Origin of the sequence: Bifidobacterium sp. W8104 (assembly GCF_016100735.1) — a bacterium.
In the GTDB taxonomy this organism is placed as follows: domain Bacteria; phylum Actinomycetota; class Actinomycetes; order Actinomycetales; family Bifidobacteriaceae; genus Bombiscardovia; species Bombiscardovia choladohabitans.
In genome coordinates this window covers 1,095,758-1,299,521 of record NZ_JACFRW010000001.1, presented here as the reverse complement: position 1 = coordinate 1,299,521, position 203,764 = coordinate 1,095,758, and the positions used below count along the sequence as shown (strand labels likewise).

Here is a 203,764-nt window from a genome sequence, read left to right as displayed (position 1 = left end):
CCCCTCCAGTACTGGCCCCGACACAACAATCATCCAAACAACCACCAATATTTGTATGGCCTTTTCGGGGTGCCGCCTCCCCCCCCCCCCCCCCCAAAAAAAAACCAATTCAGGTACTCAGCTTCTGTCTCTAGACGATAACGTCACTATTCAGTTATCAAGCAACCGTTTATCAGTTTCACTAGAATTCTAGCTTTCTTCACATCTATAGCTGTCTGCTTGTAGATTTGAAAAGAACTCAGCAAACAACAACATACGAAATTGAGACCGAATATGATCCAGAAGCGACAATCTTAGGCGCGAAGGATCATATGAATACATGATTGCTAGAGTTTCGCGCCAACAATGATCCACAATAACAGTCAGCATAATGCACTGTTTACAGAATTACACCAATCACTTAGCCAACGTCTAATTTCAGTTGCTGGAACAACACGATACAACCAAAATCATATATCCAAGCTCATATTGGCTCTATAGCATCATCACCTGGTCAACGGGGATATGGCGCCTCACCCCGTAGTAGTGGATTCTTCGGGAATATCTGGCACCCAGGTCGTACATAATCAAGCTGTCTTCCTGAGGATTGATCAACGTCATCAGCCGCTGTTTTAGGAGCTCACGGTCGGCAGGAGTGACCACGCATTCAAACACACTATTTTGTACACGCTGCCCAAACTTCATGCACTCATGGCCGACCTGTCGCAACCGCTTCCGCCCAGCCGCCTCACAGGTGTCGACATCATAGGCAACAACCACCATCATTATTCTTCCACCCTACTTCCAGAACATTGGAGGATAGGCATCCATATCCCCACGTATGTATCTAGCCAGCAATAATGCCTGTACATAAGGAACCAATCCCCATGGCACTTTCTCCTTAAGGAAGGGGTGCATGATTTGCTCATTCTTGCGCTTCTGCCAGGCTGAAAGCACCTGCTTCCTCCCCTTGTCGTTAAGGTAAGTTCCTCCGTTCTCTCGAACCTCAAAATCCCCGGCCTTAACCACATGGGTGTTGACCAGAGATAAAGCCAGCCGATCCGCAAAGACGGGGCGCAATTCCTCAACAAGATCCAAGGCCAGCGAAGATCTACCTGGCCTGTCTGTATGCAAGAACCCAACATAAGGATCAAGGCCAACACCTTGAAGTGCAGAACGACAATCTCCGGAAAGCAGCACGTAGATAAATGAGAGCAGAGCATTCATCCTATCCATCGGTGGTCTACGGCTGCGCTGCTCGAAGTAGAAATCATCCTTATTTGTGAGGATGAGATCATCAAAGACATAAAAGTAGCACTTCGCGGCCTCCCCCTCCACACCACGAACCGAATCCGCTGTTAGGCAACCGTCCAATTCCTGCAAGGCTGCCAACAGACGGGCACTCTGCTTTTTGACACGAGGCACATTTATCCGTAAAGCGTGGTCTCGGGTAGCGCGCTCCAACACCTGCCGCGCATTGAATATCTTGCCCATGACGAACGAGGCTGCAATCGAACAGACCTCATTATCATCATCGGCCATGTGATACTGACGGCGTCGCAAAAGCACATTTCTGTTAGCTTCTCCAAGCACAGACCCGTAGTACTTGCCCTGAGGAGAATAGAAGGCAAATGAGACTCCAAACTCATTGCACTTACCCAGCAAGGCCGGCGAGGCACCCTTGTAACTGAAGCAAAGAATAGACTCCAAGGCACGTAGAGGAATCCGCCCCATGACGCGGTCCCCCTCATTCACCACGACGTTCTCCTGCTCCAGGGAAAGGTAGGCATCCTCTGTAGTGACAAACAAGGTGTTCAACATCTGTCTCAATGAATCATCGCTTCCCTCTGGTGTTTTTCCCTCAATAGACTCTCATTGCTCAAATTACCCCTACAGCTCTTTCAAGGTCTTTCGAATGTAGTCAGCAGCGGAAGACTTATGCACAAGCTCGGGCAGGCAGATATCCTTCAATGAGCATGCCCGACATCCCGTCTTTGGCTTCACCTTTGGAGTATGGCCTCGCCGATAAAGGTCCCGCATCTGCGCCAGATCATCGACTACCTGGGCGCGAAGATCATCGTTGAGTTCGACCACTTCACGGCGCTTGGTCCGCTGGTAGAACAATGCCCCCTGGCTGATACTGCAGGAGAGCATTTCTTCCAGACACATGGCTTCGCCGCACAATTGCAAACGGTCAGCATTATTGACCTTGCTGGAACCATGCTTGTACTCAATAGGATAGGGTGTCCACCGTCCTCTTCTGCCTGTCAATGCAACTCCATCCTGAGCTGCATGAAATTCGACGATGTCACAATCGCCGACCACTCCCAGCCTTCGGGAGAATACACGCAGGTCGCGCAATATCAAGGTATCGCCACGTTTTTCTGAAGCATGGTAGTCGTGAGCACGCCGATGTTCGAAGTCTCCTGCATATGTTCTGGTGTTGTCACGCCATTGCTCCTCTATGTGGATCAATGCCCATTGGCGCTTACAGAATTCGAAATGCTGAATGCCAGACAGGGCCAGCCATTCATCCTCAGGATATTCGGCCGGCCCTGTGGCCATGGACAAGTCCATGGAATTATCACTCATTGCAGCAGACTCAGCCATCCACCATTTCAGTCAGTTCGACCGACTGCGGAATAGCTGAAGTATCGACCGTCACATCGTAATCTGAGAAGCTGCGCGGTGTCTCAACCTCAGGCTTATGAGCCACATGAATGCTATCGAACAGCTTGTAGGAGGGAGCATCGCCAAGATCGTTGCTGTGTTTGAAGACATAGAGCTTGCGAACGGCCATCTTGCCCCTAGCCGCGGAATGGTCGAACTCGAACATGTTGAGAATGGCCTGCCAAAGCATAGCCAGGTCTTCGTCACTAAATCCGGTGGTCTTTTGTGCAAGCTTGGCATTCACATAGCCATCGGCACGATATAAACCATAAGGAACGATGGACTTATTGCCCATCTCGTTGTTCTTGTTCTCTTGGTCCTTTTCCGTAGTAATGGCCACCCTGGTGATGGTGATGGACTGCGGAAAAATCGGATCGATGGACCTCGAGAATCCCAGTTGCACAGGGCCACGCACCTGGCCACAGGCCAACCCGCCCTTGACGAATGTGGTCATCACCGCGCCAAAGGTCCTGATATCGAAGAAATTGGAGCACATGTAATCGAGGATTAATCTATCCAGTTCGCCGTTTTCCTTCTTGGCTTTCTTCAAGGCTTTCCCGATACTGTCCACATCGGGATCCCCATTGACGCCAACCGCTTTCAGCGCCTCAGCATCGAGGCGGTTCAGCGGAACCTGCTGCTTGATATAAATACGCCAGGGCGCCTTATCCCCATTAATCAGTTGCACATAGTTACGTATCTTCCTCTTCAGGCAAACATCAGTGACAATTCCAATCCCGGTCTCACTATCGGTTCGTGGCATATTGCCTGATTCTGGATCTCCGTTGGGATTGCCGTTCTCAACATCATAGAGAATGGAAAAATCATATCTATTTTGGATTGCCTTCGCAGTTTGCTCACTCATTTACAACTCCTTCTTCCTTGTTGGTTTCCTTATTGTCGTCTTTGTTCTTGCCCTTGTAGCGCTCCTGAGTCTCGAAATAATATCCGAGCTGGAAAGCCCCCTGTTCGGGCAACGATAACCTCGTCGGGAAGTTCTCGCCGATTCGGGTCATCAGATCGGCGATACGCTTGGTATAGTAAATGCGCGTTCCCGTCGACAGTTTTCGCAGGTGCTTTTTCGCCAAATCGCCCAAGTGCGGGAAAACCACGGCTGGCATGGTCGATGCGTTAGTAAAGAAGCGGTCACCAATCGTGGTATTGATACCGGGATTCGCAGCATGTTGTATGTCCTCATATAGGGCGAACAGTCGTCCTAGGACATAGGGCACATTAGTGCTTTCTTTGTTGATGGACACTTGCAATACCTCCTTAGGGCATTGGTTGTTTGGGTGACGAAGAAAATACGCTTTGATGATTGCAGCCTTGGCGCGGGGCACGTCATGCTCAACGCCTATGCGGTTCTCAACAGCAGTCAGGAGCGACGTAGGATAGGGCGAACCTGTAAGAATGGCCTTAAAAAGGTCGGAAACTGTATGGGGGGAAGCTGGGATCCTCTTTTTCCCACCATTGGCGGGCGGTACAGTTTGCGCAAGCAGCATCCACACAGGTAGGTCACGACGCTTGTCAAATTTCGGGCGTTCGATATCCAGATCTTCATAATGCCGACGTACATGCTCCATGTAACTGCCATAGGTGTCCTTCAAGAAGAAGGACACCGAAAGTCTGGCGGCGTTGGGGGCAAGTCCAAGGATATAGAAATGCTCATCCGGATTAAGCCTGACACCATTGAAATCAACTGGGTTTCCTTTAGACAAGGCCGTGACAGTGGCTATCAGATCCTGTTGATCAACCCCTACGGCGCCTTCAATACACATGTTCATCTCGGCTGAGTACTCAGCCTGTCCTGATTCTGCCCAAGAGACAATCGTCAAGGAACTATCATTGATAGTTCTTGTGTACTGATCGTCCTTCAACACAGTATTTAAAGCTGTGGTGTAAGCGAAAGCTTCACGCTTGCTCATAGGAGCATTTTGGTCCTGCTTTTTGTTGTAGGAAAGATACGCTGGCGCATTGAAAGACACCAGTGCGGATCCGCTGGATTGTGCGTTGCGGACGCCTCTGATATTTGGATGAGTAAGAGCGGGAACGACGGCTTGGCCCGAAACAACACTTTGCATGGTTTCAGAACTAGCGGCCGGATCATCACCGTCCTCGTCACCCGAAGAGAACCATGAATCCCAGTATCTTTGCATGGTTGGGTTTTCAGATAAAGGTAAGCCGCTGCGGCAGAGGACGAAATTACCGGTCAAGGCCTTCTTCCAGTCCCCTTCGCCTAATTTCTCCTCGACAACTGCCGCTTGAGGCGTCCGGGAAAAGAAAGCGAGCACTGCACGGGCTTCATCATCTTCGGCGTTTGCAAGCACCTGACGATGCAATTCAGCAGCAGCTGCAAAGCGCTTGGCCGCCTTGTCTGTTGCACCGTTGGCATCTGCACCTAGCAGGTAAGAGGAGTTATCGCAGAGGAAATTAGCCTGAATTTTCACCGTTCGTAATGCATGTGCTGGAACAGGCATCATACGTCTGAACTGCTTGTTCTTTGTCAATGTCCCAAACGGAATGACATGGGTTATGGCCCCGTCATCCGCTATGTCCAGTCCCCACGGAACATTTTCAACGCTGTATCCATACCGCGGTGCCTGACCAGCCTCCACCAGCCGGTCGTAAAGTCTGACTAGTTCGCCAATCATGAGCTCACCCTCGGATCAGTTGCATCCAGCACGCCGTTAATCAACTCAGCTCTGAAAAACATAGGTTGCGGATCCGCAGGATCTCGATAGTCCATGTCGTATAACATGTACCCCAGATCCCGATGACCATTTTCGAATCCCTTGGGCTGACCCTTATCGACATCCCAAAGCCGAAAATCGACAGGGAACTCCCGTGTTCCGAAATAAGGGTGGTGATAGTACTGCCCGTTCTGAGCTCGTCTATTGAACATGCTGATGAACTTAGCCGGCGTATCCCCTGCAGCAGCTTTGCTATTCATATCAAAATGTGCCTCAATCACATAGTGAACATCCCGCAGAATGGTGGAGGCACGCTGCTGAATGTCTGAGGAAGCATAGATCGCGCTGTCTTTGGACGGATCATTGATCATCGACCGGATAGTATCGGCCGATATCACGCTGCTGACCTCATTGCGACGAACACTGGTGAATCTGATAGGATTCATAACCACGATCCTGTCAATCCGCCAGACCATGCCCGGATGCCAGAACACAGCCTCCAGAATCCCTCGTGCCGCCGACGGCGTCATCACGTCGTACGAGACCCTCTCTACTTTCATTTCCGGTCTGGTGAAGAGGGCGTACGGACCCCAGACCTCAAGTTGTACTGTCATTGGTCTCCTTTCCTGTTGCCGGTATTGCTAATTACGATTCAGCCATCAATACTGCAGACCGTTTTGAGGCAACTGATCTTCATCGACCTGCAGACCTGTAGCACTGTCGTACATGCCCATGTCCAGCAGAACAAATGCATCGTCATCCGACCTGGCACCGTGCTCAGCCAAAGCGGATATCTTCCCAGCCTCTTTGAGTCTGTCCAGCTGTCTAGGCCAGACATTGACCGCGTACCGGCCCAATCTGCGGAACAGCCCTCGCGTATAGCAACGAGGATCAGTCAGCTGGGCACACAGGGCGCTCGCTTCTTCGTTGACCGGTATATAGACGGGAACAGTTGGCGTATCAATCAGCTTGAAAAGCTCAGCAATCTGCGCGAACGGCATACGGCATCCTGATATTCCACGCTCATGAGCCTTAAGAATCTGACGCTGATCGAGACTCTCGTCCCCTCGCATTCCAAAGAGCCTGGTGAAATATTCATGAATCGCTTTTGAAGATGCCAGGTCAGCATTGCCTTCCCGTACCAACTCGAAAGCCAACATATTCTGTTTCAAAAACGAAACCTGGCCCTCATCAGTCGAAAAAACATGAACCAATGAGGCATCCGCTTCACGTCGACCTTCTCTATTGCAACGGCCAGCTGTCTGAAGAATCGAATCAAGGCCTGTCTGTTCCCTATATGCCTCGGGGAAATCGACATCCACTCCGGCCTCTATCAAAGACGTGGATACGACCCTGCAAGATTCTCCTTGAGCGAGGCGATCCCGTATCTGCTTCAGCAAACGTTCCCTGTCATAGGCACATTGCAATGTAGTCAGGCAGAAAGTGCCATCTTCAAAACCATGCTTTCGCACCGCTCCGGAGATGTACTGCGCTTCCTTACGTGTGTTGACCACGCACAGAACCTGATAATGGCCTTCTACAGCTTCAGCCATCTCATCCATGTTCTTATGACCGTCATCGACGATTCGGTTGCGCCTGAATTCCGAGCGCTCCTTTTCGCTTAATGGTGCAATTTCAGGGATGGTCAGATTCGGGCATTGAAGAGCCTGAGCAAACAGTTCCTGCAAGGCCGGCTGTGTTGCTGTGCACAGCACCGCGGTGACGTGATAATTGGCAACCAGTTCAGCTATGGCCTGTACACATGGTTTCAGCTGAGGCAAGGGCAAGGTCTGGGCCTCATCGAAGATCACAACAGAGTTAGCTATGTTATGAATCTTCCTGAGTTTAGAGGCCTTGTTGGCGAACAGGCTTTCGAAAAACTGCACAGCAGTGGTTACGATAACCGGCATGTTCCAGTTCTCGGCCGCAAAACTGCGATGCAAATCGTTTGCTGTAAGCTCGTCTTCCTCTTTTAATTGGAAAGCAGCATCTGCATAGTGTGGTAGAACCGCATCTGGCCCAAGGAGGGTTTCGAATTCCTTTACCGTCTGGTCGATGATTGACGTGTACGGGACGACGTAAATAACCCTGTCCATATGATGCGTTTTGGCGTGTTCAAGCGCGAAAGTAAGTGAGGAGTCTGTCTTGCCACCGCCTGTAGGAGCGGTCAACGTGTATAGACCTGGTTTCCATTCAGGATCGGCTCCGTGAGTAAGGCAGTCACGCAATATGGCATTGCGTTTTTCATTCAACGACGTACTCGCCTTCGCCGACAGAAAGGATTCAGCCCTGCGCTCCATGATTTCAGCAAGCGCCTTGATTCTGATTGACTGATGCTCACGCAGCTGCCCAGCCAGCGCTTTGCTTATTTCGCGTAATTCCTGTGGAGGCGGCATAATTGAGCTGGACAGACGATCAGGACCGAGATCCTGAAGCAGCTGCTCGAGAAATGGTGATTCATCGCGCTCTACTTTGCCATTGACAAAGAACTCAGCATCCAACCGATCCGCATCCACTAGCGCTGATTCGTGCATACGGATACGCATCATGTCCGAGAAATGTGAGCCCAAAGAAGGAAGCGGCTTGACTTCGGGAAGAGTGATCTCATCCTTCCAATGCGAGGCATCAGGGTTAGGACGCTTCATTCTGCTGACCAAGGTGCTTGAATTCTCGGTATCAATACGATTGCCAAAATCCGGCAAACCAGCATGATGCCCTGCAATGGCAAATGTGGCTTCTTGAAGATGGAGCTTATAGGCTACTTTCATCCCGTATGAAGAGTGATTGACACTACTGCTCATCATAGGCCTCCCTGATCATCCTCTGGAATTCCTCCGAATACTTGCCTATGTCGTGAAGAAGGCCTGTATCCAGACCCATATCAGCCTGATCTTGGTCATACAGATAACCAGCCAGCCTGCCGGCGAACGCTGCATCAAGACATCCAGTCATCACCAGATGCTGCACGCAGACCTCAAAACCATGATCTTTCGAGGTGCGGGCCAGATACTCGTCTATCTCATCGCCTTCGGTCGTCATGCGATCATCTCTTCCTGATTTAGGTCGCTGTTGAGCGGTTGCGCTGTATTGACCTGAATCCAAGCCGTCAATCGCCATACGCAAACCGGCTTCTCACAAATGAACGCAGAATCCTCAACCATCGCCCCATCTCCTTTGTATAGGCGATCACTTGTGTTCTGATACAGAAATATAAACCTATTAATGAATAATGTCAATTCGGTTTATGGTTATTTAGAATGAACTATATATTACGTATATCTATACGATTACTGAAGCTTGGTTTTATCTAGGGAAAATCTAACGAAGTTATAAAGGCTCATCAGCCTAGGCCGATGAGCCATAGCCTTATTCTACTAAACAGCCAGAAACCATTTCAATCCACGCCTTGCGGCGACTACGTCTGTATTCTGACCACAGCATTCAGCAATGCCGATCATGCATACAAACCAACCACAATCCAAGCATGCGCCATAGTGACGTTTTAAGTTATAGCTAGATTGCTTTGCGCTACAGACACTTTATAAGTTACTCCTCTTCAGCTACTGCATTTGCTTGGCGCAGTCATTGACCTTATCCGCTATCTACAAAGTACGGCGATGGTTCTCCATAGGAGGCATACCTACTTTGGATTTAAAAGCGCTGCAAAAGACGGACAGCTTGGAATATCCGCAATTCAGAGCAATCTGTTCGACAGGCTTGGAGGAATTGCTAAGCATACTTCGAGCCGCATTGATTCGCGCGTCCATAACATAGGCATGAGGCGTATAACCGGCTGCCTTTTTGAATACCCTAATGAAGCTACGCTCACCGAGACCAGTCATAATGGCAAGCTGATGATTGGCAATATATGTCCATCACCATTTGAATGTCATGACCGCTCCTGTCAATGTCACCCTGCCCCACCGGCGCATCAACGAACCAGGTCAGAATGTCCGTCACATATTTCGCAAGCATTGTTTCGGATAAATAGGTGCCGGACCGAAATATGTTGTAAATGGTCTTTAGCGGATGCAATGCCTTTTCATCCTGCTCCAGGGCGAAGATCGGCCCTCGCTTGGCAATTATCTGCTGATAATAAAACCGGGCCGCCTGACCATCGAAGTGCATCCAAAGCATCTCTGTCGGCCCCACAGTCTGATAGTGAAGGTATTTGGCAGCAATCCGAAAGTACAAACTGACCACCATGGGCAACGCCCCGCATAGCATTGCTACGCGGTGTGAGCTCGCCTGATTTCAAATACATGATTTGAAAACTGGGACAGGTATCGCGCTCGGCGCGATGACCGTCGAGCATATAGTAAGACCTTCTTGGCATTGAGACTGCGAGCAGGGGTCAGGAATGCTTGGCATTTACTTGTTCATGACGCCGAGACCCTCCAGCAGAGTGCTCAGAAATCCTGGGATTACCCTATTCAGGATGGCAAGGCCAATGATAACGACCGCCACGAAGACGACGACTCCTATTAGCTCGTCACGCTGCCGCTGACGGCGTTCGGCCTCACGCGCTGCAGCCATCCTCTTGCGGTAAACCACCGGACACGTCGTCCCTGGACGATGACGATGTACAGGACACTCTAGATCATACTGACACACACCATTAGCATAGGCCTTCTCACCGGATCCATTCATTGGTACTAGCACGTAAGTTCCATTAGCTTCGTCCTTGTCTGGCCACACCACACAACCTCAAGATTGGGCGTGATCCCATCAAAACATATTTAGCAGGGTTATACGCTAGCCAAACCAATCGCCCAAAACCGTTTACCTCCTTCAAAGACAAGGCTGAAGATGTAAAGTTGGCTGCACTTATCGCGGTATTCCCTATGCCTGCCCTCATCGATGAGCTCAGAGACACCAGCAGCGACCCCATATATATGCGAGCACTGAAGTCAAAAACAAAGAGCGAAAGACATACCTGCTGCACTCCCACGCGACGACAGAACGATTCGAAATCACTCTGGTTGTTGGTTTTGAATTATCGTGGCGAACCTACCAGCCATCCGTTCTGAAATCTTTGAGCTGAGAGTAAGCGAAGAGGATTGGACCAATGACAACGATGTTCCCCTTGATGGAATCACGCCCGCTGATGCAGGGAACGCATGAAGTCAAGTCCTGCGAACCTGCTACAAATGTGATTATTCACACGTATGCGGGGAATACGCGTAGTATGCGCAAAAAGTTTGCATCAGTAAGGATTATCTTCGAGGATGCAGGCGTTCTGTCGCAGACCATACAAGGCCTGCACCATGAGGGAAGGGAATCAGTCATGGCATGGAAGGGGAATGCGCAGGGCGCATCGGCGAAGGCCGACCATTGGCATTTCATCGTCGGCCTCGTGGCCGTCCTGGTGGTTGCCGCGGGCCTGTTGCTAGGGGTGTGGGCTTGGTCTTCGCATGTCAAGGCGGAATCCCTGGCCGACTGCCGGTCGCAAGCGGCTTCCGCGACTCGGAGCGTGAAGGCCTACAAGACGGACCGGGCTGCGGCGCAGCGGCGGGCCCGGGCCATACCCCAGGGCGACGTGTCCGACCTCAAGGTCGTGGCCGCCGTGGACAAGGCCGCCAAGCCCTCCGTCCCCGCAGTGCCTTCGTGCAGCGTGGACGACTCGTGGAGTTCGTTGAGAGCCTTGGCACAGCAGGCCGCCCAAGTTGCCGCCAAGGCTGATGCCGCCGACCGCGGCGTCAAAGCGGCCTCGGAGAAGGTGGCCCATGACGAGGCCAGGACAGTCAAGGCGCACCTGGACAAGGCAATCGCTGACGGGGACTCGCTGCTCTCGGGCAGCGACGGCCAGGTGGCGGACAACGCTGTGCGCGACGCCCTGAAGACGGTGCTCGACCAGGCCAAGGCCGTGCAGGCCGACGCCAAGGCAGACACCAACGCGCGGCGCAAGGCCATCCAGGACCTCGCCAGCCAGATGCAGGCAGTCAATGACTCGAAGACCGCCAAGGCCAAAGCCGATCAGGAGGCCGCCGATCAGCAGGCCGCCGATCAGCAGGCCCAGCAGGCGGCTGTTGCGGCTCCGGCGCCTTCCTCGGGCCACACACGAGGCGGCTCTGCCAGCACTTCGGCCCGTTCCAACGGCTCCAGATATGCACGAGGCGGATCCCGCAGCGGCCAGACCGCTCGTCGGGGAGGCGGATCAGGAGGCGGCTATATCACTCCTGCGCCTTCGTCGGGAGGTAGCGGCTCCAGCTACGCTCCCGCCCCTGATCACTACACCCAGGAGCAGATCGACGGAGCCCATCACTACATGTGCGTGACGCATCCTGCGATCACTTCCGGGTGCTGAGCCCGCCGGGCATACGAAAGGGCCGTCCCTCCGAAGCCGGAGGGGCGGTCCTTTGCGTCTTCGGCCCAAATCACGCCCCTGCCATGCCGCACCTGAATTCCTTGCAGACGCACAACCGAACGCTGCGCCGGGATCACCTCCACGTAAGCAGGGAACACGCCTCAAGAGGAGGCTGTATGTAGTCTACACGCGAACCGCAGTCAACCCTTGGAGCGAGGCATGTAATACATGTGCTGACTACATCTGAAGCCTTGAAGATCGAATTCGACTTCGACACAGTCAAAGTATCGCCTCACATGCCGAAGACTTCATATTTAGCCACCTAAGGCTATAGCCAGGGATTAACACCACATGCGTCACATGTCCTTGTCTAGTTTCAGATACGCCTGCACAAAAGTACAACCGCCGAAGCCATCGGTCCATCATGGCTGAGAGCGATGTGCCAGCACAACTGCACTCGATCGACCTGACCACCGGGTAGAGGCAAGGAATGGTAAAGCCTGGCTTCCACGGAGGACTCTAGATTTACGCTCGGCCGACCTCGGCCGTCGTCCAAGATTTCCACCCCGCTCCAGGGGAAATCATCCAGATCATAGGGCGATGGCTCAGACCCCAGCGCCTGCGACCAAGCTTTGAGCACCGACTCCTTACCAGCCCAGCGCACCGCCAAATGCGCCGTTATATCGTCACGCTTGAGCAGGGACCGCTGCTCGGCCTGCCGCCGCTCCCGTGGTGAGAACAAGCTTGTCATACGCGTGCCTGGCATGGCCAGCTGCCGGCCGAACTCCTTCACATCGACCAGATCATGACCCAACCCCAGCACCTGTCCAAACCCGGCATCTTCCATAGGCCTGAGTATGCCCCTCATCGGCCACTGCAGCAAATCATCCGATCAGAAACTCGAAAACTACACAACCTGGGGTCCTAATCAACAATCACTGCAATCTTGCACAAACAGCCCTAGAAAGGGATAAACCACAAGGAACAAGAGGTTAGCAAGAAAGGAAGGTATGGATAAGAATAGATAGAGTGAGAGTCTGCCATATCTCATAGAGCGAAGTCAGCAGCCTGCTTGGAAGTCAGCGGGCTGGGACAACCGCACACAAATCATTTAGGAACATTCAGCGCAGCAACTCAGAGGTTCTTCGCAGGGCTTGAAGCTACAGGAATCCAATCCAAGCGGCGATGAGCATACATTGTCCTTAGCTTGCCACGTACCTGCGAACGGAGGTACAGAAACCAGTGGCAAAAGAATCATGAGCAGCTAGACATTGATCAGGAGTTCAAATCACTCGGTCATGCTCTTATGCCTATGCGTGAATCTCAGCTAGAGTGGTTCACGCCTGTTTGTTTGTTCGGGAAGCACTGCGACCTTTTCCAGCTCGGAGTGGAGTTGCTTGAGTCCTTCGCTCTCGATGCGCAGCCCAGAGAACGTCATCATAGACAATGCAGGGTTACGCTTATCGTACCGACAATAAAAGCAAGAGAGTGGTGTTGAGAGAAGGGTAATAATGTCAGCTTTATGGTGGCGCAGAGTGGCGTCGTAACTGCTTCGCATAGTATTGCCTGCATCGTTGCTATCGCAGTTGGTGGGGACCATTGCATTTGGAAGATCTTCGCCAGGCGGATCTGCTCAATCCTGGATCGATTGCGCTTCTGTGGCTGTTGCCTGCGTGATTTCCGCATGGTCCGCGCGCAATGGGCAATCCTGGGCGCACCGTCTCCTCAAGCTTCAGGTATGCGATCAGGATTCCAACCTGCCCATATCCGGTCTGAGAATGGGCGTGCGGGAGATAGCGCATCTTGCTGATTTCGCATCGCTCTTCATTGGTTTTCTTTGGCCTTTATGGGATGGCAGAGGGCAGACCTTCGCCGATAAGATCATGGGAACAACAGTGACCAGAAAACAATAGGCATGCCTGCAATGCCGCGACGACGCCCGTACCCATCGTGCAGGCATGCGAAGAAGATACGGCTTCCAGCAGCAAGCAAGCTGCAGGCATTAGTGCGCATGGCGCAGCACACTATAGCTGGGTTTCATCCGTATACTGCTGGCCGCTATGTATCTGCTTGACAATGGCGAACGCCGACCGTATAGCCACGTATATCACCAGCAGCACTATAGCGATAATCCAATTAGTCATGGGAATGGAACCCTTAGGGCCACCCATGAAATGCAAGGAGACAAACCCAAGAATAATCAACGCCAGGCATAGCAGAACAACAAAGGTCGCTCTCCCAGCGGTCACTCCTTTGGGGAATAGACGAGTCACACACTCGACCAGGCAGATAATTGACAGCGCAAAACCGACGGATGCCACAATACTCACTATCATCACCCCGCCAATCCCTTGAACAATGCCCAACAACCATCAACACCGCGGGCTGCCAGCAGTGTCTTTCCTAAAGTAATCTCGAATCTCTTTCAATCTTTAAGGAAGCGGCAGCATTCTTGCCAAGCTTCATACCTCGTAATGCACCAAGCATACTTGACTGGATATAACAACTCAATTAGCTTTCCATTCCTGGCGGCCCGTTTTATCAACTGTCCAACCTGGTCATAGAACCCAGAGATGGTTCCAGTGGAAATGCCAGTAGCCTCTCCCGTCCTGGACGATTACGATACCTGTGCGACATCTGGGAGGCCTTGTTGCTGCAGTCAGCTGAGCATCTCCGATGCGTATCCTATCGTGTACCCATTTAACCAGTAAAGCGCCGAATGCTGGGGAAGATTTCGCTCAGTCAGACCCGATCCTGACCGCTCCAAGTTGTTGGAAAACCCGCCGAGAATGGCGGAATACCAACGATAATCATGGAGCGGGCGACGGGAATCGAACCCGCGTAATCAGTTTGGAAGACTGAGGCTCTACCATTGAGCTACGCCCGCAAAGCCGTTGGCTCGGTACAGAGCATAGCACATGGGCCGGCCGGAACATGCAGTAAATTGGTCATCCGAGGTTTAATTCAGCGCGAAACCTATGTAGACATCTCTGGACCGAATCCCTGTGCGACATGGAGACCTGCGCCGATTACCCCTCCCCCACGGATAACCGTGAAGATTCATACAGAAATTCTGGCCCTTGCCGGCCGAACTAATATCAGGCAGTTCATCCACATTGAATAAAAACCCTCTCTCGCCAGTATCGCTTCATTGGGTATGCATGGATCAATCCCGTGGATCCGAGGAACATCTTGCGTGTACCCGCGACTGCCTGAGCACTGCGGGATTATTCATGCTAACGCGGTAGCCACTCATTACTGAATACTATGTATGGAAAAGAACAAATATTCCGCAAGATCTTTCATTTTTACAGAGCGAGGCGAATCGGACTGATATCAAGCCGCCATTCGATCTTGAAGAAAGAAAATAATAGGGAATTGACATTGACAGCGGCAAGTTCGCCGCGCACATCAGCCTCGTCTTTCGACGATGGAAATTCCACTATGCCCGAGCATCGATTGCAATGGCTGAAATCATGCGGACGATAACAGTATGAGCATTAATTCTTCTGATACCATCTAAAGCAACGTCAACAGATATTTATTATGCAGTTCTCAAAAACGAGAACAGCGGGAAACAAGTAGTTGGCCACAGTTGAGAAGGGAACTATAGCCAAACATAATTGCCGAGTAGTTAGCCTAGGTTCTTCTGCTTTGATTAACGAAGAGATGAGATTTGTTTGCAGATGAGGTCAGATGTCAGCTTGTTGCTGCGGAGCTAGCATCATAGCCTATGCGACAACTTGTTCTGCTTCAGTATCGACAGATTGACCCTACCTAATTTTGGCAGCTTTTCATCTTGCAGCTCCTTCTCAAGAAAGGAAATGAAATGATATTAGCCATTAAACATTTTCTGTCATTATGTTCAGATGACCTCAAAAACAATTGGGGCGAGCCAGATTACATGAAGCAGCTCGTTGGGGCTACGATATTCGGATTGTGCGGTGTAGCTTTTGGTGTCGCGATGTTCGTTTTATTTCCTTAGACATGCACGATACCTTGCTGCAATATAGTTATATCTACGAGCGCAGCAAACACCGATGAGTGCGGTGTCTTTGCGGAAACGCCGAGTCAGTACGAGCTACCATTATTCACTGGCTGTCGCTTCCCATCAAGGACACCTATCCGTGGGGCAACAATAATCAGTGAGGTTTAGACGACAACATCGTGCACACACGGGGCATGCCTGTCTTTGTTCTGAAAGATAAAGCGGTACTCCTTACAAATCCCTCCAGTCAGCATAGGAACCTTCCAGTCCCTAGGCCTTGCCTCAGGCATAAGGACTCATGTCTAGGAAACCAACTCGAATAGGCAACTGGAAACAGGCAATCCCCTCAATGCAGTAAATCGTCCGATCCGACACCACCAACAACCAGTACCTGCGTCAGCTTTTAAGGGTCCCGCCCACAGCATAAGGGGAAAAATATCGGCGTGGCTATGGTGGTCGGGCTTCTTGGCATGAGTATTATGGCAACAAACCTCAGCAGCAGGAATCCCATAGCAGCGGCCACTAACACTAACACTTCGCACGAGTAAGCGGCCGGACGACTCCCCCAAGACAAGTTCGGCCATTCGGGTGGCCCAGCAATAATCCCAAGTAAAACCTGGGCCACCCATCTACTTTTTTATACCTTTTCATGAATGGGGTCCAATCATGTTCAGGTTGTAAGGGCCGCCTGTCCCTCAAGCAGCTTTGAAGCAACCCAATGCACGCCCTTCTTAATCGTACTGAAACCAGATACAGATCGTATGCCTGTGTGGGACAAGACAAGTGAAGGCCATAACCAAGCCTGACGTACCCAGAATCATTTCAATCCACGCTCCCGTGAAGAGAGCAATCACCCGAGTACGAGCAGTTGATGAGATCTATCCATAACAAAAGAGGAGGTGAGCCGTCTGGCCCACCTCCCTGATCAGTGCAGCGATTGAACTCTCACCGATTTCCCATCTCCCACTGCAAAAGACGGGGAATCGACCAACTCGGGTTGCTCTCAGCTCCGGTCGTAGTAGCCGTCGGCACCTAGTCGGGCCTGGGGATCCAGCAGCATGGCCTTCTCGACCTCATGGCCCACGTACCCGTGGCCGTCCTCATGGAAGCGGCGGTTGTCGATGGGCTCGTAGAGCGGGGCCCGACCCATGCGGCCCTCCTCCAGACGGCGCTGACCAGTGGCCAGGCGGTCGTTGGCCCGGCGACGCCACTGGTCCAGGACCTCCTGGCCGGAGGTCTTGAGCACAGCCGCCTCAAAGGCTCCGGGGCTGACGATGACCCCGATGCCGGAGACGTGGCCAAAGCCCAGGGAGGTAACCAGTCCGGCCTTGATCCTGCCCACCTTCAGAGGCTGCTCCAGCCATACCAGATGGTCGTCGCGTCTCAGGACCGGATCCACGCAGTCCAGGGAGGCATTGGCCGGGATGACCCCGGACCGGAAGAGCTGGGTGAGCCCGTTGATCTGGAAGATGCAGGCGCCGCCCTTGGCATGGCCGGTCAGGCTCTTCTGGGAGATGACGTAGAGCGGGTTGCCGTCCGTCCGCCCGATGGCGTGGGCCAGGGTGTTGTGCAGCTCGGACTCGTTGGGGTCGTTGGCGTTGGTGGAGGTGTCATGCTTGGAGACCACGGCGATGTCGTCGGGGTCCACACCCAGCTTGGCCAGCGAGCGCACCAGGTCCGAATCCCTGCCGCCCATGCCGGCCGCCAGAGCCCCCAGCCCGGGTGCGGGGATGGAGGTGTGGGCACCGTCTGCGAAGGAGTGGATGTACCCTACCACGCCAGCCACGGGCAGACCCATGTGCAGGGCGATGTCGCCTCTGGTCAGCAGGATGGTCCCGCCGCCCTGGGACTCCAGGAAGCCGCCGCGCCGACGGTCGTTGGCCCGGGAGAAGAACCGGGGCTGGATGCCCTTGGCGTACATCTCGGCGGAATCGGCGGTGGCGTTCATGTTGCCGAAGCCGATGACCGACTCCACGCCGATGTCGTCGATGGCGCCCGTGACCACGAAGTCCGCCTTGCCCAGGGCGATCTTGTCGGCGCCCTCCTCAAGGGAGACCGCAGCCGTGGCACAGGCCGAGACCGGCTGGACCATGTTGCCGTATCCGCCGATGTAGGACTGCATGACGTGCGCGGCCACCACGTTGGGCAGGGCCTCCTGGAGGATGTCCGTGGGGATCTCCTTGCCCAGGAAGCGGTCCAGGTAGAGCTTGCGCATGGAGGCCATGCCACCGAAGCCGGTCCCCTGGGTGGAGGCCACCTTGGATGGGTGCACGGCCTGGAGGATCTCCACAGGGGTGAATCCGGCCGACAGGTAGGCGTCCACGGTGGTCACGATGTTCCAGAGGGCGATCTGATCCACGTCCCCGACCATGGAGGCAGGAATGCCCCACTTGACCGGGTCAAAGCCCTTGGGGAACTGGCCGCCCACGGTCCTGGACATGGTGGCCCGACGCGGCACGCGGATGCGGGAGCCGGGCAGACGGGTGACGGTCCACTCGCCGGACTGCTCGTCGCGAGCGATGCTGGTGTGGTCCGGATCCTGGGCCACGTATTCCTGAGCCATGTCCTTGGTGGGCACCGAGAAGGCCACGTCGTGATCTAGGAAGACGTCGACCTCCTCTTCATTGGTGCCCTTGCGGTAGTCGGAGCCCATGCCGTCGTCGAAGGGACGGATGCCGGAGCGGGCCACCACCTGGTCGTGGTAGCGCTCGGCGATGTCCTGCTCGGGGACCAGCTCGCCGTCGGTGTCGTACCAGCCCGGCTTGGGGCTGTCCTGCCACTCGACCAGACCCATGTTCCAGGCCAGTTCGAGCACGGCTGCGGCACTCAGGTCGACCTGTCCATCCGAGTGGATGCCCATCTCGGCCTCGAAGCGTGTGCGGCCGGAACCCCAGGGACCCATCTCGCCGATGGAGACGATGACGATCTGATCCTCGGGCCGAGCGGTCACGCCCTGCCAATCCTGCAGATCCACCGGGGCCTGGGCGGGCACCCGGGGTGTGGGCAGGGCCTTGATGACCCGGTCCGGATCCTTGTCGGCATCTGCGGATGCATCCCCGGACTTTCCGGCTGGAGTCGGTGTCGACGGATCGTCGTCCTGGGCAGCCTCGGCCTTCAGGGCCTTGAGGTCCAGCGGGCTGGAGCCCAGGCCGCCGGTCAGGTCGGCCTGAAGCGGGGCCTGGAGGGCCTGCTGACGTGCTTCTACAGTGCAAAGCTCCAGCAGGGAATCAGCCATCTGACCGGTGGAGTAGGTGTGGATGCCGTGGCGCTCCACCACCTGGACCAGCGGATCGTTGCCGCCCATGAGCCCGGTGCCCCGGACCCAACCGATCAGCGGATGAGCGAAAGTGACCCGCCCCGACCAGTCCTGCTCAGGGCGGGACCGGTTGACGATGGCGTCCAGGGCGGCCTTGACCTCCCCGTAGGCTCCGTCGCCGCCGAACATGCCGCGGTTGGGCGAGCCGGGCAGGACCACATGCAGACGGTGGTCGACATCGGTGTCCGCCCCGATGCCGGCAAACCCGGCAATCTGGCGCTCCAGGCTCCAGAGCATGAGCCGGGCCTGGGACTCGAAGAGCCGGCCGGAGTCGGCCATGGTCCCGTGCATGGCAGGGGCTGCGAAGGGCAGCAGCAGGGTGGGCTCGTAGGCGGGCTTGAGCACGGTGGTCGTGGCCCCCGTGGTCTTGCGCTGCTCATTGCCGACCCAGTCGACCAAGGCATCCACATCCCGGTAGCTGGACAGGTTGGCGGGCACGATCCAGAGACGGGCACCGCCCACGGCATGGCGACGGTAGAGGTCGCGGGCCCAGATGACGGTCTGCGGCTTCAGGGAATGGCAGACGGCGATGACCGTCGCCCCGCCCTCCAGGAGGCCCGCAGTCACAGACCCTGCGATGGACTTGGGGGCCACGCCGGTGACCACGGCCACGTCCTTGGCGAATCGTGCCGCGGTCTGGTCCGAGTCGGCAGGGGTCATGGCCTGGTCGGCGATGCCGCTGAAGACCCGTGCCAAATCCTGCTCACCGCGTTTGTCTGCCTGCTCGGCGTACCAGACGGCCTGATCGTGCACCTCGCGTCCGGCTCCTACGAAGCTCAGATGACTGCGGTCATCATCGTGCTCGTGGTAGATGTGAGCCAGATCCTCACGGGCGCTGGCCCAGCGATCGTCGAAGAGGACGGCGCGCGAGGCCTCGAACCGTGGCGCCACCTGCTCGGGCCAGTCGCTGCCCAGCTCGGCATCGACGGCGGCCACAACGGCAGCATCCTCATTCTCGCCAGGCTGGACGACCGGAGGCTTAAGCCCCAGTTTGTCCAGGAGGAAGCGGGCAGTGGAGGCCAGCACACCCTCAGAGCCGGTCACCTGGGCTGCGAAGGCATCCAGGGCAGCGGAGTCGACCACGGCACCGCCGGCGGCACCGCCTGCAGAGGGCATGGAGACCGTGACGCCGTGACGCTGGGCCACCTGCTGAACAGCCTGGTCGATCAGCGCATTGGCCGCAGGCACCGTGGAGACAGCCTCGGTGGGCAGAAGCGCCAGATCGCCGCCACGCGAAGAGGCACCCTCACGTGTGTCCAGGACCAGGCTGGCCACCGTGGCCGAGACCCAGCCGGCACCCAGCTGCCAGACGTCGGAGACCCGCTGCTCGACCTGCTGCAGCTTGAGGCCGGAGGGGCCGAAGAGGTCGCGGATGCGTTCACGCACGATGTCGGAGAGCACCGGACCGAAGGGCCGATAGTTGGGGGCCACCTTGTTCACCAGGGCACTCAGGTCGGTCATGCTGGCCTCGGCTGCTCCGTCCACGCTGGCCACGCCCAGCTCCGAGCTGATGTCCATCAGCAGCTGGTTGCGCCTGGAGGAGACGCCGTTGGTCAGGGTGTCGGTGGTGTCGGTCTGCCCGATCTGCTCGGGACGGATCTTGGTGGAGTAGGCCAGCAGAACGGCGATGGCGTCCGAGGCCTTGAAGGGCAGGTCGGCCACATCGGCACCTGATGGGCCACCGACGGTCGGGGCCGGAGCAGGAGCCGAATCCTCGGCTACCGCAGGGGCAGAGGCAGGGGCTGGAGTTGGCTCCGATGCCGGTGCAGGCGCAGCAGCCTGAGCCTGAGCAGGTTCAGGGCTGGATTCCTGGACCGGGGCTGCGGGCTCCTCCTCCACTGAGGCCATGGGATCGGTGTCGGTCAGATAGACCCGGCTCTCGTCCCGGCCCAGGTTGTAGACGCTCACGTGACGCTCGCGGAAGTCGGGCAGCTTCAGGGTCTTGGTGCCCAGATTGGCCAGGGTGGGCGAATGACCCAACCCAACCTCAATCAGCTGCTCCACGCCAAGGCCGCCCTGCTCGGGGGCATCGAACATGAGTGCCTGGGTCTCGATCCAGCGCACAGGGGAGGCGAACTGCCAGGAGAGCAGCTCGGTCAGCAGCAGACGGCCCAGCTTCTGGTCGTCGGCCGCATACTGGTCCCAGACCTTGGGATCGTCCAGAGCCTGCTTGATGCGTTCGGAAGGGACCACCTCCAGGATAGAGGCCGCGAACTCCTTGGTCATCTGGAAGGGCCGTGCAACCAGGTTGGGTATGTAGCGACCCTCCAGGCGGGAGTAGTCGATATGCTCGGGCAGCAGGGCGTCCAGGGTGTCGCGGAACTCGGGCACCCCCTTGCGCAGCAGGGTGGAGTGGAAGGGCACGTCGATGCCGGGCACGTACATGAAGGCCGGCTTGCCACCCGCCTCCTTGGCCCGACGGTTGGCATCGGCACGCAGATACTCCAGACCGGCTATGGTCCCGGCCACGGCGTATTGCTGGCCGGCCAGGTTGTAGTTGACGATCTCCAGGAATTCGCCGCACTCCTTGGACACGGACTCCACATACTGCTTGACGCCGGAGTCGCCCACGCCGAACTGGTTGGGACGCAGGGCGCCCATCCGGTAGTTGCTGCGTCCCTGCTCGTCACGTTCGATCAGGGAGTGCATGGTGGACCCGCGGTGGAAGACCAGCTCCAGGACCGTCTCCAGGGACATGACCCCGGCGAAGGAGCTCAGGGCGTTGTACTCGCCCAGGGAGTGGCCGGCGAAGTAGGCGGGCCAGATGTCCATGCCGGACTCGCGCAGGCGGGCGGTCTGGGCGAAGGCTACTGTGGCCAGGGCCACCTGGGTGAACTGGGTCAGGTTGAGCAGACCCTCCGGATGGTGGTAGGTGACCCCCTTGGCCGTCAGGGTGTGGGGGTTATCACGCACCACGGCCAGGATGGAGAACCCAAGCTTGCTGCGGGTCAGGGCATCGGCCCGTTCCCAGGTCTCGCGGGCGGCCGGAGACTTGGCCCTCTCGTCCAGGACCATGCCCTGCTGCTGGATTCCCTGGCCGGGATAGACGTAGGCGGTCCGTGGGGCGCGGGCGATGGCCGTGCCGCGGGAGACCAGCTGGCCGTCGATCCTGCAGGTGACCTCCAGGACCAGGCCACCATGGCGGACCTTGCCCACACGCTCCAGGCTGATCTCCACCTTGTCGCCCAGCTGGACCATGCCGTACATGTTGTAGGTCCATCCGGCGATCTCGTAGTGGACGCCCTGCTCGTCGGTGGCCTGCGCCGCATACTGGGCGGTGGCCGACAGCCACATGCCGTGCACCAGCGGCGCAGACAGGCCGGAGACCGCGGCACCCCGCCTGGAGGTGTGGATGGGATTGAAGTCCCCGGAGGTGCGTGCGAAGGCGGTCATGTCCTTGGGGGCGGTGACGGTGACGCGGCGCAGCAGCCTGCGTGGTGTGTCCACCGTGTCGGCGCGGATGCCACCGTACTCGGGAGCCTCCTGGGGAAGCTGGTCGCTGTAGGCGCGGCCACGGATGGCGAAACGCTCGACCTCGCGGGCCAGCACGGTCCCGTCCTGGGCGGCGTGGACCACATGGATGGTCACCACCCGGCCGGAGGAAGATTCCTGGTAGGGCTCGGCCCAGCTGGTCAGCTCGATCCGCTGGCCGGTGTGTTCCAGCAGGCGCTTCTCGCTGACCTCCAGCTCGATCAGGTGGTCCAGATGGACCGCGTTGAGCAGGCCCTCGATGATGGGGAAGCCATCCACATAGACGGATCCCAGGGCTGCGTAGATGGCCGGCCAGGCAGGACCCACCAGGGCGTCGGGGGCGAAGCCTGAGGGGATCAGCGCATCGGGCAGGGCGCCTCCGGTGGCCGCCTCATGGTCGAAGCCCAGGTTGGATGCCAGGGTGTAACCGCTGTGGGCCAGACCGAAGGGGTGGTCAGGGTCATCGCCGTCCTTCTCGATGACAGGCATGGCCTCCAGCTTGTCGCCGGTGATGGTGATGTTGCCGATGCCGGCTGTATCGGCCAGCAAGGCGTAGACATCCTTGGGCAGGCGGCTACGGTCGACCACCGGGAAGAGGCCGACCTGGTCGCTCTTGAGGGTCAGCGGTACGACGATGTCGCGCACCGCATGCCGGTCCAGGCCGCCGTCGGGGTCGTCGTCCCAGTAGGTGTCCAGGTGGATGTCCAGGTCGTAGTGCTCGCCCTGGTCATCCCGGCCGGTGGCGGTGATGGTGTAGTTTGGGTCGTCCATGGCCGTCCCATAGGCAGGATTGGCCATCAGGTGGTCCACCCAGGAGATGTTGGGGCTGCGGCGGATGAACTCCTGTGCGTCGGCAGCGCCTGCCAGCTGACTGTAGGCCTTGGCAGGACCGCTGTCCAGGTCGCGCACCCGGTCTATGGCCGCCTGCTCGAACCGTCCCAGAATGGAGGCCACCGGCTCGTCCACCGTGGTGATGCCCGCCACAGAGATGGGTCCGGGGATGGCCCTGACCGAGTCGGCGCCGTAGCGGGGGTCCTCGGACTGCCAGAGCTGATCCTGACCCCACCAGCGCAGCAGATCGTTGTCGATGACCGGCACGAAGGGCATGGGCTTGGGGTACTCGCGTACCAGGACGGGGAACCAGGCCACATCGGTGGGCACCACCTTGAGTTCGGCAGCCTGGGGATAGGCCTCATGCAGCCGGCGAAGCGCCTGCTCCGGCTCGGCAACATCCTGCCTGGAGGCGAAGATGGAGTCGAACTCGCCGCTCTGACGCTCGCAGACACGGGCCTCGATGCGCCGCAGCAGGTGCAGGAAGCGGTCGATGTAGGTGTCGTCGGCCCAGGGGTAGGCCAGGTCGGCGAAACGCTGGGCCCAGTTCTGGTAGGTCATGGTCTCCAGATCGCCGAAGTAGGGCTTGGCGGTCTTGTTCAGAGCCTCGATGATCTCCCCGCGGCGGGTCTCCAGCTCCTCGGGGTGCTTCATGACCCGGACCAGCAGGCGGCCGCACTCGGCGGAGGAGTTCTCCATCTCGTAGATGTCGGCGTGCAGGTGGCTCAGGCCGGAGCCCACTCCCCCAACAGACTTGCCGCTGGGCACCCACTTCTCGCCCATGGGGGCGAAGGGATCCGGATCGGGGGTGGAGGTGTCGATGCCGGGGGTGGCCACCAGAGCCCGCTTGATCTCGGGATTGGTGTGGGCCTCCTTGGCGGTCATGGCCGCCGTGCCGATCATGACGCCGTCCACGGGCATGTCCGGCAGATGGTATGCCCGGGACCACTGGCCGCTGATGTAGTCGGCCGCCCGCTCAGGGGTGCCGATGCCGCCGCCGGCCACCAGAACGATGTTGGGGCAGGCGCGAACCTCGGCGTAGGTGGTCGAAAGCAGGTCGTCCAGGGACTCCCAGGAGTGATGGCCGCCGGCGGCCCCACCCTCGACCTCCATCAGAATGTGGGTGGGGGCTACCTTGCGTGCGATGGCGACGACCTGGCGGATCTGGTCCACCGTGCCGGGCTTGAAGGCCACGTAGGGGAAGCCCTCCTCGTTGAGCTGACGGATCAGGGTGATGGCCTCGTCCAGCTCGGGGATGCCGGCAGAGATGACCACTCCGTCGATGGGGGTGCCGGAGGCGCGCTTCTTGGGCACGATGTGCTGGCTGCCGAACTGGAGGTTCCACAGGTAACGGTCCATGAACATGGCGTTGAACTCGACCGTGCGGCCCTCCTGCAGCTGGTCCTCCAGCTGGGACACATGGCGATCAAAGACTTCGGCGGTCACCTGGCCACCACCCGCTAGCTCGGCCCAGTAGCCGGCGTTGGCGGCCGCAGCCACGATCTCGGGCTCCACGGTGGTCGGGGTCATGCCGGCCAGCATGACCGGGGGCTTGCCGGTCAACCTGCTGAAGGCCGTCTCCACCCGGGGACCGGCCGGTGTCTCAAGCAGACGGGGAGCCAGCTTGGACCAGTCCTGGGTCCTGGCCGGATCCTCTTCCATGGTGGACAACTGCGCGCGCCGGGCCTGGTTGGAGGCCTCGACCACGCCCACGCCGGTGCCCTGGACCAGGTTGTCCACCAGCTTGCCCAGGGTCTCGCCCGGGCCCAGATCCACCAGCCAGAGGGAGGCGGCATCCTGCTGGTCCATGACCTCGGCGATCCGGCCGGCCCAGTCGGCATGGTTGAGCAGGACCTCTTGTGCCAGGACCCGGGCACGCTCGGTGTCCAGACCGCAGCGGGAGGCCCAGTCCACGCTCAGATCCACGGCGTCCTTCATGAGCGGCGAGTGGAAGGGCAGGGTCACATCCAGGTACTCCAGAACCGGTGAGAAAGCGGTTCCGCCACGGACCTTGTCCTCGCGCAGTTGGCGCTGATGCGCGCCCTCCTTGCCCGCCTCGATGGCAAAGGCGGCCAGATCCTCCGGATAGCCAGACAGGACCAGGTTGCGATCCGAGTTGGTCACGGCCACACTGATGGGGCCGCGAGCGCCGGGCACCCGATCGATCAGGACCTCCACCTGACGGCGGGTGGCACCGCGCACCGAGAGCATAGGCGTGGCCTCACCCTGGCGGTGGATGCCCAGACGACGGGCCTGACGGGTGCCGGCCGCGCCGATCAGCATGGCGGTGGCCAGGATCTGGTCGATGGCGCCCTGGGCGGCTTTGAGGGACCCAGCTGCCTGGATCTCCTGGACCATGTGGACGCCGATGATGCCCTGGGAGTGTCCCAGCAGGGCCACCGGACGGGCCTGGGCCGCATCGTAGCCCAGCTGGTCCATGTCCATGAGGGCACCCAGCTGCACCAGGGCGATGCCGGGCACGCTGACCGCCGCGTCGGCGGCCGGTCCCAGTCTGACCGGGTCAGGCCTGTAGCCGAACAGGTCCAGCTGACGGCCGTTGGTGGCCAGCAGGTCGGGTTTGACCGCCCTGAGCAGGTCGGTGGCCGCCGCCATCCGCTCCCTCAGGGCCTTGTCGATGTCGGGATCGCCCTGCAGATCGGCCAGGGCCACGGTCCAGGGGTTGGACTGGCCGGCGAACATGAGCGCGTGCGGCTGCTCGGCGAGACGGTTGATGAAGAATGTACTAGTCATGATGTCCTATTCATAGAGAGTTGGGGATTGCTGATAATGACGAGGGGAAGCTCATAGAGGCTGGTTGCCGTGGTGCTTGTCGTTGACCCTGACGCGCTGCTTGTCTGCCAGGAGGTCCATGGCCTGGATCAGGACTGGTCTGGTCTGCTCCGGGTCGATCATGGCGTCCAGCTCGCCCATCTCCAGGGAGAGATTGGCGTTGACGGTGCTGGTTTCATACTCCTGGGCCAGCCGGTCGCGCAGCTCATCCACGTCCCGGCCGGCCTCCTTGGCCTCCTGTAGGTCGCGCCGATGGATGATGTTGACCGCACCCTGGGCTCCCAGCACTGCTATCTGCGAGGAGGGCCAGGCGTAGTTGAGGTCCGCGCCGATGGCCTTGGAGCCCATGACGATGTAGGAGCCGCCGAAAGCCTTGCGCAGCACAATGGTGACCATGGGCACCTGGGCGTTGGCGTAGGCGTAGATGACCTTGGCCCCCCGGCGGATGATGCCGGCGTGCTCCTGGTCCGAGCCCGGCTTGTAGCCAGGGGTGTCCACCAGGGTGATGACCGGCAGGTTGAAGGCGTCGCAGAGGCGGACGAAACGGGCCAGCTTCTCGGAGGATTCCACATCCAGGCTGCCCGCGTCCACCATGGGCTGGTTGGCCACGATCCCCACCGGACGGCCCTCCAGGCAGGCGAAGCCCACCACGATGGACCGGGCGTAGAGCTCCTGGACCTGGACCAGCTCGCCGTAGTCAACGATGGCATGGATGACGTCCAGCACGTCGTAGGGCTGCCGGTCGTTCTCGGGGATGACCGTGGCCAGTCGCTTGGCGGCCTGGCGCTCGGCATGGCCGGAGATGAAGGCGTACCGGGGAGGCTCCTGGCCGCTGTTGGCAGGCAGGTAGGCCAGCACGGTCCGGGCATAGTCGATGGCGTCGGCCTCGTCCTCGCCCAGGTAGTGGGCCACGCCGGAACGGGTGTTGTGCACGTAGCCGCCGCCCAGCTGGTCCATGCTGATGGTCTCGCCGGTGGCCGCCTTGACCACGTCGGGACCGGTGACGAACATGTCCGAGTTCTCCTTGGTCATGATGATCAGGTCGGTCAGGGCCGGGCAGTAGACGGCACCGCCGGCGCAGGGTCCCAGGATCAGGGAGATCTGCGGGACGAAGCCGCTGGCCTGGCAGGTCTTGCGGAAGATGCGTCCGTACTGGGTCAGGGCGGCCACACCCTCCTGGATGCGGGCGCCTCCCGAGTCGATCATGGCCACGATGGGGACCTTGATCCGCAGGGCCATGTCCATGAGCCGACAGATTTTCTCACCCTCGGCCCGGCCCAAAGTGCCGCCTCGAACGGAGAAGTCCTGGGCGTAGACGCCGACCTTGCGCCCGTAGACCAGGCCGAAGCCGGTGATGACCGCAGAGCCCGCCTGGTCTCCGGCGATGTCGCCGCCGGCGAAACGGCCCACCTCCTCGAAGGTGTCCTTGTCGAAGAGCAGATCCAGGCGCTCCCGGGCGGTCTGCTTGCCCTTGGCATGCTGACGGTCGCGGGCGTGCTCCTCGGCCTGTTTGGCCAGGGCGGCGGCCCGATGGATGCCCTGGCGCACCGGCTGGGAGCCCAAGGTGGATTCGGTGACGCTCATGCCTGCTCCTCCCCGCCCAGATCCAGGGTGACCAGGGTCTGACCCGGATCCACCCCTTGTGCCACGGACACCTCGATGGTCTTCACGCGGCCCTTGGCCGGGGCATAGACGTAGTTCTCCATCTTCATGGACTCCAGAACCACCAACAGGTCGCCCTTGTCCACCTCCTGGTCGGGGGCCACGTTGATGCGGGTGACCACCGCCTGCATGGTGGCCACGATGATGCCGGACCGGGCCGCATCCTGCCGGGGGGCGCCGGGCTCCTGATCGCGCAGCCCGCGCCCGCGCAGGGGCTGCCGGGGCCGGGAAATGCCGCCGTGGCCGCCGACACCACCCATGCCTCCCAGCAGCGACTGGGGCAAGGCCAGCCTGACCCTCTTGTCGTCTATCTCCACGTTGTAGGTCTCCATGGGATCGCTGTCCCGATCCTGCTGCTGGGAGGAGGCGCCGGAGACCGAGGCGGGCTGGCCGCTCCCGTTGGAGGCAGGCTCCACATTCAGATAGACCCGTTCCAGCCACTTGGTGGACACGTCGAAGGAGTGACCGCCCTCGGCAGTGAACTCGGGGTTGGTGAAGATCTTCTGGAAGAGGCCGGCCGGGGTGGGGACCCCGCTGATGCTCATCTCGCGCAGGGCCCGACGGACCCTGGCCACGGCCGACGGACGGTCCTGGGCGGTCACGATCAGCTTGCCCATCATGGAGTCGTCCCTGGGCGAGACCGTGTCGCCCACCTCGACGCCCGAATCCACGCGGATGCCGGGGCCGGAAGGCCACTGAATCGACTCGATGGTCCCGGAGCTGGGGGTCAGGTTGGTGGCAGGATCCTCACTGGTGATGCGCAGCTCGAAGCTGTGGCCTCGGGGCGGAGGCGCCACGTTCAGGGAGCCGCCGTCGGCTATCCGCAGCTGTTCGCGGACCAGGTCCAGTCCGCACACCTGCTCGCTGACCGTATGCTCCACCTGCAGCCGGGGGTTGACCTCCATGAAGTAGACGTCGTCCCTGGAGGTGACCAGGAACTCACAGGTGCCCAGGCCCACGTAGCCCACCGTATCGAACAGACGGCGGGAGAATCCCTCCAGCTGGGCGATCACGTCGTCGGAGAGGAAGGGGGCCGGCGCCTCCTCAACCAGCTTCTGGTTGCGTCGCTGTACCGAGCAGTCCCTGGTGGAGTAGACGGTGAACTGTCCGTGGCTGTCCCTGCCGGACTGGGTCTCCACATGCCGGGCCCGGTCCACGAACTTCTCGATGAAGTAGTCGCCCAGGTCGCCGCCCTGAAGGGCATCATGGTTCATGTAGAAGGTGCGCAGCTCGTCGCTGTCGTTGATCAGGGTGATCCCCCGGCCGCCGCCGCCGTCAGCCTTCTTCATCATGACCGGATAGCCGTGCTCGTCGGCGAAGTCCAGCAGTGGGCGCATGTCGGTGACGGGCTCGCTCAGGCCTGGCACCACGGGCACCCGGGCCCGCTCGGCCACCTTGCAGGCGGTGATCTTGTCACCCAGCTCGTCCAGGACCTCCGGATCCGGCCCCACCCAGGTGATGCCCGCCTCGATCACCTTGCGCGCGAAGGAGGAGAACTCGGACAGGAAGCCATATCCCGGGTGGAGGGCGTCAGCGCCGGACCTGCGGGCGATGGAGACGATCAGATCCTCGTTCAGATAGGTCTCCATGTTGGTGTCCCCAGGCAGCAGGTAGGCCTCGTCCGCCATCTGGGCATAGGGGGCATCCCGATCCTGGTCGGCATAGACGGCCACGGTGGCGATGCCCATCTCCTGGGCGGTGCGCACAACCCGCAGGGCTATCTCGCCACGGTTGGCGATCAGCAGTTTTTTCATTCCCCTCTCCTCACTGGTTGCTCAAGGGTGATTCGGACTGACGGAAAGTATGGACAGGGTGGGCTTTAGGCCCCCACAGCGGCCACTTCGGGCAGGACGCCCACATCTGCCGTGGAAACGTCGACCTGGCTGCCGTCGGGCAACCGCACCCGCAGGGAGGCATCCGGATTGATCTGCAGGGCCCGGCCCTCCACAGGCTCACCGGCCACGGGAACGACCCTGACCCGCCTGCCCAGCGTCCAGCTGAGTTCGACAATCCGCGAGCGCAGCCCCTGTGGCCCGTTCAAGGTCCTGTCCAGCGACCCGTCAAGGCCGATGGGGGCCATCTCCCCGCTCAGGTGCCAGCTGATGGCGTCGACCAGATCGTCGCGCAGGGTCTGGTAGTCGGGCAGGGTCTGGTAATGCAGCTGCAGGGAGGTGGACTCCGCAATGGGCAGCGCCTGCCGGGGCAGCAGGAGGTTGATGCCGATGCCGACAGCCAGGGCCGACCAGTCCTGATCCACCCGGACCAGCTCGCAGAGGATGCCCCCCAGCTTGGCCCCGCGGCAGAACAGATCGTTGGGCCACTTGAGGGTCAGGACCCTTTTCGGGTCGCCGCCGTCAGCCAGCCGGCAGCCGTGGTACCCAAGCACATCCTGCAGGCCTTCCAAGGCAGCCAGTCCCGCCACCATGGGCATCCATCCACCTAAGGGTCCGGTCAGCAAGCTGGTGGGCAGCGGCAGGGCCCAAGTGGCCAGCAGGGAACGTCGGGGCTGATTGACCCAGGTTCGGGCAAGACGACCGCGGCACCGGGACTGCGCATCGGCAACCGCTACGCTCAGCGGCATGGTGCTCCCCCCGGCGCCCGGCCATCGCCGAATACCTTTACTTGCGACTCTTCCCTCGTATCGTGTAGTCGTAGAAACACCCTGACGGGCATTTTTTCGAGGCGTATCTTCGGCTTTTCCCCTTGTGCCAGAGGCCAGTCCCTTCACGGTCTCCGTGCTCGTTGTCGATTCACCGCCCCCAAACAGCCGCTCGACCCGGTCGCGCGCATCCGAATACGTCGAGGCTTCCAGAGCATGAGCCACGAGCGTATTGGTCGAATCGACGGTGTCGAGCACCACGATCGAGGAGAGTACGCCACTGTCCAGCGATGCCGATGGCTGCCACTTGATATTCTGATGAGGCACGCGTTCCACTATACGGCACAAGGGGTCAGCCCCGGTAGCGAACCACCCACAAAAGCGGCGGCCGGTTTTTGTATCTTTTCACAGGAGACCCTTGGACAGCTCTGAGCGCATCCTCGGATGGGCACTGGATAAAATGGGGAAGCCGTAGACCAGGCATGACCCGCGAAAGGGGTTCTTTTGAGCGCAGACAGCGGAAGGGCGCAAGCGAGAGAGGCGGGCGAACAACCTGTGCGGACATCAGCCTTGCAGACCGGAAGGCCTGGTTCCCGTGCATCCCGGACCCTCGGCCTTGTCCTGGCCCTGCTGGCCTGCCTCTGGATTGCCTGCTGCACCGGTCTGGGCCCCATCTACCGTCAGCAGGGTTCGCTGGCACAGGTGGGTCTGCCCCAGGTGCTGATCATGCTGGGAACCCTGGCCATCTGCCTGGCACTGGTCCTGGCCTGTCGCCGGATTCTGCTGGGCTGCGGACCCCTCCGGATGCCACAGCGCTTGACCGCCCTGGCACAGCGCCCGCGGATGCGTGCCTACGCGGCCTTCATCACCAGACAAACCAGTGGCTGGCGACCCATCATGCGTCTGCTCCTGCTGGGATGGGCCTGGGCTTTTCTTACCCTGCTGGCCGCCTACGGGGCCGACCTGTACGCGCAGGCCCAGGAATGCGCCAACTTCCTGGCCCAGCTGCAGGGCGATCAGCCCCCCTACGGCGGCAATGCCTTCACCCAGATGGACGTCTACCCCATCGGCCACTACCTGTGGCCGGAGCATCCCACCTTCCTGACCGACCAGCACAACATGGTACTGACCCTCGTCTACGGGATGACCATCATGGCCTCCAACCATCTGACCGGATCCTATGATGCGGGCATCGTGCTCCTGGCAGGGCTGCAGGTGATCTTCGCCGCTTTCTGCTGCGCCGTCACTGCCGACCGCTTCCTGCGCGGGAGCGGAACCGAACATGTCGGGGCACTGGCCCGCACCCTGATCATGCTCTTCTTCCTCCTCTCCCCCTTCGTGGTCTTCAGCACCTTCAGCCTGACCAAGTCCCCCCTCTTCGCCTTCGCCTTCATCTGGTGGTTCGGCATCTGGCACCAGCTGGAGTCTGTGGACAAGAACTCACCGCTCTACACCAGCCAAGCGGCCCGACTGCGGCCCGCCCTCGCCTTGAGCACCCTGATCATGCTGATCAGCGCCAAGTACGCCCTCTACATCGTCCTGGCCCAGCTGGTCCTGGCCCTGATCGTCCACCTTCGCCAATGGGCCACCATCCTGATAGGGCTTCTGCTGCCCCTGGTCCTGTTCACAGGGGTGACCGGGGCCCTTACGGCCACGGGGACGGTCATCCAGGGCGATCCCGTGGAGAGCCGCAGCATCCAGCTGCAGCAGATCGCCCGGGTGGCTAAGCTTAACCCCCAGGGGATTCCAGCCCAGGCAAGGGCCGACCTTGAGCCCATCATGGACCTGGACAACGCCGCCATCCAATACACCCCCTGGGAGGCCGACCGGGTCAAGTCCTCGGGCAACCAACCCAAACTGATCGTCTACCGCTGGAGGACCGTCACGCCCGAGCAATTGTCCCGGCTGAATCGGGCCTGGCTCCAAGTGGGAATGCGCAACCCGGTGATCTACCTGGATGCCTTCCTGGCCGAGTCCTATGGCTACTTCGACCCCGGCGACCCTGCCTACGTGGCCATGTCCTACTACCTCAACAATGGCTACGTGCAGAACTCGGGCTCCTGGTTGGCGGCCTGGTGCCACGACTGGCGCAACGGGGTGACCGGATTCGTCAGAACCTGGGCCGATACCCCCCTGCTGGGCCTGGTAGCCCGGGCCAACTTCTGGGTGGTGGCCGCCCTGCTGCTGATCGTCGCCCGCCTGGCGGCAGGTAACTGGCGCGGGGTCCTGTGCTGGTTCCCCCTCCTGTTGATCATGGGGGTCATGATCACCGCCCCCGCCAACAACTTCGAACGGCACATGCTGCCGGTGGACATGGTGGTGCCCTTCCTGATCCTGGACATGGTCCGGCAGAGCCGCCGCGCGCGCGCCGAAAACCTGATGGACCGGCCGTCATGATCGGCAAGTCGAAACGGTCCAGACCGAAGGACGACGACCCTGCAGAAACTCAGCAAGCCCACCGGGCACCTGCCGCCTCCGATGCCGCCATGCAGCAGATTCTCCGAAAGACGCTGGATCATCTGGAGGAGGCACTGCCCTGGGCCAGGTCCCTGCCCGCCGACGGGCGCAGGACCTTGAAGGGGGTCGTTCGAACAGCCCTGGACGACCTGCTCTCCCGACTCGACTTACAAGGCACAGAAGACGGTGAAGTCCCCTCCCCCGTGCCAGCCGAGCTCTCCCGGAGCCTGGGCCCCCACCGGGCCATGGAGCTGACCCGGGTCATTCTGGACATGCTTGAGGAGGCTGGCCGGACCATGGGGGCCGAAGGGGAACGGTCGACGCTGGTCTACACCCGTCATGCCGCCACCGCAGCAGCCGCTCTCTACGCCGACCTGGCCGAGGCAAGGAACGGACACAAGGCCGCGACAGAGTCAAGAATCATCCGGCATCTGATCGAGAAAACAGCGGACACACGGACCATTGACGATTTGGCCCGGCTGGGCTGGCCGACCGAGTTCGACAGTTTCGCCGTCGTTGGCGAGGCCCGGGGCAACGAAGACGGACAGGGCATGGAGAATGCCCGCCAGCCCATCCACACCACGGTGGCCCGTCAAGGCGGTAGGGCTCTGGTGGGCGAGAGCGAGGGGCTCATGGTGGTCCTGATCGACCCCGACCGGTCGGGCACCCCGGCCGACTTCTGCGCTTCCATCCTGCGCTTCTTCGCCGACGAATCAGCCGTCTGTCTGGGGCCACCGAACCATGGGATATCCGGTGCGGGAGCCTCCATCCGAGCCGCCCTGAGCACGCACGCGGCGGCCCCGTCAGTTGCCGACCCCATCACCGCCGCCCTGCCCAGGCCACTGCACGCCGACGACCTGCTGCCTGAACGAGCCCTGAACGGGGACACGGACGCTGCCGACCAGCTCTACCAGGAGGTCTATCTGAGCCTGGCCGGACAGGATCCGGACGGGCCCCTGCCGACCACCCTGCTCACCTTCCTCCGCTCGGGCAACTCGTTGGAGATCACCGCCAAGAAGCTGGGAATCCATCCCAACACCGTGCGCTACCGACTCAGGCGCTGCGTGGAGGTGACCGGCTGGGATGCCATGGACCCGCGAGAATCCTTCGTCCTCCAGGCAGCCCTGATCATCGGTAGAATCCGTAGGTCGCATCCGAGCGCCGACTGACTGGTGCCGGGCCAAGTGCTCCTGGCCAAGATACAAAAAGAGCGGGGACCCGAAGGTCTCCCGCTCTGGAAGTATACAGCCGAACCGGCTCAGAGCACCGCGATGTCCAGGGGAACGCCCGGGCCCATGGTGGTGGTGACGGTGGCCTTGGTGATGTAGCGACCCTTGACCGTGGCCGGCTTCAGGCGCTTGATCTCCTCGTCGACCGCGTGGAAGTTCTCCTCCAGAGCCTGCTGCTCGAAGGAGACCTTGCCCACGGGGAAGCTCAGGTTGCCGTTCTTGTCCACACGGAACTCGATACGTCCGGCCTTGATCTCGGTGACCGCCTTGGCCACATCCATGGTCACGGTGCCGGTCTTGGGGTTGGGCATGAGGCCACGGGGACCCAGCACGCGGCCCAGACGGCCGACCTTGCCCATCATGTCGGGGGTGGCCACCACGGCATCGAAGTCCAGGTAGCCGCCAGCGACCCTGGTCACCAGCTCGTCGTCGCCCACCTCGTCGGCTCCGGCCTCGGCGGCTGCAGTCGCCTGGGGACCACGGGCGAAGACCAGGACGCGCACGGTCTTGCCGGTGCCGTTGGGCAGGCTGACGGTGCCACGGACCAGCTGGTCGGCCTTGCGGGGATCCACGTTCAGGCGGTAGACGGCCTCCACGGTCTCGTCAAACCCGCGCTTGGGCATGCTCTTGAGCAGGGCGATACCCTCCTCGGGGGTGTACAGGTTGGTGCGATCGACCTTCTCGGCCGCCTCGCGATACTTCTTGGAACGCTTGGTCATCTGCTTCTCCTATCAGCAGTCGCGGTGCGGGCAAGCGTGTGCCCTACCGCTCACAACGAAAATTTCAGTCAGTGACGGTGATGCCCATGGAACGGGCGGTGCCTTCGATGATCTTCATCCCGGCCTCGACGTCGCGGGCCGACAGATCCTCCATCTTGGTCTGGGCGATCTCGCGGATCTGGGCCTTGGTGACGGATCCCACCTTGGTGGTCAGCGGGTTGCCGGCACCCTTGGAGACACCGGCCGCCTTGCGCAGCAGGTCGGCTGCCGGCGGAGTCTTGGTGATGAAGGTGAAGGAACGATCCTCGTAGACGGTGATGATGCAGGGGATGACCTGGCCCATCTTGTCCTTGGTGGCATCGTTGTACTGCTTGCAGAAGTCCATGATGTTCACGCCGTGGGAACCCAGAGCCGGGCCCAGGGGGGGTGCGGGGTTGGCCTTGCCGGCCTCTATCTGCACCTTGATCAGCGCGGTGACTTTCTTCTTTGCAGCCATATGCTGGTTCTTCTTTCTACGAAGCGGTGATGTCGGAGACCATAGATCCCCTCCCGCAACCTGTTCTTTCCAAATGCGCTCCACAGGGGAGCACAAGCTTGACGATTATCGCATCGACCGGGGACCGGCCAACGGCGCTCAGACGATCTTCTCGACCTGGTCGAAGCCCAGCTCCACGGGGGTGTCCCTGCCGAAGATGGAGACCAGAACGGTCAGCTTCTGCGTAGTGGGCTCCACGTCGGAGACCACGGCGGCCATGGTGGCGAAGGGTCCTTCGGTGACGGTGACCTGATCGCCGACGGCGTAGGAGACCTCCACCGTGCGCTTCTTGGCGGCCTCGGGCTTGTCCCCGGCGGCCTTCAGGGCCTCGGAGGCGATCATGGGGGCCATCATCTGGACGACCTCCTTACGGGTCAGCGGCGCCGGCTCCTTGCTGGGGCCGACGAACCCGGTGACACCCTCGGTGTCGCGGATGATGCGGCGGGCGTTCTCGTCGGGCCACATGCGGATCAGCACATAGCCGGGCACACGCACGCGGGTGACGACCTTCTTGCCCTTGTCGGTGTGCTTCTCGACCTCCTCCATGGGAATCTCCACCTGGAAGACCTTGTCCTCCAAGCCGAAGGAGGCCACGCGGGACTCCACGTTGGCCTTGACGCGCTTCTCATAGCCTGAGTAGGTGTGCAGAACGTACCACTTGCCCTCAAGGGTGCGCAGCTTCTTGGAGAACTCATCCACGGCCCGCTGACCGGGATCCTCCTGGTCGGTCTGGTCGTCGGAATCGGAAGAATCGGCCTGGGTGTCATTGGCCTGGGCGGATTCGGCGGGTGTGCTGTCCTGCTCAGCCTGCTCAGAAGGGGACCCGAGAGACTGATCCTGGACCTGGGCATCCTCCTGCGTGGGGGCATCGTTGGACGCCGACGGGACCGGCTCAGCGGCCTGATCGGGGTCCAATCCCTCTCTGGTCAGATCATCACTCATGGATCACTCCACCTTCTACCTTGTCACGGCTCAGCCAAATATCAGGAAGGCCAGTTTGCCCAGCCCGAAGTCCATCACGGTCACGAAGACCATCAGCAGCAGCACAAAGATGAAGACGGCCACGGACCAGCCCACCAGTTCCTTGCCCGTGGGGGTCACGACCTTGCGGATCTCATCGATGACCTGCTTGATGAAGAGCCCGATACGCATGAAGAAGTTCGGCCTGGCTTCCTCAGCCCCATCCTTCTGTGCCATGGTCATCCGTCCTTCGTTTGTTCTGCATCATCTGCTGCAAGCCTTGGCAGGGAAGGCGGGACTCGAACCCACAACCTACGGTTTTGGAGACCGTTGCGCTACCAATTGCGCCACTTCCCTATCGGAACTTCCCACCAGCCTACTCGACCGGGAGGAAAAACCGCCAAATCGCTAGTTTAGCCTAAAGGATGGATTGCGTCCAACCGTGTTGCCCCGAGGGCATTTTGCCCAGGAGCCGAATCAGGCGCCGACCCAGTCCCCAAGGCGCCGCATGCCCTCGGCCAGGTCGTCGTCGGCCAACGCGTAGGAGAAGCGCAGGCAGCCGGGCGCGCCGAAGGCCTCGCCTGGTACGGCCGCCACCTGGATCTGTTCCAGGATGACCTCGGCCAGATCACCCGAAGTAGAGCAGACCGTGCCTTTCGGACCCACCGGCCGATTCAGCAGACCAGTCACGTCGGCAAAGGCGTAGAAGGCACCCAGAGGCTCAGGGCAGGTCACCCCCTCCATGGCGTTCAGGGCATCCACGATGGCCCGCCGACGCAGGGCGAAGGCCGACCGCATGGCTTCCACGTCCTCCAGGCCACCGGTCAGGGCAGCCAGGGCCGCCTGCTGGGAGACGTTGGCCACGTTAGAGGTCATATGCCCCTGAAGCTTGGCGGCCGCCTGGGCCACCGGCAGCGGTGCGACCAGCCAGCCCACCCGCCAGCCGGTCATGGCATAGGTCTTGGCCACACCGTTGACCACAATCAGTTGTTCGCGCACCTGGGGCGCCAGGGCGCCCGGATAGGGGGTGTGCGCCCCCTGGTAGGTCAGGTGCTCATAGATTTCGTCACTGATCACCCAGATCCGGTGCTCCATGGCCCAGCGGTCCACGGCAGCCACCAGGTCGTCGTCCCAGACCGCCCCGGTTGGATTGGCGGGCAGGTTGAGGATGATGGCACGGGTGTGCTCGGTTCGAGCCGCCTCCAGCTGCTCCAGGGTGGGGATATAGCCCTGTTCGGCTCCGCTGAGCACCGGTACCGGCCGACCGCCAGCCAGCAGAACCATCTGGGGATAGCTGGTCCAGCAGGGTGCGGGGATGATGACCTCATCGCCTGGGTTCAAGAGGATCTGGAAAGTCTCGTAGACGGCCTGCTTGCCGCCGTTGGTGACCACCACCTGATCCGGGTCGATTTGATAGCCCGAGTCGCGCAAGGTCTTGTCGGCGATGGCCTGCTTCAATTGGGGCAGACCAGCCGTAGGCGTATAGCGGTGGTTGCGTGGATCCAGACAGGCGCGGGCCGCCGCCTGCACGATGTGGTCAGGCGTGGGGAAGTTGGGTTCGCCGGCACCGAAGCTGATCACATTCATGCCCTGGGCCTTCATGGCCTTGGCTTTTGAATCCACGGCCAGAGTGGCACTGGGGGCCACCGCATCTATGCGTCTGCTCAGGGTCTGCCATTGCGCCATAGTCATGTTGCCATGCTACCGCCCAGCACCCCCAGGGCTGTGCTCAGACCAGGACCAGAGAGTCCCTATGCACCAGCGGGTGGGCATAGTGGGCGCCCAGTCGACGGCGGAGTTCCTTGGTGTTTAGGCCCAGCATGTCCTGGGCCTCCTCGGAATCGTAGCCGGACAGGCCCTTGGCCACCTGGTGGCCTGACTCATCATGGATCCAGACGGGATCACCGGCCGAGAACTCACCCTGGACCGTTCTGGCGCCAGCTGCCAGCAGGCTGGCCCGGCCGCCACGCAGGGCTTTGACAGCCCCCTGATCCACCAGATAGCCGCCCCGGGGACGGGAGGCGAACTTGATCCAGAGCCGATGCGAGGAGCCCCGCGGACGAATGGGGGCGAAGAGGGTGCCCACCATGTCGCCGGCCAGGGCGGGACCTGCAAGGTCGGCGCGGGTCAGGACCACGGGCATGCCGGAGGCCGCAGCAATCCGCGCCGCCTCCAGCTTGGTGGACATGCCCCCGGTCCCCAGCCCGGAGACGGACCCCTGGGCATCCACCTGGTCCATGATGGCCGCCACATCGGGCACGAAGCCGATTCTGCGCGCGCCCGGCCTGGATGGGGGCTCGGTGTAGAGGGCATCCACGTCAGTCAGCAGGACCAGGGCATCGGCACTGACGATGTTGGCGATCAGGGCCGAAAGATGGTCGTTGTCGCCGAAGCGAATCTCGTTGCTGGCCAGGGCATCGTTCTCGTTGACGATGGGGATGACCCCCAGATCCAGCAGCCGGCAGAGGGTGCGCCGGGCGTTGCGGTACTGGACGGCATGGGTGGTATCACGGGCGGTGATCAGGATCTGGCCGACACGTAGGCCATAGCGGGCGAAGGCAGTCTCGTACTGGGCCATGAGCAGACCCTGGCCCACCGAGGCCGTAGCCTGCTGGGTGGCCACGTCACCTGGGCGTTCGTCGAATCCCAGGGTGCCGAAGCCGGCTGCGATGGCCCCGGAGGTGACCAGGACCAGGCGGGCGCCGTTGACGGCAGCCGAGGCCAGGGCGCCCACCAGCGAACGCAGGCGGCCAAGGTCCAGGTGCCCGTGGGGATCGGTCAGGGAGCTGGATCCCACCTTGACCACCATGGTGCGGGCCTGGGCCACCCGGGAGCGGACCGCGGCCTCATCGGATCCCTCCCCTCCGGTCATTGCCCGGCCTCCTCCGAACCGGCGGACTCCGTGTCCCCGCGCCCCAGCAGACCCTGCCTATCGTGGGGATCGTCGTCCACGGAGGGATCGGCCCAGTGCCCCTGGCGCCGCTCCTGCTCCATGACCTGACGCACCGCCTGCCGGGCGTCCATCATCTGGTGGTACTGGCGGCGGCGTTCGCTGTTGGTGCGGCGACGGTTGAGCCCCTGGCTCTCCTCCAGACGCAGGTCACGACCCCGGGCCACCTGGGGGGTGCCGTCCAGCATTTCAGCGCCGGCCGCCACGCTTGGATCCCAGTCGAAGGCCACCGCATCGTCGCCAGGACCGATGCGGACCTCGTCCCCGGGTCTGGCACCGGCCTTGCGCAGGGCATCCTCCACGCCCATCCGGGCCAGGCAGTCGGCCAGATAGCCCACGGCCTCCTCGTTGTCGAAGTTGGTCTGGCGGACCCAGCGCTCGGGCTTGGCACCGCAGACCCTGAACCAGGTCTGTCCGGACCGGGTCTGATGCCGCTCAAGAGTGAAGTCCCCGGACTGGTCGGCATTCCTGCGCCGACGCTCCAGGGGGCGGATGACCACACGCTCCTCCTGCCTGGTCTCCTCTTGCTCGCGCAACTGCCTGCGCAGGCGGTCCACCAAACCGGCCAGGTAGTAGCCCAGTTCCTTGAGCCCCTGATGCGAGGCTGTGGAGACTATGAAGACCTTGAGGCCCAGGGCCTCGAAGTCGGGCCGGACGAATTCGGCCAGTTCGCGGGCCTCCGGCAGGTCGGCCTTGTTGAGGATGATCACCCTGGGCCGCTCGGCCATGGGGATGACCCCCAGCGGAAGCTCCAGACGGTCGGCATAGCGGGAAAGCTCCTCTTCCAGGGCCCGATAGTCGCTCATGGGGTCCCGGTCAGGCTCCAGGGTGGCGCAATCGATGACATGGGCGATGATCTCGGTGCGCTCTATGTGCCTCAGGAACTCCAGCCCCAGGCCCTTGCCCTGGGAGGCTCCCGGAATCAGCCCTGGCACGTCGGCCATGGTGAAGCGACCCTCCCCTGCCTGGACCACGCCCAGGTTGGGCACCAGGGTAGTGAATGGATAGTCGGCGATCTTGGGTCGGGCCGCACTCATGGCCGCCACCAGACTGGACTTGCCCGCACTGGGAAAGCCCACCAGGGCCACGTCGGCGATGGATTTGAGCTCCAGCACCAGATCGCGCTCCTGACCGGGGTCCCCCAGCAGAGCGAAGCCGGGAGCCCGCCTGGCCTTGGTGGCCAGGGAGCGGTTGCCCAATCCGCCCACGCCACCCTGGGCCGCCACAAACCGGTCCCCCGCATGAGCCAGGTCGGCCAGGCGCTCACCCGGCTGCTTGCGCTCGCCCTGGCCTCCCTTGGCGGTGAAGACCACAGTGCCCACCGGCACCGGCAGAATCAGATCCTGGCCACGGCTGCCGTCCTTGTCGCCGCCCAGACCCATGGTGCCCGATCCGGCCTGGCGGTGAGGCAGGAAGCGGTAGTCCAGCAGACTGGTGGCGTTGGCGTCGGCCTGAAGAATGACCGAGCCGCCCTGGCCACCGTCGCCCCCATCGGGCCCGGCCAGGGGCTTGTACTTCTCGCGGCGGATGGAGGACGCCCCATTGCCGCCGTCGCCACCCTTGACATGGACGGTGACCTGATCCACAAATGCACTCATAGGGGCCCATGGTACTCAATCCGGCCTGACATGCGGCCCCTGAGAGCTGAATGCCCGGCATCTCCATACATATGCAAAAAGGCCACCCCTATACAGGGATGGCCTTCGGCCCATGCCGATAAGGGGCAATCAGGCGGTAAGCACGTCAACGACCTTACGGTCACGCCGGTTGGCGAACCGAACGGTTCCGTCCGTCAGGGCGAAGAGGGTGTGGTCCTTGCCCAGACCGACGTTCTGGCCGGGATGGAACTTGGTGCCACGCTGGCGGACAATGATGTTGCCGGCCACTACAGCCTCGCCGCCGAACTTCTTGACGCCCAGGTACTGTGCATTCGAATCGCGCCCGTTGCGTGAGCTGGACGCGCCCTTCTTATGTGCCATGTCTGGTTCCTTTCCTACCTCGACCTAGGCCCTCAGGCGATGGCCGTGATCCTGACCACGGTCTGCTTCTGGCGGTGACCCTTGCGGCGCGCCACGCCGGTCTTGTTCTTGAACTTCTGGATGTTGATCTTGGGGCCCTTGGCCTCGTCGTCCACGACCTCGCCCTTGACGGAGATCTTGGCCAGATCCTTGGCGGCCATGGTCACCTTGGATCCGTCGACGACCAGCGCGACCGGAAACTCGACCGACTCGCCCTTCCTGGCAGCCAGACGGTTGACCGTGATCTGGTCACCGACCTCGACCTTCTCCTGATGGCCTCCGGCCTTCACAATCGCGTACATAGCCCTACCTTGCCTGTTGTCCAAAGCTGTATGCGCCCGGCATCCGAGTCCCGCCATTCGATTGACGAACCCGTCCAGACACCAGCTAACCAGTATAGAAGCAAACACACCGCGTCGTCAAATGTGCCTGCCCCGCCGACAAAACGAAATTCAGTCTATGACTCCTTGGCGACATCCGCCGACCCAGCCTGGGCGTCGTCCTCGTCCGAGGCCGCCTGGGCCGCCGCAGCGATCCTGGCCAGCTTGGCCTTGACTGCAGGAGTCGAACCAGTGGACAAGGTCTCCTTGGAAGAGGAACCATGCCCATGCTTGTTGGTCTTGACGAAGGGATCGCCGCCCTTGACCGCGTATGGATCGGCATAGGAGGCGGAGATGGTCGGCTTGTCGTGGAGGATGAAGCCTCGACCATGGCAGGTGGGGCACTCCTCGGAGAAGGCCTCGACCAGACCCTGACCCACCCGCTTGCGGGTCATCTGGACCAGCCCCAGGGAGGTGACCTCGGCCACCTGATGCTTGGTGCGGTCCCGGGCCAGGCACTCCACCAGGCGGCGCAGGACCAGGTCGCGGTTGGCCGGCATGACCATATCCACATAGTCGATCATGATCATGCCGCCGATGTCGCGCAGGCGCAGCTGACGGGCGATCTCCTCGGAGGCCTCCAGGTTGCAACGGGTCACCGTCTCCTCCAGGGACTTGCCCTTGCCGATGAAGCGGCCCGTGTTCACATCGATGGTGGTCATGGCCTCGGTGCGGTCGATGACCAGGGAGCCTCCGGAGGGCAAGTAGACCTGACGCTCCATGCCCTTGCGCAGCTGGCTGTCGATGCTCCAGCGGTCGAAGACATCCTTGCCCTGGTGCTCGGCCGGATCCCAGTGTTCGAGCTTCTCCTTCAGGTCGGGGGCCATGGTCTCCAGGTAGTTGCGGACCCTCTCGTAGACCCCCTGGCCCTGGACCACCAGCTTGGCGAAGTCGTCGTTGAAGATGTCGCGGACCACGCGAATGGCCACGTCCGGCTCGCCCTGCAGGAGCTTGGGGCGCTTGCCGTGCAGGAACTCCTTGCGCTTGTCCTCGATCTTGCTCCACTGACGCTGCAGGTTCTCCAGGTCCTTGGTCAGGGCCTCCTCGCTGGCCCCCTCGGCCGCGGTACGGATGATGACGCCCATGTCCTTGGGAGCCACCCTGGAGACGATGCTCTTGAGGCGGGAACGCTCGCGGTCGGGCAGCTTGCGGCTGACACCGGTCATGCCGCCCGAGGGCACCAGGACCAGGAAACGGCCGGCCAGCGTGACCTGCGAGGTCAGGCGGGCGCCCTTGTGGCCGATGGGATCCTTGGTGACCTGGACCAGCACGGGATCGCCGGACTTGAAGGCCAGCTCGATCCGGCGGGGCTGGCCCTCCAGACGGGTGGAATCCCAGTTGACCTCGCCGGCGTAGAGCACGCCGTTGCGGGCCTGGCCGATGTCTACGAAGGCGGCCTCCATGCTGGGCAGGACGTTCTGGACCCGGCCCAGGTAGATGTTGCCGACAGTGGAGACCTCCTGGATGTCGGAGACGTAATGCTCGACCAGGATGTCATCCTCGATGACCGAAATCTGGGTGTGATGCTCCTTCTCGCGCACCACCATCAGACGGTTGACGTTTTCGCGGCGGGCCAGAAAGTCCTGCTCAACCAGCTGGGACTGACGGGAGCGTTCGCGGCGGTTGTCCCGCCGACGCTGCTTCTTGGCCTCCAGGCGGGTGGAGCCCTCCACGTCGGTGATTTCGTCGATATATTGCTGCTTGCGCGAACGGCGGGCGCCGGACTCCTCCGACTCGCCCTCAGCGGACTTGGAACCCCTGCGACGGCGACGGCGGCGGGTCAGCGGGGCCTCGTCCTCGTCATCCTTGTCCCTTTCTTTCTCCTGCTCGTGCCCACGACGGCGGCGACGAGTGGAAACGGACTTCTCAGAGTCCTCGTCATCGCTCTTGGAACGGCGACGGCGACGGGTGCGGGTGCCGGACTCCTGCTGATCCTCGTCCTGCTCCTGGTCCTCGTCGACCACGAAGGTGATGCCCTCGTGATCCAGATCCTCCTCGATGCGCTCCACCTCGTCAGCGGCCCGGCGCTCCTCGGCGTTGAGCCTGCGGGAACGGCGTGAACCACCCTCCGAAGTGCTCCTGGACCTGCTACGGCGGGAGGTCTTGGGCGATTGCTCGGCATCCTCGTCTTCATCGTCCCGCTCCTCGCGCTCATCCTCCTCAGGCCGGGAGACGGGTATGACGGGCTCCTGGAAGAGCAGGGATGTCATAGGGCGGGGACGGGAGGCACGGGCGGCGCGCGGATGCTCATCCTGCTCCTCGGCCTTCCGGACTGCCCTCTGGCTGCGGCCCGAGGTCAGTGCCTCCACAGCCTCAAGGGCACGCTCCTGACGCTCCTGATCAGGTTCGCCCTCCTGGGCATGCTCCTCGGTGCGTCGACGGGCAGTAGTTCGGGTGCGACGACGGGTGGTCGTCCTGGCCGGTTTGGACTCGTTCTCATCCTCCCGGGCATCCTGGCCGGGGTGGTCCTGCAGGCTCTGATCGGCCGCCTGATCCTCCTTGGGCTTGCGAGCGCGACGGCGACGGGTGGCGGCGGGCTTGGACTCATCGTCCTCCTCCTTGGCCTTGCGGCTGGCCTTGCGCTTCTCGGCCTCGACCTTCACGGGCACGTCGGCACCGGCGGCGCCGGCCACCCTGACCACACGCCGTCCGGCGCGGCGACGGGTGCCGGAAGCGGCGGTCTCCTCGACCTGCCGCTCCTGCCCATCCCTGATGGTGGACCTATTATCCTGGGTATCCTCGTTATTCGCTTTTTCGGGCACAATGCTCCTTGCGGCACGCCGCCTCGCGCCGCTCTCACGGTCCCGATCCGTCCTCACGCTGCACTCTCACTGCAGCCGCGCACCTGCGTACGCCCGATCGAAACGCCTTGGCAAAAAGTCTTCCTGACGCAGGCGGACACCGACGCCCGTACGGATCACTGGGTCTCCATCCGGGGGGATCAACGCCTACGCTGCAAGTGGTCAGGCAGAACCACCGTCCTCTAGTATGACACAAATCAGCGGCCTTCAGGTCCATTGAGCCACTCGACCAGTATTGCCTCCAGCCGGACCAGGTCATCCAGGGGCACTTGTTCGTCGGCCTTGTGGGCCAGCAGGGGGTTCCCTGCACCCAGGTTGACGGCTGGTAGGCCAAGGGCTGAAAACCGCGCCACATCGGTCCATCCCAGCTTGGCGCGAGGCTGTTGGCCCGTAGTCCGAGCGACCAGGTCCGCCAGCGAACGCGCCCATGGCGAATCCAGACCCGGACGGGCCGCGGGAGATTCATCGCACATGCGCACCGAGAATCCCTGGAAGACCCCGCCGCGGGCCATATGCTCGCCATTGCCCAGCTCGGCGCCTGTCCCCTGGCCCATCATCAGCTCCTTGGCCTGGGCCAGGCTCTTGTCGGGGGCGAACCGGTAGTTGACATGCACCCGGCAGCGGTCGGGAATGACGTTGGTGCCCAGACCGCCCTCGATCATGGTGGCGTTGAGCCCCTCCCTATAGTCCAGGCCGTCCACCCGCACCGTGGCCGGACGGTACTGCTCCAGCCGGTCCAGGATGGGCGCGGCGGCGTGGATGGCGTTGCTGCCCATCCAGGCCCGGGCGGAGTGGGCCGTCGTGCCGTGGGTGATCAGGTCGAAACGCATGGTTCCATTGCAGCCGGCCTCTATGGCGCAGTCGGTGGGCTCGCCGATGATGGCGAAATCCCCCCGCACCCAGTCAGGGTGGGCGGCCACCACCCGGCCCAGCCCGTTCAGGTCGGCCTGGACCTCCTCATGGTCGTAGAAAACGAAGGTCAGGTCATGGACCGGCTCCTGCAGGGTGAGCGCCAGATGGAGAAATACGGCGTCCGAGGCCTTCATGTCGGCGGTGCCCCGACCGTACAGCACCCGGGATCCGGGGTGGGCGGCGGCCGGATCGGTGCGGATATGCGGATCGCCGGGCTCCAGCCAGCGCGGGGGCAGGTTCCCATCCACGGGCACGGTGTCCAGATGCCCGGCAAGGACGATGCGATGGGGACGGCCCAGCTGCGTGGAGGCCACGACCGTGTCGCCCAGCCGTCGGACCACGAGGTCGGAGCGTGAGGACAGGGCCCTCTGGACGGCATCAGCCAGGGCGCCCTCCTGACCGCTGACCGAGGGCAGGGCGGTCATGGACTCCAGTATCCTTGCCAGGGCCTGGGCAGGTTCAGCCTCCCGGACGCCGGCGAGAAGATCAATATCCGTCTGTGTGTTCTTGGCCATAGTGCCATGCTAGCGGGCCGAAGGAGCGCGGATGGACCTGCAGCCGCAAGCATGGGCTCCGGGTGGCACAATGGGGAGGACGGAAGCGGTGGCACTCCGCCTGGAAGGCCGCCGTCCACCATGCGAGACGAGGAGGATGCCGGAGTGCCTGGACTGCTCAGTGCCATGGAAGGGTTCTTTATCATCGGCGTGGTCATCGCCGTGGGGTATGTGGCCGCCCGCTTCCAGGTAGGCGGTCCCACGGCCCAGCTGGTGCTCAACAAGTTCTCCTTCTTTGTCTCAACACCCTGCCTGATGTTCGCCATCCTCTCCAAGCAGAAGCTGTCGGTCATCTTCCACCCCAGCATCATCGTGGCCTTCCTGTCGGCGGCGGCTGTGGGCCTGCTCTTCGTGGCCCTGAACGCAGCCAGCTTCCACCTGCCGGCAGCCGAAGCCACCATCGGCGCTCTGGACTCCCTGTATTTGAACTCCAACAACATCGGGCTGCCTGTAGCCACCTATATTCTGGGCAATCCCACACTGGTGGCACCCATCCTGGTCATGCAGCAAGCCCTGTTCACTCCTATTGGGCTGACCGTTCTGGACGCGACCACCTCTGGCAGGCTCTCGATCAAGACCATCCTCAAACAGCCCCTGAAGCAACCCATCCTCATCGGCTCCATAAGCGGCATAGTGATTTCGGCCATCAGCGCCCAAGTCGGACATTTCATCATCCCCGACTTCGTCTACAAACCCATTGACATGATCGGACAGTCGGCCGTGCCCATGATTCTCATGGCCTTCGGCATGTCCCTGCGGGGTTCGCGGCCCATGGGCCAGGGCACCGACCATCGTGCCACCCTCTGCGCGGTGATTCTGAAGAATCTGGTCATGCCCATAATCGCCTACCTGCTGGCCCGGTTCATGATGGGCTTCAGCGGGGCTGAACTGTACGGGTGCGTGGTTCTTGCAGCCCTGCCTACCGGCCAGAACGTCTACAACTACGCAGCCCGCTACGAGGTGGGAACCACCTTCGCCAGGGACGGCATCCTGCTGAGCACGATCAGCTCCCCCGTGGTCATCGCCCTGGTCGCCCTGCTACTGAGCTGACACGCCAGACCAGGCCTTCCATTCAGCTTTCGTCCGTCAGGGCCTCCAGGCGTTGCCGGAAGTACGGCCAGTCCTGACCGAAGGCCTTCAGCAGGGGCAGGTCCGCGACCTTGTCCAGATCCACCCATTCCAGGGCAATGCTCTCATCGTCATTCATTCGTGGATCGACCTGATGGCCGGGACGCTCGAAGGCCAGGATGGTCGTGTAGCCCCAGGGGCCGTGGTCCTCCAGGTAGGAGCCCACCACCTGAATGTCCTCCGGGCGGATGTTGGCCTCCTCATAGCTCTCGCGCAGGCCGCCCTCCAAGGGGTTCTCCCCGTCCGAGATGGCGCCGCCCGGCACACCCCAGGTGCCGCCCTCGGCGCTCCAGCGCGCCCGGTGCTGCAGAAGCACGCTGACCGGTGCGCCGGTGCGGGCATCACGCCGGGCCAGCAAGACTCCGGCAGCCCCGTTGAGTCCCCAGTGCCGCCTGCCGCAGGCGCAGTTCACCCATCCGTCGCCAGGCTGGTGGACGTTCTCCACGGGGGCGACCAGTCCCTCAGGACCATGCGTCAATCCCTCTGTCTGCTGCCGCTCGGGCAGGACCCGTTGGGCCCACAGGTCAGGCCAGGAGACGCCCAGCTCCTGGGCCAGGGAGCGCAGGGTGGACATGCTCAATCCCATCACGCCGCTGGGATCGCCCTGGATGCCCTGGATGAAGGCGCTGCCCAATCCCTCCAAGGTGAAGGATCCGGCCACCTCAAGCGGTTCGCCGGTGGCCACATAGGCCTGCATGGTGGTCCTGTCATAGTCTCCGAAGGTCACTTGAGCGCTGCTGACCGCCCTGGCCCGTCGGCCGGTGGCCAGATCGATCAGACAGTGGCCGGTGACCAGGGCGCCGGTTCGGCCGCGCATGGCCATCAGCCGCTCCAGAGCACGCTCCGGTTTGTGAGGCTTGCCCATGACGACCCCGTCCATACTGAATAGCGAATCACATCCCAGCAGGAGGGGTCCGCGCTCGGCATCGATCATCCCGCCCCAGGCCCCAAGGACCTGGCTCATGGGATTCCGGGAGGATGCACCGGAATCGCTCTGATTCAGAGGCCTGAACGTGACCAGTTCGCCCCGCGAGCGCCTTTCGGCATCCTTGACGGCATCCATGGTCGCTTGGACAGCCGAGGCCTTGGCCTCAGCCAAGACGCCGACCCGTTCGCGCGCATCCAGGTCATCCAGGTGACGACCTGATTTTCCGGCCTGTTCAGCCAGGACGGCTGGCTCATCCACCTTTGAGGGTCGAATGATGGGGTCAATGCCTGCCTGGACCAGAAGCCGGCGCCTGGAGGGGGAGGATGAGGCCAGGATGAGCGGAATATGTCTGTCTTCAGTGTTCACGATTGCCTTCCTGGTCCCGTTCCACCTGGACACCCTGGCAGTCCACATCCAGGGGCAGAATCCGCCAGCGACCGGAATCCAGATAGTCCTTGGTAAGGATCCGCAGCTGATTTTCAGCATCCCCGTAGTGCAGGACGATAATGCATGGTCCAGCCCCTGAGACGGCCGCCGCGTAACCCTGACGGCGCAGGAGCTGCAGGAGCTTGGTCGAGGAGGGCATGAGCCCGGCCCGGTATGGCTGATGGAGCCGATCCTGGGTGGCTACGAAGAGCAGGGCGTTGGCCCTGGCGGCCTGCTCGGCTGCCTCGGTTCCCAGGTCGTCCAGTGACCCTGGGTTCAGGGCGCCGGGAATCAGGGCCGCCCGCGAGAGGTTATGAACGGCATCCGCGTAAGGCACCCGGTTGGGCAGGGCCTGCCGGGCCTTCTGCGTGGACAGATGAGCACCAGGGACGAAGACTGTGGCTTTGATGGCCGGGTCCACCTGGTAACGCAGGGTATGGTAACCGCCCTCCAAGGGCGCGCCCCCGGCTATGGGCAGGGAACCCACCCCCTCGCCAGTGGCCAGATCATAGGAGACGGTCAGTCCCCCATAGACGGCAGGCGCCACGTTGTCGGGATGCCCCTCGATCTGGGCGGCCAGCGTGAAGACGGCATCACGGCGCAGGGGACCGACGTGGGCGAAAGCCGCAGCCGCAGCAATCCCGGCCACGATGGCCTCGGCGCTGGATCCCAACCCCCTGGCCTGGGGGATACGGTTGACGGCGCGCATGATGAAGCCGAACCTTGGCAGTCCGAAGACCTGACAGGCCCGACGGAAGGCGGAAACAACCAGATGGGTCTCGTCTCGGGGCAGGGTCCGCTCCCCCTCACCCTTGATAACCACATAGGCGGTGGTGTCGCCCGGGTCCACGGAACGGGTGAAGACGATTTCGTCATGGTAGTCCAGCGCCAGGCCGACCGCATCGAAACCCGAGCCCAGGTTGGCGCTGGTGGCTGGCACACGCACCCGCACAGTGGACGGGCCCTCTGCAGCAGTTGCCATCATCGGGCCTGCCGATCGAAGACGCGCAGGATGGATGCCTGTCCGGTGACCGAGTCAAAGGTGGAGATCCGTTCGACCACCTTCCGCAGGGTCACCTCGTCACACAGGTGGGTGACCACGCGCAGCTGCTGGATCTCGCCGCTGTAGCCCGGGTCATGCAGGGTGGGCTTGATGTCCTGATTGACTCCGTTGATGGAGATGCCCGCCTCGGAGAAGACCTGGGCGATGGCCGCCAGCACGCCAGGCTTGTCGTGGATCAGGAAACGGACGGCAAAGGCGGCTCGGGATGCATCCAGCGGAGCCATGGGGATGTTGGCGTACATGGGGATCCCCGGGCCCATGCCATGCTGGACGATGTGGCGGGCTTCGGTGACCACATCCCCCACAACGGCCGATGCCGTGGGCGCCCCGCCTGCACCCCGGCCGTAGAACATGAGGTCGTCGGCGGCCTTGGCGGTGACGAAGACCGCGTTGAAGCTGCCATGGACCGAGGCCAGGGGGTGGCTATCGGGGATCAACGCCGGGTAGACCCGGGCGGAGATGCCCTGTTCGCCACGTTCGGCCACTGCCAGAAGCTTGATGACCCGGTGCTCGGTCTGTGCGGCCGCAATATCGTCGGCGGTGATGGCGCGGATGCCCTCCACGGGGACATCATCCAGGCGCACATCGGTGTGGAAGGCCAGCGTGGCCATGATGGCGGCCTTGGCGGCTGCATCCAGCCCATCCACGTCGGCAGTGGGGTCCGCCTCGGCGAAACCCTTGGCCTGGGCGTCGCGCAGGGCCTGGTCGAATTGAAGACCCTTGGTGGTCATCTCATCCAGAATGTAGTTGGTGGTCCCGTTGACAATGCCCACCAGGCTGGTGATGCCGTCACCCACCAGGGATTCGCGCAGGGGCCGCACGATGGGGATGGCCCCGCCCACGGCCGCCTCGAAGTAGATGTCGACGCCCCGCTCTTCGGCAGCCCGGTAGAGCTCGGGACCGTGCTGGGCCAGCAGGGCCTTGTTGGCGGTGACCACGCTGGCGCCGGATTCAATGGCCTTGAGCAGCAGGGTGCGGGCCGGCTCAATGCCGCCGATCAGCTCGATGACGATGTCCGCCCGGGTGACCAGACCGGCTGAGTCTGTGGTCAGCAGGGACGGATCGATCCAATCAGCCTTGACCTTGTCAGGATGGAGGACGGCGATGCCCACCAACTCCAGGGGACGACCCACTCGACTGGCCAGATCCTGGCTCTGCTCCACCAGGAGGCGAGCGGTCTGGGATCCCACGGTCCCTGCCCCTAGAAGTGCTATGCGGATAGGCCTGACGGCCTCCTGCTGTTGCGTATTCCTGGGCATATGGATCCTCCATCCGCCCCAACGGGGCCGGTCACCGTGTGTTGCTCCATCTTAGAAAGCCAATCCGACACCCGTATCCACCCCGGCGGCCGCTTCCATCCGGGGCGGGACTCATCCCTGGTCCAGGGCCAGCAGGTCATCCATGGTCTGCCGCCGCATCATCAGATGGGCGCCGGACAGGTCCAGGCCCACCACAGGAGGGATCAGAGCCTGATTGTAGTTGCTGGCCATGGTCCGCCCGTAGGCGCCGGTCACCGGCACCAGGAGCAGGTCACCCCTGCGGATGTCCGCAGGCAGAGCCACATCCTGCACCAGGATGTCCCCCGATTCACAGTGCTTGCCCACCACACGGGCCTGGATCCGGTCCCCGCTGCCATGTCGGTTGGCCAGGACGGCGGTATATTCGGCCCCGTAGAGGGCCGGACGGATGTTGTCGCTCATGCCGCCGTCGACCGAAACGTAGGTGCGCACGCTTCCGTCAGACAGGGGGACGGGCTTGACGGTGCCCACCCGGTACAGGCTCATGCCGCAGGAGGCCACGATCCAGCGGCCGGGCTCGAAGGCAATGACCGGCATGGGCATGCCCAGGCGACGGTTGATGGCGACCATGTCAGCCCCCAGACTGGTCAGGGTCTGGTCCAGGTCCATCCGGTCCTCATCCGGGGTATAGGGCACGGAGAAACCACCGCCCAGATCCACTTCGGGCATCAGGTAACCGTCGGTGGCCCAGAAGGTGTGCCGCAGCAGCATCATGCGCCGGGCGGCCTCGATGAAGGCCGAAGAGTCATGGATCTGGGAGCCGATATGGGTATGGATGCCCACCAGCTCCAGTTCCTTCTCGTGGGAGCGAATCTCCTTGAGCAGGGCGATGGCCGGTCCGTCGGCCAGGGCGGACATGGCTTTGATCCGTGCGGGATCGGCCGGTTCAGCGGGCCCGTTGGCAGCCGAATACAGGGCCGAAGAGGAGGGTGAGAGCACGGAATCGACAGGAGCCGAGGTGCCGTTTTCGTTCGTGGCCACCGAAGTCGCTGCCCCAGTCTGTTCGCAGGTACCCGGCTCAGGCCCAAGGTCCAGCAGGCCCACATCGGTGCCCTGGGGCAGCAGGGGAATGCCGAACTTCTGATCCTCGTGGGCTGTGGAGATGTACTCGTGGCCGCCGGCGTGCACCCCCACGGTCACCCGGAGCATGACCTTGGCGCGACGTCCCTGCGCCCTTGCGGCAGCAGCGATTCGGGCAGGCTCGTCAGGCGCATCGATGACGATGGCCCTGTAGCCCTCCTTCACAGCCAGGTCGATCTCCTGGTCGGACTTGTTGTTGCCGTGCAGGACCAGGCGGCGGCCAGGGGCGCCGGCGGCCTGGGCAATCAGCATCTCGCCCAGGGAGCAGGTGTCGATATCCAGCCCCTGGCGCAGCATGATCCGCACGGTCTCCTTGCTGAGGAAGGCCTTGCCGGCGTAGCTGACCCTGGTGGTCGCACCACCCAGATCCCGCAGGGCCGCCTGACGGAAGGCCGAGGCCCGTTCCGCCATCATCGCGGTATCCATCAGATACATGGGGGTGCCGTAACGCTTGGCCAGGTCCTCCATGGAGCACCCGTGCATGGTCAGCATGCCCTCGCTGTCCCGCTGCAGAGCTCCGGGCCAGAACCCGTCGGGCCCCAGCCCGCACATCCCTGTTTCCATCGACGACCTCCCGGTGACCTTGAGGGTTTACATACGGTCCGGGGCCTGGACGCCCAACAGACCCAGACCGTTGGCGATGACCTGCTGCACGGCGTCATTGAGCCGCAGACGCGCCGCCGCACGGGCCGGCTGTGGATTCCTGTCCTCGTCCTGGTCCAAATCCGCCCGGCCAGTGGGCTCCATGGGCACCACGCGCTCCAGGTTGTACCAGCGGTGATATACCCCAGCCAGCTGCTCCAGGTAGTGGGCCACCCGGTGGGGGGCCTTCTGGTCGCCGGCAGTCTGAACAACATTGGGGTAAAGAGCCAGGACGCCCAGAACATCGTTGTCGGCGGCAGTGTCCAGCAGGGACAGGTCGGCCCCGGACCGGTCGATGCCCGCCTGTGCTGCGTTCCTATCCACATTCTTGGAACGGGCGTGTGCGTACTGCACGTAGTAGACGGGGTTGTCGTTGGTATGCGAGGCCAGCAGGTCCAGGTCGATGTCCACGCTCTGGTTGTAGTCGGTGCGGGCCAGGGAATACCGTGCTGCATCCACACCCACGGCATCCACCAGGTCGTCGATGGTGACCACGTTGCCTGCCCGCTTGCTCATGCGCACGGCCTGGCCGTCCTTGATCACGTTGACCATCTGGCCGATCAGAATCTGCATGTTCACGCCGGGGGTGTCTCCGAAGGCCGCGCAGATGGCCATCATCCGGCCGATATAGCCATGATGGTCGGCACCCAGCATGTAAATGGCCTCGTCGCAGGGATCCTTGGCCCTGCGCCGCTTGTTCAGGTAATAGGCGATGTCTGCCGCCACGTATGCTGCGTTACCGTCGGACTTGATGATCACCCGGTCCTTGTCGTCGCCGTAGGTGGTGGAGCGGAACCAGGTAGCCCCGTCCTTCTCGAAGATGTCGCCCTTGGCCCGCAGCTCATCAATGGCCCGGTCCACCTGGCCGGACTCGTACAGACTGTTCTCATGGAACCAGACATCGAAGTTGACCCGGAAGTCACGCATGGACTGCTGGATCTCGGCGAACATCATGGGCACGGCCCGGGTGCGGAAGGCCTCACGCTGGGGGCTGTCACCCTCGGCACCGTCCTCGTCGCGCACCCTGGGCATGGCCAGGATGTCCTGCCCCTGGTCGGCCGCTTCCTTGACCACCCGAGAGGCAATCTCATCAATGTAGGAGCCCTTGTAGCCGTCAGCAGGCACGGGTTCGCCGTGGGCCGCCGCCACCAGCGAACGGGAGAAACGGTCGATCTGTGTGCCGTGATCGTTGAAGTAATACTCCCTGACCACCTTGGCGCCATTGGCTTCCAGGACCCGGGCCATGGAGTCGCCCACAGCCGCCCACCGTGTGCCGCCGATGTGGATGGGACCCGTGGGGTTGGCCGAGACGAATTCCAGATTGAGCGTGCGCCCGCTCAGGTGATCGTTGCTTCCGAAGGCGGGTCCCGCCTCCAGGACCGCATCGACCACAGCAGCCGCTGAGGCCGAGTCCAAAGTTATGTTGATGAAGCCGGGCCCTGCCACGTCCACCTGGGCGATCCCGTCGGCCTCCCGCAGGGCCTCGGCCAGGGCCTGCCCCAGTTCGGCAGGCCTCATGCCAGCCTTCTTGGCCAGCTGCATGGCGATGTTGGTGGACCAGTCCCCGTGGGAACGGTCCTTGGGGCGCATGACCGCCAGATGGTCGGCGTCAGGAACCATGTCGGGCTCCAGGCTTCCCAGGCGGCCTAACTGAGCCATCTGGACGGCGGTCGAAGAGATGATACGGGCAAGTGCTTCAGGACTCATGCCCTCAAGTCTAGCGACGGCGGGGACCAGCAACCGGCCTGCATCAGGCCAGAGCCACGACCTCGATCTCGACCAGGGCCCCCTTGGGGATGTCCGCACCACCGAAAGCCACACGGGCCGGCCGCACCGAGCCGATGAAAACCTGGGAGTAAGCCTGGTCCACCTGGGTGAAATCCTCCACCCGCCGCATAAGAATGGTGGCCTTGACCACCCTCTCCATGCCGCTGCCGGCTGCATCCAGGATATTCTTGACGTTCTTCAGTGCCTGGGTGGCCTGGTCAGCCGCAGTGCCCTCCACCAGCTCACCGGTGTCCGGGTCGATGCCCAGCTGTCCGGAGACAAAGACAAAGCCCCCGGCCTTGACAGCCTGACTGTAGGCTCCCAAGGCCTGGGGCGCATATGGTGTGCCGATCTCTTCCGGTCCATCTTCCATGGGTCCGTCCTTTCTTCAGGTCCGCCGCACCCATGACGGGCCGAAGCCCCGGGCGGACACCGTCCACTATAGGAGTGCCCGCCCGGCGCAAGCGGTACCGGTCTCAGCCCTTGCGAGCCTCCTGACCCATCCAGTAGGCCAGGGAGCGCAGATCGCCGGCCTCGTAGGTCTTGACGAATTTCTCGACCTGGTCCGGATCCGAGCAGGTCTCCGGGAACCGCATATAGCGGGTGTCCAGAGGGCTGGCTCCTGTCAGCTTGACGTCGATGACCGAAGACCTGTCGGCCTTGCGAGCCTCGGAGAAGGCGTGGCGGGCATCGGCCACCGTACGCACGGTGAAGCCCAGGGCGCCCATGCCCTCGCCGACCTTGGCCCAGTCGGTGTCGGGCAGGTCCACTCCGCTCAGAGGCTGATGGCTGTCGTCGCGCTGCTCGGCCTCGATGTAGCCCAGGGAACGGTTCGAGAAGACCACGTTGATGACCGGTGCATGGTACTTGAGCTGGGCCAGCACCTCCTCGCCGAGCATGGCGAACCCGCCGTCGCCGCTCAGGGAGTAGACGGTCGATTCCGGATGCTCCAGCTTGGCAGCCAGGGCGGCCGGCACGGCGTAGCCCATGGTGGCATGCTTGCCGGAGACGGTCCAGCGGTTGGTGGGCTTCAGATGCAGCAGACGCAGGAAGTCAATATCCACATTGCCCACGTCGGGGATGACGATGTCATTGTCCTCAAGCTGCTGATCGATGACGTGGTAGACGGGCTCGGGCCGCAGGGGCGTGCGAGTGTCTTCGTTAAAGGAGGCCACCCACTGGTCCCAGTTCTCCTTGCTGCGCAGGCAGGCCCTGTAGAAGACGGACTCCTCCTGGTCCTGGCCGGCGGCGGTTATCGCCTTGAGGGCCTCGCGGGCGTCGGCCTGGATGGCCAGAACCACGTTGGCCTGGAAGCGCTTGCCCAGCTTGACCGGGTTCAGGTCGATCTGGATGACCTTGGTGTTGGGAGTGACGAACATGGACCCGAAGGGGTTGTCCGAACCCACCCAGACCGTCAGATCCGAAGTGTAGATGGCCTCCGTGGCGGTCTTGGTGGCCACACGGCCGGCCGACTGCAGGTAGGCAGGATAGGTGTCCTCCACAATCCCCTTGGCCGGGAAGGTGGAGACCATGGGCATCTTGAAACGCTCGGACATGGCGACCAGCTCATCGCGGGCCCCGGCAGCGCCCTGGCCGAAGTAGAGCAGCGGCGCCTTGGCGGACTGAATGATCTCAACTGCCTTGCTGACCTGGTCTGCCGCAGGCTTCAGAGGCTCCGGCTTGCGGAAGTTGGGCGCGGATGCCACCGGGCGGTCGTCGATCTCGGCCCAGGCCAGATCCTTGGGAATGATGACCACGGAGACCCCGTGGCTGGCGTAGGCGCGACGAATGGCCTCGTCCACCAGGGCCGGCAGCCCCTGGGCATTGGTGGCGGCCCGGGCGAATACGGCCACATCGGTAAAGATAGGCACCTCATCCATGGCTTGGAAGAAGTCCATGTTCATAAAGGCCTGGGGCACCTCGCCCACCAGGGCCAGCACCGGCACACCGTCCTCACGGGCATCATAGAGGCCGTTGAGTAGGTGGACAGCCCCTGGGCCCGACGAGCCGAAGCAGACACCGATCCTGCCGGTCAGCTTGGCCTCGCCGGCGGCAGCCAGGGCTCCGGCCTCCTCGTGACGGACCTGGATGAAGTCGATGCGCTCGCGCTCGTTGTGGATGGCGTTCATCATTGAGTCGAAGGAACCGCCGGGCAGGCCATAGATGCGCGGCACCCCCCACTGCTCCAGGACGTGAAGGACAGCATCCCCTGCATTGATTCGATTGGCCATGTGAACTCCTTTGCTTCACCGGGAAAGGAGGCTCCGCCGCAACGCGGAAGCGTCGGTCCTCCCCGACGTTCGGTCTTACCCTTTCACTATGGCACCTGAGAACGAGGACACGAGCGGGCCAAGGGCCATGTTCCTCAAAAGCTTAGTGATTCACCACACATATCGTGACGCATAGGGGGTGCGCTTGCCTCATCCAGTGAGTGCCAAGATCATAATCCCAGGCACGATGGCAGACGGGAGTCGCATAAGGAAAACCCCCGCACTCTTCCTGACCGCAGGGATTTCATCCTGGTGGGCTCGAAGGGATTCGAACCCTCGACCTTCTGTTCCGGAGACAGACGCTCTATCCGCTGAGCTACGAACCCGACAGCCACTTTCCAGTGGACAACAGAGACCATACTAGGACACTTTGCGCATTTTCGCACCCATGCGCGTCCTGACGTGTCGGTCCGGCTCCAGCCACTCTCGGCGTGTTGCCGCAGGATTCCGGGCGTTTCGTAGTTATTGTGATGGCAAGGCTTCGTGCCACCGCCCCGGTTGCGCCATTGCATCCTCATGCGGTGGCGCGAAGCCGCCAACATTCCCGGATGATCTTCTCTCGGGATAGTCTCCACTGTAGTTCCTTCACCCGGCCATCACAAGCGGCCTTCACATACCTGGACAACTCGAATGGGCTGTGGACAGCAAATGGTGGCCGCAACCGGCCTACCGTACCATGGGAAGCATGGCCATGAATGAGGACGAGGACGATTTCGAATTCGAGCGTAGATTCTTCTGCAGGGACCTCCCCCGGGAGCTGCTCGGGGAGAGTCGGCCGACCCTGATTGTGCAGAGCTACTACGTGCATGAGGACAACTTCGCCCTGCGGGTTCGCCTGCAGGGGCAGGTGGACCCGGTGGTGCCCATGACGGCCCGGACCGATGCCCTCCACACCCTGCTTGAGGAAGGCGACCACTTCGAGGCTGCCTCAATGACGGCCAAGGGCCCATCCGTCGGCGGCACCCGCTACGAGGCCGAACGGGCCATAGACCCGGGAATCGCCCTGGAGCTGGTTTTGCGCGGCGGCATTCCCATCGTCAAGAACCGGTATGGGGTCTGGCTGGACGAGGACTGGTGGAACCTGGATGTCTTCGGGGACGGCAACGCCCCCCTGGTGGTGGCCGAGGTGGAGCGGACCGGGCCGGTGACCGACCTGACCATCCCCGACTTCTGCGCCACGGAGATCACCGACGATCCGCGGTTCTCCAACGATGGGCTGGCTAACCGCCCCTTTGGCGACTGGTCAGCCGACTTCGATCAGGAGCTGAAAACCGAAGGACCGCGCTTCCTGACCAACTTCGACGGGAACCGCGAGTCCTGACCCAAGAGCGGTTCAGTACATCAGCGTGGATAGACGGCGACGGGCCTTGGCCAGCCGAGGATCGGTCGATTCAGGAATGACGAAGTACTCCAGCAGACGGCGCCGGATGGGATCGGTCTGATCCCGGTGCCCGGCCAGGAAGTCCAGCAGGCGATCGAAGGCATCCTGGATCTGGCCACCGATCATGTCCACATCGGCCACATCCAACTGGGCCTGCAGGTCGTCAGGGGCATCGGCAGCCGCCTGACGGACCTTGCGGACATCGGCCTTGGCCGAACGTGCCATCAACAGGCACTTGGCCTGTTCACGCTTGGCCAGATCGTCGGTCGAATCGGCCTGGACCAGCTTGCCATAGGCCTCGGCTGCGGCTGCATAGTCGCCCTCCTGGGCCAGCCGGTGGGCCTCTTGATGGGCAGGCGGAATAACATCGGCCGCTGCCTGGCCGGCCTGCTCGTCCTGTCCCTGATCGCTGGTCTCCTGGTAGGGGGCGCTGCCGGTGATGCCGGCCTTCTGCGCCATCTGAATCACCTGGGGGATGAGCTGATCGGTGATCTGGCTCATCTCCTCATCGGTGGGCAGTCCCTGCAGAATGGGCATGGGCCTGCCGGCCAGCAGGGCAAAGAGGGCCGGGGCGCCCTGCACCTGGAAGGTCTGGGCGATCTGCGGATTGGATGCGATGTCGATGCGGGAGAGCTGAATGCGCCCCTCCTGGGCGTTGACGACCTGGGCCAGACGGGTGGCCAGGGGGAAGAGGCGGTCATCGGTGGGCACCCAGAGCAGGATCAGAATGGGGAAGGTGGTCGAGGTCTGAACCATGGCCTGGAAACTGGCCTCGGTGGTATCGATCACATAGCCGCCGGCTGCGGGCGCACCCCCCTGCTGGCCTGGCTCGGCATCGACCTGGTGCTTGAGCGCACCCAGGTCGACCGCTCCTGCCAGTGAGACGCCCGGCTGCCCCTGCCCGTTCTTGTTCGCCATGTCAGTCCTCCTTAACCCCGCGGTCGCCGACTGCAGCCTCGGCCCGCCCTCGCTTGCAAACTCCTGAAAGCCAATCTAGTCCAAGGCCCGGGCGTTCACCCAGCGCAATCCCGCCCCTCAGACCGCTTCCACCTTGATGGGCTCACGCTCGGCGCCCACAGCCCTGATGGGCTCATGCGAGTCCGCCGAAGGCACGTAAAGGGCGATCACGTTGACATAGGTGACCTTCATGGTGCTGGTGGGCTTGCCCTGCCCGAAGAGGGCCGTCTCCGCATCCGAGGCCGGCGAGGATTCACGGCCCTCACCTGCCTGCCTGGTCCAGACCGAATCGATCCGGGCCACGACCAGGTCGCCCCCATCGGAGGAGTGCATGACCCGCAGCTGCCCCTGTGCCGGGGTGAAGGTCTGCGACTGACTGCCCTTGTTGGCTTCGATTCCCTGCTGGACAACCTGAGTCAGCGTGCCCAGGGAGTTGCGGAAGTCATCCTGGGCGAACTCCTTGACATACTTGCTGCCCTGGGGGTTCTGCAGGAGGTCGGCATAGCGGCGCACGGCCTCCACCGGTGTAGCCTTGAGCCCCTGATCGTCGCCCTGCCCCATCCTGGCGCCGATCGTGGCCACCGGGAACTTGGGCAGCTGGGCGCCTTGGAAGAGCCGTGCCACCCCCCAGAGCTTGTAGTTGTCATGGGCGGACTCCTGGTCCAGAACCAAGAGGCGCTTGGACTGCTGATCCTGCGTGGTGGTGGTAATCGAGAAGACCGAACGCGGCCAGCCCGGATCGCCGGGAATGACCGTCTGGGCGATGGTGGTGGGGATGGTCGTCTTGGGATCCAACTGCCCGGTGGCCCGGGCTATGGTCAGCTCGCTGGTGCGGATCTCCAGTTGGGGGCCGCTGACCCGCTGGTCCAGCCCGGCCGGGTCTTTGGCCTCGTTGGCCTGATCGAGAACAGCCCCGATGTTCTTGCGGATACGTGCCTCCTGGGCCGGGGTCAGGTTGGGCGCAGGAGCAGTGGTTGCAGTGCTCTGAGGCTCTGTCCGGCGGGCCTGGGGAACCTGCCCCTCACAGGCAGACAGACCCGGCAGAAGGGCCAGGGACAAAGCCAACGCCGCTACAGCCGCCACCCCGTTCAACGGTTTGTTCATACTCATTGGCGCTCCTCCTTCCCCTCGTGGGCAAGCCTGGCCAGGTAGGAGGCCATCTCCTGGCTGCTGATGACCCTGGTGGACGACATATCGTCGGCTCTCCGGTCGTCACCCTCCTGTTGGTCAGCGACCAGGTTCCGATTGCGCGGATCAATCACCACAGGCGGCCTGGGCGGGGGTCCTGGATCCCCCTGCCGCGCCTGGCCACGAGCGTGACGCAGGCGTCGGCCTGAAGCCGGGGTATGCCGATTTCCGAGACCAGGCAGAATGGCGCTGCCCAGGGCCTGGACCACACTGACCTCGGGAGTCTCTTCATCCTCTTGTTCAGATTCGGTCTGCTTGCGGCGCTTGGCCGGATCCATGGCGAAGACCGTAGCCGAAAGGACAGCCAGCAGGACCAGCAGCCCGCCGGCAAAGTAGAAGGGCATGGCGAAGTTGGGCAGTTTGTCACGCTGCCAGAGCATCTCCAGCCCCAGGGAATGAGCGCCCTGGGGAACCGCCACCAGCAGGACGGCCTGCGAATCGTCGGTCTTCAGGGACATTGACACGCTGCTGTCGGAGCAGGTGACCTGTTGCCACATATCCGAATCCTGAAAGGCCACGCCCTGATCATTTTTGACGGACTTGCCGGGACTGGTGTCCCTGCCGACGGACAGGGTCTGCCAATTATCCAGGCCGCGCACCCGGGCCACATCATGTCCAGCCGTCCAACCGGCTGCATCCTTGGCCGTGGTCAGGGCCATACAGACGGTGGGCTTCTGTGAATCCTGATCTGCTGACGCGGAAGCCCCAGCCGATGTCGCATCCACACGCATGGTCACTTTGCTGTCCACCAGGGGAAGCACACCCGGATCGGTCACTACATAGGCTGCCTTGGTGCGCGCATGTGCATCCACATGAGCCGAAGGCTTCCAGACCGTGGCGTTGAGAATGCCCAGCACAATGGCCGTTACAGCCAGCAGTCCGAAGATGGGGGTGACGATGCCGCGCATGATCATGCTGTGACGCGAGGGCTTGCCAGGCCGCGTCATCTCATCTTTTTCCTCGGGTACTTGCTCCATATCATCCACATTCTACCGTCGGCCCCCTATGAGATGGTTTCCGGCACCGGGAAATCACCCATGAGCCCTAAACTGGTCATTTATGACCATCATCGCAAGGAAATCAGGCAGCAAGCGTCTACTGGGCGCCATGACCGCTCTTGCCCTATGTCTCGGACTGTCAGCCTGTAGCGGGAACTCTGACGGAGGCGGGCACTCGGGCGACACCATGCAGGGCGTATCAGCCAGCGGCAAACCTGGCAGCAAGCCCGACATCAGCTTCAAAACCCCCTTCAAGGTCGAGAACCAGACCCACCAGGTCATCCAGGAGGGCAACGGCGAGGTCATCCGCGACGGGGACCGCGTATGCACAAGGAGTCTGGCCCTGGATGCCAAGACCGGCAAGGTGATCAACTCCACCTGGGACAAGAGCAGCCCGGAGTGCTCCATCGTCATCAGCAGGAAATCCATCCCGGCCTACTATGACACCTTCAAGGGCCTCAAGGTCAACTCCACCGTGGCCGTGGGCATCGATGAGTCAGGCTCCGGCAGCAGCCAGGCGACCGACTCATATATTATGGCCCTGACCTTCGTCTCCCGGTCCAAGAACCTGACCCGCGCCCAGGGTCAGAAGGTGACCGACCTGCCCAGCGATCTGCCCAGGATCAGCCTGGACGACAAGGGCAAGCCCTCACTGGATCTCAACGGGTATAAGCCCAAGGCAGGACTGGTCGTCCAGCCCCTGATCAAGGGCAGGGGCGCCAAGGTCGGCGAGCATCAGAGCGTCAGCGCCAACTACACCGGCTGGCTGGCCGCCGACGGCAAGCAGTTCGACTCCTCCTGGGACAGGGGTGAGGCCAGCGACTTCAGTCTGGACCAGGTGGTCAAGGGCTGGCAGCAGGGTCTGGCCGGCCAAACCGTAGGCTCTCAGGTTCTTCTGGTCATTCCGCCCGAGCTGGGTTATGGCAGCCAGAAACAGCAGAGCATCCCGGCCAATTCGACCCTGATCTTCGTGGTCGATATTTTGGCCGCCTACTGACCAGACAATCCCCCAACTCAGGCAGAAACAGGGACCCGTACCCATCCAGTCGCATTCGGATGGGTACGGGCCCCTGCCATAAACCGGACGGCCGGGTCAGTCCTTGCCGCCCTCGACCACGATCTCGTCGGGGTTGGCCTCGCTGCCGTAGACCGGCTCCAGGGTCTTGCGGTAGTCCTCATGGAAGAACTGCTCCTGGCCCAGCTTGACTAGCTCCTTGTTGATGTAGTCCAACAGGGGCTTGTTCCCCTTGCGCACGGCCGGAGCGATGACCGCCTCGTCCCCGAGCTTGGTGATGCCCACCGAGAAGCCCTTGTTGGCCTTGGCCCAGGCCAGCACCTCGGTGTTGTCGGTGCTCATGGCGTCGCCACGGTGGTCCAGCAAGGCGTTGTAGGCATCGGCGTACTGGTCATACTTCTGTAGCTTGACTTCCGGGTAGTGCTGTTCGAAGTAGGGCTCGGCCGTGGTCCCCTTGGCGATGATCAGGGTCTTGCCGTTCAGCTCCTTGACATCTTTGATCGGCGCCGAATCCGGGGAAACCACGCCCAGGAAGACCTTCATATAAGGCTTGGCGAAGTCCACCTTGCGAGCGCGATCATCGGTGACGGTGAAGTTGGCCAGGACCACGTCCACCTTGTTGCTGGACAGCACGTCCACCCGGGCGGCCGGGTCCACCGAGGTGTATTCGGGCTTGACGCCCAGATCCTTGGCCAGGCGCTCGGCCAGGACCACGTCGTAGCCTTGGTTCTTGCCGTCCTTGTCCACGTAGCCGAAGGGGGCCTTGTCGGTGAAGACCGCCACCTTGAGCTTCCCGGACTTGGTGATCTGCTCCGGGGTGCGTGCAGACCCGGATGCCGCCGAGGAGCCGGAGTTGCTCCCCGAGCCGCTTCCAGCCTCACTGGGGGTGGCCGCCGAAGGGCCGCAGGCCGCCATGGAAGCCATCATTGCGATCGTCGCCCCCGTGGCCAGCGCCGCCCGTATCAATCGGTTCATTACCCTTGCGGTCATGATCCCTCTTTTCCTATTCTCTTTCCTTTGGCCGCCCCTGGGGACGGTTCCGGCGAATGCCGCCGGACGAATATGCGGAGTCCTCATCGGGACTCCTGATCCTGGTCCTGATCCCGCCTGCGCTCGTAGGTGAAGGTGGACAGGAAGCGTTGCGCCCGGTCAGTGGCCGGGTGGGTGAAGAAGGCCTCCGGGTCGTCGGACTGCTCGACCAGGGTGCCTCCATCCAGAAGGACGATGTGGTCGGCGATGCCCCTGGCGAAGGCCATCTCGTGGGTGACGATCATCATGGTCAGCCCCTGGTCGGCCAGCTCCAGAATGACCTGGAGGACCTCGCGGACCATCTCAGGATCCAGAGCCGCGGTCACCTCGTCAAAGAGCATGATTTCGGGATGGAGGATGAGCGCCCGGCAGATGGCCACCCTTTGCCGCTGGCCGCCTGAGAGCTGGCTGGGCCAGGCATCCCGGCGGTCGGCCAGACCAACCCGGTCCAGCAGCTCCAGAGCCTCCTGCCGTGCCTGGTCCCGCTTGCGCTTCTGGACCAGGACGGGCGCCAGGGTCACGTTGTCCAGCACGGTCCTGTTGGGGAAGAGGTCATAGCTCTGGAAGACCATCCCGATCCTGGTGCGCAGGTCGGAGCTGCGGCTGCCCGACATCAGGCCTCCAGGACCTCCGCCGTGCTTACCCAGGGGATGACCGGTCTCCACCACCTGACCGTCCAGAAGGATGCGGCCGCCCTGTATGGGCTCCAGCCCGGCTATGGTCCGCAGCAGGGTGGATTTGCCTGAGCCCGAAGGACCCAGGACCACAAAGACCTTGCCCTTGGGCACCTGGAAGGAGATGTCGTTGAGTACAGGGCTCTGCGCCTGCGGATACTGCTTGACCAGATGCTCGACGGTCAGCACCGCCCGCTCCTCCTGTTCGTCCTGTGCCTGGTTCGCCGTCGTCTGCCCCTCAGTCATGGGCCCACCTCTTTTCCAGATGCCGGGCCACCAGGGACAGGGGCCAGCAGATGAAGAAATACATGAAGAAGATCACCCCGTAGATCCACAGGGTCGCCTGGGGATAGGCGAAACGGTTGACATCGATGATCTGCTGACCCACCTTGATGACCTCGATGACTCCCAGCAGTGCGGCCAGGGAGGTGGTCTTGACGATCCTGGTGGCCAGGTTGACGCTGGCCGGCAGCAGTCGGCGCAGGGCCTGCGGAAGGATGATCCTGGAGAAGGTCTGCCAGGAACCCAATCCCAGCACATAGGCCGACTCCACCTGGGTACGGGGAATGGACTGCAGGGCCCCGCGGACCAGGTCGCCCAGCTCGGCCCCGCCCCAGAGCACGAAGACCAGCAGGCAGGCGCCGGTGGCGTCCAGATTCAGGTTCCAAGCCCTGGACAGCCCGTAGAAGGCGATGAAGAGCAGGGCCAGCTGGGGCATGATACGAATGAAGTCCAGATAGATCCTCATCAGGAAGCGAACTAGACGGTTGCGCAGTGTCATCAGCCATCCGACCACCAAGCCCAAGGGCAGGGAGAGCAGGACCGAAACGCCGGCTATCCAGACGGTCACCCAGAGCCCCTGGAAGAGCCTGGGCATGACCCCTGGCTGGAAGAGCACCTCAACGCCGTGCATAGTCGAACCTCCGCTCAAGAACGGTTCCGATGACGGAGATGGGCAGCAGGATAACCAGATAGGTGACGATGAGCAGGGTCAGGGACTCGTAGGTGTCATAGGAGGTGCCCATCAGGTCCTTGGTGACATACATGACGTCGGCCAGAGCGATGGCCGAGACCACCGAGGACTCCTTGATAAGGAAGATGATGTTGGCCACCACGCCAGGTATGGCGCTGCTCAGAGCCTGGGGCAGCACGATTCTGGACAGGGTCTGGGCTCGTGTGAATCCCAGGACGCGGGCTGACTCGGTCTGCACCCGAGGCACCGCCTCCAGTCCGCCACGCATGGCCTCGGCCATGTAGGAGCCACCCAGGAAGGCCAGCCCGACGACGGCGCAGGTCTGTGCGCTCCAGTTGACCCCAAGCTTGGGCAACCCGAAATACAGAAAGTAGAGCTGAACCAGGAGCGGGGTGTTTCTTGACAGCTCGATGTATACCCTGGCCACCTGCGAGAGCAGGGGAATCCTGAAGACCTCCAGCCCGGCGCAGACCAGCCCGATCAGCATGGAAAACACCACGCCGAAGAAGGAGATGAAGACCGTGACATAGGCCGCATTGACGAAGAAATGCAGATTCTGCGCCATGAAGGTCCAATTCATGCCCCCACCCCCCTACTTGCTTGAGTCCTGTTCATCGTCTCCTCTTCACTGCTTCTCGCCCGCTTCCCGCCGCCTGCGGCATATAGTGGACCATCCTAGGGAACGCGAGCCGGTTTCCTCTGCTTTCGGATATACGAATACCGGATACCGCGTTATCATCCGCTCTCACAGCAACTTCGACGGCGATTCGTATTTATGCCGCAAGCAAAGAGCACCAATGAGATGACCACTGGTCGACAAAGGCCAACCGACACCTGCAGATCATGCCTTCTGAAACTGTCGGATACACTCCAAAACCACAGATGGCCTCTCTGTCATTGCAACACCTATCAAGTAGGCAGTGCCCAATCAAACAAGTCCAGCTGATTAAGCACTTGCAGAACAAAAATCAGCCAATTACTTACCTACCGAGCATCTACTAACCAAGTAGGCGCACAACGCGATTTGCACTAACCCGACTGCTGGCCAGGCTATGAAAAAAGCCCGGTCCACATATTCGTGAACCGGGCTCCGAGTGCTTTGATCAGGCAAAGACCTTGGCGCTCTGTGCTACCTTCCTGATCAGATCGGGGCGATACCCGCTCCACGTCTCCTGGTCAGTGACTACGATGGGGGTCTGCTTGAATCCCTGGGCGATGAACTGGTCGATCAAGGTCTGATCCTCGGTCAAATCCACCTGCTCGAACTCCAGCCCCTGCTTGGTCAACTGACGCTTGGTGGCATCACACTGGGGACAGTGCGCCTTGGTGTAGACCGTGATGGACATGATCGCCTCTCCCTTACATGTAGCCGTTATGTTCCAAGCCCTATAGCCCTCTGGTTGGAACCTGTCGTTTGCACTCTACACAATCCCAGACGCAAGCACAATACCACCTGTAGTGGCGTGTCAGGCCATAAACCCCAATATCTAGTAGCTTTTCGGGTCTTATAGAGCCAAATGAGAATCTATGTGAGCTGCCTGACATATTGACTATGCAAGACGATACAAGACTGAAAACCGTCTCAAAAGAGGGTCAGTTCATCGCTATCAGCGCCCTTCATGGCCTCGTAATCCAGGATCAGGCACTCGAATCCCCTGTCCTCGGCAAGAACCCTGGCCTGGGGTGTAATGGTCTGGGCCGCGAAGATCCCACGAACAGGGGCCAGCAGGGGGTCGCGATTGAGCAGACGGCAGTAGCGGGTCAGCTGTTCCACCCCGTCGATGCCCCCATGCCGCTTGATCTCGATGGCCACATGCCGTCCCTGGCCATCCACGGCCATGATGTCCACTGGGCCGATGGGCGTGGGATACTCCCGGCGGACCAGGGTGGCCCCCGGACCGATCCGGTCGATCTGTTCAGCCAGGTAACGCTGCAGATGCGCCTCCACACCGTCCTTGACCAAGCCGGGATCCATCCCCAGGTCGTAGCTGTCATCGGCATAGACCTGGTAGAGCCTGATGGTGAGTACATCGCTGGATTTGACCGCCGAAACACGCAGGACCTTACGGACAGGCCGAGCCTGGTCCTGATCCTGCTCCTGGGCGATCAGCGCATCGGGCGCGGCAGCTTCGACTACCTCATCCGGCCCGGTCCCGGCCTCGGAACCAGCCTTGGCATCTGCGTCGTCCCTGCTCGCCTCCTCGGGTTCGATCTCCCTGATGGTGCAGGGGGCGCACATCCAGTTCAGGGGCTTGTAGGAGCCCAGTTCCGAAAAGATCAGACAGCTCATGTCGGCCTTGATCAGCAGAACGCGCCTGGCCGGCGGCAGGCTGGCATTGAGACGTCCGGAGTATTCGGCGGAGCAGTCGGCAACAATGATTCGCACAGGTGCCAATATATCAGTCGTTGTTCCAGGCGAAAAAGAAAAAGCCCGGCCGATGCAAGTGCACCAGCCGGGCAGAAGAGGAAAGGAAGTCAGGACTGTTGTCCCTGATCAGCATCCTCCAGGTAGTGGTCCACGGCCACAGTCAGCTTGTTGCTGTCGAAGGAAGCGAATCCGCTGTCCACATGGAAGGACTGACGACTGCCATCGGTGGCCTGAACCCGGATGTTGCCCTCCTGCAGCAGGGCCAGCACCGGCTCGTGGTCGGGCATGATGCCCATGGACCCCTTGGTGCCGGGCACGGTGACCGACCGCGCCTGACCCGACCAGATGGGCCTGTCCGCCGAGACGATGTTGACCTGCATGGAAGCCTTGCCTGTGTCCGCCATGACTACCGGTATTCTTTCTGCATATCGTGCCACTTGTGCTCAAGGTCGTCGATGCCGCCGATGCCGGAGAATGCCTGCTCGGGCACGTCGTCGTAGGCACCGTCGCAGATGCGGGTGAAGGCCTCGATGGTCTCGTCCGCAGGCACGTAGGAGCCCTTGCGACCGGTGAACTTCTCAGCCACGTAGAAGTTCTGGCCCAGGAACTGCTCGATTTTGCGGGCGCGGTTGACGGTGGTCTTGTCCTCTTCGCCCAGCTCATCGATGCCGATCAGGGCGATGATGTCCTGGAGCTCCTTGTTCCTCTGCAGGATGGCCTTGACCCGGTTGGCGCAGTCATAGTGGGCCTGCCCCACATAGCGCGGGTCCAGAATCCTGGAGGTGGATGCCAGCGGATCCACAGCCGGGTAGATGCCCTGGGAGGCGATGTCACGGCTGAGCTCGGTGGTTGCGTCCAGGTGGGCGAAGGTGGTCGCAGGCGCCGGGTCGGTGTAATCATCGGCCGGCACGTAGATGGCCTGCAGGGAGGTGATCGAATGGCCACGAGTCGAGGTGATCCTCTCCTGCAGGGCACCCATCTCGTCGGCCAGGTTGGGCTGGTAGCCCACGGCCGATGGCATGCGGCCCAGCAGGGTGGAGACCTCGGAGCCGGCCTGGGTGAACCGGAAGATGTTGTCGATGAAGAGCAGCACATCCTGGTTCTCCACGTCGCGGAAATACTCAGACATGGTCAGGGCGGTCAGTGGCACGCGCAGACGGGTCCCCGGGGGCTCGTCCATCTGGCCGAAGACCAGTGCGGTCTTCTCCAGCACGCCGGCCTCGTCCATCTCGCCGATCAGGTCGTTGCCCTCACGGGTACGCTCTCCCACGCCCGCGAAGACGGAGACGCCGCCGTGGTTCTGCGCCACGCGCTGGATCATCTCCTGGATGAGCACGGTCTTGCCCACGCCTGCGCCGCCGAACAGGCCGATCTTGCCGCCCTCCACGTAAGGGGTCAGCAGGTCGATGACCTTGATGCCGGTTTCGAACATCTGGGTCTTGGACTCCAGCTGATCGAAGGCGGGCGGGTTGCGATGGATGGGCCACCGTTCGGTGACCTTGATCTGCTCACCCTCCTTCTTGTTGAGGATGTTGCCGGCCACGTCGAAGACGTGCCCCTTGGTCACGTCGCCCACGGGCACCATGATGGGCCCGCCCGTATCGGTGACGGTGGCGCCGCGGACCAGGCCGTCGGTGGGCTTCAGGGCCACGGTGCGGACCGTGGAATCGCCCAGGTGCTGCTCCACCTCCAGCATGATGGTGGTCAGCGACTCGCCCTCGGTGTTCGAGGACTGGCTCAGATTCACGGTCAGGGCATTGTAGATGTCCGGCAGGTGACCTGCCGGGAACTCCACATCGATGACCGAACCCTGGACTCGGGTGACGCGCCCCATGGAGGCCGAATCCGGCTTGCGGCTCGCTGTGGTCGGCTGTTCTTGCTGTGCAACCATTGGCGTTCCTACTCTTCCTCTTTGTTGAGCGCATCGGCGCTGCCGACGATCTCGGTAAGTTCCTGCGTGATGGCCGCCTGGCGGCTGGCATTGAGCCTGCGGGTCAGGTCATCGATCAGCCCCTTGGCGTTATCAGTGGCGGTGTGCATGGCGTTCTGCCTGCTGGCTGTCTCCGAGGCGGCCGAAGTGAGCAGGCATTCATGGATGCGCGACTGAATGTACTTGGGCAGGACGGCATCCAGCACCTCCTGGGAGTTGGGCTCAAAGTCGTAGAGGGCCGCATAGCGGTCACCCTGGCGCCCATGTTCGTCGTCCGGCACGGGGGCATCAATGGCCTCCTCAGGCTGCTCCTGGTCCGGCCTGATCAGCTCCAGAGGCAGCATACGCAGCACCCGGACCTTCTGCACCACCATGTTGATGAATTCGGTGTAGACGATGTAGAGCTCGGAGACGCCCCCCTTGGCCGCTGGAGTCATATAGGTTTCCAGCAGTGCCTGGGAGATCTCCCTGGCCACATCCACGCCGGGCCGATCGCTGTCACCCTCCCAGGTCTTGACGATGCTGCGGTTGCGGTAGCGGTAGTAAGAGACACCGCGACGACCGTAGACGAAGAGCTGGGGCTGTCGGCCCTGCTGGTCCAGTCGGGCCAGCAGGGACTCCGTCTCGCGGATGACCGAGGAGGTGTAGGCCCCGGCCATGCCACGGTCGGCCGTCAGCGCCAGAACAGCCACGCGCGGGTTCTTCTCGTCCTTCCTGACAATGGGATGGCGGATGTCGTCCGTGTGGGCCACCAGGGCCTGGACTGCATCGAAGATCGCATCGGAGTAAGGCTTCGCTTCCAGGGCCACGGTCCTGGCCTTGGCGATATGCGAGGAGGCTATCATCTCCTGGGCATTGAAGATCTTCTCCAATGCCGAAGTGGAGGCGATCCTTGACTTGAATGCGAGTTGTGAGGCCATGGTCTACCGCTTCCCGGCCTTGCTGCCGCTCTTGCCGTCGGCCACCAGCTTCTCCTGCTGGACGGCCACAGGCTGCTCCTGGTCCTGATCGGCCTTGTGGCCATCCAGGGTCTGGCCCTTGTGGGTCACGAAGGTCTTGGCGAACTCGTCCACGGCCTTATCCAGGGCCTTTTCAGTGTCGTCGGTGAAGTCCTCCGTGTCGCGGATGGTCTTGAGGATGTCCGTGTTGTGGTCCAGGTAGTCCAGGAGCCCGGACTCGAAGGGCAGCACGTCCTCCAGGTCCAAATCATCCAGCTTGCCGTGGGTACCCACCCAGACGGAGACAACCTGCTTCTCCATGGAGTAGGGGGTGAACTGAGGCTGCTTGAGCAGCTCGGTCAGCCTGGCACCGCGGGTCAGCTGGGCCTTGGAGGCCGCATCCAGATCCGAGGCGAACATGGCGAAGGACTGCAGGGAGCGGTACTGGGCCAGGGAGATCTTCAGGGTCGAGGAGACCTTCTTCAGGGCCTTGGTCTGTGCGGCGCCGCCCACACGGGAGACGGAGATGCCCACGTCCACGGCGGGACGCTGGTTGGAATTGAACAGATCGGACTGCAGGAAGATCTGGCCATCGGTGATGGAGATCACGTTGGTCGGAATGTAGGCCGAAACATCGTTGGCCTTGGTCTCGATGATGGGCAGACCGGTCATGGATCCGCCGCCCAGGTCATCGGAGAGCTTCGCGCAGCGCTCCAGCAAACGCGAATGCAGGTAGAAGACGTCGCCAGGGTAAGCCTCACGCCCCGGCGGACGACGCAACAGCAGGGAGATGGACCGGTAGGCCTCGGCCTGCTTGCTCAGGTCGTCGAAGACGATCAGGACGTGCTTGCCTCCATACATCCAGTGCTGGCCGATGGCCGAACCGGTGTAGGGGGCTATGTACTTGAAGCCCGCGGAGTCGGAAGCCGGGGAGGCCACGATGGTGGTGTACTCCATGGCGCCGGCCTCTTCCAGGGAGGAACGGACCGAGGCGATGGTGGTGCCCTTCTGACCGATGGCCACGTAGATGCACCGCACCTGCTTCTTGGGGTCTCCGGACTCCCAGTTGCGCTTCTGGTTGATGATGGTGTCGATGGCGATGGCCGTCTTGCCGGTCTGCCGGTCGCCGATGATCAGCTGGCGCTGACCGCGGCCGATGGGTGTCATGGCGTCGATGGCCTTGATGCCGGTGGCCAGGGGCTCGTCGACGGGATGCCGGTGCATGACGTCGGGGGCCTGAGCCTCCAGGATTCTGCGGCCCTCGCTCTTGATTTCGCCCAGGCCGTCGATGGGCTCGCCCAGGGGGTTGACCGTACGCCCCAGATAGCCGTCGCCGACGGGCACCGAAAGCACCTCACCGGTCCTGTGGACTTCCTGGCCCTCTTCGACACCTGCGAAGTCGCCCAGGATGACCACGCCGATCTCTCGGGCGTCCAGGTTGAAAGCCAGACCCAGCGTGCCGTCCTCGAAGGTCAGCAGCTCGTTGGCCATGCAACCAGGCAGTCCCTCCACATGCGCAATGCCGTCACCGGCCGTACGGACGTAGCCCACCTCCTGGGTGGGGGTGTCCGTCGGCTTGTAGGACTCGACGAACTGGTCGAGCGCCTTGCGCACCACGGCGGGATCAATGGTCATTTCTGCCATGATCACTCCTTATTTCTGTTCTTGTTCAAGTCTGTTGGTCCCCTGCTCATCCTGCCACGGCCATCCGCCGCTTCAGGTGCTTCAGTTGGGTGGCCACCGTACCGTCGGTGGAGACCGAGCCGTACTGGACCTTCATGCCGCCTAGGACCGAGGGGTCGACCACCGAGTTGATGTGGACCGGCTTGCCCAGCTTGCGCCCGTAGACCTCCTGAAGGCGGCTGACCTGCTCGTCCTTCATGGAGACCGCCGTGGTGACGGTGACCATGACCTGGTCCATATGCTCGGAGAAGCGGTCCACCAACCAAACGATAGTGTCTGGGAAGCGCCGTCCGCGCAGGTCGATGGTGGCGTTCAGGGCCATCTGCTCGGTGACCGGATGCATATGCTGCCCGTCAAGGAGCGCCCTGAGCAGGTCGGCCCGGGCTTTGGAATCACTGTACTCGTCCGAGAGCCGGAAGAGTACCAGAGGCATCCCGAGCAGGGCCGAATGGATCTCAGCCAGCTCGCCGGCCACCTGGTTGGTTATGCCCAGAGCATCGGCGTAATAGGCGGTGGCATCCACTGACATGTCCTCGGCCGCGTTGGCGATGTGCACCACACGGCTCCACTGATGATCGGTCAGATCATGGAGGATATCCACGGTCAGCGGATCGGCCTTATCAGCCAGGATGGTGTCGATCACCCGCCACTTGTCCTCAGCAGGACGGGAGGGGTCGGTCAGCGCACGCTCCAGGGGCCTGTTGGCATCGAGCAGGGTCACGAAGGTATAGAGCTCCATGGCCACACGGAGGGCATCCTTCCCCTTGCTCTTGAGCAAAGGGGCATACTTGGCCCTGGTCTCCTTGTCGGAGCTCAGCGAAGTCTCTCCTCGCATGTCACCTCCCCTTTCGCGGAATCAACGTTCCCATCGTCCGCCAATCAGTCATCCTGCCTGCCGCTTGTCCGAGCCCTGGTCCGCGATGATCGAGTCGATCATGGAGGACTGCACGGCATCATCCTGAAGCTGCGAGCCCAGGATTTTGCCGGCAAGAGCCGTAGCCAGCGTGCCCACCTCGCCCTTGAGCGAGACCAGCGCCTGCTGCTGCTGGGTCTTGAGGGATCGCTGGGCGTTCTCGGTGATCTGGTTGGCCTCGGTCTCGGCCCGGGTCCTGGCATCCGCCACGATCCTGGAGGCCTCGGCGCGGGCGTCATCACGGATCTGGGAAGCCTCAACACGAGCCTTGCCCAGCTGATCCTGATACTGCTTACGGGCCTGATCCGCCTCTTCACGAGCCTTGGCGGCCTTCTGGATGTTGCCCTCGATCTTGGACGAGCGCTCATCGAAGATGGCCTGGAACTTAGGCATGAAGAACTTGTAGAAGAAGACGGCCAGGATGACCAGGATGACCAGCGACCAGAAGATGTCGTAAATCGGAGGAATAAACAGCTTGATCCCTTTGCCTACCGCTAGAGCGTACATTGGCTCCTCCTTTCCTTTATCGAAGCCGGATCATGCAAGAATCACACGGCTCAGGCGATGAAGAGCGCCACGAAGCCCAGCAGGGCCAGCACCTCGATCAGAGCCAGGCCGATGAACATGGTGGTGCGCAGCTGTCCGCTGATCTCAGGCTGGCGAGCCATGCTCTCGACGGTCTTGCCGACGGCGATGCCCAGACCCAGCGCGGGGCCGAGAGCTGCAATGCCGTATCCCAGGATGCTCAGATTGCCGGAGACCTCAGCAAGTGTGATGATGTCCATTTATTTTCCTTTCCTCCACCGTTGCCGGTTCTTGGATTGTGGTTCGGCCCCGACCCCCGTCTACTGGTCGGAACCAACGAATATGTGCTGCGACCGCTTAAAACGCCGACCGCGGCTTGTTCTTTTCGCTCAACCTTCTTCAGGGTAACTCATGGAGATGTAAACCGTGGTCAGGATGGCGAAGATGTAGGCCTGAAGGGCCGCCACAAAGATTTCAAAGGCCGTCAGGGCGAAGCCCAGAACAAACCAGCCGACGCCAGCCAGTGCCAAAGCCTTATTGCTGACCTCAACAATGTAGAACTGGGTAAAGGCCAGGGTAACCGCCACCAGCAGATGGCCGGCGATCATGTTGGCGAAGAGTCGGATGGTCAGAGAGGCCGGCTTGACGATGACCATCTCCAGAAGCTGGATGGGCGTCAGAATAATATAGAGAGGCCAGGGCACACCAGCCGGGAAGAGCTCCGACTTGAAGTAGCCCCAGACACCCTGCTCCCGGAATCCCGTCACCATGTACTGGCAGAAAGTCCAGATGGCGAAGACCAGAGGCATGGTGATAGTGGCCGTAGCAGCTATGTTCATGCCTGGCACGATGCCACAGAGGTTGAAGACCAGGATGGTCAGGAAGATGGTCGTGATCATGGGCACGTAGCGCTTGCCACGAATCTCGCCCAAGGTGTCATAGACGACCGAGTCACGGATGAACTCGATGACCCACTCAATTGCCCCCTGCCAGCGGGATGGAATCAGCTTGGCCCTTGCGGCAGTGATCCCCAGCACCAGAAGAATGATGACCATGGCCACGAATCTGATCAGGATGATCCGGTTCATGGCAAAGGGCGTTCCCTGGAAAAGAATCTCAGGAGGCAGGAAATCATCGATGGAAGGCAGCTCACTCGGCTTGGCCATGGCCAGACTGAAAGCTTCACTTCCCATTGCCTCTAGCATCTATCGCCTCCTGAACGACACAGTGAACACTATAGCGCGCATGCGACTCATGGCTGCACCGTATGGGTAGTGTAGCCCACACCACGAGCCACGGTAATCATAGATTCATCCAGTGTGTCACAAATAGTGGCCGCAGGTCCAATCCGCACCGCGGCGTGGACAGGCCGATGATGAACTTAATGCAATCGTCATTAACTCTTAACAGCGCCCGGAATAAGCCCGTACCCGTCACCCGTCAAGGGCCGATAACCGTCGGTGCGTGGGCTGGCAGGCGCGTGTCTGATAGATCGGTCGGTGCCTAGCCGGCCAGCAGCCCGCAGAGTGGGCACCTGGTCCAAGTCGTAGGGGGTGGTCTCGTAGACCCAGTTCAGCCAGTTGCGCCAGAGCAGGTTGGCGTGGGCTCGCCAGGAGAAGATCGGCTCCAACGTCGGATCGTCGTGAGGATAGTAGTTGACCGGAAAAGGCACCTGATCCAGGCCCTTGGCCATGTCGCGCTGGTACTCGTGGGCCAGGGTGTCACGGTCGTACTCCCAGTGACCCAGCACGAAAATCTCTGAGAAATCCTGGGTGCTGATAAGCCCCGGGCCGGACTGGGGACCCCAGGTCAGCACCTGCAGATCCGGACAGGCCCGCACCTGGTCCTCGTCCACCCCGGCCCAGCGGGAGTGGGGCTGCAGGGCTATCTCGTCGAAACCATTGGTGATGAAGCAGTACTCGTCCTGCAGATACTGGGGAAAGACCCCGAAGACCTTGCGATCCAGGTCGCGCTTGGCGATGCCGTGGCGGTAGTAAAGCCCGGCCATGGCCCCCCAGCACAGATACATAGTGGAGAAGACGTGGGTGGAGGCCCAGTCCAGAATGTGGGTCAGTTCATCCCAGTAGTCGACCTGCTCGAAGTCCATCTGCTCCACCGGGGCGCCCGTCACGACAAGACCGTCATAACAGTTGTCCTGGAAGGAATCCAGATTCTCGTAGAACTTGACCAGGTGATCCATGCTGGTGTGCACGGCCTGATGGGTGGATGTCTTCATGAAGTCGATCTCCACCTGCAGCGGTGACTTGGAGATCAGGCGCAGCAGCTGGGTCTCGGTCTCCACCTTGGTCGGCATCAGGTTGAGGATGACCAGCCTGAGCGGACGCATTTCCTGGCGCTCCGCCTCGTGGCTTTCCAGGGCGAAGATGCGCTCCGAATCCAGGATGGATCTGGCCGGCAATCCGGTGGGGATGGTAATAGGCATGACTCCATTATGGCCCAGCGCAGGCATGCCCACACACGGACTTGACAAGTGCGCCGGAATCCGTAACATAGATAACTGCTGTGTTGAACAGCCGACGCGGGGTGGAGCAGTTCGGTAGCTCGCTGGGCTCATAACCCAGAGGTCTCAGGTTCAAATCCTGACCCCGCTACCAATAAGGCTCGGAATCGTTTGGATTCCGAGCCTTTGTTTTTTCTATCCCAGCGTACTTGCAGCAAAACAGCACGCTGGTCCACGACGCAGTCAGATATGGATGGACCGCCCGACTACAAAATTGAAGAAAGCCGTCTACATCCATCCCTTCACATGACTGCAACGTTCACGGTCTCAGGATTCTATCGCCTTTGACTTCTTTACTTCGTCGAACTTGGCTTTCATGGTCTCATTGTTTCTGGTCAGTCTTCGTATGGTCACGTCCTGCGCCTTGTTGTTGGCCAAACGAAGCTGGTTCTCGGAGCCCAGCAGGGCATCCTTGATCTTGTTCAGGTGGTTGATGGATTTGTCGATCTCCTCCACTGCGGTCTTGAACTTCTTCGAAGCGATATCATAATTGCGGCCAAAAGCGCTCTTGAAAGACTCCAACTCGTCCTCAAAATGCGTTATATCGATGTTCTGTGCCTTCACCTCTTCAAGTTCGTTCTTGTATTGCAAAGAGTTCTTGGCGGCATCACGAAGCAGGGTGATTATCGGTATGAAGAACTGCGGACGGACGACATACATTTTCGGGTAGCGATAGGAGACATCCACGATACCCGTGTTGTACAGGTCACTGTCAGGCTCCAGCAGAGAGACCATGATGGCGTACTCGCAGCCCTTCTCCCGCCTGTCCTTGTCGAGCTCCTTGAAAAAGTCCTCGTTCTTGTGCTTGGTGGAGGTGGTGTCCATCTCATTCTTCATCTCGAACATGATGGACACGATCTCCGTGCCGGAATCATCCTTGTCGCGGAAGATGAAGTCGCCCTTGCTGCCCGTCCGCGCATCGTTGTCTTTCTCGAAGTAGGCATTGGGGAAGGCCGTGGACCGCAGTTTATTGAATTCAATCTGGCAATGCTGCTCAAGCGTCTCCCCCACCATCTTGGTGGACAGCTTCGCCTTCAGATCACGCAGCCGCTCAATCTGCTCGTCACGATCCTGGATCTGGACCTCGTAACGCTCCTTGAGGGACTTGGCCTCGACCTTGCTCTGCAGCTCAGCCTTGTCCAGGTTGCTCTTCAACTCTGCTATCTCGGAATCCTTGTCCGCGACGACCGCCTGCAGCTGCGATTTCAGCTGCTCCTTGGAGAGCTTCTCCTCCGACTCCTTCTCGAGCTGCAGCCTCTCAAGCCTGCCCTTGAAATCATCCCTCTCCTTCTCCACCGGACCCAGAGCCTGGGCAAGCTCCTGCTTCTTCTGCAACTCAAAAGCATCAAGCTGATTCTGCAATTTGACTATCTCGGCCTCTTTGTCCGCAGCCGCCTTTTGCAGCTCGCTTTTGGAATTGGCCTCTGCCAGATCGAGCGCTTGTTGCTTCTCCGACTCGGCCTTATCCAGTTTGGCGCTCAGATCGTCTTTCTCCTTCTCGACCTTCCGCAAGGCTTCTGAAACAGCCAATTCCTTTGCAGCCTGCTCAGATTCCAGCTTTGCCTGCAGCTCCTGTATCTGGGCATCCTTGGCGCTTTTGGTCTTCTGCAAGGTTTGCTCGGCCTGCGCCTTGTCCAGTTCGCGGATCTTGCTATTCTCACGTTCAGTCTGCTCAAGCCGTTCATGAAGCTGCCTGTCAAAATCCTTATCACGAACCTGCTTCAGGATATCGGCATATCCGGCCTCGTCAATGGTGAATGCGGTTCCGCATTTGGGACAAATAATCTCGGGCATATGCAACCCTTTCTTTCCGAACCTATGTCGAAAACTACCCTTGCTCTACGCAATCTGCACTGAAAGCCGAGTACCTCCGACACGACACTTAATGAAAACTATATTTGATTTACATCAATGCCATTACAAGGATTCAATAATCATGGGCCAGGTGATGACCTTGCGGATTGCGCCGCAGGCCCGGCGATAGTCTCCCGCCTGCCTCGCAGCCTCAAAAGCAGCTTCTACGATCGACTCTTCAATACCGACCGCCTCGGCAATCCACAGCAACAATGCAGCATTCTCCAATTTGTTATAGCATTTTTTTGCACTACTATTCGGCCTCTGCCGGAAATAAGCGCCTGATCCATGCGTTGCATTATCTGCAAACCACTGCACCATATGCTGTTTTTCCGTCCTTGCATGACTATCCGGCGAATTGCCCACCTCTTGGAGATACTTATCGCTATACGGGTAATGCGAGCGCTTGAAACGCAACAAATGCGAAAAAGTACCACAGCTCATATCGTTTCCACTTGCCACGTGAGCCTTCCTCATTAAAGGTTAACTTCAACTTTTACGTTAATTGTATCAGCGGGGAATAATGGCATGCGCAGTTGGCAATTAGTCCGAAGGCATTGCTCAGGCCACATCTATGAGACTGGGAGATGGGTTTGTGTTTACTACCCGATTTCCAACCGGGTGCGTTTGGGTCCCCGGCATTTTCACCAGTGTCACCATAAAACACCATGCAAAGGAAAATACTCTGGGTCCACTTGCCGTGGCTCTTGTAGGTGTCTGGTCGATACAGTACCCTCAGCTCGCACATTGCATTGCGCCTACAAACTCATCCTGAAAAGAGCAGCATATGCTTTCGCGAGTCTGGCATGCTGGACCATCTACATAGGTAGAGCTTTAGGAGTTTTCTTCGCTCTAGCCTTTTTGATATTGACTGATCGCGTGACTGCTGAGCTGATCTTTAATTTCGAAGCGGTTTTTCCTATAAAATTACTTCTTAATAGAAGCTATGTATATAATTGAATTTGCAGGGTTGCACCATCACGACGATTCATAGTGATGCTACAAAAGCACTCGAATGAATGCAGTAAATCATAATGGTAAAGAAGGGGCAAAGCGATGCAACTACTCTCCGTCGATGCACAAGTGGAAATAAATGTGCCACCCATTAATCAGCCTTATACAAAGCCGTCGCTTGCTATCGATTTCATGACTGAAAACAAAGAGGCCGACAAGTTAATTACGAATGAATCACCACTTTATGATTCTGGTATGTGTGATGTAGCTTGGCGAATACATGGTCCTGCTAAAAACGAGACATGCTTTGCACTGTTTCCAGGAAAGGACAATGCAGCCCGTTTCTCTATTTCCAATAATCCTGATGCTTCTAAAACCAGCTATTTCATCAGTCAATCTCTTCCTCAATTGAATACAATCGCAGAAAGCAGAGTGCACTTATTCTCTTATTACGTCTGTCCTAAAAATCATCATACCTATTGGTTATACCGTGGAATTTATACCCTAGCGGAGGAATTCAAATCCGCTTTGCCCATTGACCAGAGTACTTCCTCGCTTAATGGGACTAAGCTGTCCATAAGCGGGAACATTCCTGTATATCTGTCTTTATGGTCAAGTGCGATTGAATGATGCAGCAATTACTGAAACACTATAAAAGTTAAACGATGTACTTCCATTACTCTTCTTAACGTGCATTTTGAAAAGCTCGCTTTGACTTTAATGGAAGTACATTAGCATGCTTGCACGGTCGATATCGATAACGCACAAACATTGTAATTTTCAAATTGAACTGGCTCGGAGCACACCAAAGTAGGCTTCAGCGTTCATCAAGCATAGATCATCTTCCGTTCAGTGAACTAAACACTACATCTATCTTATAAATAGACTTCCACCGACTTGAACTTGCTAGCATGCTTGCATCCGCAGCAAGGAAGGCCAAGGGGGTTCGAATGCAATACACAAAACTGGGCGAAACGGGCATCAACATATCGAAAGTCTGCGTGGGGTGCATGAGTTTCGGCAAACCAGGCACCATGCACGACTGGACATTGGATGAGGAAGGGACTGACGCGGTCGTTGCGCACGCACTGGATCTGGGGCATCACCTTCTTCGATACAGCCAACGGCTACTCCGCCGGGACCAGTGAGGACTATCTGGGAAAGGCGCTTAGGAGGCATACGGGCCGCGACCAGGTGGTCATCGCCTCCAAGGTCTATTTCAAATGAGGGGCGACTTTCATCCAAGGCCATCCATCGGGAGATTGATGGGACGCTCAAACGGCTGGGCACCGACTACCTGGACCTCTACATCATCCACAGGTTCGACTATGAAACGCCCATCGAGGAGACCATGGAAGCGCTGAACAATCTGGTCCAGGCTGGCAAGGGGCGAGCGCTGGGCGCCTCGGCCATGTACGCCAGCCAGTTTCAGAGGATATGCAGACAGTCGCCCAAGACAACGGCTGGGCCCCTTACAGCGCCATGGAGAACCATTACAACCTGCTCTACCGGGAGGACGAGAAGAATCTGATACCTTTCTGCAAACAGACGAACGTCTCGCTCATGCCCTACAGCCCTCTGGCCGCCGGACATCTGACACGGCCCACCTGGACCGCCGACAAACTGCGCAACGCCACTGACAAGGTTTCGCGCGGCAAGTACGACAGGGCCGAAGACAACGACCTGGCCATCATTGACCGCGTGCAAAAAGTGGCAGAGCAGCATGGCGTACCTATGGCCCAGGCAGCCATCGCCTGGCAGTGGGCCAAAGGCGTTGCTTCACCGATCATCGGTGCCACAAAGGCCCGGCATCTTGACGATGCGGCGGCTGCCCTGGATTTGGAACTCACACCCGAAGAAATCGCCTCCATGGAGGAGCCCTACCTGCCACATGAGACCGTGGGAGCCTTATACAGCAATCCGCCCCAGGGCGTGGTATTGCTAGACGCAGAGGAGAATTGATTCCGCCAACCTCCCTCCGCGTCCGGACTTCTGCGGTAGACGCTCAAAGGTCGACTTCCCCAGTCGCGCGGAAATCAGACGCAGTGCAGAACAGAAAGCAGTGAGGCCAAGCATGAGGTGGACATCCCATCAAGGGTCCGATCTCGCAGGAAACGCGATCAGCCGGAATCTAAGCCCAATGCGACTCTGAGCGGTGTGAGGTCATGGTATGTCCTTTCTTCACCGAGCGGGATACGAGACACCGAAGGAATCAATTTCGATCACATTGGAAACCAGACTAGACGACCTGCGACCTTAACTTCTTGCGGCAACTCCAGCATTGGCCATTATCGGAAGATAAAAGTTCGTTGAGTAAAAAGTTTCTGTACATTAAAGGGCTCAAGATTCACTTGTGCCAGTGAAATCGCGATTGTATGACCTTCTGAAATCTGCCGGCGAACGGCCTTACAAGGGCATTCTGGTAGAGGCGCGCTGGACCAGTGTGCCCTTGACGCATTCGATACCTTGGTGACCTCGGCCGTCCAGCATATCAGCCAGGCAGCTGGCTGCCCTGGTGCCGATGGCCTTCAGATTCAAGTCGACGCTGGTCAGCGGGGGACGCGAGTTGCCGACAATGACCTGCCGATTGTCAACCCCGACCACCGATACCCTATCCGGCACGGAAACATGCCGGTCATGCAGAATATCCAGGCACCCCCGGGCTATCTCGTCGTTGCCGCAAGCCACCCCATCGAAGTCGATGCCCTCATCCAGCAAGCCAACCATGGTACGACGTCCGGTCTCCTCGTTCCAGCCCCCATACCGAACGGTACGCACGGCAACCAACCCCCGACTATCCAGTTCAACCATCTCCCCCTTGAGCCGTCTGACCGAGGACTGGAAGGCCGGATCGCCGGCGATCAACACGATTCTTTTGGACCCACCCTCGACCAGATGCCGGACCATCAACCGCCCGACATCCTCGTTGTCGGTGACGACCGAGCAGTCATAGGGATCCAGGGACGCCTGGTTGGCATAGACAACCGGCACCGGACAGCTGGTCAGTGCCGGCCGCGGATCGGTACGCCATCCGACCATCAGCAGACCTTTGACGCCATAGGCCAGCAGATTGTCAATATGGTGCTGTTCAAGAGCCGGATCCCTGCCGGCGTTGCAGAGAAAAACAGGAATGGACTCGACCCCGAAGTAGCTTTCCGCGCCGATCAGGATGGGCATGGAGAATTGGCCGTCCAGGTCCGAAGTGACCAGGCCCACCGACTTGGGCAGGCTGGGAGGCTGGGACTGCTTCTGACGCTCGTTGAGCGAGAAGGAGAGCTCCGCGGCAGCCTTGAACACCTTGGCCCTTGTCGGACCGCTGACCTGTGCGCTGTTGCGCAGCGCCTTGGAGGCCGTGGACACCGCAACCCCCGCCTTGGCGGCAACGTCGGCCAGCGTCACTTTCTTGCTCATCGGATCGCCTCCCGGCTCTGCTGGACTCTAAGCGTCTCCAACCATGGTAATGGAATGAAGCGGTCATCAGGCTCTCACAGTCGTATTTTTTCTCTTTGAAAATTTTCCTAATCCGGTGTTAGCCTATGGGTGTCCGAACACGGGCGGCAGAGCATCCGCCTGATCAGTGGACAGTGGGAGCGCCACCATGGTCACCTTGTTTCATCCCCAGCCCGGAACCATCCCAGTGACCGCCGGGTCGGGCGCAGTTCTGTCCGCTTCAGGGGTCCGGCCTAACTGGCTGCTGGATCATGGGGAGGATTCGGCCGTGCAAATTGCGGCAGGCAATCTGATGAGGGATTTCGCAACCGTGACGGGCCGGACCCAGAGGTCGGCCAATCAGATCGATGAGGGCAGCCCGACCATCTGCCTGGGCACTCTGCGCTATTCCAGCTGGATCGATTCGGCTGTCTGCTCCAACAAGCTTGATCTGACCCCACTCAAGGACCCCCAAGGAGAGTATCGCTGGGAAGGCTTCACCTTGCAGGTCGTCGACGGCACCCTCTATGTCGTCGGGGCCGACCGGCGCGGAACCATCTACGGAATCTACGCCCTCAGCCGGGCCATCGGCATCTCACCCTTGCACTGGTGGGGGAATGTGCCGCCCCGCCGCCATGAGCGGATATGCCTGCCCAGCGACCTGCGCGTCTTCGACTGGCCTTCGGTCCGATACCGGGGCTTCTTCATCAACGACGAGGAAGAGCTGGACGACTGGGCTCGCCTGCACACACCGGACGGAACCATCGGACCAGCAACCTACGAAAAAGTCTTCGATCTGATCCTGAGGCTGGGTGGCAACTATCTGTGGCCGGCCATGCACGTCAACGCCTTCAACGCCGACCCGCGCAACGGCAGACTTGCCCAGAGCATGGGGGTGGTCATCGGGAGCAGCCACTGCGACATGCTCCTTCGGAGCAACCAGCATGAGTGGGACCCCTGGGTAGCCTCCCAGGGCAGGCATGTGGACTATGACTATTCGCTGCCAGGAGGCAACCGGGATATGATTCGGCGCTACTGGTCGCAGAGCGTGGACATGAACCGGAACTACGAGGTCACCTGGACCCTGGGCATGCGCGGTATACACGACACGGGCCTGACCACGCGCGCCATCGACGAGAATCCGAACCTGGACCAGGAGGGCCGCCTGCGAGCGCGGGTCGATCTGCTCGGTCGGATCATTCATGACCAGAGGGACATCCTGCGTGAGCACCTGGGCCGATCACCACAAGAGGTCCCACAGCTCTTCATTCCTTACAAGGAAGTACTGCCCCTCTACGACGCAGGCCTGGACCTGCCCGAAGATGTGACGATCATGTGGGTCAACGACAACTACGGGTATATGCGCCGCTTCCCTAATCAGGACGAACAGGCACGCAGCGGAGGCAATGGAGTCTACTACCACAGCTCCTACTGGGCGCCGCCGAGGACCAGTTACCGGTGCACTTCATCCACTCCCCTGGCTCTGATGAACGACCAGCTGGGCAAGTGCTGGGATCGGGGCATCCGCCGGGTATGGGTGGATAATCTGGGAGCCATCAAACGCCTGGAGTTGGAGGGATCCTACTTCCTCCATCTGGCCTGGAATGCTGACGAGGATCACCGCAGTCTGTCGGCCCGGGACTTCGTGGCCGCCTGGTTCGACCAGACCTTCGATGACAATCGCGGCTCTGAGGCTGCCGACCTGTGTATGAGCTACTACCGAATCAATAATCAGAGCAAAATCGAACACCTGCACGAGGACTCCTTTACCCAGACAGGCTACGACGACGAGGCCGGCGGCCGCCTGGCAGCATTACGGGAACTGGCTGAGCGCTCGCACAGTCTTGGCAAGAGCATGAAGCCGGAGTTTCGCGAAGCCTACCGATCTTTGGTGGATCTGAAGATCGCCATGGTCTACTACGTAAACGCCCAGTTCTACCATGCGGACCGCAGCCGTCTTGAGGCCTCCCGGGGCGCCTTGCCGGCCGCCGACAGGCAGATGAGGATCTCCCATCTCTTCCAGGGGATGATCCGGGCTCTGCTCCATTGGTACAACAAGGAACTTGCCCAGGGCTGCTGGGATGGCATCCTCACTCCAAACAGGTTCCCTCCCCCCACGCTGCCTCAGTACCCGGCTTGCAGACCGGTCAAGGTCCAACCGAACCGGGGGCTGATCCTGACGCCACAAGGAGCACAGGAGGGTGCCATGGTCCCCGGCGATAACGATCACGTCAAGCTGGTCTTTGATCCCTATGGCATCACCGACCGTTGGATTGACTTGGACCTCATGGGCAGCCCTGCCCAGGAAGTGTACCTCAGCGCCGATCAGGACTGGATCCGTCTGCCAGAGGAGCGGCGAATCGTCGGGGACGAGTGGCGAATCCATGTACGGGTCGATAACGCCTCAACCCATGCGGGTCGTCAGGGCACGCTAACCATCATCACCTGTCCCTGCAACCCGGAGACAACCGAAAAAGCCTGGTCGGCCCCAATCAGAGTCGATGTTCTGGTAGGTGAGAATCCCGGCCTCAAACAAGAATTCACTGGCTACGTCGAGGCGGACGGCCACATAAGCATGGACCCTTCACGCGGACGCGTCAACCACGACCTCACGGAGGCCACTACTTGGCTGGCGACCCAAGACCTGGGGCGTTTCGGCCCGGACCTGATGCAGACCCGGGGATGGAGCGACCCGGAATCAGGAAGCGGGGCTTGTCTGAGTCTGGACTTCTGGCTGAAGACCCCCGGCCGCCATCGTCTGGAGGCCCACCGGCTGCCTACCCTGAACTCACGTGGGCGAATCCGACTGCGTGTCAGCCTTGATGGCACCCGGGGCGAAATCCTGGAATCGCCCACCACTGACGAGTTCCGTGGCGATTGGCAGGAGACCATCGTATACAACGCCGAGCAACTGACCATGATCCTGCCCTATTTGAAGGCAGGACCCCACCGGCTGCAGCTGATCGCCGTGGACGACTCCTTCGGCATCGACAAAATCGTGATCAACACCGGTCGCGAACGGACCAGCCGGTTGGGACCGGCCTTCAGTACCTGGGTGGCGGACGGCCGGCCCTCCCAACAGGCTGATAATGGGAGCTCTCACTCATCTGACATGGACAGGGCTCAGACCGGCAATCAGATTACGGACCATCAGCCAACGCCCACGGCCGAGACCTTGGACCGCCCCCTGCGGAATCTGGCTATTGGAGACTACGGAATTGATCCGGACCACGCTCCGAACGAACCTGTACCCTACTTCGACCAGGACTACTGGCTGCACGGCGGTTTGTATACCCGGCCGAAGCTGGTCTGGCCTGCCGGACATCAGCATGAGCAGAAGCTCAGCCAGAACAAGGACACCAACAAGACTCCAGAGCGCATCTACCTTGAGGCCCCCGACTGCCTGAGACAGGACGAAAACGCCTGGCTGTCACAGGATGGGCCACAAAACGGCAAGCCTTGGAAGGGCTGCTGGGTTCCCACCGACGCCCCAACTCACAGGGGCCGGGGCCTGGCCATGCGGGCCGAACCAAGACAACAGCTCTGGCCCGATGCCGGTCGAGCTCCCGGCATGAACCTGTCCTTCCAGGTTGGCAGGCCAGGCAATTACCGGATCTGGCTGCTGGCCCAGTTCGCCTCCGACCTGGAGGACTCCTGCCATGTGATCTTGGACGGCGACCCGTTGGCCCCGGACGATCTGTTCCCCCAAGGAGGGAGACTGATGACCTTTGCCACCGAGCATGTCTGGGGATGGTCGGAAGTGACCGCCGTCCAGCTGACCGGCGGTCGGCACGTCCTGACCTTGGAGCCGGAACGGGCCGGCATGCGCATCGCCCGTGTCTACCTGGCCTGTGATGGATCACGGCCACCTTTGGATGAGCAGTGGCCCCGTTAGAAAGACCACAGACCGGGGGACACGCATGGGCTGGACGCCTGAGATCGGCGGTCACTGCCGCCTCCCATGACCCTTAGACACCCGCCTGACCAAGCCCGAGAGAAGCGATCCGGTCCCGACCGCCACTGCAACGATGGCCAGCGGAAGAGCCACTGCTGCACCGGTTTTGGGCAGTGCTTCCCCAAGGGCGTTCCAATCGTCGCTATTGGAACGGACGGCCCGATCCGAGCACAGCAGATGACCTTCGACCATCACGCCCCGAGAATCAGGCTGTAGAGAAGCCTTGCCGGCATCTTCCCTTTCAGGAAGGGACGCCTCAGCTTCTACAGGACAGGGCACAAGAGGACTGCCGATCACCCTGGCCCTGTCGGTGTGCCGACCTGATATGCCCGTCACCCTAGCATGCACGTCCACTGACTGGCCAGGACGGAGCATAAGGGTCGACCAATTATCCGGATAGCGGATCCCGGTCACCCGCCCCTGCCCCACGACTGTCTGATCCTCAAGATGAAGCTGTCGGGCAGGGAAGACTGCTCCGGTTCCATCGCTGGGATCACGAGGAGAATCATTGGTGATTCGGAAGACAATGGGGACATCGTCATGAGTCCGGAGAGCCTGTTCCGGCTGATCCCGATCACCCTTGGGCATACCGCCGACCCGATCAAACTTCTCGATATGCAAAGCCGGCGTCATATCGGGCGTACTGGTCCAGACCGTGTTGGAGCCCAGGGTCTTGTCCTGATAGAACTCAGTGAATCGGTTCTCATGACGTTCCACGTTCTTAAGCCGCCTGCATTGCAGGTAGGCCCTCCAACCGACCGGGCGGTCGCCTGAAGCGCTGACCAAGGCCAGATACCGCGATGTAGCCTCCACTTTGACAAGACCTGCAGGGTCTGCAGTCATAGTAAACAAAGGACCGCCATGGACATCTGCGGTCATATCTGAACCAGCCATAATCTGTCCATGATGAATCAGGATGCGCCCACTCTCGTAAAGGTCCTGGGTTGCGTAGACGGCCCAATGGCCGGTGAACCGATCCACCGCTGGGTTCAGCCGATCCTCAATCCGCCAGGTCGTTACCTGCGGATAGGCACGTCCGGCCGGCAGCAGACTGGAGTCCAGACGGTAGAGGAAGAGTCGGTCACGGTAGATGCTGCCACCATGAGCGCTTCCTCCACCCACTGCGACTACCACATCCTTGGCGGGATTGAGCTGCTTGACCGGATTGGCGACCACGTTGGTCGCTTTATGCAGGTCGTTGACAATCTGGGTCGCCTGATTGCGAACCACGTGACCGGTTTCCGCACGGATGACCGTGTATGGCAGGACCAGATCGTAAGTGCGCCCCAGCAGCCCTTGGTCAATCGCAGGCTCTCTAAGGGGATTATGACCTCGGGCAGCAGCATAGGCAGCCAGATCGGCTGGCTGGGGATTCCCTTTGAGGGTCACGCCGGTGGCCGGAACATAGGTATCAACGGTTTTGGCGAAGACCAGGACTGTACCGTTTTTTACCTGAATGTTGAAGGCCTTGGTGTAATCACGGCCATCGGAACCCAGAACCTCGATGCCCTTGGGATCGATATCCAGGTGACGAGCGTCGTAGGCATCCGTCATGCCCAACCGCCAGACCGGATAGGCGGTGTCTTTTCGGCGGGCGTCCAGACTGATCCGATAGACACCACGGTCGCCCACAAAAAGCACCTTGCCATCGATGCTGATGCCTGGATCATGCGTGCTGACATCGCTCTTTGAAGGATGGAAGTCAGCCGGCGGATTGCTCACCTGGTTGGAGGGAGTCAGCGAGTTGTTCAGCGTCAGCACCCACTGATTGCCCACACGATGATCCGTCGGGGCCTTGGGGTCAACCCTGCCCTCGAAGCGCAGACGGATTCTGGGGTTGCCCCCGGCCCGCCACCGGCCGATACGGGCGGGGTCGGTAATGGTCACCCGCAGGCTATGGTCCTTGTCCTTCCAATTTGTGACGTATCCGGTCTTGGCGATGACATCTCCGCTCTGCAGGTCAGTCACCTCAAGGGTCTGTTTGTCGGGCAAAAACCAGCGGTCATAGACATCCGTCAGGATGATTGATTCGACAGGATAGGCCAGCTTGTCGGGCAGGCTGGGCTGGGTATCCAGCTGATACTCCAACCGTTGACCAGGGAAGACCACCTTGCCATCAACACTGGCCTGCTGACCGCCCTGGCCGGCCTCCGAGATGACATCCTTGCGCACCGGAGGCAGGTATCCGCAGATGCCTGGCTTGTTGGTCCGTACACTCTGCGTGTTGACCGTTTGGGAGCCCGAATTGGTCAGGGCCTCGCCCTGGTTGCCATGGCCGTCAGGCGCTTTGCAGAAGGTCAGCTCCTGGTCGGGTGTTCCGCCCAGATCCTTGCGAACCTTGGCCGCACCACCGCCGTTGGCAAATCGGACCGTGAAGGGAACCAGCATGGTGACCTGCACAGGGTCCTCCATCCCCTTGAGGCCGTTCAGCCACCCGCTCTTGGCCTGGGCCCGCGCCCGAGTGCCTGTCACGCTGATCTCGAAACGGTCGGTCACATCCCTGCCCTTGGTCACGATGTCTCCGACGCTGCTGCGGCGATAGTGCCCGTCTGCATCCGCCTTGGCCCTGGCCGTGAAGATACGAATGGCCCGAGCCCCATCCTGATCAACCAAATAGTCGGCGGCGCTCCAGTCGTCGGTCAGGGCGAAAACCTTAGGGGCCTCAATCAGATGGGCTTCGACAGTAGCGTTGACCACCGACCCCACCTGGTCGCCGTCCAAAAAGGCATGTCCATCAGCACCAGTCCCGTTACTCCACTGGGGGTCTATTACGCTCTTCCACGCCCCCGTGGCAGTGTCTCGTAGAATCCAGGATTTGTCCGGCCTGGGCTTCCAGGTGGGTGTACGGCGCTCAGGGGTCGACTGGTCAACCTCATGGGCGCCGCCTTTCCAATGGACTTTCCCCTGGTCCAAGATAACCCCGGTCTCCGGCCGGTCGACAGTCACATCCAGCTGCCATGCCCAGCGGTGTTCCTCCGGCAGGGTCCCGCCCTTCCAGGTCGCTGTGGCCCGGTCACCAGGCGGCCTGGTCCCTTCGGCGGTGTTGAAAACGAATTGGTCGGTCAGGTCTTCGCCGCTGGTCTGGTCTCTGACATGCTGACCACTGACACGGTACTGCTTGCCCTGAGGGTTGAAGACATCGGTAAAGGTCAGTTCGCGACCGCCCCGACCGGTTCCAGTGACGATATGGGTGCGATTGGTCATCCCATCCGCGCTGGTGCCCCGATCCACTTGCTTATCGGGTGGATCCGGCGGCAGATCGGCCGGCTTGGGCTCGTAGTCGTTGAGCATGATCACCACCAGGGAGATGCCCTTCTCGTTGCCCGCATACTCGTCAGCGAATTTGTCCAGATTGTCGTTGGACTGATCCCAGAAGGAGTCGCTGGTCCGATAGGTCACCCCACGGTTGCTGAAGGTGCTGTTGGCCACCTGGCTGCGCCAGTTATCCATCCAAAGCTTGTGGATAGCCACGGAGATTCCATCAAAGATACGCCGGGACCCACGGTAGCCGGCAACCACGCCCACGCCGGTCACCCGGCAGTGGCCCTGTCCGGATTGGTCGGCATGGGCCTCGTTAAAGCGCGCCTGACAGTTGCCGTTGGCCTCATCCAGAGCCTGCCGCTTGACCCGGGCCGTAGTGGCATTGCCTCCGTCCACCACCCCCATCTGGGAGAACGCCCTGTCTACGCTGCCTATCTCATAGCCACCAAAAGCCCCCTGGTCATCATCCTTGTAGGCCCAACCCTGCCAGAGCCGGACCTTTTGGCCGCCGGAGGGCACTGGTCTGCCACCGGCATGACCTGATCCTCCGCCAGCCATGGCCGGGGCCGCCGGACCGGCAAGGGTCGCCAGGGCAGCCAGAGCCGCCAAGAGGCCGATCCATCTATGCTTGTTCATACTCGTCCTCACTCTTCACCCGCCCCATGCCTTGAGTATGAGCGGCCGCTGGGCATATAGGTGCGTGAGCGGGAGACTGTGGTCGAATGTGCCGCGGGACGGTTATGCTGTGTATGAGACATACCTATGCCGTCCAGACCGAAAAGGAGACAGGACAATGGCAGAGACATTCGACGTATTGGTCGAGATCCCCCGGGGCTCCCGCAACAAGTACGAGATGGACCACGACAGCGGCCATATCAGGCTGGACCGCACCCTCTTCACCTCCATGGGCTACCCCGATGACTACGGGTACATCGACGGCACCCTGGGCGAGGACGGGGATCCCTTGGATGCCCTGGTCATGATTCCCGACTCGGTCTTCCCGGGCTGCATCGTTGAATGCCGCGCCGTAGGCCTCTACCACATGGTCGACGAGGCCGGCGGGGATGACAAGGTCCTCTGCGTGCCCGCCGACGTCCGCTTTGACGCCATCAAGGACATCGACGATGTCTCCGATTTCCACAAGCAGGAGATCAAGCACTTCTTCGAGCAGTACAAGGCCCTGGAGCCGGGCAAGGAGGTCATGCCCGGCGACTACTGGACCAACGCCGAGGCTGCCGAGACCCAGATCAAGGCTGCACGCGAGCGCCTGGCCGCCCAGCACTGACCTCTCAAGGCCGCCCAGCGGTCTCAACCACCCCGGCAAGGGCCCAATCGAGCGCCCGAACCGGGGTTTTGCATGCCCAAATCCTCCCAAAACGCCTCCGGTCGTCTACGATTGCGAATTGCGGGTGCGCGCGCAAGGGCAGGAGCGGCTATGACTTTCTATACGTACCAATACCTCAAGGGCGGGCAGAGCAACTGGACCATGATCAGGATCATCGTGGTCGTCCTTCTGGCCCTGGCCTTCCTCTTCTTCCTATTCATGTACTCCCGCCATCGCTGGAACCATAAGTACAAGGATCTGTCCATCATCCTGGCCACCCTGCTCCTGCTGGCGGCGGCCATCCAGTACAGCGACTACACCAATCTGCGCACGGCCAGCCTGCAGAGCGGACAGCTGACCACGGTCATCGACAAGTCCGCCGCCAAGCTCAAGGTCGATCCTGAGAGGATCTGTATCAACGACACCTCGCGCAACAACGACATGATCATCAAGACCCCCAAGGGCTACTACACCCTGGTATTCAACAGCTCCGGCTCCGAGTTCCTGCTACAGCGGGCCGACCTGTACCACCCAGACATCACCGTGATCGGAGAGTGACCCATGGATATCAATTTCTACGTCAACGTTGCCCTGAAGCTGATCGTCGGGCTGCTCTTCATCACCCTGCTCATCAATGTGACAGGTAAGGGGAATCTGGCGCCCACCTCGCCCATGGACCAGCTGCAGAACTACGTCCTGGGCGGCATCATCGGCGGGGTCATCTATAGCGACAGCATCTCCATGGCCCAGTACATTGTCATCCTGCTGATATGGGCTGCGCTGATTCTCATCACCCGGTACGCCAAGACCCACATCCACGCGGTGGGCAAGTACATCGACGGCGAACCGGTCACCATCATCAAGAATGGCAAACTGCTGGTCCAGAACTGCCTCAAGGTCAACCTGACGGCCAAGGAGGTGGACTTCAAGCTGCGCACCAAGGGCATCAACGACATCCGCGACGTCAAGCGGGGCATCGTCGAGCAGAACGGCGGCCTGACCATCATCTCCGAGGGCGACAAGGACGTGCGCTATCCGGTGGTCATGGACGGGCGGGTCAATCCCGACGTTCTGGATACCATGGGACGGGACGAGGACTGGCTTGACGAGCAGCTGGCCAAGCAGGGCATCCACAAGGTCAGCGATGTGTACATGGCCCGCTTCCAGAACGGCGAGTTCTATGCCGTCACCTACCAGGACCAGTAACGCCATCCACTCAGCAGGGGCAGCCTGACTGTGACCGTGGCTCGTTGAAAGTCCAAATCCAGTCTCATGTCATGCTTGATTGTTCCAGCACTGACAGGTAGAATCCATGTCCATATTGTTATGGCGTAGCATGTGAACGGCATTCAACGAATTCAAAGCCGACTCCAATCGGCAGTTCCGCGCTCGACGCTCCCGAGGCGTAGGCGGGTTTGAGGAGACCTGGTCGAGGCCCATCCCACCGGGGATGAACCCTTTCAAGGAATGCCGTGTTCTTGAGATTGTTGTTTATCGCTTTAGGTGTATCTTCCGACGCTTTTGCCGTCTCCATCAGCAAGGGACTGTCCGTGGACCGACTGCGGGCCCGCCATCATTGGCTGGTCGGACTTTGGTTCGGCGGATTCCAGACGCTGCTGCCCCTGCTGGGCTACTTCGCCGCTTCCATGCTGCAGGACTCCCTGGCCGCCGTGGATCACTGGATTATCTTCGGTATCCTTTCAGCCATCGGGGTCAATATGATCCGCGAGGGCGTCTATGGCGAGGAAGGGGGAACGAACGGCGAGGAGAGCTTCTCCTGGCGGCAGATGCTTCCCGCAGCCATCGCCACCAGCATCGACTCATTCGGCGTGGGGGCAGGCATGGCCCTGCTGGGCATCAACATCTGGCTATCCGCACTGGTCATCGGTCTGGTGACGGCTGCGGCCTCCATTCTGGGGCTGCGCATCGGATACGCGGTCGGGTCCCGCTGGCGCAAGCCTGCCAGAATCGCCGGCGGCATCATTCTGACCGTCATGGGCATCCAGATCCTTCTGGACCACCTGATGAATGCCTGACTCAGAACGTCGTCTGCAAGACCATGGCGGCCAGAACCACGATGGATCCGGCCAGAAGAACCGACATCAGCGCCAGACCAACGGCCCCACGCCGATCAGCTGCCTCCTGGGCCCAGCGGTAACCCGAGGTCATGAGCCCGACCAGCAGCAGCAAGGCCACAAGCATCACCAGAATCGGCATCAGGTCGGGATGGAGGCCTCTGACCAGCTCCGGCAGAAAGACCCACCCCGAGGCGGCGACAGCGGTCACCCCGCCCATGGCGGTTGCAGAAATGCCACGGATGACCATCCGCCGGTCCCGACGCAGCATCTGCCGAACGAACATGAATACGGCCAGGAGGGCCAGCAGGAATGCCGCAGTCGACAGCGAGGCCCATAGGGCACCAGGCCCCTGCACGGCCAGGGTCGGCACCAGAGCTGCCAAGGCAAGCAGACCGAACACAGCCCGGTCTGGACCAGTTCGTATGCCCTGGCCGACCAGTGGCCAAGAGGCCAGCATGGCCAATGCCAGCGCCAGAACCAGAACGGCCTGCACCCCTCGAGCGACCCGGGGCTCGGCCAGCAAGCCCGTCGCCACTCCCGGCAGGATCAGGGCCGCCAGGGCCAGCAACTGCGTCAGGGCGGGCGCGTGCCCATCCCGGGGTTCTTTTACGGTCTGCGCCATGGGTCCTCCTGCCTGTCCCCGTCGGGGAGCCATACGTCACATCCTAGGGCAAGGCCATCCTGTGAACTCAGAGCCCCTGTGACGGGCCGATTGTACAATGATGACGACTGTTCAACGAATCCACCCCCGCTATGGACGAACGGACAGGGAAGAAGGTACCCCCGTGACGGATCTGACCTTGATGACCTGCGCCGAGGACCCGGCATCGGTTCTGCCAGCCTTGGCCCTGCTCTCCCATCGGGTGCGCGTCCTGCCCCTGGATGCCGCCTCCCTGGTAAGAATGCCCGAGGACACCGTGCTGCTGATTGACGCCAGCGACGACCTGGCCGAGGCCAAGACCCTCTGCAACCTGACCCGGGCCTCGGGCCTGTCCACGCCCATCATCCTTATTCTGAGCGAGGGCGGCTTCACTGTGGTCAATGCCAGCTGGGGCGTGGCCGACGTCATCATTCAGTCCGCGTCCCCGGCCGAGGTCGAGGCCCGACTGCGTCTGGTCTGCCAGCGCGTAACACCGACGCTCAAGCCTGATACCCAGCCGGAAGAGGTGGAAGATCAGGTACCTACCGGTCAGGTCCGCTCGGGTGATCTGGTCGTGGACACCGAGAGCTACACGGCCCGAATCCACGGCCGTCCCATCAACCTGGCCTACAAGGAGTTCGAGCTGCTCAAATACCTGGTCCAGCATCCAGGCAGGGTCTTCACCAGAGCCCAGCTCCTCCAGGAGGTCTGGGGCTATGACTACTACGGCGGCACCAGGACGGTGGATGTGCACGTGCGGCGGCTCAGGGCCAAGCTGGGCAGTGAGTACGAGCACCTGATCGGCACGGTCCGCAACGTGGGATACAGGTTCGACCCGCCCTCCTCGGCACGGATGACATCAGTGCCCAAACCGGAGCCGGATGCCGGGACCAACCCAGACCCAGCCGAGCAACAGAAGCAACAAAACAGCCAGCCCGAACAACCCCAGGATTCCAAGAAGAAGAAAACCGATCACAGTGACTGATGCATCATCGAATCGAAAGCGCCCCCAAGGCAGGGAAAGCAAGGCCCGGCGCCTGGCCCGCATGCACGAGGAGTACCGCATCCTCTGCCAGGTCTTTCCCGAGGCGGTCTGCGCCCTGCACTTCCGCAACCCCTTCGAACTGCTGGTGGCCACGGTCCTGAGCGCCCAGACCACCGACAAGCGGGTCAACTCGGTGACCCCCGAACTCTTCGAGCGCTACCCTGACCCCGCAACCATGGCCCAGGCCCAGCCTGCCGAACTGGAGGCCATCATCCACCCGGTGGGCTTCTACCATGCCAAGGCCCGCCACCTCTTGGGGCTCTCCCTGATGCTGACCGAAGACTACGGCGGCAAGGTCCCCCAGACCATGGAGGAGCTGACCAGTCTGCCCGGCGTGGGGCGCAAGACCGCCAACGTGGTCCTGGGCAATGCCTTCAACATCCCCGGATTCCCGGTGGACACCCACGTCACCCGGGTCACCGGCCGTCTGCGCTGGCGGACCGACTGGCGCAGCGCCCACCCTGATCCGGTGAAGATCGAGCATGAGATCTGCGACTGCTTCCCGCCCGAGGACTGGACCAATCTGTCGCATAGGCTGATTCTGCACGGCCGGGCCACCTGCCACGCCCGCAAGCCCGACTGCCTCCACTGCCCGTTGGCCGAAACATGCCCCAGCGCCGAGATCCTTGCCGGACCGTCCTCTCGGTAGAATCAAGACCATGGCACGCGGCAGATACAAACGAATCAGATCCGGAATCATCTTTTTCCTGGTACTGGCGGTCCTGACCGCGGGCACCTACATGGCCTGGCCGCTGGTGACGGGCCAAGGGGGCTGGCGGCTGCCCTGGGCCCAGGAGGGTTCAGGCCGAATGGTGCGCATCCGGGCCCGCCAGGCCCCCGTCTCCCTGGACATCCGCACCGAACCAGGACGCGCCACTGACCAGGCCCTGATGGGCAACGTCTACCAGACCCTGACCAGGCCCGACGCCAAAGGTCGGCCGACGCCCGGCCTGGCCCAGAACTGGGAGGTCTCCGCAAACGGCCTGCTCTACACCTTCCATCTGCGCGATGACGCCCGCTTCGCCGACGGACGCCGCCTGACCTCGGAGGATGCCCTCTGGTCCCTGCACCAGATCATCGACCACCAGTACCAGGGCCATCGGGACCTGGACGGACTGGCCAGGGTCACCAACCCCGATGATGCCACACTGGTGATCGGCCTGAAGAGCCCAAACGCCAGGCTGCTGACCGCCCTGAGCGGTCGGGCGGGCATAGTCTACGACCGCCAGGCCCGGGTCAACTATTCCACTCAATCAGCCGGTTCAGGCCCCTACCAGGTGGATGATTGGCAACCGGGCACAAGCCTGACCCTGACTGCCAACAAATCCTACCGAGGCCCGGACAAGCCCGCTATCGGCAAGGTGATCTTCACCTATACCGGCAGCCCGCAAGAGACCATCAAGGATCTGGACCAGGGACGCCTGGACGCTGTAGTGGACATGGATTCCGCCACCGCCGCGCAGGCCCACAGGACGCCGACCGCCACGCCCAGCACAGACAATGTGGTCCTGGCCTTCAACAACATAGCAACCAGCCCGCTGTCCGACCAGCATATGCGCGAGGCCGTCCGCTACGCCCTGGATCGAGAAGCCATTGCCAAACTGGAGGGAGGCGGAGCCAAGGCGCTGGGCGGACCACTCAACCAGCTGAGCCCCGGCTACGATCCCGACCTGCAGGCCTTCCCCTTCGACCGGGCCCAGGCGATTCATCGGTCCTCCTACTACCGCCCTTCCTTCTTTAAGAACGGTCTGCGTCTGGTCTATCCCCGCGAATTCGGCAGCCAGGTGGGCGAGCTGATGCGCACACAGCTCAAGGCAGCAGGCATCCCCACCCAGGTCTCCATGGTGGATCAGCCCACCTTCCGCGACCAGGTGCTCAACCGCCGCGACTACGACATGGCCCTGATGGTCATGGACAATGATGAAATCGACCGCTTCGCCGACCCCGACTCCACCATGCTCTTCGACAACGTCGATGTCCAGAACTCCTGGAAGCAGGTGACGGACTGCACCGACCAAAACACCTATGCCGAGCGACTGAAGGCCTTTGCCCGACAGGTCAGCGACCTCTCCCCCAGCGACTGGCTGTATCAGCGCACGCCCCTGGTCCTCACCGCCCCGCGCCTGAAGGGCATGCCCAGCTCTCTGTTGGACCGCTACCTGCCCCTGTGGAACCTGCGCATCCAAGGGTGAAAAGGCCGGCGCCCCTTGTCACTGTTCGTCCATAAAATGCTGGTATGTCTGCTGAACACCAAGGAATCGTCAATGCCCATCTGACCCCCCTGCCCGACAGGGTGGGCGTGGATGGCCTGGAGGAAAAGTGGTGCCGCGACTGGGATGAGTCCGGCGTCTACCGCTTCCGCAACACCCGCGAGCGCTCCGGCGTCTACTCCATCGACACCCCGCCGCCCACGGTTTCGGGGCATTTGCACGTCGGACACGTCTTCTCGTACACCCATACCGACGTGATCGCCCGGTTCAAGCGGATGCAGGGCTACGACGTCTTCTACCCCATGGGCTGGGACGACAACGGCCTGCCCACCGAGCGGCGGGTCCAGAACTATTACGGTGTCCGCGTGGACACCTCGCTCAAGTACGATCCGGACTTCAAACCCCCCTTCCATGGGACCAAGGGCAAGACGATCAGCGCCAAGGACCAGGTGCCCGTCTCCCGTCAGAATTTCATCGAACTGTGCGAGGAACTGACCGCCGAGGACGAGAAGCTCTTCGAGCAACTCTGGCGGTCGCTGGGCCTGTCGGTGGACTGGTCGCAGACCTACCACACCATCGGCGAGCATCCCCGCCGTGTGGCACAGAAGGCATTCCTGCGGAACCTGGCCAGGGGCGAGGCCTACCAGAAGGAGGCCCCCGGGCTCTGGGACGTGACCTTCCAGACCGCCGTGGCCCAGGCCGAGCTGGAGTCGCGCGAGTACGACGGCTTCTACCACAGGGTGGCCTTCCGATTCGCGGACGGCACGCCGATATACATCGAGACCACCAGGCCTGAGCTGCTGGCGGCCTGCGGCGCCCTGATCGCCCACCCGGATGACAAGCGCTACCAGAAGTATTTCGGGCAGAAGGTCTACTCCCCCCTGTTCAAGGTGGAGGTGCCCATCCTGGCCCATCCCGCCGCCGAGATGGACAAGGGCGCCGGCATCGCCATGTGCTGCACCTTCGGCGACGTGACCGACGTGCAGTGGTGGCGGGATCTGAATCTGCCCACCAGGTCCATCATCCAGCGCAACGGACGAATCGTCATGGACGTGCCGGACTGGATCACCGATGAGGGCGGACGGCGCATTTTCGAGCAGACCGAAGGCAAGACCACCTTCTCAGCCCGCAAGATCATCGTGGACGCCCTGCGCGAGTCCGGCGACCTGGACGGCGAGCCCAAGCCCACTAAGCGCATGACCAACTTCTACGAGAAGGGTGACAAGCCCCTGGAGATCGTCACCTCCCGCCAGTGGTACCTGCGCAACGGCGGCACCGACCAAAAACTGAACCAGGAGCTGCTGGAGCGCGGCAAGGAGCTCAACTTCCACCCGGACTTCATGCGGGTGCGCTACAACAACTGGGTCGAGGGCCTGAACGGCGACTGGCTGATCTCCCGGCAGCGCTTCTTCGGAGTCCCCTTCCCCCTCTGGTATCCGGTCAAGGAGAACGGCGAGACCGACTACGCCCATCCCATCACCCCGGCCGAGGACAGGCTCCCCATCGATCCCAGCACTGATGTGCCCGAGGGCTTCGAGGAATCCCAGCGCGACCATCCTGGCGGCTTCACGGCCGAGAAGGACATCATGGACACCTGGGCCACCAGTTCCCTGACCCCCCAGATCGTGACCCACTGGGCCGAGCCGGGCGAACAGGACCAGGCCCTCTTCAAGGCCACCTTCCCCATGGACCTGCGCCCCCAGGGCCAGGACATCATCCGCACCTGGCTCTTCAGCTCCATGGACCGCGCCCACCTGGAGAACGGCTGCCTGCCCTGGAGCGACACCACCCTGTCGGGGTGGATCCTGGATCCGGACCACAAGAAGATGAGCAAGTCCAAGGGCAATGTGGTGGTGCCGGACGAACCCATCAAGAAGTATGGCGCCGATGCCGTGCGCTACTGGGCGTCCTGCGCCCGGCTGGGCCTGGATGCCACCTACGATGAGGGGCAGATGAAGATCGGCCGCCGCCTGGCCGTCAAGCTCCTCAACGCCGTCAAGTTCGCCCTGGCCATCGGTCGGGAGGATGAGAACCATAAGGTCACCCGGTCAGCGGAGGCCACCTGGAACCCCGCTGACGTCACGGTCCCCCTGGATCGCGCGGTTCTGGCCGGCCTTGCCCAGGTGATCGACCAGGCCACCAGGGCCTTGGAATCCTACGAGCACTCCAAGGCCCTGGAGGTGACCGAATCCTTCTTCTGGGACTTTTGCGACAACTACATCGAGCTGGCCAAGAACCGGGCCTACGGGACCGCGGATGCCACCGGCAGGACCCCTGACGAGGCCCAGGTGCTGAGCGCCCGCACAACCCTGGGGCTGGTCCTGGATGCTCTGGATCGTCTCCTGGCACCCTTCCTGCCCTTCGCCACCGAAGAGGCCTGGCAGTGGATGCACCAGGGGGACGGATCGGTCCACCGCGCCTCCTGGCCGCGTCCGGAATCCTATCGGGCAGCTGCCCAGGGCCAGGATTCGGCTCTTTTGGCCTGGGCAGGCACGGCCTTGGCCTCCCTGCGGCGGATCAAGTCCGAGGCCAAGGTCTCCATGAAGACCCCCATCCTCTCAGCCTCCTTGAGCGTGGCGCCGGAGGGCCTGGAAGCCGTCAGGGCCGCCCTGGACGACATAGCCGAAGCGGGCAGGGTCACCGGAGATCTGGATCTGGTCGAGGAGACCGCTCAGTCCGAGGCGACGGGAGCCGGCGAGGATGAGGCGGGCATCCGTGTGACCACCAGCCAGCTGGGCGAGCCCCCCGCCAAGAAGCCTCGCAAGTAGGCTTCACAATTCCCAATGCAACCGGGGCGGTTCAGCCATAGGCACCGCCCCGGTTTTTTATCGGCGTCACTGGTGACAAGGCCGTTATCAGTGCAACCATCGTGGCAATCCGCAATGCCAATCGAACCCCCGTCGCTCATACAAAAAGTGCGGCTTCCACAATCAACGGCATGCCTCTTGCAACGAATTTGTCCTGCAAGGGCCTGATCACGACACTATGAACTGCTCGAAGATTGCAATGCTACAGTAGAAGTTATAGAGGGACTTTATTTTAGTGTGCACCGACGCAGATTTTGGGGCTACGACCTGGGGAATCGGCACGCTTGGGGAGGAAGAATCGAATGGGGAATGCTCATGGCATCCGCAGACTGATGACACTGACAGCCATGGTTGGGTTGGCACTGATCGGCGCATCAACAGGAGCATACGCAACCACAGGCGATACGGCGCCTTCGCCTACCACGGAAACGCCCTCTCCCAGCCCGTACAGCAGCGTGAGTCCATTGCTCAGGACGGGCGGCGAGGCAGAGGCCGGGGCCGCTGCTCCGACCGCCACACCATCACCGCTGGCCAGCAACAATCCCTCGCCTTTCAAGTCCATCCTACCGTTCAACGAGAAAAAGACGGACAAACCCATCAGGAACAGCTCACCGAGAGCCAAGTCGCCACAGACCAGGGATTCATCCTCATATACCCTTACCTTCGAGCCTGACGGGGGCTCGCTGACGTCCGGCTCACCGGCCTTGAGCCAGACAGTAACCTCAGGCCATCTGGCATCACCTCCCACCGTCGCCAAATCAGGTTACCTGTTTGACGGATGGTTCCTGAAGGGCTCCGACGTGGCCTATGACTTCGGCAAGCCGGTCACCAGCACGCAGTCGCTGACGGCCCATTGGTCATCGGTCAACGACGCCCAGTGGACGACGGCCGACGTCAGCGGCGACGACACCGGGGGCTCTGCAATCACACTTACACCCCCCAAGCCCAGAGGGGTCAGATTCGCACAGGTCAGCGCCGGTCATGACCACACCCTGGCCGTAGGCTCGGATGGCCACGTTTATGCCTGGGGCGACAACAGCAAGGGCGAGCTTGGCGACGGCACCACAACCAACAAAAACACGCCAGTGCGGATTACCGAAAACGAGGCCATCAAGGGAAAGACCTTCATATCCGTCAGCGCGGGAACCACATTCTCCATGGCCCTAGCCTCGGACGGCACCGTCTACACCTGGGGCGACAACAGTCGCGGCGAACTCGGCAACGGGTCCACCACGAATTCTTCAGTACCGGTAAAGGCGAATCTTAATGCCACCATCACCGCCATCAGCGCCGGATACTGGCATGCCATGGCCCTGTCCTCCAGCGGGACGATCTACACATGGGGAGACAACGAATACGGCCAGCTCGGCAACGGGCACACGGGCGTCAACGTCAACTCTTCACCAGCAGCGGTCTCTTCATCCGGCGTCACCTTCACCACCATCAGTGCCGGATACGATTTTCAAACGGCGCTGGACAGCCAAGGACATGCCTACGCCTGGGGACGCAACCAGGGCGGCCAGCTCAGCATCGGCACCATGGACGGCACCAGCAGTGGTTCCAACGTCTACACTCCATCGCGCATTTACGGCGACTCGACCGGCAACCCAGACAGCACAGTCTACACCGACATCGATGCAGGGTACCTGCACGTCCTTGCACTGAGCAATACAGGCAAGGTGTACTACTGGGGTTATCCCCTGACCAAGGGCAATGACGCCAATACCGACAGCGTTCACTCCTTCTACCCCAGTCTGTTAAGCTGGCCCACGGAAGCGGCGACGCCTGTTTCAGTCAGCGCCGGGGACTACTCCTCTGCGGTGGTCGACTCTGCGGGCAGCCTGTACATGTTCGGCAGCAATTCCAGCGGCCAGCTGGGCGATGGAACCACAAATCCTAAATCAATCATGACCAAGGTGAGCCTGACAGGCGTCACAGTCGCCGCATTCGATGTCTGCCGGCACAGTCTGGCCATCGGCTCGGACGGGCTCCCCTACAGCTGGGGGGAAGCGAAAAGCGGCAAGCTGGGACAAGGCAGCAAGGGACCTCAAAGCGGTTCGCAGACCAAGCCTGCAGCGGTCGGCCCACCCCAGATAGACCTGGCCAAGGTAACCTTCGGCAGGACGGATGTAGCCAAGACCGACACCAACAGCCCGATTAGCCGAACTTCAGCAGGCGACGACACCTGGAGTTCAAATACCCCATGGACGGTCACTACCCCGCACCACACTTACGGAACCACCAAGATCAGGATCAACGACGGTCAATGGTCCATTGGCGGTGCTGCACAACAGGGGCAAAGCATCGGCAACTATACATTCACACCCACTGCCCAGAAGATCACCTTTGATTCGGACGGAGGCTCATCAGCCTCGGACCAGTTCGTCACCGCAGGCAAGCAGGCTTCGCGCCCCACCGTCACCAAGGCAGGCTTCCTGTTCGACGGCTGGTTCATCAAGGAGGCGGACGGCAGCTCCAATGTGGCCTACGACTTCAGCAGTCCGGTCACCGGGCCACTGAATCTGAAAGCGCATTGGTCTTCGTCAGACATGAAATGGAAGACCTCGGATGCCCTCCATGGCGACGACACCGGGGGCTCCAAAATCACCCTGACTCCCCCCAAGCCCAGAGCAGTGAGATTTGCCCAGGCCAGCGCCGGGCGCTACCACACCCTGGCTGTGGGTTCTGACGGACACGTCTACGCCTGGGGGAATCAGGCCAGCGGCGGACTGGGAAACGGCAAAGACTCAGGCACGGCAACAACGCCGGTGCGGATCACCGAAAATGATGCCATAAAAGGAAAGATCTTCATAGCCGTCAGCGCCGGGGATGCTTATTCCATGGCCCTGGCCTCGGACGGCACGGTCTACACCTGGGGCAGCAACGGCAAGGGACAGCTCGGCAACGGCACTACCGATAATTCCAACGAACCAGTAAAAGCACAGACAGACAATGCCAAAATCACCGCCATCAGCGCAGGACGGGCATATGCCATGGCCCTGGCCTCGGACGGCACGGTCTACACCTGGGGCGACAACACTTACGGCCAGCTCGGCATCGGCAACTATGACAGCCATTCCACCCCTACCAAGGTCACGGCGCTGTCCAACATCACCGCCATCAGCGCAGGATTTACCTCGGGCACGGCCCTGGACAATCAAGGCCACGCTTGGACTTGGGGCCAGAACGACAAGGGGCAGCTTGGCAACGGCGCCCCTAATGACAGTCCGACACCGACACGTGTCCAAGACCTGGACACCGGACAGCCTGATACCCGGTTCTATATCGCCATCAGCGCAGGCTACCAGCACGTGCTGGCGCTGGATACGGATCATGACCTCTATGGATGGGGTTCCGGCACCGCCATCGGCTCCACCACAGATACCAATGTCAGTACGAGAGGATCCACCGCGATCAGTTTCGGAGCCGATGCTGTCAACATCACCGCCTTCAGCGCAGGCGACGATGGATCGGAAGCCATAGATGACAGCGGAAGGATCTTTACCTGGGGCAAGGAGGGTTACGGCCAGCTGGGCAACGGTGTGAACGATAATACGGCATGGCAAACCAATCCGAAAGCCATCACACTGGCTCAGTCAATAAAGGCTTCCGCAGTGTCCACCTCCAGCCATCACCAGACGGCCATCGGGTCTGACGGATTGCTCTACACCTGGGGATACAGCTACTACAACCAGCTTGGACGAACCGGAGCGACCTCAGTGCCCGGCACCACACAGTCACCGCAGATCGCCCTGATTAAGGTCATCTTCGGCACCATGGCCAGCAGCACCAAGCCGGCCACGAATCTGACCCAGACAGGCAAAGACACCTGGGATGCAAACCAAGATTGGACTTTTGTCACGCCCGCGTACCCGTACGGCCCCTCCAGCTTCACCATCACATGGACTATTGCCGACGATACCGGAGACTCAAGGCAGACACAGCAGTTCGACTACACCTTCGATCGGACCAAGAAACGCATAACGCTTGACCCTGAGGGAGGCACTGGAGCTGCATGGACGAGCAAGGACATCGAGGAAGGCGAATTGGTACCCCGGCAGACCGTGGCCAAGACGGGCTTCCTGTTCGACGGGTGGTTCGTCAAAGCGGCTGACGGCAGTTCAAATGTTGCCTACGACTTCGGCAAGCCGGTAACGGACCCGTTGACCCTGGTCGCGCACTGGACGCTTTCGACTCAAATGACCGTCGACCCAACCGTCAGTCCGTCCACTGGCGGATACCAGGTCACCATCACTCCGCCCTCGCAGCGCGGCATCCGCTTCGCCCAGGTCAGCACAGGCAAAAACCATTCCTTGGCTGTCGGCAGCGACGGCAATGCCTACGCCTGGGGAAACAACAGCACGGGACAGCTCGGTAACGGCAGCAAGGACAGCAGCAAGACGCCCGTCCAAGTGAAGAAACCATCCGACGCAGGTACCGACTTCGCCTACACCCAGGTAAGTGCTGGATATGGATTCTCGTTGGCCCTCGGCAGTGACGGCAATGCCTACGCCTGGGGAGACAACGGCAGGGGGCAGCTCGGTAACGGCAGCAAGGACAGCAGCAAGACGCCCGTCCAAGTGAAGAAGCCATCCGACGCAGGTACCGACTTCGCCTACACCCAGGTAAGTGCAGGAGGCTATCATTCCCTGGCCATCGGCAAGGACCATCAGGTCTACGCCTGGGGAGACAGGAGCAACGGCGGACAGGTGGGCGACGGCAACACGAGCGGGAACGCCCCTGCCCCTGTAGCTGTCAACGCAAGCGCCACCAGTCCTGGATTCCAGGCCAGACAGGTCAGTGCGGGATATCAGCACTCTCTGATTATCGGCATAAGCGGGCAAACCTACGCCTGGGGATACGGCGACAGCGGTAGACTGGGCAACAATGCCAAATCCTCACAGGCCACTCCTGTGTCGGTATCGTCACCCGTGCAATACGAGGACGGGTCAACGGGATTCTTCGCCACTCAGGTCAGCGCAGGAGGCTCGCACTCCCTGGCCATTGGCAGAGACGGCAAAGCCTATGCTTGGGGTGCGAATACCGATGGGCGACTGGGTACCGGAGACACCAATGATGCCGCAATACCAACCCCGGTGGCCGATCCCGACGGAGGCAGCGATGGATTCAAACCCACCGAGATCAGCGCCGGAGGATGGTTCTGCGCAGGAATCGACGACAAAGGGCGAATCTACACCTGGGGAAACAACGGTCAAAACGCCCTGGGCAATGTCTCCATCTCAGGATCCATCAGCACATCCCCCGTTTTGGTGAGCAAGGACGGTAGCACCATACAGATCAGTGCAGGCGAGCGCCAAGTCCTGGCCATCGACTCCGACGGCATGGCCTACGGTTGGGGTGACAATGGCGGCAAGCAGCTCGGCACCAATTTGGACAGCGACTCAGTCAAGGCGGCCACCTTGGTCTGCCCGCCGCAATTGACCATCAGCTCGGCCACAGTCGGCACGGATCCGCATACTGCATCAGTTCTTGAACTGACCCGGAGCAGCACAGCCGACACATGGGGATCATGGAATACCTGGACCTTCTATACCCCAGCCTTCAAGGCAGGCCAAACAACAGTCAATATCACCTGGGATGTGGGCCAAGGCAGCTCTCAGACTGAGAGCCTGCCCTTTACCTACAGGGATATTCTGCCCCTGACCGGCAGCCAGGGTCTGCTCGTCATACTGCTTGTAGGACTTTTCGTGACGGTGACAGTCCTGGCAGCGAGGCAACATTACCTGGAAACAGCCCATCAGACCCTAGCCAGCACTCACTGATACCTTATGGCCGATGGCATAGGAGTTGACCCGAGCCATCGGCCATGACAATATGACGGATTTGCTCAGCGTGAGTTGACCTGGCTGGCCAACCGTTCATGGTCGCGCTTTGCGGCATCGGCCACCAGATGCAGATAGGCCTCAGCTAGCTCAGGATCCAGCCCGTAATCATCAGCCTTGTCTCGCAAGGCAGCTATTTGTGCACTCTCCCGGTGCATATCCGCCGAGGCGAATCCTGCCTGGGCCTTGAGCAGCCCGATGCGGTGGGTCACCCGGAACCGTTCAGCCATCATGGCGACTATAGCGGCATCAATGGTGTCCACATCGGCACGCAGCTCCTCCACCTGGCGGGCGGCCTGGGATTGTGGACCCCCGCTCTGCGCCTGGTCATCGATCACTGTTTCCGTCTTTGCATCGCTCATAAAATACCAGTCTAATCAAGCGCCCTAGGCGACTATGCCGGGCTCCTCTCCACCTTGCCAGTGGTGTTATTGTATTGGATGGGATTATTGACTCTTGGGGAGAGTCTCGTTCGCCTACACCTGCCTATGCAAGTGCCGGACGCATGGGGGGAGGATGCCTTCACATGAAGATGGTACGTAGTCATCGCGTCACAGTGCTCGTCAGCCTATGCTGTATTTTGGTCACCTGCAGCATGCTCGGCCTGCAATTCGGTCAAGCAGCGCCGGAAGCCAATGAGACCGCAGTCGCAACTCAGGGAAATGGAGCAATTGGTACTGGAACCAATACTCCCGGACAGATTCCCTCGGTTTCCCCCGGTCCGTCATCATCGCCATCCGGCATTCCCACCCTGGCCAACGGCACTCATGCGACGGCAACAGGACAATCAGCGCCTGCTGCCAGCACATCGCCCACCTCGCCGTCCTCGCCTTCGCCCGGCACCGCAGGTTCCCCGGAGCCGACCTCAACCGCCTCTTCCCCATCGAATGCCACCAGCCACACGGTCACTTTCGACTACAACATGCAGTCCGTGGCTCCGACAACTTCGACTGTGGTCGATGGCGCCCAGGTTACGCGCCCCAGTCCTGAACCCACCCGCCGAGGGTTCGTCCTCGAAGGATGGTTCGCGGGCAAGGTCGCTTACGACTTCTCCGCTCCTGTGCACGCGGATCTGACCCTGAAAGCCAAGTGGGCCCGGGCCGATCAGACCTGGACCATGCAGCCGCAGGAGGGCCCCGAATCAGGAGGCACCGGGGTGACACTTACCCCTCCCCCGCCTTCCGGTGTCCGTTTCAGCCAGGTCAGTGCAGGCATCAGGTTCTCACTGGCTTTGGGATCGGATGGCAACGTCTACGCCTGGGGCTTTAACCGTGCCGGTCAGCTAGGCGACGGCACTATTGTCAACAGGTCAACTCCCATAAGGGTGCCCCGGCCCGAAGAGGCCCGCAATGACAAGGATTTTCGGTTCGTCAGCGTCAACGCTGGTCAGTTCTTCAGCATGGCCCTGGATAACCATGGCACCCTCTGGTCCTGGGGGTACAACTATCTGAAGACCTTGGGCAACCCCAATGTGGCCGACAGCGGCATGCATAACTACTCAGAATATCTGGTAAAGGTGATGCTGCCTGAAGGAGCGCCGGCCGGATTCACCTACAAGGCCGTCAACGGCAATTACACCCACACCCTGGCTTTAGGATCGGATGGCAACGTCTATGGCTGGGGCACCTGCAGCGAGGGGGAGACCGGTAGCCATGATTGCGAAGGCATATGCGACTACAGGCCCAGCCTCATCCAAGGATTCGACAAGAATCACAAAATCGTCGCCCTGCAGACCGGGCTGAACTACTCAACGGCTCTGGATGACGCTGGCACGGTATGGTCATGGGGAAGCAACCTTGACCACCAGTTGGACCCGTCCGCCGGCGCGGTTGTTGGCAACTCTAAGCCGATCAAGATCAACGGCCTTGACAAGGTCCATGTGGTGGCCATAGCAAACGGCTTCGCAAACACCCTGGCCCTGGATGACCAGGGAAGGGTCTGGACCTGGGGTATGAATAAAGCCGGCCAAATCGGCAACGGGTCAAGCGCCAGCAAGACCGATATATTCAAAGACCCGGTCCAGGTCAGCTTCCCGCAGGGGACCAGAATCACTGCCATCACTAGCGGTGGCAATTTCTATCTTAGCCACGCCATGGCTCTGGATTCCGACGGCAATATCTGGGCCTGGGGCGACAACAGCTACGGACAAATGGGCGACGGCAAGACCTCTGCAGCAGACAGCCCCCAGACCACTCCGGAACGTTTGGAGGATCCGAAACTTGCCGGCCGACACTGGATCAGCATCGACGCTGGCGAGGAGTATAACCTGGCAATTTGCGACGACGGCCTGACCTACAGCTGGGGACGTGACAACATGGGTCAGCTGGGTCAGGGCACCAGCGGCGATGACGCCCATAACCGGCCCTCCGCGGTCGCCTTCCCCTGGCCGGCAAAACTGACCGGACTCCAATTCGACACAACGGATATCACCACCGGAATGCAGGCGCAAAAGAACGGGACATGGAAGGCTACCACCCCGCCGCACGCCCCAGGGCTGGTGGATGTGACCCTGACATGGACCTTGAACGATCAAGAACAGACCCTGGTCCACCTGCCCTTCCGCTACCTGTCGAGCGGGGTGACCGTAACCTTCCAGTCGCAAAGCGATTCACCGGCGCCACCCAGCCAGAGTCTGGAAGCGGGAGAGCGGGCAGTTCGTCCCGGCACTGATCCGACCAAGGCCGGCTATCGCTTCGATGGCTGGTTCCTAGGCAAGACCGCCTACGACTTCTCCAAGCCAGTCACCAGCTCCATGACGCTCAAGGCCCACTGGAGCCCTGAGAGTCAGAACTGGACCATGACACCAGACCATGGAACCGAGATGGGCGGAACGAAGATCACCCTGACGCCGCCGGCCCTGCGGGGCATTCGCTTCAGCCAGGTCAGTGCCGGTTCCCACTGGTCCCTGGCCCTAGGCTCCGATGGGATGGCTTACGCCTGGGGCAAGAACAACAACGGCCAACTGGGCAACGCGAACATTTCCAAGGGCAACGCCAGCACCATGCCGGTCCGAGTGGACAAGCCCGAGAAGGCGGAGGCAGGCTTCGTCTTCACCCAGGTCAGCGCAGGCGGTGACTATGGCCTGGCCCTAGGCTCCGATGGGAAGGTCTATGCCTGGGGCAACAACGATGTCGGCCAGCTGGGCGACTCCACCTTGAATGCCCAAAACCGGCCCCAACTGGTACCCGGCCTGCCGGCCAAGATCCGGTCCATCAGTGCAGGCGGCGGACATGCCTTGGCTCTGGATTCCCAGGGACGAGTCTGGTCCTGGGGTGCCAACCAGTACGGGCAGCTGGGCCTGGATAACGCCGGTGGCGATACCGTCTCGCCAGACGGGCGAACCAGCCCTGCCATGGTGACCGGAATCCCGACGACCATAACGGCAATCAGCGCCGGAAGCCGGTATTCACTGGCCATGACCGTGGATGGACAAGTCTACGCCTGGGGCAGCAATGATTCCGGCCAGCTGGGCGATCCCACCCTGCCGGTCAAGGCTGACGGCGCCAACCCCACACCGTCTGCTGTCCAGGGACTGACGGGCGAAATGAGCGCCATTAGCGCCGGAGACCATCAGGCTCTGGCCCTGGATTCCCAGGGACGCATCTGGACCTGGGGACAGGTCAAAGGTGAGAGCAAGAAAGTCCCCGCCCTATTGGCCCTTCCCGACGGACTGCCGACGGGGTTTGCCATTACACAGATCAGTGCCGGCACCGGAGCATCCTCCGCTCTGGGTTCCGACGGGCGGATTCTGACCTGGAGCAATGCCGCAGAGAGCGCAGATCCCACATTCTTGACCAAACCCAAGGACGTGCCTGAAGATTTCAGGTTCACTGCCGTCAGCACGGGTGACTCGAGCTCATTGGCCCTGGGCTCTGACGGTCTGGCCTACGGATGGGGCGCCGACGATGCGGGCCAGCTGGGCGACGACCAGTCCGGGGCGAACCTGAACAGCAAGACGCCACAGGCCGTTGTGATCAGAAGCCTGGTCAAATCGGTAACTTTCGCGGGACTGTCTGCAGAAGGAACACCGCAGTACCAGAATGGCGCCTGGCTGGCACTCACTCCACGCTACAGGCCCGGACAGGTGGATACGGTCATTCACTGGAGCCTGGTCGGCGTGGACCAGCAGGATCAGACCCTGCCCTACACCTACGATCAGTTGGCCGTCCTGCCCCTGACCGGCAGCACCGGCATAATCCTGCTGGTCATGGCTGGCTTGCTGGCCATGGGAGCTGTTATGGCTGCCAGATTCCAGCGGCGGGAAAACAAGATGACAGCATGACAGAGCGGAGACGAATCTATGAAGAACCAGGACTGACAGGCTTCGAATAGATCATGGTCCTAAACGACTGTCTTGTTTCGGCGCTGCTTATGCATTGGGCCCCACCCGTGAAATGAATCGCGGATGGGGCCCAATAAACATGTCAGGCGTCAGGCCCGAGTCACTTCTGCGCCAGCATGGACTGGTTGATGGCAGCCAGGAAGTCCCGGTTGGTGGCGGTCTTCTTCAGCCTGGGCACCAGGGTCTGATAGGCCTGCTCGGTCTCCATGCCACCCAGGAGGCGACGTAGCCGGTAGACCACGGCCAGCTCCTCGGGGGCAGTAATCAACTCCTCGCGCCGGGTGCCGGAGGCATTGATGTCAATGGCCGGGAACATGCGCTTATCGGCCAGATCCCTGGTCAGTCTCAGCTCCATGTTGCCGGTGCCCTTGAACTCCTCGAAGATGACCTCGTCCATCTTGGATCCGGTCTCCACCAGGGCCGAGGAGATGATGGTCAGAGAGCCGCCGTTCTCGATGTTGCGGGCGGCGCCGAAGAAGCGCTTGGGCGGATAGAGGGCCTGCGCGTCCACGCCGCCGGAGAGGATACGGCCGGAAGCGGGGGCCGAGATGTTGTAGGCGCGGGCCAGGCGGGTCATCGAATCCAGAAGGACCACCACATCCTGCCCCAGCTCCACCAGGCGCTTGGCCCGTTCGATGGCCAGCTCGGCCACGGTGGTGTGATCGCTGGCGGGACGGTCGAAGGTGGAGGAGATGACCTCGCCCTGGACCGTGCGCTCCATGTCGGTGACCTCCTCGGGCCGCTCGTCCACCAGTACCACCATCAGGTGCACCTCGGGATTGTTGGCGGTGATGGAGTTGGCGATGGACTGCAGGGTCAGGGTCTTGCCGGCCTTGGGCGGCGAAACGATCAGACCGCGCTGGCCCTTGCCGATGGGGGCGACGATGTCGATCAGACGACCGGTGATGTTCTTGGGCTGGGTCTCCATCCGCATGCGCTCCTGCGGATAGAGGGGGGTCAGCTTGTTGAAGTGGGGCCGTCCTGCAGCCTCCTCCACGCTCATACCGTTGATGGTGTCGATAGCCTGCAGAGGAACGAACTTCTGCCGCTGATTGCGGTGCTCGCCCTCGCGGGGGGGACGGATGGAGCCGTGCACGGCATCGCCCTTGCGCAGGCCGTACTTCTTGACCTGGCCCATGGAGATGTAGACGTCGTTGGGGCCGGGCAGGTAACCGGAGGTGCGAACGAAGGCATAGGAGTCCAGCACATCCACAATGCCTGCCACGGGGACCAGATCCTCGGGCTTGAAGTTCTCCCTGGGCTCATAGTCACGATCCCGGCCGTTGCTGCGATGGTTGTTGCGGTTGCGCCGGTCATTGCGATCGTTGCGGTCATTGCGATCGCCCCGGTTCCGGCGATCATAGCCGTTATGACGGTAGTCACGGCCTTCCTCGCCGCGATCCTCGTAGCTGCGTCGACGGGGCCGGTCATTCCGTGAGGGCAGTGCCGCCAGAATGTCGTCCAGATTGCGCACAGAACCGGAACCGGAGCCTGCGCGCTCATCATCATGCTCCCGCTCGCTCCGACCACGGTTGGTGTGGGAGCCTCGGGATGAATCCGTGTTGCGGTGACGGCGACGGGATATGACCACGTTCTCCTCGTCGGCCACCGTATGGGGGAAGCGGGTCCGGCGCTCGCTATGGCCGCTCTTATGATCGTCAATGCCCAAAACATCGAAGAGGTCTCCGACAGGACGATCGTCCTTGGATTCCTCGGATTCCTTGGTATCCGTGGTCTCCGGTCCGCCTTCCGCGGAGGACTTCGCCTCCTGCTTCGTCGACTGCTGCTGATCGGCGGCCTGGCCCCCCTTGGCCACGGCGGCCGCAGCCTTGGGCTTACCAACGGTTACTCCCTCAGGGGCCTTGCCGCCCGAGCGTGCCGCCTCGATCGTCTCGATCAGGACAGGCTTGCGCATGCCGGAAATACCGCGCAACCCCAGCTGCCTGGCCAATTCCTTGAGTTCGGGCAGCTTCATGGAATGAATATCTTGGCTTGTTGCCACTGTTGTAATGCCTTTCCTTCGCTATGCCTAATTAGGCTAGGCAAATAGCTTGAGAATAGTGCGGGGGTACCGCTCGTGAAAATTCGATGCCGACTCGGCTTATCGAACTTCCATAAGCCTACAACGTGCGGCCGACGGGTGCAAGAATCGGCCTGCGTGTCCAGAAATTCATGGGTAAGCCTCTAGACTGGGCGTATGAATGATCGATCATCTCTGCGTGAGCAACGGCGGAGCGAATTCGTAACCACCGCCATGCGGGTCTTCGACCGCAAAGGCGCTGCGAACACCTCCCTGCGCGATGTAATCCACGCCATGAACCACGGCAAGGGCGTGGGCATGAGCGTCTTCTATTACTACTTCAAATCCAAGGACGACCTGATAGATGCCTGCGTGCGCACCTACCTGGCCTCCTACGTGGACAATGTGGTCGACATTCTGCAGAATCCTGACCTGAGCGTTCAAGAGGCTTTGGACGACATCTGCCCGCACCTGATAAGGGCCATCTGGAAGATGGATGTCATCTTCGCGGATAAGGCCAACTGGTACAACTACCTGAGCACCAACAGCAATGTAATGGAGGGCTTCGTCAGGCAGATCATCGACCCCTTGACCAAGGCCCTGGACCGCTGGCTGGATCGGGGCGACCTGCCGCAGACCCAGCTGATCCAAATAGCCGGCACCCGTACTGTGGCGTGGCTGATGGCCGACGGGCTCTCGTCCATCGTCAGCAATGGCAGAGGGGCGGCAGGTCATCCGCAGATCAGAGAGTTGGTCCGCCAGCGTGTCCGCGAAAGCGTGGCCTTCTTCTCGCAGCTGCTGGGCCTGCCCCTGAAGGCGCCAGCTATAGCCCTGTCGTGAATGACAAAGCCTCCGGCCCTGCGGTCGGAGGCTTGAAGGGAAACGAAGGCCGTGGCCTGCCTACTTCTGTTCGTGGTAGGACTTCTCGGTGTTGACGTTCCAGACGTTGGACTTGTCGGTACGCCCCGATTTGATGTTGGCCACGGCTTCCATGGATGTGGCCATGGAGTGATCCTGGTTGTTGTAGTGGTGCTGCCCGTTGCGGCCCACGCAGTAGAGGTTGCCGAAGGAGTCCAGCCAATTGACCAGCTCGGGCATCTGGGCGTAGGTGTCGAAGTAGGCCGGGTAGGCCTTGACCACCCGCTCCCGGTGCGAATCCAGCACGTCGGCAGGTCCGTTGATGATGCCCATCCGGGTCAGCTCCTTGATGGCGAAGTCAGTGGTCTCCTGATCGCTCATGCTCCAGAAGTCATCACCCTCCTTGCAGAAATACTCCAGGCCAATCCAGACAGTGCCGTCCACATTCTTGACCATGTAGGGGCTCCAGTTGTTGAAAATCTGGATGCGGCCCATCTTGTAGCCTGGGTCCTGCACATAGATCCAGCAGTCGGGAACGATGGGCGGGTTGCCCAGGGTCTTGATGGAGGTGGTGTTGCGGATGCGCAGGTGGCGCACCAGCAGGCCAACGGTCACGAAGTCGCGGTAGGGCAGGCCCTGAGCCACCCTGACCATCTCCTTGTCAGTGGAGGGCTCCTCGTGGGCGATGGCCTCCACCAGGTCCTTGATGGGCATGGAGGAGATGATCTGATCAGCCTTCAGGGTCACCTCCTTGCCATCAGCGTTGCGATAGACCACACCGGTCATGTGGCCGTCTTGCTGGGTCAGTCCGATCACACGGGCATCGGTGATCACGTGGACTCCGTGCTCCACATTGCGTCGCTCCACGGTCTCCCAGAGCTGCCCCGGACCCAGCTTGGGGTACCAGAACTCCTCGATCAGGCTGGTCTCGACCTGATGGGCGTCGCGCTTCTTGGGCAGCAGCTTCTGGAAGGCGTTCTTGAGCACGCCCATGATGCTGAGCCCCTTGACCCGCTGGGCGCCCCAGTCGGCGCTGATCTCGCGGGGGTGACGGCCCCAAAGCTTTTCGGTGTAGCCCTCGAAGAACATGGAGTAGAGCTTGCGACCGAAGCGGTTGATATAGAAGTTTTCCAGATTGTCTTCGGGCAGCTTGTGGACGACGGACTTCAGGTAGCTGAATCCGGCCTGCATGGTCAGCTTGAAGCCCATAGCTCTAAGTGTATTGAGCGTCAAGGAGATGGGATAGTCGAAGAAGTGGTGGTTCCAGTAGATCCTGGAGACGCGGTGACGCTTGAGCATGACCCGGTCGGTCTTCTCCGGGTCGGGGCCGCCGGGCTCCAGGTCGTGGTGGCGACCAAGCTTTTTATCGTCATAGGAGGGCGCACCCTGCAGGGGCAGGACCTCCTTCCACCAGTCCATGATCCGGTCATCCTTGGAGAAGAACCGATGGCCGCCGATGTCCATGCGGTTGCCGTTGTGTCGGACCGTACGGGAGATGCCGCCAAAAGCGTTGGTGGCCTCCAGCACAGTGACGTCATAGCGCTCGTCGCCGCCGTCCTTGACCAGTTCCCATGCCGCTGTCAAGCCGGCGGGCCCTCCGCCGATGACAACCACGGACTGTTTGCGCTCCATGCCAACCTCCTGAAAACCGTATGAAATCATCACCACTGTACCCGGCTCGTCCCCAGTCAGATGCTACCGAGCGACTTCCCACACGAATTCCCGCCATTGCGTGGAACAAACGTGATGATGCTCGCCCTCACGCGCTGTCTAGCCCAGCGAGTCAGGGATATCGATGTCCGTCTTCTGCACTTCCTCCACATTGACGTCTTTGAAAGTGACGATCCGGACGTTCTTGACGAACCGGCTGGACCGGTAGACATCCCAGACCCAAGCATCGGTCAGTCGGACGTCAAAGTAGACGTCCTGCCCAGCGGATCGGACGTTGAAGTCCACCTTGTTGGCCAGGTAGAACCGCCGTTCGGTCTCGACCACGTAGGTGAACAGCTTGATCACGTCACGGTACTCGCGATACAAGGCCAATTCGGCATTGGTCTCGTAGTTGTCGAGATCCTCAGCACTCATCGACTACCTCCATTCGCGCGATCACGGCCATGGCCAAGCGTACGCCACCAGGCGCGCTTGGATCGCTTGGCCTCAGCCGACCCGTAGGCCCAATCCGACGCTGTATGCTCCTCGCCAGACTGCTCGGCAACGGGTTCTTCGGAACCGGACTTCTTCCCCGCATCCTTGGCGTCCGTCTGACCAGGGCCCGCCGTCTTGTCAGTCCTGCTGTTGGAGCCTGCATGGTCCTCAGCAGGTTTCCCTGAATGTGAACTACTTTTCGGGGACGGATTGGCTTGGTCACCTGATGTCTGTGAATTCTGGGATGCCGGAGTGGACTCCCCGGACTCGGACCCGCTTATGTCGCCATCCTCATCCGCGGTGTACCCGTGTGCGACAAGGGCTTCGGCCACACCGGGATTTTCACGGATAACATGCATGCCGAAAGCATTCAAAGAACGGATGGGATCGTACTCGTCGACCAGGGCATCCATGACGATCTGATCCTGATACTTGCCGTTCTCGGCGTCCCAGAGCGCATCACGGGAGGTGCCCGAGATCATGAATCCCAGGGACTGATAGACGGAGATCGAGCGGGTGTTTTTCTCTGGCACAGCCACCCAGATCCGGTGCAGGCCCAGCCCTGTAGGAGCAGCCGCGTACCCGTAGGTCATGATTCTGGGCATGGCATCCCGGGAGTAGCCGCGTCCGCGGAAGTGCCTGCCCAGGACCACCTGGATCCTGGCCGAACGGGACCAGCCGTCCACGTCGATCAGGAAGATCATGCCGATAACCCCCTTGGTAGCATCAGCATCGGGAGAGCCGTCCTGGTCGGTGTCCGCGTCAGTGACCATGGCCCAGGCCAGGGTGCGGCGGGACTCGGGATCGCCCACACCCGAATCACGGGCAGCCAGGCCCTTGGACCAGGCCACCGACCGACGCACCCAGGCATTGACCACGGCTCGTTCGGCACTGGGCCCCTTACCGGTGATGCCGGTGGAATTGTAGAAGGCCTCCAACTGGTCCATTGCCGTCAGATCGGCGATGACGGCCGGCCGCAGGTGCAACATTTCGCCGCGGATGTAGGGAATCTCGATCCGGTCGGGCAGCTGTCTGTTCGCTGCGTCTTCGGATCCCTCGGATTGCGTTTGCGGTCGGTCATTGCCCCTGCCGCTCATAGACATCACGTCACCTCCATGATCGCCACCTTGCGATGGCAATCAATTGTAATCCCTGGCCCCTGGGAAAACCATGAGAAGCCAGGCAGTCCGCCGGTCCGAACCCGATGGGACCGGGCCGGCGGACCGGGCGCGGTCAGGACTTGGCGATGCGCTCCATGACGATCTTGCTGACCGCCTTGGCATCGGCCTGACCCTTGGTGGCCCGCATGACCGCTCCGATAATAGCGCCCATGGGCTTCATATTGCCGCCCTTGAGCTTGGCCACGATGTCCGGGTTGTCCTTGAGGGCCTGATCGACGGCTGCGTCCAGGGCCCCGTCATCCGAAACCACCTGGTAGCCGTGTTTCTTGACGACCTCGGCGGGCTTGCCTTCTCCTGCCAACACGCCGGAGACGGTCTGCTTGGCCAGCTTGTCATTGAGCTTGCCGTCAGCGATCAGCTGCTCCACATCGGCGACATCCTGAGCCGAAATGGGCAGCTCCTGCAGGCTGACCCCACGGGCGTTGGCTTCGCGGGAGATCTCGCCCAGCCACCACTTACGGGCTCCGGCAGCCGTGGCGCCAGCCTTGACCGTATCCTCAATCAGATCCACGGCATCGGCGTTGACCGCGTCCTGCATCTGCCGGTCGGTGAAGTCCCACTCCTTCTTGAGACGGGCGCGACGTTCGCGCGGCATCTCAGGCATCTGGGCCCTGAGCTCTTCGATATGATCCTTGGTCACATGGACCATGACCAGGTCAGGATCGGGGAAGTAGCGGTAATCGTTGGCATCGGTCTTGACCCGGCCGCCGGCAGTGGTCTGTGTGGACTCGTCCCAGTGGCGGGTTTCCTGCAGCACCTCCCCACCGGACTCCAGCAGGGCGGCCTGACGGCGGATCTCGTAGGTCAGGGTCTTCTCGATGCCCTTGAAGGTGTTGACATTCTTGGTCTCCGACCGGGTCCCCAGAGGGGCATCCGGCCCGGCGTGCAGAGAGACGTTGACGTCGGCACGCATGTTGCCCTGCTCCATCCGGGCGTGGGAGATGCCCAGGGCCCGGACGATGTCTCTGATGGCCCGGACGTAGGCCCCGGCCACCTCGGGGGTACGCGCCCCGGCACCCTCGATGGGCTTGGTCACGATCTCGACCAGGGGGACACCGGCACGGTTGTAGTCCACCAGGGAGTGGTCGGCGCCTTCGATGCGGCCGTCGGCCCCGCCCACATGGGTGTTCTTGCCGGCGTCGTCCTCCACATGGGCCCGCTCGATGGGCACACGGAAGATGCTGCCGTCGTCCAGCTCCACATCCAGGTAACCCTCACCATTCAGGGGCTTGTCATACTGGGAGATCTGATAGTCGCGGGGCATGTCCGGGTAGAAGTAGTTCTTCCTGGCGAATTGGCTCCACTCGTTGACCTTGCAGTGCAGGGCCAGGCCCAGTTTGACCGCATAGTCGATGGCGGTCTTGTTGACCACAGGCAGGCTGCCGGGCAGGCCCAGGGAGACCGGGGTCAGCTGGGTGTTGGGTTCGCCGCCGAACTCGATATGGGCCGGGCAGAAGAGCTTGGTGTTGGTGCAGAGCTCGACATGGACCTCCAGGCCGAACACCGGGTCGTACTTGGCCACGGCATCGGCGTACTTCATAAGTTTTTCAGCCATTGTGATTCCGTTTCCTTCCGATGCCTACTTGGTCGAATCCTGAGCCAGGCCATCCAGCCAGGGGGTGGACAGCTTCTTGGAGATGGGCCCGCCCCACTGCTCCTCCAGGGCCGCCTCAAGAGCTGCGGCAGGCCGGTACATGACCTCATCACGCATTTGGGGGGCGAAGAACTGGAAGCCGACAGGCAACCCGTCGTCGCTGAGCCCGGCGGGGATCGACATGGCCGGGGTGCCGGCAAGATTGGCCGGAATGGTAGCCACATCATTCAGATACATGGCCAGCGGGTCATCCATCTTCTCGCCAAAGCGGAAGGCCGTGGTCGGCGAAGTCGGAGAGACCAGGACGTCGGCCTGTTCGAAGGCCTTCTCAAAGTCGCGGATGACCAGGGTGCGAACCTTCTGGGCCGAGCCGTACCAGGCATCGTAGTAGCCGGCGGACAGGGCGTAGATGCCCAGGATGATCCTGCGCTTGACCTCGTCGCCGAACCCGGCTTCACGGGTGGCAGCCATCATGTTGGCAGCCGTCTGGGGGACGCCTTCGGGGGGCATGACCCGCAGTCCGTAGCGCATGCCGTCGTAACGGGCCAGGTTGGAGGAGACCTCGGAAGGCATGATGATGTAGTAGGCGGCCAGCGCGTAGGGGAAATGCGGGCAGGAGACCTGGACCACCTCGGCGCCCATGGACTCCAGAAGCGAGACGGCCTCGTTGAAGCGGGCCTCGACGCCGGGCTGGTAGCCCTCGCCGCCCAACTCCTTTACCAGACCCACCTTGAGACCCTTCAGATCGCGATTCTGGCCCTGACGAGCGGCCTGGGCCAGAGGAGGAACCGGCTTGGGAATTGATGTGGAGTCTCGGCGGTCATAGCCGCCGATGACCTCCTGCAGCAGGGCCGCATCCAGCACAGACCGGGAGACCGGACCGATCTGATCCAGGGAGGAGGCCATGGCGATGGCCCCGAACCTGGAGACGCCGCCGTAGGTAGGTTTGACGCCCACGGTGCCGGTCAGGGATCCGGGCTGGCGAATGGACCCGCCGGTGTCGGTACCCAGAGCCAGCGGGGCCTCAAAGGCGCCGACGGCCGAGGCCGAACCACCGCCCGAGCCGCCCGGAACCCGCTCGGTGTCCCAGGGGTTGTGTGTGGGCTTGAAGGCCGAGTGCTCAGTGGAGGATCCCTGGGCGAACTCATCCAGGTTGGTCTTGCCCAGAATGGGCATCCCTGCGGTCTTGAGTTTCTTGATGACGGTGGCATCGTAAGGCGGCACCCATCCCTCGAGGATCTTGGATGCGGCCGTCGTGGGAATGCCCTTGGTAACGATCATGTCCTTGATGGCAATGGGAACGCCGGCCAGTTCCGGCAGCCCCTCGGCGCCGTCATGGGCCAGACGCTGGTCGAAGGCGTCAGCCTGTTCCAGGGCCTGATCGGCGCTCACCTGCAAAAACGCATCAATGCTGGGCTCGGCGGCTTCGATCACATCCAGATGAGCCTGGACCAGCTCGCGGCTGGAGACCTGCCCCGACCGCAGCTGTGCGGCCATGTCGGAGGCGGATTGCTTGACCAATTCTTCCTGTGCGCTCATCGTCTCACTCCTCACCCAGAATGCGCGGGGCCACAAACATGCCCGACTCGGTGACCGGTGCCCCCGAGAGAGCAGCCTCCTGGGTCAGTGGTTCCTCAGCCTCGTCGGGGCGCAGGTAGGCCTCCAGAGGAATGGGATTGGCAGTGGGGGGCACGTCGTCGCCGGCCACCTGCTGGACCTTGGTAATGGAATCGGCGATCACGTTGAGTTCGCCCTTGAGGCGGTCAGCCTCCTGATCGGTCAAAGCAATCCGGGCCAAATCGCCCAAGTGCTTGATCTCTTCACGTGTAAAAGTTGGCATACTACTTATCATATGGGTGCTCTATGACACGCAGAAGACAGGGTCAACCGATGTCTGCGCGCCTAAAGACCAGGGTTCCCAGAGCACAGCATAGAGCCGTCCAGACCATCATGATCAGGCCCGACTGCCACCAGGTGGGCCACCATCCGATGCCTGCCCCTGCTGCCTGGCCCAGACCTGAAAGGAAGGTGCTCAGCAGGCTGGTTGGGGTCAGGCTGAGGGGGATCTGCAGCCAGTCGGCATGAGGGACCAAACCCGCCAGGAGTCCCAGAATCAATGGCAGAATCACGGTCAGCCCCAGGAACAGGCCGATCCCACCAGCCTTGGAGCGGCTCACGGCCCCCAGACCCAGGGCCATCAAAGCAAAGAGGACCACCATGAGCGGGCCACCCAGCAAATCAATCAGGACCAGCCCGGGCTTGTAGGCAGGCAAGGCCCCCGATCCGCCCGACAGAAGCAGTGTCGCCAAAATCCAGCTGAGCAGCAGGCCTATCTGTGCCGCCAACCAAGTCAATAAGGCCAAGGCAAGACCCTTGGCCATCAGGACCATGCCCCGACGAGGATTGGCCGTCAGCGTGCTCTCAATGTTGGCTCTGGAAAACTCGCGAGTAAGGACCAGAACACCCAGAATGCCCGCCACAATCATGGCCGGGAACAGGCCCGAAACGACGGCCGACCAGAAAACGTCAGTGGATGCAGGCAGCAGGTGATCCGGAAGGTGATTGGTCCGCCAGCCCGGGCCAGCCAGAATCTGGGTCGCACAGGCCGTCAGGCCGGTGCTCAACGGCTGCAGCAACGTGACGATCAGGAGCAGGACCCAGGTCGATCGCAGGGAGAGCATCTTGCGCAGCTCACCTCGAACCGCCCCGAAAAGGGTCAGCTGACCTGACGGACGACGTGAATCCAGGAAGGACAGCACCGAAGTCCGACGCAGCCGCGTGAAGGCGGAGCCATGCCGTGGGGTTGCATTATCAGGCCCTGCGGGTACCTCTCGCCGACTCCGGCGGACTCGGCGGCCGCTGTCGGCACTCATGGCCGCGCATCCCTTCTGCCGTGAATCATGTCCTTGTAGGCCTGTTCCAAGGAAACTTCCTCCGGCTGGAAGTCGTAGAGAACCACACCCTCCTGGGCCAGAATCGAGGCCGTCGAAGCCAGGGGCGCGCCCTGGATGCGGAAACGGGCGGCATCCGGCGGACAGCTCTCGTCTGGCGGCAGACGGGTGATGCCGATTCCGGCAGCCGTGGCCAGGGCGGCCTTTAACTGATCCGGCTGTGGCGTCACCGCATAGATGGAGTCACGGGAGTGCTCGCCAATGAATCGGGCCACTGTCGTTCTCTCCAGGATCCTTCCCTTGGCGATGATGACCAGATCGTCGGCGATTTGAGCCACCTCGTTGATCTTACGGGAGCTTAGGAGGACTGCCCTGCCCTGTGAGGCGAGGCTGCGGCAGATGTCTCTCACCCGGTCGGCTCCCTCCGGATCCAGACCGTCAAGGGGATCATCCAGAACCAGGTTGTGCGGTTCACCCAGCAGGGCAGCGGCCAGGGCCAGCCGCTGACTCATCCCCAGAGAAAGGGATCCCGTCGGCCTGTCGGCGACCGATTGCAAGCCGACCATCTCAAACACCTGGTCCACCCGACGGTGATCAATGCCGTTGACCGTAGCCAGGGCCAGCAGGTGGTCCCTGGCCTTGCAGGCAGGATGGGCGTTGCGTGGATTCAGTACCGCTCCCGCTGTCCGCATGGGCGACGAGAGCCGGACGAAGGGCTGGCCATCGAACAGGGCCTTGCCTGTGTCAGGGCGAACCAGCCCCAGAGCAATGCGCAGTGCTGTCGACTTGCCGGCCCCTTTGGGCCCCACAAACCCGGTCACCCGACCGTCCCTGGCCGTAAAGGAGACGCGGTTCAGCGCCTTGCGGGAGCCAAAGCGCTTGGTCAGCGAGTCGACGACAATCATGGCAGAGTCACCTGGTCCGACTGACCCGCAACTCCGGCATGCTGGCAGATCCAGGAGTGCATGGCCACGGCAGCCGCAGCCCCGGCGTTGATGGAGCGCACCGATCCGAACTGGGAGATATAAACCACATCGTCGGCCAGCTCCAAGGCCTTCTTGGACAGCCCCGGCCCCTCGGCGCCGAACATGAGCAGGCAGCGACGAGGAAAGCGGTAGGTCTCCATGGGGACAGCCCCGGGGACGTTGTCGATGGCGATCATGCGGGGGGCGGACTCCCCCTGTCCGGCCGCCTCTTCTTGCAGGGTGGCCGTCATGGTTGCTATGTCGGGGTCGTGGACCACATGCTGATAGAGCTCGGTCATCAACGAGCCCTTGCGATTCCATTTGTGAGGACCGACTATATGGACGCGGCGAGCTCCAAAGGCGTTGGCGGTTCGGACCATGGAGCCGATATTGAAATCGTGGGTCCAGTTCTCCACAGCCACCTCGAAATCATGGCGACCCCGGCGATCCAGGTCGTCCCGAATGGCCTCGACCCTCCAATAGCGGTACCGGTCCAGGACGTTGCGCCGATCCCCCTGCTCCAGCAGTTCAGGGTCATAGCACGGCTCCGTCGGCAGGGGCCGCTCGGGATGCTCCTCCCGCCAGGGGCCGACCCCCACCTGGCGGAAAACGGGTTCTCCGGATTCAAGCGCCGCCCGGGTAATCGGATTTGGGTCTCTCAATGACTTTGTTCCCGCTCTACGCTTGCCTCGTGATCTGCAGGAGCGAATTGATTCTCATCAAAGGCACAGATAAATGGAAGGCTTGTGCTTGAACCATCGACCGGGTCAATCACTTGTATTGTCGGGTTCTGATTGCCGACGCCGTCACTATCTGAGCTACCAGGAATTGTCTGCTGATGCAGACCTCCAACAAGAGAGGCGATTGCCAAGGGCCGGGCGTCCTGATGCCGGATAATACTGCAGTCGAGGCTGAGCTCGTTTCCATTTCTCAGGGTCACCAAAGACGAAGTCTGAACATACGATTTCTGACTGAGCCAAGCATCAAGAAGAATGACCCGCTTCCCACGAATAGAGGGGCCCTTGATTGACGGATATACAAAATCCATAACAAAAGCGTCCAGAGACTGACCTCTCGACGCTGCTGCGTGAAGCATTGCATCGGCAAGCGGCACAGCGGCGGCTGTCAGCGCACCGACGGCATCGTAATCGTCCACTGAATACCCTCTATCCTCGAGCATATCCAGAAGCACATGTCCGGCAAGCTCCGCACCCCGATGATTGAACGTGACCCCACTCAGCTCCGTAAATGGCCTGCCATTGATCTCTTTAGCCAAGAGCACGCGGAGTTGATCGGTTGTGTTCAACAGTCCGTCAAAACCCTCCCCTGAATCATCCAAACCATGGACAGTGGTCTTCCTAAAATCTCCATCGTGCATCGATGAATTTGATCGATCGGGCACGTGCTCTCGATGCTGATTACTCATGTGACCGCCGCCTCCTTCATATTGATCTTTGAGTCTGGTGAATCAACTGACATTAGTGTTAATCATGTGGACGATTCTTCGCTGGATTATTACTCTGCGTATCCTCTAAGTTGAATTCTTCAATCAGATAATTGGGACGATCCTTTGTTTGCATGAATACTCTTCCCAAATATTCTCCTATGATTCCCAGACTCAGTAACTGTAAGCCACCTAGCAACAGTATTGCAATCATGGTTGATGCATACCCTGGCAGATCTACTCCCATAACGAGCGTCCTGAAGAGAATTATCAGTGCATAAACAATGGCGAGAAATGAAACACCTAGCCCAATCCAGGTGGCCAATTTAAGCGGGGCGGTGGTAAAACTGGTAATCCCATCAAGCGCCAGATGGATCAGCCGTCCTAATTTCCACTTGGAATTACCCGCCGCTCGGGCATCCCTATCGTAAAGAAACTCATACTTGCGAAATCCGATCCAACTGAAAAGAGCCTTAGAGTTTCGTTCCGATTCGTTCAAACGCTTCAGAGCATCTACACACTTGCGATCCAGCAGGCGAAAATCTCCGGTGTCTTCTTGAATGCTCACTCTAGACACTTTTTGCAGCACACGGTAATACATGTGCGAAGTAAATTTCTTCGCCCAGGATTCTCCCTTTCTTGAACGCCGTCGCGCATAAACATCCTCGTAGCCTTCAAACCAGTACTTGGCCATTTCCGGTATCAACTCGGGTGGATCTTGAAGATCGGCATCCATAATTACCAGGCCATCTGTATCCGTATGATGGATACCTGCCAGCATGGCCTTTTCCTTGCCGAAATTCCTGGAGAGGAATATGTAACGGACATAACTATGCATAGACGCATACTGACGAATCAGTGTACGCGTATCATCTCTTGATCCGTCATCTACAAAAAGAAGAGAAAGAATGAGACCCTCGGGTTTTGAATCGACCAGATTCGACATCCTTTCAAAAAGAATGGGAAGGGTCTCTTGTTCATTATAGCAGGGAACCAGAACAGTAAGTGTCCTTCTATTTTCTCCCTCACCCTTTATATCAGCCATGTTATACCGGTACACCTTTCCAAGGGCAGATTACGAAGACTCCTGGTTACCCCACAAGACTACGACTTCACTACCTTCTGTGGCGAATCCGAATTCCTCTGCCTACTGGAGAGTTTCGAAACCTCCTGATGCAGATCCAGACAATAAGCATAATCCAGGCTGCCAAGGAAACTACATCGGCTATTCTCCACAACATAGGAATCCGATAACTCAAGACAAATTTGCCATCAAAGTTCGCGGGGAACCTGGCCACCAAGAAGTTTGTTCCGCCCCCAGTAGAGGATAGTGAACAATTGGTTGACGGCTGACAATCAATGGCATAATTAGGGTAAGAAAACAGGGGCAGAATAACTTCGCCGGGTTCAGCCTGAGTTTTGACCGAGCCGATAGCGCGTCCTTGGTCTAACGAGAAGTTCTTGAGCTCTGCCATCTTGACATCGGGCTCATGATTGACCACTTTATTGGGATACACCTCGAAAATATTGGTTCCCTTGGGCAGATATTCCCCATTCATGATGCTCTCGATTACAAAGGTGTTTTCCTGATTTGAATGAGGAGTGAACTTATTGGTATTCTCCATGAAAAATCCGAGTGCATACCCACCCTCAAGACATGCCAGGAGAGTAACCCCCACTACGGCTTTTCTGCCGACAGTCTTCAAATCTGTATGTGAGTACAACATAGACAGACCACAAAGACCAAGAATGATCATGAAAAAGACCGCAAGACTAATGAAGCGCCAGGGGAACTGCACACTGGACAATGCACTTATGATTTTCTCAAGTGGTTTGGAATGCCAAGGAACCAAAGATGAAGCCAAGAACAAGGCTATAAGAGCTGATAACAGGACAGGCACCGTCTCCCATTTCTTAGCTCGCTCAATTAGGTAGTCTTCCCGTGCGCGCGGCTTGAAACAGAAACAAACGACTGCCCAGATAAAAACTCCTGTCAAAATGGCCCATCCCACAGAAATAGGGATACCCCCCAAAGAAGGCGATGTCTCAATGTCCGGACGAAACATAGCTCCGAAAAGTTCCAGAAAACGCCCGGGCTCAACGCTGTGATCCGCCATTCGCTTTATCTTGAAATCCGTGGGGAGCGCATACACGGCCAGATTTGCAGATTGACTATAGGAAATGAAGGGAACAAGAAAACTCAGGCTCAAGCCAAAGGTAAGAAAGGCCGTCTTAACAAACTGGACCCAGATATAAACCGAACTACGAAAAACAAGAGAATAAAGCAAAATCGGAATCATCACCAAACCAAGCATGAAAATGCTGAGTGTATGAGAGGTGACGATGCCTGTTAGACCTAGTGCACACCAGATCCAGCCTTGTCTGGAAGCGCCATTCCGATCTGGATGGAGACATGACCAAAGTCCAAATAAGACTATAGGGAAGAAAGCCATGGCTACATATTCACCCACAGCTGCCCGTTTATAAATATCCATAATTCGGTATAGTGATAGGTTCCAGAGAACAGAACCACAAATCCCGATCAAGTCCGATTGAAAAACGCGTCTGCAGACATAATAAGTCAGAACCACTGATGCCGCATTTAGCAGTATTAGAGCGAATCGGTACGATAAAGACAATGAGAGACCTGCTATATGCATCAGCGCTGGTATATACAGAAGCCAATCCCCATACATAATGGAGACTGGATATCCATAACCCCCACCTTGCGAATATTGCATGCGGACCGGAAACTGTCCATGCCGAAGGCCATCGGCTATACCTTGTATTCTGAAAAGATGGAATTCTAAGTCATATCCCCAATACATCACTTTAGATAACAGCGGAATGCATGAAATAAGAATAATCGCAATCAAGAACAGGCTCTTGGAACGACGCAAATCCAGGCCGCTTTTTTCTATAAGCCCTACAGATTTGTCGGAACTGCTCATATGACTTATAACGCCCTTCGCTTCAGTTGCCTACATGCAGTAACAGATAAGATTCAATACAGTACTGATCCGAATTGAAATGGCCTTCGCTTCTGAGGAGCTGAAGCCAGAGGCAAAGATCACTATACAAACTTGCCAATCTTGAGTCCTTTTGAATCTGATACGCTGCCGCTCTCCTTTGCGAACTACTTTACCCTCAACATGTACTTCAGTCTGACATTGATCTATCTACACTCCTTTAGACCAAAACCATCAAAGCAACAATGGGCAAAGAGCAACAATTCCCATTCAAACCTATAGTGCGCTTCTTTTGGTCCGCAAGAAAGACTGGCGGAAATTGTGTTACGTTCTTCACTGTCCAATCTTATTCGAAGATTCACCGGTGGTCTCCGGGGCGGTCAGCTCCCTGATATTGCCCTTGTCCGAATCAATCATGTCGACCGAATCGATGACCTTGGAGGGATCCATCTGCTGCAGCTTGCGGGCGGTGACCAGAACGCGCGACTCCAAAGAGGAGGCGAACTTGTTGTAGGCGGTCACCGTGGCGGTGATGGAACGGCCCAGTTTGTTGGCCCGATCGCCCAGAACCACAAAACGGTCATAGAGCTCGTGGGTGAGCGTAAAGAGGGTGCGGGCGTCCTCGGACAGGTTCTGCTGCTGCCAGGCGTAGGCCACCGACTTGAGCACAGCCCAGAGGGTCACCGGCGAGGTCAGGGCCACTTTCTGTGCGAAAGCGTCGTCCATCAGGGTGGGATCCACCTCCAGGGCGGCCTGCAGAAGGGAGTCGTTGGGGATGAAGGCCACCACAAAGTCCGGGGCCGTATCGAAGGCGTTCCAATACTCCTTGTCGGCCAGGGCCTTGACGTGCTCGCGCAGGGCCCGGGCATGCGCCTTGAGCAGCTCGTCACGACGGTGCAGTTCGTCATCGGAAGCGGTGTCGGGGATCTCGCAGGCCCGCTGATAGTCGGAATAGGGAGCCTTTGCATCGATAGGAATGGTCTTGCCGCCGGGTAGATGAACCACCATGTCGGGACGCAGAACGCGGCCATCCGAGGCGGTGACCACAACCTGGGTGTCGAAGTCGACATGCTCCAAGAGCCCAGCAGACTCGACAATATTCCTGAGCTGAGCCTCGCCCCAGGCGCCGCGTACCTTGTTGTTGCGCAGGGCCGAAGCCAAAGAGCTGGTCTCCTTGTCCAGTCGCCCCTGCTGCTCGCCCAGACTCTTCAGCTGCTGCCCCAGGGAGCCCATCTCCTGCTTGCGGCCCTCCTCGATCTGGGCAACCTTGTGCTGAAGGGCGTCCAGATTCTTCTGCACTGGGGCCAGAGCCGAGAGCACCTTGCTCTCCTCCTCGAGATTCTGAGCCTGCTTGCGCCTCTTCTCTTCCTCCTGAGCCTGGGCGCGGCGGCGCTCCTGCTCGATTCTGATCTGCTCGGCCTGCTGGGCCTGGGCCAGCTGTGACTTGACAAAGGAGAGCTCACGGTTCAGACCGTCCACCTTGGTCCGCGCCTCCACCAGAGCCGCATCGGATCCATGGAGCCGTTCCTGAGCCTGATCGAGCTGCGAGCGCAACTCATCCACCTGGCCGTCGGACCCCATGCCGACGGCCCTTCGACCCTGGGCGCGACCCAGCACATATCCGGCCAGTCCTCCCAGGACTATACCGATCAGCAGGAGAAGCACCACCATGACCACCGATGACGTAGAATCGAACATATGTTCTAGTAAACCTCCTGCACTGGACCCGGAAACCAGATCGGCGCGGCAGGCTGCCGGCGATAATTGGAGAATTCGTTTTTTCCGCAAGGAATCGGCCTTAAGACCGGTGCCGGACCGCAATTAAGGGCAGAATAGGAAATATCAAGGGGTTGGAGCAAGACCGAAGGAGATCCGTGGGTATCGATATCTTCCTGGCGATAGCCGATCTGGTCGTGGCCTGTGCGGTCACCTGGCTGATCATCTGGTACTTCCTTATGCCGTCGGCCCACGCCAACGACCAGAATGCAGCCGCGGACTCCCCGACCAAACGCCCCTGGCGCGATCCCGAGGATTGGGGCAAATGGGGGGCCGATCTGGACTCCCGCAGCCACCGTCTGCTCAGGCCGACCATCGTAAGTGCCCTGCTGACCGCGCCCGTTCTGGTTCTGGATCTGTTCGACCGCTTCGGCCCCGATCTGATTCCCTCCTGGCTGACCAGCCCCTGGGTCCAGGCCATTCTGATAACTCCTGTCATCTTCTACTGCGGCCGCGGAATACTCATGGACGGGTGGACGGCCATGACCGGGCACCGCTGCAGCCCCGATCTTCTGGCCATGCTGGCCACAAGCCTGGCCTACCTGTACAGCCTTGCCACCTGCCTGGCCGGGTCCCTGCTGCCTGAGGGCTCCCGATCCCCCTACTTCGATCTGGTCGGCGTGGTCATCACCCTCCTCTTGCTGGCCCGGGTCATCGGCACCAGAATGGAAGCCTCCCTGGTGGCCTCCTTGAACCACCTGACAGAGATCCGGCCAGCCTCAGGTCTGGTGGCCGATTCCGAGCATCCGCAGACGGTTCCCGCCCAAATCCTTGCACGTGACCGGATCCGCCCAGGCGATCTGCTCCTGGTACGCACAGGAGAGCGCCCAGCCGCCGATGGGGTTGTGGAGTCAGGGTCGGCCCTGGTGGACGACAGCGAGTTGACAGGCGGTGACAGACCCCGGCCATGCGGACCCGGCGACCGAATCCTGGCCTCCAGCAAGGTCCTGGAGGGCCGACTGTCCATCCGCGTGGATGCCGCCGGCGACAACACCTATGCAGCCAGGCTCGCGAAAATCATTCCCCAGGCCCTGATTGAACGATCCCCCGCCATGCGCAGGATGGATCGGATCGTCCATACAGCCATCGCCCTGATCATGATTCTGGCTGTCTGGACCTTCATGCTCTGGCTCATGCTGGGACCGCAACCTCACCTGGCGCACGCTGTAGGCAATGCCGTCTGTGTGCTGACCATCGCCTGCCCCGCCGTCGCAGCCATGACCATCCCCATGGCCTTCCGAACCAGCCTGGAGACGGGTCTGGCCCACGGTCTGCTCTTCACCTCGCCAAGAGCCATGAACCACCTGGGCCGGGTGCGCACCCTGATTCTGGACGACTCCTCTCTGCTGGATCCCGACGATTCGGAGGGCCAGGCTGTCAACGCAGAATCCCTGACCCGGGCCGCCACCCATCTACGCGCCCTGCGGGTAAACAGCCTGATCCTTGATGGGAGCCACCAGCCGGACGACAGGATTGAGCGGGCGGCCCGCCAGGCGGGCGTGGATATGCTGATCACCAGGCTGACCCCCGAACGCAAGCGCGAGTGCCTGGATCGGCTCAATCACGACCTGACCCGGACCAACAGGGGCGTTTCCGCGGATCGGACCGGTCAAGAAACCGCCTCCGCCGCAAAGCAGGGCCGAACCAGCCTGGTAGCCCTGGCGGCCGGGACCAGAGCGGATCCCAAGCTGACGGCCAGAGCTCAGGTGGGCATCACTTTGGGTCCAAAACTCCAGGCTGACATGGACGACGTCGCAGACGACATCGCCCTGCCGCAGCCGGACCTGATCCTGCACCAGGGCGACCTGGACGGGACCAGTAGGGCCATAGAACTGAGCAGAGCCACCACCCGGGTCATCAGGCAGAACCTGACCTGGTCCACTGTCTACAACTTCATCGCCCTGGTCATCGCCACCGGAATCTGCCAACCCTTCTTAGGCTGGATGCTCAACCCCATGATTGCAGCGGTAACAGGGGCCCTGTCCACCATCCTGGCCATGCTCAACGTTCGTCGTCTGCACCGGCTGCGGCACCTGCGCCGCCGCTGGCTGCACCTCGCCCTGATCGACACGGACCAGCTTCCGACAGTCGCTGCACGGCGCCCTCAGATCATCGTCGACAGCCAGTGGGAGTCCATGCAAGAGGGCAAGGACCCGGCTGCAGCCATGGATTGAATCGGCAAAAATACCATAGGATGCAAATTGGGGTCGGCATCCGGGAATCATCCCGGCGCCGACCCCAACTGATCTCAGCGAGGTTGGGCCTGATCCTGATCGTCGCCCCGCGCGGCATGACGGCCACGACCACCATCGCGTCCGCCATCGCCGGCATCGGCATCGCCATCAGCAGTCACATCGTCGACCGTGACCGAGTCATCGACCAGATTCTCAGTGGGCCAAGCGGTCAACTCCAGGTGGTCGCCACCGGTCTGGTCCACCAGGACCGTGTCGCCGTCGTGGACCTTGCCAGCCAGCAGCATCCTGGCCAGCTGATCGCCCACCTCGGTCTGGACCAGCCTACGCAGAGGACGAGCGCCGAAGGCCGGATCGTAGCCCATGTTGGCCAGCCACTCCCTAGCGGAGTCGGTGACATCAAGGGTGATGCGCCGGTCGGTCAACCGCTGGGCCACCTGCTTGACCTGGATGTCCACAATGGAACCCAGCTCGTCGCGGGTCAGCGGATGGAAGATGACCAGATCGTCCAGCCGGTTGATGAACTCGGGCTTGAAGTTGGCGTGCACCGCGTCCATGACGGCCTTGCGCTTGGCCTCCTCATCCAGGTCATCCCGGACCAGGAACTGTGAGCCCAGGTTGGAGGTCATGATCAGAATGGTGTTCTTGAAGTCCACCGTCCTGCCCTGGCCATCGGTCAGCCTGCCGTCGTCCAGAACCTGCAGAAGCAGGTCGAAGACCTCAGGGTTGGCCTTCTCCACCTCATCGAAGAGGACCACCGAGTAGGGCCGCCGACGTACGGCCTCGGTCAGCTGGCCGCCCTCCTCGTAGCCCACATAGCCGGGGGCGGCGCCGATCAGGCGGGAGACCGAGGCCTTCTCCATATACTCTGACATGTCGATGCGGACCATGGCCTTCTCGTCGTCGAAGAGAAAGTCGGCCAGGGCCTTGGCCAGCTCCGTCTTGCCCACGCCGGTGGGGCCCAGGAACATGAAGGACCCAGTGGGCCTGTCAGGGTCGGCGATGCCGGCACGCGAGCGCCGGACCGCATCGGAGACTGCATGGATGGCCTCCTGCTGGCCGACCACCCGCTTGCCCAGGTAGTCCTCCATATGCAGAAGCTTCTCGTTCTCGCCCTCCATGAGCCGTCCCACAGGGATGCCGGTCCAGTCAGAGACGATTTCCGCCACGGAATCCGCATCCACATGGTCAGGAACCATGGGCTCCTGGGCCGGACCGCCGGCGATGTCAGCCCCATCGGGACCAGCGTCATTGGCGGCATTCTTGGCCTGCTCGGCCGCGTTCTCCGCCTGGGCCAGCTGCTTGCGGATGCCTGGAATCTCCCCGTAGAGAATGCGGGAGGCCTTCTCCAGATCACCCTCGCGGGTGGCCTTGTCGGCCTCGACCCGCTTGGCATCCAGCTGGGCGCGCAGGTCGCCGACCTTGTTGTGGCCGGCCTTCTCGTTCTCCCAGCGGGCCTTGAGACCACCCAGCTTCTCGCGGGAATCCGCCAGCTCGGCCTGCAGCTTGCTCAGACGGTCCTTGGAGGCGGGGTCATCGGCCTTCTTCAGCTGCATCTCCTCCATCTCCAGACGGGTGACGCGGCGTTGAAGCTCGTCGATCTCCTCAGGCTGGGAGTCCAGCTCCATCCGCAGGTGGGCAGCGGCCTCGTCAACCAGGTCGATGGCCTTGTCGGGCAGCTGACGACCAGAGATGTACCGGTTGGACAGGGTGGCCGCAGCCACCAGGGCATCATCCCCGATGGTCACCTTGTGGTGGGCCTCGTAACGCTGCTTGAGACCACGCAGGATGGCCACGGTATCCTCCACGGAGGGCTCACCCACGAAGACCTGCTGGAAGCGGCGCTCCAGAGCCGGGTCCTTCTCGATGTTCTCACGGTACTCGTCCAGGGTGGTGGCGCCGATCAGGCGCAGTTCACCCCTGGCCAGCATGGGCTTGAGCATGTTGCCCGCATCCATGGAACCCTCGGCGGCACCAGCACCGACGATGGTGTGGATCTCGTCGATGAAGGTGATGACCTGACCGTTGGCGCTCTTGATCTCATTGAGGACGGCCTTGAGTCGTTCCTCGAATTCGCCACGGTACTTGCTGCCAGCCACCATGGAGCTCAGGTCCAGGGAGATCAGCCTCTTGCCTTGCAAAGTTGTGGGCACATCACCGGCCACGATGCGTTCGGCCAGACCCTCGACCACGGCTGTCTTGCCCACACCGGGCTCGCCGATAAGGACCGGGTTGTTCTTGGTCCGCCGGGACAGGATCTGCATGACACGACGAATCTCCTGGTCCCTGCCGATGACCGGGTCCAGCTTACCCTCCTTGGCCTGGGCGGTCAGATCGGTGGAGTACTTCTCCAGGGCCTTGTAGGTGCCCTCGGCATCCGGGCTGGTCACCTTGGCACCGCCGCGCACCTGGGGCACGGCCTTGCGCAGGGTGTCGGCCTGCAGACCGTTCCGGTTCAGGATATCGGCGGCCTGCGAGGGACCCTGGGCGATGGCGATGAGCAGGTGCTCGGTGGAGACGTATTCGTCCCCCATGGCCTGCATTTCCTTCTCGGCCTGAGCCAGAGCCATGCTGAGCTGACGGCTGGCATCGGGCTGCGAAGCCGTGGATCCGCTGGCTGACGGCAGAGCCACCAGGGCCTGACGGACCTCGGCTCCGACCCGTTGACTGTCACCACCGGCTGCCTGAATCAGTCCGGGAACTACACCGGACTGCTGACGCAGCAGGGAGTCCAGCAGGTGGAGCACATCCACCTGGGGGTTGCCGGCCGCCGAGGCCGACTGGATGGCATCGCCGATGGCCTGCTGAGCCATGGTGGTGAAGTTTTCATTCATAGAGCATCCTCCAACATTCTTCGGCGGGGCCAGCCGAATCATTCACCCGGCCTCGTCACGGGTTCATCTGTCTTCTACAACAGCGAAAGGAGGATACCTATTCCCAAACTTGAGCCTAAACGACTCAAGTTTTTACCTTGCTTTGTTCCTGTTATTTGCTACTCATCGATGACCACATTGCGCAGGTATCCGATTCCCTCCACCTGGACCGTGGCCTCATCACGGTTCTTCAACGAACCTGTGGCGTTAGGGGTACCGGTCATGATGACATCGCCGGGCAGCAGGGTGGCGAAGCTGGAGATGAAGGCGATCTGCTCAGGGATGGAGTGGATCAGGTTGGCGGTGGTGCCGCTGGCCTCAGGCACATCTTCCCCGTTGAGCTTGAAGGAGATCTTCGCATCCCGATAGTCCAGGTCGGTCTCGATCCAGGGCCCGAGGGGGCAGGCGGTGTCAAAGCCCTTGCAGCGGGTCCACATTGGGTCGTTCTTCTGCAGGTCACGCAGGGTCACGTCATTGACGCAGGTGTAGCCCAGCACATGGTCCATGGCCTCGTTGACGCTCACCTTCCGGGCCATCCTGCCTATGACAACGGCTACTTCGGGCTCGTAATTCATGTCCTTGCTGTAGGAGGGCTTGACGATGGGGTCGTCAGGACCGATGACCGAGGTGGAGGGCTTCATGAAGAGCATGAGCTTCTCCGGTGGCTCCGGATTCGAGGACTGGCCATGCTCAGCCATGTAGGCGGCATGGGCGCGGTAGTTCTTGGCCGCCCCGTAGATCTTGGAGGGGATGACCGGGGCCAACAGCCGCACATCCTCGTCGTCCAGGGGGTAACGCTTGCCGGTGGGTTCGACCTGCTGACCGGTCAGGGGGTAGCCGCTCAGCTCGACTAGGTAATCCTTGCCGTCCTGCTTGTCGGTTTGCACGAAGGCGTATCGTGGGGTGTCCTTGTAGGAAAAACGCGCGATTCTCATAGGGCACAGTTTAGCCCCAGACCGGGCCTCTTGACAGAATCGGGCTCCCAAACAGATGGTGACTGGTCAGATAAAAGCCCGTGGGCCGAAAATGGCTGTGCCTACACGAACCTCGGTCGACCCCTCAGCCACCGCATACTCCATGTCTCCGGTCATTCCCATGGACAGCATGGTGCAGGTGTCGGTGCCCGGTTCCCCAGAATCCCTGATGCGGTCGCGCAGACCGCGCAGATGGGCGAATCCGCTCCTGATGACAGCCTCGTCGTCCACATGCGCACCTACGGTCATCAGCCCCTTAAGCTGAATCCCCTCCATAGCAGCCAGTTCATAAGCCAGATCCAGGGCCTGGTCTGGAGCGCATCCCGACTTGGCCTGCTCGCCGGACTCATTGACCTCCAGGAGTATGCCCACAGTTCTGCCCACAGCCAGTGCCCGCGTGGCCAGCTTCCGGGCCAGCGAGGGCCCGTCGACCGACTCTACCGTGTCGACATATGGCAGGATCTTATTGATCTTGTTGGATTGGAGTTGCCCGATCAGATGGAAGCCCACGCTGGCGCTTAGTGAATCACTGTCTGCTGCATTGGCGCCAAGAGCCAGTTCCCTATCCCGACAGAGATCCAACAATCCTTGGGCCTTGGCGGTGACCTCCTGGGGACGGTTCTCGCCGATCCGACGCACCCCTGCATCAATGGCTGCCATGATCTCGCCCACATCGCGGGTCTTGGTGGCCGCCAGCAGGGTTACCGAGCCCTCTTTTCGACCGGCGGAGTCCTCCGCTTTGGCGATCCTTTCAGCCACGCGCTTGATACCATCCGCAATCTGCCTGGCCCGTTCCTGGCTGACCTGCCGATTACCCAGATCCTTGTGGTCCATATAGGCGACCATGACCCGCTACCTCCTTAAAAATCCGGAAGTCTTGACTGAGGCCATGGTAGCCAGTGGCTCATACCGGCAAGCCCACAAGCCCGGGAGAAAGCGGAAGGAGGGAATCAACGACGAAATTCAGGTCGAAGAGCTTACAGACTCGGCTTTGCGGCAGCAACATTCAGTTTGCTCAGATCCAGCCGTCGGTCCCTGCGGTCGGCGGCCAGAGTGTTCCACGTGAAACCATCCAGCAGTTCCTGCGCACTGGCAGGTCTGGGATGGTCCAGGAGTCCCAGGAGCCAGCCACAGACCCCCAGCACCTGCCTTGCCGACCAGCCGTCTCTTCTCAGTGATCCCAGGTCCGGCGATCCGAAACGCTTGGACATCCTCCTGCCATCCACGCCATCGATCAGAGGCAAATGGGCATACTGAACGCGAGGAGCCTTCGGCTGAAGATGATTCCGAATCCACATCTGAATGGCTGTTGACCTTAGTAGGTCCCTTCCCCGCACAATCTGGTTGACACCCATGGCCAGGTCATCCACCGTCACCGCCAACTGGTAGGAAACCAAACCATCCGAACGTCTGACTACCACATCACCGACCTGCCTGGGCAGATTGAATGACTGTGGGCCAAAGATCAGATCGTCAAAGCGACAGATGGCATCCGACTCGTCGGGCTGATCAGGGACCGCGATTCGCAGGCTGTGCCTCTGCGCCCGGGCCAGCCTTTCACTGACGATCTGAGGGGAAAGTCCTCGGCAGGTGCCGGGATAGACAATGAACCCGTCACCTTCATTCGGCGCCGATGCCGCGCGGATGTCGGCACGGGAGCAGAAGCAGGGATAAATCAGAGGCTGCCCACCGACCAATTGCTGCGATTCCAGCAGCTTCAATACCTGCCTGTAGGCATCGGCGCGCTGGGACTGGTAGACCACCTCGCCATCCCAATCCAATCCCAGCCAGGCCAGGTCATCCATGATCCAACGAGCAGCGTCCTTGACCACCCGTGGCGTATCTATATCTTCTATGCGAAGCCGCAGAACCCCGCCAGGCCCTTGCGACCTGACACCGAGCCAGGCCGCCAGACATGCATAGATATTGCCCAGATGCATTCTCCCGGTCGGCGAAGGCGCCAACCTTCCTACGACCTTGGCCTGGCCGGCCTGGTCCACTCTCGGTTCTCCCTTGTGCATACCGACATGCTTGCATACCATCCGGTCATCGATGAATCATCAGTGAGCCAGATGAGTACACACCTATGAAGGCCTCAAGACAAATGGTCAGAAGCTGTCGAGCAGGCGGTCGATCTCCTCGAAGTGCTTGACCTCAGGACGCCAGACCGGCTTGCCACGAACGATGACCAGCTTGGGATCAGCCAGTGTCCGCACATTCTTGGCAGGGTCCTCGTCAAGGACGATCAGATCCGCATCCTTGCCCGTGTCGACAGAGCCGGTGACATTGTCAAAGCCCAGGTTTCGGGCATTGACCTGGGTGGCGGCGTGGAAGGCCTGCGCCGGAGTGAAGTCAGCGTACCGCACCAGATAGTCGAGTTCTCGCCAAGTGCCGTACTGGGGCACGAAGGTCATGCCGGTGTCGGTGCCGACGCCGACGGCAATGCCGTTCTCATGAGCCTGCTTGGCGCTCTTGACCATGCCGTCGACGACAAGCTCGGAATTGCCACGAACTATGTCGCTGATTCCCAGCTCCTGCTGACTGATCTTGACCAGCGGCAGCCCGGCGGACAAGGTGGGATCCAAGGCCGAGAAACCACGAAGCGAGCGCGGATTGTCAAGGAAGAGCCCGATCATCTCGTCGTCAAGGGCACTGCCATGCTCGATGGTGTCCACGCCAGCCTTGAGAGCGGCTTTGACCCCCTCGGGGCTCTGAGCGTGTGCTGCGACGAGCACGCCAAACTCATGGGCCTCATCACAGACGGCGGCCATTTCCTCCTCGGTCATCTGCGGGCTGCCGGCCTCGCCAAGCTTGGTGGCATCGGTGACGCCGCCGGTCGCAGCTACCTTGATGGCATTGACCCCATGATCCAGGTTCTCCCTGGTCCGACGCCTGGCCTCTTCGGGAGAGGAGCAGGACAGGGCTATGAAGGGATCGCCATGCCCTCCGGGAATCGCCAGGAGGGGGCCGGCAGCCAACATGCGGGGGCCGGCCAGCTCGTCAGCATCAATCCTGTCGCGCAGACGAACCGCTTCATAGCCCACATCACCCAGGGTACGAATGGTCGTCACTCCCGAATTGAGCAGCGTGGAAACGGTGCCTTTGATCCTGGCATCCATAAGGACTCTGCCGGCAGGGCTGTGCACCACTTTCAAGGCTGCGTCGACCACACGCGGCGACAGGTCCGTACCGCCAGACAGGGGCTTGCCGTCGGCAAAGAGATGGGTATGGGCATTGATGAGTCCAGGTGCCACAAACTTGCCCGTAGCGTTGATCCGGTGGTATCCGGAAGGCACGTAGGCCAGCGGGGTTGGGCAGACCTGCTCTATCCGGCCGTCCGCGGACACCAGAACAGACATATCCTTTTGGACCGTGCCTTTTTCATCACCGGTCGCGATACTGGCGTGCTCGAGCACAAACGGCTCGCGCTTTTTCCTGCCTTGAAGACGCCCCATGGTCGTACCTGCCTTCCCATCTCCGATGCACTCATTGCGAGGAATCGGGCATATATGGTCAATCATATCCATGGCAGTACGAACCATTCAAGCTTGACTACACACAAGCTTGACTACGCAATGAATAAGGTCCTGAGCCTCCAAAATGAAGCACGGGACCTTGTCACCAAACCGCTGATCAGGCAGCGAAAAGACTCTTGGAAATCATCGCTCCGACGATGGCACCGATGATGGGCACCACCACCGGAATCCAAGCCTCGCCTCAGCGTGAGTCCCCCTTATTGGGCACGGGCAGAATCCAGTGCAGGAAGCGCGGCACCAAATCGCCTGTGGGGTTCAGACCGGGGACGGTGGGACCGCCCAGAGAGGTGACCCCCCCCCCCAGACGATCAAGCCGACGACGATGGGGCGGCAGCCAACCCCTTAGATCCCCATGGCCCCTGCAGACAGCAGAGGACTCCAAGGACCAGCACCGGGGTGCCAAGCCAAAGAACTCATTGACAAAATAATCGACAGGTGATCCCGAGGCATCAGTGGTGCAGAAGGTGCCCGGAATCGGCGCAGGCTCCTTGGTTACGCGGTAGTGCGGGAAGTAGCAGACGTAGACGACCAGCTGCGCCAGAATATAAGGCAGAACCTGGCTCCATGGGAAGATGCCGATGATGGCTTGCCCCAAAGTCATGGCCGGATTGATGTGGGCTCCGGATATCCCACCGGGCATAGGCGCGGGAAACATGACTCCGAAGCCATATCCCATGCCATGACAATAGTGAGCCAGCCGGAATGGCAGCCCTTGGCGCCCTCCAGATCCACGTCGGCGACCGCGCCGCTCCCGACACATTCAGCGGCCAACCTGGTCATGAGCGAATCTTCCACTCGACCCTTCACCCCAACCGGTCATACATGGGCCAATGCATGGGCATCATTCAATAAAAACATGTGGTGACACCAGTCTGAGAAGCGCTCACGATCTCCATTGATCCAAATAATTCGTTGAATTCCGATCAACCAGTCACTTGGACTACGTAGACTGCAGGAACATTATCCCAGGGGGGGGGGGGCAGTGTCACCGATTCGTCAGTAACGATGTCTGCGGCAGGGCCGCCATGAAATCCTCGGAGGTGAGCACGTCATGGAAGCCCCAGGCCTGAGCTAGCTGCGCCAGGTAGGGACGGGCCAGATGGGCCTGTTCAAGCAGATCATCGTCCCTGAAGATCCGAGCGATGGGCCCATCCATGAGGATCTGTCTGTCGGCCATGACGATGCCACGCTGGAAATGACGGGTAACAAACTCCATGTCATGGCTGATGGTGATGACAGTCTTACCCATTGCCGTCACCTGCTGGATTATCCCTGCCAGCAAGTCCGTAGCGACCCTGTCCTGACCGGCGGTAGGCTCGTCCAGAATCAGCACCTGGGGATCCATGACCAAAGCCGATGCTATGGTGACAAACTTCCGCTGCGAGAACGGGAGGTCGTAGGGATGGGAATCCAGGCTGTCTTCCAAACCGCAGACTTCAGCGGCCCAAGCGACCCGCCCCCCGATACGTTCCCGGGCAACATGCTTTTTCACCAGCCCATAGGCTATTTCTCGACGGATGCTGTCCTGGAAGATCTGATCGTCCGGATTCTGAAAGACATAGCCGACCTTGGCTGCCACATGGGCGGCATCCTCTTGATCCGTGGCGGTCCCGTCCACCATTACGCGACCATGAGTGGGCTTGAGCAGTCCATTCATGAGTTTGACCATGGTGGTCTTGCCGGCCCCATTGCAGCCTATGATGGCAACAGCTTCCCCAAGCTCGCATGACAGGCTGACCTCCCGCAAAGCCTGATATCCATTTGGATAGGTATAGCTGACCTTATCCAACTCAAGATAGGCCATCTTCAGACCCCTTTCCGTCCGTAGCGTTCTATGGCATCCTCGACCGAAAGCGGCACGGGATCATTCAACCCCAGCTTCTGGTTGCGTTCCAGGAAGAAGCGGGTGACCTCCGGCAACTGACCACCGTGATCCAAGACCTGTGGATCGGTCAGCACACGACGCGCTGGCCCACTCATGGCCACCCGGCCGTCTTCCATGAGGATGACCAGGTCACTGTAACGGGCCACCAGATCGATCTTGTGCTCAACCAGGATGACGGTCTTGCCCTGTCGCTTGAGCAGAGCGATGATGTTGAATACATCCTCGGTGCTTTGCGGATCCAGCTGGGAGGTGGGTTCATCCAAAACGACGATGGGTGGGTCCGTCGCCAGTACTGCGGCAATGGCCACTCGCTGCCGCTGCCCTCCGGACAGCTCCAGCGGATTGGCATCGGCGATGTCGCCCAGATGAAGCAGCTCTATCATGTCGTCCACGCGCGCGGCCATCGCATCCCTCTCTATGCCCAGGTTCTCCAGTGCATAGGCGATCTCCTCCCGCACATTGTCCTTGACGCCGGACATCTGCGTGAAAGGATTCTGAAAGGAGTAGCCGACGGTTTCAGTCAGTTCCGCGTCGTCGTATTGCTCCACAGGCCGTCCTGCCAGCTGAACCAGACCCGTCGGCTCTCCCCGATAAAAGCGTGGTATGAAGCCGCGGATCAGATTGCAGATAGTGGTCTTCCCCGACCCGTTGGCACCCAGAAGCGCACAGACCTGCCCCTGCTCCACCTGGAAGGAGACATCACGCACGGCATCCTCACGGCCCAGAGGATAACGGTATCCCACATGTTCCAGACTGATGACACTCATTTCCAGACCCTCCATACGATGAACAGGATCAACAGCAGCAGGCAGATCACCTGAATCACCCGGTCGATCGTGTGTTTGTCCAGGCGATAGAGGGAGGTCTTGGGAACAGGCGCCAGGAAAGCACGGGATTGCAAGGCCAGAGCATGTTCCTCGGTCTGCTGAATCAGGGAGAAAATCAATGGTCCCAACATGGGCACGAAGAACTTCACCCGTGCCCAGGCGTTGCCCTCGGTCTCGATGCCACGGGATTTCTGCGCATCCATAATGGTCCTGGAACGGTTGATCACCTGAGGGACCATGCCAATGGTCGACATGATCACGAACGTGACCTTCTTGGGCAGATGCGCCTGTTCCATGGCGTAGACCATGTCCTTGGGCGTGGTCACCTGGAAGTACCACATGATGGCCGAAGCGCTGGATACGATCCTGGAAGTGATTCCCAGACTCTTGTCCAGTCCTGTGGGAGACAAGGCAATGAATGCCCAGATATGCGCGCTGTCTGGATAGCGGACGATGAAGACCTGGACCAGGAAGATCACCAGAACGACCGTGCCTACGGAGGAGAGGAAGGCCTTGAAAAACCTCATGCCGTTACCGGCCATGATCGCCAACAGCAGGAAAACCGGGAACATGGCATATTGCAGAAGGTACCCAGGGGTGAAGATGCCGACAATAATGGCAAGCAGCACCATGGCCGCCTTGGAGGACGGATACAGTCGGTCTATGAAACCAGTCATGATGCCGCGGCAACCTTCCTGACATAGGGGGATCCGTAATTGAACTTGATCAGGAACCTGTCCGGCAATTTGCGCAGAATCACCCAGCTGACCGAGACATCGATGGCTGTAGAGGCCACTGCGGTGAAGATGCTGGTCGAAAAAACCGACTTGATCAGGCTGGTCCCAGTCACCAGCAAGGCTGCTGTCAGCAGATCGCTACCGGCGCCAGTGACTCCGCCAAAAACAGCTATGGTGACCGGCGCCTTGACCACGGCCGCCGCAATGCTGATTACGAAGCAGGCGGCCACTGCGCCGATGATGTTCGTATACCACCGCCAGCGGGAGAGCAGCCCGGCCACAAACCCTGTAGCCATGGCAACCAATGCGTAGGGGAAGGCCACTGGATTGAGCATGCCGTTGATCACATTGCCCATGAGCCCCGTCACCAAGCCCACCCAAGGGCCGCCGAGCATTGACACAAAGAGGGTGCCTATCTGGTCGATAAAGATGGGGAATTTCAGAATCGAGGACAGCTGATAGCCCACCACATTGACCGAGACGCCTACTGGTATGAGCAGAAGGGCCAGCAGCGAGAAGTCATATCGCAAACCACGTTTCATCATGGTTCCTTCCCGCGCCAAGAGGTACTCTCCCGGCGCTACGGGTCCATGCCAGGTTCCCCACCAGTCCAAAGGACAGCAGGGAACCGGTCATGGAAATGCCGATGAATTCGCAATATCCTCGTCAGGCCTGCTGCTTGTCCTCTTTCACGTTCCTGAAGACGAAGTAGTAGGACACCATGCCAATGACAATGACCACTGCAAAGATGAAGCAGACATTGGAATAGATGAATGACTTATCTGTGTGTCCCATGGCAGGAATGATCTTCTTGGCCAGACCAGAGCCCGACATGAGCACGCCTGCAACGGCTATCATGGCCGTGTTGATCAGTCGGTTGAGCAGATTGTTGACCGCCATGCACCGCCCTACAACATCATTGGGCAGAGAATTCGGCAGAATCGAATTATATGCCGGGTAGATAACCGTATAGCCAACGCCGAAGAGAGCAAGGGCTATCCACATGAAGATGATGTTCCCGCCTAAGCAGAATCCGAACATCAACTGTGAGAGCAGGATGATCAGGCATCCCAACTGGAAGCCTTTCTTCGACCCGATCTTATTGGTGATGAATCCTGATGACATACCAGAGAGAAACGCACAGATGTTAGCGGGCAAATACATCATGCCGACTGTCGCGCTGCTCACATCGTAATTGGCCTTGATAAGGAAGGGGAAGACGAAGAAGAAAGACATCTGTACCCCATAGACGATGGCGCCGACCAGCGAACCCGACACCAACTTAGGTACCTTGAACAGGGTGATATCAATAATGGGGTTCTTGACCATCTTGGAGCAGATCACATAGACCACGACGGATGCAAGCGCCAAGCCCCACCACATAATCGTATTCTTGTTGATGGCCATAAGAATCAACGCAAAAGCGATTGAAAAGATCACAATGGAAACCACATTCATGCGTTCGGCAGGCTGCTTGCCGGTCTCCTTGGCCTTGTCAGGAAGATATTTACGAACGGCCGGCAGGGCGATGAGCACTATAACAGGCACGATCATGGTCATCTGCCATGACAGGTATTTGCTGACGAATCCGCCGAACACAGCACCCAAGGCAGCTGACAGCTGATACATGGCTGTATTGAAACCAAGGTACTTGGCCTGCTTATCGGCAGACAGATACTTGCGCACGAAGACTACGAAACATCCAGGAATAACAGCAGCGCCGGCTACCTGCACCGATCTGGCGGCGATGATCAGCCAGAAAGAGAACTGGAAGGCAACCATCAGGATGGAGCCGATGCCGAACATGGCCGTTCCGACAGTGAATAGCTTACGCGGCGATACATCGTCCGACAGCGTGGAATAGATAGCGCCGCCCACGCCGAATACCAGGGATGCTATGGTCGTCAGCCAACCCACCTGAGCCGGGGAAAGAGCGAAAGTCCCGGCAATGTCAGGCGAAACAATGCCAAACATCTTATCGCTGAAGACCTGCATGAAGCAGATGAAGATCATGAAAGGCATAGCCTTGAGGATCAACGACTCCTCAAGCTCGTCAGTAGATTTCTCGTTCATTGCTCTCAATTGCCTTTCCTAGCGAAGTACCGCGTCCATGTGGGCGTAGAAGTCTTTCATGAACCGCTCGCCGTCCACGCTCAGGGCCACCTTGGTGGTAGGCTCTTCGGCCACCTTGTCCAGGTTCTCCACGGTATCGCCATCGGCTTCCCCAGAAGTCACGACGGTGATGTTCATCGGGATGGTAGTGACCAGATCAGGATGCATGGCTACACCAACAGCCAGAGGATCATGCAAAGCACAGCCCGCCAGATAGGGGTGGTGAACCCGGTAGGCCTCAAGATAGAACCCCACGGCCTTACTGAGAATCTTGGCGCTTTCACTGTCATAACCCTGCCAGACCTTCAATTCCTTCCCAGTAAGCAGAGTCTTCCTGGTGACATCCAAGCCAACCATGGTGATGGGGACTCCCGATTCGAAGCAGATCTTGGCCGCTTCTGGATCTACCATCACATTCGCCTCGGAATAGAGATTGCAGTTCCCTGGGGTTATAGCTGCACCAGCCATACTGACCATGCTGAAACCTGGAAGGGGACCGTCGGGGAATCGCAGCAACACCTTGGCCATGTCGGTCATGGGCCCAGTGGTGATGATCTGCAGGTCTTCCCCGTAACGTTTGATGCTGTCAACGATAAAGTCGACCGACTCTTCCGGAGTGGCATCGCCACTGATATCAGGAAGATCTTGATTGCCTAGTCCATCCATGCCATGAAAAGTGCCCGAATATTCGCGATCTCGCTGCAACGGCTTTTCAGATCCCATGTAAACCGGAATCTGGTCGCCCTTGCCAAGACTGTTCACAATGTGCTTGGTGTTGGAGTAGGTCTTGGGGACAGTAGCCATGCCGTAGGAGGCACAGATCCCGATCAGGTCAAGATCCTCGTGAGACAGGGCGTAGCAAAGTGCGAGGGCATCGTCCACACCCGTGTCAACGCATAGAATTGATTTCTTCCGGCTCTCCATTGATTTCCTCGTTTCCGTTCCTCTCGGAACTTCCGTCAACCGGAATCAGACGAGCCGCCACGCGACATTCTCGCCAGCATCGATTCCCGTATCAGCGGTCACCCACCGCCCGGTCGCCGTGACCGTGAGGTTTGATGACCGGTATTACTCTCCCCCGCAATTTCACGGGAAGTCGACGCTTCATCATCATCCGGTGTACAGCGTTCACGCCATTGGTTTAACGTTTTATCGCTGTCGTATGATTACGATAAAACGTTAAATCATCACTGTCAACAGCAGCGTGTCAATACCGGATGTCCAATGTCAGGTATGGTATGTGATTCGCCATCAGTCGCGGTGCAGTGGGCCGACCGAATCCCTGGCGATGAAGATGGTGGGAATAGCAACCATGTGCCGATCCCCGCCGACATCGGCCTCTGGTGGCGAAGCAGACTTCCCGCCACCATCATCGGCATCCTCACGGGCCCCGATCAGCTCCAGCACTTCCCGCACACCTCGACGACCCATCTCCTGGGCCTGTTGGGATATGACCGACACCTGCGGGGTCATCAGCCGAAAGACCTCAATGTCATCGAAGGAAACCACCGAGATGTCCGCACCTATGACGAGCCGACGCCTCTGCATCAGACCGATCATGGTGATGGCATCCGGCGAGTAGCCAAAGATGACAGCCGTGACATGGTGAGCCATCAGCACATCCAGACCCGCCACACGCGAGTCATACTCCCCCTGGCAATCTACGACCGGGCAATCACAGTCCGGCATCATGTCGGCAGTCAGCTCGCGGAAGGCGCTCTCCCGCTCATAGAGGGTGGTCGAAGCCAATGAGGAATGCGAGACGAAGCCGACCCGGCGATGGCCTTTCCGGAAAAGAGCCTGCAGTGCCTGACGTATACCCTGGCTAGGGTCCGAAACGATGTAGGGGACCGAAGTCAGACCGGGCACCCGCCGATCCACAAAGACCAGGGGCAGCCCCCACCTGACTACATCTTCTATGCCATGGGTGGGCACCCCTTTGGGCACGACGATGGCCCCATCGATCCGCTGGCCCATGATGTTGCGCAAAAAGGAATCCTGTCGAGCCGAATCCTCGCCGAAAGAACCAATCAGCGTCGAAATTCCACGGGCATAGAGCTCCTCCTCCATGGAGGCAACCATGTCGGCGAAATAGGCGTTGCGCAAGTCCGGCACCAACAGCCCCACGGTCTTGACCGGATCAGAGCGCATGGCTCGGGCCCGTGAATCAGGCACGTAGCCCATGGACCTGACCATGCTCAGCACAAAGTCTCTGGTCTTGCGCGAAAAGCGGCCTTTGCCGTGCAGGATCTGCGAGACCGTGGTAGGTGATACCCCGGCCCGCTCAGCCACATCGCGAATGGTCACATACGTCAACGCCAGCCCCCTTATGCCTGCGCCAGAGAGCAGGCTCCCTACTCTTCTGCCTTCATCAAGATACCTCACGACCACCGCCGTGTAGGTGAAGGGCGGCAGACAAACAAGGCAGGGAACTCAGCAATCGTTTAATCGGCAGACCCCAAAGTGTCCCGCTTCAACAAGGTCTCATCCTAGGCCGGGAGTGCCAGAATTCCCCCTGATGCTATTTGGTATACATTTAGCATACATTTTGGATTCTTCGAATATTGCCAGGGTATGAAGAAGCCCAGCAACCATTGCGACTGCTGGGCTTTGACTCTGTGCCCCCACGGGGGCTCGAACCCCGGACACGCTGATTAAGAGTCAGCTGCTCTAGCCAACTGAGCTATAGGGGCAGGGCACTTTCAAGAGCCAAGTAGATACTATACACGGTTTCGGCAGGCCCGCAACACGGCGCGTCACAGACCTGTCGAATCCATGCATAGGTTGCTCAGACGATCTTGGGCATGGGCGTGGTCAGGGAAGTGGTCAGGTTCACCTGCAGGAGGCCGGCGCCCGTATGGGCCTCGACCTTCTTCAGAGTGACCGTGCGCTTGTCCTGGTCGGCCCGGTCGTCGTCGGTCATGGTAGCCGGCGATTTGACCGCCACCACCACCAGATCGTCGAGGGAGATGCCTGCCTTGTTGCACAGGTCGGAGGCCGCTTGGAGGCTGTCCTGGAAGCCCTCACGCTCAACGACCCGATCAGCCGGCACACCGTAGGCGCTCTGGGCGATCCAGCGAATCCGATCCGGCACGGACATATCATGCAGGCTGGCTGTATCCGCCTGGGCGTTCACGGGCTCCTGCAGGGCCTTGATCAGATCGTCCAGCTGAGGCTCGAGGGCCTTGCCCCCGTCACGGAAGAGGTTGCCCGCGATGGGCCTGCGGAAGCCCAGGCCGTCGGCGGTCTGTCGCAGGGAATCCACCTGGTCGTCCTCACCCTCCCAGAGGTTGATCAGCGGGAAGGTGGGGATGCCCAGTCCCTCCAGACGGTGCACATGGAAGGGGTAGCGCCAACTCAGCTTGGGATCGTCCCGCCAGGTGGTGGCACGGGTGACGACCACGGCTGCGGCCGGCCACTGGGCCCCATACTCGCGTGCGGCGATGTCCAGCCACTTCTGGGCGCCGGCATCGGCTCCGTAGCCTGCCTCGACGACGACCACATCGTGCCTGGCGCAGGCCATCTCCACGGACACCAGGCTGGGGATACCGATGGAAACGTTGGCGAATGGCCCGCCATGCACATAGACCGGAGAGCCCTCCAAGGTCTGAGTGAAGGCTGGCTTGACCGCGTCTGTCAGAATGCCGGTGATACGCCAAAGGTCCACAAATTCACCGAAGGTGACCGGACGGCCATCCAAGGTCCCTGCGATCATGGCGGCCACACGCCGTTCGATCTCCTCCATGCTCCGGGAGAGCACCACAATCTGCATGAGCTCACAGGTGGGAGTGAGCACGGTCCGCTCAGGCAGGTCGCCCTTGCCTCGGTCCACGGTGATCTGCCGCAAGGACCGTGAGGGCACCTCGCTGACGCGGGGCACCAGGACGGTGTCCAACCGACCTTCGTCCACAGCCTTCTCCGCAAAGGAGACCAAGAGGTTCTGGGCGGATTCGATGGCCGCCATCTCCCCGCACAGCCCCCAGTCCACCAGCTCAGGATGAGTCAGGGAGGACTTGCCGCCACCGGAGGCGCCACCCTTGGACCCGGCAGCGGTAATGCCCATGCTGGGCTGACGCAGGACAGCTGCGGCGTCCACCCCCCGGGCGCGCAGGGCGTCGATCAGAGCAATGGTGGTGGTGGTCTTGCCCTCGCCACGCGATGCCTTGAGCGGGGTGTCTGCGGTAACCAGCAGCACCCGGCCATGCTTGCGCGGCATATCCGGATGATCCTGCAGATCCTTCAGGTAGCCGAAGGCGTCGATCTTGTCAAACAGGCCGTACGGCCTGACGTAATCGTCGAAGCCCGTCATGAGGCTCTCCTCCTTTATGATCCTTGTCGATCGGATGGCTCAGTTGTCGGACAGGTGGTAGCCGTTGCGCATGCCCATGCTGACCGTATAGAGCACCTGGCTCAGCAGGTCGTCGGTCTCCTTGCGCAGACGGTCGGCCATGTCCTGATTGGCAGCCTCCAGCACCTGGCGGACCTCGGGGTTATCCGTGCCCTTGTCGGCGCCCTCCAGCCTGGCCACCTGTTCATCCGCAGCGGCAATCAGACGATGGCCCTCGCCTCCAACGCTCTGCTGGTAGCGTTCGACTGCAGCTGAAGTGCCGGCGAAAGCCGAATCGCACAGTGCAGCAATCAACCGATCGGACCAGTAGAGGCTGTCGGTGGAGACACGATCCGTAGCGTTAGCGAGATAATCAGGCGTCCGTTCCACATTGGCATAGAAGGGAACCAAGGCATTGAAAGCGTTGGACCCGTAGGACATCCACTGGATGGCCCGGCAGGATTCAGGCCGGTAGGGGCGCAGCTGGATCAGGGCCAGCTGGTCGTTGCGGTTGATGCCGATAGGCCGGTAGAGCCCCTTGGTGTGCTCGTCGCCGGTCCGCCCATAAGGATCGTAGGGAGTGCCCTGATAGTGGGAGCTGAGCAGATACTTGACATCCTCCACGGTAATCAGCCGCTCGGGCTGGCGGCACCAGGGGATGTTGTCGCTGGTGGGAGCATGATCGGCGTCCGGCCCATCCCAGATCTCGTCATAGGGATTGAGGAAACGCTGCATGTACCAGGCGCGAGGCGTGTTGTATACATGGTCTGAATCACTATGGGAACCAAAGGCATCGCGGGGATTGAAGGGCGAAGCTGACTCCACAGCCAGGTTCAGGTGGTTGTCGGCAATGAACTCCCGCAGGTCGGCCGAGCAGAGGTGGTCGGTTTGATCCCCGAAAGCGTCGTCCAGATCGAACTCGTCGATGCCCAGCTGGTTGGGCATGGTCACATAGGAGTCATCGGGCACCCGCTTGGCTATCCAATGGTGGCCGCCCACGGTCTCCATCCACCAAATCTCATCCACGTCGCTGAAGGCGATGCCGTTCATCTCATAGGTGCCGTAGCGCTCCAGCAGGGAGCCCAACCGCTGGACACCCTCCCGTGCCGAGTGGATATAAGGCAGGACGATGGTGACCAGATCCTCCTCGCCGATGCCTCCGGGCACCTCGGCCAGGTAGCCCTCATCGCCGGGACGGCCCTGTGCAGGGGTGAGCTCAACCAGCGGATCGGCACCCAGAACGCGCTCGTTGGTAGTGATGGTCTCGGTGGCCGACATGGCCACATTGTCGCTGTTGACGCCCGCCTCGGCCCAGAGCCCCTGATCGAGCACGGCGTTGGGCACCGAGGTGTAACGCATGGGATCCTTGGGCAGATCAATCTCCAGGTGGCTGATCACGCTGCGGTAGTGTCGGGGCTGCTGGTCGGGAGTGACCAGGACGAAACGCTTGGGACGGAACTCCCCGTTGGCTGAATCCTCATTCCGAGCGATGATGGTGGACCCGTCGTAACTGGCGTGCTTGCCTATCAGAAGCGTGGTGCAGGGCATGTAAACGTCTTCCTTTTATCTGGTCGCGGTCAACTGTCATCACCCAGTCCGGAAGTCGAGGATGCCTTTGCACCCGACTGCGTGGGCAGGCAGGGATGACGGCCGTCTGCGCACTTGGGGCATGGCCTCACTCTAGTGCCAGACCGCCCCAACCAGGTCAGGCATCAGCTGGCAGCCAGGCCCGAGCCGCTGCGGCCACCGGCTGGGCGGAATGGATGGCATGGGCCAGGGCATTGAGCCAGAACCCCTCCTCCAAGTCGGGCAAAGCTTCTTGTGTGGCCCAGACCGACAGCACATAGTCATGAACCCGGTCTGGAGGGGTGGGACCGTTGTAACGCATGAGCACGGCGGGGTCGTCGGCGATATCCTTCTCCATGACCAGGGGCGAGGCCGCCGAGGTGCGCCCTTGGGGCACGCCGGGAATCAGATTAGACAGATTTCTGGAGAAGTCCTCGGGAATCGCCAGAACAGAGCTTCCGGTCCCCTCAGGCTGCAAGGCGAGCAAAGCCTCGATGGGCAGGTTGGCCAGGGACCAGTGAATCCAGGGGAAGCCGCACACGGGCACGGAGTCAGGATCCACCAGCATCCAGTGCAGGTAGTAGGCCTCCCGGGGCACATCCTCGAGTCGGAAGGGGAAGGAGACTACAGGACGTCCCTTTCGGGTAAGGGACTGAGGGGCGCGCTTGGCGTACCGATCGGGAATAGTGCCGAAATCAGTGATAATCCTCATGGTTCGATTCTCGCCCGCCCAGCCGACGAGGTCAAGTTCATACTCAGACCAGCAGAGTGCAGAAGAGGGCCTCAAAGACCAGGAGCGGCGAACCGTTGGCAGCCAGCCTCCTGCGAGCCCGGGCGATCAGCTGAATACGGTCGATGGCCCCCTGCCTGGAGAGTCTGACGGACAGATCGGCAATTGCCGCCCGATTCTCCAAATTGACCAGGCCCGCCTTCTCTTCGGCTCCGTTCTGCAGGATGCCCACATCCCGGTAGACACTGGCCAGGGTGCTCAGGTTGCGGTCCAGCACATCCCGGGTCAGTCTGGTGACCCTACGGCGAACCTGATCCTTGCCACCCAAGGCATGATAGGCCCCACGCAGCTGACGGGGAATACGTTCCTTGTCCCTAAGGCCGTTGATCTGCCGAAACTCCCGCTCGTCCCTGGCCACCTCATCGTCCACGGTGGCAGTGGCCTGATCCCGGGCCGCATCCACCACCCGGCCAGCCAGGATCACGGCATCCGAAGCGCGTCTAAGGCCCAGCAGGCCCACTACCAGCTCATCACGGTCGGCCAAGACCTGATCCCTGGTGGCGTAGAGGCGGGCGATGCCGATGTGCCCCTGGGCCAGACGGGCGGCCTTGGCGGCCAGGGGCCGGTCCACCCCCACCTGGTCAGTCAGGAAATCGGCCACTGCGGTGTTGGACGGCACCGCCAGGTTGAGCACTCTGGTCCGTGAGCGGATGGTGGGCAGCACGTCCTGGGCGCTGGGTGCGCACAGAAGCCAGATTGTATGCTCGGCAGGCTCCTCGATCTCCTTGAGCAGCACATTGGTGGTCCGCTCCAGCATCCGGTCCACGTCTTCGATGATGATGACCCGCCAAGGCGAGGTTGAAGGCATCTGCTCCGAGGTCATGATCAGCTCCCTGACCTCGTTGATGCCGATGGTGACCTTGTTGGTGGACAGTATGGTCACATCCGGATGGGTTCCGGCCAGAACCTGCTGAGTGACGCGGGTGGGCTGGTCGCTCAATCCCTGATCCGGGCTGATCAGGGCTGCCGCGAAAGCCCGGGCCAGATTGGAACGCCCTGATCCAGGAGGGCCGCAGATCAGCCAGGACTGCGCCACCTCGTCATGACCCTGCGCCTGAGCGGCCACCGTCCGCTTGAGTAGCTCGACCGTGGGCTGCTGGCCCACAATGGCATCCCAGACGCTCATCGGGTCTTCCGCAGGAGTCGGGACCGGAGCAGCCGCCGAGCGCGGGAACCTACAGGAACCGAATCGTCGTCAGCATCCCCACCGACTGTCGCTGCCTCCATGTCCTGGTCGTCCTGGTCGGCATCAGCCTCCGGTGCCTGATCGGGCGTATCCATAGCCTCGGTCCAATCCGACTCGGCATCCTGCTCATCGTCCTCATAGCCTGCCGTCGATTCATCCTCGTCGGCATCGTCATGGGCGTCAGCCTCGTCATTGTCATCATCGACCTGAGGCAAATCCAGCTCACGCCCTTCGACCAACTTGTCCAAATCGTCCTGGATGATCTGCCAGACCTGGTCGATGGATTGGGTGGCATCGATAACCAGGAACCGGTCGGGCTCATTCTGAGCCAACTGCAGGAATGCCTGACGCACATGCTGCTGAAAGTCGTCGCCAGCCGACTCCAGCCGATCGGGTTCATGATCCAGACGCGACTCGGACTGAGACGGATCCGCGTCCAGCAGGTAGGTGCGCTTGGGCATAAGGCCCTGACTGGCCCACAGGCTCAGCCGACGAATCACATCCGCCGACAGATCACGGCCTCCGGCCTGATAGGCCACTGAGGAGTCCAGGTAGCGGTCACAAAGCACAATGTCTCCTCGCTCCAGAGCCGGGCGCACCACCTGGGCCACATGCTCGGCCCGATCCGCCGCATAGAGCAGGGCCTCGGTCCTGGGGGCCAAATCGTCGGAAGAGTCAACCACGTCGGTACCCCCGGTCACGGCGACCGAGGGAAAGGCGGCCAAACCGTGAAGGACGAGTTCCCGGATGGTCAATCCGACAGGGGTGCCCCCTGGCTCGCGGGTAACCAGGGATCGCAGGCCACGCTCCTGCAGATAGTTGTGTGCTTGTTGGACCTGGGTGGTTTTGCCTGCACCATCCACGCCCTCGAAGGAAATGAACAAACCATCGCTCATGCCTGATGCTCCGTAGTCTTGGAAGTCTTGGTGGTTTTGGTCTTCTTTGTGGCTTTGCGGGCGCGAGTGGCCGACTTGCCAGCTGCAGATTTGCTGGATGCCGATTTGCGGGCCGTGGACTTTCGTGCAGTCGACTTGCGGGTGGTCCGGCCGCGCCGCTTGGCTGGTCCGGCCGCGCGCTTCTCTGCCAGCAGGCGGAAGGCCACCTCCGGCTCGATGGACTGGGCCGTGTACTGCTTGGGCAGGGTCCTGTTGGTCTGCCCGTCGGTGATGTAGACACCGTAGAACCCGTCCTTGATGGTGACGGGTTTGCCGCTGTCAGGGTCCGTACCCAGCTCACGAAGAGGGGGCTTGGCCGCGCTCCGGGAACGCCGTCCGTACTTGGGCTGATCGAAAAGGGCCTTGGCCCCGGTCTGGTCGATAGTGAAGATCTGTCCCTCGTCGGTCAGCGAACGCGTTTCGGTGCCACCGTCGGCCTTGGTGGCCGTCAGATAGGGGCCATAACGGCCGTTGCTGGCTGTGACGGTCGCCTGGCTGGTTTCTCCCGTCTTGGCATCGGTCAGTTCGATGCTGCCCACCGTCCTGGGCAGGCTGAGCAGCTTCAGGGCATCCTCCAGGGTGACCGTATCCGGATCCATGGTCTTGAAAAGCGATGCCATTTTGGGCTTAGGACCAGTCTGCTTGGCTGTCCGCGCAGTCTTGCCGGTCGGCTTTTTCTGCTCGGCCGCTTCCCCCTCGGGGCTGATCAGGGCCACATAGGGCCCGAATCTGCCCTTGCGCACCTCGACCCGACCACCGGTCTGCGGATCCTTGCCCAGCTGACGGGGACCGCCGGCGTTGGCTGCAATCAGTTCATGGCCCGCCGCCACGGTCAGCTCGTCCGGAGCCATGGTGGGCGGCAGTGAGGCCCGCTTGGGGTTGCCGTCGGCATCCAGGTCGGCCGTATCCTCAAGATAGGGGCCATAGCGGCCGACCCTCACCTGCAGGCCATCACCAATCTCGATGGTGTTGATCTTGCGGGCGTCGATGTCCCCCAACTGGGCCACCTGCTCCTGCAGACCCTGATGGGCCTGGTCAGCGTTCTGAGCGGCACCCGGACCCGAGCCGAAGTAGAACCGAGTCAGCCAGTCCTTGCCTCGCTCCTTGCCGTGGGCGATCATATCCAGGCCGTTCTCCATCTGTGCCGTGAATTGGTAGTCCACGTACTTGGGAAAATTGGTCTCCAACAATCCGACTACCGAAAAGGCCAACCAGGACGGGATCAGGGCACGGCCACGCTCGTAGACGTATCCGCGGTCGATGATGGTCGAAATGATGCTGGCGTAGGTGGAAGGCCTACCGATCTCCTTGGCCTCCAGGGTCTTGACCAGAGAGGCCTCGGTGTAACGGGCCGGCGGCTGGGTTTCATGCCCCTCAGGTTCTACCGAGGCAGCACGAAGTACGTCCCCCTGCTGGACCGGAGGCAGGGATGAATCCTCATCAGCCTGCTCAGGGCCTGCGCCCATGGCCTTGAGGAAGCCAGGGAACTTGATGACGGTGCCTGAAGCCTGGAAGAGGGCCGTACCCTCCTTGCCAGCCTGCGCCGATAGGCGGATGGTGGCTGTGGACCCGGTGGCGTCGGCCATCTGCGAAGCCAGGGTGCGCCGCCAGATCAGGGTATAGAGCTTGAGCTGGTCAGGGGCCAGGCGGTCGGCCAGCTCCTGGGGCCTGTGGAAGGTGGAACCGGCGGGCCGGATGCACTCGTGGGCCTCCTGGGCGCCGGCGGTCTTGGTCACATACTGCTTGGACTCAGCCGAAAGGTATTCAGCACCATACTCACGCTCGACCCCCTTGCGGGCAGCGGCAATGGCCTCCTGGGAGAGGGTGACCGAATCCGTACGCATGTAGGTGATGAACCCGTTCTCATAGAGCCCTTGGGCTGCGCGCATGGTGGCCCGGGAACTCATGCCCAGCCGATTGCCAGCCGTCTGCTGCAGGGTAGACGTGGTGAATGGGGGCTGGGGACGCCGCCGATAGGGCTTGGTCTCCATACCCGTCACCGTGAAGTCCTGATCCTTCAAAGCCTCTGCCAGGCTCCGGGCATGCTGTTCATCCAGCTGCAGGACCTGCTCCTTGGCAGCAGCCTGCGTCAGCTGACCCTTGGATGTGAAGTCCTTGGAGACCGCCAGCCGCTGCTCCCCCAGACTGATCATCCGCGCCTGAAAACCGTTCGACGACGCCGATTCCCCGGCATCCTCCTGCATCAGACGCGCTAGCAAATCCCAGTAGGAGGCCTTGACGAAGGTCATGCGCTCACGTTCGCGCTCCACAATCAGCCGGGTCGCCACAGACTGGACACGCCCGGCACTCAGCCCCGGACCCACCTTGCGCCAGAGCACCGGCGAAAGCTCGTAGCCATAGAGCCGATCCAGCACCCTGCGGGTCTCCTGGGCATCAACCATGTGGGCATCCACGTCCCTGGTGTGCTTGAGCGAATTCTTGATGGCCTCCGGGGTGATCTCATGAAAGACCATGCGCTTTACCGGCACCTTGGGTTTGAGGGTCTGGACCAGGTGCCAGGCGATGGCCTCCCCCTCGCGATCCTCATCAGTGGCCAGATAGAGCTCGTCGGCGTTCTTCAGCGCCTTCTTGAGCTCGGACACCGTGTGCTTCTTCTTGTCGTCCACGATGTAGTAGGGCTTGAAGCCATCATTCACGTCTACGCCGAACTTGCCGTAAGCCTTCTTTTGGGAGGCCGGGATCTGCGATGGCTGGGCCAGGTCGCGGATATGGCCCACTGAAGCCATGACCGTGTAGCCCTTGCCCAGGTACCCGCCGATCTTCTTTGCCTTGGTTGGCGACTCAACAATGACGAGCTTATTGCCGGATGCCATGGCCTCTCCTTATATTGTGTTCTTTCGCACGCCATCTTACTCACGAGGTTCCGTCACCATGCAAATCAAGGGGCTATGTGCGCGGGTGTGGATCCCCGAGTTTGATGGTGGATGAATCAGAGGCGCTCAGTACGCCCAGAGATCGACCTCAGTCATTTTGAGGCGGAGCCGGAGGCCGACCGACAAGGCCCATCCTGGTCAGAGGCGAGGCCGTGATCTGCCTCATTGCCAGAACCAGTCCCAGGGTCAGCGACAGAACAGAGGCCATCATTATGACGGCCGAGCAGTGAACCCCATAGGCCGTCCACCGGGCGCCGATCTCCAGACCAGGACTGACCTGCCAGATGACATAGCAGGCGTAGAGAATCCCCAGGAACCCCGCAACCAACATCAGTGTGGAGACAATCTGGATCGAAGCCGAGGACATTCTGGTCCCAGGAACATCCATCCCGGTGCCTCGAGTGGCGGCCAGGGCAATAAGACAGAGACCAACCGGAATAAGAGTGCCCATGATCACGTCTGAGGGGCGGTGCCAGCCGCCCTGCACCAGCGAGCAGCCCACGGACAGATCAAAGGCGAATCCCATCAAGGCGACCGGGGCCCTCCAAACGCGCGGCACCACACAGAGCAGGGCCAGGACCACCGCCAGAGCCAGGATGGTGTGCCCGGATGGAGCCGAATTGGCTGCGGAGGCCTGAGCATGGATCAGCACAGGACGAGGCAGGAAGCGTTTGAGAACACGCGCCGCCCCGTAGACCACCAGAGCATAAATCGCAACCTGGCCGAGCAGCCACCACCGGCGGCGAGCCAGAACAACCGACAGGGCTGTAAGACCCAGCACCACGCAGATCGCCACAGTCACATAAGGAATGGTAAACAGCCCCAGATAAGACTTGACCAGGGGCGCCTGGTCAAGAAAACCCCGGAAGTTGGCCAGGGCCATGTCGTCGTAGGTCTGCCCGGGAACAGTCCAGACGGCCGCCCACCAGACCAAAGCCGCCAGACCCAGGCAGACCAGGCCGGAGACCAGGCACAGGACCAGGGCTGAAATCCGTGGGCGAGAAGTCAGGGGATCCCGGTCAACATGACTGCCATCCTCTTCGGTCTGCTCATTCGGGCTCCGGTACCAAGTCTGTTGTGCTTCGCCCTGCTCGCGCTTGTTGGTCATACCTCTAGACTCTATCCAACCCCTGGGTCGACAGCCGACACCCCGTCCGACTAACGCGTTCAATTCACCATCTTTACGATTTTTCAGCGGGCAAAATGGCAATATACAAGGAAACCAACCCTGCCAATCAACCGTCTCCCTGATTCCGCTGTCTAAGAGAAATCATCAACTCGTCCCAATTTGTGTATAATGTTAACAAAAAGATGTTAGCATGGCAGTTATTCGCCAGCATTGGAGCCGGGGGCAGTCAGCGCGGTGTTGGCGTATTCCAGCAGACTCTAAGGAGCGTCATGTATCTCAACGTGGAGCGAGAACTTACCAAGTGCGAACGCGTAATTCGTCAACGCGTCAGCCCTTATGTGGACACGGCCCTGTCAACATGCCAGGTCCGCAGCCACGAAAATCCCGGAGAACCTGTACCGCCGGCGCTCTTTCTGGAGGACGCACGCAGCGGAAGAGCGGAATTCCAACCATTTAGGCTCGGAACCACCTGGGGAACCACCTGGGGAACCACCTGGTTTGAGCTGAAGGGAAAGATACCCGTCGACATGCTTAACCCTGTGCCCGACCGGCCCATTGAATTGAACATCGATTTGGGCTGGCATCCCGATTTCGTAGGCGGGCACATAGAAGGGATGGTCTTTCGACCTGACGGGACGGTCATCAAGGCCGTCCATCCGCTGAACACCTGGGTACCTCTGATAGGCCCAGCCGGAGTCGATTCAGCCATTGCTGCCGATGGCTCCTTCACCCTCTACCTGGAAGCAGCCTGCAACCCTGTCATTTTGGGAGTACCGTCGTTCGCCAGGACTGAACTCGGCGCTGGGCCTACAGGCAGGCCCGACCAGCCCTATACCTTCCGAAAAGCGGATGTCTGCCTGCATGACCGACAGCTGGATGCCTACAGGGCCGACTTGGATGCAGTCAGCCAACTCATCGGCATCCAGGATAAGGACTCTCTTTGGTACTGGACGCTGGCCAAATCCCTCCAGGCATCCATGAACCTCTATGACGACCAGAACAGAGCCCGGACCGTAGGCCCAGCCCGTCAAGCCCTGGCCAAGGTGCTGTCGACCCCTGCCGAAAAAGTTGGGCTCAGGCACACAGCCATAGGCCACGCCCATATAGACTCCGCCTGGCTCTGGCCCGTCAGGGAAACCCGCCGCAAGGTGGCAAGAACCGTCTCAAATGTCTTGGCTTTGATGGACGAGGATCCGGAATTCACCTACGCCATGAGCTCCGCCCAGCAATATGCCTGGCTTGAGGAAGGCTACCCGGATCTGTTCGCCAGGGTCAAGGCACGAGTAGCCGAGGGCAGGTTCATTCCCGTGGGAGGCATGTGGGTTGAATCCGACGGTATGCTGCCCAGCGGTGAATCCCTAATCCGACAAATATCCTACGGACAACGGTACTTCCGGGACAGGTTCGGACTTAGCCCCAAGGGAATCTGGCTGCCTGACAGCTTCGGCTACACCGGCGCTTTCCCACAAATCGCCCGGCGCAGCGGCTACCAGTGGTTCCTTACGCAGAAGATTGCCTGGTCAGACACCACCCGCTTCCCCCATCACTCCTTCCTCTGGCAAGGAATCGATGGGTCGCAGATTCTCACCCATTTCCCGCCCTCCGACACCTATGGGGCCCAGGTTAGCGCCAAGGAACTGCAGTACTCAGAGCACAATTTCAAGGACAAGGACCTTTCGGACCAGGCCATGATTCTGTACGGCTACGGCGATGGCGGCGGGGGTCCTACAAGGCAGATGCTGGGCCGGGTCCACAGATTCGCTGATCTGCAAGGGGTGCCGCCGGTGACCATCGGCACTCCGGATGAGTTCTTCGAGTCCCTTGGCCGGAAAATGCCGGCAACCGCCGGAGCGGAGATGCCGGTCTGGAAGGGCGAGCTCTATCTGGAACTCCACCGGGCAACATTGACCTCTCAACAGGACATGAAGCGGGGATGCCGCCAGGAGGAGTCCCTTCTGCGCATGGCCGAGTATCTATGCGCCATGGCGGCGCTGGACGGAGGGTCATACGTCTATCCCCGCCAGGACCTCGACCAGATCTGGAAGACCCTCCTGCTCAACCAGTTCCATGACATTCTGCCCGGATCAGCCATCGCCTGGGTGCATCGCCAGGCCCGGGAGGCATACAAGCGAGACCTAGCCAAGCTTGAAAGCCTGATCCGATCCGCCTGCGACGCTCTGACGGCAAACCATCCCGACCTTCCGATCCTGCCTCAGGCGCAATTGCTTCCCTTTGCGCAGACAGGCGGCTCCTGGACTCCACAGTCTCCAATCCGTCAAGGTCGGGCAGTCAACCTCACCCAGACCGAAGAAGGCTGCTTGCTAGACAATGGGTTCCTGCGGGTTCGGCTGAATGCCGCCGGGGCAGTCACCTCCTGCGTGGATACAGCCCGAAACCTAGAAATGGTCGCCGAGGGCGAGACCATGGGCGTCTATGAGCTCTTCATCGATCAACCCTCCATGTGGGATGCCTGGGATATCGAGCGCGATGCGCTCCTGACCGGGAAAACCGTGACCGACTCCAGGATCGTCCAAGCGAAAGTCAATCAGAACGGTTCGGCCGAAGTCACTGTAGAGGCCGGATACGGAACCAGCAGCTTCCGCACCATGATCAGCCTGTCTCCCGGGTCAAACTCCCTGGACTTCTCAGCTCGGATCGACTGGCGTGAGAAGGAGCGCTTCCTGAAGGTTCGCATGCCAGTCTCGATCATCGCAGACCAGGGCCAGTTCGAATGCCAGTACGGGTATGTGAATCGGCCTGTGACCAAGAACACGCCTGGAGACGAGGCCAAGTTCGAAAGCTGCACACATCGATTCGTCCGAATCGCGGATTCGCGTCAATCCGTGTCAGTGGTCAACGCCAGCACCTACGGGGCCGATGCCTACCCGCTTCGGAATGATTCGAACGAACCATCCGGCACCATGGTCAGGCTGTCTCTTCTGGAATCGCCGATTTTCCCCGACCCGGACACGGATACAGGCATTCACGACTTCCACTGGACCGTCTCGGCCGGCAACAACCTGGCCGACACCCTGGACGAGGCCAATCGGGTCAACGCGCCGATTCTGAACGACGTGCCCGAAATCGAGCCGCCTGTGACCCTGGACTCTCTAGAAGGAACCGTAGTCATCGATTGGATCAAACTGGCTGACGACGGGAGTGGAGACCTGATCCTGCGCCTCTACGAGGCGGCCGGATCCACCGCCAAGGTCCGTTTGAAACCCTCCTCGGCCTTCGCCGGGGCCGTCGTGCGTGAAACGGACACTCTTGAGGGCGATAACCTGCCCGCTGACGAGCATAAAGCCCTCACCTGCACTAACGGTTCAGCAATCAGTTCAGCCGAGCTCGTCTTCTCCCCCTTCCAGCTCGCCACCCTGCGAGTGACCCGCTGACCAAGTACCTCATCACCTCATATACCGATAGTTAGGAAAGGAAACGCAATCATGAATACGACCAGAATCACGAAACTCATAGCAGCCTGCGGGGCTCTTGCCATGATGACAGGACTAGCATCCTGCGGATCGTCAGACAAGAGCGCCGACAAGGAAAACAGCACAATCAGCTTCCAGACCAAAAACCTTGAAAGCGTCTACAAAGACTATTTCAACGGGCTCATTGCCAAGTTCGAAAAGCAAAACCCCGGCATCAAGGTCAAGTGGATCGATCAGCCCGGCGACGGATACGCCAACAAACTCTCGACCGATGCCGCTGCTAACCAGCTGCCTGATGTAATGGACATGATGCCAAAGGATGCATACATCCTGGCCAAGTCCGGAGCCATCGACAATGTCTCCAAAGCCAATCCAGGCATCGAAAAGGAGTACACCAAGGGGACCTGGAAGAGCGTGACCTTCAAGGGCTTCGGCGACGACGGAGCCTATGCATACCCCTGGTACCTGACACTTGGTCCGACTTTCTACAACAAGAAGATCCTGACCGAATGCGGCATGGACACAGCCAAGCTGCCGGACTCCTGGGAATCCTACTTCGAGGCCTCCCATCAGATGGCCACGACCTGCAAGGGCAAGTACCAGTGGTCCGCAGCTCTGCCCACCATCGGCACCTTCGGCGAGTACGGCGGTGAAATCATGAACAAGGACCAGACCAAGTTCACCTTCAACTCGCCCAAGGGCGTGGAGCTGGTTCAGCACTACGTCGATATGTATAAGGACGGCATGATGAGCAAGGAGGCCGTCGCCGCGTCGGGATCGCAAACCACTGACCTGTTCAAGCAAGGATCTGTAGCCACCCGCAGCGGTTTCATGTACGACCTGAAGGACTTCAAGCAGAATGCACCCGAAATCTATAAGAATCTTGCCGTGGCTCCAGCCATCACACGCGGGCATCAAAGCCTCAATGCGGAGATTCTGGCTGTGAGTTCACAGTCCAAGCACAAGGACGCCGCCCACAAGTTCGCTGCCTTCGTGACCAACAACACCAACCAGGTGGACTTCGCCAAGAGCTCCCAGACCTTCCCCTCCACAGCCAAGGGCGTGGATGACCCCTACTTCCGGAAGGATGATGGGAGCCTCGAGTCCAAGACCTTGGTCATGCTGGCTGCCAATATCAAGAACGGCGAGGTCATGGATCCTCCACAGTTCATCCAGTCCGACCTGGATGAACTGGGCGAGCAGCTTCAGCAGGCCGTCATCGGGCAGATCTCTGCCAAGCAGGCCCTGGACACCGCCGTCAAGGACGCCAACGACAGGCTGGCCCAATGAGCCTGGCCGCCAACCAGAAAGCGGGGGCCCGTGTGACCCCCGCCCATGATGCTGATCAGCATCAGCCACAGAAGGGCAAGGGCTCAAGGTCCATTTCGACCATGAAGCCTTGGTCCCCCTGGCTCTTCCTGATCATTCCCATCATCTTTACCCTGGTTTTTACGATTTATCCGTTCCTGAACACGATCCGGCTCTCTTTCACGAATTCGACGCTCCTGCGTACAGGGAAATTCGTGGGACTTAGCCAGTACTCGGCCGTTCTGGCCGACACCAAGGTTCACACGGCCCTGCTGAACTCAACGATCTACGCCCTATGCATGGCTCCCTGCATGGTAATACTGCCTCTTATCCTGGCTGTACTGGTCAATAAGAAGACTAAGATCATGAGCTTCTTCAGGACGGCCTTCTACGTGCCCGCAGTAGCCGGATCGGTCATATCAGGACTGATCTGGACCAATATGATGAGCGCCAAGGGCCTGGTCAACGCAATCTTCATGGGCCTGAAGTGGATCAAAGAACCCATTCCCTTCCTCCAGGATCGTTGGCTGCTCCTCTTCAGCGCCATGCTGGTCACCATCTGGGGAGGTCTGGGATACTACATGGTCATCTATCTGGCGGCTCTGGCCAACATAGACGACAGCCTTTACGAAGCTGCCTCCATCGACGGAGCCGGTCCGGTTCGCCAGTTCATTTCGGTGACCATGCCCGGCTGCAGGATGACCATGGTGCTCATCCTGCTCCTTTCATCCATCGCAGCCTTCCGAGTCTTCAATGAGGTCTACATGCTTACCGGGGGCACCGGAGGAATGGGCGGGAAGGACGTCACCATGTCCATGCTGATCATGCGCGAGGGCACGGGTCTGACCGCCAGAACCGGCTATGCCAGCGCCCTGAGCATCATCATGTTCTTCATCCTGGGCATCATCACCTCAATCGAGTTCTATGTGCAGAGGAAGGCGGACAACTGATGCGCGCGAACAGAATCACCCCGGGGACCGTCATCCGGTACTTGGCATGCACCGTCTTGTTCATCCTTCTGGTGGGTCCCATCATCTGGCAGGTCTCATTGGCCTTCAAAGGACGCGGAGACAACATCTACGCCATCCCGCCCTATTTCATCCCCAAGGACTTCACCTGGGACAACTTCATCAGGGTCTTTCATCAGATCCCGATTCTGCATTATGCCCTCAACTCGCTGATCGTCACCATCATCAACGTCGTAGGCAATCTGGTGACGGCCACACTTGCGGGATATGCCCTGGGCAGGCTCAAGTTCCCCGGCAAGAAGCTGGTGGCCGGATTCATCTTCGGATGCATGCTGATCCCCGGCGAAACCGTTCTGGTCTCGCAGTTCCTGACCATTCGGGGACTACACCTGAACAACTCCCTGCTGGGAGTCGTCCTGCCCGGACTGTGCGGAGCCATGAACATCCTGCTAATGATGACGGCATTTGCTTCGATCCCTCACGAACTGGAAGAGGCGGCCGAGGTGGACGGCGCCAATGTCTGGCAGAGGTTCATCCACATCTGCCTGCCCCAAGTCAGAGGCACGGCGATGGTAGTCGCCATCTTCTCCTTCGTGGGAGCATGGAACGACTTCATGTGGCCTTTGGTGGTCATCGGAGACGAGTCCAAGTACACCCTGACCATCGGACTGAACAAGCTCAAGGGCGCCTTCGTCACCGACCCGCGGTTGATTGCAGCCGGAGCCGTCATTGCCCTAATCCCAATCATCATCTTCTTCGTGGCCTTCCAACGCTACTTCTTCGACGGCGTGGAGACCGGCGGAGTCAAGGAGTAAGCAGGGATGAGATTCGGCGTCAACTACACACCCTCACACGGATGGTTCCATACCTGGCTGAACCCTGACTGGCAGGCAATCGGCCGGGACCTGGACCAGATTGCCTCTCTGGGGGCAGACCACATCAGGGTCTTCCCCCTCTGGCCAATCCTTCAACCCAACCGAACCATGATCAATCGTCAAGGGTTGGACGACCTGCATCAAATGGTCGACATGGCCGGGCAACGTGGTCTTGACTCCTTCGTGGACGTGATCCAGGGGCACCTGTCAAGCTTCGACTTCCTGCCTTCTTGGGTAACCACATGGCATGCCAGGAACATATTCACTGACGAACCGACCGTCCAGGCCGAGGCCGACCTGATCTTCCAGGTCTATAGGAGCCTTGAAGACCTGGACGGGTTCCGGGGGCTGACAGTGGGCAACGAGTGCAATCAGTTTCTTGGAACAGCGCACCCACTGGGCATGACGGCGACCAGCGAGCAGGTCGAAGCCTGGATTGACGCCTTGATCAGCCCTTTGGCTGCCCGTGCTGAGCAGGACCATCGCATTCTGGTCCATAGCGAAGACGATGCAGTCTGGTACCTGCCCGGCCACGCCTTCACCCCGGTTCAGCAGGGGCATATCGGCAGCCTGTCTACGGTCCATGCCTGGGTATTCAACGGCGTCGCCAGCAAATACGGGCCCGTCAGCCCGGAGTGTCTGAACCACGGCCGCTACCTGATTGAACTGGCCAAAGCCTACGAGGATCAAGCCCATCGGCAAGTTTGGGCCCAGGAGATCGGTGCCCCGCTCAACGTCATGACCGCCGCCCAAGCACCAACCTTCATGCAGGAATCCGTCAGAAGGATGGCGCAGGCCGAGGATCTGTTCGGCATCACCTGGTGGTGTTCCCATGACGTGAACCGTAGCCTGGCCGACTTCCCGGATCTGGAGTATGACCTGGGGCTGATTGATCAGGAAGGACAGGTCAAGGAGCTCGGACGACTCTTCGCCAGTCTGGCCGAGGAGATCCACAACCTCCCGAATGACCGGCAGGACGGTGGCAACGCAAATCGGGATCGCGTCGCAATCGTCCTCCCCTCGGACCCAGAGGGAATGTCGCAAATCCGCAGTGCTTGCGCACCTGGCGGGCGTATTTTCGAAGCCTGGATGAATGACGCAGACTCGGGCGAATCCCCCCTATTCACTAACCAGGATCGCGCGAACGATGCTGCCTACCTGGCAGAACGCGGGATTGCCAGGCTGGTCACAGCCGAATCGCTCTAGCAGCGGTCTGCGCCGAGGCTACTGTTCGACACGGATGCCGAAATAGCCCATGGCAAGTTCGCAGAACATCATATTGGCCCAGCTGAACCAAGGGCGGGTGTACTTGCTCGGATCGTTGACGTCGAATCCCTCATGCATCAGATGAGTGCCGGCATCGGTTTGAACCAGGATGTCTAATATTCTGCCCTGTTCGTCACGGTCCTTGGTTGTCAGTCCCTCCATGGCCAGCGCTATAGGCCAGACATAGTCGGCTGGAGTGTGGGAGGATCCGATTCCCTTGGCCCAGGATCCTTCGTAGTAGTATGGATTCTCCGGGCTGAGCAAGGTACGACGCGTCTCCAGATAAATCGGATCGTCAAAGGTACAGAACCCTATATAAGGAGCCGAAATCAGGTTGGGAACATTGGCGTCGTCCATGACACCGACCCCGCCCAGTCCATCCACCTCATAGGCATAGATGGCTTTCCCTGCCGCATTCCTGGTGATCCCATGCTGTTCTATGCCCAGGCGGATGGCGCGGCCGAGCCTGTCTGCACGGTCTGCCAACCCTGCATCATCCAAGGGGCCAGTAAAGATTCGCTTCAGGAGGTCCATGGCCACTGAAGCGAACATGTTGGAGGGAACAAGATAGTTGTAGGTGCAGGCATCATCGCTGGGGCGGAAACCCGACCAGGTCATCCCTGTCGGAGCCACCGGATGGCCACGACCCTCTTCGGACGAAGTATCCTGGGCAAGATCGGTCTTCCTCATGAAGAAATAAGGCGAGCGGGCATGATCCTGTTCCAGCTCGAAGACATCCAGAATTCGGCGGACCCCCTTGATGAAGTTGGCGTCAAATTGGTCCGTCCGTCCCGTATTGCGATAGAGCAGCCAGGCCAACTGAACCGGATAGCAGAGGGAATCCACCTCATACTTGCGCTCCCAAAGCCAGGGGCTGGCAAAGTCCGACCGGTCATCGGGATCCCAGGCAGCCCCTGAAGGGGTCTCATTGAAGGCGTTGGCATACGGATCTATGCAGATGTAGGCGAATTGCCTTCTGACCAGGCCCGATATCATGGCAGCCATATCGTCATCGTCGCGTGCGATGACCAGATAGGGACGTACCTGCGCCGTGGAATCTCGCAGCCACATGGCCGGTATGTCTCCAGTGAGCAGGAAAGTAGTGCCGTCATCCTCCCTCCTGACCGTGGTTGAAAGCGTGTTGGCGAAAGCCTCCTGGAAAACCCTGGCCCAAGCCGGATGCCGGTCCCCGCATAAATCGGTCATCCGCTCGATGAATGACGACACTGAAACGGGAATCTTCTGATCGGTCATAGTCGCGCCCTTGCCTCTTGCGTGGCAGTGGATGCCGCCGATGCCAACCACGCATCAGGACAACCCCTAGCCAAAAGCCAAACATGGAAAACTCCCACGCACCCGCCAGAGGCCACTTACCCTTGCTGCATTCCTGCCCTGGGGGGATTGGGTGACATAACGCCACGTGAGAGCAAGTCACTATGATAGCAGACGGGCTCCATTTGTCCACTGGAAAGCGCCGACCCATCCATGTCAGGTGCGTATTCGGTCGATATTGCCGCCCGCAGCTTCCCTGACCAGACCTGTTCGCTAACATGTAGGCAACAGGATCGCCGTACTCCAGCGGTCGATCACGGATCATGCCGGACGATGGCAATAGATAGTAAATAGCCCGGCATCACAGCGACAAGGGATGGATGGCTGAAGACGAATGGCTGATATGGATGCTGATTTGGTGATTGTGGGTGCTGGCCTGTTCGGTCTGACCGTGGCCCAGCAGGCCGTCGAGCACAGCGGAGCCCGGGTACGCATAATCGACGTGCGCGACCACATCGGCGGCAACGCCTACTCCTACATGGATGAGGAGACCGGAGCCGAAATCCACAAGTACGGTGCCCACCTCTTCCACACCTCCAACCGCAAGGTCTGGGAGTACGTCAACCGCTTCACCGAATTCACCGACTACACCCACCGGGTCTACACCACCCATAAGGGCGAGGTCTACCCCCTGCCCATCAACCTGGGCACCATCAACCAGTTCTTCCACGCCCACTACACCCCCCAGCAGGCCCGGGAACTGATCCGGGAGCAGGCTGGCGAGCTGGCAGGGACCGACCCGAGCAACCTGAATGACCAAGGCATCTCTCTGATCGGCCGGCCCCTGTACGAGGCCTTCATCAAGAATTACACGGCCAAGCAATGGCAGACCGACCCCTCCCAGCTGCCCGCCTCCATCATCAAGCGGCTTCCGGTGCGGTTCAACTACGACAACCACTACTTCAAGGACACCTGGGAGGGACTGCCCAAGGACGGCTACACGGCCTGGTTCGAGCGGATGATCGACGACCCCCGCATCCAGGTGAGTCTGCAAACCGACTTCTTCGACAACTCCCAGCCCTGGAATCGGGATGCTCTGGTGGGACAGGTCCCCGTGGTCTACACCGGCCCGGTCGACCGCTACTTCGACTATCGTCTGGGCGAGCTCAAGTGGCGGACCGTGGACTTCAAGGAGCGCCGCTACGACGAGGACGACCACTTCGGTTGCCCGGTCATGAACTTCTCCGATCCTGACGTGCCCTACACCCGCGCCATCGAGTTCAAGAACTTCAACCCCGAACGCTACGACCGGCAGAACCATGAGCGCACTGTGGTCTGGGAGGAATACAGCCGCTTCGCCGGCAAGGGCGACGAGCCCTACTACCCCATCAACACCAGCGACGACCGGGCCCTCTATACCCAGTACAAGCAGTTGGCGGCCCAACAGCCGAAGGTGGTATTCGGCGGCCGCCTGGGCACCTACGCCTACTATGACATGCACCAGGTCATCAACTCGGCCCTGGATGCCTGGGACAAGCGGATCGCTCCCCTGGTAGGCCCCGCCAAGGACTGAAACAGCACCCGATTCCTGTCGACCCTCTAGCGGCAATCATCCCACTGGGGTGACGGGAAGAGAATGGGTTCCGCCTTTGTCCACAGGGCGATCATGTCGTCGTCGGGATTGGTCAGTGCCTGGATCTGCACTCCATCCATGGTGCAATAAACGGTTCTAATCAACCGGTGGAAGGCCGACCGATCCCGATAGGGCTCAGGCAGCTTCCAACGGATCCCATCCATAAAGTCGATCATCCGGGCATGGCGATTACGGTAGTACTCGTGTGCGGGATGAGCCGGATCGTGAGCCTCTACAGCCAAATGCATGAAGAGCATGACCAGGACCATACGCTCGGCGTTCTCCTTGACCAGACGACGCAGATAACCCGGCAGCGAATAGAGGGGATGCCCCTCCCGGTCTCGACCAATGGCCAGCTCATCGCGCTCGCCGGGCTTGGACCCAAAGGTGAAGGAACCCTGGTCGTAGTAGACCTGGATGACCAGGGAGAGCAGCTCCTCGCGCGTGCGGACGTAATGACGCAGTCCCGGCAAGGTCAGACCGACGGCATCCGCAATGGCCTGCATGGAGACACCATAGGTGCCATAGTAGGCGATCATCTGGGCGGCGACCTGGGCTATCTGTCTGCGGCGTTCACCGGGGGCCATCCGCTGGCGGGCGCCAATCGGGCGGCCCGGAAGGCGTCCAACCTGATCTCCGCCCGCCCTACTGGTGGTCTTCCTATTCGCATCACTCATCAGAATCATCATACCGTTGGCCGACAGACCGTCCTAAGCCGTACATAGCCCCTTTCCCTAGACGCTCCCTTGACGGAACCGCCCACAATGACCTGCCCTCTTGCTTATTTCATATATTTAAGATATAAAACAATACAGGAAGCACGGCGCTTCCCCACTGTGCACAGACGCACCGAAAGAGAGGGAGTTGGATAATGACACAAGCCGATTCAGCAGGCAGGCAAGAGCTCGGCACCGCAGCTAAAAGCCGATACTGCATTGCCTTCTTCGTTTTCAATCTGTTCTGGATGATGGCCCTGTCCATCGTCGCCTCGGTCCTGCTGCCCCAACGCCTGACCGACATCGCTCCGGGGTCCAAGGTGGCCATATCCGGGGTCTTCAACGCCACCACGGCCCTGACCTCCCTGGTGTCCAACCTGATCGTGGGCAACCTGTCCGACAGGACCCGTTCCATCTTTGGCCGCAGAACCCCCTGGGTCGTTTCCGGCGGCCTTATAGCCGGCATCTCGCTCTTCCTCATGGGCATCATTGCCAACGTCTGGGCCATCGGCATCTTCTACTGCCTGGCCATGGTCGGCCTGAACATGATGATCTCGCCAGTGGTCGCATCCCTTTCCGACCGTGTTCCCGAGTCACAGCGGGCCACCATGTCGGCATTCATATCGGCAGGCAATCTGGTGGGCAACTCCCTGGGTACGCTGGTCGGCGCCCGTTTCATCACCATGCAGATCCCGGGCTGGATCATGTCCGGCATGGTCATGGGCGTGGCCGGACTGGTCACAGTGGTCATCTGGCCCAAGGAGCCCTCATCAAAGGACATGCCCGCTTTGAGCAGCAGCCTGCGCTCCATCCTGGAATCCTTCCGCCCGCCTCGCCATGCGCCCGACTTTTGGATGGCCTTCGTGGGACGTTCCCTGCTCCTGTTCAGCTACTACATGATTCTCAACTACCAGCTCTTCATCCTCCAGGACTACATGGGCCAGTCCGTCAAGGACTCGGCGGCCACCATGTCGACCATGTCCCTGGTGTTGATTGTGGTCTCCATGATCGCCGCCCTGGGTGCCGGCCCGATCTCCGACAGGATCGGCCGTAGGAAGATGCCCGTGGTCATCGCCAGCCTGCTTCTGGCCCTGGGCTATGCCATGCCCTGGATCATCCACAGCCCCCTGGGCATGATCCTGTTCACCGCCATCGGCGGCTTCGGCTACGGCATGTATGGGTCGGTCGACCAGGCGCTCAACGTTGACGTTCTGCCCAATGCCGAGGAGGCAGGCAAGGATCTGGGCATCCTCAACATCGCCACCACCCTGGGCCAGATGGTGGGGCCCATGGTGACATCGCTGATCGTCTCGGTGACCAAGTCCTACCAGCTGGTTTTCCCCACCGCCATCGTCCTGGTGCTGCTGGCCTGCATCTTCATCAGCCGCATCCGCACCATCAAGTAAGGAGTCCAAACAGTGAGCATCCACATCGACCCGCGCCTGACTACCGGCACCATCAGCCCCTACCTGCACGGCCAGTTCATCGAATTCCTCGGCGAGTGCATCGATCAGGGACTATGGGTGGGAACGGATTCCCCCATTCCCAACACCGACGGCATCCGCACGGACACCCTCAAGGCCCTGAAAGCACTGAAACCTCCCCTGCTACGCTGGCCCGGCGGCTGCTATGCCGACACCTACCACTGGCGTCAGGGGGTCGGGCCACGCGATCAGCGTCCGGTGGGGTACAACGAGAACTTCGGCACCTACCAACCCGACGGACACGGCTTCGGCACCGACGAATTCCTCAGACTGTGCCAGGCCGTTGGCGCCGAACCCTGGATCAACGTGAACATGCTGAGCGGATCCGTGGCCGAGATGCGCGACTGGATGGAGTACTGCAACCGTCCATCGGGCACGGCCATGTCAGCCATGCGGGCCGCCAACGGCCACCCCTCCCCCTATGGCGTGAAGTTCTGGGGTCTGGGCAACGAGCCCTGGGCCGGCGGGGGGACGATGACCCCGTCCATGTACGCGGACCGCTATCGGATGTTCGCCTCGGCCATGCCCACCTTCGCCGAGAACGGGGATCAACCCCCGATGATCCGGCCCATCGCCTGCGGCCCGGACGGCAACAAGCCCATGGAACGGGTGCGCTGGACCAGGGATTTCTTCCAGGCTTTGGCCCAGTACCGCCAGCCACCCATCGCCGCCTACGACCTGCACTTCTACAACTGGAACATCGACCATCCCGACGACACTTCCACTCGGTTTGATCAGGACGGCTGGGATCGGGTGATCAGAGGCGCCCTTGAGCTCGGTGAGGTCATCGATCAGCAGTGGGATCTGATGCAGGCCTGCCTGGCCACCATGCCCCACCCTGAGAGCACCATGGATTCCAGGCTGACAAGGGTCGACCTGGTCATGGGCGAATGGGGCAACTGGCATGGCGATGCCTTCACGGCTCGTCCGGCGCTCCGGCAGCAGGTGACCATGCGCGACGCGGTCACCTCGGCTCTGACGCTGGATATCCTCCAGTCCAGATGCGACAAGGTGTCCATGGCCTGCAATGCCCAGACCCTGAACGTCCTCAACTCGCTGATCCTGACCGAGGACGACGCCACCATCCTGACCCCCAACTACGACGTCTTCATGATGTACCGGTGCCACCAGGGGGCCCGGGCGGTCCAGAGCCTGCCGGAGGCCGACAACCCTTCCCTGCACGTCTTTGCCTCGGTCAAGAACGGACACATCATGGTGGATCTGGTCAACGCCGACATGGCCTCGGCCGCCGAAGCGACGCTGACCCTGCCCGAGTCTGTGCGTCCTGCGGGCATGCAAAGCCTTTCTGCACAGGATCCACATGCCTGCAATACCCGATCCGACCCGGACCAGGTCAGGGCTCGCCAGGTCGATGTCTCGGACATCCCCGAAGGACGTGAAATTACAGTCCGCCTGGATCCGGCCTCAGTGAATGTGCTTGACCTGGCCATGGTCTGAGGGTCAACAGCAGCAATCGGCGGGCTGGGCACTATGCCTGAAGTCCGCCGATTCAAATCTACGATCCAGCTATATAAACAAACCAAACATATAAACAGCATGTGGCCGATCCCCCGAAAGAGGTCGGCCACATGCTTATATCAGGCGCATGACAGCGCCCGACTGGGTTGTTCTACTCAGGCGTGCCAGACGTCCTTGCCGTTCTCCTTGGCGGCCTTGACATCGGCGTCCAGGGCGCTCTCGTCGCCCTCCACCTTGCCGGCGATGTAGTCCTCGACCAGCTGGCGGGCCTCGTTGTCCTCATGCTGGACAGCGGGCGACTTCATGAAGTAGGAGCTGGGTGCCAGCACCGGGCCGGCCAGGTGGCGGTCCAGGGCTATCTTGGCGGCGCGCAGGGCATCGATGACGATACCGGCCGAGTTGGGCGAATCCCAGACCTCCAGCTTGTACTCCAGATTCAGCGGGACGTCACCGAAGGTGGTGCCCTCCAGACGCACGAAGGCGAACTTGCGGTCATCCAGCCAGGCCACGTAGTCGGAAGGACCGATGTGGACGTTGTGGGGATCCATGTCGTGAGGGACGATGGAGGTGACTGCACGGGTCTTGGAAACCTTCTTGGACTCCAGGCGAGTGCGCTGCAGCATGTTCATGAAGTCCATGTTGCCGCCCACGTTCAGCTGGTAGGTGCGGTCCAGGCGCACGCCGCGGTCCTCGAAGAGGCGGGCCATGACCCTGTGGGTGATGGTTGCGCCAACCTGGCTCTTGATGTCATCACCCACGATGGGCAGACCTGCATCGCGGAACTTCTGGGCCCATTCGGGGTCGGAGGCGATGAAGACAGGCAGGCAGTTGACGAAGGCACACCCGGCCTCAATGGCGGCGGTGGCGTAGGCCTTGTCGGCCTGCTCAGAGCCGACGGGCAGGTAGGAGACCAGCACATCGACCTTCTTGTCGCGCAGGACCTGGGCCACATCCACGGGCTCGGCATCCGACTCGGTGATCATCTTCTTGTAGTACTCGCCCAGCCCGTCGCCGGTCGGCCCGCGCAGGACCTCAACGCCCTTGTTGGGAACGTCGCAGAACTTGTAGGTGTTGTTTTGCGAGGCGAAGATGGCCTCGCTCAGGTCCTTGCCGACCTTGAGTGAATCCACATCGAAGGCGGTCACGAACTCCACGTCACGAATGCGGTAGCCGCCGAAATTGGCGTGCATGATGCCCGGGATCTTGTCATCATCCTTGGCGTCCTTGTAATACTCGACTCCCTGTACCAGCGAGGAAGCGCAGTTGCCCACGCCCGCTATAGCTACACGGATGCTCATACAAACTCCTCTGATTTACTGAGTTATTCCAACCTAAGCATACCTTCTCCCGCTGAATAGCATGGAGGAATGAGCAGTACAGACCACCAAGGATGGCGCAAACGTACGAAAATGATGAACGTTCAGCCTTAGGTCGAACAGTTCTCAGCCCCGCCGGTTAGCGTGGTTGGCATGGCCAATCAGACTCGTTCAGTCAGTTCGACCTCGCCCACACGCAGGACCCGGTCCGAAGCGCGCGGCAGCAGGAATCGTGCCGACAGGCTCACCTCGCGGCATGCCGACCGGAATCCCCGGGGCGGCGGACCACGTCGCAGACGGCCCCACAAGTCGCATCGCGTGCTTAAGTGGACCCTGGCCCTTCTGGGATTGCTGCTGGTCACCGGAGCGGCGGCCTTCGCATACCTGTATCTGACCACTGAAATCATCCCGCCTGAGAAGCAGGCCCTGGCACAGAAGACCACGGTCTACTATGCGGACGGCACCACCCCCATCGGAACCTATGCCAACCAGAACCGGGAGATCATCGACTGCGCGGTCCTGCCCAAGTATGTGGGCAATGCGGTCGTCGCCTCGGAGAACCGCACCTTCTACAAGGACAACGGCATCGACCTGAAAGGCATCAGCCGAGCGCTCTTCAACAACGTGACCAAAGGCACCCGTCAGGGCGGATCCACCATCACCCAGCAGTATGCCGAGCGCTACTATCTGGGCGAGACCACCACCTACAAGGGCAAGCTGCGCGAGGCCATTCTCTCCTTGAAGATTTCCAGGACAGAGGATAAGGACACCGTCCTGTGCAACTACCTGAACACCATCTACTTCGGCCGTGGTGCTTACGGGATCCAGGCCGCCGCCCAAAACTACTTCGGCAAGGACGCCAAGGACCTGACCATGCCTGAGTCAGCCATGCTGGCTGGCATCATCCCCGCCCCGGCCTCCTGGGACCCGGCGGTCAACCCCAAGCAGGCCGAGTCGCGCTTCCGCCGCGTGCTGGCCATCATGGAGGAGGACCACTACATCAGCCATCAGGACCGGGCCAGCGCCCAAATGCCGCAGACCATCAAATACATGCCGCAGAACGTCTACCAGGGACCCAACGGCTACCTGCTGCGCATGGTCCGCAACGAGCTGTCCTCCGGCAAAAAGGCCCCCTTCACTGCGGACGACCTGGATACAGGCGGCTACCGGATCATCACCACCATACAAAAGGACAAACAGGATCTGATGTTCCAGGTGGCCAGTCCGTCCACAGGCAACAAGCATCTGCCGCCCACCCTGCAGATCGGAGGGCTCTCGGTCGACCCCAAGACCGGGGCCATCATCTCCCTGTACGCCGGTGACGACTACCTGACCCACCAGCTCAACAACGTGGATCAGGCGACCTTCCAGGTCGGTTCGACCATGAAGGCCTACACACTCCTGGGCGCCATCCAGGACGGGGTCAGCCTGAACACGGTCTTCAACGGCAATTCACCGCGTACCTTCTCCAGCGTGGGCAAGTCCGTCGCCAACGCCGGTAATGTCAGCTACGGGTACATCAACCTCTACTCGGCATTCGCCAATTCGGTCAACACGGTCTTCATGGACTTGGGCGAGCACGTGACCTCGCAAAAGGTTGCGCAAGTGGCCCACACAGCCGGCATCACCGGAAAGATCGACGATACGACCACCTTCGACACCCTGGGTGTGGACGCTCTCTCGGTCTATGACGTGACCCAGGGCTACGCCACTCTGGCCAATGGAGGGCAACGGCCCAAGTTGCACTTGGTCGCTCAGGTCAAGGACGCCAAGGATCAGGAGCTCTACACGGCCGCAATCCAGTCTGATCAGGTCTTCAACGCCGATCAGGTGGCTCTGCTGCAGAAGGCCATGACCACCACGGTCCAGCGTGGCACTGCGTCCTATGCCCGTTCCCTGGGGCGGCCCATCGCCGGCAAGACCGGCACGGCCAATGACCAGACCGCCATCTCCTTCATCGGATTCACCCCCTCGCTCCTGACCACCTTCGCCGTCTGGAACCAGGGGCAGGACGGCGGGGCCCTGAAGGTGCCGGATCGCTATCACGACGACTTCTATGCGGTCCAGCTCTTCACCCAATACATGAAGTCGGCCCTGGGCAACAGTCCGGTGGAGCGTTTCCCGGATGCAGAGGACCACGGCAAGGTCGGTGGCCCGGAAGGCAATTGGGGCACCGGATCCAGGCAGAGCAGCTCGTCCACGCGCAACCGTGAATACTCATACGCCCCCCAGCAGCGCTCCCAGCGCCAGAACTCCGAGCAGGGGCAGTCCGGATCCGGCAGTGGTTCAGGCGCTGGCGCTGGAGGTGGAACGGAGAACGAAGACAACAGCGGCAGCAATGAGGGCGGCAACGAAGGCAGCACTCAGGGCAACTCAGGGACCGAGTCAACCCAGGAGTAAACCAGCCAGCGGTATACCAGTTCAGACAATGTGGTCCGACCCGGGCGTAGCTGTGCGTCCGGATCGGACCTGAATGACGGGTATTGGATTTTCTGGCCCTCAGCCGCGCTGGAAGCGGTTGAGCGCCGAGATGATGGCCTTGAGGGAGCTGGTGGAGATGGACGAGTCGATGCCCACACCCCAGATCACCCGGGACCTGGCCGGTTCGCCCACCTGGCATTCCACGTAGGAAGCCGCCAGAGCATCCGTGCCGGCGGTCATGGCGTGCTCGGCGTAATCCAGGACCGAGACGGTCTGGTCCAGGGACTTGAGTGCATCCAGGAAGGCCGCAATAGGACCGTTCCCATGTCCCTGAACACGACGACGCTCCTCGGGATCGCCCGGGGCAAGCCCACGGTCCAGCAGGGTGGCATCCAGGACTGTGTCGGAACCGTCCTCGCCGGAAGTGACTGCCACATTCAGCAGCTTGAAGCGGCCCCACTGCTGCAGGGTCTCGTCGCGCTGGTCGGCCATGGACTCGCCGCCGACCACGCTCCCGCCGGCCTCCACGGGCAGGTACTCGTCCTTGAAGAGCCGCCAGATGTCGGCATCCTTGACCTCGCGCTTGGTCCTGTCAGCATAGCTTTGGACCAGCCGCTCGAACTCCACCTGGAGGCGCTTGGGCAGATCCAGATGATGGTTGGCCTTGAGCAGGTAGGCCATGCCGCCCTTGCCCGACTGGGAGTTGACCCGGATGATGGCCTCGTAGTTGCCGCCCACATCCTTGGGATCGATGGGCAGGTAGGGCACCAGCCAGAGGAAGTCGTCGGGGTTGGCGTTGGCGCGCAGGGCCGCCTGCTGCCGGGCATCCAGGCCCTTCTTGATGGCATCCTGGTGGGAGCCGGAGAAGGCTGTGAAGACGAAGTTGCCCACATAGGGGTGCCGCTCGGAGACGGCGATCTGATTGCAGTACTCCACCGTCCGACGGATGCCGGGCATGTCGGAGAAGTCCAGTTGGGGATCGATCCCCTGGACCAGCAGGTTCAGCCCCACCGTGCAGATGTCAACATTGCCGGTGCGCTCACCATTGCCCAGCAGGCATCCCTCCACCCGGTCAGCCCCGGCCAGCAGGCTGAGCTCGGTGGCGGCCACAGCCATGCCCTCGTCGTTGTGGGGGTGCAGGGAGAGCACCACCGCATCCCGGTCCTTGAGGTTGGTGGATATGTACTCCACCTCGTCAGCGAAGACGTTGGGGGTGGTCATCTCCACGGTGTTGGGCAGGTTGATGATCATGGGATGCTCCGGCGTGGGCCGGATCACGTCGATGACCGCGTTGCAGACCTCCAGGGAGTACTCAGGCTCTGCGCCGGAGAAGGACTCGGGCGAATACTCGTAGGAAAGGTCGGTGCCCCCGGCATCGGCCTCCAGGGATCGGCAGAGCTCGGCTGCGTCAGTGGCCAGCTGCTTGATGCCGGCCTTGTCCTTGTGGAAGACGACCTCCCGCTGCAGGACCGAGACGGAGTTGTAGAAGTGGACCACGGCCCGCTTGGCCCCACGCAGGGCCTCGTAGGTACGGCGGATCAGATGCTCGCGGGCCTGAGTCAGGACCACGATGGTTACGTCGTCAGGGATCAGCTCGCGCTCTATCAGCAGGCGGATGAAGTCATAATCAGTTTCGGAGGCCGAGGGGAAGCCCACCTCGATCTCCTTGAAGCCCATGGAGATCAACAGATTCCAGAATCTCAGCTTGCGCTCGGAATCCATGGGGTCGACCAGGGCCTGGTTGCCGTCGCGAAGATCCACCGAGCACCAGCGAGGCGCCCGCTTCAGGGTCTTGCCCGGCCAGGTGCGCTGCGGATAGTCAAAGGGGACCTGCTTGTTGTAGGCCACATACTTGGTGTAGGGCATGGCGCTGGGCTTCTGCGGCGAACCCACAAACCTGGGGGGAGGCAGCAGCAGATCGTTGTTCCCTCCATTGGACGCCGCGGCCTGGGCCGCAAGATCAAACACGGATGCACGATCCTGATCCATCTCTCCTCCTTCTTTCGTTCGTCGGAAACCACAATGTCGCCCGGCTATAGGCGTTCGGGCATGTCGAAACCGCACCGGGGGTGTCATTATCTTACCGGAGGAGGGCCAGGACATGCGGTCCGGGTCCGCATTACGACGCAGCGGAAGGCGAGCGCGCGGAGCCTGGCATAATTCGCGAGGTTGCCAAGGATGCAAATACCACACGATGCAAGCGCTGACAGAGTGCTCACTTCATAAGATTCAGTGGAAAGGATTCACTGGAAGAGGGAGACGCCGCGACGGCCCTCGCAGTAAGCGTTGCCCAGCCAGGTGTGACGCGAGTTAGGCCAGACCGAACCCAGACGGGGGGCGTTCTGGCTCATCCAGATGCTAGGCACGCGCCCATCGGCGCTGTGGGACCCCAGCAGGTTGAAGCCGTTCTTGACCGCCAGCCAGTCGGGATGCTGGGTGGCGATGGCCAGCCCCTCCTCCAAGGTCAGAGGTAGACGGTCGTCGGAGTCGATCAGTTTGCGGGCCACGTCGGGTTCGCGGTTGGTGTAGCAGGTCCCGGTATGGGGCTCCAGGACGATGTAAAAGGGACCCTCGGGCGGCTCGAACCCGTTCTGCGGCAGGAAGCTGGCGATGTCACGCGGCGGCATGGTGGTGAAGCCGGCCATGCGGTTGATGCTGGTCCGGGCGATCAGCGACTCGGGCGAGACCAGCTCTCTGGTGGGGATGAGCAGGACCTGCTCGCCCAGCTCAGTGGACTCCAGCGCGGAAATCAGGGGCTGGGCCAAGGCTCTGAAGGCGGCGGCGCTGATGTCCGCCACATCCGGATAGCCCAGGGCCACGATCCGATCCAGTTGCCGCTGCACTTCTTGGGAAGATCTGGTCATGGCCTCCAGTCTAATTCGAATCTGCCCCCGCGAGCACCTACACTCTCGACACTCACCTGCCAGGGCGAGGTATCGTATTCCGATTTAGTGCTGGCCGTACACGTGCTGATAACGGTCGTTCAGACTGGCCACATCCTCGTCGGACAATGGCACAGGCGTACCGATTTGCTTAGCAGCCCACACCGTACGCGCCACCTCCTCCGTCATCGCCGCCGCCTTGACCGCAGCCTCAGCATCAGCACCGACCGTGAAGGGGCCGTGATTGCGCATGAGCACCGCAGGACAGCCCGGATGTTCCGCCAGGGTTTCGACCACCCCACGACCTATCTGGTCCGAACCAATCAAGGCGAAGGGACCCACCGGCACCGGACCACCGAACTCGTCACCCATCATCGTCAATACGCATGGAATTGACCGGCCCACTGCAGCAAAGGCCGTAGCAAAGGTCGAATGCGTATGCACCACGCCAAATACTTCAGGCATGTGCCGGTAGATGTAGGCGTGCGAAAACACATCCGAGGAGGGGGCGGCAGATCCGTCCACCACATGCCCTTCCAGATCCGTGACCACCATTGATTCCGGCGTTAACTGCTCGTAGCGCACCCCGGATGGCTTGATCACCAGCAAGTCGGCTGAATGCAGGCGTTGCGAGACATTCCCCGCCGTCCACACCACCAGCCCCCACTTGATCAACTGCTCATGCAGGGCGGCAACATGCTCACGAACCAATCCCACTTCGACACGTACCTCATCAGAAAAATCAGCCAAGGACGTCATACGAACCACCACCATTCCCAACAAGGGGCCGACCCTTCCTGCGAAAAGCCGGCCCGGTTTGCTTACCTGCGTGCACAGACCCTGCTGCGCATCCTCACAGGCTTTCCAGATCCTTGCCCTTGGTCTCCTGGGCAAAGAGATAAATAACAGCGCCGATGACCAGGCAGACACCGAAGAAGGTGAATGCCGTGGTGACAACGCCGATGTTGATGTGCTGGGAGACATAGTCGCCGCCCACCAGGAGCCCCATGAATATAGGGCCTACGATCTTGGCCGTGGCGCCGATGCCGTATCCCAGCCCCAGTCCGGTGGAACGAACATCGTTGGGGAACTGCTCGCCGCCGAAAGCGTTGAGAATGCCGAAGACACCGTCGGCGAAGGTCATGATGACCAGGACAGCGATGTAGAACTGCCAGCCGGAATTGTGGAAGAAGGCCGCGTAAAAGCATCCCAGAGCCCCGATGATGCCGAAGGAGAACATGGTCCAACGCCGACCGATGATGTCAGCCAGCCAGGCAGAGCCGAATCTGCCGATGCAGTCGGCCACGGAGACGCCCATGAACAGGTAGGCCACCATCTGCGTTGAGAAGCCGAAAGCATCCTTCATCAGCGTTTGACCCCAGGATTGGATGGCGAAGGAACCCAGAATGAAGCAGAAGGAGCCAACCGAAATGATGATCAGCGGCTTTAAATGCTTGGACAAGAGCAGGCGATAGCTGGCCTTCTGCTCCTGCTCGACCTTGGGCAGGGCACCGACCTGGTCCACGGGAAGCTCCAGAGCCCATGCCAAGGCCTTGCGGGCATCGTCGTCACGGCCCACGCTCTGATAGAAACGGGGGGACTCGGGCACGGTAGCCAACCAGAACAGCAGAAGGACAGGGATAACGCCCAGGGCCACCAGCACGCGCCAATTGTCGCCAATCAGGCTCTGTGAGACGGATCCCAGGAGCAGACCCAGAGGAATGAAGACCGAGGCCAGGCCGGAGAGCATGCCGCGCTGTCTGGCCGGCACGAATTCCTGGACGTAGGGGATGGAGATGATGTTCAGGCCGCCTACGCCGACACCCACGCCGATTCGCAGGATGGCCAGCAGGATCCAGGCACCGTCAGGCAGGAAGACCGACAGGGCCGTGAAGACCACGAAGCAGAGAACACACCACTGGAAGGCATGCTTGCGGCCGAAGCGATCGGCCAAACGCCCCCAGAGGATGGATCCGATGACCGTGCCCAGCCCGGAGCAGGCCAGGATGATTCCAGCGGAGACCCCGGTCAGGTGCCAGGCCGAAGTCAGGAGGGAGACCACGAAACCAATCAGGAACATATCGAAGAATTCAGATATGTTGCCGGCTATGGCCAGGCCGATGATGCTTTTCTGATGTCCGGTCAGAGGACGAGCGTCTATCTGCTCGTATGCGGTCAGTGTCTCCCCGGCCTGTGTGACATGTGTATCACTCATAATGGTGCTTTTCTTTCTCGGATGGTCATGATGATGGCGGCCCGACCCCCGTACGGATCTGACCTGAGGATCCAGGTCGCTCTCTCCTTCCTTGGAGAATGCTGCGGCGGCCTTGGATCATGAAGGAACGGTCAACGGTTGATATCCCCGCCCAGCGGAATATCCAGTTCCTGGGCGCGGATACGGGTCAGATCGCCCATATGCGTCAGGGCATACTCGGCGGCCCGCTGTCCCCACCTGACACCGCACTCCACATCATCGGAGAGGAAGCCGTGGAGGGTGGCAGCCACGAAGGAATCCCCGGCGCCGGGACGATCCACCACCGGAACCGTCGTGGTGACGTACTTCTTGATTCCCTTGGAGGTTCTCAAGTAAGGACCATCCAAGTGATTGGTGGAAACAATGTACTCATTGCCGAAGCGCTGGTAGAGCTGCTCGCAGACCTCCTCGCCTGTCCCCTCGATTCCGAAGACGCTTTTGGCGTCCTTGATGGAGCAGAAGAGAATGCGGGCCTTATGAGCAATGGGCTCCAAAACCTTTCTGGCCTGGTCACCAGACCAAAGCTTGCTGCGGAAGTTCACGTCAAAGGCGATGTCGATGCCGCGCTTCTCCGCCTGCTCGGCCGCATAAGTCACCACCTGGGCCGTGGTATCGGTCAGGGCCGCGGTGATGCCGGTCAGGAAGAGCAGGCGGGTGTCCAGCATCCGGTCCCAGTCGTAATCCTCGATCCCCGTCGACCTGAAGGGGGTGTACTCGCGGTCGTAGATGACGTTGGCCGGCATGGGGGGTTCGCCCGGCTCCATGAAGTAGAGGGCGATCCGGCTGGCCGGCTTGCGGACCATGGTGCTCAGATCAACACCCACAGACCTGTACTCGCTCAGGACGTATTCGCCCAAATCCCCCTCCGGCAGCGAAGAGGTCCACAGGGTCTTGCGCTGAAGCTGAGCCAACACTCCAGCCACATTGGCCTCGGAACAGGCTGGATTCATCAGGACCGACCGGGCGTTCATCAGCCGCTCCCCCCTCCTGACCGTGAGCCTGATCTGCCCCTCTCCTATGGTCGAAAGGTCATATGCATGTTCTGCCATCACTTGCTCCTTGTCTACATGGCCGCTTCTCTAGAATGGACCACGACGTCCGCTTCATTCCGTATTACGACCTGTCACATTCAAACTCGCACCGATCGGGTCGACCCTCCAGGGGCGACCGCTGGCATCATTGCCTCCCTGCCGATGCCAAGGGGGTGGAGGACCGGCACAACCACCCCCGGGTCGCAACCGTGACCGCTGCGACCTGTACTTCAGCCTCTGGGGTCAAGCACCTCCATGTCAGCCCCTCGCAGCCAGGTTTCCACTTTCTTCCTTGCATTCGCGACGATCTGATCGGCCTGGTCCGAATCATCGTTCCACATCTCCAGCATGATCCGCCCCGACCAGGATTGCCGGGCCAGCTCGGCGAAAGCCGTGGGAAAATCGGCACAGCCCTCGCCCATGGTGATGCGACGCGGCTGCCCTGGGAGCACATCCTTGACATGGATGGCCATCATTCTGCCGGCTCCAGCCCTGAGCTCAGCCACGGCATCCAGCTCCTGCTCGTAGAGGTTGCCGATATCCGGGTACATGCTCAACCAGGAGGACCCGACCTGATCGCAGATGGCCAGACCCTTGGTGATGGAGGTGATGTCATTGCCATCCACATTCTCTATGCCCAGCATGACGCCGGCCTGGGCCGCATACTCAGCCGCCCTGGCCAAAACCTCCACATACCTGGCGCGCTGGTCGGGATCAGGGTCCTCGTAGTAGGCGTAGTAACCGGCTACCTGAATCAGGGGAATGCCCGCCTCATGAGCCAGATCGATCGCCTTGAGGAAGATCTCATAGGCCTGACGGCGGACAGCCGGATCGGCCGAGCCAGGGCCAACCTTACGGTGGCAGCTCAGGCAGATCCCTCCGACCTGGACGCCCTGGCGGTCAGCGGCCTGACGGAAGGTGGAAGCCTGGGCAGCCGTCCAGTCCAAGCGGGCCATCCGCTTGTCGCTTTCGTCAATGGACAGATCCATGAAGGTGAACCCATCGGCCGCCACCTGGGACATGAACGCATCCCAATCATCCGGCTCGGCGGGGGACTTCAGGGCCTTCTCATAGATGCCCAGGGTGATGCTGCCGCTCATTGCGGCCACACCCTGCCGATGGTCTCCCGCAGCTCGGTCGCAGCGGCCAGGGGGTCGTCAGCCTTGACAATGCCGCGGCCGGAGATCACCACTCCGACGGGAACTCCTTGGAAGAAGGGCAGATCCTTGGCCGTGACCCCGCCGGTCACAGTGACCTTGAAGCCCATCTGATGCAGCTGGCGGATGCGATCCTTGTCGTCCTCCCCCCAGGTCAGCTTGCCGGCCGCTTCAGCGTCGCGAGAACGATGGACGATGACCTGGGTAGCTCCAAGTCGCCGCCATTCGCGCGCCTGTTCGGGATCGTAGGTTTCACCCAGCTCAATCTGGACCTCACCGCCGAACTCCTGGGCCACCTTCACCACCTGCTCGACCGTGGTCATGCTGGCCCCGGCGACCACCGAGACCCAGCTGGCACCCGCCTCGAAGCAGGCGCGGGAGATGACCGCTCCGGCCTCGGCGATCCTGACATCAGCCAGGATGGTCTTATTGGGATAGAGAGCACGGATCTCGCGCACGGCTCTCAGCCCTTCGGCGATGATCAGAACCGTTCCGCACTCGATGACATCCACTTGGCTGACGGCCGCATTCAGAGGCCTCAGGGCCGAGGGCATATCAAAGGTGTCCAGCGCGATCTGAAGCTGGGGGCGTTCCAGGGTCTTGTCTGCTGCCATCGCGCTCAGGCCTCCTTACGGAAGGAGAAGAAGTTGTGGGCGTTGCGGATGAGCAGCTTGTCCACGTAGTCGGGATCAAAGCCTTCGGCGATCATGCGGGGGCCGTCCACTGCCGGGTTGTAGTCCACGCCGCTCACAGAGCCGTAGACCTTCTGGTAGGAGCGCTTGCCGGAGTCCGTGCCCAGGAGGATACGGTCCTCATAGCCGTCTTTCTTGAAAGCCTTGAGCTCCATCATCCTGTTGGAATCGGGCTGATACTTGATCCTGTTGGTGCCGTCGATTTCCAGATAGACGCCCAGATCCAGGATCTCCTCCAGGTAGTAAACATCCGCGTTGCGCTGGATATGCCCGATCGCGATCTGGTCGGCGGGGACCCCCAATCCAATCAGGGTCTGGGCCTGTTCCAGACCACAGGTTCCATAGGTGGTGTGCGTGTTGATGGGAGCGCCGGTCTCGATGGCCGCCTTGGCAGCAGCCTCCATGCACTTGTGTTCGAAGGGCGTGATTGCGCCGTAAGCAGTGCCGATCTTGATGACGCCTGCCTTATAGGGGCTGCGATCCACCAGGGGACCGGTGTAGTCGTTGCGGTCGATGCCCTCGCGGATATCGGCAATGACCAGATCGGCGATCTGATCCACGCTGTAGCGGTTGATCCAGTGTGACTGGGTCTCCAGGTAGACATGCTCACGATGGAAGCCGGTGGCCCCTATGATCTGCAGGTTCTCCACCGAGCGGGCCACCTCAGCCAGCTTCTCGATGTCACGGCCGCAGTTGATGGGGCACATATCCACCACGGTGCCACCCTGCTTGCTCCACTTCAGCGAGGCCTTGGCGAAATATCCGGCCTCGGTCTCTGCCTTTTCAACTGAATCTAGTTGATGGTCCTTGTCTAGGTAGACCTCACCGGCTCCCACCCGGATCAGATGGTCGTGGCTGTTGACTACGCCAAGCGTGCTCGGGTCGACATCTCCCAGAATGGTTCGTGCAAATGCCATGTGAACTCCTTTGTTGGTTGTGCTCTGCGATTTCGCGGCACCGGTCTTCAGGCTTTTCCTTCCGGTGCCTTTGACGGGAAACAGACTATGTGAACCGTCAGAGAACAACAAGGATATCGATGAACATATGTACTTTGACAATGACTCTATTGCTATATATATATTTCATTTTCAGCATTACAAGAGCCTTCTTTAGACCATTTGGGACAGCTGGGCTCGTGTATGCAAATTCTGATAACATGTACATATGTTCAGCGATTTACAGATGATGACCACTTCCGATGCCCGCAAGCGGGTCCAGCTGCTTCTTCGCGTAGCCCGCATGTACTACCAGGATCACATGCTGCAGTCTCAGATCGCCACAGCGACAGGCTATTCCCGACCCTCCGTCTCCCGAATGCTGAAAGAGGCCCAAGACCGAGGACTGGTGAAGATCTCCATTGAGAATCCATTAGAGCGGCTTGAAGACCTGGAGTCCAGGCTGATCCGACAATTCAACCTCCGTTGCGCCCGAGTCTCAGAGCCACCGCAAGGATGCACCGGATATGACGTTGTGCCCCGAAGCGCGGCATCTCTCTTGGTCGAGCAGACCAGGCCCGACTCTTTGATAACCGTCTCCAATGGCAACGCCGTCGCCTACACGGTTCGCGAAGTTCCCCTGCAAAACTGGGCAAAGTCCAAGGTCGTGCAGATGATCGGTTCCCTGTCGCCGACCAATCCTATGACGGATTCACCGGAGATATGCCGCATGCTGGCCCAGCGACTGGGTGGCAGCTACTCGTCGCTGCCGGTGCCCATGATCCTTTCTTCGACATCCGTAGCTGAAGCCATGCGCAAAGAACGCCAGATAGCCGACACCCTGACTCTGGGCGGACACGCCGACGTTGCGGTGGTGGGAGTCGGGTCGGTCAAGGAGGGAAGGTCAGGACATATTTTCAAAGACTACGAGAATGCAGCTTTCATCAAGGAGGTGACCGAGCTCAAGGCCGTGGGGCACATCTGCGGGCATCACATCGATGCCCAGGGTCGCCACATCCGAACCAGCCTGTGTGAACGCACTATATCGATTGAATTCGAACGCCTGAAGCGGATCCCTCTGGTCATAGGCGTGGCTTGGGGGCCGCAAAAAGTTGCCAGCATCCTCGCCTGTCTGCGGGCCGGGCTTATCTCTGCACTGGCCACCGACCGCGACACGGCCGAAGGGATACTTGAGCTGGAACAACGGCAGAGGAGCGCAGGCAGAAAAGCTTCACAAACCCCGAGCCAAGCAGAGGCCAAGCAGGGCTGACCCTGCATGAAAACCATCAGGCAGACGGAGCCTGGTAGAACCGATCAGCCCAGATGCACAATCAGGTCCTGTCGGCGAAGTGCTTGCGGGCGATCAGCTCGGCAATCTGCACGGCGTTGAGGGCAGCGCCCTTGCGCAGGTTGTCGTTGGCCACGAACATGGACAATCCCCTCTTGCCCTCCACGGCCTGGTCCTGGCGGATGCGACCCACGAAGCTGGGGTCCTTGCCGGCGGCGTCCAGAGGAGTGGGTATTTCCGCCAGACTTACTCCGGGGGCCTTGGACAGCAGGTCACGGGCCTGATCAGGGGTGACATCGTGCTCGAACTCGGCATTGATGCTCATGCCGTGGGCCGTGAAGACCCCTACCCTCACGCAGGTGCAGGAGGCGGCCAGATCAGGCAGGTGCAGGATCTTGCGGCTCTCATTGCGCAGCTTCTGCTCCTCGTCGGTCTCCCCGCTGCCATCATCGACCAGAGCGCCGATGAAGGGAACGGCGTTGAAGGCAATGGTACGCACCACCTTGGTGGGCGGTGGGAACTCGATGGCCGATCCGTCGAAGACCAGCCGGTCAGCACCTTGCTCCACGGCGGTTTTGGCCTCGTCGCGCAGCTGGAGGACGCCGGCACGACCAGCCCCCGACACAGCCTGGTAGGAGGAGACGATCAGACGGCGCAGACCGTATGCCTTGGCCAAGGGACTCAACACCGGCATGCAGGCCATGGTGGTGCAGTTGGGATTGGCCACGATCCGCCGCGGGATAAGATCCAAGTCCTCGGGGTTGACCTCGGACACCACCAGGGGGACCTCGGGATCCATCCGCCAATGGGAGGAGTTGTCGACCACGTAGGCTCCGGCCTCGGCGAAACGCGGGGCCCAGGTTCCTGAGGTCGAACCGCCGGCGGAGAAGATGGCCAAATCGATCCCGCTCAGGTCGGCCTGCTCAACATCCTCGACCGTGATGGTCCTGTCACGCCAGCGCAGCTGTTCGCCTGCAGACCGGGACGAGGCCATGAATCGCAGGTCGGCCACGGGGAAGTCCCGTTCATCCAGCATCCGGCGCATGACCATGCCTACCTGGCCGGTGGCACCCAGGACGGCTACATTGATGCCACGGCGTCCATTGCTCGCCAAATCAGCCTTATCCGTCATTGCTCTCTCCTCTCTGCTCAGCGACCCGTGCCGCCGTAAACGACCGCCTCGACCTGATCAGCATCCAAGTGGAAGGCCGTATGGATGGCCCGTACCGCCTCGTCCAGGTCCTGGATGGGCACCAGGGCGGAGATGCGGATTTCGGAGGTCGAGATCATGAGCACGTTGATATGTCGCTCGCTTAACGCCCGGAAGAAGGTGGCAGTGATGCCCGAATGGGTTTTCATCCCTACGCCTACCAGGGTCACCTTGCCCACCTCGGGATTGATGTCCACTGATCGGAACCCCAATTGCTCGCGGGAGTCATCCAGCATGGGGACCACCTGATCAGCCTGAGCGGACGGCAACGTAAAGGAGATGTCCACAGTGCCGGTAGCCGCCCCAGCCTGGACGATCATATCGATGTTGATGCCGCCCTCGGCAAGGATGGTGAAGAGCTGTGCGGCCACGCCAGGTCGGTCGGGCACGGCCCGCAGGCTGACCTGAGTTTCACTGCGGTCGTGGGCAACCCCTGAGATGATGGGTGACTCAGGGCCGTTCAGGTCCGGGAACAGGTCGCCCATGGATTCGCCGTTGGTCATTTCCTTCCTTCCGTCATATCCCGTCACCTGTCAGCGCGTGCGGCGGGGCGATCCGGCAGCTGGCCGGTCTCCAAATTGGGAATCTTGTCAGCATCGACATCGTCAGGCATGATCAGCGTGCCTGGGCGATGGGAAAAGGAACTGCGCACATGGATGGGCATGCGGAAGCGCTGGGCATACTCCACGCAGCGCAGGGCCAGCACCTTGGATCCGCCGGCCGCCATCTCCAGCATCTCCTCATATGAAATGCGGGCGATTCTACGGGCGGTGGGAACAATGCGCGGGTCGGCGGTGAAAACCCCGTCCACATCGGTATAGATCTCGCAGACATCCGCCTTGAGTGCCACGGCCAGGGCCACAGCCGAGGTATCCGAGCCGCCACGACCCAGGGTGGTGGCATCGCCGTCGGGGTTGACCCCCTGGAAGCCTGCCACAATCCCCACCTCGCCTCGGTCCAGGGCCTTCATGACTCGCTGGGGTCGGACATGGCGGATGTGGGCTGCGCCGTAGCGTGCATCAGTCATGAATCCCGCCTGCGAACCGGTGAAAGAATGGGCGCGCTCGCCTTGTGCATGGATGCTCATGGCCAGCAGGCTCATGGAGATGCGCTCCCCGGCCGTCATGAGCATGTCCATCTCTCGGGCAGGAGGGTTGGAATCCACATCCATGGCCTGGTCAATCAGATCGTCAGTGGTGTCCCCCATAGCGGAAACCACCACAGCAATGTCATTGCCGGCGCGCTTGGTGTCAATAATGCGCTTGGCCACACGCTTGATGGAGTCCGAGTCCGCCACCGAGGACCCGCCATACTTCTGAACGATAAGTGCCACTGCTGTTCCATCCCGCGACGGTTAAGCCACTAGACCATCATCTGCAACATGTTGATTACATGGATTATACGAACGACACCGTTCTATCAGACCCCCTCCACCAATATGCGAAACATTAACGGCAGCCAGGGAGGCTGCGAATCAGTGATCGCAGGCCTTACAGATCGCGACGGCCGGATATTGCCCGGCCAAGGGTGATCTCGTCGGCATATTCCAGATCGCTGCCGACGGGCAGGCCGCTGGCCAGCCTGGTGACCCGCAGATCCAGAGGGCCCAGCAGCCGTCCCAGGTAGGTGGTGGTGGCTTCGCCTTCAATGTTGGGATCCAGGGCCAGCATGACCTCCTTGACCTGATCCGTGCCCAACCGCTTCAAAAGCTCGGGAATGCGCAGATCGCCGGGCCCGACGTTGGACATAGGGTCGATGGCCCCGCCCAGCACATGATAAAGACCCCGGTATTCTCCGGTCCGCTCGATGCTCATGACATCCTTGGGCTCCTCGACTACGCAGATGATGCTGCGGTCACGTCTCGGATCCTGGCAGATGGGACAGGGGCTGGTCTCGCAGACATTGCCGCAGATCTCGCAAAACCGGACCTTCTCCTTGGCTGCAACAATGGCATCGGCCAGATCCTGAGCACTGCGCCGATCGGCTCCCAGAATGTAGAAGGCAATGCGCTGCGCACCCTTGGGACCGATGCCCGGCAGTTGGGCAAAGGCGTCGATCAGCTCTTGAATGGCTCCATCATAGGTAGCAGCCATCATTCACCTCCCTGTCGTTGTGCCTGTTCCTGCCGGCGCCTTTGGACGTTGATCGGATTCTGGGGGTCGTCAGCAGCAAAGTCCTCCACCTTGGTCACGTCAAACAATTTGGTCAGTTCATCCTGGTTCATGGCATTGTCCGCCCCGAGCCTGGCATCGTCCATGGAATAGACATCGTCCTCGGGATCCACTGAAGGCCCTGAAGCCTGGGAGGAGACTGCAGCAGACGAGGCCCCATCCTGATCGGAACCACCGGAGGCCGGACTGGCGAAGCCTGCTGGCATCGCCCTGCCCTCAGCTCCAGAAGCCTTTGCCATTGCCTGGGGGTCATCCGAGCCACCGACGGTACTCGAACCATGACCGTCACCCCGTCTGTCCGACGAGGTTGGGGTGCCAGTTGCCGCAGCCACATCTCCGGGAGCCAACCCGGTCTCCAATGTCGAATTCGAGGTTGCAACCGAGGCGCTTCCCTGACCCGACGAATCAACCGACTTCGAAACTTCAAGCCCCTGATCCGAAGCTTCATGGCCTTGACTGTTGGAAGACTCCGCAAAGGCTGCGGTGCTGGTCCCGGAATCGGGCACGGCCCAAGGATCCGTGTCATCGCTCATGTCCGGCAGGGCCACCTTTTTGGGCTCATGGTCTTTCTGGCCAGTGGATCCATCGCCGCCCTGATCAGGCTGCCAGGTCTTTTGCGGCGCATGAGTCGCTGGCATGGGGTGAGCCCAGGGATCATCGTCCGGCAACACCGTTGAAGCGGTCGAGCCGAAACCCGCCGCTGGAAGCGGTTTCGAAGACGACTGGACAGGGCCACCGACCGGGTGGTGAGCGTCGTCGGAGCTCCCGTCGCCTGAAGCTTCTCCAGGAGTGGACTTCCCGTCCGATGCCGATGCTCCGGCCCCGCCATCATGACCGGCCGAGGCCGTCATCCCTCTAGGGGCATGCCCCTGCTCTGTGGCCGCATGAGGCATGACCGCCGCCCCAAGGTTCATGGTGGCTAAACCGGCTCGCGCTAGAGCCACCTCCTTCTTGACCTCTGCCCGGCGCTGGGGAGACATCCTGTTGACGGACTCCACAGTCTCACCGTTGGCAGCCGTCCCCGATGGGGCGATCATGGTGGACTGTCCGAACTCCTGGCGAGCGCGGACCATGACGATACGCGGCACCTTGGTCTCCCCGTCAACCGACTGTGCAGCCACGGCCATGGCGAAGGCATGCTGACTGAGTGGACGGTCGAAGGTCATAGACAGCCGCTTGCGGCCGGATGGGCCTGCTGTCATGGCTACGGTGGGCACCCGGTCTCGCACGACATACTGGCGGACCTCATCAGGCAGGGCAGCAACCAGGGCATCCCAGCGCTTATCCAGCTCTGTACCAGTCGGCACCTCGTTTGCCTGCCCTTGCGCAGTCTCCCGTTGTGCAGGCCGAGGTGTTTCCGCAGACCGGGCGGGTCTGGAGGAACTGGATGGCCTAGCTTGTCCCTCCGCCTGTCCAGTCGGCCAGGAGGGAGCTTCCTTGCGCTCGGGTTGGATAGGATCAGAGCCGGAATGGGGCGACTGCTCTTCGCCCTCTCGCTGTCCATAAGCGGAGGAATCGGAATGAGAGCCGGCCATGGTCTGTGGCCCGGCAAAGGAGGCGGGCGCTGCAACAGATGGCGAACCTGCCATGCTGGATTGTTCGGGGCGATCAGCGCCATCAGCACTGCCAGACTGCGATGCTGTGGACGGCCGACCGCTCCGCTGCGACCTGTCAGCGCCAATGAACCCACCGCGGGCGGGCGCCGTGGCCGACCCGGAGGGGGAAGCTGCCCCTGCGGCCGATGCTTGCTCCATAGGTTCGCAGCCAATTGCCAGCAGCCTGGCGGCCAGCAGCTCCAAGCGCATCCTGGGCGAGGTGGCCCCGTTCATTCCCGCCAGCGCATCGTTGATGATGTCGGCCATTCTGGTCAGGACCTGCAGATCCAAAGCATCCGCCTGCCGACGCAGATCGGCCACCTGGTCGTCGTCGCCATCTTCGCTCAGCACGCTTTCAGCCCGATCCCCCGCCAGTTTGAGAACCAGCAGGTCGCGGACATGGGCCAGCAGATCCTCAACGAAGCGCTGGGGCTCGAACCCGCCGACGACAACCTTTTGAATGACCCCGTAGAGACCAGCACCATCGTGGTCGATCAGCGTATCCACAGCTTCGCCGATCAGTGCGGCAGGAGTGAACCCCAGCAGAGCTACAGCCGCATCATAGGTGATGGTGTGCTCGTCAGCGCCTACCATGAGCTGGTCCAACACAGAAAGGGTGTCACGCACCGATCCGCCTCCAGCCCGCATGGCCAGCTTGAGGACACCGGGTTCGGCCTTGATGCCCTCCTTTTCGCAGATGCCCTCGAGATAAGGCCCCATAACTTCCTGGGGCACGAGACGGAAGGGGTAATGGTGGGTGCGGGAGCGGATAGTGCCGATCACCTTCTCCGGCTCTGTGGTGGCGAAGATGAACATGACGTGTTCCGGCGGTTCTTCGACGATTTTCAGCAGGGCATTGAATCCTTGCTGGGTGACCATATGAGCTTCGTCCAAAATGAAGATCTTGTAGCGGTCACGCACAGGGGCAAAGCCTGCCCGCTCCCTGAGCTCCCTTGCATCGTCGACGCCATTATGGCTGGCGGCGTCAATCTCCACCACGTCGATGGAACCGGGGCCTCCCGTGGCCAGATCCCTGCAGCTGTCACATTCGCCGCAGGGATGGCTGGTCGGTCCCTTGGCGCAGTTGACACAGCGGGCGAAAATCCGGGCACTGCTGGTCTTTCCACATCCCCTGGGACCGGAGAACAGGTAGGCATGGGTCAGCCGGTTCTCATCCAGAGCTCGGGTAAGGGGCACCGTGACCTGCTTCTGACCGATGATGCCGTCAAAGGTGTCAGGCCGATACCGCCGATAGAGTGCTAGTGCCATGGTTCAAGGCTATCCATTTCTTTAGACACGTTCGCTTTCCTTCCGAAGGCTTCCGACCACGCTTCCTGTTCTCATTCACAGGGCTCGGGCCCCGCCCGGGCCGACTGGATCAGACGCGGCAGCATCGAGACTCCGGTGTCTACCCCCACCGAGACTTTCACGTCGCTCCCATCCACATGGCAGTCTGTCAGGACCCCGCGGTTGAGACGGGCGACCCGGGAGGCCAGAGTACAGGGCTGCGCCTGTCCTTCGTCCAGGGCAGAAGCTGCAGCCAGAGCCGAGACATCGGCACCGGTGCGTGCACGCGTCCGGCAGATCATGAGATTGCCCAGCAGGGCCGCCAGAACCAGACCCAGGCCAACCAGAGCCATCAGCATGATGCCCAGAACCGTACCGGAGCCAGGATCCGAACCCCCTAGCCATGAACCGGTACGCTCCGCGCGCTTCCTCCTGACATGTCCGAGCATGACTCATTCCTCCAATATGGCCACGGCATCGCCATGAACCTGTGCAGGCAGCACGCCCATCGGGCCGGAAACCACTGGGCATGACACCCTGACTGCCGTCTGCCCGGCCAATGGGCTCAACTGCACTTGAGCATGCGGACCGGCCATCCGGTGCACCAGCCCTTGGGGATCACCCTTGCCCCGGGTGACGATCAGATCCCTGGCAGCCGCGTTGGCTGCATCCTGACAGACCATGCCGATCCTGATCGTCTGGGTCAGCGTCAGCAGTAAGAGAGCCAGAACCATGACGGCGGGAAGCACGATGGCGAACTCGGCCGTTACCGTACCGGTATCGGATCGCCACCGTCGGCTCCACACGGACCGTCTCTCAGCCGACGACACTAAGCGCCTTCTTGACCAGACCCATCAGCAAAGTGCGCGTGGAAGAGGACTTGACAATGGCCAGCAATACACCAGCCAGCGTGGCAGCTGCCACCATGATCACAGCGTATTCAGCAGTGATGGCCCCCGATTCAGGCCTGGCCAGCACCACACTCATCCGCGCACGCAGGGCACTCGCTGCAGAGTCCATGGCTTGGCTGATGCGAACGTACAAAGCCGTTATGAACCGGTTGAAACGCTGCCTCATTCTTTGCAGCCACCGGGATCCGGCACCTACAGCAGGCCATGTCTCAGCTGGCACCAATTGCCCTCCTGAATGTCTGGCCTGCAGATGGAAGACCGTCGCAACCTCCTGTGAATATGTCATCGTTCTCACCTTTGCCTTTCCGTGTCTTCCCCGCCCCGGCGAATGGCCGTTCCTCAGGGAATCGGCATCCGGTACCTTTCACTGTGCCCGTTCCGGTCCGTCTCGGTCGCCTTATCGGATGCATGTGGACGAACAGAGCTGAGTCGGCAGCCTGTGGACAACTGCCCATATGGGCTCCACCCTCAGGAAATCCCGCCTACGAAGGCCGCAATGCAGGGGATGACTCCGATCAGCACGAAGGCCGGCAGAATACACAGTCCGGTCGGCACCAGCAGCCTGACGGTTATCGCCGCTGTGGCCCGGGCCAGCACGCTGCGGGCATGGTGATCCAGCTGGCGCAGGGTCGTCTTGATACGCGTCAGAGGTGATGATCCCAAACGCCAGGACGGCTCCAGACAGTCAGCCAGGACCTGCATGGACTGCCCATAATCAGGATCCCCGATCGCTCCCGACCAGGACAGATCCCATCCGTTGCCGCGTCCGAGCAGGTGAGCCACGCGAACCATCCGAAGCCCATAAGGGCCTGGCAGCAGTCCACCAACCACACCCAGGGCCCTAGGCAGGGAGGCCCCCTGACGAACAGCGACTCCCAACAAGGCCAATACCAGGCTCAAGGATGGCGTGGAGACCTGCTCATCGGCTAATCGCTCACTCTGGCCGTCGGATTCCATCAGCAGCAAGGCCACTATGGTCGACAGGGCGGCAATCAGTGGTTTCAGATCCATAGATCCTCCCTGCCCAGATCGTTCATCAGCAGATGTATCCAAACCAGACCAAAAACATAGAAGGCCGCCCCAAGGATCAGGCATATGGTTCCCAGGCCTGGGCGGCATAGGAAGGACAACGGTCGCGCGCCCATGAACTCTCCCATGATGATGGTCAGCACCGGCAAGGTTGACAGGAGGCGGATCGTGGCCCTAGGCACAGCAAAGGCTTTTTCTCGCGCCTCATCCAGTGCCGCCCGCCGCCTCTGCATAGCTGCCACAGTCCGCAGCCCATCAGAAGCCCGGCAGCCCAGGATGGCGCTGAGACCATAACAGGCCATCAGAGCCTGGGCCATAATCGTCAGAGTCGGCCCCCGTTCCTGAGGCAGGCACCGGTTCTCCAGCATGGCCATCACACGTTCCCGCGTGACCTCCTGGGTGGCGAACCGCCGCCCGGATGCCTCCTCGAAAGCCTCTACCAGACCGCCTCCATTGTCGACATAGGCAAGCAGGGAAGTGACCAGCACCGCCAGGCCGGGCCTATCCGACTGTGCAGAGGGCCTGACTGACATGGCCTTCAGTCTCGCGGATGCGCTGCCGCTAGGCGCGAGCAAGACCAGACAGGCAATAGCCGTCATCATTGCAGCCAGCCAGGCTGCAGTCTCGTCATGCATAATCCACCTCAACTACGGAACGCTCGCCGGGGCGCTGGTCACAATGCCCCACCGCCTGGCGAACTTTGACCAGGCCGTTCCATACGTAGCGGCCCCTCGGCCTGTCCATGTACAGACGGCCTCCCCAAGAAGCCGGCCATCAGCTGCAGTTGTCAGTCGGCCAATTTGAGCGATATGTCTATGGCCGCCGGAACGTTCCAGATGGATAACAGCATCGAACGCCCCCTGCGCCAGAGCAGCCAGGGCCCTCGGCTGCAACCCCGCCAGCAACCCCAGAGTCGCCAACCTGGCGGGAACGCGTTCCACATTGTCGGCATGCAGCGTTGCCATGCCGCCCCGATGACCGGAATTGAAAGCCCGCAGCAGATCAGCTATCTCCTCGCCACGACACTCGCCCAGGATGACCCGATCGGGCCGCATGCGCAATGTGGCTTTCACCAGATCGACCAGCCCAACACCCCCCGCCCCTTCAACGTTGGATTCTCTGACAGCCAAGGAAACCATATTCCCATGGCCGGCGATACGACCCAGTTCACGCACCTCCTCCACGACGACCAGCCGCTGCTCCCGTGGACACATGCCCAGCAGGGCCCGTAGGAGCGTGGTCTTACCTGCACCCGTGCCACCAGTCACTAGAATGCTGGCCCGATTGACCACCAGCGCCCGAAGGATGAAGAGCCAGCTGGCGGGACACAGCCCGGCAGCAGCCAGCTCCTCCAGGCTTGGCGGGTGTCTGTTGGGCAGTCTGATGGAAATGGCGGCACCCTCGGGAACAAGCGGGGCCAGCACGGCGTGGACTCTGATCCCCTCCCTGCTGGAAGCGTCAGCCATGGGCCGGGCATCGTCCAGGCGACGTCCCAGCTGAGCGCATAACTGCACGGCAAAGTCCCTCACAGCTCGAGGGCCTGCGAATCCAGGCCGAAGCAGGACCTCCTCCATGCCCCCGCCTCGGTCGATCCAGACATTGCCCTGCCCGGTCACTGCGATGTCAGTCACCGCAGGATCGTTCGTCAGCCCATCCAAGTATCCGAAAGTGGGCGGCTGATCGGAATCGTCGTCAGAGAATCGACCTTCATTGCTTTCCCCGCTTCCTATGATCATTTGACAGCCCCGGACCGAGCCGATTCGCGAGAAGAGATCCGTTCTTCTCTTCTTTCCCCGACGACGATCATTCCTGCGATCCGCTCAACCAGGGGATGAAGGGCCCGGGCATAAGCACGCGGCACCCGTTCCAGGCCACGCCCATCCAGAACGGATGCCGACAGCTTCTGGTGCGGCTTAAGAACCACGTCCAGCGATCGGCCCAGAAACTCTTCCGCCTGCTCTGGGTCGACGCCATGACTGACCCGGTGCTGTGCGGGCATCATTCCAATCAGAGCCATGGGCGGCCTACATGAAATCAATGGATTGTCTCGGGCTCGATCACCAGCACCTCTGCTGCCATTCAGGGCATGGAGAAGTGCCTTCGCCCGTGCAAGGCCCAGCACGGTCATGTCCACCATCAACAGCGAAGGCAGCCCTTTAAGCGAGCGCAGATTACCCATACCCTGGCCCCGACCGGCATCAATCAGCAAGAGATCAGCAAATCCAGCCATTGCGCTGACTGCTGCATCCAGGTCCCACCAGCCCTGTGGCGGGGCACTCCATGGATCGTTGCTGAGCAGCGGGACGCCATCCCAGATCGGCAGTTCTTCACGGAGCGCCTGAGGATCCACCCGGCCCAGGGGCGCGTGGATTCGCCCAAGCCGCATGCCAGGCGCCCCCTCGATGCCGACCAGGACATCCATCCCTCCGCCATCCAGGTCCAGATCCACCAGAGCGCATGACAGGGCCATGTCCCGAAGCTGTTTGGCCATCAGAGCCGTCATGGTTGTCAGCCCAATTCCTCCCGAGGCCGAGAGAAAGACCAGACCGGTCACGGCAGACTCATATCCAGCATCTTCACCCACAATCCGCCGATCGGACGGGATGGGTTGCTCGAGCCCAACGGCATCCTCGTCTTGCAGGCGACCTGATCCTGAGGATCCTGAAGAATCAAACCGTCGGACCGCGCCCGCCACTCTCCCTGGTCGGCATTCCGGAGACAACCCGACTGAATTAAAGGAGTGCGGAGTCCGTCCGGGCTCCCTTCCTTCCATGCCGCCGTTTATCCTCGGCGGTCTACATATGCTCATTCCAGTCATGGCTACCAGTACACCCGCCCACTGGCATCAGCACCAGTCCCCGGAACGGATGTGGTCGAATGACCCCATGCCTCCACATCGCTTCGCCCTCTCTGTGTAAAAACGCATCAAGACCACGACACGCCTGAAACTACAGCATTTTTGAGCCCATGCCCATGAAAGGCCACAGATGATCACACAGAAGCAACAGATTCCTCCAAACTTGGCGTATTCAGCCTGCCGCAATGCACGCAATCGCACAAAAGACCAAGCCGGCAGCCTTCCCCGCCCCAGCCGATGGACAGGCTTGCCAGCGGCCTGAAAACTGGCATAATGGCATATACAAGGACGGTTCGAGAACCCGGAAGCCCACAAAGTGTATGGCCACTAGGACCGATACGTTGGACGGGTGTATAAGACTTGACCGTTGCAACGATGATGTTGTGCAGAGATTCCATCTGGACCGACCTTGTGGGAACGGCCTCCTGCGGGGGGCCGTTCCTATTTATCCACAAGCTTTATCAACGATTGCAGAGGACGGCACCTGCGAATAGAGTGCTATGGTATGGTTCAGAAATTTGACGCACCCTCCAAGGCCTTGCTACGCAGCCAGATCGCGGAGCATATTGCCGAGACCGACGGCCAGGCACGACATGTATCCAGGCACTCGGATCACCCGGTCTCGCCCTTGCCTGAGGACCGCTATTTCGACCGGGAGCTGAGCTGGCTCAAGTTCAACAAACGCGTGCTTGAACTGGCCGAAGACGAGAGCGTGCCACTGTTGGAGCGTGCCAACTTCGCCGCCATCTTCGCCAGCAATCTCGATGAGTTCTTCATGGTCCGCGTGGCGGGTCTGAAGCGTCGCGTAGACACCGGCATCGCTGTGACGGCAGCCAGCGGAATGAGCCCTCGCCAGCAACTGAGGGCCATCTCCGAGCAGGCGCACAAGCTTCAGGACGAGCATGCCCACTATGTCATCGACCACATCCTGCCGGATCTGGCCACCGAAAGCATCATCCTGCTGAGCTGGACACAACTGAGCAGCCAAGAGCAGGAACGGCTCACCAACTTCTTCCGCAACCAGGTCTTTCCGGTGCTGACCCCGCTGGCTGTCGACCCGGCCCATCCCTTCCCCTATATCTCAGGCAACTCCCTGAATCTGGCGGTCCTGGTGGAGAACCCGACCTCGGGCAAGACCCACTTCGCCCGCGTCAAGATTCCCGACAACCTCTCCCGTCTGGTTCCTGTGGACGATCTGACCGATGAGGAGGGTCGGGAGGAGCGCTACGGGTTCATCACCATGGAGAACCTGATCATCGCCCACTTGGAATACCTCTTCCCAGGCATGATCATCAAGGAGGCCCGCTCCTTCCGCGTCACCCGCAACGAAGACATTGATGTGGAGGAGGACGACGCCGAAAACCTGCTCAACGCCATGGAGAAGGAACTGCTGCAGCGGCGGTTCGGACCGCCCATCCGCCTGGAGATTTCCGACTCCGCTTCTCCCTTCCTCTCCCAGCTGCTGGCCAGCAAGCTCCGGGTCAACCAGGAAGAGGTCTATCGGCTTCCAGCCCCCTTGGACTGCACGGTCCTGTTCGAGCTGCAGTCCATCGACCGGGCCGACCTCAAGTTCCGCCCCTTCATTCCCACCACCAACCGACAGATAGCCGAGGTGGAATCCAGCCAGGCCCAGGACATCTTCGCGGCCATCCGTGAGCATGACATCCTCCTTCACCACCCCTATGACTCCTTCTCCACCTCGGTCCAGGCCTTCCTGGAGCAGGCGGCGGCCGATCCGCGAGTGCTGGCCATCAAACAGACCCTCTACCGAACCTCAGGCAACTCGCCCATCATCAATGCCCTGGTGGATGCCGCACACGCCGGCAAGCAGGTCCTGGCCCTGGTCGAGATCAAGGCCCGGTTCGATGAGGAGGCCAACATCGCCTGGGCTCGCCAGCTGGAACGGGCCGGCGTCCATGTGGTCTACGGAATCGTGGGCCTGAAAACCCACTGCAAACTCTCCCTGGTGGTTCGTCAGGAGCAGGACGGCCTGCGTCGTTACTGCCACGTGGGCACCGGCAACTACAACCCCAAGACCGCCCGCCAGTATACCGACCTGGGCCTGCTCACCTGTGACCCCGTGGTGGGACAGGACCTGACACGGCTCTTCAACCAGCTGTCAGGTTATGCGCCCAAGTCCTCCTTCCACCGCCTGCTGGTAGCCCCACGCACGGTTCGCTCCGGGCTTCTGCAGCGGATCGCCCGTGAGGAAGAGACCGCTCTGAACGGCAAGCCTGCATGGATACGAATCAAGGTCAACTCCCTGGTGGACGAAAAGATCATCGACGCCCTCTATCGCGCCAGCCAGGCCGGGGTCCGCATCGACATCGTGGAGCGTGGCATCTGCGCTCTGAAGCCAGGTGTGCCCGGGCTGAGCGAGAATATTCGAGTCCACTCCATCCTGGGACGGTTCCTGGAGCACAGCCGCATCTTCGCCTTTGCCAACTCCCAGGGCCCCCAGATCGGTGAGGGCCCCCTGGCCGGACCGGAGGTCTGGATAGGTTCTGCCGACCTGATGCACCGCAACCTGGATCGCCGTGTGGAAGCACTGGTCCGCATCACCGCGCCCGAGCAGGTGCAGGGACTGATCGACTACGTGGATCTGCAGATGGCCGACACCACCAGCTCCTGGCACATGCAGCCCGACGGCACCTATGTGCGCCACAGTCGCGATGATCAGGGCCGACCTTTGGTCGACTCGCAGGAGTACCTGATCGACCGTCACGCCCGAACACCCAGGGCCAGGCGATGATGATGCGCCTCCAGACCGGCGAGTCTGCTGCCGAGGCGGACGATCGGAATGGCATCCGACCATGAGCAGGACGGTCGAGGCAGCCGGAGCCATCCTCTACCGGTGGCGCACTAGCTTCCAGGGATGGATGAAATTCAGCGACGACGGCCGGGCAGCCCCAGGAGCCGACCCACGCTCCGACCTCGATGAGCTGGAGCTCTGCCTGGTCCATCGTCCCAAGTACGACGACTGGAGCTGGCCAAAGGGAAAGCTGGAGAACCGTGAGACCCACATGCGGGCGGCCGTGCGCGAGGTCGGTGAGGAGACAGGCTGTCTTGTCCGCCTGGGGCCATATCTGGGGGATGCCGAATATCCGCTGAACAACGAGGGCCGGCGCCGGGGCGGTAAGGGCGGCAGACTCAAACATATCTGCTACTGGATGGCTACACCGACCGACTCGGAACACGCCGCCGGTCAGAGCGCACTGTTGGGACCCATCCACCGGCCTGATTCCAGGGAAGTCGACCAGATCCGATGGGTCGGAGCCTCTGAAGCGCGCAAACTATTGACCCACCCCAGTGACAGAACCATACTGGATGCCTTCGTGGACCGGGTGGAGCAGGGCGGCATCCGGGCTCGTCAGCTGATCATCGTGCGTCACGGCAAGGCAATTGCCCGGAAGGAGTGGACAGGCAAGGACGCGAATCGTCCTCTGACCCCCAGGGGCGCCGGCACCTCCTACGCCCTGGCTCGGGAGCTGGCCTGCTTTGCGCCCGACCGCCTCCTGTCCTCCCCCTGGATCCGCTGTGTGCAGACATTGCGACCCTACGCCGATGAGGTAGATCTGCCCTTGGAGATGGTGGCCTGCCTGACGGAGTCCTCCTACCACCGCCGCCCCGAACAGGCCCACAGCTGGCTGGACAGGCAGATGGCCGACCTGCTGACAGGCAACAGAACGACCATGATCTGCATGCATCGCCCGGTCCTGGGAGGTATCTTTGAAAAGCTGCGCGGGCTGTGCTCCAGCGGATCGCTGTCCAAACGGCTGCCCGATGACTCCCCCTTCATGCCCACCGGCAACGCCGTCGTCCTCAGTCTGACCGGCGACCCCAATCATCCGACCATCATCGACATACAGAAGGTGACTCCCATTGTCTACTGACAGCAACTCCAGAATCGGCTCATCCTCAATCCGATCCTCCCGCACGGGATTTGTGGCATCCGGCACCGGAGCATCCCGGCCCTCACGCCCAGGCCAGCTGGACCCGGCCATCGCCGACCAGCTCTCCGGAGGCATGGACCCGCAGCAAATCAGCGAAATGAGCCACGTTTCGGCCGCCTCCCTGCTGGACCGGGTCCACCACAGCGCCGACCCCGTCATCGTAAAACGGGTTCTGACCCTGGTGGACCGCGAGGGCGTGGATGTCGTGGCCGAGCTCTGGAGCGATAGCGACCCCGACTCTTTGCCGGGCATTCTTTGGCGGCTCTACATGCTTCGCAGCTGGATGCGTAAGGACGCTGATGGAATCAGTCGTCTGTGGCGGCTGGGCGAGCCCACCGACACCGCTGCATCAGCTATAGCCGGCGTCGATCAGGCTCCGGAGGCCGACGACATCATCCGAACCGCCGACTCCATCCTCTCCGGAGCCTTCACCGGCGACTTCGCCATAGCCCTGGAACGGGCCGGAGCCTTTTGCGACGTGATCGCCCGCGGCATCAAGACCACCATCCGGGATGCCCAGAGCCGGCAGCTGGACGGTCAGGAGGCCAAGAAGGTGGACGCGGCCCAGCGCACCGTCAACTCCCTCAACCAGACGGCCCGTGACTTCATGCGGGGCGCATCACTCTGGCGGCGGGGACGGCTGGAGTAGAACCCGCCACCCTTTCAAGCCGGAAGCGTAAGCGCGCCGTGAGCGCAGATCAGGCCTGGCATGCCCTACAATGGGGACTGCGCCGGACCATGGCTAAGCCCCGGGCTCCGTTTGTTGCCGCTGCGAGCGGCGTTTGCGCCGACAGGCGCTTGCATGGTTCGGCGTTTTCATTTCCATTCCCAAATCGAAGGCAGCATGGCTTGCCGGTCGCTACCAGAAGCCGACCCGCTGAGCTACGCTGAGAGGTATGGAACTTCACGTACTGGAACACCCGCTGATCGAGCACAAGCTGACCGTACTGCGGGACAAAAACACCCCTTCCAACACCTTCCGCGAGCTGATCAGCGAACTGGTCATGCTTGAGGCCTATGAGGCCACCCGAAATCTGGACATCGAAGACCACCCAATCGAGACCCCGGTCGCTCCCATGGTGGGCAAGAAGCTCTGCTCCCCGCGCCCCATGGTGGTTCCCATTCTGCGCGCCGGACTGGGCATGCTTGACGGCATGACCCGTCTGCTGCCCACCGCCGAGGTCGGATTCCTTGGCCTCAAGCGTGATGAGAACACCCTGGACATCATCACCTACGCCAACCGCCTGCCGGAGGACCTCTCCGGCCGTCAGTGCTTCCTGCTGGATCCCATGCTGGCCACCGGCGGCACCCTGATCGCCGCCACCAAATACCTGGCCGAGCGCGGCGCCAAGGACGTGACCTCCATCAACATTCTGGCCGCTCCCGAGGGCCTGAACCGCCTTAAGGAGGAGATGGACCCCTCCATCAACCTCAAGGTGGTGGTCTGCGCAGTCGATCAGAAACTGAACGAGCATGCCTACATTGTGCCCGGCCTGGGCGATGCCGGCGACCGCCTTTACGGCGTCATCGACTGATCCAACGAACTGACGGGGCACGAACCCCATACCTGACAAGGACCCGAATCTGCACGATTCGGGTCCTTTTTTCAACGGTGTTCGATGGCCGTCCCGGCGGATGCTGTGCAAAATGGACTAGGCTTCCCTCCCCTACCCCGTCAGCGAGGATAGGTTCGCTATGAAGTCGTCGCTATAGAAACTGCCGGCTCTGCAATGCCATGGAGCTTAGCGAACCAGTCATCATGTCTGTAATCCTCCCAACCTCTATTCTCCCAACCGTCTATCCCTCGACTTCCACCCTCTCGCCCTCTGTCCTCTTGCCCACCTCTCGCACGAGAGTACCTAATCGCTGATCGCCACCCTGGTTCTCCCCCTGGTCTGACCCTGAAAACACCCTGAGTGGGCTATCTCCCGGTGTTGCAATAAGAACAGCAGCATTCAAGGGCGAGAAAGGAGCACACCATGGAGGGCAAGTCCCTTTCCCTAGGTGGATCACTGGCAGGAACCGGGGCCTCAGGACCGATGGGTGGGGGTGGCTCGCAAACCGCAGGTCGAACCAAGGCCCGCACTCCTGGCCTAGCCTCCCTGGTGCGTTCCTTCCTGCATGAGCATCGGTCCTCCTACACGGTCATGGTCCTGGCGGTCATGGCCGCTTCGGTCCTTACCAGCGCCTGGGTCCAGGTAGCCATTGCCGCTCGGAAGGGCGACGGAATGCCGGATACACGCACAATGAATTCCTACGACCGCGCTATGACCCTGTCCTTCCAAGACGGCGCTTCACAGATATCCATAGGGTACGCCTGCATATGCGGGTTCGTCTCCATCTTCCTGGTCATTACTTCTGTGGGATTCCTGATCGAGCGCCGTCGTCGCGAGTATGCCATGATGCGGCTTTCAGGCGCCTCTCCCAGGACCGTGAGATTCATCTCCCTACTGGAATTCATGATTCCGGTAGGTTTGGCCGCCCTCTTGGGCAGTTTGGCGGGATGCCTGCTGGTGCCCGCATTCGCCAAGTCCCTAATCAACTCAGGCTTTGAAGCGCTGGAAATGACCGCGCATCCCCACCCCACGGGAATTTTCTTCACTTTCGTAGGGATACTCCTGGCAGGCCTCTTGGGAACCTGGTTCGCTGCCAGGAGGATTACCGCGATCTCTCCCATCGAGGCCCTGCAGGACTCGGGAAATCGGTCAGGGACCAAGTCAATCGGTCCTCTTCGCCTGATAATCGCCCTGGCCGGCCTGGCTGGAGGACTGGCCATGGTCTATCACCGCTTCAAGGGCATGGACATTGAAATCCAGATCATGGCCTCGACCGGCTGTCTGCTCGTCATCATCGGCGCCCTGGCCCCTGTCCTGGTTCCGGCCTGTGCCAACCTGATCGGCATCCCCTTCCAACTGGCCTTCCGAGGCGCCGGTCTCCTGGCGCGGCAAAGGGCGCGGAAGGAAAACCGGAGCTCCACCGCCGTAGCAGTGCCGATCATACTGATGCTGGTCATCGTAACCGGATTTATAGCCCTGGGACGATCCGGCTGGGCACAAGAAGCCATAAGCCGGTATAAGCCGATCGCTGCCGAAACCATGATCAACGCAGAGACCAATGATCCAAGAGACCTGGATCGCCGACTTCGGTCCATTGTAGACATCGAATCCGCAGTCACCTATAGCGAGGGATCCTGGACAACTGCGGACAAGGAAGATAATGGCGGCAATGACGAACCTTCCGTCATGGCTATGCACGTCAACAAAGCAGGCAAGAGCGTCAATACAATTAGCCCAATCTTCATCAAGGGCTCCGCTGCTGACCTGGGGCCGGGCAAGATCGCCGTTATTGCAAGTGGCCGCACCCAGGAGAAAAACCCTATTGGTCGCAAGCTGACTCTGATCGACAGGTACGACAAAGGCCATACGCTGACCATCACCGCCGTAGTCGATATGACCCCGACAGGGCAGACGGGCGAATACCTGATGACGGATGCAGACCTGTCGCAACTGGCGCCCGACAACAGTGGATCGACCACCCTGGCCAGGACCGCCCCAGGAGTTCGGACAGGCAATCTGATCAGTCAACTCAATGCTTCATGGGACAGGAAGGGCATCAAGGCCTGCACCAAGAAGGAGTACATTCGTTCCAACATCCAAAGGTCACAGAAGGTGCAACGGGCCATGCCCCAGATAGCGAACGGGGCCATCGTCCTAACGGCCATATTCCTGATCCAGGCATGCGCCATCGCAGTCAATGAACGTCGCCAGGAGAACCGAAGGATGCAGGCTGCCGGTGTTTCACGTGGAACATTGGTCTGCTCCTCGATTGTGGAGTCAGTAATCGATGCCCTTTCGGCAATCCTTCTTTCAGCCCTGGCCATGGCGGGGGTGCTGGCCGTCATCTTCCATCAGTTGTCCGGCCAGGTGGACATGAGCGTCGTTCCTCTCCCCTACGGCTACTTCCTGATCATGGCCCTCTGGGCCATAGGCCTGGCCGCTGCGGCCTCAGGCCTGTATAGCTGGTTCAGCTCTCGGGCAGATACGACTCGAAGATGATCCCGTCGAAGTCCGCACTGGCCTCCTCTTGTGCACGCTCGGAGCGGACGGTCCAGGCGATGGGCGTTCCACCCAGGAACCGATACAGGCGCATGGGCAGTGAGTGCCCGCTGTGCCACTCGCAGGCCACGAAGTCCGGCCGCCCCAGCCAGTTGAAGAGGAGGGACCCGGCCATCCAGCGCAGGGCCGAGGAGCGCGAATCCACCCGGCCATGGTAGGGGGCGACCAGTTGCCCCCTGGTGACGCCTGGGTGGTGAACCCGATACCAGGCAAGGGCCAGGACGTTGAAGGACTCAATTACATAGGGGCCCTGGTACCTGGACAGGAGGGCATCGGTCCGACGCATAAGCTCCCGATCCAAGCCCCGATCCATCTTGATTTCGACAACCAAGGGCACCCGGCCATCCACCAGAGCGAGCACCTCGGACAGAAGAGGCACATGCTGCACCTCTGAATCGTTGAGGCCCCCGTCCCCGCCCTCCGTTTCGGGACCGCCATCGTGGTCGGCAGAGCCGGGAATCCCTTCCCCGGACTCAAGAGCCTGGGCAGGGCTTGGGCACAGGGGGATCCTCCGCAGCTGATCGCAGGTCAGGTCCGCCACTGCTCGGTTGACGCCAGCCACCCGCTGCAGGTCTCCATCGTGAATAACCACCACCTGTCCGTCCCGACTGAGATGAACGTCCAGCTCGATCCCGTAGCCGGCCCTGCAGGCCGCCTCGAAGGCAGCCAGCGAATTTTCGGGCGCCACCACCCGACGGGGGTTGGTCGGAGCCGAGGCGTGCCTGCCCAAGGGCCTGCCGGATGCAACCTTCAGGCAGTCATGAATACGGTGCAGGTAGGCAGCCTGCCCAGAATTGGGATTGGTCGTCTCCATCCCCGAGCCAGCATCGTGCAGACCCCTATGGGCATATGGATGCAGCGACAGGCCGACGGGCTTTCTCCGACCAGCAACCACTGAAAGACCAGGAGCCAGAGCCCAGCACCAGGCCCCCAAAACCCCCAATCCCAGACCCAGTGTGACCTTGCCGGCCAATCGTGCTTTGGACCCCATCATCGCCTCCAGCCATCAGCTACTCCACTACCCACGCTAGCATCGCAGGAGGCCGGACGCGCTTTGCCGGCTTGACTTCAAGCTGCTCCAAGGCCCTATCCTTGAACAAGCAGATCAGAGAGGCATGCCCCGCCTTTAACCAACTCCGTCGAGCAATCTGCCAAGAAAGAAGCGCA

The 203,764-nt window shown here is 60.8% G+C and carries 151 protein-coding genes, 5 tRNA genes, 1 other RNA gene and 4 pseudogenes; 40 read left to right on the top strand and 121 right to left on the bottom strand.

Annotated elements, in window-relative coordinates; translation table 11 throughout:
* Window positions 1–474 precede the first annotated feature (474 nt).
* From cas2 to H3U89_RS04875, 10 genes are all read right to left on the bottom strand, one after another.
* Window positions 475–762, bottom strand: a complete 288-nt coding sequence (cas2, locus tag H3U89_RS04920; protein WP_232342799.1) for a CRISPR-associated endonuclease Cas2 — start codon at window positions 760–762, stop codon at window positions 475–477.
* 15 nt (window positions 763–777) lie between these two features.
* A complete protein-coding gene (gene cas1c / locus H3U89_RS04915) occupies window positions 778–1,809 on the bottom strand; it encodes a type I-C CRISPR-associated endonuclease Cas1c (RefSeq protein ID WP_198178284.1) in 1,032 nt (343 codons plus the stop codon).
* A gap of 60 nt (window positions 1,810–1,869) precedes the next feature.
* A complete protein-coding gene (cas4, locus tag H3U89_RS04910) occupies window positions 1,870–2,571 on the bottom strand; it encodes a CRISPR-associated protein Cas4 (protein ID WP_232345536.1) in 702 nt (233 codons plus the stop codon).
* A 10-nt stretch (window positions 2,572–2,581) separates the two neighbouring features.
* On the bottom strand, window positions 2,582–3,514 hold the full coding sequence (gene cas7c, locus H3U89_RS04905; RefSeq protein WP_198178285.1) for a type I-C CRISPR-associated protein Cas7/Csd2: 933 nt from the start codon (window positions 3,512–3,514) through the stop codon (window positions 2,582–2,584).
* Complete coding sequence (cas8c, locus tag H3U89_RS04900) at window positions 3,507–5,300, bottom strand: type I-C CRISPR-associated protein Cas8c/Csd1 (RefSeq protein WP_198178286.1); 1,794 nt, start codon at window positions 5,298–5,300, stop codon at window positions 3,507–3,509. Before cas8c ends, cas7c begins: the two co-directional genes overlap by 8 nt.
* Window positions 5,297–5,953, bottom strand: coding sequence for a type I-C CRISPR-associated protein Cas5c (gene cas5c / locus H3U89_RS04895; protein ID WP_198178287.1), 657 nt, complete (start codon window positions 5,951–5,953; stop codon window positions 5,297–5,299). Before cas5c ends, cas8c begins: the two co-directional genes overlap by 4 nt.
* 45 nt (window positions 5,954–5,998) lie before the next feature.
* Window positions 5,999–8,140, bottom strand: a complete 2,142-nt coding sequence (gene cas3, locus H3U89_RS04890) for a CRISPR-associated helicase Cas3' (RefSeq protein WP_198178288.1) — start codon at window positions 8,138–8,140, stop codon at window positions 5,999–6,001.
* Window positions 8,130–8,456, bottom strand: coding sequence for a hypothetical protein (locus H3U89_RS04885; RefSeq protein ID WP_198178289.1), 327 nt, complete (start codon window positions 8,454–8,456; stop codon window positions 8,130–8,132). The genes cas3 and H3U89_RS04885 overlap by 11 nt, the downstream gene beginning before the upstream one ends.
* A 485-nt stretch (window positions 8,457–8,941) precedes the next feature.
* Window positions 8,942–9,181 (bottom strand): helix-turn-helix domain-containing protein, encoded by a 240-nt coding sequence (locus tag H3U89_RS08535; protein ID WP_198178290.1) that lies wholly within the window; start codon window positions 9,179–9,181, stop codon window positions 8,942–8,944.
* Window positions 9,165–9,545 (bottom strand): hypothetical protein, encoded by a 381-nt coding sequence (locus H3U89_RS04875; protein WP_198178291.1) that lies wholly within the window; start codon window positions 9,543–9,545, stop codon window positions 9,165–9,167. The genes H3U89_RS08535 and H3U89_RS04875 overlap by 17 nt, the downstream gene beginning before the upstream one ends.
* Window positions 9,546–10,626: 1,081 nt before the next feature.
* Between H3U89_RS04875 and H3U89_RS04865 the strand changes: the two genes are divergently transcribed.
* Window positions 10,627–11,646 carry a hypothetical protein gene (locus H3U89_RS04865; protein WP_198178293.1) on the top strand — a complete coding sequence of 340 codons (1,020 nt, stop codon included), beginning with the start codon at window positions 10,627–10,629 and terminating at the stop codon, window positions 11,644–11,646.
* Window positions 11,647–12,022: 376 nt separating this feature from the next.
* Here H3U89_RS04865 and H3U89_RS04860 read toward each other — a convergent pair whose 3' ends face one another.
* Window positions 12,023–12,493, bottom strand: coding sequence for a holo-ACP synthase (locus tag H3U89_RS04860; RefSeq protein ID WP_198178294.1), 471 nt, complete (start codon window positions 12,491–12,493; stop codon window positions 12,023–12,025).
* A 742-nt stretch (window positions 12,494–13,235) separates the two neighbouring features.
* Here H3U89_RS04860 and H3U89_RS04855 point away from each other — a divergent pair.
* Window positions 13,236–13,559, top strand: coding sequence for an RDD family protein (locus tag H3U89_RS04855; RefSeq protein WP_332460501.1), 324 nt, complete (start codon window positions 13,236–13,238; stop codon window positions 13,557–13,559).
* 900 nt (window positions 13,560–14,459) lie between these two features.
* Here H3U89_RS04855 and H3U89_RS04850 read toward each other — a convergent pair.
* The 5 genes from H3U89_RS04850 to H3U89_RS04830 all read right to left on the bottom strand — a co-directional run bounded on the left by H3U89_RS04850 (window position 14,460) and on the right by H3U89_RS04830 (window position 30,285).
* Window positions 14,460–14,533 (bottom strand) — tRNA-Gly (locus H3U89_RS04850).
* 2,104 nt (window positions 14,534–16,637) lie between these two features.
* Entirely contained in the window at window positions 16,638–26,003 is a 9,366-nt protein-coding gene (locus H3U89_RS04845; protein WP_198178295.1) for a type I polyketide synthase, read from the bottom strand.
* A 51-nt stretch (window positions 26,004–26,054) separates the two neighbouring features.
* Window positions 26,055–27,626 carry an acyl-CoA carboxylase subunit beta gene (locus H3U89_RS04840; protein WP_198178296.1) on the bottom strand — a complete coding sequence of 524 codons (1,572 nt, stop codon included), beginning with the start codon at window positions 27,624–27,626 and terminating at the stop codon, window positions 26,055–26,057.
* On the bottom strand, window positions 27,623–29,458 hold the full coding sequence (locus H3U89_RS04835) for an acetyl/propionyl/methylcrotonyl-CoA carboxylase subunit alpha (RefSeq protein WP_198178297.1): 1,836 nt from the start codon (window positions 29,456–29,458) through the stop codon (window positions 27,623–27,625). Before H3U89_RS04835 ends, H3U89_RS04840 begins: the two co-directional genes overlap by 4 nt.
* A gap of 65 nt (window positions 29,459–29,523) precedes the next feature.
* Window positions 29,524–30,285 carry a biotin--[acetyl-CoA-carboxylase] ligase gene (locus H3U89_RS04830; protein ID WP_198178298.1) on the bottom strand — a complete coding sequence of 254 codons (762 nt, stop codon included), beginning with the start codon at window positions 30,283–30,285 and terminating at the stop codon, window positions 29,524–29,526.
* 522 nt (window positions 30,286–30,807) lie between these two features.
* Here H3U89_RS04830 and H3U89_RS04825 point away from each other — a divergent pair.
* Together H3U89_RS04825 and H3U89_RS04820 are read left to right on the top strand one after the other, a co-directional pair.
* Window positions 30,808–32,700 (top strand): DUF6020 family protein, encoded by a 1,893-nt coding sequence (locus tag H3U89_RS04825; RefSeq protein WP_198178299.1) that lies wholly within the window; start codon window positions 30,808–30,810, stop codon window positions 32,698–32,700.
* Window positions 32,697–33,929 (top strand): PucR family transcriptional regulator, encoded by a 1,233-nt coding sequence (locus tag H3U89_RS04820; RefSeq protein ID WP_198178300.1) that lies wholly within the window; start codon window positions 32,697–32,699, stop codon window positions 33,927–33,929. Before H3U89_RS04825 ends, H3U89_RS04820 begins: the two co-directional genes overlap by 4 nt.
* An 89-nt stretch (window positions 33,930–34,018) precedes the next feature.
* On the opposite strand, the gene rplA is transcribed toward H3U89_RS04820, so the two are convergent.
* The 12 genes from rplA to dapE form a co-directional block, all read right to left on the bottom strand.
* Window positions 34,019–34,708 carry a 50S ribosomal protein L1 gene (gene rplA, locus H3U89_RS04815; RefSeq protein WP_029678147.1) on the bottom strand — a complete coding sequence of 230 codons (690 nt, stop codon included), beginning with the start codon at window positions 34,706–34,708 and terminating at the stop codon, window positions 34,019–34,021.
* A 64-nt stretch (window positions 34,709–34,772) separates the two neighbouring features.
* On the bottom strand, window positions 34,773–35,204 hold the full coding sequence (rplK, locus tag H3U89_RS04810; protein WP_198178301.1) for a 50S ribosomal protein L11: 432 nt from the start codon (window positions 35,202–35,204) through the stop codon (window positions 34,773–34,775).
* A 138-nt stretch (window positions 35,205–35,342) separates the two neighbouring features.
* Complete coding sequence (gene nusG, locus H3U89_RS04805) at window positions 35,343–36,185, bottom strand: transcription termination/antitermination protein NusG (RefSeq protein ID WP_198178302.1); 843 nt, start codon at window positions 36,183–36,185, stop codon at window positions 35,343–35,345.
* Between the two features lie 30 nt (window positions 36,186–36,215).
* Window positions 36,216–36,440 carry a preprotein translocase subunit SecE gene (secE, locus tag H3U89_RS04800; protein ID WP_015022453.1) on the bottom strand — a complete coding sequence of 75 codons (225 nt, stop codon included), beginning with the start codon at window positions 36,438–36,440 and terminating at the stop codon, window positions 36,216–36,218.
* Between the two features lie 44 nt (window positions 36,441–36,484).
* Window positions 36,485–36,560 (bottom strand) — tRNA-Trp (locus H3U89_RS04795).
* 120 nt (window positions 36,561–36,680) lie between these two features.
* On the bottom strand, window positions 36,681–37,889 hold the full coding sequence (locus H3U89_RS04790) for a pyridoxal phosphate-dependent aminotransferase (RefSeq protein WP_198179374.1): 1,209 nt from the start codon (window positions 37,887–37,889) through the stop codon (window positions 36,681–36,683).
* 43 nt (window positions 37,890–37,932) lie between these two features.
* Window positions 37,933–39,075, bottom strand: coding sequence for a glutamate 5-kinase (gene proB / locus H3U89_RS04785; RefSeq protein WP_198178303.1), 1,143 nt, complete (start codon window positions 39,073–39,075; stop codon window positions 37,933–37,935).
* Window positions 39,072–40,751: a GTPase ObgE gene (gene obgE / locus H3U89_RS04780; protein WP_198178304.1), complete on the bottom strand. Its 1,680-nt coding sequence runs from the start codon at window positions 40,749–40,751 to the stop codon at window positions 39,072–39,074. Before obgE ends, proB begins: the two co-directional genes overlap by 4 nt.
* Window positions 40,752–40,880: 129 nt before the next feature.
* Window positions 40,881–41,132, bottom strand: a complete 252-nt coding sequence (gene rpmA / locus H3U89_RS04775) for a 50S ribosomal protein L27 (RefSeq protein ID WP_015022457.1) — start codon at window positions 41,130–41,132, stop codon at window positions 40,881–40,883.
* 32 nt (window positions 41,133–41,164) lie between these two features.
* Entirely contained in the window at window positions 41,165–41,473 is a 309-nt protein-coding gene (gene rplU / locus H3U89_RS04770) for a 50S ribosomal protein L21 (RefSeq protein WP_015022458.1), read from the bottom strand.
* Between the two features lie 155 nt (window positions 41,474–41,628).
* Window positions 41,629–44,313: an Rne/Rng family ribonuclease gene (locus H3U89_RS04765; RefSeq protein WP_198178305.1), complete on the bottom strand. Its 2,685-nt coding sequence runs from the start codon at window positions 44,311–44,313 to the stop codon at window positions 41,629–41,631.
* A gap of 236 nt (window positions 44,314–44,549) precedes the next feature.
* A complete protein-coding gene (dapE, locus tag H3U89_RS04760; protein ID WP_198178306.1) occupies window positions 44,550–45,779 on the bottom strand; it encodes a succinyl-diaminopimelate desuccinylase in 1,230 nt (409 codons plus the stop codon).
* A gap of 144 nt (window positions 45,780–45,923) precedes the next feature.
* Here dapE and H3U89_RS04755 point away from each other — a divergent pair, with 144 nt between their 5' ends.
* Window positions 45,924–46,868, top strand: a complete 945-nt coding sequence (locus tag H3U89_RS04755) for an AEC family transporter (protein WP_198179377.1) — start codon at window positions 45,924–45,926, stop codon at window positions 46,866–46,868.
* A gap of 22 nt (window positions 46,869–46,890) precedes the next feature.
* Here H3U89_RS04755 and H3U89_RS04750 read toward each other — a convergent pair whose 3' ends face one another.
* The 8 genes from H3U89_RS04750 to H3U89_RS04715 form a co-directional block, all read right to left on the bottom strand.
* Entirely contained in the window at window positions 46,891–48,240 is a 1,350-nt protein-coding gene (locus H3U89_RS04750) for a Maf family nucleotide pyrophosphatase (protein WP_198178307.1), read from the bottom strand.
* Window positions 48,230–49,282, bottom strand: coding sequence for a homoserine kinase (thrB, locus tag H3U89_RS04745; protein WP_198178308.1), 1,053 nt, complete (start codon window positions 49,280–49,282; stop codon window positions 48,230–48,232). The genes H3U89_RS04750 and thrB overlap by 11 nt, the downstream gene beginning before the upstream one ends.
* Window positions 49,282–50,622 carry a homoserine dehydrogenase gene (locus H3U89_RS04740; protein ID WP_198178309.1) on the bottom strand — a complete coding sequence of 447 codons (1,341 nt, stop codon included), beginning with the start codon at window positions 50,620–50,622 and terminating at the stop codon, window positions 49,282–49,284. Before H3U89_RS04740 ends, thrB begins: the two co-directional genes overlap by 1 nt.
* A gap of 111 nt (window positions 50,623–50,733) precedes the next feature.
* Entirely contained in the window at window positions 50,734–52,305 is a 1,572-nt protein-coding gene (locus H3U89_RS04735; protein WP_198178310.1) for a diaminopimelate decarboxylase family protein, read from the bottom strand.
* A gap of 27 nt (window positions 52,306–52,332) precedes the next feature.
* Window positions 52,333–54,090, bottom strand: coding sequence for an arginine--tRNA ligase (argS, locus tag H3U89_RS04730; protein WP_198178311.1), 1,758 nt, complete (start codon window positions 54,088–54,090; stop codon window positions 52,333–52,335).
* Window positions 54,091–54,133: 43 nt separating this feature from the next.
* Window positions 54,134–54,523: a Rid family detoxifying hydrolase gene (locus H3U89_RS04725; RefSeq protein ID WP_045935786.1), complete on the bottom strand. Its 390-nt coding sequence runs from the start codon at window positions 54,521–54,523 to the stop codon at window positions 54,134–54,136.
* A gap of 103 nt (window positions 54,524–54,626) precedes the next feature.
* The gene (gene spxB / locus H3U89_RS04720; protein WP_045924872.1) at window positions 54,627–56,381 is read right to left on the bottom strand and encodes a pyruvate oxidase; all 1,755 of its coding nucleotides are present in this window, start codon (window positions 56,379–56,381) and stop codon (window positions 54,627–54,629) included.
* A 289-nt stretch (window positions 56,382–56,670) separates the two neighbouring features.
* Window positions 56,671–56,746: transfer RNA gene (locus tag H3U89_RS04715), tRNA-Arg, on the bottom strand.
* Between the two features lie 365 nt (window positions 56,747–57,111).
* On the opposite strand from H3U89_RS04715, the gene H3U89_RS04710 reads away from it, so the two are divergent.
* Window positions 57,112–57,741, top strand: coding sequence for a hypothetical protein (locus H3U89_RS04710; protein WP_045936218.1), 630 nt, complete (start codon window positions 57,112–57,114; stop codon window positions 57,739–57,741).
* Window positions 57,742–57,753: 12 nt separating this feature from the next.
* On the opposite strand, the gene H3U89_RS04705 is transcribed toward H3U89_RS04710, so the two are convergent.
* The 3 genes from H3U89_RS04705 to H3U89_RS04695 all read right to left on the bottom strand — a co-directional run bounded on the left by H3U89_RS04705 (window position 57,754) and on the right by H3U89_RS04695 (window position 60,923).
* Window positions 57,754–58,719: a co-chaperone YbbN gene (locus H3U89_RS04705; protein ID WP_198178312.1), complete on the bottom strand. Its 966-nt coding sequence runs from the start codon at window positions 58,717–58,719 to the stop codon at window positions 57,754–57,756.
* Between the two features lie 117 nt (window positions 58,720–58,836).
* Window positions 58,837–59,868, bottom strand: coding sequence for a hypothetical protein (locus H3U89_RS04700; protein WP_198178313.1), 1,032 nt, complete (start codon window positions 59,866–59,868; stop codon window positions 58,837–58,839).
* The gene (locus tag H3U89_RS04695; protein WP_198178314.1) at window positions 59,865–60,923 is read right to left on the bottom strand and encodes a hypothetical protein; all 1,059 of its coding nucleotides are present in this window, start codon (window positions 60,921–60,923) and stop codon (window positions 59,865–59,867) included. The genes H3U89_RS04700 and H3U89_RS04695 overlap by 4 nt, the downstream gene beginning before the upstream one ends.
* A gap of 82 nt (window positions 60,924–61,005) precedes the next feature.
* Here H3U89_RS04695 and H3U89_RS04690 point away from each other — a divergent pair, with 82 nt between their 5' ends.
* Complete coding sequence (locus H3U89_RS04690; protein ID WP_198178315.1) at window positions 61,006–61,941, top strand: FKBP-type peptidyl-prolyl cis-trans isomerase; 936 nt, start codon at window positions 61,006–61,008, stop codon at window positions 61,939–61,941.
* Window positions 61,942–62,037: 96 nt separating this feature from the next.
* Here H3U89_RS04690 and H3U89_RS04685 read toward each other — a convergent pair whose 3' ends face one another.
* From H3U89_RS04685 to H3U89_RS04615, 15 genes are all read right to left on the bottom strand, one after another.
* Window positions 62,038–62,949 carry a cysteine ABC transporter substrate-binding protein gene (locus tag H3U89_RS04685; RefSeq protein WP_198178316.1) on the bottom strand — a complete coding sequence of 304 codons (912 nt, stop codon included), beginning with the start codon at window positions 62,947–62,949 and terminating at the stop codon, window positions 62,038–62,040.
* An 83-nt stretch (window positions 62,950–63,032) separates the two neighbouring features.
* Window positions 63,033–63,908, bottom strand: a complete 876-nt coding sequence (locus H3U89_RS04680) for an amino acid ABC transporter ATP-binding protein (RefSeq protein ID WP_232345526.1) — start codon at window positions 63,906–63,908, stop codon at window positions 63,033–63,035.
* On the bottom strand, window positions 63,901–64,575 hold the full coding sequence (locus H3U89_RS04675) for an amino acid ABC transporter permease (protein ID WP_198178317.1): 675 nt from the start codon (window positions 64,573–64,575) through the stop codon (window positions 63,901–63,903). The genes H3U89_RS04680 and H3U89_RS04675 overlap by 8 nt, the downstream gene beginning before the upstream one ends.
* Window positions 64,562–65,215: an amino acid ABC transporter permease gene (locus H3U89_RS04670; protein WP_198178318.1), complete on the bottom strand. Its 654-nt coding sequence runs from the start codon at window positions 65,213–65,215 to the stop codon at window positions 64,562–64,564. Before H3U89_RS04670 ends, H3U89_RS04675 begins: the two co-directional genes overlap by 14 nt.
* Window positions 65,216–65,738: 523 nt before the next feature.
* The gene (gene nrdH, locus H3U89_RS04665; RefSeq protein WP_015022478.1) at window positions 65,739–65,981 is read right to left on the bottom strand and encodes a glutaredoxin-like protein NrdH; all 243 of its coding nucleotides are present in this window, start codon (window positions 65,979–65,981) and stop codon (window positions 65,739–65,741) included.
* A gap of 236 nt (window positions 65,982–66,217) precedes the next feature.
* Window positions 66,218–67,021, bottom strand: a complete 804-nt coding sequence (nucS, locus tag H3U89_RS04660; protein WP_198178319.1) for an endonuclease NucS — start codon at window positions 67,019–67,021, stop codon at window positions 66,218–66,220.
* Window positions 67,022–67,110: 89 nt separating this feature from the next.
* Window positions 67,111–67,407: a F0F1 ATP synthase subunit epsilon gene (locus H3U89_RS04655; protein WP_198178320.1), complete on the bottom strand. Its 297-nt coding sequence runs from the start codon at window positions 67,405–67,407 to the stop codon at window positions 67,111–67,113.
* A gap of 2 nt (window positions 67,408–67,409) precedes the next feature.
* The gene (gene atpD, locus H3U89_RS04650) at window positions 67,410–68,894 is read right to left on the bottom strand and encodes a F0F1 ATP synthase subunit beta (RefSeq protein WP_045935798.1); all 1,485 of its coding nucleotides are present in this window, start codon (window positions 68,892–68,894) and stop codon (window positions 67,410–67,412) included.
* Window positions 68,895–68,902: 8 nt separating this feature from the next.
* On the bottom strand, window positions 68,903–69,853 hold the full coding sequence (locus H3U89_RS04645) for a F0F1 ATP synthase subunit gamma (protein ID WP_045935799.1): 951 nt from the start codon (window positions 69,851–69,853) through the stop codon (window positions 68,903–68,905).
* A 3-nt stretch (window positions 69,854–69,856) separates the two neighbouring features.
* Entirely contained in the window at window positions 69,857–71,515 is a 1,659-nt protein-coding gene (gene atpA / locus H3U89_RS04640) for a F0F1 ATP synthase subunit alpha (RefSeq protein ID WP_198178321.1), read from the bottom strand.
* A gap of 46 nt (window positions 71,516–71,561) precedes the next feature.
* The gene (locus H3U89_RS04635; RefSeq protein WP_045924884.1) at window positions 71,562–72,389 is read right to left on the bottom strand and encodes a F0F1 ATP synthase subunit delta; all 828 of its coding nucleotides are present in this window, start codon (window positions 72,387–72,389) and stop codon (window positions 71,562–71,564) included.
* 48 nt (window positions 72,390–72,437) lie between these two features.
* Window positions 72,438–72,974: a F0F1 ATP synthase subunit B gene (locus H3U89_RS04630; protein ID WP_045935802.1), complete on the bottom strand. Its 537-nt coding sequence runs from the start codon at window positions 72,972–72,974 to the stop codon at window positions 72,438–72,440.
* A gap of 50 nt (window positions 72,975–73,024) precedes the next feature.
* Window positions 73,025–73,252, bottom strand: coding sequence for an ATP synthase F0 subunit C (gene atpE / locus H3U89_RS04625; protein WP_015022486.1), 228 nt, complete (start codon window positions 73,250–73,252; stop codon window positions 73,025–73,027).
* Window positions 73,253–73,381: 129 nt separating this feature from the next.
* Window positions 73,382–74,197, bottom strand: a complete 816-nt coding sequence (gene atpB / locus H3U89_RS04620) for a F0F1 ATP synthase subunit A (RefSeq protein WP_154312856.1) — start codon at window positions 74,195–74,197, stop codon at window positions 73,382–73,384.
* Window positions 74,198–74,388: 191 nt separating this feature from the next.
* The gene (locus H3U89_RS04615; protein ID WP_198178322.1) at window positions 74,389–75,435 is read right to left on the bottom strand and encodes a homoserine O-succinyltransferase; all 1,047 of its coding nucleotides are present in this window, start codon (window positions 75,433–75,435) and stop codon (window positions 74,389–74,391) included.
* A gap of 95 nt (window positions 75,436–75,530) precedes the next feature.
* Between H3U89_RS04615 and H3U89_RS04610 the strand changes: the two genes are divergently transcribed.
* Window positions 75,531–75,607, top strand: a tRNA-Met gene (locus H3U89_RS04610).
* Between the two features lie 173 nt (window positions 75,608–75,780).
* Here the strand turns inward: H3U89_RS04610 and H3U89_RS04605 are convergent.
* Window positions 75,781–77,307: a DUF2130 domain-containing protein gene (locus H3U89_RS04605; protein ID WP_198178323.1), complete on the bottom strand. Its 1,527-nt coding sequence runs from the start codon at window positions 77,305–77,307 to the stop codon at window positions 75,781–75,783.
* 123 nt (window positions 77,308–77,430) lie between these two features.
* On the bottom strand, window positions 77,431–77,829 hold the full coding sequence (locus H3U89_RS04600) for a hypothetical protein (protein WP_198178324.1): 399 nt from the start codon (window positions 77,827–77,829) through the stop codon (window positions 77,431–77,433).
* 594 nt (window positions 77,830–78,423) lie between these two features.
* On the opposite strand from H3U89_RS04600, the gene H3U89_RS04595 reads away from it, so the two are divergent.
* From H3U89_RS04595 to H3U89_RS08370, 3 genes and pseudogenes are all read left to right on the top strand, one after another.
* Window positions 78,424–78,951: a hypothetical protein gene (locus tag H3U89_RS04595; protein WP_198178325.1), complete on the top strand. Its 528-nt coding sequence runs from the start codon at window positions 78,424–78,426 to the stop codon at window positions 78,949–78,951.
* Window positions 78,952–79,374: 423 nt separating this feature from the next.
* Window positions 79,375–79,852: pseudogene (locus tag H3U89_RS08375) on the top strand (aldo/keto reductase).
* Window positions 79,759–80,283, top strand: a complete 525-nt coding sequence (locus H3U89_RS08370; protein ID WP_232345523.1) for an aldo/keto reductase — start codon at window positions 79,759–79,761, stop codon at window positions 80,281–80,283. The pseudogene H3U89_RS08375 and the gene H3U89_RS08370 overlap by 94 nt, the downstream one beginning before the upstream one ends.
* A 444-nt stretch (window positions 80,284–80,727) precedes the next feature.
* Here the strand turns inward: H3U89_RS08370 and H3U89_RS04585 are convergent, their stop codons facing one another.
* A complete protein-coding gene (locus H3U89_RS04585) occupies window positions 80,728–81,732 on the bottom strand; it encodes a LacI family DNA-binding transcriptional regulator (RefSeq protein WP_198178326.1) in 1,005 nt (334 codons plus the stop codon).
* 187 nt (window positions 81,733–81,919) lie between these two features.
* Here H3U89_RS04585 and H3U89_RS04580 point away from each other — a divergent pair, with 187 nt between their 5' ends.
* A complete protein-coding gene (locus tag H3U89_RS04580) occupies window positions 81,920–85,645 on the top strand; it encodes a glycosyl hydrolase 115 family protein (protein ID WP_198178327.1) in 3,726 nt (1,241 codons plus the stop codon).
* Between the two features lie 51 nt (window positions 85,646–85,696).
* Here the strand turns inward: H3U89_RS04580 and H3U89_RS04575 are convergent, their stop codons facing one another.
* Window positions 85,697–89,602, bottom strand: coding sequence for an LPXTG cell wall anchor domain-containing protein (locus tag H3U89_RS04575; protein WP_198178328.1), 3,906 nt, complete (start codon window positions 89,600–89,602; stop codon window positions 85,697–85,699).
* A gap of 157 nt (window positions 89,603–89,759) precedes the next feature.
* Here H3U89_RS04575 and H3U89_RS04570 point away from each other — a divergent pair, with 157 nt between their 5' ends.
* From H3U89_RS04570 to H3U89_RS04555, 4 genes are all read left to right on the top strand, one after another.
* Window positions 89,760–90,251 carry an inorganic diphosphatase gene (locus H3U89_RS04570; RefSeq protein WP_015022497.1) on the top strand — a complete coding sequence of 164 codons (492 nt, stop codon included), beginning with the start codon at window positions 89,760–89,762 and terminating at the stop codon, window positions 90,249–90,251.
* A gap of 150 nt (window positions 90,252–90,401) precedes the next feature.
* Window positions 90,402–90,848, top strand: a complete 447-nt coding sequence (locus H3U89_RS04565; protein WP_198178329.1) for a DUF3290 family protein — start codon at window positions 90,402–90,404, stop codon at window positions 90,846–90,848.
* Between the two features lie 3 nt (window positions 90,849–90,851).
* Window positions 90,852–91,496 carry a DUF421 domain-containing protein gene (locus H3U89_RS04560; protein ID WP_198177229.1) on the top strand — a complete coding sequence of 215 codons (645 nt, stop codon included), beginning with the start codon at window positions 90,852–90,854 and terminating at the stop codon, window positions 91,494–91,496.
* Between the two features lie 266 nt (window positions 91,497–91,762).
* On the top strand, window positions 91,763–92,326 hold the full coding sequence (locus H3U89_RS04555; RefSeq protein ID WP_198178330.1) for a manganese efflux pump MntP: 564 nt from the start codon (window positions 91,763–91,765) through the stop codon (window positions 92,324–92,326).
* A 1-nt stretch (window position 92,327) separates the two neighbouring features.
* Here the strand turns inward: H3U89_RS04555 and H3U89_RS04550 are convergent, their stop codons facing one another.
* Window positions 92,328–92,990, bottom strand: a complete 663-nt coding sequence (locus H3U89_RS04550) for a hypothetical protein (protein ID WP_198178331.1) — start codon at window positions 92,988–92,990, stop codon at window positions 92,328–92,330.
* Window positions 92,991–93,153: 163 nt separating this feature from the next.
* Between H3U89_RS04550 and H3U89_RS04545 the strand changes: the two genes are divergently transcribed.
* The 5 genes from H3U89_RS04545 (at window position 93,154) to H3U89_RS04525 (ending at window position 104,853) form a co-directional block, all read left to right on the top strand.
* On the top strand, window positions 93,154–93,993 hold the full coding sequence (locus H3U89_RS04545; RefSeq protein ID WP_198178332.1) for a winged helix-turn-helix transcriptional regulator: 840 nt from the start codon (window positions 93,154–93,156) through the stop codon (window positions 93,991–93,993).
* Window positions 93,994–94,054: 61 nt separating this feature from the next.
* Window positions 94,055–94,702: an endonuclease III gene (nth, locus tag H3U89_RS04540; protein WP_198179379.1), complete on the top strand. Its 648-nt coding sequence runs from the start codon at window positions 94,055–94,057 to the stop codon at window positions 94,700–94,702.
* A gap of 10 nt (window positions 94,703–94,712) precedes the next feature.
* Entirely contained in the window at window positions 94,713–96,245 is a 1,533-nt protein-coding gene (locus H3U89_RS04535; RefSeq protein ID WP_198178333.1) for an ABC transporter substrate-binding protein, read from the top strand.
* A 44-nt stretch (window positions 96,246–96,289) separates the two neighbouring features.
* Window positions 96,290–99,031: a valine--tRNA ligase gene (gene valS, locus H3U89_RS04530; RefSeq protein ID WP_198178334.1), complete on the top strand. Its 2,742-nt coding sequence runs from the start codon at window positions 96,290–96,292 to the stop codon at window positions 99,029–99,031.
* Between the two features lie 341 nt (window positions 99,032–99,372).
* Window positions 99,373–104,853, top strand: coding sequence for an RCC1 domain-containing protein (locus H3U89_RS04525; protein WP_198178335.1), 5,481 nt, complete (start codon window positions 99,373–99,375; stop codon window positions 104,851–104,853).
* 65 nt (window positions 104,854–104,918) lie between these two features.
* Here the strand turns inward: H3U89_RS04525 and H3U89_RS04520 are convergent, their stop codons facing one another.
* Window positions 104,919–105,275: a chorismate mutase gene (locus tag H3U89_RS04520; protein ID WP_198178336.1), complete on the bottom strand. Its 357-nt coding sequence runs from the start codon at window positions 105,273–105,275 to the stop codon at window positions 104,919–104,921.
* Between the two features lie 403 nt (window positions 105,276–105,678).
* Window positions 105,679–105,807, bottom strand: coding sequence for a hypothetical protein (locus H3U89_RS08500; protein WP_332460533.1), 129 nt, complete (start codon window positions 105,805–105,807; stop codon window positions 105,679–105,681).
* A gap of 16 nt (window positions 105,808–105,823) precedes the next feature.
* On the opposite strand from H3U89_RS08500, the pseudogene H3U89_RS08495 reads away from it, so the two are divergent.
* Window positions 105,824–105,991 (top strand): annotated as a pseudogene (locus H3U89_RS08495) (InlB B-repeat-containing protein); the annotation flags it as partial.
* A 39-nt stretch (window positions 105,992–106,030) separates the two neighbouring features.
* Window positions 106,031–109,195, top strand: coding sequence for an RCC1 domain-containing protein (locus tag H3U89_RS04515; protein ID WP_332467321.1), 3,165 nt, complete (start codon window positions 106,031–106,033; stop codon window positions 109,193–109,195).
* A gap of 160 nt (window positions 109,196–109,355) precedes the next feature.
* Here the strand turns inward: H3U89_RS04515 and rho are convergent, their stop codons facing one another.
* Window positions 109,356–111,230, bottom strand: coding sequence for a transcription termination factor Rho (gene rho, locus H3U89_RS04510; protein ID WP_232345510.1), 1,875 nt, complete (start codon window positions 111,228–111,230; stop codon window positions 109,356–109,358).
* 222 nt (window positions 111,231–111,452) lie between these two features.
* Here rho and H3U89_RS04505 point away from each other — a divergent pair, with 222 nt between their 5' ends.
* Entirely contained in the window at window positions 111,453–112,115 is a 663-nt protein-coding gene (locus H3U89_RS04505) for a TetR/AcrR family transcriptional regulator (RefSeq protein ID WP_198178339.1), read from the top strand.
* 60 nt (window positions 112,116–112,175) lie between these two features.
* Here H3U89_RS04505 and H3U89_RS04500 read toward each other — a convergent pair whose 3' ends face one another.
* The 13 genes from H3U89_RS04500 to rmuC form a co-directional block, all read right to left on the bottom strand.
* Entirely contained in the window at window positions 112,176–113,765 is a 1,590-nt protein-coding gene (locus H3U89_RS04500; RefSeq protein WP_198178340.1) for an NAD(P)/FAD-dependent oxidoreductase, read from the bottom strand.
* 138 nt (window positions 113,766–113,903) lie between these two features.
* Window positions 113,904–114,218 carry a DUF2469 domain-containing protein gene (locus tag H3U89_RS04495; RefSeq protein ID WP_015022511.1) on the bottom strand — a complete coding sequence of 105 codons (315 nt, stop codon included), beginning with the start codon at window positions 114,216–114,218 and terminating at the stop codon, window positions 113,904–113,906.
* The gene (locus tag H3U89_RS04490; protein ID WP_415873548.1) at window positions 114,215–115,375 is read right to left on the bottom strand and encodes a GNAT family N-acetyltransferase; all 1,161 of its coding nucleotides are present in this window, start codon (window positions 115,373–115,375) and stop codon (window positions 114,215–114,217) included. Before H3U89_RS04490 ends, H3U89_RS04495 begins: the two co-directional genes overlap by 4 nt.
* Before the next feature lie 136 nt (window positions 115,376–115,511).
* Window positions 115,512–117,014 carry an Asp-tRNA(Asn)/Glu-tRNA(Gln) amidotransferase subunit GatB gene (gene gatB, locus H3U89_RS04485; protein WP_154312871.1) on the bottom strand — a complete coding sequence of 501 codons (1,503 nt, stop codon included), beginning with the start codon at window positions 117,012–117,014 and terminating at the stop codon, window positions 115,512–115,514.
* A 24-nt stretch (window positions 117,015–117,038) separates the two neighbouring features.
* On the bottom strand, window positions 117,039–118,592 hold the full coding sequence (gatA, locus tag H3U89_RS04480) for an Asp-tRNA(Asn)/Glu-tRNA(Gln) amidotransferase subunit GatA (protein ID WP_198178341.1): 1,554 nt from the start codon (window positions 118,590–118,592) through the stop codon (window positions 117,039–117,041).
* 4 nt (window positions 118,593–118,596) lie between these two features.
* Window positions 118,597–118,893 (bottom strand): Asp-tRNA(Asn)/Glu-tRNA(Gln) amidotransferase subunit GatC, encoded by a 297-nt coding sequence (gene gatC, locus H3U89_RS04475; RefSeq protein WP_198178342.1) that lies wholly within the window; start codon window positions 118,891–118,893, stop codon window positions 118,597–118,599.
* Window positions 118,894–118,936: 43 nt separating this feature from the next.
* Window positions 118,937–119,926 carry an ABC transporter permease subunit gene (locus H3U89_RS04470; protein ID WP_198178343.1) on the bottom strand — a complete coding sequence of 330 codons (990 nt, stop codon included), beginning with the start codon at window positions 119,924–119,926 and terminating at the stop codon, window positions 118,937–118,939.
* Window positions 119,923–120,849 (bottom strand): ATP-binding cassette domain-containing protein, encoded by a 927-nt coding sequence (locus H3U89_RS04465; protein WP_198178344.1) that lies wholly within the window; start codon window positions 120,847–120,849, stop codon window positions 119,923–119,925. Before H3U89_RS04465 ends, H3U89_RS04470 begins: the two co-directional genes overlap by 4 nt.
* Window positions 120,846–121,571, bottom strand: coding sequence for a TrmH family RNA methyltransferase (locus tag H3U89_RS04460; RefSeq protein ID WP_198178345.1), 726 nt, complete (start codon window positions 121,569–121,571; stop codon window positions 120,846–120,848). Before H3U89_RS04460 ends, H3U89_RS04465 begins: the two co-directional genes overlap by 4 nt.
* Entirely contained in the window at window positions 121,568–122,287 is a 720-nt protein-coding gene (locus H3U89_RS04455; protein ID WP_415873549.1) for an orotate phosphoribosyltransferase, read from the bottom strand. The genes H3U89_RS04460 and H3U89_RS04455 overlap by 4 nt, the downstream gene beginning before the upstream one ends.
* 106 nt (window positions 122,288–122,393) lie before the next feature.
* A complete protein-coding gene (locus tag H3U89_RS04450) occupies window positions 122,394–123,398 on the bottom strand; it encodes a glycosyltransferase family 2 protein (protein ID WP_198178346.1) in 1,005 nt (334 codons plus the stop codon).
* Window positions 123,399–123,468: 70 nt separating this feature from the next.
* Window positions 123,469–125,304 (bottom strand): hypothetical protein, encoded by a 1,836-nt coding sequence (locus H3U89_RS04445; RefSeq protein ID WP_198178347.1) that lies wholly within the window; start codon window positions 125,302–125,304, stop codon window positions 123,469–123,471.
* A gap of 351 nt (window positions 125,305–125,655) precedes the next feature.
* Window positions 125,656–127,020 (bottom strand): DNA recombination protein RmuC, encoded by a 1,365-nt coding sequence (gene rmuC, locus H3U89_RS04440; protein WP_198178348.1) that lies wholly within the window; start codon window positions 127,018–127,020, stop codon window positions 125,656–125,658.
* 176 nt (window positions 127,021–127,196) lie between these two features.
* On the opposite strand from rmuC, the gene H3U89_RS04435 reads away from it, so the two are divergent.
* Complete coding sequence (locus H3U89_RS04435) at window positions 127,197–129,272, top strand: P-type ATPase (RefSeq protein ID WP_198178349.1); 2,076 nt, start codon at window positions 127,197–127,199, stop codon at window positions 129,270–129,272.
* Between the two features lie 74 nt (window positions 129,273–129,346).
* On the opposite strand, the gene clpB is transcribed toward H3U89_RS04435, so the two are convergent.
* From clpB to H3U89_RS04330, 21 genes and pseudogenes are all read right to left on the bottom strand, one after another.
* Window positions 129,347–132,124: an ATP-dependent chaperone ClpB gene (clpB, locus tag H3U89_RS04430; protein ID WP_198178350.1), complete on the bottom strand. Its 2,778-nt coding sequence runs from the start codon at window positions 132,122–132,124 to the stop codon at window positions 129,347–129,349.
* A 158-nt stretch (window positions 132,125–132,282) separates the two neighbouring features.
* Window positions 132,283–133,098 carry a fumarylacetoacetate hydrolase family protein gene (locus tag H3U89_RS04425; RefSeq protein ID WP_198178351.1) on the bottom strand — a complete coding sequence of 272 codons (816 nt, stop codon included), beginning with the start codon at window positions 133,096–133,098 and terminating at the stop codon, window positions 132,283–132,285.
* 66 nt (window positions 133,099–133,164) lie between these two features.
* Window positions 133,165–133,983, bottom strand: a complete 819-nt coding sequence (locus H3U89_RS04420; RefSeq protein ID WP_198178352.1) for a YggS family pyridoxal phosphate-dependent enzyme — start codon at window positions 133,981–133,983, stop codon at window positions 133,165–133,167.
* Window positions 133,984–134,114: 131 nt separating this feature from the next.
* Complete coding sequence (gene gluQRS / locus H3U89_RS04415; RefSeq protein WP_198178353.1) at window positions 134,115–135,158, bottom strand: tRNA glutamyl-Q(34) synthetase GluQRS; 1,044 nt, start codon at window positions 135,156–135,158, stop codon at window positions 134,115–134,117.
* 87 nt (window positions 135,159–135,245) lie between these two features.
* A complete protein-coding gene (locus tag H3U89_RS04410) occupies window positions 135,246–136,592 on the bottom strand; it encodes a metal-dependent hydrolase family protein (RefSeq protein ID WP_198178354.1) in 1,347 nt (448 codons plus the stop codon).
* A 178-nt stretch (window positions 136,593–136,770) separates the two neighbouring features.
* A pseudogene (locus H3U89_RS04405) lies at window positions 136,771–137,468 on the bottom strand (MIP/aquaporin family protein).
* A 190-nt stretch (window positions 137,469–137,658) separates the two neighbouring features.
* Window positions 137,659–138,477, bottom strand: a complete 819-nt coding sequence (locus tag H3U89_RS04400; protein WP_198178355.1) for an energy-coupling factor ABC transporter ATP-binding protein — start codon at window positions 138,475–138,477, stop codon at window positions 137,659–137,661.
* Window positions 138,478–138,479: 2 nt separating this feature from the next.
* Window positions 138,480–139,325, bottom strand: coding sequence for an energy-coupling factor ABC transporter ATP-binding protein (locus tag H3U89_RS04395; RefSeq protein WP_198178356.1), 846 nt, complete (start codon window positions 139,323–139,325; stop codon window positions 138,480–138,482).
* Window positions 139,322–140,062 carry an energy-coupling factor transporter transmembrane component T gene (locus H3U89_RS04390; protein ID WP_198178357.1) on the bottom strand — a complete coding sequence of 247 codons (741 nt, stop codon included), beginning with the start codon at window positions 140,060–140,062 and terminating at the stop codon, window positions 139,322–139,324. Before H3U89_RS04390 ends, H3U89_RS04395 begins: the two co-directional genes overlap by 4 nt.
* The gene (locus H3U89_RS04385) at window positions 140,059–140,664 is read right to left on the bottom strand and encodes an ECF transporter S component (protein WP_232345507.1); all 606 of its coding nucleotides are present in this window, start codon (window positions 140,662–140,664) and stop codon (window positions 140,059–140,061) included. Before H3U89_RS04385 ends, H3U89_RS04390 begins: the two co-directional genes overlap by 4 nt.
* A gap of 124 nt (window positions 140,665–140,788) precedes the next feature.
* Entirely contained in the window at window positions 140,789–142,195 is a 1,407-nt protein-coding gene (locus tag H3U89_RS04380; RefSeq protein ID WP_198177200.1) for an MFS transporter, read from the bottom strand.
* Window positions 142,196–142,213: 18 nt separating this feature from the next.
* Window positions 142,214–143,158 carry a nucleoside hydrolase gene (locus tag H3U89_RS04375; RefSeq protein ID WP_232339110.1) on the bottom strand — a complete coding sequence of 315 codons (945 nt, stop codon included), beginning with the start codon at window positions 143,156–143,158 and terminating at the stop codon, window positions 142,214–142,216.
* Between the two features lie 327 nt (window positions 143,159–143,485).
* A complete protein-coding gene (locus H3U89_RS04370) occupies window positions 143,486–144,541 on the bottom strand; it encodes a LacI family DNA-binding transcriptional regulator (RefSeq protein ID WP_332460526.1) in 1,056 nt (351 codons plus the stop codon).
* A 312-nt stretch (window positions 144,542–144,853) separates the two neighbouring features.
* Window positions 144,854–144,927 (bottom strand) — tRNA-Lys (locus H3U89_RS04365).
* Between the two features lie 95 nt (window positions 144,928–145,022).
* On the bottom strand, window positions 145,023–146,543 hold the full coding sequence (locus tag H3U89_RS04360; protein WP_198178361.1) for a formate--tetrahydrofolate ligase: 1,521 nt from the start codon (window positions 146,541–146,543) through the stop codon (window positions 145,023–145,025).
* 39 nt (window positions 146,544–146,582) lie between these two features.
* Window positions 146,583–148,109 carry a C69 family dipeptidase gene (locus H3U89_RS04355; RefSeq protein WP_198178362.1) on the bottom strand — a complete coding sequence of 509 codons (1,527 nt, stop codon included), beginning with the start codon at window positions 148,107–148,109 and terminating at the stop codon, window positions 146,583–146,585.
* A gap of 157 nt (window positions 148,110–148,266) precedes the next feature.
* The gene (locus tag H3U89_RS04350; protein WP_198178363.1) at window positions 148,267–148,839 is read right to left on the bottom strand and encodes a YbhB/YbcL family Raf kinase inhibitor-like protein; all 573 of its coding nucleotides are present in this window, start codon (window positions 148,837–148,839) and stop codon (window positions 148,267–148,269) included.
* A gap of 43 nt (window positions 148,840–148,882) precedes the next feature.
* The gene (locus H3U89_RS04345; protein WP_198178364.1) at window positions 148,883–150,043 is read right to left on the bottom strand and encodes a DNA polymerase III subunit delta'; all 1,161 of its coding nucleotides are present in this window, start codon (window positions 150,041–150,043) and stop codon (window positions 148,883–148,885) included.
* A 302-nt stretch (window positions 150,044–150,345) separates the two neighbouring features.
* Window positions 150,346–150,999 (bottom strand): annotated as a pseudogene (gene tmk / locus H3U89_RS04340) (dTMP kinase); the annotation flags it as partial.
* Window positions 150,996–153,872, bottom strand: coding sequence for a type I DNA topoisomerase (gene topA / locus H3U89_RS04335; RefSeq protein ID WP_198178366.1), 2,877 nt, complete (start codon window positions 153,870–153,872; stop codon window positions 150,996–150,998). The gene topA and the pseudogene tmk, both read right to left, overlap by 4 nt.
* 148 nt (window positions 153,873–154,020) lie before the next feature.
* Window positions 154,021–155,040 carry a phosphatase PAP2 family protein gene (locus tag H3U89_RS04330; protein WP_198178367.1) on the bottom strand — a complete coding sequence of 340 codons (1,020 nt, stop codon included), beginning with the start codon at window positions 155,038–155,040 and terminating at the stop codon, window positions 154,021–154,023.
* 290 nt (window positions 155,041–155,330) lie between these two features.
* On the opposite strand from H3U89_RS04330, the gene H3U89_RS04325 reads away from it, so the two are divergent.
* The 5 genes from H3U89_RS04325 to H3U89_RS04305 are packed head-to-tail and all read left to right on the top strand — an operon-like array spanning window position 155,331 to window position 162,849.
* A complete protein-coding gene (locus H3U89_RS04325) occupies window positions 155,331–158,453 on the top strand; it encodes an alpha-mannosidase (protein ID WP_198178368.1) in 3,123 nt (1,040 codons plus the stop codon).
* 51 nt (window positions 158,454–158,504) lie between these two features.
* Window positions 158,505–159,782 carry an ABC transporter substrate-binding protein gene (locus H3U89_RS04320; protein WP_198178369.1) on the top strand — a complete coding sequence of 426 codons (1,278 nt, stop codon included), beginning with the start codon at window positions 158,505–158,507 and terminating at the stop codon, window positions 159,780–159,782.
* Window positions 159,779–160,750, top strand: a complete 972-nt coding sequence (locus tag H3U89_RS04315; protein WP_154312898.1) for a carbohydrate ABC transporter permease — start codon at window positions 159,779–159,781, stop codon at window positions 160,748–160,750. Before H3U89_RS04320 ends, H3U89_RS04315 begins: the two co-directional genes overlap by 4 nt.
* The gene (locus tag H3U89_RS04310; protein WP_154312899.1) at window positions 160,750–161,583 is read left to right on the top strand and encodes a carbohydrate ABC transporter permease; all 834 of its coding nucleotides are present in this window, start codon (window positions 160,750–160,752) and stop codon (window positions 161,581–161,583) included. The genes H3U89_RS04315 and H3U89_RS04310 overlap by 1 nt, the downstream gene beginning before the upstream one ends.
* A gap of 6 nt (window positions 161,584–161,589) precedes the next feature.
* Window positions 161,590–162,849, top strand: a complete 1,260-nt coding sequence (locus H3U89_RS04305; RefSeq protein WP_198178370.1) for a glycoside hydrolase 5 family protein — start codon at window positions 161,590–161,592, stop codon at window positions 162,847–162,849.
* 18 nt (window positions 162,850–162,867) lie between these two features.
* Here H3U89_RS04305 and H3U89_RS04300 read toward each other — a convergent pair whose 3' ends face one another.
* A complete protein-coding gene (locus tag H3U89_RS04300; RefSeq protein WP_198178371.1) occupies window positions 162,868–164,163 on the bottom strand; it encodes a glycoside hydrolase family 125 protein in 1,296 nt (431 codons plus the stop codon).
* Between the two features lie 85 nt (window positions 164,164–164,248).
* Window positions 164,249–164,339: signal recognition particle sRNA small type (ffs, locus tag H3U89_RS04295), an RNA gene on the bottom strand.
* Window positions 164,340–164,575: 236 nt separating this feature from the next.
* Between ffs and glf the strand changes: the two genes are divergently transcribed.
* Window positions 164,576–165,754: a UDP-galactopyranose mutase gene (gene glf / locus H3U89_RS04290; protein WP_198178372.1), complete on the top strand. Its 1,179-nt coding sequence runs from the start codon at window positions 164,576–164,578 to the stop codon at window positions 165,752–165,754.
* Window positions 165,755–165,780: 26 nt separating this feature from the next.
* Here the strand turns inward: glf and H3U89_RS04285 are convergent, their stop codons facing one another.
* The gene (locus tag H3U89_RS04285) at window positions 165,781–166,491 is read right to left on the bottom strand and encodes a TetR/AcrR family transcriptional regulator (protein WP_198178373.1); all 711 of its coding nucleotides are present in this window, start codon (window positions 166,489–166,491) and stop codon (window positions 165,781–165,783) included.
* Between the two features lie 194 nt (window positions 166,492–166,685).
* Between H3U89_RS04285 and H3U89_RS04280 the strand changes: the two genes are divergently transcribed.
* Together H3U89_RS04280 and H3U89_RS04275 are read left to right on the top strand one after the other, a co-directional pair.
* Entirely contained in the window at window positions 166,686–167,936 is a 1,251-nt protein-coding gene (locus H3U89_RS04280; protein WP_198178374.1) for an MFS transporter, read from the top strand.
* Between the two features lie 12 nt (window positions 167,937–167,948).
* The gene (locus H3U89_RS04275; RefSeq protein ID WP_198178375.1) at window positions 167,949–169,472 is read left to right on the top strand and encodes an alpha-N-arabinofuranosidase; all 1,524 of its coding nucleotides are present in this window, start codon (window positions 167,949–167,951) and stop codon (window positions 169,470–169,472) included.
* 176 nt (window positions 169,473–169,648) lie between these two features.
* Here the strand turns inward: H3U89_RS04275 and H3U89_RS04270 are convergent, their stop codons facing one another.
* A complete protein-coding gene (locus H3U89_RS04270) occupies window positions 169,649–170,791 on the bottom strand; it encodes an inositol-3-phosphate synthase (protein ID WP_029678243.1) in 1,143 nt (380 codons plus the stop codon).
* Between the two features lie 171 nt (window positions 170,792–170,962).
* Here H3U89_RS04270 and H3U89_RS04265 point away from each other — a divergent pair, with 171 nt between their 5' ends.
* On the top strand, window positions 170,963–173,209 hold the full coding sequence (locus H3U89_RS04265; protein WP_198178376.1) for a transglycosylase domain-containing protein: 2,247 nt from the start codon (window positions 170,963–170,965) through the stop codon (window positions 173,207–173,209).
* A 99-nt stretch (window positions 173,210–173,308) separates the two neighbouring features.
* On the opposite strand, the gene leuA is transcribed toward H3U89_RS04265, so the two are convergent.
* From leuA to H3U89_RS04225, 8 genes are all read right to left on the bottom strand, one after another.
* Window positions 173,309–175,219 (bottom strand): 2-isopropylmalate synthase, encoded by a 1,911-nt coding sequence (gene leuA / locus H3U89_RS04260; RefSeq protein ID WP_198178377.1) that lies wholly within the window; start codon window positions 175,217–175,219, stop codon window positions 173,309–173,311.
* 254 nt (window positions 175,220–175,473) lie between these two features.
* Window positions 175,474–176,094, bottom strand: coding sequence for a DUF5701 family protein (locus H3U89_RS04255; RefSeq protein WP_198178378.1), 621 nt, complete (start codon window positions 176,092–176,094; stop codon window positions 175,474–175,476).
* 84 nt (window positions 176,095–176,178) lie between these two features.
* On the bottom strand, window positions 176,179–176,871 hold the full coding sequence (locus tag H3U89_RS04250) for an L-ribulose-5-phosphate 4-epimerase (RefSeq protein ID WP_198178379.1): 693 nt from the start codon (window positions 176,869–176,871) through the stop codon (window positions 176,179–176,181).
* A 94-nt stretch (window positions 176,872–176,965) separates the two neighbouring features.
* Window positions 176,966–178,327: an MFS transporter gene (locus tag H3U89_RS04245; protein ID WP_198178380.1), complete on the bottom strand. Its 1,362-nt coding sequence runs from the start codon at window positions 178,325–178,327 to the stop codon at window positions 176,966–176,968.
* A gap of 131 nt (window positions 178,328–178,458) precedes the next feature.
* Window positions 178,459–179,415, bottom strand: a complete 957-nt coding sequence (locus H3U89_RS04240; RefSeq protein WP_144084928.1) for a sugar kinase — start codon at window positions 179,413–179,415, stop codon at window positions 178,459–178,461.
* A 212-nt stretch (window positions 179,416–179,627) separates the two neighbouring features.
* On the bottom strand, window positions 179,628–180,497 hold the full coding sequence (locus H3U89_RS04235) for an L-ribulose-5-phosphate 3-epimerase (RefSeq protein ID WP_198178381.1): 870 nt from the start codon (window positions 180,495–180,497) through the stop codon (window positions 179,628–179,630).
* On the bottom strand, window positions 180,494–181,168 hold the full coding sequence (locus H3U89_RS04230) for a 3-keto-L-gulonate-6-phosphate decarboxylase UlaD (protein WP_024626967.1): 675 nt from the start codon (window positions 181,166–181,168) through the stop codon (window positions 180,494–180,496). Before H3U89_RS04230 ends, H3U89_RS04235 begins: the two co-directional genes overlap by 4 nt.
* Window positions 181,169–181,173: 5 nt before the next feature.
* On the bottom strand, window positions 181,174–182,163 hold the full coding sequence (locus H3U89_RS04225) for a phosphotriesterase family protein (RefSeq protein ID WP_198178382.1): 990 nt from the start codon (window positions 182,161–182,163) through the stop codon (window positions 181,174–181,176).
* A gap of 247 nt (window positions 182,164–182,410) precedes the next feature.
* Between H3U89_RS04225 and H3U89_RS04220 the strand changes: the two genes are divergently transcribed.
* Window positions 182,411–183,451 carry a sugar-binding transcriptional regulator gene (locus H3U89_RS04220; protein WP_232345505.1) on the top strand — a complete coding sequence of 347 codons (1,041 nt, stop codon included), beginning with the start codon at window positions 182,411–182,413 and terminating at the stop codon, window positions 183,449–183,451.
* Between the two features lie 61 nt (window positions 183,452–183,512).
* On the opposite strand, the gene H3U89_RS04215 is transcribed toward H3U89_RS04220, so the two are convergent.
* The 12 genes from H3U89_RS04215 to H3U89_RS04160 form a co-directional block, all read right to left on the bottom strand.
* Window positions 183,513–184,601 carry an aspartate-semialdehyde dehydrogenase gene (locus H3U89_RS04215; RefSeq protein ID WP_198178383.1) on the bottom strand — a complete coding sequence of 363 codons (1,089 nt, stop codon included), beginning with the start codon at window positions 184,599–184,601 and terminating at the stop codon, window positions 183,513–183,515.
* Between the two features lie 17 nt (window positions 184,602–184,618).
* Window positions 184,619–185,182, bottom strand: coding sequence for an ACT domain-containing protein (locus tag H3U89_RS04210; protein ID WP_045924944.1), 564 nt, complete (start codon window positions 185,180–185,182; stop codon window positions 184,619–184,621).
* 23 nt (window positions 185,183–185,205) lie between these two features.
* The gene (locus H3U89_RS04205; protein ID WP_082067745.1) at window positions 185,206–186,012 is read right to left on the bottom strand and encodes an aspartate kinase; all 807 of its coding nucleotides are present in this window, start codon (window positions 186,010–186,012) and stop codon (window positions 185,206–185,208) included.
* A gap of 157 nt (window positions 186,013–186,169) precedes the next feature.
* A complete protein-coding gene (gene recR / locus H3U89_RS04200; RefSeq protein WP_015022549.1) occupies window positions 186,170–186,772 on the bottom strand; it encodes a recombination mediator RecR in 603 nt (200 codons plus the stop codon).
* Window positions 186,772–189,714: a DNA polymerase III subunit gamma and tau gene (locus H3U89_RS04195; protein WP_198178384.1), complete on the bottom strand. Its 2,943-nt coding sequence runs from the start codon at window positions 189,712–189,714 to the stop codon at window positions 186,772–186,774. The genes recR and H3U89_RS04195 overlap by 1 nt, the downstream gene beginning before the upstream one ends.
* A 71-nt stretch (window positions 189,715–189,785) precedes the next feature.
* The gene (locus H3U89_RS04190; RefSeq protein ID WP_198178385.1) at window positions 189,786–190,181 is read right to left on the bottom strand and encodes an Rv3654c family TadE-like protein; all 396 of its coding nucleotides are present in this window, start codon (window positions 190,179–190,181) and stop codon (window positions 189,786–189,788) included.
* A 3-nt stretch (window positions 190,182–190,184) separates the two neighbouring features.
* On the bottom strand, window positions 190,185–190,562 hold the full coding sequence (locus tag H3U89_RS04185; protein ID WP_198178386.1) for a TadE family type IV pilus minor pilin: 378 nt from the start codon (window positions 190,560–190,562) through the stop codon (window positions 190,185–190,187).
* Window positions 190,549–190,863, bottom strand: a complete 315-nt coding sequence (locus tag H3U89_RS04180; protein ID WP_332460503.1) for a DUF4244 domain-containing protein — start codon at window positions 190,861–190,863, stop codon at window positions 190,549–190,551. The genes H3U89_RS04185 and H3U89_RS04180 overlap by 14 nt, the downstream gene beginning before the upstream one ends.
* Window positions 190,864–191,111: 248 nt before the next feature.
* On the bottom strand, window positions 191,112–191,654 hold the full coding sequence (locus H3U89_RS04175; RefSeq protein ID WP_198178387.1) for a pilus assembly protein: 543 nt from the start codon (window positions 191,652–191,654) through the stop codon (window positions 191,112–191,114).
* Window positions 191,645–192,307: a hypothetical protein gene (locus H3U89_RS04170; RefSeq protein ID WP_198178388.1), complete on the bottom strand. Its 663-nt coding sequence runs from the start codon at window positions 192,305–192,307 to the stop codon at window positions 191,645–191,647. Before H3U89_RS04170 ends, H3U89_RS04175 begins: the two co-directional genes overlap by 10 nt.
* 12 nt (window positions 192,308–192,319) lie before the next feature.
* Window positions 192,320–193,408 (bottom strand): CpaF family protein, encoded by a 1,089-nt coding sequence (locus H3U89_RS04165; RefSeq protein ID WP_198178389.1) that lies wholly within the window; start codon window positions 193,406–193,408, stop codon window positions 192,320–192,322.
* Entirely contained in the window at window positions 193,405–194,256 is an 852-nt protein-coding gene (locus H3U89_RS04160) for an ATPase (protein ID WP_198178390.1), read from the bottom strand. The genes H3U89_RS04165 and H3U89_RS04160 overlap by 4 nt, the downstream gene beginning before the upstream one ends.
* 778 nt (window positions 194,257–195,034) lie before the next feature.
* Between H3U89_RS04160 and H3U89_RS04155 the strand changes: the two genes are divergently transcribed.
* From H3U89_RS04155 to H3U89_RS04135, 5 genes are all read left to right on the top strand, one after another.
* Entirely contained in the window at window positions 195,035–197,281 is a 2,247-nt protein-coding gene (locus tag H3U89_RS04155; protein WP_045935866.1) for an RNA degradosome polyphosphate kinase, read from the top strand.
* A 61-nt stretch (window positions 197,282–197,342) separates the two neighbouring features.
* Complete coding sequence (locus tag H3U89_RS04150) at window positions 197,343–198,422, top strand: NUDIX hydrolase (RefSeq protein ID WP_198178391.1); 1,080 nt, start codon at window positions 197,343–197,345, stop codon at window positions 198,420–198,422.
* 13 nt (window positions 198,423–198,435) lie between these two features.
* The gene (locus H3U89_RS04145; RefSeq protein ID WP_198179389.1) at window positions 198,436–199,131 is read left to right on the top strand and encodes a thymidine phosphorylase; all 696 of its coding nucleotides are present in this window, start codon (window positions 198,436–198,438) and stop codon (window positions 199,129–199,131) included.
* 247 nt (window positions 199,132–199,378) lie between these two features.
* Window positions 199,379–200,017, top strand: a complete 639-nt coding sequence (gene upp / locus H3U89_RS04140) for a uracil phosphoribosyltransferase (protein ID WP_015022561.1) — start codon at window positions 199,379–199,381, stop codon at window positions 200,015–200,017.
* Between the two features lie 444 nt (window positions 200,018–200,461).
* Window positions 200,462–202,537 carry an ABC transporter permease gene (locus H3U89_RS04135; RefSeq protein ID WP_198178393.1) on the top strand — a complete coding sequence of 692 codons (2,076 nt, stop codon included), beginning with the start codon at window positions 200,462–200,464 and terminating at the stop codon, window positions 202,535–202,537.
* On the opposite strand, the gene H3U89_RS04130 is transcribed toward H3U89_RS04135, so the two are convergent.
* Window positions 202,506–203,588 (bottom strand): glycerophosphodiester phosphodiesterase family protein, encoded by a 1,083-nt coding sequence (locus H3U89_RS04130; RefSeq protein WP_198178394.1) that lies wholly within the window; start codon window positions 203,586–203,588, stop codon window positions 202,506–202,508. The two genes, H3U89_RS04135 and H3U89_RS04130, sit on opposite strands and share 32 nt — an antisense overlap.
* Window positions 203,589–203,764 lie beyond the last annotated feature (176 nt).

Excerpts from the sequence above, each read along its gene's own strand:
- H3U89_RS04635 (WP_045924884.1), bottom strand. The coding sequence starts at position 72,389 with ATGCGAGGAGAGACTTCGCTGAGCTCCGACAAGGAGACCAGGGCCAAG.
- H3U89_RS04725 (WP_045935786.1), bottom strand. The coding sequence starts at position 54,523 with ATGGAAGATGGACCGGAAGAGATCGGCACACCATATGCGCCCCAGGCC.
- cas4 (WP_232345536.1), bottom strand. The coding sequence starts at position 2,571 with ATGAGTGATAATTCCATGGACTTGTCCATGGCCACAGGGCCGGCCGAA.
- H3U89_RS04700 (WP_198178313.1), bottom strand. The coding sequence starts at position 59,868 with ATGAGTATGAACAAACCGTTGAACGGGGTGGCGGCTGTAGCGGCGTTG.
- gatA (WP_198178341.1), bottom strand. The coding sequence starts at position 118,592 with ATGAGCGCACAGGAAGAATTGGTCAAGCAATCCGCCTCCGACATGGCC.
- H3U89_RS04685 (WP_198178316.1), bottom strand. The coding sequence starts at position 62,949 with ATGACCGCAAGGGTAATGAACCGATTGATACGGGCGGCGCTGGCCACG.
- gluQRS (WP_198178353.1), bottom strand. The coding sequence starts at position 135,158 with ATGCACAAGGGAGAACCGAGAGTGGACCAGGCCGGCCAGGCCAAGGTC.
- H3U89_RS04645 (WP_045935799.1), bottom strand. The coding sequence starts at position 69,853 with ATGGCCTCACAACTCGCATTCAAGTCAAGGATCGCCTCCACTTCGGCA.
- H3U89_RS04165 (WP_198178389.1), bottom strand. The coding sequence starts at position 193,408 with ATGATCATAGGAAGCGGGGAAAGCAATGAAGGTCGATTCTCTGACGAC.
- nrdH (WP_015022478.1), bottom strand. The coding sequence starts at position 65,981 with ATGTCCATCACGGTCTACACCAAGGCGCACTGTCCCCAGTGTGATGCC.
- H3U89_RS04535 (WP_198178333.1), top strand. The coding sequence starts at position 94,713 with ATGGCACGCGGCAGATACAAACGAATCAGATCCGGAATCATCTTTTTC.
- H3U89_RS04240 (WP_144084928.1), bottom strand. The coding sequence starts at position 179,415 with ATGGCAGAACATGCATATGACCTTTCGACCATAGGAGAGGGGCAGATC.
- H3U89_RS04250 (WP_198178379.1), bottom strand. The coding sequence starts at position 176,871 with ATGACGTCCTTGGCTGATTTTTCTGATGAGGTACGTGTCGAAGTGGGA.
- H3U89_RS04235 (WP_198178381.1), bottom strand. The coding sequence starts at position 180,497 with ATGAGCGGCAGCATCACCCTGGGCATCTATGAGAAGGCCCTGAAGTCC.
- H3U89_RS04455 (WP_415873549.1), bottom strand. The coding sequence starts at position 122,287 with ATGCACGATGGAGATTTTAGGAAGACCACTGTCCATGGTTTGGATGAT.
- H3U89_RS04845 (WP_198178295.1), bottom strand. The coding sequence starts at position 26,003 with ATGACTAGTACATTCTTCATCAACCGTCTCGCCGAGCAGCCGCACGCG.
- glf (WP_198178372.1), top strand. The coding sequence starts at position 164,576 with ATGGCTGATATGGATGCTGATTTGGTGATTGTGGGTGCTGGCCTGTTC.
- H3U89_RS04355 (WP_198178362.1), bottom strand. The coding sequence starts at position 148,109 with ATGCCCTGCACCACGCTTCTGATAGGCAAGCACGCCAGTTACGACGGG.
- H3U89_RS04695 (WP_198178314.1), bottom strand. The coding sequence starts at position 60,923 with ATGGAGCAAGTACCCGAGGAAAAAGATGAGATGACGCGGCCTGGCAAG.
- H3U89_RS04515 (WP_332467321.1), top strand. The coding sequence starts at position 106,031 with ATGCAGCCGCAGGAGGGCCCCGAATCAGGAGGCACCGGGGTGACACTT.
- recR (WP_015022549.1), bottom strand. The coding sequence starts at position 186,772 with ATGGCTGCTACCTATGATGGAGCCATTCAAGAGCTGATCGACGCCTTT.
- H3U89_RS04420 (WP_198178352.1), bottom strand. The coding sequence starts at position 133,983 with ATGGTCGCCTATATGGACCACAAGGATCTGGGTAATCGGCAGGTCAGC.
- H3U89_RS04575 (WP_198178328.1), bottom strand. The coding sequence starts at position 89,602 with ATGAACAAGCATAGATGGATCGGCCTCTTGGCGGCTCTGGCTGCCCTG.
- H3U89_RS04220 (WP_232345505.1), top strand. The coding sequence starts at position 182,411 with ATGTTCAGCGATTTACAGATGATGACCACTTCCGATGCCCGCAAGCGG.
- H3U89_RS04190 (WP_198178385.1), bottom strand. The coding sequence starts at position 190,181 with ATGCTCGGACATGTCAGGAGGAAGCGCGCGGAGCGTACCGGTTCATGG.
- H3U89_RS04680 (WP_232345526.1), bottom strand. The coding sequence starts at position 63,908 with ATGACTGAGGGGCAGACGACGGCGAACCAGGCACAGGACGAACAGGAG.
- H3U89_RS04820 (WP_198178300.1), top strand. The coding sequence starts at position 32,697 with ATGATCGGCAAGTCGAAACGGTCCAGACCGAAGGACGACGACCCTGCA.
- H3U89_RS04425 (WP_198178351.1), bottom strand. The coding sequence starts at position 133,098 with ATGAGAATCGCGCGTTTTTCCTACAAGGACACCCCACGATACGCCTTC.
- H3U89_RS04325 (WP_198178368.1), top strand. The coding sequence starts at position 155,331 with ATGTATCTCAACGTGGAGCGAGAACTTACCAAGTGCGAACGCGTAATT.
- H3U89_RS04225 (WP_198178382.1), bottom strand. The coding sequence starts at position 182,163 with ATGGCATTTGCACGAACCATTCTGGGAGATGTCGACCCGAGCACGCTT.
- H3U89_RS04255 (WP_198178378.1), bottom strand. The coding sequence starts at position 176,094 with ATGACCAGATCTTCCCAAGAAGTGCAGCGGCAACTGGATCGGATCGTG.
- H3U89_RS04410 (WP_198178354.1), bottom strand. The coding sequence starts at position 136,592 with ATGGGGCGTCTTCAAGGCAGGAAAAAGCGCGAGCCGTTTGTGCTCGAG.
- H3U89_RS04400 (WP_198178355.1), bottom strand. The coding sequence starts at position 138,477 with ATGGCCTATCTTGAGTTGGATAAGGTCAGCTATACCTATCCAAATGGA.
- obgE (WP_198178304.1), bottom strand. The coding sequence starts at position 40,751 with ATGAGTGCATTTGTGGATCAGGTCACCGTCCATGTCAAGGGTGGCGAC.
- H3U89_RS04310 (WP_154312899.1), top strand. The coding sequence starts at position 160,750 with ATGCGCGCGAACAGAATCACCCCGGGGACCGTCATCCGGTACTTGGCA.
- H3U89_RS04840 (WP_198178296.1), bottom strand. The coding sequence starts at position 27,626 with ATGAGCGTCACCGAATCCACCTTGGGCTCCCAGCCGGTGCGCCAGGGC.
- thrB (WP_198178308.1), bottom strand. The coding sequence starts at position 49,282 with ATGGCAACTGCTGCAGAGGGCCCGTCCACTGTGCGGGTGCGTGTGCCA.
- H3U89_RS08535 (WP_198178290.1), bottom strand. The coding sequence starts at position 9,181 with ATGACTGGTCTCGGTGAGCGTAGCTTCATTAGGGTATTCAAAAAGGCA.
- cas7c (WP_198178285.1), bottom strand. The coding sequence starts at position 3,514 with ATGAGTGAGCAAACTGCGAAGGCAATCCAAAATAGATATGATTTTTCC.
- H3U89_RS04585 (WP_198178326.1), bottom strand. The coding sequence starts at position 81,732 with ATGAGCAAGAAAGTGACGCTGGCCGACGTTGCCGCCAAGGCGGGGGTT.
- H3U89_RS04865 (WP_198178293.1), top strand. The coding sequence starts at position 10,627 with ATGGCATGGAAGGGGAATGCGCAGGGCGCATCGGCGAAGGCCGACCAT.
- gatB (WP_154312871.1), bottom strand. The coding sequence starts at position 117,014 with ATGGCTGAAAAACTTATGAAGTACGCCGATGCCGTGGCCAAGTACGAC.
- H3U89_RS04130 (WP_198178394.1), bottom strand. The coding sequence starts at position 203,588 with ATGGGGTCCAAAGCACGATTGGCCGGCAAGGTCACACTGGGTCTGGGA.
- rmuC (WP_198178348.1), bottom strand. The coding sequence starts at position 127,020 with ATGTTCGATTCTACGTCATCGGTGGTCATGGTGGTGCTTCTCCTGCTG.
- H3U89_RS04195 (WP_198178384.1), bottom strand. The coding sequence starts at position 189,714 with ATGGCACTAGCACTCTATCGGCGGTATCGGCCTGACACCTTTGACGGC.
- H3U89_RS04245 (WP_198178380.1), bottom strand. The coding sequence starts at position 178,327 with ATGAGTGATACACATGTCACACAGGCCGGGGAGACACTGACCGCATAC.
- upp (WP_015022561.1), top strand. The coding sequence starts at position 199,379 with ATGGAACTTCACGTACTGGAACACCCGCTGATCGAGCACAAGCTGACC.
- atpA (WP_198178321.1), bottom strand. The coding sequence starts at position 71,515 with ATGGCAGAAATGACCATTGATCCCGCCGTGGTGCGCAAGGCGCTCGAC.
- H3U89_RS04835 (WP_198178297.1), bottom strand. The coding sequence starts at position 29,458 with ATGAAAAAACTGCTGATCGCCAACCGTGGCGAGATAGCCCTGCGGGTT.
- H3U89_RS04280 (WP_198178374.1), top strand. The coding sequence starts at position 166,686 with ATGACACAAGCCGATTCAGCAGGCAGGCAAGAGCTCGGCACCGCAGCT.
- atpB (WP_154312856.1), bottom strand. The coding sequence starts at position 74,197 with ATGCTAGAGGCAATGGGAAGTGAAGCTTTCAGTCTGGCCATGGCCAAG.
- H3U89_RS04315 (WP_154312898.1), top strand. The coding sequence starts at position 159,779 with ATGAGCCTGGCCGCCAACCAGAAAGCGGGGGCCCGTGTGACCCCCGCC.
- H3U89_RS04395 (WP_198178356.1), bottom strand. The coding sequence starts at position 139,325 with ATGAGTGTCATCAGTCTGGAACATGTGGGATACCGTTATCCTCTGGGC.
- H3U89_RS04385 (WP_232345507.1), bottom strand. The coding sequence starts at position 140,664 with ATGAAACGTGGTTTGCGATATGACTTCTCGCTGCTGGCCCTTCTGCTC.
- H3U89_RS04270 (WP_029678243.1), bottom strand. The coding sequence starts at position 170,791 with ATGAGCATCCGTGTAGCTATAGCGGGCGTGGGCAACTGCGCTTCCTCG.
- rplU (WP_015022458.1), bottom strand. The coding sequence starts at position 41,473 with ATGTACGCGATTGTGAAGGCCGGAGGCCATCAGGAGAAGGTCGAGGTC.
- nusG (WP_198178302.1), bottom strand. The coding sequence starts at position 36,185 with ATGAGTGATGATCTGACCAGAGAGGGATTGGACCCCGATCAGGCCGCT.
- atpD (WP_045935798.1), bottom strand. The coding sequence starts at position 68,894 with ATGGTTGCACAGCAAGAACAGCCGACCACAGCGAGCCGCAAGCCGGAT.
- nth (WP_198179379.1), top strand. The coding sequence starts at position 94,055 with ATGCACGAGGAGTACCGCATCCTCTGCCAGGTCTTTCCCGAGGCGGTC.
- H3U89_RS08370 (WP_232345523.1), top strand. The coding sequence starts at position 79,759 with ATGCAGACAGTCGCCCAAGACAACGGCTGGGCCCCTTACAGCGCCATG.
- cas5c (WP_198178287.1), bottom strand. The coding sequence starts at position 5,953 with ATGACAGTACAACTTGAGGTCTGGGGTCCGTACGCCCTCTTCACCAGA.
- H3U89_RS04525 (WP_198178335.1), top strand. The coding sequence starts at position 99,373 with ATGGGGAATGCTCATGGCATCCGCAGACTGATGACACTGACAGCCATG.
- H3U89_RS04490 (WP_415873548.1), bottom strand. The coding sequence starts at position 115,375 with ATGAGCGGCAGGGGCAATGACCGACCGCAAACGCAATCCGAGGGATCC.
- H3U89_RS04345 (WP_198178364.1), bottom strand. The coding sequence starts at position 150,043 with ATGAGCGTCTGGGATGCCATTGTGGGCCAGCAGCCCACGGTCGAGCTA.
- H3U89_RS04565 (WP_198178329.1), top strand. The coding sequence starts at position 90,402 with ATGACTTTCTATACGTACCAATACCTCAAGGGCGGGCAGAGCAACTGG.
- H3U89_RS04560 (WP_198177229.1), top strand. The coding sequence starts at position 90,852 with ATGGATATCAATTTCTACGTCAACGTTGCCCTGAAGCTGATCGTCGGG.
- argS (WP_198178311.1), bottom strand. The coding sequence starts at position 54,090 with ATGAGTCCTGAAGCACTTGCCCGTATCATCTCTTCGACCGCCGTCCAG.
- H3U89_RS04520 (WP_198178336.1), bottom strand. The coding sequence starts at position 105,275 with ATGAGCGATGCAAAGACGGAAACAGTGATCGATGACCAGGCGCAGAGC.
- rpmA (WP_015022457.1), bottom strand. The coding sequence starts at position 41,132 with ATGGCACATAAGAAGGGCGCGTCCAGCTCACGCAACGGGCGCGATTCG.
- cas2 (WP_232342799.1), bottom strand. The coding sequence starts at position 762 with ATGGTGGTTGTTGCCTATGATGTCGACACCTGTGAGGCGGCTGGGCGG.
- H3U89_RS04265 (WP_198178376.1), top strand. The coding sequence starts at position 170,963 with ATGGCCAATCAGACTCGTTCAGTCAGTTCGACCTCGCCCACACGCAGG.
- H3U89_RS04465 (WP_198178344.1), bottom strand. The coding sequence starts at position 120,849 with ATGATTGTCGTCGACTCGCTGACCAAGCGCTTTGGCTCCCGCAAGGCG.
- H3U89_RS04580 (WP_198178327.1), top strand. The coding sequence starts at position 81,920 with ATGGTCACCTTGTTTCATCCCCAGCCCGGAACCATCCCAGTGACCGCC.
- H3U89_RS04605 (WP_198178323.1), bottom strand. The coding sequence starts at position 77,307 with ATGCCCGAGATTATTTGTCCCAAATGCGGAACCGCATTCACCATTGAC.
- H3U89_RS04320 (WP_198178369.1), top strand. The coding sequence starts at position 158,505 with ATGAATACGACCAGAATCACGAAACTCATAGCAGCCTGCGGGGCTCTT.
- leuA (WP_198178377.1), bottom strand. The coding sequence starts at position 175,219 with ATGGATCAGGATCGTGCATCCGTGTTTGATCTTGCGGCCCAGGCCGCG.
- H3U89_RS04155 (WP_045935866.1), top strand. The coding sequence starts at position 195,035 with ATGGTTCAGAAATTTGACGCACCCTCCAAGGCCTTGCTACGCAGCCAG.
- H3U89_RS04285 (WP_198178373.1), bottom strand. The coding sequence starts at position 166,491 with ATGAGTGATGCGAATAGGAAGACCACCAGTAGGGCGGGCGGAGATCAG.
- H3U89_RS04215 (WP_198178383.1), bottom strand. The coding sequence starts at position 184,601 with ATGACGGATAAGGCTGATTTGGCGAGCAATGGACGCCGTGGCATCAAT.
- H3U89_RS04615 (WP_198178322.1), bottom strand. The coding sequence starts at position 75,435 with ATGCCTATTACCATCCCCACCGGATTGCCGGCCAGATCCATCCTGGAT.
- H3U89_RS04505 (WP_198178339.1), top strand. The coding sequence starts at position 111,453 with ATGAATGATCGATCATCTCTGCGTGAGCAACGGCGGAGCGAATTCGTA.
- H3U89_RS04150 (WP_198178391.1), top strand. The coding sequence starts at position 197,343 with ATGAGCAGGACGGTCGAGGCAGCCGGAGCCATCCTCTACCGGTGGCGC.
- dapE (WP_198178306.1), bottom strand. The coding sequence starts at position 45,779 with ATGGCCAAGAACACACAGACGGATATTGATCTTCTCGCCGGCGTCCGG.
- H3U89_RS04570 (WP_015022497.1), top strand. The coding sequence starts at position 89,760 with ATGGCAGAGACATTCGACGTATTGGTCGAGATCCCCCGGGGCTCCCGC.
- rho (WP_232345510.1), bottom strand. The coding sequence starts at position 111,230 with ATGAAGCTGCCCGAACTCAAGGAATTGGCCAGGCAGCTGGGGTTGCGC.
- H3U89_RS04135 (WP_198178393.1), top strand. The coding sequence starts at position 200,462 with ATGGAGGGCAAGTCCCTTTCCCTAGGTGGATCACTGGCAGGAACCGGG.
- H3U89_RS04630 (WP_045935802.1), bottom strand. The coding sequence starts at position 72,974 with ATGTACGCTCTAGCGGTAGGCAAAGGGATCAAGCTGTTTATTCCTCCG.
- H3U89_RS04690 (WP_198178315.1), top strand. The coding sequence starts at position 61,006 with ATGACCATCATCGCAAGGAAATCAGGCAGCAAGCGTCTACTGGGCGCC.
- H3U89_RS04175 (WP_198178387.1), bottom strand. The coding sequence starts at position 191,654 with ATGGATCTGAAACCACTGATTGCCGCCCTGTCGACCATAGTGGCCTTG.
- topA (WP_198178366.1), bottom strand. The coding sequence starts at position 153,872 with ATGGCATCCGGCAATAAGCTCGTCATTGTTGAGTCGCCAACCAAGGCA.
- H3U89_RS04330 (WP_198178367.1), bottom strand. The coding sequence starts at position 155,040 with ATGACCAACAAGCGCGAGCAGGGCGAAGCACAACAGACTTGGTACCGG.
- proB (WP_198178303.1), bottom strand. The coding sequence starts at position 39,075 with ATGACCGGAGGGGAGGGATCCGATGAGGCCGCGGTCCGCTCCCGGGTG.
- H3U89_RS04670 (WP_198178318.1), bottom strand. The coding sequence starts at position 65,215 with ATGAATTGGACCTTCATGGCGCAGAATCTGCATTTCTTCGTCAATGCG.
- H3U89_RS04380 (WP_198177200.1), bottom strand. The coding sequence starts at position 142,195 with ATGAACGAGAAATCTACTGACGAGCTTGAGGAGTCGTTGATCCTCAAG.
- H3U89_RS04300 (WP_198178371.1), bottom strand. The coding sequence starts at position 164,163 with ATGACCGATCAGAAGATTCCCGTTTCAGTGTCGTCATTCATCGAGCGG.
- clpB (WP_198178350.1), bottom strand. The coding sequence starts at position 132,124 with ATGAATGAAAACTTCACCACCATGGCTCAGCAGGCCATCGGCGATGCC.
- spxB (WP_045924872.1), bottom strand. The coding sequence starts at position 56,381 with ATGGCCAATCGAATCAATGCAGGGGATGCTGTCCTTCACGTCCTGGAG.
- H3U89_RS04735 (WP_198178310.1), bottom strand. The coding sequence starts at position 52,305 with ATGGAAACAGGGATGTGCGGGCTGGGGCCCGACGGGTTCTGGCCCGGA.
- rplA (WP_029678147.1), bottom strand. The coding sequence starts at position 34,708 with ATGACCAAGCGTTCCAAGAAGTATCGCGAGGCGGCCGAGAAGGTCGAT.
- H3U89_RS04595 (WP_198178325.1), top strand. The coding sequence starts at position 78,424 with ATGCAACTACTCTCCGTCGATGCACAAGTGGAAATAAATGTGCCACCC.
- H3U89_RS04360 (WP_198178361.1), bottom strand. The coding sequence starts at position 146,543 with ATGACGGGCTTCGACGATTACGTCAGGCCGTACGGCCTGTTTGACAAG.
- gatC (WP_198178342.1), bottom strand. The coding sequence starts at position 118,893 with ATGCCAACTTTTACACGTGAAGAGATCAAGCACTTGGGCGATTTGGCC.
- H3U89_RS04495 (WP_015022511.1), bottom strand. The coding sequence starts at position 114,218 with ATGAGTGCTGAGGATCTCGACAACTACGAGACCAATGCCGAATTGGCC.
- H3U89_RS04230 (WP_024626967.1), bottom strand. The coding sequence starts at position 181,168 with ATGGCAGCAGACAAGACCCTGGAACGCCCCCAGCTTCAGATCGCGCTG.
- H3U89_RS04500 (WP_198178340.1), bottom strand. The coding sequence starts at position 113,765 with ATGGAGCGCAAACAGTCCGTGGTTGTCATCGGCGGAGGGCCCGCCGGC.
- H3U89_RS04740 (WP_198178309.1), bottom strand. The coding sequence starts at position 50,622 with ATGCCCAGGAATACGCAACAGCAGGAGGCCGTCAGGCCTATCCGCATA.
- H3U89_RS04710 (WP_045936218.1), top strand. The coding sequence starts at position 57,112 with ATGAATGAGGACGAGGACGATTTCGAATTCGAGCGTAGATTCTTCTGC.
- H3U89_RS04860 (WP_198178294.1), bottom strand. The coding sequence starts at position 12,493 with ATGGAAGATGCCGGGTTTGGACAGGTGCTGGGGTTGGGTCATGATCTG.
- H3U89_RS04470 (WP_198178343.1), bottom strand. The coding sequence starts at position 119,926 with ATGAGTGCCGACAGCGGCCGCCGAGTCCGCCGGAGTCGGCGAGAGGTA.
- H3U89_RS04305 (WP_198178370.1), top strand. The coding sequence starts at position 161,590 with ATGAGATTCGGCGTCAACTACACACCCTCACACGGATGGTTCCATACC.
- H3U89_RS04885 (WP_198178289.1), bottom strand. The coding sequence starts at position 8,456 with ATGGCGATTGACGGCTTGGATTCAGGTCAATACAGCGCAACCGCTCAA.
- H3U89_RS04655 (WP_198178320.1), bottom strand. The coding sequence starts at position 67,407 with ATGGCGGACACAGGCAAGGCTTCCATGCAGGTCAACATCGTCTCGGCG.
- H3U89_RS04445 (WP_198178347.1), bottom strand. The coding sequence starts at position 125,304 with ATGAGCAGTTCCGACAAATCTGTAGGGCTTATAGAAAAAAGCGGCCTG.
- H3U89_RS04830 (WP_198178298.1), bottom strand. The coding sequence starts at position 30,285 with ATGCCGCTGAGCGTAGCGGTTGCCGATGCGCAGTCCCGGTGCCGCGGT.
- secE (WP_015022453.1), bottom strand. The coding sequence starts at position 36,440 with ATGGCACAGAAGGATGGGGCTGAGGAAGCCAGGCCGAACTTCTTCATG.
- H3U89_RS04210 (WP_045924944.1), bottom strand. The coding sequence starts at position 185,182 with ATGACCAACGGCGAATCCATGGGCGACCTGTTCCCGGACCTGAACGGC.
- valS (WP_198178334.1), top strand. The coding sequence starts at position 96,290 with ATGTCTGCTGAACACCAAGGAATCGTCAATGCCCATCTGACCCCCCTG.
- cas3 (WP_198178288.1), bottom strand. The coding sequence starts at position 8,140 with ATGAGCAGTAGTGTCAATCACTCTTCATACGGGATGAAAGTAGCCTAT.
- H3U89_RS04550 (WP_198178331.1), bottom strand. The coding sequence starts at position 92,990 with ATGGCGCAGACCGTAAAAGAACCCCGGGATGGGCACGCGCCCGCCCTG.
- cas8c (WP_198178286.1), bottom strand. The coding sequence starts at position 5,300 with ATGATTGGCGAACTAGTCAGACTTTACGACCGGCTGGTGGAGGCTGGT.
- H3U89_RS04350 (WP_198178363.1), bottom strand. The coding sequence starts at position 148,839 with ATGAGGATTATCACTGATTTCGGCACTATTCCCGATCGGTACGCCAAG.
- H3U89_RS04875 (WP_198178291.1), bottom strand. The coding sequence starts at position 9,545 with ATGGTGGTCAGTTTGTACTTTCGGATTGCTGCCAAATACCTTCACTAT.
- H3U89_RS04170 (WP_198178388.1), bottom strand. The coding sequence starts at position 192,307 with ATGCATGACGAGACTGCAGCCTGGCTGGCTGCAATGATGACGGCTATT.
- H3U89_RS04790 (WP_198179374.1), bottom strand. The coding sequence starts at position 37,889 with ATGGCGCAATGGCAGACCCTGAGCAGACGCATAGATGCGGTGGCCCCC.
- H3U89_RS04390 (WP_198178357.1), bottom strand. The coding sequence starts at position 140,062 with ATGACTGGTTTCATAGACCGACTGTATCCGTCCTCCAAGGCGGCCATG.
- H3U89_RS04705 (WP_198178312.1), bottom strand. The coding sequence starts at position 58,719 with ATGGCGAACAAGAACGGGCAGGGGCAGCCGGGCGTCTCACTGGCAGGA.
- H3U89_RS04375 (WP_232339110.1), bottom strand. The coding sequence starts at position 143,158 with ATGGAGAGCCGGAAGAAATCAATTCTATGCGTTGACACGGGTGTGGAC.
- H3U89_RS04675 (WP_198178317.1), bottom strand. The coding sequence starts at position 64,575 with ATGCACGGCGTTGAGGTGCTCTTCCAGCCAGGGGTCATGCCCAGGCTC.
- H3U89_RS04450 (WP_198178346.1), bottom strand. The coding sequence starts at position 123,398 with ATGGCTGATATAAAGGGTGAGGGAGAAAATAGAAGGACACTTACTGTT.
- atpE (WP_015022486.1), bottom strand. The coding sequence starts at position 73,252 with ATGGACATCATCACACTTGCTGAGGTCTCCGGCAATCTGAGCATCCTG.
- rplK (WP_198178301.1), bottom strand. The coding sequence starts at position 35,204 with ATGGCTGCAAAGAAGAAAGTCACCGCGCTGATCAAGGTGCAGATAGAG.